Origin of the sequence: Bacillus sp. 37MA, from assembly GCF_000372765.1 — a bacterium.
In the GTDB taxonomy this organism is placed as follows: Bacteria; Bacillota; Bacilli; order Bacillales; family Domibacillaceae; genus Domibacillus; species Domibacillus aminovorans.
Genome location: NZ_KB889752.1, coordinates 2,533,650 through 2,718,355, shown reverse-complemented (window position 1 = coordinate 2,718,355; position 184,706 = coordinate 2,533,650). Strand labels below are relative to the sequence as shown.

The window sequence follows — 184,706 nt, the reverse complement described above, 5'->3', positions numbered from 1 at the left end:
AGTAGCGGCGGCGGTAGATGAGATTGCACAGGGGGCGTCGACTCAGTCGGAGGATACAGAAGATACGGGGAATCAAATGGCTGGTTTGTCGGACCGGATTGATTCGTTGTCGGTATTGTCTACTGAGATGAATGAACTGTCGAAGCAGGCAGGGGATTCGACGACGCAAGGCTTGTCGCAAGTCGCATTGCTTCGTGAGCATAACGTGGCGGTGAATGCGATGAATGTGCGTGTGAAGGATCAAATGCAAGGATTGTCATCGAATATTAGTGAAATTGAGACGGTCATTGAGTCGATTCATGGCATTACGGCGCAGACGAATTTACTGGCACTGAATGCGTCGATTGAAGCCGCGCGCGCAGGTGAGCATGGAAGAGGGTTTGCGGTTGTAGCGGCAGAAGTCCGGAAGCTGGCCGAGCAGTCGCGGAAAGAGACCGAGATCATTCAAAAGACAGTGCAGGATATTTTATACGCATCGAAGCAGACGTCTACGGTCATTGATGAGAATATGTTGCTTATGGACGGGCAAAATGAATCGGTGTCTCATACAGAGTCATCGTTTGCGAAGCAGGCTGAAATCGCGGAACGTATTGGGCATTCAGTCGATGAGCTGACATTGAAGCTACAGGAAATGGTCGGACAGAAAGAGCAGGCGATGCTGTCGATTCAAAATGTGTCGGCGATATCTGAAGAAACAGCCGCTTCCGCCGAGCAGGTGAGTGCATCAGCGGCTGCTCAGCAAGTGGAGTTGGAGCGTGTCGCAAAAGCGACGGATGAAATGAATCAAATTGCACGCGAGTTAAAAGAAACAGTTGACCGGTTTAAAGTATAGGGTGAATCATTTCATGCTATTGCTAAAGAACTCTGTCCTATAAATAAAATGAGTGTTTATCGTCAAAAAATAAATGTCGTTGTGAAACGGGGCTATTTTATTCAGGTATTCACTGATTAAAATAGCCCTGCTTTTTTATACAAATGATGGATATTTGAAAAATGTAAAGTAATGAAAAAACCATGGATACGTTAAAGTGAAATGATCAAGAAAAAAATAGGATTATATCAAAATCATTTTTCGGGAAATATTTAAAATATTCACTTAGTGACGATAGATAATGGTAGTATAAAAGTATGGGTACGAAGGGGTGGATTTAGATGAAAAAGAAAAAAAGTATTGCGCGGAAGTTATCAATCCTTATTATTGGTCTATTTTTGCTATTGTTTGTGGTGTATGCGGCTGTGACAAATGTAATGCTATATAACAAAAGCATTGACGATGCGGAATCGTATGCGATTAAAAATACACAGCTGTCGGCTGCAAAAATTGGTGACCGTTTTGAGGAAACGGCAGAAATGCTGCAAACGATGAAAATGATGATGGAGTCGATGCAGGGAGATGGGAAGTTAACAGCGGCATCTGCACTCCATACGTTGCAGACAACTTTTGCGGGAAATGAGCATTTATTCGGTCTAGGGATTGTTCTTGAAAGCGGAACAGTGCCGATTGAACCGAATGTAGATAAGACACTTATCGACCGGAAAAAGCAGTTTGTTCCTTATGTATATAATGGGAAAAGTGATATTGAGGTCGAAAGCCTGAAAGGATATGAAGAAGCAGACTGGAACCTGATTCCAAAAAATGAACAGCGGCCTGTATTGACTGAAGCGTATGAGTATGAGGTGGACGGTAAAATAATCAATATGTCATCCATTGCAATGCCACTAACCGCTTCAGATGGCACGTTTTTAGGTGTCATTGTAGCAGACTTTTCGCTTGAGTTTATGGCAGAACTTGCTGAAAGCGGTGCGCCCAAAAATGGTTATGGCCGTATTATTACAGATCAAGGTGTTATTGTGGCGGACAGTATGGATAAGAATCATGTTGGTACGAATATTGATGAAACAAGGGATTGGGGCAGCATTAAGCCAGTCATTGATGAAGGAAAAGAGTTGGCGCTTTATGCAGATTCACAGACTATAGGTGAAAGTTCGTATAATGTATTTGCACCGGTGTGGATAAACGGTATTGATGAGGAATGGACTGTGCAGACGGCGGTCCCAAAATCAAGTATTTTGGCCGCGTTTAAACAGACGATCGTTGTGACGGTTATTGCGGCGATTGTGATGATTTTGATGATGGCTGTGGCGACGCTTTGGTTTATTCATCGTCAGCTAAGACCTCTTCGCTTTTTGCAGTCATCGATTGAAACAGCGGCAACGGGTGATTTAACAGAAAAAGTAGATACCGGGCATCTTCAGAACGATGAAATTGGTGCAGTCGCCTATGCCTTTAACGATATGCTGGATAAAGTGAGTGGAGTCGTTCAAACGGTGCGTGATTCGACGTTGAATTTGAATCGGTCTTCGAACGATGTGCAGCACGTTTTTGAAGAAGTAGTCGCGTCAAATCAGGAAGTAGCGGCGGCGGTAGATGAGATTGCACAGGGGGCGTCGACTCAGTCGGAGGATACAGAAGATACGGGGAATCAAATGGCTGGTTTGTCGGACCGGATTGATTCGTTGTCGGTATTGTCTAGTGAGATGAATGAACTATCGAAGCAGGCAGGGGATTCGACGGCGCAAGGTTTGTCGCAAGTCGCATTGCTTCGTGAGCATAACGTGGCGGTGAATGCGATGAATGTGCGTGTGAAGGATCAAATGCAAGGCTTGTCATCAAATATTAGTGAAATTGAGACGGTCATTGAGTCGATACATGGCATTACGGCGCAGACGAATTTACTAGCACTGAATGCGTCGATTGAAGCGGCGCGTGCAGGTGAGCATGGACGAGGGTTTGCGGTTGTAGCGGCAGAAGTCCGGAAGTTGGCCGAGCAGTCGCGGAAAGAGACCGAGATCATTCAAAAGACGGTGCAGGATATTTTACACGCATCGAAGCAGACGTCTACGGTCATTGATGAGAATATGTTGCTTATGGACGGGCAAAATGAATCGGTGTCTCATACAGAGTCATCGTTTGCGAAGCAGGCTGAAATCGCGGAACGTATTGGGCATTCAGTCGATGAGCTGACATTGAAGCTACAGGAAATGGTCGGACAGAAAGAGCAGGCGATGCTGTCGATTCAAAATGTGTCGGCGATATCTGAAGAAACAGCCGCTTCCGCCGAGCAGGTGAGTGCATCAGCGGCTGCTCAGCAAGTGGAGTTGGAGCGTGTCGCAAAAGCGACGGATGAAATGAATCAAATTGCACGTGAGTTAAAAGAAGCAGTTGATCGATTTAAAGTGTAAAACGAAGAGGCTGTTCCAAAAGTCAATGAATAATTGACTGGGACAGCCTTATTTTTGTTTTAAAAATGGTTTACGGCGAATTCGTCTTTAATGTGTCAAATTGTGTTCGGCACGAATTTTCTCAAGTAACGCCTGGCAGCCGTCTGTGACCAGTTCATATGTTTCTTGGAAATTGCCCGTGTAATACGGATCGGGTACATCTTTTTTATGATTTGTTAAATCAAGCAGTCGAATGATTTTCGGATGATCAGGCTGGCCAGTCATATCGTAAATGTTGCGAATGTTGCTTTCATCCATACCGATGATGTAGTCGAACTGGTCGAAGTCTTCTTTCGTTAATTGTCGCCCAGCTAGTCCTGTTGCTGACACGTTGTATTCTTTTAAAATACCAAGCGTACCTTTATGAGGCGGCGAGCCAATGTGCCATGAACTTGTAGCGGCAGAATCAACCGTAATGGTATCACTCAAGTTTTCTCTTTCGATTAAGTCGCGAAATAAAGCTTCTGCCATTGGTGAACGGCAAATGTTGCCAAGGCAGACGAACAGTACGTTAATCACTTTTGTCAGCTCCTTTTTATGACTAAGTATACCATGATCGAATAAAGATGCATTCATTCGCCTACGAAGCAAACAGTTTGAAAGGTTTAAAAGAAGGGAATCGTGAATAAAAAACAGAATTTTCTTGAAATGGGGAGGGGGAAAACATTTTGTCACAACACGTACGAGTCACTATTAATGGGGAAGAAGCAAGCCTGCAAAATGATCAAACGATTTTACACGCATTAACGGATCGTTCGCTCACTATTCCGAGTGTTTGTTATCATCCGAGCCTCGGGCCTATTGAGACATGTGATACGTGTATTGTACAAGTGAATGGCGAATTTGTCCGATCCTGTTCCACGGTCATTCAAGAAGGAGATGTGATTGATTCTGTTTCGCCTGAAGTAAAAGAAGCACAGCTGATTGGTATGGATCGCATCCTTCACAATCATGAGCTTTATTGCACCGTTTGTGACTACAACAATGGCGGATGTGAAATCCACAACACGGTAAAAGAAATGAAGATTAATCATCAGAGTGTTCCTTTTGCTCCGAAGCCGTATGAAATAGACGATACGAATCCTTTTTACCGGTATGATCCGGATCAATGTATTCTATGCGGACGGTGTGTAGAAGCTTGCCAGGATGTGCAGGTGACTGAAACACTTTCAATCGATTGGAGCTTAAAAAAGCCGCGTGTTATTTGGGATAAAAACACGACGATTAATGAATCATCATGCGTCTCGTGCGGTCATTGCTCTACGGTCTGTCCATGTAATGCGATGCTTGAAAAAGGAATGGAAGGGGAAGCAGGTTTTTTAACAGGGATTGCGAAAGCAACGCTTCGCCCGATGATCGAGCTGACGAAAAATGTGGAAACAGGCTACGGATCGATTTTAGCTATTTCGGATATGGAAGCGGCGATGCGGGAAGAAAATATTAAGAAAACAAAGACGGTTTGTACATATTGCGGTGTCGGCTGCAGCTTTGATGTATGGACAAAGGACCGGAAAATTTTAAAGGTGGAACCGCAAATTGAAGCGCCGGCAAATGGCATTTCAACATGTGTAAAAGGGAAATTCGGCTGGGATTACGTCAACAGCGAGGAAAGGTTGACGAAGCCGCTCATTCGTGAAGGCGACGCGTTCCGTGAAGCGGGATGGGAAGAAGCGCTCGAGCTGATTGCCGGCAAATTCATAGAAGCGAACAAAACGTATGGGCCGGATTCAATGGCGTTTATTAGCTCTTCAAAATGTACAAATGAAGAATCGTATCTAATGCAGAAACTGGCTCGTGGGGTGGTTGGTACGAATAATGTGGACAACTGTTCACGTTACTGCCAGACGCCGGCAACGATGGGGCTTTTCAGAACGGTCGGCTATGGCGGCGATTCAGGTTCTATTACGGATATTGAGCAGTCAGAGCTCGTTTTAATTGTCGGTTCGAATACGTCAGAGTCACATCCTGTCTTGGCGACGAGAGTAAAACGGTCTCATAAGTTAAAAGGACAGAAATTAATTGTCGCCGATTTACGTAAGCATGAAATGGCGGATCGCTCGGATCTCTTTATTCAGCCTAAACCAGGGACTGATTTGGTCTGGTTGTCCGCTGTAACAAAATACATTGTCGATCAAGGATGGGAAGATGAACGCTTTTTAAAAAACCGTGTGAATGGACTAGATGAATATAAAAAAAGTTTAGAACCGTTTACGATGGAATATGCGGCTCGTGTGACGGGTGTTAAAAAAGAGACGCTTATTCAACTTGCGGAGCACATTCATCAAGCTAAAACGACATGTGTTTTGTGGGCGATGGGCGTTACACAGCATATGGGCGGAAGTGATACGAGTACAGCGATCTCTAATTTGCTCTTAATAACAGGAAACTACGGGAAACCAGGTGCAGGAAGTTATCCGCTCCGCGGTCATAATAACGTGCAGGGAGCGAGTGATTTCGGCAGCATGCCAGATCGTTTTCCAGGTTATGAAAGGGTAGCAGATGACAACGTGCGTTCAAAATATGAAAAAAGCTGGGGCGTTAAAATCCCATCTGAACCTGGATTAAACAATCATGAAATGGTTGCAGGCATTCATGATGGAAAAGTAAAAATGATGTACTTAAAAGGGGAAGACATGGGTCTTGTTGATTCGAATATAAACTACGTACATTCAGCATTTGAAAAACTAGATTTCTTCGTTGTTCAAGACATCTTTTTATCCAAAACGGCTGAATTTGCCGATGTTGTTTTGCCGGCGAGTCCGAGCCTTGAAAAAGAAGGGACATTTACGAGTACAGAACGCCGGATTCAGCGTCTCTATCAGGCACTAGAGCCGCTAGGTGAGTCAAAACCGGATTGGAAAATTATTATGGACATTGCGAACCGCCTCGGAGCGGACTGGCAATATGATCATCCGGGAGACATCATGGCGGAAGCCGCAAGTCTATCTCCGCTTTATGCAGGTGTTTCGTATGAACGATTAGAAGGATATAAAAGTTTACAGTGGCCTGTCGCGAAAGATGGTGTGGACTCACCGCTCCTTTTTATCGACGAGTTCCCATTTCCGGACGGAAAAGCACAGTTATTTCCGGTGGAATGGACGAAACCGCTCGAATTTGCCGAAGAATACGATCTTCATGTTAACAATGGCCGGCTACTTGAGCATTTTCATGAAGGCAATATGACATATAAATCGAAAGGCATTACGTCTAAAACGCCAGAAGTGTTTCTTGAAGTATCACCGGAGCTTGCGGAGGACAGGGAACTTGAAGATGGGACACTCGTACGGCTCACATCACCTTATGGCAGTGTGAAAGTGAAATGCCTCGTAACAGACCGGGTGAAAGGGAAAGAAGTGTACTTGCCGATGAATGATTCAGGTGAAGGGGCTATTAATTATTTAACGGGCAGCCATGCGGATAAAGATACAGACACACCGGCGTACAAAGAAATTAGCGCGACAATGGACATTTTAAAAGAAAAAGGTGAGAGCCCGTTGCCGCGCATTAATTACAGAAATGGAAACCCGCAGCCGCAAATAGGTGTACAAGTAGAGAAAAAATGGGCGCGTGCTGATTATATCTTCCCTGGTGAGTTAGTGAAAAAGGGGGAGAGAGAGCATGGCTAAGCCGATAACGAAAATCCATCATATCGAATTAACGGAAGAAGAAAAACGGAAACAGGACTTGTTAGAAATTGAACAGATGCTTGCCGATAATAAAGAAGTCATCAAGGAATTATTTAGTGTGATCAATAAGATGAAGGACCGCAACGTGTTAAATATGGTGAACAGTCTTTTCGGACAAGGTGACCGCGTACTCGATATAGTCGTGAAGGCGGCCGATAAGCCCGAAACCGCTAATACGATTAAAAACCTTCTCCTCATGCTCGGGATGCTTGGAACGTTAAATGTCCAGCAGCTGGAGCCGGTTATTCTAAAAGTAAATAACGGAATTGCCCGCATGGCACAAGCAGATAAAGAAGATACGGGGTATGTGTCAATGATCTATTCACTTTCAACACCGGAAGTAAAAAGAGCCATTAGCTTGTTATTCACGTTTTTAAAAGGAATGGGCGAAAACAAGCAAGAGCTTGAACGAACGACACAGTTGCCGGAAGATCAGGCAGGAACAATTCTACAAGCTGAAAAAATGGACATGCAGCCGGAGCCCATTCACGAGCAAAAACAGCTAAGAGTATCGAAAGGATGGATGGTTGCCGCCGCTGGTGTGTCAGTCATCGGAATCGCTATGTCGAGAAAACCAAAAAAATAATTACTCTATTTCACAATGGGGCTGGACCTAGTAGTTAGTTAATTACTAACTTTTAGGGCGGCCCCTCCCTGCGCCACTATGCTACAATGAAAGAAAACGAGCAAAGGAGTATGTGAATGATTCAACGTGCACGTGAATTTTTGCAGTCACATTTCGGATATGATTCGTTTCGGAGTGGGCAGGAGCAAGCAATTGGCCAAGTATTGAACGGTGAGAATACGATTTGTGTCATGCCGACGGGCGGTGGGAAGTCGATCTGTTATCAAATTCCGGCGCTTGTGCTGTCGGGAACAACGATTGTCGTATCGCCGCTCATTTCATTAATGAAAGATCAGGTCGATACGCTCCTTGAAGCGGGCATTCCAGCTGCATATATTAATAGTTCGCTTGGCAATGCAGCGTTTCGGGAAACGATGAACGCAGCACGAACTGGGGAGTATAAGCTTCTTTATATTGCGCCGGAGCGTCTTGAGTCACAGTCTTTTGTTGAGCAATTAAAGCAGTTAAAGGTTCCGCTCATTGCCGTTGATGAAGCACACTGTATTTCACAGTGGGGGCACGATTTTCGCCCGAGCTATCGGCATATTCACCGGATGGCGGAAATGCTGCCGGGTAACCCGGTTGTGCTGGCGCTGACAGCGACAGCGACACCAAACGTGCGCGAAGACATTTGCCGGCTTCTTTCTATAGAAGAAGAAAATACAGTCATTACCGGATTTGAGCGAAAAAATCTATCGTTTTCAGTTATTCAAGGCCAGGATCGAAACGGATTTTTAAAAGAGTATTTGAAGAAAAATGAAAAAGAAGCGGGCATTATTTATGCAGCGACACGTAAAACCGTTGATCAGTTATATGAGCGGTTGAAAAAAAACGGTATAGATGTGGCGCGTTATCATGCAGGCATGAGCGATGTCGCACGCAATGATGAGCAGGAACGATTTTTAACAGATGAAGCGGCTGTCATGGTTGCAACAAACGCATTCGGAATGGGGATTGATAAGTCGAATATTCGTTACGTCATCCATTATCAGCTACCGAAAAATATGGAAAGCTATTATCAGGAAGCAGGCCGTGCTGGACGTGACGGACTGGACAGTGAATGTGTTGTGCTCTATTCATCTCAGGATGTACAGACACAGCGCTTTTTAATTGACCAGACACTCGAGCGAGACCGCATTCCGCAAGAGCTTGATAAATTGCAGCTTATGGTCGACTACTGCCATACGGAAAAGTGTTTGCAGCAGTTCATCGTCGCTTATTTCGGTGAAGAATATCCTAAACCGTGCGGACGCTGCGGCAACTGCACCGATTCACGTGAAAGTGTCGATACGACGAAAGAAGCGCAAATGGTGTTGTCTTGTGTCATCCGTATGGGACAGCGCTTCGGTAAAGCGATGACGGCACAAGTACTGACTGGATCAAAAAACAAAAAAATACAGGATTTTGGTTTTGATCAGCTGTCTACATACGGTATTTTGAAACATCAAAGTGCGAAAGATGTAACAAATTTCATCGAGTTTCTCATTTCACAGGAGCTGATCGGCGTCGAGCAAAAGCAGTATCCGACCATTTTTGTGACAGAAAACGGGAAAAATGTACTACTCGGAAAAGAATTGGTGAAACGAAAAGAAGCCGTTCAAACGAAGAAAATTGCAAAAGATGATCCGCTCTTTGAAGAACTGCGCTCATTGCGAAAAGAGCTGGCTGACGAAGCTGGTGTACCGCCGTTCGTTATTTTTTCAGATAAAACATTGCAAGATATGTGCGCAAAAATGCCCGGAACAGAAGAAGAGTTTCTCGCGGTCAGCGGTGTCGGTCAAAGTAAGCTTGAGAAGTATGGGGATTCCTTTTTACGTGCGATTCAAACGTTTTCTGCCGATCATCCGGAGCGTGAAAGAGATTTGAAAGCAACGTATTTAACGAAAGCTCCGAAGAAAAAGACAGTGAACGGTTCTCATCTAGAAACGTTTGATTTGCATCAAAACGGATTGACAGCTGCTGAAATTGCTGCGGATCGGGATCTTACAGTGAGTACGGTCGAAAATCATTTAATCCAATGCATGAATGAAGGGCTTGCGGTCGATTTGAATTTAATTGTGCCTGAGCAATACCGGGAAATCCTTGAAAAAGCGATAGAAGAAGCGGGTGCAGAGCGGCTGAAGCCGATTAAAGAGCTTGTGCCGGATGACGTGACGTACGGGATGATTAAAGTATTTTTAGAGGTGAGAAAAGTGGAATCCAGTCGCTAAATCGGGGGAGGGGGATGCGATATGGCGTTTGAAGTACGCGAGTTTCCAGAGTTTTCGTGGTCATTTTCCCGTCATAAAACGATGATGACGTGTGCGCGCAAATATGGATATGAGTATTATATGAGTCATAATGGCTGGCTGTATGACGTGGATGAATCGGTGAAACACGCATACCGCCTAAAGAAATTAACAAATTTGCCGATAGCGTTCGGGCAGATTGTGCATGAGCTGGCAGAAAAAGCAGTGAGGCTGTTTTTAAAACATGGGCATGTGATGACAAATGCGGAGCTAATAGAAGAAGGGCGTGCGATGCTTAACCGGGCGTATATTGATTCGCGAGATCGTAAACAGCTTTGGATGCAAAAACCGGCCCGCTATAAAATGCTATATGACATGTATTATGAAGGGGAATTAAACCGGATGGAAGCGGAGGAGTATCGGGGCCGTCTTTCCGTTGTGTTCGCCCATTTGCTGGCGAGCCGCTCCTTTCAAGATATAACGGAACGTCCGCAGACGATGCAGTTTCAACAAGCAGAGGAATTTCGGTTCATGACGATCGACGGCGTGAAGATTTTCGTCGTGATGGATTTATTGTACCGTGATATTGAAGCGGGCAAGTGGGTTATTGTCGATTGGAAAACAGGGAAAGAAGCGGAAGACGACCGAAGCCAGCTTGCGTTGTATGCGTATTATATTATGCAAAAATACAATGCGGGAATTGATGAAATTGAGATTCGGAATGAATATGTGCTAACCGGTGTGCAGCGCGCGTATCAATTGACAGAAATAGATATTGAACGGATGCTTTCCAAAATGAAGCAAAGCGTTCACATGATGCACCGCTACCAGCTCGATATGATTTCGAATGAACCAGTTGATCTCAATGAATTTCCCAGGACAGAATACGAGCAGCGATGTGAAAAATGCAATCATAAAGAAATCTGTCTGGCACAGCCGTGAAGCTGTGTCTTTTCTTGTTTCAAATTTTTAAATGGGGGCTGCGGGGTACAGCGTTTGTGGAAATGGCGGCGATGCTAGGTATGATCACGTGGACAACGTATGAGTTTTATCAAGTAGATCAGCTCGCGGGTCATTTAATGGTGCCCTATATTGCGTGGGTAACGTTTGCGCTTGGATTGAATTATTCTATCTGGAAGCGGAATGAGTCTTACTCTTAAAAAAGAGTAAGACTTTTTGGTGCCGATGAGGTGAAGCCGATGCAGGAGTAGTTTAGAAAGAAAAGGTTCGCTTTTATACAGACGTTTTTCGAAATCCTGGTTGAAGCGCGCTTAAAGCCATTGGCAACGAAAAAGTAAGTGGTCAGAAATAAGGTTGAGCGGTCGGAACTAGCGTGGAATGGTCAGAACCGGTGCTGAGCGGTCACAAATGATGCTTTAACGGCCAAAAATAGAAGCAAGCCCCTTTTCCGAATTCGGAAAAGGGGCTGTTTTATTATTTTACAGCAGATTCAATTTCTTTAAATGCCCAGTGTTCCGTTGGGACATCTTTAAACGTTGCGTTGTTAGATGAAACGGTCTCGCGATTAAATACTTTGTGTAATACTTTCACTGCTTCAGCCCGCGTTACAGTTTGGTCGGGGCGGAATTCACCGCTGCCATAGCCGTTCATTAAACCAGCTGTGCTGACAGATTGGATGGCATCTGATGCCCAGTAAGCAACTTTTACATCGCTATATTTTACTAATTCTTTGTCTGCGCTGCAGTAAGAAGCAACGGCTGCATTTTCACACGTATTTGCCATATATCGGTCCACAATGGCTGCGAACTGAGCACGTGTTAATGATTGAATGGGACCAAAATTGCCGTTAGAATAGCCGCTCAACAATCCTTCATCAGTGATGGCTGCAATAGAATCCGCGAAACGACTTCCAGCCGGGACGTCTTTAAATGGAGATCCTGTTCCTTCCACATCAAGGTTTCCTGCAATCATTGCAGACAATTCACCGCGCGTTACTTTTTGATCAGGACGGAATGTGCCGTCGTTAAATCCTTGAACATATCCTTTTTTACCGATGGAATTTGTGCCGCGGTATTCAAGTGCTGAAACCGTTCCGCTCACTTCATTCGCTACGAGCAGCACCGGCTTTTTCGTCGGGCTGTTTTCAGCTGAGATAAAGTCAAAGCCTTCTGGTGCGACATCGCCCGCTATTTTATCGCTAAAATCACGCGTGTTTGTATAATTTAAAAATACTGGATTTTCAGGATTGGAAATATCGTATGTCATGACGCCGCCGACTCGCTCTAAGCCAATCATCGCAACGAGTTTTCCATCAATCATGCCTGTTTTAATTTCTTCTGGCTCCGGCCCTTTTTTTGCACTTCGCTTGTCCATTTCATTATCGTCATTTGACCAGTTAAAGTACTTAGGAAGACGCTCTGCTGTAATCTTTTCAAAGTCGCTGCCACTGTCAAACACTTGCTCCAACGTGTCAGCTTTCCAGATTGAGAATGAACGGCCGCCAAGTGTATAAATGGCATCAGTGCCACGGTCTGTCAACACTTCAAGCTTGTCATACGCAGTCGAGTTTTTCATGCTGCTATCCGTAAGATTTTCTTTCCAGTCTTTAAAATCAGCGACGTTCACAAATTCTTCCCACTCAGTCGCATCGCCTTCATTAGCCGTCAGTAAATAATCTTTGCCATCAATCGTTACTGCAGAAATGGCATCAGGCATGTACGCGCCAAGAACAGGGAGCGCTTCAATGTTAATCTTGCCATCGCGTGCAGCATCAAGTGCATTTGCTTCTTTTGAATGGTCTTTATACCCTAATGAACGGACAGATTCGATAGAAGCAGACGTAAAGTTGACAGTAGCTACTGCGTTATTCTCTTGAAGAGTAACATAAGCCGTTGTACCGTCGCCAGAGAGCGCGATATATTCTGGTTCTAGATCCGTTGCAGCTGTGCTGGTACGAATGTGTACGTCGTCTGCAATGATGGATTCATCGGTGAATTTGATGTGTTTCGCAGCGTCTGTCGTTGTATCAATGACCGTGATTGAGCCTTCTGGGTCCACACCATTTTCGAGTCCCATACGCGGTTCGCCTTCATTCGCGCTTAAAATATAATTACCGTCAGCTGAATACGTCAGCATGTCTGGCTGAACGCCAGTTTCGTATGTATGAAGCAGGCTGCCGCTAAGATCCATCACGATGATGACACCATTTTTCGTGTAGTCTTCATGTTGTACAGAAGCCGCGATATGATCATCGTGGATGGAGATGCTTGTCACATCGCCATATGTAAATGTATCTGAGTTGACGAGCGATGGAATATGAATCTCTTTCTTTTTTGTCAGCGTGCCTTTTTCAAGTGAGACGATATCAATCTTTTGATTTTTTCCGTTGATCACGTAAAAAGAGTTGCTTTTAGGGTGATATTTAATAATTTCTGCAACGCCACCATCTTCATGGGCAGCTGCAGATGTATAGGAAGCGATTTTTTTGACATTCATGGAGTCACTGTAAGCGGCTCCTGCCGTTATAGGTGCAAATAATGATGCGGTTAATACTGCGGGTGCGGTCCATTTAATCATTTTTTTCAATGTGGTGTGCCTCACTTTTTTCTTTTTAGCATAGTGCATTTATTTAGTACCAGTATGAACACAGTGTTAATACTGTGTAAAATTGGATTAAATCTTAATTTAATGTAAAGAAATGAAAAGATATGTCGATATAAGAAGGAGAAGAATGCGCGGTAGGGGTGAATAAGTAATGGTTGAACGAGTGGGGGAAAGTGTTTCGCAGACGGTCATGAGCGTGAGTCAGGTGAAAGAAGGGACAAAACCGGCTGTGCCAATGCAACAAGTGGCGGAGCGGTCCGTTTCTATGAAGGAAGAAGAGCTTGCGAAGTTTGCGGAGCAGGTCAACACGTTTTTACAGCCGACGCGGACGCATGTTCAATTTGAATATCATGATGATTTGAAAGAATATTATGTTGTCGTTGTAGATGATGATTCGCGGGAAGTCGTGAGGGAAATTCCACCGAAAAAGATGCTCGATATGTATGCTGCGATGACTGAGTTTATGGGATTACTTGTGGACAAAAAGGTATAAAGGGGACGATCACAATGGTTATGCGTGTTGGGGGACTGGCAAGTGGGATGGACATTGATTCCATTGTTAAAAACTTGATGACAGCGGAGCGTATGCCGCTTGATAAATTAAAGCAAAAGAAACAAGTGCTAGAATGGCAGCGTGATGACTACCGCTCGATGAATACACTTTTGCTCGATTTTCGTACAGAACTGACACAGATGAAACTCACAACAAAATACCGAGCGCGTACGACTACATCATCAGATGAAACGAAAGTGAGCGCGACAGCTACAAGTGCAGCATCGCAGGCGTCTTATTCGATTTCAGAAGTAAAAGCTCTTGCAAAAGCGGAAAACTGGGTGACAGGCTCGATTGGAAGTGTCGATGGAACGAAAGAACTTGCGGCTCAAGTGCCAGGTTTTACGAAATGGTTAGATGGTGCTGTTGGCAGTAAAACATTAACGCAAAAGGGAACGGACCCGCTAAGTTTAGGAGTAGATGCTGGGACGATTCAAGAAGCCGAGTTTGCTAAAATGTCGGTAAAAGTAAATGGTGTTTCTTATCAAATGGTGGGGCTTGGAGATACGTTTGATTCAACTAAAAATCAAGCGAAAATCGACAAAGATGGGAATATAACATTTAGTCATACAATTGAACCAAATTCTACGGTGAAGGTTGATTACATTTCAGTTGCTCAAAATGGTGAAAAATATGCTGATTTTTCAATTGCAGCTAAATCCTCAAAAGGCGATGTGAAAGAAAACTTCCTTATCAGTTCTACAGAGACATTGAATCAGGTAGTAAATAAAGTAAACAGCTCTAATGCAGGCGTATCCATGTTTTACGATACCGTGACGAACAAAATTTCGCTCATGCAAAAAGAAACAGGCGATTTTAATGAGGGGAATGGAAATCTCTCTGTTGCAGGTGATCTCGCAATAGATGTACTTCGTTTAGATAGCGCTGCGAAGACACTTGGCGGAAATGCCGTATTTACGATTAACGGACTTGAAACAAATCGTCCGTCCAACACGTTCGACATGAACGGTGTCTCGATTACATTGAAAAAAACGTTTGATGCTAATGAAGGAGCTGCAACTCTTTCCATTAACAATGACGGCAGCGCAGTGTACGACAATATTAAATCATTCGTCGACAAATACAACACGTTAATCGGCGCGATCAGTTCTAAAACATCGGAAGAAAAGTATCGTTCTTACACGCCGCTGACAGATGATCAGCGTGAACAGTTGAGTGATAAGCAGCAGGAGCAGTGGGAAGAGAAGGCGAAGAGCGGTTTGCTTCGCCGTGATTCGATTTTGACGGGTGTGCTGACGAATATGCGAAGCAATTTCTCACAGCCTATTTCAAATAGCACGACCGATCCAATGTTCAAACAGTTAGCGTCGATTGGCATTACAACGACAGCAAACTACCTTGAAGGCGGGAAATTAGAAATTAATGAAGCGAAGTTGAAAGAAGCGATTAATAACAATCCTGATGCAGTTGAAGCGTTGTTCCGTGGCGGTGGAGATTCATCAGTTGCTTCGGAGAAAGGGATTGTGCACCGGTTGTATGACACGGTAAATGCAACGATGGATAAATTGAAAGAACGGGCCGGCAACACGTTTTCGACGAATCAGCAATTTGCGCTTGGCCGTCAGCTATCGAATATTGACAGCAGTATTACACGGTTTGAGAGCCGTTTGGTTCAAGTAGAAGATCGATATTGGAGACAATTTACGGCAATGGAAAAAGCGATTCAACAAGCAAACTCACAATCAAACTATTTAATGCAACAATTTAGCATGTAATTTTTCATATAAAAGGAGTCGTTACAATTGGCGATGAACCCACAACAGGCGTATGCAAATAACTCGGTTACGACAGCTTCTCCGGGTGAACTAACATTGATGCTTTATAATGGCTGCATTAAATTTATCCGCCTTGCCGAACGGGCTATGGCAGACAAGAATATCGAACAAAAAAATGTGAACATCCAGAAAGCACAGGCCATTGTGCGGGAACTGAGTATTACGCTCAAAACGGATACAGATGTGGCCAAAAATATGCTCGCGCTTTATGAATATTTATACACACGCCTTATTGAAGCGAACGTTCAAAACGATCCGGCTATTTTGAAAGAAGTGGAAGGATTTGTGACTGAGTTTCGCGATACGTGGAAGCAAGTCATTCAAGAAAACCGCCGCATTCAGCAAGTTGGTGCGGGCGGACGTGTGTAATGACGCCGGTTCATGACTGTCATAAAATGACGAGGCGGCTGCTTGATTTATTGGAAGCGGTCGAAAGTAATCGTGACAGTCAAATTGAAGAGACAGAAGGGCTGCTTGACCAGCGTGCGGCCATTCTACCTTCTATTAAACCGCCTTTTACGGCAGAAGAGCAGGTGCTCGGGCGTGAAATTATCCAGATGAATAAAGAGATTGAAGCGCGGCTGAACCGATTGAATAATGCGGTGAAAGAAGATTTAAAAGAAGTCAGTATGAAAAAGCAGTCGATGAATAAATACTCGAATCCGTATGAGGCGCTGCAGACAGATGGTGTTTTTTACGATAAGCGCAATTAAAAATCCGGTGCTGCATAAGCCCGGATTTTTCTGATCATTTAAAAATAGCAAGAACACCTTTCGCGATGTCACTCGTGTCGCCGATTAAAATCTGATCCGCTTGCTGGCGGATGCTTGAAATAGCGAGTTGAATTACTTCTTTTGATACATCCGTATCACTCATTAAAGACAATCCCTTTTTCAAATTGTCTTCGAGTACATTGGCATTTGTTAGTTCATGTTCAATGGCTTCGTAGTAGCTGCCGACTTTTGTTAATTGGCCAGTGACCTGCGTGACGGCGTTTTGAATTTTGGGGAATAGTTTACGTGCTTCTTCAACAGGATCAAGTTTGGCATTTGTTAAGCCAAGTGTTTCAACGTTCGTTTTTTGAAGTTCAATTTGCATCGTTATACCGGAAGCGCCGCCGGCAATTTGAAATTTCTTATCGCTGCCGAACAAGTTAATCGTATTAAATTCCAGTTGATTGGCTGTATCATCAATCGTATCGAGAATTTCATCGAGTTCCATCTGAGCTGCTTTTCGGTCTTCATCGCTTAACGTGTCATTCGAACTCATGACGGCTAGTTCATATCCGCGATGAAGCTGTTTTGTAACATGATTCAACCCCTCGTCGGCAGCGCTGAGAAGCGATAGCCCGTCCTGCATATTGCGCTGTCCCCGTTCAAGGCCGCGTACTTGCGCTTTAATGGTTTCGGAGATGGCGACACCCGTTGGATTCTGGCTGGCTTTGCTGACTTGGGAACCGCTTGAGATTTTTTCCATTGATTTCTTCGCTTGAAGGTTGTTTTTTTCATAACGTGACATGGAGTACGTAAAGCTCTGCAATCTCATTTTGTATTTCACCCTCTATTTATTAAGTCATTCATTATGTTGTATATCGGTCAAAAGACAGAATTATTAACAGCTTTCTAAAAAATATAAGTGGGAAGTGAGTAAGTTGAATCGAAAACAGGCAAGAGAAATGTATGTTCAAAACGCCATTGCGACGGCTTCGCCGGGTGAAATGGCATCTCTTCTTTTACAGGAAAGCATAAAGTGTATGAAAAAAGCGAAAGTTTCAATGGAGGGTTCGAATCGTTTCGAACAAAATCTACATTTGAAGCGGGCGCAGCAATGTGTACTGGAGATTGTTCCTTTTTTAAATGAGAAGACGAAAGAAGGGCAGTCTGTATCGATTGTGTATCGACGTATCAATGCGATGCTTGTTGAAGCGAATGTAAAGAGTGACTTGGTGCTTATTGATGAGGCAGAAAGAATGGTGTCGTCTTTATATCAAGCATGGCAAGATAGCCGCAAGCCACAATAAAATAGTTTGAATATTCGACAAATTATTTCGGAGATTAAGAAGGATTATGAAGGGTATATAAAGAATATTAAGAGTATAGTAAGCTAGCAATTAGTTGAAGGAGGAGTTCTGCATGAAGAACTATAACATTCGTGGTGAAAATATTGAAGTGACTCCGGCAATCCGTGAGCACGTAGAAAAGAAAATCAGCAAGCTGGAGCGTTATTTCACCGAAACTCCTAATGCGAATGTGCATGTGAATTTGAAAGTATATAACGATAAAAATGCAAAAGTGGAAGTAACGATTCCAATGAAAGAGCTTGTTCTTCGCGCTGAGGAACGCAATCAAGACTTATACGCAGCGGTTGATTTGATTATCGATAAACTGGAGCGTCAAATCCGCAAACATAAAACAAAAGTAAACCGTAAGTTTCGTGAAAAAGGCGAGCCGCAAGATTACTTTGCTATACTGTCAGACAATGCGCCTGCTGAGGAGCAAGATGATGATCTTCAAGTTGTGCGCACAAAACAGTTTGAATTGAAACCGATGGATGAGGAGGAAGCCGTTTTGCAAATGAATTTGCTCGGTCACAGCTTCTTCATTTATACAGATGCTGCATCTGATAGTACAAACATCGTATACAAACGAAAAGACGGCAAATATGGTTTAATCGAAACAACTTAAGGGAAGTGAAAGAAGTCCGCTATGGCGGGCTTCTTTTTTATGAGGGCTATTCGTGGTATGATTAGTTTCGTGATTTTGCATGAGGGGGAAATGATGAATGTCAATTGGACGGAATGATCTATGCCTATGTGGCAGCGGAAAGAAATATAAAAAATGCTGTGGAAAAATAGAAGGGGCTGCAATCCTGACTGTATTAGTAGAAGAGTGCAGCAATGTGCAGCGTGAACTGATCGATTATGCGATGGAAAAACATTCAGCGATGCTGAAAAAACAATTCCAGCCGCTTCTTCAGACGTATGAGACACTGCGTAAAAATGAGCAGGTGTTTCTCGTGACATTTGAAATTTGGGCCATTTTGACACAAGTATTGAAAGGGAATGAAACCATTTTAACGGAGTTTGTGAAGCGCCGTGTTCCATCTATTACACGGAAACGGACAGCAGAAATTGTGGCATCATGGACCGATTACCGCTTTATGGCTGGTGTCATTGAATCATGTGAAGGGAATATGTATCACGTTCGTGATCTATTAACGGATGAAATGTACACCATTCGTGCGCTTAAAAGTGTGTCGCTTGAAGGGGCATTTGTAACGGGTGCGCTTTTGCCGCATGAATCCGACTATACGTTTTTTATGACCGATTTTCATTTTGAGCCTGCACGTGTCGGCGCGATGACGAAAGCCGTTCGAGAATTGTACGAAGCTTCTCCGTATGAAGATACACAGTCGTTCTTTACAAACATGTTCATGGCGATGATGGAGCGACTATTTAATCTATATGAAGAACAGCAAAATGTAGTGGATGTACCCGCGTTAACGTGGTTGAAAGACGCTCACTCTACGACTGCTGACCATATTGTCGAATCGTTTGAACAGGAAAAAATTGAGCAGCCGATTGTACAAATGGCTGTATTGCTCTGGAATTATTACTGCAGCAAAGAAGATCCAACTGTCCGCAAACCAGAAGTCTTTACAGCAGCACTTCTGTCATTGATGCAATCGCACGGTATTCTGGATAAGGAAGAATCGAAAGCGGCCATTGCCAGCCGATATTCGATTTCCGCTTCAACACTATCGAAACGATTGAAAGAAATGGAAGTCGTGCTTCAAGAAAAGCTAAAACCTGCGGCAGAAGTGGATCAGGCGAGGCAACAGTAGACCATATAAGTGTACGCCTCCTTTTAGAAGTGGTAATATTAAATAGGAAAATTGTAAAGGTTTTACCCTGTTGAACCTGAAAAGGAGCGTTTATAAATGGGTTTATTAGAGAAAGTATTTGATGCGAATAAAAAAGAAGTAAAAAAACTCGAAAAAATGGCAGACAAAGTAGAAGCGTTTGCTGATGATATGGCGGCGCTTTCGGATATTGAGCTAAAAGCAAAAACAGTTGAATTTAAAGAGCGCTACCAAAAAGGCGAGTCGCTCGATCATATGCTGTCGGAAGCTTTTGCCGTTGTGCGGGAAGCGGCGAAGCGTGTGCTGGGGCTTTATCCATATAAAGTGCAGTTAATGGGTGGGATCGTCCTTCATGAAGGAAACATTTCTGAGATGAAAACGGGTGAAGGGAAGACATTGACGGCGACGATGCCAGTGTATTTAAATGCGATTTCTGGTAAAGGAGTCCATGTTATTACGGTCAATGAATATTTAGCGTCCCGTGATGCAGAAGAGATGGGGCATCTGTATGAATTTCTCGGTTTGACGGTTGGTTTGAACTTAAACAGCTTGTCAAAAGAGCAGAAAAAAGAAGCGTATGCGGCGGATATTACGTACGGAACGAATAATGAGTTCGGTTTTGATTATTTGCGTGACAATATGGTGCTGTATAAGGAACATAAAGTACAGCGGCCGCTTCACTTTTCCGTTATTGATGAAGTCGACTCCATTCTTATTGATGAAGCGCGGACACCTCTTATCATTTCCGGTCAGGCCGCGAAGTCAGCACAGCTGTACCTTCATGCTTTTTCATTCGTTCGTACGTTGAAAGAAGACGATGATTTTACCGTTGATATTAAAACGAAAAGCGTCCTTTTGACGGAAGAAGGAATGACGAAAGCAGAGAAAGCATTCGGCATTGAAAATTTATTTGATTTAAATCATGTTGGGCTGAATCACCATATTGTGCAAGCGCTAAAAGCACGTGTGACGATGCATCGCGATGTTGATTATGTTGTGCAGGATGGTGAGGTCGTCATTGTAGACCAATTCACCGGCCGCTTAATGAAAGGACGCCGTTATTCTGACGGGCTTCATCAGGCGATTGAAGCAAAGGAAGGCGTCGATATTCAAAATGAAAGCATGACGATGGCAACAATTACGTTCCAGAACTACTTCCGTATGTATGAAAAACTGTCCGGTATGACCGGTACGGCGAAAACGGAAGAAGAAGAGTTCCGCAATATTTATAACATGCGTGTTGTGGCAATTCCGACAAACCGTGAGATTGCCCGTGATGACCGTGCGGATTTAATTTACGCATCCATGAATGGGAAATTTATGGCCGTTGTAGAAGATATTTATGAACGATATCAATTAAAGCAGCCCGTTCTTGTCGGGACGGTGGCGATTGAAACGTCTGAATTGATTTCAGCTCACTTGAAGAAAAAAGGCGTTCCTCATAACGTGTTGAATGCAAAAAATCATGAAAGTGAAGCGGAAATTATTTTAAATGCAGGTCAGCCTGGTGCGGTGACGATTGCAACGAATATGGCTGGACGTGGAACGGATATTAAGCTGGGTGAAGGTGTAAAAGAGCTCGGAGGCCTGGCTGTTATTGGTACAGAACGTCATGAATCTCGCCGGATCGATAATCAGTTGCGCGGGCGTTCAGGTCGTCAAGGAGACCCGGGTGTGACACAATTTTATTTGTCAATGGAAGATGAATTAATGCGCCGCTTCGGCTCGGATAACATGAAGTCGATGATGGAAAAGCTAGGCATGGATGATTCACAGCCGATTCAAAGTAAAATGGTGTCACGTGCAGTTGAATCTGCCCAAAAACGTGTGGAAGGCAACAATTTTGATGCCCGAAAACGTCTTCTTGAGTATGATGATGTGCTTCGTCAGCAACGCGAAATCATTTACAAACAACGCGATGAAGTGCTGGATTCAGAAAACTTGCGCACGATTATGGAAGAAATGGTTACAAAAGAAATCGCTTCAACCATTGCTGTGCATGCGAACGATGGAGATGAAGCAGAACTATTTGATGTGTCAGGCATTACAGATACCGTAAATGCGAACTTGCTTGAAGAAGATGCGCTTACAGAAGAAGAACTGCGTGGCAAAGATCTGGATGCGATAAGCGGTATTATCTGGGATAAAGTTGCAGCACGTTACGATGCACGTGAAGAACAGCTTGGTTTCGAGCAAATGCGCGAGTTTGAAAAAGTCGTTCTTCTTCGTGCAGTTGACTCGAAATGGATTAACCATATCGATGCGATGGATCAGCTTCGCCAAGGTATTCATTTGCGGGCATACGGACAAATCGATCCGCTTCGTGAATATCAAAATGAAGGCTTTGCCATGTTTGAAGCGATGATTGAAGCAATCAACGCAGAAGCGTCGAAATACGTCATGAAAGCGGAAATTCGCAGCAACCTCGAGCGTCAAGAAGTCGCGAAAGGCCAAGCGGTTAATCCGAAAGAAGATGAGGGCGTAAAAAAGAAAAAACCACTTCGCAAAGCACCGGAAATTGGCCGGAACGAACCGTGCCCATGCGGAAGCGGTAAGAAATATAAAAACTGCCACGGGCTACAAGAATAATCAGCTCATTCGCGCACCAAAATAGAAATTTGAATAGAATAGACTAGATTCATGCAAATCGAAATGGTTATGCATGCATGTACCGATCAAACTAAAAATTAACAGAGGTGTATCATATGGAATTATTTGAAATTCGTAATGAGCTAGACAATTCAGCCGGAAAACTGGCGGACTTCAGGGGGTCTCTTTGACTTAGAAAATAAAGAGACCAGAATGGCCGAATTGGAAGAGCGTATGACTGACCCAGAATTCTGGAATGACCAGCAAGGTGCTCAAACCGTTATTAATGAATTAAACGGCTTGAAAGACCTCGTCGTTGAATATAAAGATATGGTGGAAACACATGAAAATCTTGAAATGACCCATGAGTTATTAAAAGAAGAAAACGACGAAGACTTGCACAAGGAACTTTCCAATGAAATGAAAGAATTTATGAAGCGTCTTGCAGATTATGAACTTCAGATTCTTCTCAGCGAACCGCATGATAAAAACAGTGCGATCTTGGAGCTTCACTCGGGCGCAGGCGGCACGGAGTCGCAGGACTGGGCGTCCATGTTGCTGCGTATGTATACACGCTGGGCAGAAAAACGCGGCTTTAAAGTCGAAACACTCGATTATTTGCCAGGTGATGAAGCGGGCGTCAAAAGTGTCACACTTCTTATAAAAGGTCATAACGCGTACGGTTATTTGAAAGCGGAAAAAGGGGTTCACCGCCTCGTCCGTATTTCGCCATTTGATTCATCAGGCCGGCGCCACACGTCTTTTTCATCGTGTGAAGTCATGCCAGAATTTAACGACGAAATCGAAATCGAAATTCGTACAGAAGATTTGAAAATCGATACGTACCGTGCGAGCGGCGCCGGCGGTCAGCATATTAATACGACAGACTCCGCTGTTCGGATTACACATCTTCCAACAAACGTTGTCGTGACGTGTCAAACAGAACGTTCACAAATTAAAAACCGCGACCGTGCGATGAACATGCTGAAAGCAAAATTGTATCAGCGCAGACTGGATGAGCAGGCAGCAGAACTGTTGGAAATTCGCGGTGAACAAAAAGAAATTGGCTGGGGAAGTCAGATTCGTTCGTACGTCTTCCACCCTTATTCAATGGTAAAAGACCACCGTACAAATGAAGAAACAGGGAACATTCAAGCGGTGATGGATGGCGATCTCGATAACTTTATCAACGCATACCTTCGTTCACGTATATAAAAAATTCAAGTGCTGTTATTCATGACAGCACTTGTTTCAATCATGGTTTTTTTTCTGAAAAGAGGGAAAAGTGAAATCGTACCAGTTTTGTCATTTTAGCAAATGATTTAAATCTGGCGAAATTGGTATACTAATGAAGGCACGATAAACCATTTTCAAGAGGGGGCTTTTTAGAATGGAATTGAAAAAATCATTGCTTGCGCTCATTCTCGGTTCATCCGTAGCACTTGCGGCATGTGGCGGTGGAAATGACGCGGCGAAGGACACAGAAGAAGCTGTTGATGAAGTAGAGCAAAACACAGAAGAAGCCGTTGATGAAGCGACACCGAAAGAAGATGCCGGTGACGCGACTACAGCAGCAGCCGGTGAAGAAGTGTACAAGCAAAGCTGCATAAGCTGTCACGGCGAAAATCTTGAAGGCGGATTTGGACCGGCACTTGATAAAGTGGGTGCAAAGTACAGCAAGGATGAGATTTTAGACATTATTCATAATGGTAAAGGGCAAATGCCGGCAAACGTCGTTGAAGGCGAAAATGCGGAAGCTGTTGCCTCATGGCTAGCAGAGAAAAAATAATAAACAAAAAAAGGGTCTATCTCAAACGCATGGCGATTGGGAAGGCCTTTTTTTATGTATAAAAAACGGCACCCTTGCCATCCTACGGAAAAGGGAGTGTGATCTGTATGGCAGTTTGGCGGAGCGGTGAGGATAGTCCATTTTCTCTATCAGCGGCCGAGAACACGAAGCATCAGAGTAGTGATGGCGGTCCATCTTCTCTATCAGCGACCGAGAACACGAAGCATCAGAGTAGCGATGGCGGCTCTTTTTCTCTTTCGGCGGCTGAAAATACGAAGCAACTTATCGATCTACTCGGTAAATCAGGAGATCTAAAAGAGCGGACCTTTTCATTTGAAAAAGCGGAAGGCCGGCTTTTGTATTTTGAAACTATCGTAGATTCAGCACGAATTGAAGAAAGTATTCTCCGCCCTCTTTCGGAAACAGACAGGCAAAATGCGGAAGAAGCACTGACGGTTTTGGAACGGGAGGAAGCAGCGGATCCAGACAAAGCACTCGCCGCATTAATGCAAGGGAAAGTGCTTCTTTTCCTTGAAGGACGTCCGATATGCATCGCGTGTGGTGTGGAAACATTTTTCTTACGCAGCATTATGGAGCCAGCGAATGAAAAAGTAATCCGCGGCTCCCATGATGGCTTCGTTGAAAGTTTAAACACGAATATTGCCTTAATAAGAGAGCGAATTAAACATCCAGGACTGATGATCGAGTATGTCCAACTTGGACAGAAAACAAATACGCGTGTCGCGATTATATATGAAAAAGAAATCGCCAATCCAGAGCTTGTCGAGGAGCTAAAGCGGCGTGTGAACAGCATCGATATGGATATGATGTTTGATCCTGGGTTTTTGGAAGATATGGTCGAAGATTCAACGTTGTCTCCATTTCCGCAAGTATTGCAGACAGAGCGTCCGGACCGGGCGATCGCAAATGTAATGGACGGAAGAATTTTACTGTTCGGAGATGGGAGTCCGACGTGCATCATCATGCCGGTGACTTTTTTTGCTCTTTATCAGTCTCCAGATGATTACAACGCCCGCACCATCCCCGGCTCTTTTTACCGGCTGCTCCGGTTTATTTCCTTTTTCATCGCGATCCTGCTTCCGGGTTTGTATATAGCCATCGTTGGCTATCACTTTGAAGTGTTGCCGCCCGATCTGATTTTAAATATAAAAGGGGGCGTTCAGACGATTCCGTTTCCACCGCTCATTGAAGTACTGTCGATGGAGCTCGCCATTGAAATCATACGGGAAGCCGGTGTGAGACTTCCGACCCCAATCGGACAGACCATCGGGATCGTGGGCGGTATCATCATCAGTGATGCTGTTGTCAGCGCAGGGTTTGCCTCACGTACAACCGTTATTGTGGTGGCGGTCACAGCGATTTCGTCCTTTGTCGCGCCGTCAGCGGAAATGAGTACAGCCACGCGGCTTATTCGTTTCCCGTTAATGATCTTGGCTTCTTTATTTGGTTTTTACGGGCTTATGTTTGGAATAGTGGCCCTTGCTATTCACTTATGTAAGCTTGAATCACTAGGCAGGCCTTATTTTGCGCCAATGGCTCCTTTTCGTCTGAAAGACCTGCTAAGAGATACGTTTATAAAACAGTCTGCTTGGAAGTTGAACACACGGCCGCTCGACAGTCGTCCAATTAAAGAAGACGCTGAGTTCCGTTCAAGAGAGTGGGCGAAAAAATGAAATCACCTGCAACGATTTCGCCTGTTCAGCTGTTTTTCATTCTGTTGCAAACGCAGATAGGCGTTGGCCTTTTATCGCTTCCTTACACGGTTCACGAGGAAGCAGGAAAAGATGGATGGATTGCCGTTTTGCTTGCAGGTTTGTTCGTACAAGGAGGCATTGCACTGATGTGGCTGCTTTCGTCGCGTTTTCCAGGGCTCACCTTGTATGATTTTGCCCCGCTTCTTGTCGGGAGAATCATCGGTACGGTATTGACGATGATGTATACGCTTTTCTTTTTCGCAATGGTTTGCCATCAGCTGTCTATGTTTCTTGCCATATCATCAAACTGGGCTTTTCCACGAACACCGCATGTCGTCTTTGCCGTATTGAGTATCGCGGTGGCGGTTTACCTTGTAAAAGAAAACTTGAGAGTGATTGCACGGTTTCATGTCCTGGCTTCTTTTTTACTCGTGTCTGTTTTATTTGTGTTCCTTCCTCTCATTCCACACTTCGAGATACAATACTTGTTGCCAGTCGCCTCAAACGGAGTGGAGGCCATTATGAAAGGCAGCGGGAAAACGGTTAATGCGTTTTCAGGATTTGAACTTTTACTTTATTTGTACCCTTTTACGGAAGGATCAAAAACAGCTAAATGGAAAGCAGCAGCCGGTGCGAATGCGGTCGTTACAGTGATCTATGCGTTCCTCGCTTTTGTCGCCTCTGCTGTATTCACTTCAAAGGAAATGAAACTCACTCCGGAGCCGGTTTTATATGTGCTGAAAGAAGTCGAACTGATTGTCGTTGAACGGATTGATCTTCTCTTTCTGACGATATGGGCTGTGTTTGTTCTGACGACGATTATGAGTTATTTGTATGTGGCATCGACTGGACTGACACACCTTTTGAAGGCGAAGGAGCACCGGAAATCGCTCTATGTGTTGGCTGTTCTCGTTATTCCAATCGCCATTGCCAATGAAAATCGGGAGGAACTGATGGAGATTGGGGGTAAACTCAATAACGTGTCCACGATCTTTCTCTTTTTCATCCCGATCGTACTTCTGATTGTTGCGTTGATCCGAAAAAAACGGGAGGAATCGGTGTGAAAAAATGGGTTGGATTAGGGCTTTCCTGCCTGCTGTTGGCAGGCTGCTGGGATGAACGTCAGCTAAAAGATCAAAATATTCTCTTCGGGGTAGCAATCGATGCGCCTTCAAAAGGAGAAATAACATTGACGTATGCTATTCCACAATCGGGCAGCGAATCGCAGCCGGCCAGTACAAAAAAAGTCATATCAGCAACGGGACGAACGGTTAAAGAGAGTGCAAATAAAATCGATCATAAAGTAGGTGCCAGTACGGAAATCGGAAAAGTACGTGTTGTACTACTTAGTAAAGAATCCGTTCAGCAAGACATTTATTCGCTGCTTGATACCTTCTATCGGAATGCCTCAAGCCCGCTGAATGCCAAAATAATTATTACGGAAGGGGAGGCAGAATCATTTTTTAGAAATGAACTAGAAGGAGAGCCGCTGTACAGTAACTATTACGCTTCGATGATTAAAAGTGCTGAATCCCTTGCACAGGTGCCGAAGACGAATATACAGCTATTCGCTTCGCCGCTTTTGGATGAAGGCGAAGATGCGATGGCTCCACTCCTCAAGTTTAACAAAGAAGAGAAGGTCGCGGAAGTAATGGGAACGGCTCTTTTTCATAATAAACATATGGTCGAAGAATTGTCTGTAGCTGAAACGACCGTTTTACTTTTAATGAAAGACGAAAAGGGGAAAGAGGCTTTTCTGACATATCCAGTGGAAAAAGAGGAGAGTATTACGATTCGGGTTGAAAAAATGAAACGGAAAATGAACGTCCACGTGCCAAAGGACGGGCCGGTAACGGTTGATCTATCGTATCAATTGAGCTACCGTGTGACAGATTATCCGCCAGATCATTTAGAGGATAAAAAAGTGGTGAAAAAAGTGAACAAAAAACTGTCGGACCAAATCGAACAGTCGATGGAAAAAACGATGGACAAAATAAAAGAAGCCAATTCAGATGTATTGGGCATCGGGCGCAAGGTGAACGCAAAAGATCCGGACCGGTTTAAACAATTAAAATGGGAAACCGCCTATCCAGAAGTGAACGTCAAGATTCATGTGAAAGCGGAGCTTATCGAAAGCGGCATTACGTTCTAACGTCATACAGGTCATTAAATATGGAACAGAAACATACGATGCATTTTCTGCTTTTTTAAAAGCGTATGGAACAAAATAGCAATGAAGAACCTATTAAAAAACGTCCATGAGGGCGTTTTTTAATAAAAAAAGTTGACTAATCACAAGTTTTCCAATAGGATTTAATTAACTGATGAGTCAGTTAAGGGGGGTGAACTCAAACTATGGAAAACGAGCAACAGGATTCCTCAACGATTGATCGAAAGGAGCAACTTTTAACCATTGCGCTGCAAATGTTTGCGCAGCAAGGGTATCATAAAACGAAAATTTCTGACATTGTCGCTGCAGCAGGCGTTTCACAAGGTACGTTCTACTGGCATTTTAAAAGCAAAGAAGCGATTGCAATGGAAATGATTCAAACAGGACGAGAACAAATTTTATCTGTTATATCAAAAGGGTATCGATCAAATTCCGGTACTGTTCAGGATTCCGTTCAGGCATCAAAGGAACTATTTGAACAATTATTTTTCTTTGCGGAGAATAATCGTTATTTCATGGAGCTGCTCTTTCGGGGAATCCGGTCCGAACGGATACTTCAAAAGATGATTGATCAAACGCGTTTTGACATTGAACGATCTTTTTCTAAAAATATCCAACGTGCCATTGAACTAGGTATCCTTCCGGCGGCAAAAGATCCAGCTCTTCAAGCTGCTTTATTAATGAGTCTAGTAGAAGGCATTATTGCGCGATGGCTTTTTAATAATCAAGAAAGCAGTGCAGCGATTCAAGAAATGACAGCGAAGGAACTGGCTTCAGAAATAGTCCGTTTTGAGTTTTTTGGTTTATTGGGTATTTAAATACTAGTCAACTACCCATCACTTAAACCCTAAAGGAAACTACATCACCAATCCTTCGAAAAACTATAAACAGGTAAGTTTCAAAAATATCAGACGTTTACGACATCTGAATAATTGGGAATACCTAGTGATCAAAGAAAAAGCCGTTCATTTCCCACATACATTTGGTTGAGGAAAGGGACTTCTGGCTAAATTCATTAAAAAAAGGAGAGAAAAGAAATGAAAAAACAATCTTCATTCTTTACTGTATTTTTACTTGTAACGGTTTTTGCGCTTGTATTAAGTGCGTGTAGTTCGGGTGGAAATGAGTCATCAGATGGCGGGGAGCAAGCAGAAAAAGATTTACTTCAAACAATTAAAGATGAAGGTGTTATGAAAGTGGGGGTAATGGGTACATATCCTCCATACAACTTTTTGAGTGAAGACAAAGAAATGGACGGGTTTGATGCAGATATCGCTAAAGAACTGGCAAAGCGTCTCGGTGTAGAAGCAGAGTTTGTCGCACAGGAGTTTTCGGGCATTATCCCTGGCCTACAATCAAAGAAATTTGACGTTGTTGTCAGTCAGATGACGATTACTGAAGAGCGCAAAGAACAAATGGATTTTACAGCACCATACATTAAAAATGAAGTGAAAGTCATTGTGTCTAAAGGAAATGATTCGATTAAAGGTGTAGAAGATTTTGTTGGTAAAAATATTGGTGTTGGTCTCGGTACAAACGATGAAACGTTTTTACGTACGGAGCTTCTTCCAAAAGTAGGAGAATTCAATATTAAAACGTATGATGATGTCGTGACGTCATTAAAAGACCTTGATGCAGGTCGTATTGATGCAACGATTAACAATATTTACGCTCTTAAACCAATCGTTGAAATTAATGGATTTGACATTAAAGCAGTGGGTGAAGCAGTGAAGTCGGACGAAGCGGGTGTTGCGATCCGTAAAGGAAACGAAAGCTTTTTAGAAGCACTTGATCAAGCGTTGGCTGAAATGAAAGAAGATGGAACGTACAACGAAATCTTCAAAAAATGGTTTGGGGAAGAGCCATCTAACTAATTTTTGAAGTGGGAAGGAATTCACTATGGAACTGATTATCGAAAACCTGCCCTTTTTGTTGAAAGGTGCGTATTACACGTTATTAATTACCGTTGTGTCTATGTTTTTTGGCTTAATTATTGGCATTATTACAGCGATTGCCCGGCTTAAAGGCAATCGCTTCTTTCAAGGAATCGCACGGGTATACGTATCGATTATTCGTGGAACGCCGCCCCTCGTTCAAATTGTCATCGTTTATTATGGGCTTGTTGATTACGGCATTACACTCGGCCCATTAACGGCTGCTTATATCGCCCTTAGTATAAACATAGGCGCGTATGTATCAGAAACATTCCGTGGAGCGATTCAAGCCATTCCAAAAGGCCAGACAGAAGCAGCCATAGCAACAGGGATGACGGAGTGGCAGGCGATGAAGCGAATTATTTTGCCACAGGCGGTGCGTGTAGCGATCCCGCCTCTTGGAAACACATTTATCGGTATGCTGAAAGAAACGTCACTCGTATCCGTCATTACTGTAACGGAGCTTTTACGGTCCGCTCAGCTTTTAGTTGCTCAATATTATGTGTATATGCCATTTTATTTAGCAATTGCGGTTATGTATTGGATTATGAGTACAGCGTTTTCGATGATATTGAATAAAGTGGAGAAGCGATTATCCATTTATTAATAACGGTGGTGATGGAATGATTAAAATGTATGGAATATCTAAACACTTTCAAGATAATGAAGTGTTAAAAGAGATTAATATGGAAGTCGCTAATCGTGAAATTGTAGCGGTACTCGGTCCAAGTGGTTCGGGGAAAAGTACCCTTTTACGCTGTATTAATGGTTTGGAGGAAATCAGCTCTGGAAGAATGGATGTAAATGGTACTATGGTCGATGCAGCAGCTTCTAAAAAAACACGCCAAAAAAATGTACAAGCGATTCGGTTGCAGACAGGGATGGTTTTTCAGCAGTTTAATTTATATCCACATAAAACAGTAATCGACAATGTAATTGAAGCACTCATTACGGTCAAAAAAACCCCGAAAGAGAAGGCCGTTCAAAAAGGAGAGACACTTCTTAAGCGTGTTGGATTGATGGATAAGCGAAATGTATATCCATCCCGTCTGTCAGGAGGTCAGCAGCAACGTGTCGCGATTGCGAGAGCTCTTGCGATGGAACCGGCCATTATGTTGTTTGATGAACCTACGTCGGCTCTCGATCCAGAGTTAGTCGGCGAAGTGCTGTCCGTTATGCGTGAACTTGCCAATGAGGGAATGACGATGATGATCGTCACACATGAAATGAAATTTGCACGGGAAGTCGCAGATCGAATTTTGTTTATGGCGGACGGACGTATTGTGGAAGATGCCGCTCCAGCCCAATTCTTTTCTTCTCCGCAAAGCGAGCGGGCGAAGAAATTTTTACATCAAGTCATGGACAATTAATAAAGAGAGAGGTGATCCACATGCAAGTAAAAGCCATTTGGAATGGTGGACGATCTTTTTCAGCTTCCGGTCCTTCGGGATATGAGATGAATATGGACGCGACACCGGTTTATGGCGGTGAGGGAAAAGGAAATACACCGACTGAAATGCTGCTTGCTTCGTTGGCAGGGTGCATTGGAATTGATGTGACAATGATTCTAAAACCTCACCTTGAAGCAATTGACAGCATTGAAATCGAAGTAGATGGAACAAGAAAAGAAGAGCTACCGACTGCGTTTACCGGCGCGGCGGTGACGTTTCACGTAAAGGGAGATATAACACCGAAAAAAGTATGGCGGGCCATTAAACTTGGAAAAGAAAAATACTGTGCTGTTTCTGCTTCTCTAAAGGCAGATATCACCTTTAAATTGGTGTTAAACGACATTGAAGAAGAACCCATTTAAAAACGTCCATCCGGGCGTTTTTTTTTGTTGAAATAAAGAGAATTGTGTTACAGCGTGAAATGAATCTGTAACATATTCTTTTCATTGTGACAAATGAAAGGATGCTATAATGTTTTGGGAGTCGAAAACAGGGTAATTGTGTCGGCTAAATAAAGAAACAAGGTGATTCAATGATCGAAATGCAAGGTGTGACAAAAAAATATCCGAACGGGGTCACGGCGCTCTCGGGCGTTGATGTCACAATTAAACAAGGCGAGTTTGTTTATATCGTCGGTCCGAGCGGTGCCGGGAAATCGACGTTTATTAAATTAATTTATCGTGAAGAAAAGCCGTCAGAAGGCAATGTCATTGTTGGCGGTATTAGTATAGTTGCACTTAGACAGCGTTCCATTCCAACATTGCGCCGTCAAGTCGGCGTTGTCTTTCAAGATTTCAAACTGTTGCCGCTATTAAATGTGTATGAAAATGTGGCGTTTGCACTTGAAGTCATTGAAGTAGAGCCAGCGGTCATTTACAAACAGGTAATGGAAGTGCTTGATCTTGTCGGATTGAAACATAAAGCGCGCATGCTGCCGACTGAATTATCGGGTGGAGAACAGCAGCGCATCGCGATAGCACGGTCGATCGTGAACAATCCGAAAGTGGTTATTGCCGATGAACCGACAGGGAATCTTGATCCGGATACATCGTGGGACATTATGCGCTTGTTTGAAACAATTAATGAACGCGGCACGACGATCGTGATGGCCACGCATAATAAGGAAATTGTCAACACAATTCGCCGGCGCGTGATTGCGATAGAAAATGGACGGATTGCTCGGGATGAACAGCGGGGTGATTACGGCTATGAAGCCTAGAACATTCCGTCGTCATTTCAGAGAAAGTTTTAAAAATTTACGGCGTAACGGCTGGATGACATTCGCAGCGGTATCAGCCGTGACCGTTACATTGCTTTTGACCGGCGTTTTCCTTGTCATCATGCTGAATTTAAACAAAGTCGCAACAGACATTGAAAATGATGTGGAAGTGCGCGTTCATATTAAACTGCTCGCTGAAGAAAAGGATAAAGAGCAGCTCAGAATGCAAATAGAATCTCTACCAGAAGTAGAAAGTGTCGACTATTCTTCTAAAGAAGAAGAACTGCAAAACATGATTAAAGACATGGGTAATGATTTTTCTTTATTTGAACAGAGTAACCCGCTTTACGACGTATTCATTGTGAAAACAGTGCGGCCTCAAGATACACCGAATGCTGCGCGGAAAATAGAACAGTTTGAATACACAGAAACAGCCGTTTACGGTGAAGAAAAAGTGGAGAATTTGTTCAGCTTTATGAAAACAGCCCGTAACATAGGAGTTGTACTCGTAGCCGGGCTGCTGTTCACAGCAATGTTTTTAATTTCAAATACAATTAAAATAACGATTTTTGCCCGCCGGAAAGAGATTGAAATTATGAAACTTGTTGGCGCAACGAACGGATTTATTCGCTGGCCATTTTTACTAGAAGGGTTATGGATTGGTCTGCTCGGTTCGCTTATTCCAATTGGAGCTATTTCCGTAGGTTATTATTATGCAGAACAGGCCCTTACTGCCCGTCTATCAGCTCATTTTATTGAATTCATCGGCTACTTGCCGCTCGTACTGCCGGTAACGGGTTTGCTAATAATCATTGCCATTTTTATTGGCATATGGGGCAGCTTCATTTCAGTTAGACGATTTTTAAATGTATGAGAATAGTAGATACAGGAACGAGAGGGGAAAAGAAGTTGAAAAGACGTTCTTATATGACGCTTGTGATTGCGGCGTCGCTTGGATTCAGCCTCACAGGGGAGGCATCTGCTGCGAAACTTTCTGACCTTGAACAACGCAAGCAGGAGATTCAGTCGCAAAAATCTGGGTTAGAAAGCAATATTAATGAGAAAGAACAACAAATTTCAGAACTTCAGCAGCAGCAAGATCAAATAACAGTAGAAATTCGTAAACTGGATCAAACGATATCTGAAACAGAATCGAAAATTCGCGCGAAAGAAACAGAGATAACAAAAACGAAAGCTGAAATCGAACGCCTTCGAGCTGAAATTAAAGAGTTGAAAATCCGTATTGCCGAGCGGACAGTCGTACTGGAAGATCGTGCGCGCTCTATTCAGCAAAGCGGCGGTTCTGCCAGTTACATAGATGTCTTACTTGGTGCAGAAAGCTTCAGTGATTTCATCAACCGTGCTACTGCTGTAACGACACTGGTAAACGCGGATAAAGATATTTTAGAAGAGCAAGAGAAAGATAAAAAACAGCTTGAAGAAAACGAGCAAAAAGTAAAAGAGCAGCTCGCAAATTTAGAAACGATGCTAAAAGAACTTGAAGCGATGAATGCACAGCTTATTAAAAAACGTACAGCGAAAAACAACGTGATGAAAGGGCTTGTGGCGGATGAGCATGAAGCGCATCATACAAAGCTGAGTCTTGAAGAAGAACAGTCATTGCTTGAATCACAGGAAGCGTCGATTCAAGAAGCGATTAGAGTAGAACAAGTGCGAATTGCTGAACAAAATCGTCTTGCTACAGAAGCGAAACAACGAGCACAAAAAGAAGCAACACAAAGAGCAGCTGCACACAAAGAAGCCGCTCAAACGCCAGCAGCTTCTACAGCAGAGACCGCCCGTTCAACCGTCACACCGACTGATTCCGGCGGCATGTTTATGCGCCCGGCACAGGGAACCTTTACATCCGGATTCGGCACACGCGACCTTGGCGACCACAAAGGTGTCGACATCGCCAACAGCGCGAGTGTCCCGATTGTAGCAGCGGCAGACGGTGTAGTTAGCCGCTCGTATTACTCAGATACATACGGAAATGCGATCTTTATTTCTCATTCTATAAACGGTCAAATATACACGACTGTTTATGCTCATATGTCAGAACGTATTGTGCAGGGCGGCAGCGTTCAAAAAGGCCAGACCATTGGCTACATGGGGAACACCGGCCAGTCATTCGGTCAGCATCTTCACTTTGAAATTCATAAAGGCCCATGGACACTTGGCAAAGAAAACGCCGTCGATCCAGCTCAATATATTAGTTTGTAAATGTTTAAGGGGTTGTCTCAAAAGAAATAATTGAGACAACCCTTTTTGTATGTAACCACATCGTATAACATAAATTTCTTCTTTTGGGGGAACAATGAGAATCGTGAACTGTTTGTTTAATTTTATGAAATAGTGGAGAGGTGAATCGGTTGAACGTCTTAAATTATGTAGCTTTCGCGATGATTGCCATATTATTTATCCTTTTTATATTCATGCTTTTTGGTTGGCGTTGGATAGCCAAACGAATGGTTAAAAAAATGGGGAAAATTGTTTTAACAGACAGCTATCAAGAAAATATTATGGAATTAATGCCAGGCCTGCGGCATATGGGCATTCAAAATGTACTTGAAAACAGCTTGCGTTCAGAAACAGGAGATCTCCTCCATCGTCCAATGGGCTCTTCGAAAAAATGGCCGCATTTTGATCCGATTACCTTTATCCCCGCACAGACAACACCGTTTCCAATAGATGGTGAAGAAGATGTAGACACGAAAGTAACGATTGGTCCAAAAGCAAAAAAACCAATGGAAATAAAAGTTCCGTTTATGATCAGCGGGATGGCTTATGGGATCGCACTTAGTGAAGAAGTGAGGCTTGCTTTGGCTAAAGCAGCTACAAATGTAGGAACAGCTATTAATTCTGGTGAAGGGGGCGTGTTACCAGAAGAGTTAGACACAGCAGATAAGTTTATTTTACAGTTTTCGAAAACAAAATGGGCAAAAGAAGAGGACGTTATTAAGCGGGCGGATATGATTGAAATTAAATTAGGACAGGGTGCGTTATCTGGGATGGGCGGAAAGATCTCGCCTAAAAATTTAACAGGTCGTGCGCGTGACGTGATGGGCCTTAAGGAAAATGAGGATGCCGTTATTTTTGAAAATTTTTATGAAAATCAAACATTAGAAGATTTGAAAGGACTTGTTGAAAAACTGCGGAACCTATCAGGCGGTGTACCCATTGGTGTGAAAATGGGAGCCGGTGGTAAAATCGAAGAAGATATTGATCATGTATTAAGCATGGGTGTTGATTACATTGCGATTGATGGGGGACAAGGGGCCACAATGGGGGCACCGCCCATTTTATCTGATGACTTTGGCATACCGACATTGCATGCGGTTGTCCGGGCTGTTAATCATCTTGAAAAGAGAAAAATGAGAGATCAAGTTAGTTTAATTATCTCAGGCGGGATGTTTACTCCTGGACACTTTTTAAAAGTTCTCGCACTCGGTGCCGATGCTGTTTATTTAGGATCTGTTATGTTATTTAACGTCTCACATGGTCAAGCATTGAATGCACTGCCATTTGAACCGCCTACACAAGTTGTTTGGAATCACGGGAAATATAGGAACCAATTTAAGCTTGAAGAAGGAGCAAAATCAGCAGAAAAATTTTTAACATCATGTACGGAAGAAATAGAAACTGCATTAAGGGCAATGGGAAAACGATCTTTAAAAGAGCTGTCAAAAAAAGATTTAGTATCTTATGATCAATTGACCGCACAAATGGTTGGCATTCCATTTTCATTTGAACCTTTTGAGAAGACAGACAAGTCACTTGTGAAGACAGACAAATCTCTTGTGAAGACAGACAGTAAGAGAAATGTAGTATTTGGGAAAATAAAGTTAAAATAAGGGGTTGGCGATCGGATAGGCCGGCCGCCCTGCCGAGGATTCACCTCCTGCATATTCTGTAAGAGTAGGGAGCGGGGAGGTGGATTGGCATGAGTGGACATAAAGAAAATAATTTCGGCGGTGGCTACGCATTGATTGTTGTTCTGTTCATCTTGCTTATTATCGTCGGCGCAGCGTACATTGGCTGGGGAAGCTAATACATGAAGGCCGCTAGACAAGCGGCTTTTTTTATTTTTTATCCATAAATATATGAAATGATCATAAATAGATCATATGATAATATAGTAGAAGGAGACGATATGGAATTTATTCAAATTGCTAATGTGACAATGCCTGTTCAACAGCTAGCTGCTATCATTGCCTTGTTTGGCGCTTGGCTATACGTGCGTATTCAATACGGAAAATCGTTCGCGGACCGCTTTGGTAATACCGCTTTTTTATTCGTGATCGTCTGGAAATTCAGCATCATTCTTTTTCAATTCCCGCTCGTCTTACAAGCACCGATATCTATTCTCTATTTTAACGGAGGCACATACGGATTCTGGCTGGGACTTGCTGTCGCGCTTTTATATGCTTATATCAAAAAAATGCCGTCTTTTAAAATGGCGGGAGCGTGGGCTTCAATCATCGTCTTGTATCCGCTCGCTTCGTCCGCATTGCTAGGTACGTGGACAGTTTGGATCTTCATACAAGCAGCAGGAAGCATTCTCTTTTTCTTTGTGGCGAAAGAAGGACTAGAGCGCGCACTCACATTGCTCTTATTTTGGCAGCTGCTCTTTTTATCAGCAGAAGGCCGTCTTATTGGGATGGAATCACTCGTATACATAATCGTCACAGCCTATTTTATTATTTGGAGGAAGAAAACATGAACAAAAAATGGTTTGGTGTCCTCTTGCTGGCCTTCTTAATTGGGATTGCTGGGTTTAATTTGTACAGCGACCGGAAAGATGTCACGGAAATTGAAAACACCGGGATGGCCGTTAATGACGACGCAACAGGTATTGCGCAAGGCGAAAAAGTACCTGATTTCACCGTGAAAACGCTGGATGGCAAAGAAGTAAAGCTGTCTGACTATGAAGGAAAAAAAGTGTTTTTAAATTTCTGGGCAACATGGTGTCCACCATGTAAAGCGGAAATGCCGCATATGCAGTCTTATTATGATGAGAAGCCGGAAAACATCGAAATACTCGCGATTAATTTAGAAGAAAGCAGCAAGAAAATTAGTGAATTCGTCGATCAGTACGGATTAACGTTTCCGATTTTAATGGATGAAGACGGAAAGGTATCGGAAACATTTGAAGTGTATACGATTCCGACAACGTACGTGTTAAACGAAGACGGCACCGTCTACCAAAAAATTATCGGTCCGATGGATGAACCGATGATGAAAGAATTAATGAAAGAGTAATCCGTCTATAATAGACGGATTTGTTTTTGTGCAAATTCGGGAATATAATAAATAAGGGAAAAGGAGTGAGGAATTTGGACTCATTTAATACGAAAGCCATACATGGCAAAAAATTGCCGACATCCATTCGGAGTAAAGTAACGCCTATTTATCAAACATCGGTGTTTTCATTCGATAGTTTAGAAGAGATGGAAGGCTATTATAGTGGAGATTCACCTTATTTATACACGCGTGTCGGCAACCCGAATGCGGATGAACTGGCAAATGTTACAGCACGTCTTGAAGGAGCGCCTGCCGGGGTGGCTGCATCTTCTGGTCTCGGTGCTATTATGGCTGCCGTGCTTGCGGTGGCGAAAAGTGGTGACCATCTCGTCGCAGCGCACGATGTATACGGCGGAACCTTTTATATGTTAAAAGAAGAACTGGCCCGCATGGGGATTGAGACTTCATTCGTTGATTTTGAAGATGAACAGGCGATTGAAGCGGCGATTCGTCCGGAAACCGTTATTTTATATACAGAATCGGTCACTAATCCGTTTTTGCGTGTTGAAAATTTGGAAGCAATGACGGCTGTCGCGAAAAAACATAATCTTGTTTTGATTGTTGATAATACGTTTGCAACGCCTTATCTCGTCCAGCCGTATGCGCTTGGTGCAGATATTGTTGTTCATTCAGCGACGAAATACATTGGTGGACATAGCGATGTATCCGCCGGCGTGTTATGCGGAAAAGAAGAATACGTCGAATCTGCCCGCAGCCGCATTGTGAACATCGGTTTAAATTTAAGCCCATTCGAATCATGGCTTGCGTGCCGTGGAGCGAAAACACTCGGCCTCCGGATGGAGAGACAATCAGCGAATGCACAAAAAGCCGCAGATTGGCTGGCCTCACAGCCAAAAGTAAAAAAAGTGTTTTATCCAACGACCGTATCTGACAAAGGAAATGGCGCGATTGTTACCATTCATCTTGCGGATGATGCCGATGAATCAGGCTTTTTCCGTTCACTCGGCTGGATTCAGCTCGTTCCATCACTTGCGGGTGTCGAAACGACAGTGTCATGGCCGTTCGGTACGTCCCATCGCGCTTTGTCACCGGAAGAAAAGCAGACAGTCGGTGTATCAGAAAAGACGGTTCGTATCTCGATCGGAATTGAAGAAGCAGCTGATATTATCGGCCAGCTTGAGAACGCATTGGCTGGCGCTTGACGAAAAAGTGTCTTGACAGTTAACGCTCGCCCAAACTTTCTGTTACAATAAAGGAAAGAATTGTGTGCAACGTTTTGGAGGGACACTTATGGCTTTAGACTGGCTCTTACAATTGGCTTCTGCTGCGTTAAAATTATTTATTCATCCTATTTTTTATTTCTCATTCATTCTTGCGTTTATCGTCGGGATGTTTCGCGTAACACGTGAACGAAAAGATTTCAGCACGCGCATCTATGATATTTATCAGGAAATCCGGTTTATTTTGCCATCGAGCCTTGCGATCGGTACTGTGTTATCTGTGATCACGATAGCCGCCGGACTGGCATTGCCATCGGGACTGCTCAACTTTATAGCAGCGGTTTTAATTATCTTCAGCATCGGAGGCTTTTTTCTTCTGTCACCAGCGTGGACGATGGGGGCCGCTTACGGCATATTCGTTTTATCGGACTGGTTTGACTACCCGTTTATTCCGTATGACAATCTGAATTTAAACGCGATTTTGTCCGTGCTTTCGATTGTTACCGCACTTCTCGTCATAGCAGAAGGCGTGCTGATCCGCAAGCGAGGTCATCAAGGCACATCACCGCGTATTGAAACGAGTAAACGCGGCTTAAAAACGGCTGTGCATCTTGCACGCCGGCTTTGGCTCGTTCCGGTCTTTTTACCAGTTCCATCGAGTAGACCACTCACTTCGTTCGCGGACTGGTGGCCGGTTATTGATACAGGTGCTGTCTCTTATAGTTTCGTTTTATTTCCGTTTTTGATCGGATTTTCGATGACAGTAAGAAGTACATTGCCATCACTTGCTGTTAAATCGACTGGGAAAAGTGTCATCATAGCCGGTGTATTCACGCTATTCATCGCGATCTTATCTTACTGGATCTGGCAGTTGTCTGCGGTCGCCGTTTTGTTTGCGGCACTTGCTCGCCTAGCGATTATGCTCCGTCATTACAATTATGAAAAACACCGTTCTTACTTTTTCACGAAGCAATCGAAAGGAGTCATTATTGCTGGCGTTCTTCCCGCATCACCTGCACGGAAAATGAGACTTGATATTGGTGAAATCGTAACGAAAGTAAACGATGTACAGGTTAGCAGTGAACCTGAATTTTACAAAGCACTCCAAAAAAATGCGGCGTACTGCAAACTTGAGGTGATTGGGACGAATGACCAGCTTCGTTTCGTACAAGGATCCATTTATACAAATGACCATCATGAACTCGGCTTAATTTTTGCGCCTGAAGAAAAAGAATATATGGATGACTCTATATTTACTGATTAGACGCCCTCATTGCAGGGCGTTTTTTGTGTCAAAAAATGAAATGCGTCCGTTTTTAGTCAAACAGAGCAGATTTTCTTTTTTTTGTGTACATTTGCCGGTACAATAGGCATAATATGCGGAAAAGGAGCAAACAACATGGGTGTACATACATATTTTAAAAGTTTGTCAGATCTTGAACATTTGTACCGACTGCCAGGGAAATTTAAATTTCAGACGCATACAGTTGCTGCGCACTCCTTTAAAGTGACGAAAATCGCGCAATTTTTAGGTACGGTAGAGGAGCTGGCCGGTGAGAAAGTCAATTGGCGGTCACTTTATGAAAAGGCGCTTAATCACGATTATGCAGAGCTGTTTACAGGGGATATTAAAACACCGGTCAAATATGCGACTGTTGAATTGAAGGAATTGTTTTCACAGGTAGAAGAACAGATGTCACGTAAATTTATTGAAGAGGAATTTCCAAAAGAATTTCATGAAGCATATTTGAGACGATTGAAAGAAGGAAAAGATGGATCGCTTGAAGGGCGTATTTTATCCGTTGCCGATAAAGTAGATTTGCTTTACGAAGCATACGGTGAAATTTTAAAGCGCAACCCGGATCCGCTCTTTTTTGAAATTTATGAAGAAGCGTTAAATACGATATTAAAATTCAAAGAGCTGCATTGTGTAAAATATTTCGTTGAACATATCATGCCAGACATGCTTGCGGAGAAGTTTATGCCGCATAGTGAATTGCGTGATTTAACGGAGCGCATTATTCACCGTCATGAGTAATCTATTCTTTTCACTTACTAATAAATGAGCTATGATAAAAGAAAACAATTTTAGGAGGACGCAGATGGTCGATAAGATGATCTTGGCGTTGTTGATGCCTGCCTTGCTTGTGGTCTTGTTTTCACGCGTGACATACAACCAGTTTGTTGGTCTTGTGCTAACGGTCGCGCTTATTGCTGCATCTGCCTATAAAGGATATACCCATACGTGGGAACTCATTATTATTGATGCTGCTTCGCTGACAGCTGGTTTATGGCTGTCCAACCGGATGATGAAGCAGTTGAAATTAAAATTAAACTGACACCGAAAAATTTTTTGGTGTTTTTTTTATTAAGAAATGAGCAATAGCGCTCGATCCGAACTAGTGTGCGCTTTCCGCTGGCATTTTTTGTTTCGTTCATGTTAAAATGGGAATTATAAATAAACGAGAATGCTAAAGGAATTAAAGGGGGACCTGTACGTTGGAGCAGGAATTTAAATTAGTATCAAAATATAAACCGGAAGGCGATCAACCGGCAGCGATTGCTGAACTCGTTGCCGGAATTGAGAGCGGGAAAAAACATCAAACGCTGCTTGGCGCGACGGGTACGGGAAAAACCTTCACCATTTCTAATGTTATTAAAGAAGTAAAGAAGCCGACACTCGTTATTGCACATAATAAAACACTTGCTGGCCAGCTATACAGCGAGTTTAAAGAGTTTTTTCCAGATAACGCAGTTGAATATTTTGTTAGTTTTTATGACTATTATCAGCCAGAAGCGTATATGCCGCATACCGATACGTTTATTGAAAAAGATGCAACTGTGAACGACGAAATCAATGAAATGCGCCATTCCGCAACGTCGTCTTTATTTGAACGTAAGGATGTTATCATTATCGCGTCCGTCTCGTGCATTTACGGACTCGGTTCTCCTGAAGAATACAGTGAATTGGGTATTTCACTGCGAAAAGGTATGGAAATCGGCCGCAATGAAATGCTGAGACGGTTTGTTGATATCCAATATGAAAGAAATGATATTGATTTTAAGCGCGGGACGTTCCGTGTACGTGGCGATGTGGTCGAAATTTTACGAGCATCCCACGATAACTATTGCATCCGTATTGAATTTTTTGGTGATGAAATTGACCGAATAAGAGAAGTGGATCCGCTTACCGGTGAAATTCTCGGCGACCGTGATCATGTATTCATTTTCCCGGCGTCTCACTTCGTTACCCGTGAAGAAAAACTGAACAAGGCGATCGAGAGTATTGAGGAAGAGCTGGAAGAACGGTTAACAGAGCTGCGTGCAGAAGAAAAATTGCTCGAAGCGCAACGGCTTGAACAGCGGACGCGCTACGACCTCGAAATGATGCGCGAAATGGGTTTTTGCTCGGGCATTGAAAACTACTCGCGTCATTTAACGCTTCGTCCGCCTGGTTCAACACCGTATACGTTGCTTGACTATTTTCCCGATGACTTTTTAATGGTCATCGATGAATCGCACGTGACATTGCCTCAAGTGCGCGGCATGTTTAATGGTGATCAGGCACGGAAGCAGGTGCTTGTTGATCACGGTTTCCGCCTGCCCTCTGCGAAAGACAACCGGCCGCTGACATTTACTGAATTTGAAGATCGCAATCATCAAGTTGTATACGTATCGGCAACGCCGGGTCCGTATGAACTCGAAAAAACACCAAACATGACCGAGCAAATTATTAGACCGACTGGACTGCTTGATCCAACTATTGAAATTCGACCGATTGAAGGACAGATTGATGATTTACTCGGCGAAATTAATGACCGCGTGGCGAAAAATGAACGTGTGCTTGTCACAACATTGACGAAAAAAATGTCCGAAGATTTAACCGATTATTTAAAAGAAGTCGGTGTGAAAGTACAATATTTACATTCGGAAGTTAAAACGCTTGAGCGAATTGAAATTATTCGCGATTTGCGTCTTGGAAAATATGATGTACTTGTCGGCATTAACTTGTTAAGAGAAGGACTTGATATTCCGGAAGTGTCACTCGTGACCATTTTGGATGCAGATAAAGAAGGATTCCTTCGTTCAGAGCGGTCGCTTATTCAAACGATGGGTCGTGCTGCTCGTAACTCAGAAGGGCATGTTATTATGTATGCCGACAAAATCACGGATTCAATGACAAAAGCAATAAATGAAACGAAACGCCGCCGTGAAATTCAAGAAGCATATAATGTGAAGCATGGTGTGACACCGACGACGATTCAAAAAGGTATTCGCGATGGGATCCGTGTGACACAAGTAGCGGAAGATGGTGGAACGTATACATCGAAAACAACTGGGAAGAAAATGACAGCAAAAGAGCGTAATAAGCTGATTATCAGTCTTGAAACGGAAATGAAACAAGCAGCTAAAGCGCTTGATTTCGAACGAGCTGCTGATCTTCGCGATGCATTGTTTGAACTGAAATCAGAATAGAGGTGAGTTTTCATGGCTATTGATCATATATCGGTAAAAGGGGCACGTGCCCATAATTTGAAAAACATTGATATAACGATTCCACGAGACCAGCTTGTCGTATTGACAGGACTATCTGGATCGGGGAAATCATCACTTGCATTTGATACGATTTATGCAGAAGGACAGCGACGCTATGTTGAGTCTCTGTCTGCCTATGCTCGTCAGTTTTTAGGACAGATGGATAAGCCGGATGTTGATTCAATTGAAGGATTATCACCGGCGATTTCGATTGATCAGAAGACAACGAGCCGCAACCCGCGCTCTACCGTCGGGACGGTAACAGAAATATATGATTACTTGCGTCTATTGTATGCAAGGGTCGGCCGTCCAGTTTGTCCCATTCATGATATTGAAATTTCATCACAGACGATCGGACAGATGGTTGATCGCCTGATGGAACTTGAAGACCGGACGAAAATACAAGTGCTGGCACCGGTTATTTCCGGACGAAAAGGGACGCATGCTAAAGTATTTGAAGACGTGAAACGGCAAGGATACGTACGTGTCCGCGTTAACGGGGACATGCGTGATCTTGAGGAAGAGATTGAGCTTGAGAAAAATAAAAAGCATTCGATTGAAGTCATTATTGATCGGATTGTCATTAAAGAAGGGATAGAGGCGCGTCTAGCTGATTCACTTGAAACGGCGCTTCGTCTCGGTGAAGGCAACGTTATTATTGATGTTATGGAAAAAGAAGAATTGCTGTTCAGTGAACATCATGCCTGCCCGCACTGTGGTTTTTCAGTTGGTGAACTTGAACCGCGCATGTTCTCATTTAATAGTCCGTACGGTGCGTGTCCGTCATGTGATGGCCTTGGTATGAAGAAAAAAGTTGATGTTGATCTCGTTATACCGAATCGGGAGCTGTCGCTTAATGAAAATGCCATCGCTCCATGGGAACCAGTTAGTTCGCAGTATTATCCGCAGCTATTAAAAGCAGTGTGTCTACATTACGATATTAATATGGATACGCCGGTGACAGAGTTGCCTGACGATCAATTAGACAAGCTGTTAAACGGTTCCGGAAAAGATAAAATCCGTTTCCGTTATGAAAATGATTTCGGACAGATTCGAGACAATCAGATTGAATTTGAAGGTGTATTACACAATATTGAACGCCGGTATAAAGAAACAAGTTCTGATTATATACGCGATCAAATGGAGAAATACATGGGCGAGTCAAAATGTCCGACATGTAAAGGGCACCGTCTAAAAAGAGAAAGCCTAGCTGTGAAGATTACTGGATTAACGATTTCACAGGTGACCGATTTTTCCATTCAAGAAACAGCAGACTTTTTTAAAGACATCGAATTAACAGAGAAAGAAATGCAAATTGCACGGCTTGTTTTACGGGAAATTGGTGAAAGGCTCGGCTTTTTAATTGATGTGGGGCTTGATTATTTAACATTAAGCCGTGCTGCGGGTACGTTATCAGGCGGTGAAGCACAGCGCATCCGATTAGCGACACAAATTGGTTCGCGCTTAACAGGTGTGTTATACATTCTCGATGAGCCATCAATTGGCCTCCATCAGCGCGATAATGACCGCTTAATTCGTACGATGCAAAACATGCGTGACATCGGCAACACACTGATTGTCGTGGAGCATGATGAAGATACGATGATGGCCGCTGATTATTTAATTGACATTGGTCCTGGTGCAGGTGTTCATGGCGGTGAAGTAATTGCAGCCGGTACACCGGAAGAAGTAATGAAAAACGACAAGTCACTAACTGGACGATATTTATCCGGTGACAAATTTATTCCGCTTCCGGACGAGCGCCGCAAACCGGATGGGCGCTGGATTGAAGTGACTGGTGCGAAAGAAAATAATTTGAAAAATGTCAAAGCGAAATTTCCGCTTGGCTTGTTTACAGCAGTGACCGGAGTGTCCGGATCAGGGAAAAGTACACTCATCAATGAAATTTTGTACAAATCACTTGCGCAACAACTGAATAGAGCAAAAAGCCGGCCTGGTGTACATAAAGAAGTGAAGGGCATCGATCAGCTTGAAAAAGTAATTGACATTGATCAGTCGCCAATCGGCCGGACACCGCGATCTAATCCGGCAACGTATACCGGTGTATTTGATGATATTCGGGATGTATTTGCGCAGACAAATGAAGCAAAAGTGCGCGGCTATAAAAAAGGCCGCTTCAGTTTTAATGTAAAAGGTGGGCGCTGTGAAGCGTGCCGCGGCGATGGGATTATCAAGATTGAAATGCATTTTTTGCCTGATGTATACGTGCCATGTGAAATATGTCATGGCAAGCGGTATAACCGGGAAACACTTGAAGTAAAATACAAAGGAAAAAATATTTCAGATGTGCTTGAAATGACTGTCGACGATGCACTCCTCTATTTTGAAAACATCCCGAAAATTAGTCGAAAGCTACAGACGATTGTAGATGTTGGATTAGGCTACATAACGCTTGGTCAGCCGGCCACGACTCTTTCCGGTGGGGAAGCACAGCGTGTAAAACTAGCATCAGAACTGCACCGCCGTTCAAATGGACGCTCTTTTTATATTCTGGACGAGCCCACCACCGGCCTTCATACAGACGACATTGCAAGGCTTCTGGATGTATTGCAGCGGCTCGTTGAAAACGGTGATACGGTTCTCGTCATCGAGCACAATCTCGACGTCATTAAAGCAGCTGACTACGTAGTCGATCTTGGTCCTGAAGGCGGCGATAAAGGAGGAACCATTGTGGCGTCCGGTTCACCAGAAGAAATTGCTGATACAAAAGAATCGCATACTGGCTACTATCTGAAGAAAATTTTAGAACGTGACCGGGAACGGATGGCTGTACATTCAAAATAAAGTGAAACTTTTCAATCGGTGCTTACGTATGTGGTAGTAATAGACAAATACAATGGAGGTTTCACAATTTATGAGTGAAGAAAAGATTCGTATTTTGAAAATGTTGGAATCAGGCATTGTTTCGGCGGATGAAGCAGTAAAATTGATTGAAGCACTGGAAAAAAGCAATACAGCAACAGGTGCATCATCAAAATCAACTGAAAGCTCAAAAGGAATCGGTGGATTTTTTGATGAGTTAGAGAAAATCGGCCAAAAAATTACCGCACAGCGTCCAAATACAGATACGATTCATCAGTCAAAAGATAAATTGTTTGAGTTTATGCAAACAGCGATGCAGCGTATTAAAGACGTTGAATTACCGTTCATTGGCAAAGGTACCGAGTTTACACACGTGTTTCATGAAACAGATGTCACACCGAGCCGCCTGAAAATTGAAACGGCAAATGGGGCTGTTACGATTCGTACATGGGAAGGACCTGGTGTGAAAGCAGAGTGCCGTGTGAAAGTATACGGTGCCAGCACAGAAGAAGAAGCACACGAGTCGTTTTTGAAAAACAGCACTTTTTATGCGCGTGAAGATAAATTATCGTTTTCTGTCGGCTTAAAACTAATGAAAACAGATGTGACGTTGTACGTTCCATTGACAGCGTTAGATGACATTTCGGTGAAATTGTTTAATGGTGCATTCGATATGCGTGACATTGATACTGAAAAGCTTGAAGTGCGCGCGGCGAATGGCAAAATTGAACTGAAAAACGGGAAAATTAAGACGCTTGAAGCGGAAACAGGCAATGGCCCGATTCGTATTGTGGACTGCGATGGCGAACGTGCCGAGTTGAACTCATTTAATGGGGCAATCCATATAGTCGGTACATTCCGCTTTGCCGATTTGAAATCATTTAACGGAAACATTTTGTATGATACGAAATCGGACCTGGCAGAAGCCGTCAAAGCGGAATCAATGACAGGCAATATTGAATTGTATGTTCCACAGGAGTTGTCAGTAAAAGGCGAGATTCGCACCACAGCTGGCCGCCTGCAACTTCCGGAAACTGGAATGGCGAATGTGACGGAGAAAGATGAACGTATTCAAAAGTCACTGAAGTTCGAAAGTGACAACCTGTCTGATGGGCGCCAGCTTGTGATTGACGCGGAAACAAAAACAGGTTCCGTCACACTGCGGGCATCTTCGCTTCATCAAACGCCACCGCCGGCTAACCCGGATGATTCATTTGGCGAAGGTATTTAATTTTAAGAACTAAGGGAGTTTTCTGCATGGGCTGGCTCATTAGTGTGCTCATTAATGCTGTACTATTCGTGGCGCTTTCTGGATATTTTCCGGGCTTGTATGTAGACAGTTTTTTATCTGCGGTCATCGCAAGTCTTGTTCTATCTATTTTGAACTTGCTTGTTCGCCCGTTTCTCATTATTTTGACACTGCCGATTACGATGCTGACGCTTGGGCTTTTCTTGTTCATTATTAACGCAGTAACCTTATTAATGACAGATGGTATTATGGGCTATGCATTTGAAATTGAAAGCTTCGGTCTTGCGATCATCATTGCGATTGCCATGGCTTTCGTCAATATCGTCCTGCAGATGACCATTTTACGAAAAAAATAAAAACAGGAAGCCCCCGGGCTTCCTGTTTTTATTTGCGTGTTCTTGATCAAACTGAGTAACGCGCTGAGAAACTGAGTAACACACCAGGAAATCGGAGCAGTACTTAACAAAAAACGCGCTTAATTCCGTCTGCGATCGCCCGGGCACATGTTTGCCGATACTGACTGGTTTTTAACAATGCAGCTTCTTCCCGGTTGGTCATAAAGCCGGCTTCAATTAAAATCGCGGGCATGTTTGTTTTACGTAATACGTAAAAATTAGATGCTTTGACACCTCGATCCCGTCTGCCTGTAGCGGCTACGAGCTCGTGTTGAACAGACTGTGCAATTTTCAGTGCAGCAGCAGGACGAGATGTGTACACATATGTTTCGATGCCGTGAGCGCTCGTCCATCCTTCACCGTACGCATTCGCATGGATAGAAACATACAGATCGGCTCTTGCTTCATTTGCTTTTTGTACCCGTTTGGCAAGTGGAATATCATAGCTGTCGTGATGCACAAATAAAGTGTCCGCATTTATGTTTTCTCGCAAAAGTAGTGCTGTTTCCCGGTTAAATTCATATTCACGCATTCCGTCTGGTGTCCTCTTGCCTGGCGTATTCCATCCATGTCCTGCATCGATGGCTATTTTCATCTTCAATCCATCCCCCTTTCACCGTCTATATACAGTGAAATCGCGAAAATCGAAACGGAAAGAATCGATTTTCTTAAAAACATGATACAATAATAACAATTCGTTTTGTGTGAAGAAGGAGGGGAACCACCAAATGGTAAAAGTGCGTACAGTGGATATATTAGAAAAGTTTAATCTAGAATTAGTGAGCGGAGAAGAGGGTCTTCACCGTCCAATAAAAATGAGTGACCTGTCACGTCCGGGTTTAGAGATCGCTGGTTTTTTTGATTATTATCCAGCGGATCGTATTCAGCTGATCGGCATGACTGAACTGTCTTTTTTTCAGCGGCTTAGCTCGGAAGAAAAAAAGGAACGAATGGATAAGTTATGTGATTATGAAACCCCGGCCATTATTATCTCCCGTAATTTAAGCGTACCGATTGAATTGATTGAAGCATCTGAAATGTTTTCTGTTCCAGTGATGCGTACCAAAATGACGACGACAAAGTTTACTAGTCAATTGACGAATTATTTGGAGTCGATGCTCGCACCGACAACAGCCGTTCATGGTGTACTCGTTGATATTTATGGTATTGGAGTACTTATTACCGGCCAGAGCGGCGTCGGGAAAAGTGAGACAGCACTTGAACTTATAAAACGGGGACACCGTCTTATTGCGGATGATTGTGTGGAGATTCGTCAGGAAGACATTGATACATTGATTGGCCAATCTCCGGAACTGATTGAGCATTTGTTGGAAATTCGCGGTCTTGGTATTATTAATGTGATGACATTGTTTGGTGCGGGAGCTGTTCTTTCGCATAAGCGCATTTCGCTCAACGTGTACCTTGAACAGTGGCACCCGAAAAAGCAATACGATCGTCTAGGTATTGAAGATGATAAGTTGAAAATTATTGATTCTGAAATTACGAAATTAACATTGCCCGTTCGTCCTGGACGAAATTTAGCCGTTATCATTGAAGTAGCCGCGATGAACTTCCGTTTGAAGCGAATGGGTGTCAATGCAGCACAAGAATTTTCTGACAAACTGGCAGGCGTTATTAGCGAGGCCGGCATTGATGAAGAAAACTAAGGAGTGAAAAGATGGACGGGTATCCGTTAAATCCCATTGCGCTCGATCTCGGTCCGATTCAAGTACACTGGTATGGCATTATTATCGGTATCGGCATCGCGCTTGGTTTTTATTTAGCATCAAAGGAAGCTGATCGACTCGGCCTTCAGAAAGACACATTCGCTGACTTGTTAATATGGGCGATTCCCATTGCCCTTATATCAGCACGGCTTTATTATGTTTTATTTCAATGGGAATACTATTCAGCAAACCCGGGCGCCATCATTCAAATTTGGAACGGCGGCATTGCCATTCACGGGGCACTTATCGGGTCAGTTATTACGACGATTATTTTTGCTCGAAAACGAAATATTTCATTTTGGAAAATTGTCGATATTGCGGCGCCGTCGATTATTCTTGGTCAAGCAATTGGTCGGTGGGGCAACTTTATGAATCAGGAAGCACATGGCGGTGAAGTGACAAGAAGTTTTCTTGAAAATATGCATTTGCCGGAATTTATTGTGAATCAAATGTACATTGACGGGTCTTACTACCATCCGACCTTTTTATATGAATCTGTTTGGAACATCATTGGTTTTGTGCTTCTCTTGCTTTTGCGAAAAGTGAATTTGAAACGCGGAGAACTGTTTTTAACATATGTCATCTGGTATTCAATCGGCCGCTTGTTCATTGAAGGACTGCGGACGGACAGCTTAATGTTGACGGACTTTTTACGTATTGCTCAAGTGCTCTCGCTTTCGTTAATTGTACTCGCAATAGCGCTGCTCATTTACCGCCGCTTTACATATAATCTTCCACGTTATAATGATCCATCGAATGAAGGGAAGATTGCATCTTGAAACAAACGATTATAAAAGGATTAATGACGGGATTAAAGACAACATGGACGCTCGGGAAAGTCATTTTTTCTGTTACATTGATCGTGACAATTTTACAATTTACACCGGTTTTGCCGTGGATTATTCAATTAATCAGCCCGATTATGGGTATTTTTGGTTTGTCGGGCAATGCAGCCATTCCGCTCGTTCTGGGCAATGTGCTGAACTTATATGCAGCTATTGGTGCGATTTTATCGCTTGATTTAACTGTAAAAGAAGTCTTTATATTAGCGATGATGCTTTCATTTTCACACAATTTATTTATTGAATCGACGGTGGCATTAAAAGTCGGTGTAAAAATATGGATAGTATTGGCCGTTCGTCTTGGTCTCGCGTTCCTGGCAGGTGTGGTCATTAACTTTATCTGGCACGGCGGAAGTGAACTGGCTCAGTATGGCATGGTGCCAGCAGTAGAAAGTCAGCCTGAAACATGGAGTGCGATTTTTCTTCTTGGAGTGGAGAAAGCAAGCTTCGGCGTCTTACAGCTGGCGATCATTGTTATTCCGTTGATGATCATGATACAAATGGCAAAAGATTTAAAATGGCTTGATTCGTTTTCACGGGCAATGGCACCTGTTACACGTTTTCTTGGCATGAAAGAGAATACGTCGATGACACTCGCATCAGGCTTGTTGTTTGGACTTGCGATGGGGTCAGCAGTCATGATTCAAGCGGTGGAAGAAGATGGTGTCAGCCGGAAAGATGTAACAATTGCGTTTATTTTTCTTGTCGCTTGCCATGCTGTAATAGAAGATACTCTTATTTTTATTCCGCTCGGGATTCCCGTGCTGCCGCTCTTTTTCATCCGGATTGTGACGGCGGTTATGTTAACGCTTATCATCGCCCGGCTTTGGGAGCGATCTGAAAATGTGCGGAGAAAGGAAGCTACTTATATATGAAAAATATTACAACGCTTTTGTTTGATTTAGATGGGACATTAATTAATACAAATGAATTAATTGTGGAGTCGTTTTTACATACGCTCAATCATTATTATCCAGGGCAGTACAAACGAGAAGATGTTTATCCGTTTATGGGTCCGCCGCTTATCGACACGTTTGAACAAATCGATAAAGAACGGGCAATGGAAATGGTCGCACACTACCGAAAATTCAACTTGGCTCAGCACGATATACTCGTTACGGAATTTCAAGGTGTATATGAAACGATTCGTATTCTTCATGAAAACAACTACAAACTGGCGATTGTGTCAACGAAAATACACGATACGATTATTAAAGGCTTAAAGCTAACGCATCTTGATCCGTTTTTTGATGTGATCATTGGACTTGATGATGTAGAAAACCCAAAACCACATCCAGAGCCCGTTGAAAAAGCGCTAGCTGCACTCGGATCAAAACCGGAAGAAGCAATCATGGTCGGTGACAACTATCACGATATTGAAGGCGGTCAAAATGCGGGTACGATGACGGCAGGTGTTGCCTGGTCATTAAAAGGACGCAACTTCTTAAACGAGTACAACCCGAATTTTATGCTTGAATCAATGACAGACTTGCTTCATATTTTGAAAGTTGGAGCAGAAAATAAATGAGACGAACGAAGCGGTACAGACTGGAAGGCGACAAAAATCCGCTGTTCCATATATACGAAACCGTTTCGTTCTGGAAAACGTTTAAAAACACAGTCGTGATTGAAATCGGCCGTTTTACGCCGACAGCCCGTCTGAAAAACACATTGTACCGCCGGTTGCTAAGGATGAACATCGGTGAAGGCAGTGCACTTGCTTATAAAGTAGTGCCAGATATTATGTTTCCGGAGCACATTGTGATAGGCAATAATACGATTATCGGCTATAACACGACGATTCTCACGCATGAATATTTAACGGATGAATACCGGATTGGGCCGGTTGTCATCGGTGACAATGTGATGATTGGTGCCAATTGCACTGTATTGCCTGGTATCGAAATTGGCGACGGGGCGATCGTGTCGGCGATGACACTTGTGAATCGCGATGTACCAGCTGGTGCGTTTGCCGGTGGGAATCCAATGGTGATTAAACCCGTTTCAACGAAAAGTTGAAACGGGTTTTTTCACATGTTTATTGTGTGCTTTTGAAACTTATGATGACTGTATAGCGTAATAAAAGGAATAATAAAAGGGAGGGATCGGTATGAATGGAAAATTGATAGAAGAAAATGTGTCCATCTTGCGCAAAACGGCAGGGAAATGGATGGATAAACGTCTTGTTTTACTGACGGCTGCCCAATTCGCCGCAAGGCAAGAACAAATCGATGGACAGACGTTCACGTCTTTATCGAATAAAGTTAGAAAAACAGGTTCTGTTTTTTCTCCACTCAGAACGATTCATTTTCCAATGACAGGACTTCTCATGACAAAAGAGGGAGACCCGAATGAATCGTTGGAAAAGCTGCTTATTTCGTATGAGACACTTCGATCAGCCGGCCTGCGATCTTCGGCCTACACGTACATTGCTGCTTTTTTGGTAGAGGATTCGACGAGACCTGAACGCATAAAAGAGATTTTTGAGGAAATGAAACGATATCACCGTTTCTTGACTTCGTATGAAGATTATCCGGCGGCCGTTATAATGGCAAAGCGGCCAGAAAGCGTGGTGGAACTTGTTGATTCATCTGAAATGTATTACCGTTATTTGAATGAAAAAGGTTTTTGGAAAGGGAATGACCTTCAGTTTTTGGCGAATATGCTTGTGATGGATGGCATGTTTCGCGACCAGTCGGCGGAAGCGGTCCTTCGTGCAAAAAAAGATCTGGAAATACACGGATTGAAGGTGAAAACGATGCATTATCCGGCAATTGGCATCATCGCGCTTTCAGGGAAAATAGAGGAAGCCGTGCAAATTGCTCAGGAATTAATGAATATGAAATTATTCAAATGGTCAAAGGAAATGGCGATCACTGTGGCGGCGATATTTGCTTCACAAGCATACATCGATTCTTCAGCGGGACTTACAGCAGCTGTTCAAGCGATGATTCAGGCGCAGCAGGCAGCAATAGCAGCCGCTGCTGCAGGGACTGTCGCGGCATCATCTTCATCTGGCAGTTAAACCGGGGAAAAACCCGGTTTTTTGGCTTGACGTGAATTATCAGAACCGTTAAAATACAGATAATGAATCTTTAGTGTATTAGCGAACTAAAGTAAAAATGGAAAATAATGATAGATTGGGTGATGAAATGTCGAAACTGTTAATGTTTGAAAAGCCTGTTGGAATGCGGGATACGTTGCCGCACATTTATGAAACGAGACGAAAATTAAAAGAAGCTGCGGAACAGGAAATGAGAAGCTGGGGCTATCGTTTTATTGAAACACCTGCGCTTGAATATCATGAAACAGTTGGCGATGCGTCAGCCATTTTAGACCGCCAGCTTTTTAAATTGCTTGATCAGCAAGGCAATACGCTCGTGCTGCGTCCAGATATGACTGCACCGATTGCACGTGTTGCCGCGTCAAAACTGTTAAAAGAGCGTATTCCATTACGTCTTGCCTATTCAGCGAGTGTATACCGTGCGCAGCAGCGTGAAGGCGGGCGGGCCGCTGAATTTGAGCAAATTGGTGTGGAATTGATTGGTGACAATACGATTAGCGCGGATGCTGAAGTGATTGCGCTGCTTGTATCCGTTATGAAAAAATCAGGCTTGGAAAATTTCCAAATTTCACTTGGACATATTCGTTTTATAGATGAATTATTCCGGCAAATTCTCGGCACGGAAGAGCGCTCTGAACAGCTGCGCCGCTTCCTTTATGAGAAAAATTATGTTGGCTATCGTGAGCACATCGCAAGTTTGCCGCTTTCATCGATTGATAAACAGCGACTTTTGCAATTTTTAAACTTGTCCGGCGGCATTGACTGCTTAGATGAAGCAATAAAATTAGTCGAAGGAAGCGCAGGAAGCGAAGCGCTTAATGAATTAAAAACGGTGTATGACCGGTTGAAAGAATACAATGTTGATCAATATGTGACGTTTGATTTGCCGCTCGTCAGCCATATGAGCTACTATACAGGACTTGTGTTTGAAGTATATGCAGACGGTGTAGGTGCCCCTGTCGGAAACGGCGGCCGCTACGATAATTTATTAGGGAAGTTTGGTCAACCAGCTGGTGCGACAGGATTCGGTCTTCGTGTAGACTTTTTGCTTGAGGCGTTGGAGCAATTGGAAGAAGAGGAAGGCGTTCATTGCATTTTGTTTAGCAATGAACGACGCGTTGAAGCCATTGAAGAAGCACAAAAACGCCGTGCAAATGGAGAATATGTCCTTTTACAGGATGTTGCTGGTGTGAAAGATGTGGATACATTCACACAAACGAGCAAAAATGTAACGTTTTTTGTCGGGAAATCAAGTAATGGAGGTAAAGTTTGATGTCAATGTTAACGATTGCGATGCCAAAAGGACGTATATTTGAAGAAGCAGCGGCGCTTTTACAGGAAGCAGGCTATCAGCTTCCCCCAGAACTTGATGAATCGCGAAAACTGATTATTGAAGTACCGGAAGAAAATATGCGCTTTTTCCTTGCAAAGCCAATGGATGTGGCAACCTATGTCGAACATGGCGTCGCGGATGTGGGCATTGCCGGTAAAGATGTGTTATTAGAAGAAGAACGTGATGTATATGAGTTGCTTGATTTGAAAATCAGTCCGTGCTACTTAGCTGTTGCCGGTCTTCCGAATACATCGTTAAACGAAGTCGCGCCGAAAATTGCGACGAAATATCCGAATGTAGCATCGACGTATTTTCGCGGAAAAGGTGAACAAGTCGAAATTATTAAGTTAAACGGTTCAATTGAATTAGCGCCGTTAATTGGCCTATCAGACCGCATTGTCGATATTGTCTCAACGGGTCAAACGTTAAAAGAAAACGGTCTCGTTGAGTATGAAACGATCGTCGGCATTACGTCGCGTCTTATTGTGAATCCGGTCAGTTACCGGATGAAAAATGCCGACATTTCAAAGCTTGTCACCCGCTTAACGGATACGATTGCAGAAACGGCGGTGCAGTAATAGATGATTAAGCCAGAGCGGATCACAGCGGGATTGTCCATTAAACGTTCCGTCGATGCGGGAACAGAAGATCAGCAGCAGATCGTTCGTGCTATTATTAATGAGGTAAAAGAAAATGGCGACCGTGCGCTTTTCGCGTATACAGAAAAATTTGACGGCGCAAAATTAACCGGCTTAAAAGTGACACAGGAAGAAATCAACGAAGCATACGAGACGCTTGATGATGAGATGATCAACATCATTCGTGAGGCAGCGGACAATATTGCGTCTTTTCATGCAAAGCAAAAACGGGAAACATGGCTATATACAAATGCGGACGGCTCTATTCTCGGACAGAAAATGACGCCGCTTGATTCAGCGGGTGTTTACGTTCCAGGCGGTACAGCAGCGTATCCATCTTCCGTTTTGATGAACGTCATGCCGGCGAAAACAGCCGGCGTTGAGCGAATTGTTATGGTGTCCCCACCAGGGCCAAACGGGAAACTTCCAGCAGGTGTGCTTGTGGCGGCTGACATTGCTGGCGTGAAAGAGATGTATAAAGTTGGTGGTGCGCAGGCGGTAGCTGCTCTTGCCTATGGAACGGAATCCATTAAAGCTGTTGACAAAATTACTGGACCGGGCAACATATTCGTAGCACTTGCAAAACGGGAAGTGTTCGGCGATGTAGATATTGACATGATTGCGGGACCTAGTGAAATTGCGGTACTCGCTGATGAGACGGCTTCTGCGAAAGAAGTGGCAGCGGATATGCTGTCACAGGCGGAACATGACAAGAGAGCGTCTGCTGTACTCGTCACGACTTCACAGGAATTGGCGCAGGCTGTTGCGCGCGAGATTGATGAGCAGCTTGTGTCGTTGCCGCGTTCGGAAATAGCGCGTGCGTCAATTGAAGATTACGGAGCGATTTATGTAGCGGAAACAATGACAGAAGCGGTTCAAACGATTAATGAACTGGCACCGGAGCATCTTGAAATCATAACAGATGCTGCTCTTAATCTTGTGAAAGATATTAAACATGCCGGAGCGATCTTTATCGGCCGTTATTCATCGGAGCCGGTTGGCGATTATTTTGCGGGTCCGAATCATGTATTGCCGACGAACGGTACGGCCCGCTTTTCTGGTCCGTTGTCCGTCGATGACTTTATGAAAAAATCGAGTATTATTATGTACAGCAAGCAGGCATTTGATCAACATGGTGCGAAAATTGCTGCATTTGCCCGGCTTGAAGGATTAGAAGCACATGCCCGCGCAATTGAAGCGCGTAACGATTAAAAAGAAAGAGGGTTCATAATGGGAAATCGCTATGCAGAACTGCAACGTTATACAGGTGAAACGAAAATTGACCTCGCATTTGAGGTGGACGGTGAAGGAAAGTCAAATATTGACACTGGTGTGCCATTTATGAACCATATGCTGGACCTTTTCACGAAGCACGGTCATTTTGATCTGACAGTGAAAGCAGACGGAGACGTTGATGTGGATGATCATCATACGACAGAAGATCTTGGTATTGTTCTCGGCACGGCACTTAAGAATGCGCTTGGAGATAAAAAAGGCATTAAGCGATATGGCAGCTTTTTTGTGCCGATGGATGATACGCTTGCACAGGTCGTTGTGGATCTGAGCAACCGTCCTCATTTTGAAATGCGCGGCGAGTTTCCGGCGCAAAAAGTCGGCACATTTGATACGGAACTCGTGTATGAGTTTTTGTGGAAATTTGCTTTAGAAGCACGTATTAATTTACACGTCATTATTCATTATGGTCAAAATACGCACCATATGATTGAAGCGGTGTTTAAAGCGATGGCGCGCGCAATTGACGAAGCGACGACGATTGACCCGCGTGTGAAAGGTGTACCATCGACGAAAGGGATGTTGTAAATGATCGGCATCATTGATTATGGAATGGGCAATTTATTCAGCGTTAGCAAAGCGCTTGAGCGAATCGGTATTCCATATATAATCAGCGAATCACCAGAAGAATTGACTAACACAAAAGGGCTCCTGCTGCCAGGTGTTGGTGCTTTTAAAGATGCGATGGCCAGTCTGCGGGAAAAAAAGCTCGATCAATTTATTCATAGTTATGTGGAGAGTGGCCGTCCACTTCTTGGTATTTGTCTTGGCATGCAGCTTCTATTTGAAGAAAGCGAAGAAAATGGCCATTTTAAAGGGCTTGGATTGTTAAAAGGGCGCGTTGTGCGTATTCCGGATCGGGATGTGGATGGTGAAAGGCTGAAAGTGCCGCATATGGGCTGGAATAAGCTTCATTTTCATCAAGAAGCACCCGTGCTGCAAGACATGGAAGAAGGGTTTGTTTACTTCGTCCATTCGTATTACGTAGACAGTATCGATGAGGCGTCACTGCTTGCGAGCGCTACTTATGGTGTTCAAGTACCTGCAGTTGTCGGCCGTGACAACGTATTTGGTATGCAGTTTCACCCGGAAAAAAGCAGTGAAACAGGCATGCAACTGCTTGCCAATTTTGCAAAAGCGATGGAACGATCGGAGGAAATGATATGAGTTTTACCATTTACCCGGCCATTGATATGCGCGGCGGCAAATGTGTCCGTCTCGTACAGGGCGATTATAATCAGGAAACGATATATGGTGATTCGCCGTTTGATATGGCAAAATCATTTGTGGAGCAGGGCGCAGAATGGATTCACATGGTAGATCTTGATGGCGCAAAAGATGGACAGCGTGTCAATGATAAGTTCGTCATTGAAGCGGCACAAAAACTCTCTGCCCGTGTTCAAATTGGCGGTGGTATCCGGACAGAGGAAGATGTCCGTCATTATCTTGATAACGGTGTCGATCGAGTCATTATTGGCAGCCTTGCTGTAAAAGAACCGGAACTCGTAAAGCAATGGCTCGGTACATATGGAGATAAAATTGCGATTGGTCTTGATGCGAAAAATGGCTATGTAGCAACACATGGCTGGTTGGAAACATCGTCTATGAAAGCAGTGGATCTTGCAAAAGAATTTGCGGATGCAGGTGCAGAAACGTTTATTTTCACCGACATTGCAAATGATGGGATGCTGTCTGGTCCAAATACAGAAGCAACAGCAGAACTTGCACGTGTGACAGGGAAAAGTGTTATTGCGTCAGGCGGTGTTAGTTCTCTTGATGATTTGCGTGAACTAGCAAAATTTGAAGCAGATGGCTTATCCGGTGCCATTTGCGGAAAAGCCATTTATACGGGCCGTTTTAGTGTGAAAGAAGCGCTGGAGGTGGCGAAATGATGACAAAACGTATTATCCCATGTCTCGATGTAAAAGAAGGCCGCGTCGTAAAAGGCATTCAATTCGTTGAATTACGCGATGCAGGCGACCCGGTTGAACTGGCTCGTGTATATGATGAACAAGGAGCAGACGAACTTGTTTTCCTCGATATCTCCGCGTCAGTTGAAGGACGGAAGACGATGGTTGACGTTGTGCAGGCCGTGGCGTCGGAACTGGCGATTCCATTTACAGTGGGCGGCGGGATTAACGCACTCGATGATATGAAACGGATTTTACGTGCAGGAGCAGATAAAGTATCATTAAATACAGCCGCTGTGAACAATCCGGATTTGATCAACGAGGGAGCTGCTTTTTTCGGCTCACAATGTATCGTCATTGCGATCGATGCAAAATACGACGATGAAATGGGTACGTGGCGCGTGTATACGCATGGCGGCCGGACACCGACAGAACGAAATGTCATTGACTGGGCGAAAGAAGCGGTGGAACGGGGCGCTGGTGAAATTTTGCTGACGAGCATGGACGAAGATGGAAGCAAAAAAGGCTTTGATATTGAGCTCACAAAGGCCGTTGGCGATGCAGTTTCTGTTCCGGTCATTGCATCCGGCGGCGCCGGCAATGCGGAGCACTTCTTTGATGTATTTAAAGAAGCGAAGGCAGATGCGGCGCTGGCAGCATCGATTTTTCATTATAAAGAAACAGGTGTCGGAGAAGTTAAACAATTTTTAAGAAACATGGGGGTAAACGTCAGATGATTGAAGAAGTGAAATTTGATGAAAAAGGGCTCGTGCCTGCGATTGTGCAGGATGCGACAACGTACGAAGTATTGACGCTTGCCTATATGAATAAAGAGTCACTTGAGAAAACGATGGAAACAGGCGAAACGTGGTTTTACAGCCGTTCACGCGAGGAATTATGGAATAAAGGGGCAACAAGCGGCAATACGCAAAAAGTCGTATCAATGCAATTTGACTGCGATAAAGATGCGATCGTTGTCAAAGTAGAGCCTGCAGGGCCAGCTTGTCACCGCGGCACGACAAGCTGCTTTGATGAACCATTTTATGGCGATGAAAGCGGCTCGTTGCCCTATTCGATTTTGCAGCAGCTTGAGCAGGTAATTGCTGACCGCGAGCAAAATCGTCCAGAAGGTGCATATACGACGTATTTATTTGAAAAAGGCGTCGATAAAATATTGAAAAAAGTTGGCGAAGAAGCATCGGAAGTCATTATTGCGGCGAAAAACCGTGATAAAGAAGAATTGCAGTGGGAAGCAGCCGATCTAATATATCACTTGCTTGTTCTGCTCCGTGAGCAAGATCTGGCGCTTGATGATGTATTATCTGTACTGGCACGGCGACATGAAGGTAAAGGAAAAGAATAAGATCAAGCCGGCCCAGTTTAGGGCCGGCTTTTTCTCTCTATTCTTTCAGCGTGTACCTATGATATAATGCATAAGTTAATCATATAGAACGTACGGAGGATTTTCATGGGAAATGACTCAATGAGCTGGAAAGAAAACAGGAATATTGTTCCTTTTTTTCCGACGGGAGAGTTTTACTATTCAAAAGGAATGAAAGCGCTCGAAAAACGGGAGCTGGCAAAAGCAAAAAAATACTTTTCACGGGCGATGGATTTAGAACCGCTTGAGCCGGTCATTGCCTGCCAGCTAGCCATTGTGGAAACAGAACTTGGTCATTATGAACAGTCGAATGGTCTGCTCCATTTCGTGCTCGATGATCTGGATCCGAATATGAGTGAGTGCCACTATTTTTTAGCCAATAATTATGTGCATATCGGATCGTTTAAAGACGCGTTTCGTCATGCACAAGCATATTTAGATATGAATGAAGACGGCGAGTATAGCGACGACGCAGAAGATTTGCTTGATATAATTACGCTAGACAGTGAAGAAGCTTTTGACGATTTGTACGAGCAGGATGAGATGATGGAGCTGCAAGAAGAAGCACGCTTTTTGCTTGAAAGCGGTCATTTTGCGAAAGCGGCTGCTCACCTTGAAGAATCGGTAAAAAAGTATCCTGATTTTTGGGCAGCATACAATAATTTGGCACTCGCTTATTTTTATCTCGGGCAAACTGAAAAAGCGCATCACATGTTGAATGATGTGCTAGAGAAAAATCCGGGCAACTTGCACGCGATCTGTAATAAAATCGTGTTTTATTTTTATGAAAAAAAGCAGGAACCACTTGATTATTTGGCTGATCAGCTGGCAAAAGTACAGCCGCTTATTCCCGATCAGCAGTTTAAAATCGGTGCGACGTTCGCACTTATTGGCCGTTATCAAGATGCCTACAGATGGCTGAAAAAGCTTTATAAAAATGGATTTGAAGGCGAAGCAGGCTTTTATTATTGGCTCGCCTATGCTGCACATTTTACTGGGCGTCATGAAACAGCGCGCAAAATATGGAAAAAAGTCATCCGTGGCAACCCAGAAAAAGAAGGGCTCGAACCATGGAATGGCCCCCAAGAAGAAGGGGAAATACAGCGTAATCCCGAAGAAATTGTCCGTTATTTGAATGGAGAACGGGATGAAGAACGGTTATTTGGTATTTTCTTATTATCGCTTACTGGTGATCAAAAAGAAGTCATGACTCATCCTGGATTTTGCGATATCGATCATTTGCAGCCGCATGAGAAAATTTATATGGCGGATGTGCTCGGGATGCCGGTGGACAGTTCGCTCTTTATTGAAATGAATACGCGTCTGGCGCATGATACAGCTCTTATATTATACCGCCATTTCCGACCGCTCAAAAAGGAGGAAGCGGGTCTGTTTATGATCTGGTTTTCGATTTTTTTAGAGCTTCAGTATCATAATGCAAAACTGTCGAAGCCTGACGCATTGGCAGCAGCTGTAGAATATGTCTGGCGAAAATTGCGAAGTGAACCCGTTAGCCAGTCGGATATGGCTAATCAGTATGGTGTCTCTGTTTCAACTGTACAGAAATACGCTAAATTTATTCGCGAGCACCTTCTGTGAGCATAATAATAGACGTAAATACTGAAATTCAGTACGATGAAAACATAATCTAAAAAATATGTTTATGAGTATAAATTAAAAAGCGAAGGAGAGTTGATTATGACTGCTACTGAAGAGAAAATTTATGACGTGATCATTATCGGTGCCGGCCCTGCGGGAATGACGGCGGCTGTTTATACATCACGTGCAAATCTTTCTACACTTATGATTGAGCGCGGCGTCCCTGGCGGACAGATGGCGAATACGGAAGATGTTGAAAACTACCCAGGCTATGAGCACATTCTTGGCCCTGAACTGTCAACAAAAATGTTCGATCATGCAAAGAAATTCGGTGCGGAATATGCATATGGTGATATTAAAAAAATTATCGATGGCAAAGAATATAAAACGGTTGATGCAGGCTCAAAACAATATAAAGCACGTACAATCATCATTACGACAGGTGCGCAGTACAAAAAAATTGGTGTACCTGGTGAAAATGAACTTGGCGGCCGAGGCGTATCATATTGTGCGGTATGCGACGGTGCATTTTTTAAAGAAAAAGACCTTGTTGTGATCGGCGGCGGAGATTCTGCTGTTGAAGAAGGCGTTTATTTGACACGTTTTGCGAAAAAAGTGACAATCGTGCATCGCCGTGATGAACTGCGTGCACAAAAGATTTTGCAAGACCGTGCATTCGCAAATGAAAAAGTGGACTTCATCTGGAGTCATACGTTGAAAGAAATTCATGATAAAGACGGTAAAGTTGGCAGCGTGACACTTGTTTCGACAGAAAATGGGGAAGAGCAAGAACTTCCAGTGGATGGTGTTTTCATTTATATTGGTATGCTGCCGCTCACGAAGCCATTCCTTGACCTCGGCATTACAAATGAAGAAGGCTACATCGTGACGAATGAAAAAATGGAAACGAATGTTCCTGGCATTTATGCAGCGGGAGATGTTCGTGAAAAAATGCTTCGTCAAATTGTGACAGCAACCGGTGATGGAAGCATCGCGGCGCAAGCTGCTCAGCACTTTATTGAAGAATTGAAAGAAGAAATAGGCGTTAAAGCGTAATCCGTTTTTTACACGAGCGTAATCCTTCTGAAATATGTAATTGATATAATGAACATGTAATTAGACTGCCCCCTGCAGATTTTTTTACATTGCGCCCGGCATTGCCCGGGCGCTTTTTGCATGTGTGAAATTACTCGCATGCAAGATCCAGTTGCTTGTCGCACCGGATCAGCCGCTCTCCGCTTTTCAAATAAACACCCGGCAGCGTTGAAGTTCTTAGAGTGTGCATATATAATAAAGGAAAGAAGTATTGGACTAACTTTGTGTGGGGGGGTGTTATTGTGCAGCGTGTCACAAATTGTGTGTTAATAAAAGATGGACAAGTGCTCTTAATGCAAAAACCGCGCCGGGGCTGGTGGGTGGCACCCGGTGGGAAAATGGAGCCTGGCGAATCTGTCCGAGATGCGGTCATTCGTGAGTATCGTGAAGAAACGGGACTTTATTTACGCAATCCAAACGTAAAAGGTATATTCACTTTTATTATTAAAGACGAGGATAAAGTGCTGTCTGAGTGGATGATGTTTACCTTTTTTGCTGAGCAGGCGGATGGCTTCGTGCTGTCAGAAACGAGAGAAGGGACCCTTCACTGGAAGTCGGTTGAGGAATTGAAGGACCTTCCAATGGCAGAAGGAGATCGTCATTTGCTGGAGTATATGGTACATGGAACCGGACTGTTATATGGAGCGTTTACGTATACACCCGATTTCGAATTGATTTCATACCGTCTCGACCCAAGTTGATGAATAGAAAGGGGAATGACCATGGCAAATGATGTACAGCTTGTCATTATCACAGGAATGTCAGGTGCTGGTAAAACGGTTGCTGTCCAAAGTTTTGAAGACCTTGGTTTTTATTGCATGGATAACTTGCCGCCCACGCTTCTCCAGCCTTTTTTAACATTAATAAAAGATTCCGGACAGCAGTTGAAAAAAGTAGCCATTGTTATGGATATGCGCGGACGTGAATTTTTTGATCATTTATCGACGGCGCTTGATGAAGCAGCAGAAACACTCAATGCAGCGCCAAAAGTGCTTTTTTTAGACGCTGAAGATGAAGTTCTTGTCAGCCGTTATAAAGAAACACGCCGGACACATCCACTTTCACGTGATGATCGCCCACTTGACGGCATTCATCAGGAGCGCGAACTGTTAAATGATTTACGCGGCCGAGCACACATGATTTTGAATACATCAAAAATGAAACCAAAAGATTTACGCGAAACCATTATGCGTGAATTTTCGCCGGATAAGGAAGCATCATTTACAGTAAATGTGATGTCATTTGGATTTAAACACGGCTTGCCAATTGATGCGGATCTTGTTTTTGATGTGCGGTTTTTGCCGAATCCGCATTATATTGAGCATATGAGACCACGTACAGGGCTTGATACAGATGTAGCAGAATACGTAATGAAATGGACGGATACGCAAAAGTTTCTTGAAAAAGTGTCCGATCTCCTCACGTTTATGATGCCCCATTATAAAATAGAAGGAAAGTCACAGCTTGTCATTGCGATCGGCTGTACGGGCGGTCAGCATCGTTCAGTTGCTCTTTCTGAATACTTGGCAAACTATTTTGCGGATAATTACACGACACGGGTTACCCACCGCGATATTGATAAGCGAAAGGCTGCAAAGTCATGATGAACATGATGAACGATCCGCAGCCAAAAGTTGTTATTATTGGCGGTGGAACGGGACTGTCTGTACTACTCCGGGGACTGAAGCGCCATCCGATTGACTTGACAGCGATTGTCACAGTGGCGGATGATGGCGGCAGCTCCGGACGGCTGCGAAATGAGTTGAATATTCCGCCGCCAGGAGATATTCGTAATGTACTCGCCGCATTATCAGATGTGGAGCCGCTTGTCGAATCCCTTTTCCAGCATCGATTTTCAACGGAAAATGAACTGTACGGCCATGCACTCGGCAATTTAATGATTGCGGCTCTTTCATCTATTACTGGTGACTTTGGCCATGCGATTCAAGAAATGAGCCGCGTATTAAATGTGCGGGGCAAAGTACTGCCAGCCGCGAATGAAAGTGTTATTCTTCATGCGGAAATGGATGATCAGTCGATTGTATCAGGAGAATCGAAAATCCCTTATTCTGAAAAGAAAATCCATCGTGTATTTTTAACACCAGAGGAAATTAAACCACTCCCGGAAACGATTCGTGCGATTCAGGAAGCCGATTTAATTATCATTGGTCCAGGCAGTTTGTACACGAGTATATTGCCGAATTTATTAGTACCGGAAATCGGTGAAAAAGTATGTACCGCAAAGGCAAAAAAAGTGTATATTTGCAATTTGATGACCCAGGCGGGGGAAACGCTTGATTTTACAGCAGCCGATCATGTCAGAGCGATTTACGATCATATGAAATGTTCGTTTATTGACACGATTCTTGTCAATAAAGAACCAATCCCTGATCGTATTCAAGAGATTTATAAAGAAGAAATGGCTAAACCAGTCGTGTATGATGTGACTAAACTGGAATCAATGGGGCTTAATGCCATCATTGATGACATTGTCACGTACGAAGACAGTATTATCCGACATGATACAGCGAAAGTAGCCGAAATATTAGTGCGTCTCATCCCGAAACGGTAAGTGGACATCACGAGAGGAGTGGTGATGTTGTCTTTTGCATCAGAAACGAAAAAAGAACTGACGACCATTGAAACGAGTGGATGTTGTGCGAAGGCAGAATTGTCTGCGCTCATTCGTATGAATGGCTCGCTGTCTTTTTCCAACAAACAGCTTGTCGTCAACATACAAACGGAAAATGCGGCGATTGCCCGTCGTATTTACGTGTTAATTAAACGAAACTATGAAGCGGTAGTAGAGCTTCTCGTCCGTAAAAAAATGAGATTGAAAAAAAATAATGTCTATATTGTCCGGTTAAAAGAAGCGTCAAAAGAAATACTCGATGATCTTGCCATTGTTGAAAAAGGTTTTTCATTTGTTCATCACATTTCTCATAAAATTATTGACAAAGATTGCTGCCGCCGTGCCTATTTGCGTGGTGCCTTTTTAGCAGGTGGATCCGTAAATAATCCAGAAACATCCTCTTATCATTTAGAAGTATCTTCTCTTTATCAGGAGCATAATGAAGCACTTTGTGAGTTGATGAATACGTTTCATTTAAATGCTAAACCGCTTGAACGAAAAAAGGGATTCATCACGTATTTGAAAGAGGCAGAAAAAATATCTGACTTCTTTAGTGTTATTGGAGCGCATAACGCATTAATGCGTTTTGAAGATGTACGTATTATCCGGGATATGCGCAATTCCGTAAACCGTCTTGTAAACTGTGAAACAGCGAATTTGAATAAAACGATAGGTGCTGCTTTGCGCCAGGTCGAAAATATAAAATATATTGATAAAACGGTCGGACTTGGTATATTGCCAGACCGGCTTCGCGAAATTGCAGAGCTGCGCGTTCTTCATCAAGATGTGACGTTAAAAGAGCTCGGAGAAATGGTGTCGAGAACGGCGATTAGTAAATCAGGTATCAATCATCGCCTGCGTAAAATAGATGAAATTGCCAATAAAATTCGAGCTGGAGAGCTTACATCAGCGGAAAAATAAAAAAAGGAGTGGATAAAATGGTTGATAAAAAAGTAAGCGTCCAGTTAAAATCCGGACTGCAAGCAAGACCGGCTGCCTTATTTGTACAGGAAGCGAATCGATTCAGTGCCGAAATTTTTCTTGAAAAAGACGGAAAAAAAATTAACGCTAAAAGTATTATGGGCATTATGAGCCTTGCGCTAGGACGTGGTGCAACTGTTACGATCAGCGCTGAAGGACGAGAAGAAGAAATAGCCGTCGAAACATTAGCATCTCTTGTTGAACGGGAAGAGTGGGTATAAAAAAAAGCTTAAAACCCTTCTGCACGGATGGATGAATGGAATAAAAATAAAAGAATGGGCGCCTTGTAACACGCAAGGCGTCTTTTATCGTTCATTATTTGCAAATGTAGAAAGAGCAAGCGTATACGCATGTTTCTAAAGGTTTTTGGTTAAATTAAAAACTATTCTTAATCAACAAGGAGGGAAAATTGATGGAAAAAGAGAGCACACATGATTTTGTAGAGAAATTAAATGATACAAAGCAAAAAGACGAACGGAATAAAAAGAGACAAGGTAACGGTCATCCTGATAAAAAATTGCCGACCAAACAGCAATAACTAACTATTGACAAATAGTAAAAACAACCACCCTATACAAAAATGAAGGGTGGTTGTTTTTGTTTAATTTTATTTGTTCCGGTATTTACTTAAATTCGTTCGCCCTCGTTCTTTTTTCAGGCTATCGAGTTCAGCTATTTCACGGGCATACTCTTCATTGACTGTATTTGATTTTATTTTTAAATTTTTTGCTGTATGGGCTAAATGATTTCCATAGTTACTGCCTGTTTTATAATCGTTTCTTCTCATGGTCAAGCCTCCATTCAAATATTTCGTTCTTTTCAATTGAAGAAGAACTTTCTTTTACTTATGTGTCCGTTGTTCTTTGATTCGAAGCTCTCATGCGTTCTTGAGGATGTGTATTAATGGTGCCGTTTGCTCGTTTGGAAGCAAATTCTGGCTTAGCCCGTGCTTTTCCCGCTTCTCCTTTCATCGAGGTAATCGGGAAGTTTTTCGCTTTATTTCTCATTATTTCCCCTCCAGACACGTATTAGATGCACGCGTTTCCGCGTATGACTAGTATAGGTAAAAGAAATAGAATTATCATGGGACTCTTCATAAAAATCATGGGAAAAGTTCCGTGAACTAGCAGCACCTATTAAAAATGAACATAAAAAATCCCATTGTGTCGTAAAAACACAATGGGATTTGTAAACATTGACGCCCTCGGCAGGAATCGAACCTGCATTTCAAGCTTCGGAGGCTTGCGTGCTATCCGTTGCACCACCGATACATAACGATAAGGATTCGCCTACTGTCCGCAGGCCTCCACGTTGTTTTATCCGCAGGCGTTTCGCGGTATTCGTTCCGAACGCCTCTTTTCCGTATCATAATAACCGATGTGGTGCATGCTTGTCAATGAAGGTGTAAACGTTTGTTGTGTGAAATTGTGGAAAGTCAAGAAGGCGTTGAAAGCAGAACGTCAGCAACGCGAACAAGCGAAAGCTCGCGCTGAAAGTCGACGCAATCTAACGTCGTTCAACGTGCAACAAACGCAGTCGTGGCGCGGGTTCATGGCATGTTTACCTTTTGCGTAAACCTCTTACGACGTGATACGCTATCAGTATCAAAACGTGAGAAGGAGCATTCTACATGAGCAATAAAAAGAAGAAGCACACAGCGCCGGAAACAATACAGGACATCCTTGAAGCTAAAACGAACCGACCAACGTTGGACCAAACGCATACACGCCGCACATTTCACATTGAAAACGTGCTGTTACCTATCCTTGACGAGCTCGAAGCCGAATCGACGGCACGCGGATTTAAGAAGGAATTTATTAACTTTGCGATCCGTAAGGCATTGTGGGAGGATTTTGGGATTAATGTCTAAAAAGAAACAGAGAAGCGCTGATTTCGAGGAAGCTGTTCGTCAGAAACGGCGCGTCAAAAAAGAGGAAGTGTATAAACCGTCGTCTGTCCGTCTACATAAGGAATTAATAAAACACCTCGACGGGCTTGCGCAGAAAGAGGCGCATGGATTCAAACAAGACCTCATTAACTATGCGATTGCGAAGGTGTTACGGGAGGAATACGGTATCAAAATCGACTTGACGTAAGGAAGCCAGTTGTGTGCGTCAATTCTCCGCAAATACTTCCGTTTTGTGATTCGTTGTACTTTACTGCACATTTCATCGGCTGGAACGTCTGGATGGACAGAGGGGTCTAAAAACACGGGGGTTTATCTGTGTTCCGAACGATTCCGTTTTAATCAATTATACGAGGGTTTAATGTACGAATTGATATATTTTCGTACATGAAAAACGTTGACATAACGCCATTTATCCTTTATGATTACGTTATATGTACGAATACGTATCTGATACTAACGGAATCATACATAAAAAAGGGGCGGTTTAAATGACGAAAACTACTTATAATGTTGAGCCACTACGTAAGGTCGAGGACATTGTCGCAATGAAGACGGCGCTGCTCGAAGTAGGGAATCGGAGTAAAGGGAAGACTGGCCAGCGCGATCAGTTTCTTTTTACTATCGGAATCAACACCGGGCTGCGGATCAGCGACATTGTAACGCTAAAGGTCGGCGACCTACGAGGCAAGTCCTACGCTACCATCATCGAGCAAAAGACCGACAAGGCCCGCCGTGTGCCTCTCACGGCTATCAGCGCAGACATAAACGAATACTGTGACGGCATGAGTAACGATGACTGGCTATTCCCGTCTAACCGTGCAGGTGGCACGCATATCAGTACAACGCAGGCATACCGGATACTGACACGGGCAGGCGACTGGCTAGGACGTGAGGACATCGGCACACATACGATGCGCAAGACGTTTGGCTACCACTATTATAAGCGCACTAAGGACGCGGCTACACTGACGGAGATATTCGGACACGCAGCGCCAAGCATAACGAAACGATACATCGGTATCAATGACGATGAGATTGCGGATTCATTAAAAGACTTTCGTTTATAAGCAACGCAAAGAAGCCGTTCGGTTATATGCCGGCGGCTTTTTGTCGTTCGTGTTTTCAAACTTCCAAAATCCCCCCAAGACCGGTCGTAATATATGCCACATCTGCTGTACAAAACCTGCGGAAATCATGTTCAAATCCCGGGTGGTAAAAAAATACATAACATTGCATCGGTCGGAAAAAATCCGCGCAATATTTTTCGAATCTCCAGACTTCATTTACGCATATCCTGCACCGGTTCCTCATAGTGTAAGTATCCGTTAATTACCGGTGTAGCTGACCGTTCAATTACCGCCGATGCTACCCGTTTTCACATACGTTGTCCATTCGTCCTTCAAAGCCGGTCTGACGCGCCTCTCTCAACTTGTTTAATAAAGGAGGAATTGATCGTTGTGGGATTTAGTCTTTATATTACAGGTATTATATGCATTGTTACTCTCGTTCTGACTGAGAAGTTTTGCGAAACCTATGGCTACAAGAGCGCTCTATCTTTCATTAAGACTGTTGCCCCTATTGCCGGCATTGCAGGCGTAGCCATTGCCGTGTGGGCCCAAGTCATATGAATGTATTTCAGCGACTTGTAGCACGCAAGAAACTCGTCGATGCTTTCCGAATGATAAACGATAAAACTCCACTTATACACGACGTCACACATTCCGCAAAACATACCCGCCGTTGAGGAATATTGGGGCGTAAAGAGTCATCGACCAAAAGGAGGAAAAAATGTCCATGCTAAGTCGACATCTGATATTGGCGAGGAAGTTAAGCCGTGATTCAATTTCGGAATGCTTGAGGAGGTATGAAATGCGCTTATCAGCTCGCGACTTAGCTATCATAGCCGATCTTGAACGCTTCCGTTGTCTCAGCCGTGATGACATTTGCGACATTCATTTTTGCGACGTAAAGCACCAAGTAAAGGCGGCAAATAGTACGCTTCTCCGCCTGTATCGACAGGGTTTAATCGACCGGTCTGATGTATACAATCCATTTGTCTATCTGCCGGCAGGCTCAACGATGAAAAAGAACAGCCAAAAGATTCCGCACTTCTTAGAGATCGTTCGAGTTTACCGTGATTTATTAGCTTATGAAAAGCCATCGACCTTCTTAGTGGAGCCTAAGTACAGCGAGAAAGGAGGCGTGGAGCCTGACATCTTCGCAATATTCAAACGCTCGCCTTTATTTATCGAGGTTCAGCGCAGCATATATTCCGAAAAGGTTATGGCGGAAAAGATCGCGCGGTATGAGAAATTGTATGCGTCGGGATTGCTGAAAAGTGAAAGTTGGCAACCAGCAGGCCGTACCGTTTTCCCTTCGCTGTTGATACTTTCACCGACGACTAGATATGCCGTTAGCAGCTCTAACTTTCCTATTATGCAGGCGGCCAGCGTGGATGATTTCATGCGTATATATACACCAGTTGTGCCGGCCGATCCGCCTTCGAAAATGAAGTCTCGACCTCTTACGATAAATCTAAAATAAAGGCGGCCAATTATTAGAACCGATTGTCGGCGTATTCAATTAAGATAAGCCCGCAGGTTTTTTATACCTAGTGGGTTTCTGCTGCGTCAACGCTATTAGCCGGTGTTGCCGTATTTACTTGCGTAATTAAATTTATTAATTGGCCGCGATCAATGAGCTTCACATTCGTTCTGTCTGCCAAAATGCGGGCGTTTTTCGTGTACGTATTGTTTGTCACCACCCATGCTTCTGGCGCGCCATAATAGCCCCTTGCGCCGCTGACCTCTTGAACGGCAGCCACTCCGACGCTACTTTTATATCTTTTCGCCTGGACAGCGATGGCTCTGCCTTCTTTTCGTAATATCAGATCGGCGCCATAATCACCGGAAGTAGGCGTAAATGCTACTTTATAGCCCATTCTTTTAAATAACACGCCTAAAAACTGTTCGAAATCAGTTCCATTCATGAGGTCAATTTGATTAATGCCGGAATTTAATATCTTTTCTCTTTCTTTTTTAGCTGAATATGACCGGAACCATAAATAAAACACAGTTATGAAAACGCCGAAGATCATTATGTAGGTCAATTCGTCAGCATATTCAACCAGCGTCAGCGCCGCCACGATACCGGCGATACTTATTAAAACCTTATCGTTAAAGCCACCGAATTGTCTTCTTCTTGCCAAGATGCCAGCTCCCTTAAATTTCGTTTTAAATCTTATTCTATCCAAAATCAACGTAAAAAAACGCCTTCTCATTATTGAGGGGCGTCTTCTTTGTTTTCTTCTTCAACATCGACCAACGTAAGTAGCTCATTAATGTCGTCAATTTCTAATGCATCGGCGATACTCTCGATTGCTTTTTTAGGCAGTCTTTGCAGTTTACCACTCGCTAATTCACTTACGCCTCGTTCAGTGAGGCCAGTTTGCAAAGCTAACGTTTTTTGATTAATACCGCGCTCCTGCAAGACCTGCTTTAGTTTAATGTCTAATCGTTTTGCCATAGTTAGTACCTCCTATTTCATTATACTTCAAAAAGATTATTACGCAATTCGTAATTTTATGCTTGACGATTACGTTAAACGGAATTATAATCGAATTACGGTAAACGTAATAATTGAAAATAAAATATACGGAGGTAATTCAAAATGACACCATTCGAAAAATTCATTGAACAACTTGACGATATTCAGGAACGTATCCAGTCGGATTTTAAGTACTATAACGGCCAACAAAGCCAAATTGATCGACGCTTAAACGAACTTGGTCAGCGAGGAGATATAGAGAAAACTGCGCAGGAAATGGCTGAACTACTGGCCGAACGGCAGCGCGTTAAGACGATTACATTACGTCTGCTACCGATCCGTGATTTCTTCAAACATTATCCCGAAGTTGGTGAACGTATGGATAATTTCAGGAAGTACGATCGTTAAATACTTCGAAGAATTTACCGTGTAAACCCTGCAAAACACGCTATAAAAGCGGCAATAAGGGGAAGGGTACCATTCTTCCCTTTTTAGTATCTGGAAGTAAGAGGAGTATTACAGTTTCATTACAATTTACGATTATAGGTGTCGATATGGCCAAAACGTTGTGCTTTAAAGAGTGAGAGGACTACCATAAAAAGCGCTAAACGTTAAGCTATATTCGAAGGGGAAAAAATCATACGCTGATTATCTGTAAAAAGCGGCGTCAGTTATCTATGCTTTATGAAGGAAGTTTAAATACATGACATACTTTTTTCAAATTGTCCGCCTTATATATGTAGAGAACTTTTAACATTTAGGTTGTAAAAAGGCTAAATTGTTACGCTATGTTATGTAAGGAGTTTTACTGAAATAGGGGATAAAAAACGCCAATTGTTACGCTATGTTATGTACGAAACTTTTCTAATAGGCTGACAAACGTACGAAATTATATCAGGAAGTTTGAGAAGTAGCGATAAAAACACCCTTCTCGTATCTATGTACTATGTAAGGGAATTAATTTTACGTTTACAAGTACCAAAAAGGCTAAATTGACCGCCTTATATCTGAGGAAAACTTTTTTCATTTGATGGTTGCCAAAAACGCCAATTGATACGCTATGTTTATGAGGGGCCAAAAACTTTTAACTCCTATGCTGACTAAAGCCCGAAACGTTCGCCTTATATATGAGGAATTAAAAACCGATCAGCAAATGGTCGGCTTCTTTTATTTACGCTACTTGTTGCAATTTATAACAAACGAAACTATCTCAGGAGGGGAAACGCCATGATAAATAATCTACGTTCAGACGATATAGAAAACATACGCGATTGCTACTCGCTCACACAGGCGCAGCTCGCCTCTTTAACCGGCTACACTACCGCATACATCACAATGATTGAGAACGGCCAGCGCCGCGTTACAGACGCCGTTTCTATGCGTGTTGCATCAGCGTTGAACATTAACGCTAGTAAGCTAAGCGAGTTACGAAGAATATACGAGCAAGTTGAAGAAAGCCGCCAAAGTATACGTTATAGCGATTAGAAACGTATGTAAAGGGCTCGCGGCAAAGAGCAGCCGCCAAGTCCAGGGAAAACCGACCTGTCCTTGATTATCTATCATATCGTATAGCTCTTATATCGTAATAGAACCTTTTTGAAAAATGGTGCATGAGCAAGTGGTCTTCTTGCGAAATGCCGGGCCGGTCTTGCCCGCAATGTCTTTAAGATACTTGAACTGATTAAGATGTACAAGCATTAATGAAAAACGAAGAAAACGGGATATAAACGTTGATATATAGGCGTTTTCAGGCGTAAATAACGATTTTTAAATGTAAACGAAAAGCAGTATATCTAGCCGATTTTGTAAACGAAAAGCAGTATACTTTTTCGGCTCACTAAAAAAACGACAAGGGGATGGATAGGAATGGCGGTAAATAAACAAGCAGTAGAAAGAGCATGGAAAAATGCACATCCGAAAGTTAGACAAGATTACCTCGCAAACAAAGAAAATCTGCGCATCATCGGCGGTAAATACTTTACGGAAGATGGTCGTGACGTATCTCACCTTTATGAGCTCCATCCGAAGGTAGGAACACCGTCACGCTCACAGGTTGAAGGTTTGAACGCAGTCGCGGAGCTCGCCGAACATGAAAAGGAACATGGCGGTTTTGTGTTCGCTTTCTTCAGCGCCACGCAAACGATGGAAGGTCAGTTTCCCGAACTATCGCAGTCGGACCTTGCTCGCTTAATGTTCCTCGGAACGTACACGGCATGGGAAACCGGCCAGCTCAAGCATGACAACGGCCGTCCTATTAATAAGAAAGGGCTCGGCGAATTATTGAACGTAAGCAGGCCGGCGTTCAGTTCGTTTTATAAGAAGTTGATCGACGGCGGTATTGTCAGGGAAGAAGAAGGCGCGCTGCTCGTCAATCCGTCCATATTCTACCGTGGCAAGCTTGGCGACGTACGCAAACAGTTAGGTGACATTCAGTACACGCGGCTGTTTCGCAAGACGGTTCGTGAACTATATGGGATGTACGGAGGCCGTTCGATCAAGCAACTCGCCACAATATACGCAGTCTTGCCGTTTGTCAATTTCAAGTACAATATCGTCAGCTTCAATCCGGAAGAAAGCAACGCCGACCTTGTGCGCCCGATGACGTTGGAAAACTTAGCTGCGGCGCTCAGCTACCAAGACACGCACAAACTCGTCACGGCGTTAAGAAAAATCAAATACGATGGGAAATCGGTGTTCGGATTCTTTGAAGTTGACGGCGATAAACGAGCGAGAAAGGTCGTTGTTAATCCGTCAGTTGTTTACGCAGGTGACGGCGGAGACTTAGGAGCTATTAAAGTTTTATTCACGTAAACAGAAAGCCTACGCAATCAATCAATTGTGAGGCTTTTTATTATGCGCATTTTAGGGAGGTGATGGGATGCAGGAACATAACCGGGCACACGCGCTCGCAGCTTATTTGCAGGCGTTGGCTATTCTCGAAACCAATCAGAACACGTACGTCAATCGAGAAATTCGAGAAGTGATTAACGAGATCAAGGCAGAATTGAACTTAAAAAAATAACGGAATGGGACGGGATGAAATGAAAAAAGAATTTACATGTCAAACGTGCCACGAAACGAAGGTAGCAACTGAATTTGTAACCGAGAAAAGGAACACAGACGGTATCACCGGAGAATGCAAGGCTTGCCGCCGCGCACGCCGCCGAACCAATGGAGAGTATTTGCAAGAGCGCCTGCGGAAGTATGAAAAACGGAAGGATGACGGTGCCATTCACATCACAGCCGACCAGCTTTCAGAACTATTGAACGCTCATAACTGCGTATATTGTGGCGACCAGCTCACAAGTGAAACGACCACTTGCGATCATATATACCCTTTATCGCAATCATACGGCGGTGTTAATCTTCCTTTGAACATTGCCGGCCCTGTTTGTCGCTCTTGCAATTCGTCAAAAGGCAACGATCATATTTACGATTTTTACCGCAGAAGCGACAAGTTCACGCCGCAATTATGGACGGCCTTCGTAAGAACTTTTTCAGAACGCTTTGTCGAACGGACTGTGACAGATATTGAAGTCGAGCAGATGAAGCATAATCTCGAACTTGAGGCGGATATACTGCGATGCAATGCTCAAAAAGGGAGGGCCGCCAATGAGTGAATCAGTGACATTGTTTATACTGCGTTACCACAGATGTAAATGCATTCTATAAAAACAACACTATGCGGAAGGAGGTTGTTAAAAGTGCCATCATTATTTGCTGTTGCCAACGTTGAAGCGTTGGAATCCGATCGGCTTGTTGTCGTAAACATCTATAACGATGAACACGGGCAGCTCGTCAATCAAGTGATTCGCAGCTTCGACAACTATCCGCAGATTGTTGAACTATTACAGGAAATCGAGGCAGCGCACGTATGGACGTCAGATCAAGAGCTATTCGGATTGCTACTACAAACCGTTGGCATTGGCGTTGAATATAAACATCCGAGCGATACCACTGAAACCAAACGGGCAGTTGAGGAACAAACGGAGCTGCTACGTGAAATATTTGAAATCGAACCACTACCGCCAAAAGAGCCGCTTTCAAAATGGCGTATGTGGCTTATACAAAAATTAGGGGGAATTATCGAATGGCTAGAAAAACAATGACGAAATTAGAAGAATATAAGGAACAAAATGCAGCTAATCAAAAGGCAGCCGAGGTCTTTCACCGTAAAATCGCACAAGCTGATGAGGAATATCAGGCACTCAAGGCAAAACATGAGGCGGTTATTCGTGAATCAGTTATTTCTGGCGTTGATAAGACGGCTGAACTGGACGAGCTTGCCGCGCAGATTGAGGCAGCGAAGGTAGCCTGTGAACGGCGCAGGGAAGAACAACAAGTCTACAGCACAATGAATCCTCTCAGTACTATCACGCGGCAAGACGTTCTCGCTGCCTTTAATAATGAAGTCGTTCCAGCCTTTAAGTCGGATCGTTTTGACGCGGTGCTTGAGCGATTAGTGGAAACGAAAAAAACGTATGCCGATGCCGTCCTCGACTATCATGCGGCGCTGTCCGAGTTTGAAGATTTGCGAGAAGACCATCGGGCAGAAGTTGCGCCGACAATGTACCACCAGTTTTATTATCAGTTCACTAGCGTAGAGCCGGACCAAAAGGCGGAGCATGAGCGCCTGTTCTTTACGAAACCGTGCAGAACCGCAATAGATGCTCAAGAAATTAAGGAGGCGAGATAATGACCGGATTCACAAGTGTACGCAAACTCGATGAAATGAAGATGATGAGCCGAGGTAACCCGGACAAAATTGCGGTATACACTCTAGCGAAAAAAAAATACGATTCACTAGTCGCCTCGCATTTTACGGAAGATGAACCGCTGCCGAACGTGCCAAACGAAGCATATGTCGAACAGTTAAAAGTAGCCGCTGAAACAGGCGACGAAGCTGCAAAGATGCGTTATGAAATCGCTAAAGACCGACGTGAGGGCTTTGAGCATCGTCACAATGGAGCGCATGAAAACACGAACCAAATAATAATAAGTTTGCGGACGAAGCTGGCGGCAGGTGAGGCAATGACGAAAGCAGATGTACAAGCAGCAGAAAGGGCAGCCCGGCACGCATCATCGGCGGAAAACATTGCGTTGTATTCGCTAGTTAAAAGATCGGCTGAATAATAAAAACCCACGGGCTTGAACGGCGGCGACTTAGACAATCGTGCAGTCGGACCGCAAACAAACAAACTTTATCTCTGGCGTGGATTTTAGGAGCTTGGAGAGAATCATCTTAATCTTCATTGGGAACAAACTGTTTAACAGGTGTTTCTAAACAATGAAAAATAATTAGAGGGATATAAAAGGGGGGAAGGCTTTGAAAGTCAAAGAGTTGATTGATAAACTAAAAGATTGTAATCAAGAAAAAGAAGTAATTATTATTTACGATTTCGGATACGGCAAAGCCACTTGCGAAGTTGTAGAAGAGCATGAGGAGAAAGTCATAATAACTGAATCATATTAAAGGTATCCTTCCTCTTTTTATTGAATCTTTTAATAAAAAAGGGGGAATTTGATGAACGATGAAATCATAATGAAAAAACTCTCCGCATTTACTGATGCAATAAGACAATCCTTAGAGGCACAAAACTGGACTGCTGCTCTAGCTGTTGCTTTAACTCTTCCGGACATTTGTGGGAGATTAGAATATCCAAATGATAGCTCATCAAAAAGATATTCTAAATGGTTTGATGACTACATGAAAGAGGAGTATTCGATGGGTCATTTAGAGGATGCTACTACTTTTATCACTGGAAGAGATGCTTATGCTTTGAGGTGTTCTTTCTTACATGGAGGAGAGACTAATATTAGTCAACAAAGAATACAAGAAGTGTTGCAAGAATTTATCTTTATGGCCCCTAAAATAGATAACGGAAAATACTTTGGGTCTCATTGTATTGAAATTAACGGAAGGCTCGTTCTAAGAATAGATGAATTCTGCAATGATTTTTGTGTTGCAACAGAAAAATGGGCTGAAAAACATTGTGATAATAAATCGATTCAAGAGAAAGTTGCTTATATGATAGAAATTTATAGCGGGGCTATAAGTTTTGACGGTGTAAGGATCGAGTAGGTAAAAAGTGAAAAGCATCTTTGTCAGAATATATTCGCACTACAACGAGCGGCCTCCGGGCGGCTCTTTTTTATTTAAGGAGGTTACGGAATGACTGACTTACAAAGAATGCGGCAAGAGATTGAGGAATGGCGCAGGGAACATCCGGAACAGCCGCTGATTGAACGCATCGCGACGGCACCACACATGCTCGAAACGTATGAGCGAATTGATAAAACGGTGCGTCCGGTATTGATTCGCTATGCCATTTTAGTGTATGAAAGCGGCAGTGTGCAACCGATTGACACAGCGAAGCTCGAAGCGCTTGCCGACGAGTTAGAGCCGATTAAGTTCTGCGATTGCTCATCGTTGAGTACGAAAGCACGTGTGTTACAGGCGTCAATTAGGACCGCCACGCGCCACCACGACTATGAAGCACCCGAATTATCCCGGCGCCTTTACATGTGGCTGGAAGGATCGGAGGGACGGCCAGTATGCTAACGGAAAAGGAATGGCAACGGATAATCGATGCTGATGTCGCGGAGCTGCCGCCAGAAGCGCCCGATAAGCCGGTCGTGCCTTTGGCGCTCAGCGTATTACTTTACGAACGTAGCCTGCCGGTCAAAGCGATCCTGGTGAAGTATACGCAGCTCGTTTATCAAAGCGATCAATTGTTCGACTTCGACACGGCTAAAATCGCCAGCTATGAAGCCGATTTAAAGATCGCTGAATACGGTGAAGGCCTATTGACAGCATTGTCGGCGAGCAGTCTAACCTGGGCCATCAGTGATATAAAAGGGCACGACAAGTATGAACCGGCGTTCCTAGCGCGGAGTCTGTTTCAGTGGCTTGAGATGGCCGATTACAGAGGCGGGCTTGAGGAATGGCTCAGCGACGAGGAAAGCGCGAACCTGCGTGCACAGCGCAAGGCAGAATATGAATGGCTCAAAACGGATGAAACGTACTTAAACGAACAGATCGAATATTGGAAGGGGCAAATTGAACAATGGGAAATCACGAACCAATCACACTTAGCGAATTAAAAAGTCGACTAAACGGCACTCAATTAACAGCGGCGGAGGTATTAGTCGCAAATGAGTTCGCAGGTAAAGAGAAGCGATTATTAAAGGAGATTGCGGCAGAACTTGGCGTAACAGAACGCACGTTATATAACTGGCGCCAAGACCCGAACTTTAATCGCTACGTTGCTGTACTCAGCGACACGAAGCTCGACAGCCATCGCGCACTGGCAGACGCACAGCTTTTAAAGTTGGTCGCAGGCACATCAAATAACGGTTTGCCTTCGATAAAGGCGCTGGAATTGTACTATAAACTTTCGGGTAAGCTTGTTGACCGCCGTGAAGTCGTTCAGACGGAAGAACCGCGCAGTCGATCGCGTATAAGTGATGCGGAACTTGAGCGCGGGCTTGAAGAAATGAGTAAGTTATTGAATTAACGGAACGGACTTGCGGGCTGCCTGCCTATGGGTGGTCCGTGTTTTTGTCTTGGTTCTATTAGGAACTAATATTGATATTCCAACAAAAGAAAAAGAACCCATTTCGAGTTCTTTTTGTAGCTATTTTCACATCCAAAAGTTTAAGCGTTCAAAAGCTAATAAAAACCCCTTAAGGAGTATTTATTCAGAGAATCCATACACATCTTCATTGTAAAGTTTCTCTGCCGCATCTTCAGTAAATAAATCTGAATGGCTTACGACGTGAGTGGCTGGGCTACAGTCTAAGAACGCTTTAACGTTATCTTGAATGGCATTTTGAGGATCAAAAGCCTTTCCATTCTCACTACCAATAAACCCTAAATCAGTTCTTCTAATTACTTGATCTAATAGGTCATTTCCTATTTCATAATCGGAGGTAACCTCTAGAGATACCCTCTCTTTAGTTTGATATAATTTCACAGAAGTTACATTTTTATTTATACTACTGCTATATTTTTCTTTGAGACTATCCAGTATTTCGATTGATTCGTAAACGTCTTCTACATTATTTGTCTCTTTCTTTGAAAAAGATTGGACTAATTCGATAGCTTTATTTAATGGATAATTGAAAAACTCTCTCCTTTGATTAACTCTAAAGTCCTCTAAATGTGTATGTATCGCTGTTTCTAATTCCTTACAGTTTTCTATATAAACCTCATAAGCAACTTTAAACGGTGTAGGAACTGCAGTATTATTTGATAAATTTCTTGCTCTTTCGGTTGGACTTACAGAAGTAATTCCTATCTTTACTAAGCCTTTCATACTGTCATTAATAAGCACATATACATATCCGTTACTCATTTGTATTTATCTCCTTAGTTTTAAATACTCGTGGATTCATTGCCATTTTATAAATGTAAAAATGGTAAAAATTGATTGTTAGGTCCTTATTTTGAAAACCCGTTAACATTAAGCTAACGGGCTCGAGTTAGAGAGTTTATTTATGTCTAAATCCATTAATAAACATTCCGAATGTAAGCATAACCATTAAAGTTTCGTAAACACTCATCACACAATCGCCTCCTAAAGTATCGATCCCTTTAGGTAGTTCCGACCCTAACACAAAAAGGACCTACGATATGAGCACGATTGATCTCCAACTTATCTCAATACTACCATATTGAGGCGTATATCAAAAGGTATTCTGTGCTTGAGATTCGCATTCTCGCACATCGAATGTTGATGCAACAGGAAGTTAGTACGTTAGTACATTTAATTGCGGGGTGGCTTCGGCTGCTCCGCCTTTTTTGTGCTAATACGTAATTTACTTACGCTAAGCATTCTTCTATAAACAACTGGTCTAGCATCTTGTCGAGCGTCCCATTATAGTAGCCGGCCAGGTTCTTTATGCGCTTCGATTTCATTGCCCTTACAGATGCCCGTAATGCCTCATAGCCCGCATGTTCAACGTCTATCTGTTCGAATGCTCCATACTTAGTCAGAGGCGTAGAGTGGGCCTTATAAATGCCATACAGACGGCTAATGAGCGATTGATTGTCCCCGATGGTTGCCGTAATTAACTCTTTAAATCTGCGATAAAACGGCTTGTGATACGTATTCTTTAGAACTTTTTTAAGATTAATAGAAAGAGCGGTTTCCTTTTCCGTTTTCGTCGCTTCAACTGTTGCCTGGCATGGAATTGCGGCTTCCTTACGGTTGGACACGGACGGTTGGACAACGTATATATTTGCGCCTTGACCACCGCTGACAGGCCGAGTTGTCGCGTGCTTAATAATAGCGCCGAGGTCAGCCAGCGCTTTCAATGCACGGTAAACGGTCTTTGTGCTAACTTCTAAGCCTTCCGCAATGGTAGCCGCCTTTAAGTGAGCAGCGCCCGGATACTTGACCGCGTATTTGCTGACGAACCAAAGCACGCGAAACTCAGTAGCAGTAGTCAGACTGCGCCACTGATCAACGTGATGATTTAATTCCTGCACGCTATTGAACGATTTATATTCGGATAAATATAGCGTCATGATAAACGGCTCCCTTTTAAGGGCACAAGCCACCTGTTGAACTTTCACCGAACATCCGCTATAATCATACGTAGTTTAGGACGCTTTACCTGTTGGCGCAGGCTGATAGTTATAGCGGATGTTTGGTGTTCAGCTTGGCGGCTGTACACCTTTTTATTTGCGTATTTTTAAAAACCGTCTTCGATTACATCTTCAAGATCGGTCGCGAATATTTGCACGTACCGGCGCAACATATCAAGTGTTGAGTGGCCGGTTAAGCGCTGTAATAAGAAAAGATTCGTACCGGCTTCGACTTTCAAACGGCAGAATGTGCGACGGAAAGCGTGAGGGCTGACGCTAACATAGTTGCCAACGCCGCTTATCTTTCCGTAATACTTCAATTGATACTGAATCGAGCGCTCTGCAAATGGCGCATTATCCATGCTAACGAACAAAATATCGGTATCGAGAATCCCTCTTTCTTCTATATATAAGGCAAGCACACGGCGGAGCTGTTTCGTCAATGGAATACGACGGGCATAGCGATTCTTTGTGCGCTGAACAGTAATCGTACCTATTCCGTCGAAGCTAATGTCAGGCAGCCGCAACGACGTTAATTCTTTCAGCCGGATTCCTGTATGTGCCAGCGTTGTCATAATCGCAAGGTCACGCAGGCCGGAAAAGGTATCTGTCTTAGGAGCGTCAAGCAAACGCTGCAATTGCTGACGGCTGAACGTGGCGCCGACCTCATGACGCACCTTTAAGTTCGCGATATTCTGAACGGGATTAGTCACTGTAATGCCTTTACTTACGCAGTAGGCGAAAAACGTGCGCAATGCCCGCAGCCGAGAATTGATCGTCCGGGGCGCCCGGTGAATCCGCTGATAATATTCGATTAGCTGTTCGATGTGCTCCGCGGTCATAAGGCGTATGTTTTCAACTGGTGCGCCTAGTTCCGTGAAGGCTCGTCCGTTCTGTTTTAGTTCTTTCTCGTAATAACGGAGTGTATCGGGCGATAGCCCTTTAAGGCGGGAATGTTTATAAAACGACTCGGCAACGTCCCAATATTTCAACGGCTGCTTGGTCGTGCGGTTGGGTTTACGGAGTGCTGCGGTGGTCTTTTCATTGACCGTATTGCTTCGTCTTTTCATTGCGGATGGCCTCCTCGCTGTTTTAGCGGAGGCGTAACGGGGTAGTAGAATACCGGAGTAAAACGCAAAAAGTCCCTACGCTTAAATAACGTAGAGACTTACTATCCTTATCGTATGACGCCCTCGGCAGGAATCGAACCTGCATTTCAAGCTTCGGAGGCTTGCGTGCTATCCGTTGCACCACGAGGGCATTAACAGTACATTTCAAAATTATAGAGGATGGCGGCATTAAATGCAATGATTAATTGAAAAAACATTCACAAATAGAAAAAAAACCTTGTTTAGCAGGAATTTCACAAGGAAAAGAAGAAAACGTACAAAATAGAAAAGCATTATGTTTGACCTTCATTGACCTTAAATTGTATGATGGTTGTATAGAACAGCAATTAAAAGGAGGAACCATTTATGAATTTAATTCCTACAGTTATTGAACAAACGAACCGTGGCGAGCGTGCGTACGACATTTATTCCCGTCTGTTAAAAGACCGTATCATTATGCTGGGCAGCGGGATTGATGATAACGTGGCAAACTCGATTGTCGCGCAGCTTCTTTTCCTTGAAGCCGAAAACCCTGAAAAGGACATTTCAATTTACATAAACAGCCCAGGCGGCAGCATTACAGCTGGTATGGCGATTTATGACACGATGCAATTTATTAAACCGGACGTACAGACGATCTGTATTGGTATGGCTGCATCAATGGGGGCATTCCTGCTTGCAGCGGGTACGAAAGGAAAACGTTATGCACTTCCGAACAGTGAAGTCATGATCCATCAGCCGCTCGGCGGTGCACAAGGTCAGGCGACGGAAATCGAAATCGCGGCAAAACGCATTTTGTTCCTTCGTGAAAAATTGAATGGTATTTTGTCAGAGCGTACAGGTCAACCGCTTGAAGTCATTTCGCGCGATACAGACCGCGATAACTTTATGACGGCAGAGCGTGCGAAAGAATACGGTCTCGTCGATCATATCGTGACACGCAGCGAAGCAGCATCTAAAAAGGATTAAGGAAAGAAGGCCTGCATCCCAGCAGGTCTTTTTTTTCTTCGCGGCTAGCTGTATAATAGCCATGAAGGGGGAGATACAGATGAAGACTGGATTGTGGCAGCAGCAGTCACTCAAGCTTGCCATGACACAGGAATTGACACAGGCGATCGCGCTGCTTCAATATTCAACGCAAGAACTGACTGAGTTTTTGGAATCAAAAGTAGTGGAAAATCCATTTATTCAGCTTGAAGCGCCCGATTTGAAAGCGCTTAATAAAAAAGGCCAGCAGCGTAGTTCAAGAAGTCAAACAGAAGATAAAAATTGGATTGAACATATTCCGGATTCATCTTATACGATAACTGATCATTTGAATACTCAATTTCAACTGATCAATTTAACAAAATCTCAAAAACGAATTCTTGATTTTTTACTTTATAATATAGATGAAAACGGATACATGAAAATTGACGGTGCGGATGCTGCTAATCTTCTTGCTGTGGAAAAAAAAGAAATCACTCATATGATGAACATGATTAAGCGGATGGAACCGGCGGGTATTGGTGCGCGGGATTTACGGGAGTGTTTATTAATGCAAATTGAAAGCCGTCTTGATGCACCCTTTCTTGCTGAAGTCATTATTCGTGATCATTTTATTGAATTTGCTAATAAAACGTGGAAACCACTTTCTAAAAAACTCAATGTCGAGATGAAAGAAATCCAGCAGGCAGCCGATTTCATCAAAACACTGAATCCAAAGCCAGGTGCCTGTTTTTACTACGATTCATCATCGTATGTTCGCCCAGATATGGCTGTTCTAGTGGCAGATGAAACGATTGAAGTGTATCTTCTAGATGATGATTTGCCGAAAGTGGTTTTTCAGCGGGACTATTTTGATAAAATGGCTGTCCACTCTGACATAGATGTGAAAAAGTTTATAAGAGAAAAAGAAAAGGACTACCAGTGGCTGTTAAAAAGCCTGAAGCAGCGCCAGCAGACAATTCAGCGTGTCGGACTGAAGATTGTTGAAAAACAGCGGGCTTTTTTCTTTGAAGGACCCGGTTCATTACAGCCGCTGACAATGAAAGAAGTGGCAGATGAGCTACAGATTCATGAGTCGACGGTCAGCCGGACGGTGCGAGAAAAATATATGCAGACGCCCTTTGGGACGTACGAATTGAAATTTTTCTTTCCATCAGGTTTGGCGGCTGCACAGTCAGATGGAGAAATGACATCATCCAATCAAGTAAAGACGCGTATTGAAACGCTTGTATCAACTGAAGATAAAAGAAAACCAATGTCTGATCAAGCAATCTGTACTATACTAGAAGAAGAAGGAATGACGGTTTCAAGACGAACGGTAGCCAAATACCGAGAACAGCTTCAAATCCCGTCGTCAACGAAGCGGAAACGATATGATTGAGGTGAAAGTTCGTGGATGTTTATTTTTATACGCGACCAGATTGTCATTTATGCGAAGAGGCAAAAGTGGTTATGCACATGGTGAAAGACGAAATTGACATCACATTGTATGAGCGGAACATTGATGAGTGTGATAAGTGGACAGAGCAGTATGGGTTAATGATTCCAGTCGTGGAATGCGACGGAGAAATGATCCAATATGGACGTGTTGACTATTTCACAATCTTCACAAAATTAAAACAAAACCTTAATAAACAATTAAAAAAATAAAATGGTATCTTTCGTTGATTTTTGAATAGTACCCTGCTACAATAATTTTGTAGGCAGGGAAATTTTTTTTCGGGTAAGTGGGACACATTAAGTTTTTAATGGGACGAAACAAAACCCGAAAACCGAAGAGGAGCGTCGAATATGAAACCCATCTTAAGTATTCAACAGCAGCTCGTACCGGACCTGCTTGACATAATGCAAAAACGCTACCGACTTTTGCAAGCTGTCAGGATTGCGGGAACGGCGGGACGAAGAACATTGGCCCAGTCGCTTGGCATGACTGAGCGTGTTGTAAGGAGCGAAGCGGAGTTTTTAAAAGAACGTGGACTACTTGACTTTAGTGCAGCAGGCATGAAGATGACGGAAACAGGTATGGATATTGTGCGAGAGTTGGAAGAAATGATGCTTGAATTAAAGGGAATTGATTCAATGGCAAAAGAACTAAGGAACCGCTACAACCTGTCGAACGTCGTCATACTTCCAGGCAACTGCGATGAATCAACCTTTGTGAAGAAAGCAATTGGTGATGCATGCGCAAGCCGCATAAAGAGTCATCTTAGTGGAAAAACTATCATTGCTGTAACAGGCGGCTCGACGATGGCGGAAGTAGCACGGACAATGAAACCGGATTTCGCAGAAGGGAAGCAAGTATTATTTGTGCCGGCACGAGGCGGTATTGGCGACGATGTCCGCAATGAAGCAAATACGGTTGCTGCTTTAATGGCACAAAATACGAACGGTTCGCACCGCGTCTTGTACGCACCAGAGCGAATCAGCCCAGATGTGCGAGAGTCACTTCTTCAAGAGCCAGCAATTAAAGAAGCAGTTAGCATGATTCAATCAGCGGACATTGTACTTCACGGTGTCGGTGATGCTCTTGCTATGGCTAAAAGGCGTAAAACACCAGATGCTGAATTAGCTATTTTAGAAGAGAAGGAAGCAGTTGCAGAAGCATTTGGCTACTATTTCAACAAAGATGGAGATGTAATTCAGAAATTGTCGACAATCGGGTTGAAGCTAGATGATTTGCAACATGCAACAGTCGTCATTGCAGCAGCAGGCGGCGCTTCAAAGGGGAGTGCGATTCGTTCTTATTTAAACGGATCACCCAAACTGGATATACTCGTCACAGACGAAGCAGCAGCACGAGTGCTGCTGGAACAATGATAATTTAAACTAAATACTAACAACCGGCAATTAAAAGTTGCTAACGGTTTGATAAACAAATTTTAGGAGGAACTCACTCATGACAGTAAAAATTGGTATTAATGGCTTTGGACGTATTGGACGTGTTGTTTTTCGCGCAGCTCTTAAAAACCCGGAAGTAGAAGTAGTAGCAATCAATGACCTTACAGATGCAAACATGCTTGCACATCTTTTGAAATACGATACAGTACATGGAACTCTTGATGCAGACGTAACAGTTGACGGCGACACAATCGTTGTAAACGGAGAACGTGTAAAAGTTACAGCTGAACGTGAACCTGCGAAAATTCCTTGGGGTGCAGCTGGAGCTGACATCGTTGTAGAATCAACTGGCCGTTTTACAAAACGTGCAGACGCTGCGAAACATCTTGAAGGCGGCGCTAAAAAAGTCATTATCTCTGCTCCGGCATCAGATGAAGATATTACAATTGTTATGGGTGTGAATGAAGATAAATACGATGCAGCAAACCATGATGTTGTTTCAAATGCATCTTGTACAACAAACGGCCTTGCTCCATTTGCAAAAGTATTAAATGACAAGTTTGGTATCGTACGTGGAATGATGACAACTGTTCACTCGTACACAAATGATCAACAAGTTCTAGACTTGCCACATGCTGACTACCGTCGTGCCCGCGGAGCAGCAGTAAACGTTATCCCAACGACAACGGGTGCAGCCAAAGCCGTTGCTCTTGTAATACCTGAATTGAAAGGTAAACTAAATGGTATGTCTATGCGTGTTCCAACACCAAATGTATCTGTTGTTGACCTTGTCGCTGAACTTAAAACAGACGTTACGGCTGAACAAATAAATGAAGCCCTTAAAGCGGCATCTGAAGGCGACTTGAAAGGTATTTTAGCATACAATGAACTTCCGCTTGTGTCTTCTGATTACAACGGCACTACTGCTTCTTCTACAATCGATGCTCTTTCTACTATGGTTATAGAAGGCAACATGGTGAAAGTTCTTTCTTGGTACGATAATGAGAATGGCTACTCTAACCGCGTAGTAGACCTTGCTCAATACATCGCTTCAAAAGGTCTTTAATGAAAAGAAACGCTGTTTTTTTTAGACTAATAGTTGGAAAATAACAGTTCGCCGTCTATAATGAAGAAGGGAAACGGGGAGAGGGGTACAATCCCTACTCCCCGTTTTTATTTAAACAAACCCTTGCTTACGCTTTTAATTACAACTGGAGGTCTTTTTAATGAACAAGAAAACGATTAAAGATCTGGATCTGAAAGGAAAGCGTGTCTTTTGCCGTGTTGATTTTAATGTGCCGATGAAAGACGGCGGAGTGACGGATGATACACGTATTCGTGCTGCCCTTCCAACGATTCAGTATTTGTCAGAGAAAGGCGCAAAAGTGATTTTAGCAAGCCACCTTGGCCGTCCAAAAGGTGAAGTAAATGAAGAAATGCGTCTTACAGCTGCTGGCAAACGTCTGGAAGAACTGCTCGGACAACCGGTTACAAAAACAGACGAAGCATATGGCGACAGTGTAAAAGAAGCTATTTCAAGTTTGAACGAGGGCGATGTTCTACTTCTTGAAAACGTCCGCTTCTACAAAGGGGAAGAAAAGAACGACGATGAACTTGCGAAGCAGTTTGCTGACCTTGCTGATGTATATGTCAATGATGCATTTGGTGCGGCTCACCGTGCGCATGCATCAACAGAAGGAATCGCGAAATATTTGCCGTCTGCAACCGGTTTTTTAGTACAAAAAGAATTGGATGTCCTCGGTAAAGCGTTATCTAATCCGGAGCGCCCGTTCACAGCGATTATCGGCGGGGCGAAAGTAAAAGACAAAATCGGCGTCATCGATCATTTACTTGATAAAGTGGACAACTTGATTATCGGCGGCGGGCTTGCGTATACATTCGTAAAAGCGCAAGGACATGAAGTTGGTAAATCACTTCTTGAAGAAGATAAACTGGATCTTGCGAGACAATTCATGAAAAAAGCCGAAGAAAAAGGCGTGAAATTCTTAATGCCTGTTGATGTCACAGTCGCTGATGATTTTGGCGAACACGCGAACACGAAAATCGTTCCGATTAATGAAATTCCGGCGGACTGGGAAGCGCTTGATATCGGTCCGAAAACGATTGAACTTTACAAGGAAACAATTCAACAATCAAAACTTGTCATTTGGAATGGTCCAATGGGCGTATTTGAAATTGATAAGTTTGCAACAGGAACAAAAGGGGTTGCGCAGGCGCTTGCAGATTCGGATGCCTATTCAATCATCGGCGGCGGCGACTCAGCAGCAGCTGTTGAAAAGTTTGCTCTTGCAGACAGAATGAGTCATATTTCAACAGGTGGCGGGGCAAGTCTTGAGTTTATGGAAGGAAAAAAACTTCCAGGTGTAGAGGCAATTGACGAAAAATAATTCATAGAATTTAAGGGGGATTTTTTACATGCGTAAACCGATCATTGCAGGAAATTGGAAAATGAATAAAACATTGGAAGAAGCACTTGAATTTGCAAATAGTGTAAAAGAGAAAATACCAGCGTCCGCTTCTGTTGACAGTGTCATCGGTGCACCAGCACTTTTCTTAGGTCAACTCGTTGAAGCGGTCGAAGGAACAGATGTGAAAATCAGTGCGCAAAATGCACACTTTGAAGAAAGCGGTGCATTCACAGGTGAAACAAGCTTGAAAGCACTCGCAGATCTTGGTGTTTCTTATGTGATTATTGGGCACTCTGAGCGTCGTGAAATGTTCAATGAAACAGATGAGTCCGTAAATAAAAAAGCAATTGCTGCATTTAAACACGGTATAGTTCCAATCGTATGTTGTGGTGAAACGCTTGACCAGCGTGAAGCAGGCGAAACGAACGATCTCGTAGCTAGTCAAATTAAAGCGGCTCTTGAAGGTTTAACAGAAGAGCAAGTAAGCAATACGGTTATTGCATACGAGCCAATTTGGGCAATTGGTACAGGCAAATCTTCTTCCGCGCAAGATGCAAACGAAGTATGTGCACATATTCGTGAAACAGTCCGTGGTCTTTATTCAGAAAAGTCTGCTGATTCAATCCGAATTCAATATGGTGGCAGCGTAAAACCAGAAAACATTGCTGAATACATGGCAGAGCCGGATATTGACGGAGCACTTGTTGGCGGTGCAAGCTTGGATGCAGCTTCTTACTTGGGACTATTGGAGGCTGTTAGCAATGGCTAAAGGACCGGTCGCGCTTATTATTCTCGACGGGTTTGCCTGCCGGGAAGAAACGAGCGGAAATGCGGTCGCACAAGCGAAAAAACCAAATTTCGACCGTTACTGGAATCAATTTCCACATGCGCAATTAACAGCAAGCGGTGAAGCAGTCGGTCTTCCGGAAGGCCAGATGGGCAACTCGGAAGTCGGGCATCTGAATATCGGTGCTGGCCGTGTTGTATATCAAAGCTTAACACGCATTAACATCGCAATTCGCGATGGTGAGTTTTTTGATAATGAGCAGTTTTTACAAGCAGCGGCATATGCAAAAGAACATGGCACAGCTCTTCACTTATTCGGTTTGCTCTCAGATGGCGGCGTACATAGCCATATTGAACATTTAAAAGCATTGCTTGAATTTGCAAAGCGTCAAGACGTTGAAAAGGTATACGTTCATGCCTTTTTAGATGGCCGTGACGTTGGACCAAAAACAGCAAAAGGGTATATTAAAGATGTACAGGCGAAAATGGATGAACTCGGTGTCGGTCAGTTTGCAACGATTTCAGGCCGCTACTATGCGATGGACCGCGATAACCGCTGGGATCGTGTTGAAAAAGTATATCAGGCAATTGCCTACAATGAAGCGCCAATGTTTGAAGATCCAATTGAAGCGGTGGATGCTTCTTATGCGGCCGGTATAAACGATGAGTTTTTTGAACCTACTGTTATTAAAGGAAAGAGCGGGGAAACGGTTGCGAAAGTGAAAGACAATGATGCGATCATTTTCTTTAACTTCCGTCCAGACCGTGCGATTCAGCTTGCTAATGTATTTACAAACGAAACGTTCCATGAGTTTAACCGGGGCGATAAACAGCCGAAAGATTTATTTTTTGTTTGCATGACACCGTACAGCGAATCAGTAAAAGGTGTTATTGCGTATAATAAAACCGATTTGTCGAATACAGTTGGTGAAGTTCTTTCAAAACATAACCTCCGCCAGCTTCGTATTGCGGAGACGGAAAAATATCCACACGTCACGTTCTTTATGAGCGGTGGACGTGAAGATGAATTTCCAGGTGAAACACGCATTTTGATCAATTCGCCGAAAGTGGCAACGTACGATTTGAAACCAGAAATGAGCGCATATGAAGTGACGGACGCGTTGCTTGCGGAAATTGAAGGGGACAAACAGGACGCGATCATTTTAAACTTTGCGAACCCGGATATGGTTGGTCATTCCGGATTGCTTGAGCCGACAATTAAAGCAATTGAAACGGTTGATGAATGTTTAGGCCGGATAGTAGACTTAATCTTGTCAAAAGGCGGAACAGCGATTATTACAGCGGATCATGGAAATGCAGATGAAGTTATGACAATTGAAGGCAATCCAATGACAGCTCACACAACAAATCCAGTGCCGGTGATCGTCACGAAAGAAGGCGTCACTTTGCGAAGCGGTGGTATTTTAGGTGACTTAGCACCGACAATGCTTGATTTATTAAACATTAAACAACCGGCTGAAATGACCGGAAAAACTATTATTGAAAATTAAAGGAGAGAAAAAATAATGCCAGTAATTACAGACGTATATGCACGCGAAGTACTTGATTCACGTGGGAATCCAACAATCGAAGTAGAAGTATATACAGAGTCCGGTGCATTCGGACGTGCGCTCGTTCCATCAGGTGCATCAACAGGTGAATATGAAGCTGTTGAACTTCGTGATGGCGACAAAAGCCGTTACCTTGGAAAAGGCGTTGAGCAAGCTGTTAAAAACGTAAATGAAACGATCGCTCCTGAAATCGTAGGCAGCTTCGTCGTAACAGATCAAATCGGCATCGATAAAGCGATGATTGAACTTGATGGTACAGAAAACAAAGGGAAACTAGGCGCCAATGCCATTCTTGGTGTGTCTATGGCCGTTGCGCATGCAGCAGCAGACTATCATGGCGTATACCTTTATGAATACCTTGGCGGCGTAAACGGCAAGCAGCTTCCAGTTCCAATGATGAACATTGTTAACGGCGGAGAACATGCGGATAACAACGTGGACATTCAAGAATTCATGGTTATGCCTGTTGGTGCGCCAACATTTAAAGAAGCCCTTCGTATGGGTGCAGAAATTTTCCACAACTTGAAAGCTGTTTTACAGGAAAAAGGCTTGAACACAGCAGTAGGTGATGAAGGTGGATTCGCGCCAAACCTTGGTTCAAATGAAGAAGCTCTACAAACCATTATCGAAGCAATTGAAAGAGCGGGCTACAAACCAGGCGAAGAAGTGAAACTTGCTATGGATGCTGCCTCTTCTGAGTTCTATAACAAAGAAGATGGTAAATACCATCTTTCAGGTGAAGGCGTTGTGAAAACATCTGCTGAAATGGTTGACTGGTATGAAGAAATGGCAAACAAATATCCAATCATTTCAATTGAAGACGGTTTGGATGAAAATGACTGGGAAGGCCACAAATTGCTGACTGAACGCCTTGGCGATCGCGTACAGCTTGTTGGAGATGATCTTTTCGTTACAAATACGAAAAAATTGTCTGAAGGGATTGAAAATGGTGTAGGTAACTCAATCCTCATTAAAGTAAACCAAATCGGTACATTGACTGAAACATTCGATGCAATCGAAATGGCAAAACGTGCAGGCTATACAGCAGTTATCTCTCACCGTTCTGGTGAAACAGAAGATGCAACGATTGCGGACATCGCTGTTGCAACGAATGCTGGACAAATTAAAACAGGTGCTCCGTCACGTACGGACCGTGTGGCGAAATACAATCAGCTTCTTCGTATTGAAGACAATCTAGGTGATCTTGCGGAGTACCTTGGAAACGACACATTCTACAATTTGAAAAAATAAGAGTAAACAGGAAGTCCGGGCGGCCACCCGGGCTTTTTTGCTTAGGTGTTTTTAATATCGGATAGGCACAAGTGCCCACTAAATACATCGGTGTTTAGTGGGGGTAGTTGACGAAGAACTATGTGTGATATAATACACTTATTATTAATACGTTCGTTAATGGAGGTAAGTAAATACATGCATACGTTGATTTTAGTGCTGCTCGTAATCGTTTCAATCGCACTCATTGCTGTTGTTCTTTTACAGTCAGGAAAAAGCGGAGGATTATCCGGTGCGATTTCTGGTGGTGCGGAGCAGTTATTTGGTAAACAAAAAGTGCGCGGAATTGATCTTGTGTTTCATCGTCTAACCGTTGTACTATCCGTGCTGTTTTTTGTTTTGACTATTGCGCTCTCTTATTTTGGTTTGTAATAAAAAAGGCGATTCAGCTGAATCGCCTTTTTTTTGCGGGCCCACACGATGTGGGTTACAAAGGCGTTGCGATAGGATGTCGCGTTCTTAGCCTTTGAACCTTTTATTAAAGAAAGGAAATCATTCACATGAAACTCTCCATACCAAAACCATTTACATTTAAATCAGGAAAGCGTGCGGTTCTTTTGCTACACGGATTTACGGGAAATTCTGCTGATGTGCGCATGATCGGGCGTTTTCTTGAGAAAAATGGATATACATCACACGCGCCACATTATAAAGGACACGCTGTACCACCGGAAGAGTTAGTAAAAACAGGCCCTGAAGACTGGTGGAAGGACGTCGTTGATGGCTACAATCATCTGTTGGATATTGGTTGTGAAGAAATTGCCGTCTGTGGGCTGTCGCTCGGCGGTGTTTTTGCACTTAAACTCGGTTATACTAAACCTATAAAGGGTATTATTTCAATGTGTGCGCCAATGTCGATGGAAGATGAGGCAACCATGTATAATGGTGTTGTCGAGTACGCGCGCGGATTTAAGAAATTTGAAGGGAAATCAGAGGGAGTCATTGAAGAAGAAATAGAGGTGTTTAAACAAACACCAATGAACACGCTGAATGCTTTACGTGATTTAGTTCAAGATGTCCGGAACCACATCGACCATATTTACGCACCCACATTTATCGTGCAGGCACGTCTGGATAAAATGATTGATACGAACAGTGCAAATATCATTTTTGACAGTGTGGAAACAGATGAAAAGCAAATAAAATGGTATGAACAATCGGGTCACGTCATTACGCTTGATAAAGAAAAAGAGCAGCTGCATGAAGACATACTCAGCTTTCTTAAACGTCTTGACTGGACCGTGTAAACCGAAACGGAGGGATTTCCCAAATGGATCAGCACATACAAGAAAATGTCGACCGCTTGTTGACATACATGAAAGAAGAATCTTACAAGCCGCTCACCGTGCAGGAACTGGAAGAAGTACTCGGTATTGAAGGATCAGACGGCTTCCGCGACTTTGTGAAGTCACTTGTGTATATGGAAGAACGCGGCCTCGTCGTCAGAACACGTGCGAACCGGTATGGGCTGCCAGAAAAAATGAATCTTGTGCGCGGGAAAATTTCCGGTCATGCGAAAGGTTTTGCTTTTTTGATTCCTGATGAGCAAGGTGTTGATGACGTCTTTATTCCACCGCATGAAATAAACGGGGCGTTAAATGGCGACATCGCACTTGTGAGAGTGACGAAAGAAGATCAAAGTGGAACGCGGCGTGAAGGAACAGTCATCCGTATTTTAGAGCGAGGCCAGACAGACATCGTCGGGACGTTCATCGACAAAAAAAGCTTTGGTTTTGTGGAAGCGGATGATAAAAAATTCTCCGTTGATATTTTTATTCCGAAAGAGAAAACAGCGGGTGCGATTGATGGACATAAAGTTGTTGTCCATATTACACGTTGGCCAGAAGGCAGACAATCGGCTGAAGGGGAAGTTACGGAAATTATCGGTCATAAAAATGATCCAGGTGTCGACATTATGTCGATTATTTATAAACATGGATTGCCTCAGGAATTTCCGGAGGATGTATTAGAACAGGCAAATAGCGTGCCGGAACAAATCGATGAAAAGGATTTAAAAGGGCGGCGCGATCTTCGAGATGAAGTCATCGTGACGATTGACGGCGCTGACGCGAAAGATCTCGATGATGCGGTAACTGTAACGAAATTAAACAATGGAAATTACAAGCTCGGTGTTCACATTGCCGACGTTAGTCATTACGTAACGGAAAATTCGCCAATTGACCGTGAAGGATATGAACGAGGGACAAGTGTGTACTTAGTTGACCGCGTGATTCCGATGATCCCACATCGTCTTTCAAACGGGATCTGTTCATTAAACCCGCAAGTGGACCGATTGACGTTATCATGTGAAATGGAAATTAATGCAGCAGGCGAAGTTGTCACCCATGAAATTTTTGACAGTGTGATTCGTACCACAGAGCGGATGACGTACTCGGACGTGAACTCAATTTTAGTGGACAAAGACGAAGAGCTGCGTGCAAAATATGAGCCGCTCGTACCATTATTTGAACGAATGGAAGAGTTAGCAGAAATTTTGCGGAATAAACGGACTGAGCGCGGTGCGATTGACTTTGATTTTAAAGAAGCGAAAGTAATTGTGGAGGAAGATGGACATCCACTGGATGTTATTATACGTGAACGTTCCGTCGGTGAAAAGCTAATTGAAGAGTTTATGCTGGCAGCCAATGAAACAGTCGCCGAGCATTTTCACTGGATGGATGTGCCATTCCTTTACCGGATTCATGAAGATCCGAAAGAAGAAAAATTACAGCGCTTTTTTGAGTTTTTAACGAACTTTGGCTTAAATGTAAAAGGAACAGCTAATTCTGTTCATCCGCGTGCGCTGCAAGCAATTATTGAAGGTGTAAAAGGGACACCGGAAGAAACCGTTATTTCAACCGTTATGCTTCGTTCTATGCAACAGGCAAAATACAATCCGAACAGCCTTGGCCATTTCGGTCTGGCAACGGAATTTTACACACATTTCACATCGCCAATCCGCCGTTATCCGGATTTAATTGTTCATCGTCTCATCCGAACGTATTTAATTAACGGAGATCTCACGCAGCAAACGAAGGAGAAATGGGATGCAAGGCTCTCGGAAATTGCGGATCATACGTCAAGTATGGAACGCCGTGCGGTTGAAGCCGAGCGTGATACAGATGAGCTGAAAAAAGCGGAGTACATGCTTGATAAAATTGGCGAAGAATACGATGGCGTTATTAGTTCCGTAACGAATTTCGGGATGTTTGTGGCGCTTGAGAATACAATTGAAGGACTTGTTCATGTGTCCTACATGACGGATGATTATTATCGGTATGATGAACGTCATTTTGCGATGATCGGGGAGCGAACTGGGAATGTCTTCCGTATCGGTGATGAAATTACAGTACGTGTTCGTGACGTGAATAAAGAAGAACAGTCAGTTGATTTTGAAATTGCCGGTATGAAAAAACAGCGTCCGCGTCCGAAGGGTGAAGATATGGCCCGCTCGAAAAAACCGCGCGGCCGTGGCAAAAAAGAACAGCCTGAACGAAAAGAAATCAAACCAGAGAAAAAACCGGCGCGTCCTGATATGAAAGGCAGCGGCGGCGAATGGTCAACACAGTCATCAGTGAAAAAGAAGAAAAAACGTAAATTTTATGAAGGTGTACCGAAGAAAAAGAAACAGAAGTAAAAAGTGAGGGGAACGAACCAATGCCAAAAGGAGAAGGAAAAGTGATTGCGCAAAATAAAAAAGCGCGTCATGACTATTTTATTGAAGAAACATATGAAGCAGGCATGGTGCTGTTAGGGACTGAAATTAAAGCAATCCGTGCGGGACGAGTGAATTTAAAAGATTCATTCGCCCGCATCCGGAATGGCGAATTATTTGTTCACAACATGCACGTTAGCCCGTATGAGCAAGGAAACATTCATAACCATGACCCAATCCGTACACGGAAGCTACTTTTGCACCGGAAGCAGATTAATACGCTGATCGGTGAAACGAAAGAAGCAGGTTATTCGATCGTACCGCTTAAAATTTATTTGAAAGACGGCTATGCAAAAATGCTGATCGGCCTTGCAAAAGGGAAAAAGAAATACGACAAACGTGAAGACTTGAAGCAGAAAGAAGCGAAGCGCGATATTGAGCGTGTATTCCGTGATCGTCAAAAAGGTTGATTAGCTGATCATTCTATGTTAGAATGAGTCTTGTCACAAAAAAAGCAGAACAATCAGCTACAACTTTAATCCGGGGGACGTTACGGATTCGACAGGGGTAGTTCGAGCCTGGGCTGCGGGTCAGAGGGTCGGCTCTGTCAAAACGCACTTGCCTATAATAACTGGCAAACAACAAACACAACTACAAGCTGCCTAATTAAATTTAGGTTAGCCTGTGCTCCTCCCGCTGTTGTCCGTGCAGTCGGATCAGGGGCCCACTTTAAGCGGACTACGCTCGATTCCTCCGTCTGGGGATGACAGAAGAGAATAATCAGACTGGCTGATCCAAAGGCCTGCCGTTCGGCAAATGGATCAGCGAGACTCTAAATAGTACGGCTACACCCGTAGACGCTCAGGTGCCGTTATCTTTGGACGCGGGTTCGACTCCCGCCGTCTCCACCAAATACATACTCAATATGTCCTGGTGGATGTTTATATAAAATAAAGCATAACTTGTCTTATAAAGACAAATTATGCTTTATTTTTTTATTCTTCATTTTGCAAAATAGTATCTTCTGTCTTGTTTGCAAGCTCCACATCCGAATGATATGCTGCCCGGCAAATAAGGTGACCTGCAACAGGTGCGGTTAAATATAAGAAGACAATACCGAGAACAAGCCGAACGCTTATATAATGTTCAGTGGACCAGAAAAAAATGAATACGCCTGTTAAAGTGAGTAGAACGGCAAGTGTCGAACTTTTCGTTCCGGCGTGTGAACGAGTATACACATCAGGCAAAATCACAATGCCATAAGCGCTAATGACAGCGGCAATGCTGCCAAAGAGTACCATCAAAGCGGCAATCAATTCAACGATTTCGTTTCCTGTCAATGATGACCCCCCTCTCAATATATTTCGAGAAGGCAATCGTGCTAATAAAAGCTAGAATAGCAATGATCAAAATGACTTCTAAATACGCTTTCGTCATTAAAACAACGCTTAATACGGCAACAATAGAAATAAGATTGACGCCGATCACATCGAACGCGACAATGCGATCCGGCAGCGTCGGTCCTTTTAAAACACGGAAAAGCGAGATTGCAATAGCAATGCTAAATAGAACAATAGCGGTCACGAATATAAGGTTCGTCATGGCCGGGTCACCTCCAAAATCGCTTTTTCAAACATGCGAATCGATTTTAACAACACTGGTTTGGATTCTTTCACATCCATTGCATGGATCGTCAGCACATTTCCTTCCGGTGAAATGCGCAGTACGACAGAGCCAGGTGTTAAGATGATAAGAAGAGCAAGTGCCGTCACTTCCCAATCACTCTGCAGCTTTGTTTTATACAATAAGACCCCTGGTTCAAACGTCGTGCTTGGAATTAAAATTTGTTTCATAATCAATAGGCTGGAAGATAGGAGCTCATAGTTGAAAATGAAGAGCAATTTTATCATGGAAAAGACACGCTTCAAATAAAATGGCGTTCCGAAAAATCGATGCATAATAAATATGACGAAAATGCCAACTAAAAAACCGGATAAAAGAGTAGGGACTCTGAGTGTATCTTCATCTTTTAAGAAGACCCACAAAACGGCAATTAACAAGTTTAAAAGAAATTGCAGATACATCTTACTCCATCTCCTTTATGAACAAACCAATTAGTCATTGTTTAGCGCCCCCTCAATGTAAAGGTGCGGATTCGTTAACACGTTTGCTGCCTCTGTCACGTAAGGAGAAACGACACTCATGCCTAAACCGAGTCCTATTGTTAACATTGCTAAAATAAGACAGGACGCTAACATCCCTTTTGATAAGTAAATTTGGTTCTTTTTAAGAATAGATGTTTCGCCCCAGAACATATTCAAAAAGATGCGCAGCAGTGAATATAAGACGAACAAGCTTGATAAAAAGGCTACGGCAACCATCACATAATCACCGGCGACAAGTGCTCCTTTTCCAATTAACAGCTTACCGGCAAATCCGCTGAATGGCGGGATGCCGCCTAAAGATAGGAGAGTGACGAGGAAAATCCATCCGAACAGCGGGTAGTTGGTGATTAAACCGCTGACTTGATCAAATCTCGTTTTTCCGGTTAAATAAATCACTGTTCCGATCATGAGGAATAACAATCCTTTCATGAGAATATCATGCACAAGGTAATAGATGGAGCCTTGAATCGACTCTACGTTGTTGGAAGCCAGTCCAACTAAAATAAATCCAATGGCGATAATGACGTTGTATGCCGCGATTTTTCGCACATCTTTATATGCAATGGCTCCAAAGCTGCCCCCGATCATCGTAATCATCGCCATCACGCCGATGATCGTATGTGTAATCGATGGCTCATGGTAAAACAATAAAGTGAAAGAGCGGAACAACGCATACACGCCTACTTTTGTCAGCAACGCTGCAAACAGGGCAGAAACGGCTGTAGGCAATGCCCCGTAAGAACCAGGGAGCCAGAAATAAAGCACTAATCCTGCTTTGAGGGAAAAGACGATCAAAAACAAAATGCTGATCGTCGTAAGCAGCGGCGGCTGTCCGACTTCTGCAATCCGCTGGGACAAATGAGCCATATTTAACGTTCCGAGCGTACCGTATAAATACGCAATACCGAGTAAGAAAAACCAGGAAGACAAAATGTTTATTAAAATGTATTTAATTCCTTCGGTCAGCTGCTTTTTCTCGCCTCCAAGTGTCATTAATACATAGGAGGCAAGGAGCATCACTTCAAAACAAACAAATAAATTGAATAAGTCCCCTGTTAAAAATGCCCCATTTACGCCTGCGATCAGCAATAATAAAAATGGGTATAAAAAGAACTTTTCTCTTTTTTCATCTTTTGCAAAAGCAGCATACAATAAGCAAAGAATGGTCACGAGTGAAGACGTTGTGACGAGCAGCATCGCAAACGCATCCGCTACAAAGGTAATACCAAAAGGCGGTGCCCAACCCCCGAAATCAAGGCGTAAGATGCCCTCATCCATCACTTTTTCTAAAATCCAAAGACTGATCAGAAAGACGATGACCATTGACAGAATGCTGCCCCATCGTTGAATGTTCGGATTTGAACGAAAGAAAAGCAATAAAACACCGGTAATGATCGGGAGGACCATCGGAAATACTAAAATATTATTCATCGTTCGTCCCTCTCATTTCGTGCAAATTATCAGTTCCAACGCTTTGGTACGTGCGATACATAAGAACAAGGAAAAACGCAGTTACGGCAAAACTGATGACAATGGCCGTTAAGATGAGCGCTTGTGGAAGTGCGTCCACATAGGTTTCAACTTTACCCCCTAAAATAGGCACGCCCCCTTTTTTTAATCCGCCCATCGTTATGAGCAGCAGGTGGATGGCATGAGAAAGAATTGCGCTGCCTAATACGACCCGAATCACATTTTTTGAGAGCAGCAAGTAAGTGGCAACAGATACAAGTACACCGATTAAAAGAGTAATGATCGTCTCCATCTTACACATCCTCACTTATGCTGACCATGATCGTTATGACAACACCAACCACACCTAAAGCGACACCTGATTCAAATAATGTGACGGTTGCAAACCCTGTCTTCCCAAAAACGGGAAGATTGAAGTAGGCAGAGGATTGGCTTAGAAAAGCACTTCCGAATAGAAGAGAACCCATTCCAGTGAATATCGCGATCAAAACACCTACAGCAGCTACCATTTTATAATTGAGTGGAATCCCTGCGTTAACAGACTCCACATCAAAGGCTATATACAAAAGGACGAAAGCAGATGATAAAGTAAGTCCGCCGATAAATCCGCCGCCTGGATTGTGATGTCCTGATAAAAATAAATAAACACCAAATGTTAAAATAATGAACACAGCGACTTTTGATACGGTTTGTAAAATGATATCATTTTCTCTCAATCTTATCCCCTCCTTGTGGTGATTTTAATTTGACGAGAGTGTAGACACCGATGCCCGCTATAAATAGAACGACTACTTCTAGCATCGTATCGAAGGCACGGAAATCCCCTAAAATAGAATTGACAATATTTCGTCCACCCGCAAGTTCATATGAATCCTCAAAATAGCTAGAGATCGATTCAAATAATTTGTTCCCTTGCACAGATAACGCAATTAATACCGTTAGCGCACCCATGCCGATGGAAATGACGATTTTAGGAAAACGGACTTTCCATGAACGATCTTCTTTTGACCACTCAGGCAAATGATAGAAGCAAAGGAGAAATAAGACGGTTGTAACGGTTTCAACGACAAGCTGCGTCAGTGCGAGGTCTGGTGCTCTAAATAGTACAAAGAACACGGCAATCGAATAACCAAGAACACCGTTTAATAATGTAGCGGTCATGCGAGACTTCGCAAAAAGAATGCCGACTGCTGCGATGCTCATGATCCCGACAAAGACCCCCTCATATAAACTGACTGACGCATCGTTAGAAGGATCAAAGGCGATGCTGCCTGATAGAAAGAGTGTACCGCCTACCGTGAGCAAGAGAAAACCAAAGATATAATAGAGATAGTTCGGCAAAAAACCTGTCATATAACGGTCTGTTGCTTTTTTTGATCCGCTTTCGCTTGCTGCCAACATCCACTGGTACCCGCGATCAAGACTTCGCTTCTCAGGGAACAAGTCATAAATGACATTCCAAAATCGATAGGTGTTCATTAAAACTATCCCAAGAATCACGACACCTGCCGTCATTAATAATTCTAAATTAAATCCATGCCAGGCAGAGATGGTAGGAATGAACCCTTCCATGTTTTGATAGGTAGGAAAAATTCCGTTCATTGCAGGTGCAAGCAAGTATTTACTTAACAGATTCGGGAAGAAAAACAAGAGAATGACGAACGTACAGAGCACAATCGGAGATAGTAACATCCCAATCGGTGCTTCATGAGGATCTTTCTCCAGTCGTTCACGGCGATATGGCCCTAGAAATGTCCGAAAGACAATGAACATGGAATAAATGAAGGTAAAAATGCTTCCTATCCAGGCAATGATCGGAAATAAGAGACCCCACGTATCCATAGAAAAAATCGACATTTCACGGGCATTTAATACAGCTGTAAAAAACATTTCTTTACTTAAAAAACCATTAAATGGCGGCAGTCCGGCCATTGAAAAGCTGCCAATGACCGATAATGTGAACGTAATCGGCATAAGAGAAAGTAAACCACCCAGTTTACGAACATCCCTTGTCCCTACCCCATGATCGACAATCCCGACAATCATGAAAAGTGCTCCTTTAAACGTAGCGTGATTGACAAGGTGAAAGAGAGCGGCAAAGATCGCTTGTGTATAAATGACGGAATCGGTGGAAGCGCCTCCTTGCAGCGCTGCAGATCCGAGGCCGAATAAAGACATCATTAACCCTAATTGGCTAATCGTTGAATAAGCGAGCAACGCCTTTAAATCATTTTGTCTAACGGCTGTAAAGGAGCCCCAAAACATCGTGAAAATGCCTACACCGCTCACAAGCCAGAACCAGGTCGCTTCGCCGCCAAAAACAGGTGTAAAGCGGGCGACTAAAAATAATCCTGCTTTGACCATCGTTGCAGAGTGCAAATAGGCACTGACTGGCGTTGGTGCTTCCATTGCATCCGGCAGCCAAATGTGGAATGGAAATTGGGCCGATTTCGTAAAGGCACCGAGCAAGATTAACACTAAAGCTGGAATAAATAATTCGTGATCTTGAATCGAGTCTCGCATTGCAATGATTTCTTGCACACTGTTTGTCGCGGTCATCACCTGCAGCATGATGAACCCGACAAGCATGGCAATACCGCCCCCGACTGTAATCAGAAAGGATTTTTGAGCACCATAACGGGATTTTTTACGGCGGAACCAAAATGCAATGAGTAAGAATGAAGAAATGCTTGTTAATTCCCAGAATAGGTAGAGTACCATTAAGTTATCAGATAACACAACTCCGAGCATCGCTCCCATGAAGAGCAATAAGTAGGTATAGAAATGGGAAAGTGACTCCTTTTCTTTCGATAAATAAAAAATGGAATACAGAACGACTAAGCTTCCAATCCCTGTAATTAATAAGGTGAAAATGAGGCTGAGACCATCTAAATAAACAGCAAAATGGAGGTCTAATGCTCGAATCCAGGTGACAGAGCCTGTGATCGCTTTATTGGCGGAAATCACTGGGATTTTTGAAACGAAAAAACTAAATAATAAGATGGGGACCGTAAGTACTATCCATCCAAGATGCAGTTTTGGAAATTGTCTCCCGATGATCGGGATCAGAAAAGCTGTTAAAATAGGGATGAGAATAAAAGCATGAATCGAAATCAAACAAGTTCCTCCTTACTTTTTTTATGTAGGTGAAAAATAATGTGATTTTCAAAATAAATTTGATTATTAAAAAACAATTATTTCCTTGTAAGCAATCTCAAATAGGGGAATATAAATAAAGTACAACTTCATCAAAAAAATTAGGGGTTGAAATTTCGACAACTCCGTTATATTCTAATCATTTGGGACAAGAAAAATATCTATTTGTATTTGTTTTCATTTCAGGACTTAAACATATATAAAGTGAACAAAAATTATCAAAAATGATATATAGAGGTGTAATTGTTATGAAAAAATTGAGAGCTCGCATGGATGAAAGTATTTTAGTCTGTGTATATTATGGACCGAATGGTGAGCGTCTGATTAAGCGTGGATGCAAACTTGCGAATATGCTTGATTGCCCGCTTTACATTCTGACGGTTGATTCGCTTCCTCAAGAAGAATTAAGTGCAGACAAAGCCGCTTATATCGATCGATGGAAAGCTCTCGCGGAAGAGCATGATGCGGAAGAGTTAATCATCCGCGACAATGAAAAGAGAGCACCTGTGAAAGTGATTGCTGAAGTTGCCCGTGAATTAAATATTACCCAAATTATTTTGGGGCAGTCCCCTCAAAGTCGTTGGGAAGAAATTAAAAAGGGATCCTTTGTCAACACTTTGTTACGTGAAATCTCATTTGTCGATTTTCATATCGTGTCGATCGACCGCTCTGTTGAAGACGAGGACAATCTTTTTGATAACGGAACAAGAGCTTATTTAGTAAAATCCAATGAAGAATATCGTATTAGTTTTACCTACTCTGATGAAGTCATTCATGAAGGAATCTTTTACAAAGAAACCGGAACTGATTTTAATAACGGCGTCTTTAAATTTATTAAAGACAATAAAACGTGTCAACTCCATGTAACTGACGATCGCATTACAGAGCCTACTTCTATTCACGCTTCTATTAAAGAAGAGAAGTTTAAACATGAACAATAGAAGAACCCTTTTGTTTTAAAAGCCTGTAGAGAAAGAAGCTATTTTCTCTGCAGGCTTTTTCGTACGCGTTGTTAGAAGAAGGGCTATAAATTTACATCTATTTTTTGGTCGGTAGCATCTATGCCGATATAACGAAATGTTTCTGAAGGAGTAGCGTGATGAAACCGGGCTTGAATAAGGGAAATAGCAATTCCTTTTATATAGGCATGATAGCCAAAAGTTTTTCTCAACGTATGAGTGCCAATCTGATCGCTTATCCCCGCTTTTCTTGCAGCATCATTGATGACACGATAGGCATGTTGACGCGAAATAGGTAATTCACTCTTTGGGGATTTGAACAGATAATCATCGATCGTCGTCGTATTTTGTTTCAAATGAAAAGTTAAGGCTGATTTAACTTGATCATTCAAATAAATCGTTTGATTGTCTACATGAAGAAATGAAAGGATTGTTCCGGACTCGTCCACCAATTGATTGATTTTTAAAGACAGAAGAGTGTTAATTTTAAGTCCAGTATTAATGCCTAATACAAATAAGACAAAGTCTCGACTCGATTGTTTTTTTAAAATTTCCTTGATTAATTGTATTTCATGTAGGTTTTTTATTGGGTTAACATATTCCACTGTCTTCTCTCCTTGATGTTACTTAATATAATGATATCATCCCTTTAAGTAACATTCAAATGATAAGGGTGCATACAGCCTTATCATTTGAATATGGGAACGTTCATTATTGAAAGACCGTGGTTAAGTACTATATTTCCTGCATGAAGAATACGGATCAGTGAAATATACATTAATATCGAGTTCCTTTTTACATAAAGTAGGCAGATTAATTTCTGTTTTGGGGTATGTTACTTAATATTACGACCTGTCATAATTAGAAATTATGAAAGTGAGGAAATCGGCGTGGCAAATCCATTATTTCGTAAAAAAAGCATCAGTGGCTTACTTAATGCACAATCTAAAGGCCGTGCGCTGAAGAAGGAACTAGGTGCACTAGATTTAACATTGCTAGGCATTGGTGCTGTCGTCGGGACGGGAATATTCGTATTAACAGGGACTGCTGCGCTAACTGCGGGACCGGCACTCATACTATCTTTTGTTATTGCGGGATTAGCATGTTTATTTGCAGCTTTAGCTTATGCGGAATTTGCTTCTACTGTTCCTATTGCGGGTTCTGTTTATACGTATACGTACACGACTTTGGGTGAATTTATCGCTTTTATCATTGGATGGGATTTAGTACTTGAATACTTGTTGGCGGTAAGTGCCGTATCAGTAGGGTGGTCAGGGTATTTTCAGTCTTTGCTTAGCGGATTTGGGGTCCACATACCGATTGCTTTCACATCAGCGCCAGGTACGATTCCGGGCACGACAACGTATTTTAATCTCCCGGCTTTTCTCATCGTGATCCTGATCACTTTTTTACTTTCGGTGGGAGTAAAGCAATCGAAACGGGCCAATAACATTATGGTTATGATGAAAGTGGCGGTTGTGCTAATATTTATCGCTGTTGCCGGAAGATATGTAAAGCCGGCAAACTGGGATCCATTTATGCCTTTTGGTTTTAACGGGGTATTTGAGGCTGCGGCACTTGCGTTTTTTGCTTTTATTGGGTTTGACGCAATCGCATCTGCAGCGGAAGAAACAAAAAACCCGAAGAAAGATTTGCCTATAGGTATTCTTTCCTCGCTGTTTATTTGTACGCTTCTTTATGTAACGGTATCGGCAGTCATGACCGGTGTTGTCCCTTATCAACAATTTGAAGGGGTCACTAACCCGATCTCATTGCCTTTACAAGTTTCTGGTCAAAACTGGGTAGCCGGTATTATTGATCTTGGAGCAATCCTCGGGATGACAACGGTTATGCTAGTTATGTTGTATGGTCAAACGCGTATCACGTTTTCCATGTCCAGAGACGGATTATTGCCATCGATACTTTCTGATGTTCATAAAAAGTATCGTACGCCTTTTAAAGCAACATGGCTTGTAGGATTAATCGCAGCTCTTATGGGCGCATTCATATCACTCGATGAATTAGCCCAACTTGTGAACATTGGAACATTGTCAGCGTTTATTTTGATTTCGGTAGCGGTCATCGTTTTGAGAGTAAAGCAGCCGGACTTACGGCGTGCATTCCGCTGTCCTGCGGTTCCGCTCATTCCGGGGCTAGCTATCTTATTTTGTGGCTTTTTGATTTTTCAACTTGGCGCAGCTACTTGGATTCGTTTTGCTATATGGTTAGCAATCGGAGTTGTTATTTATTTTTCATACTCACAAAAACAATCAAAATTAAATAATGATAAATAAAAAAGCAAAAAATCCGTGCTATTTTACGAAGGGCATGGATTTTTTTGAATGTACTCAAACAATTTTGACACCTGCTGTAAGGTTCGCTATATTAATAATAACTTTCGAGTAGAATAAATCACTGTGAACGATATAAAGGGGGAAGTCCTATGGTAGGACCTGGAGGGATCATATTAATTGGTGCCGCTGCTTTATTAATATTCGGGCCTAAAAAATTGCCGGAAATTGGACGTGCAGCCGGTAAGACATTAACGGAATTTAAAAATTCTACAAAAGGCCTTATGGAAGACGATGACAAGGAAACGAAAAAACAATCTCAAGAAAAATCGGACGATGAAGTAAAATAATCAAAAGAAAGGAGCGGCCTCATAAATGGAGACCGCTCCTTTCTTTTGATTATTTATGATTTTATTAATCGAATTCGAGTAAGCAAGGGATAAAGAATAACACCTAACAAAAATAGACCAATCCCTAAAGTAAACGTCGTCCAATCGGCTGTCCCTGATTTGATGACCCAAACTGAATATATGAAGGCAAGTGCTGCAATGATGCCATTCGATATACGTGATTTTTCTCCCGGATTGTAAGTATCACCTTTTATGACAAGTTTTAAAAGGAAAGTTGCAGATACTAAATAAGGGATTAAATAAGCAAGCGTAGCAGATGTTGTCAAAAACGTATAGGCTTCACTGATGGTGCCAGAAATTGTTGAGAAAATAAAAATTTGTGACATCGTATTCGTGACGGTTAATGCTCTAACAGGGCTTCCTTTTTTATTTAACTTTGCAAAATAAGCAGGGAAGATGCCTGACTTAGCAGCATTATAAGGAACCTCTGAACTTAATAATATCCATCCAATGGTAGAGCCGAATAAGGAGATGATAGCTAAAAGGGCCATAATGGTTGCGCCAGTGTCTCCAATTAAAGTAGAAAGAGCATCTACAAACGGTTTATCAGACGACTTTAATACTTCCTGAGGCAGTACACCCATGATCAGTAACGTGATCGCCATATAAATGACGAGTGCAATTAAAAGACCTGCAACAGTGGCACGGCTGACATCGCGTTGGGATTTAGCGCGTCCAGATAGGATGACGGCGGATTCAATACCTACAAATGCCCAAAGCGTTGATATTGCAGCAAGGTTTATTTGGCTGAGCAGGCCGTGGGATGTTCCCTCATTATCTATAATAGGCGTATATAAATCTCCTAAAGTAGACAGTTCAAAAACAAAAAGAGTAGCAATAATAAATAACATAAATCCAATGACTTTTGAAACGGTTGCGATAAAGTTTAATTTACCTGCACTTTTAATACTCGTGATTAAGATAAGGTGAGTGCCCCACAATAAAAGACTGCAGACGATAAACGTGACGATTCTTCCCAGAGCAATTTCTTGAGATCCTATTGAGAAAAGAATATATTCGCTTCTCATGACAGGAAAGAAGGTGGACAAGTATCCAGCAAAGCTTGTAATGATGGCTACATTGCTAATCCAATTGGCCACCCAATATCCCCAAACCATTGAAAAACCAGCTGTTTTTCCATATGCCTGTGAGGTGAATAGGGCTCGAGCGTAACTTTGAGGGCCTCCCGTTAATTCAGGTTGACGATTAGATAATGTGCTGAATACTAAAGCGATCATTAATACACCAAAACCAGTCAACAGCCAAGCAATTGTGACGCCGAGTGGACTGGCCATTTGAGCTAACGTGCTTGGCAGCATGAAAATACCTGAACCTACCATGTTTCCGACAACGATAGCGGTCAATAACCAAAACCCCCATTTTTTATCCATTAAAAATCCTCCTAAATAAAAAAAGCAAAGGAATACACCTTCGCGTTTTTAAATGATTAATTGAAACCCGCAACCTATCTCATCGTAGCTCTCCACAGAAAATATCTGTGACAGTTTTACACCTATTTGATGTAAACCCAGTAAGGAAAGATAAAATGGATCTCTCGTACTTCGGCAACAATTCCTTTCAACATACCATCAACAACCCCATTAGGTTTCAAGTACATTACTATTAATTATTGCAACCTCTACCTCATCGAGATAGCAATGAGGATTTATCTATTCTATTTGCCTAGTCATGAGAGTAACAAATAAGAATTAGGCCTGTCAACACTATCATTATGTTAATTTATTATATTAAGTATATAACCTATCAGTAGAATGAAAACGAAAACAGACTTGCCAGTGCCGACAAGTCTGTTTTCGTTATTTCAATCCTTTTTGTATACCAAATTGTGCGTTCAGTTGTCCTTTAATCATACTTCGTTTTAATTTATCTTCATCTGGTTTCTTTTTCATTTCTTGCCTGATTTCAAATGTGCGTACACCATCCTCCATTTGATTAGCAATATCCATCAATGTTTCTACGTCGACAAATGAGTATTTGCGTGTGCCGCGGTCTGACCGCTCGGGGAAAATGAGCTTCCGTTCTTCGTAGTAGCGTATTTGCCGTTCGGACAACCCTGTTAGCTCGCTGACAATCCCGATCGTAATGACCTTTTTCGTTTTGTACGTTTTTTCTTCATCTGTCATACACTCACCTCGAAATGGGTTGTAAATATATTATATCGTATTCAATTAAGAAATATAATAATTACATGTTATATGATATAACTTCATAAAAAATGATGTTAGATTATATAACATTAATCATGACGATCCCTTTTTCCTTATCTATAATCAATCGTATCAACAGCCACTGAGGAGGATGTTTTTATGAATCAAGAAAAAATCGTCATGATTGGAAATGGAATGGCCGGTGTCCGTTCGATCGAAGAAATTTTAAACGTTCGACCGGATCACTTTCATATAACAATTTTCGGAACAGAACCGTATCCAAACTACAACCGGATTCAACTGTCAAAGGTGTTACAGGGAGATACGACCATCTCAGATATTACATTGAATGACTGGAATTGGTATGAAGATCATGATATTAAGCTTTATTCAGGTGAAACAGTCGCTCACATTAATACGAAAGAGAAATTTGTCCAAACAAACAAAGAACGCAGCGTTTCATATGATAAATTAATTATCGCGACGGGCTCGCTACCGTTTATCATTCCGGTGCCGGGATCAGATAAAGAAGGCGTGACTGCATTTCGTGATATTCAGGACTGTGAAAAAATGATTGATTGTTCAAAAGTATATAAAAAAGCAGCGGTTATAGGTGGGGGGCTGCTTGGTCTCGAAGCGGCACGTGGACTATTAAATCTTGGAATGGCTGTTGATGTTATTCATCTTACTGATTGCCTAATGGATCGGCAGTTGGATGAAACAGCCAGCAAAATGCTGAAAAAAGAGCTCGAAAAACAAGGGATGAAATTCTTAATGAATAAACAGACCGCAGAAATTATTGGCGGTGACCGTGTCGAAGCAATCCGTTTTGGTGATGGGGAAGTCATTGATGCAGATCTTGTTGTGATGGCAGCCGGCATTCGTCCAAACACAGGCCTTGCGAAAGAAAGTGGTATTGAAGTAAATCGAGGAATTCTCGTTAACGATTATATGGAAACAAGTATTCCAGGTGTATATGCAGTCGGCGAATGTGCAGAACACAGAGAAGTCGTGTACGGCCTCGTTGCACCGCTCTATGAGCAAGGAAAAGCAATGGCTGCCCACATTTGTAGTGAACAGGCGCCAGGATATGAAGGTTCTGTATTATCTACTCAATTAAAAGTATCCGGTGTCGATGTGTTTTCCGTCGGTGAAATTGTAGAAGACGAAGAGACAAAAACGATTAAAATGTTCGATGACTGGAAAGGTGTTTATAAAAAAATCATCATTCGTGACGGGAAAATGACCGGCGCTGTGTTATTTGGTGATACGAGTGAAGGGTCAAAGCTGCTGCGGCTTATTAACAAGCGGGCGAATGTAGAGGAATATATGGGCACTGAAGAAGCAGCAGAAAGCATGGTAGCGACGATGGCAGACAGTGAGCTTGTCTGCGGCTGTAATGGTGTAACGAAAGGGACGATTACAGAGGCGATCAAGAAGATCGGCTTGACGACATTTGAAGAAGTGAAAGCATGTACGAGTGCATCCCGTTCATGCGGCGGCTGTAAATCACTTGTTGTCGATATTCTGGCGCATACACTCGGTGACGAGTTTGAAAAAGCGGATCGAAAAGAACCGGTTTGTGGTTGTACAACGTTGTCCCGTGATGATGTCGTAGAAGCAATTCGCGAAAAAGGGCTGACATATACGCGCGAAGTGATGAATGTACTTGGCTGGAAAACAGAAGACGGCTGTTCGAAATGCCGGCCGGCGCTCAATTATTATCTTGGCATGATCAACCCGGTTGAATATGAAGATGAGAAAGAATCGCGTTTCGTCAATGAAAGAATGCATGCAAATATTCAAAAAGACGGTACTTATTCAGTCGTTCCACGTATGTACGGCGGTGTCACGTCAGCGGACGATCTCCGGAAGATTGCGGATGTAGCCGACAAGTATGAAGTACCGCTTATTAAAGTAACCGGCGGACAGCGGATTGATTTATTCGGTGTGAAAAAAGAAGACTTGCCGGACGTATGGGCCGATCTCGGCATGCCATCGGGTTACGCGTATGGAAAAACATTGCGTACGGTGAAAACGTGTGTCGGTGAAAGCTTCTGCCGGTTTGGGACACAGGATTCTATCGGAATGGGTATCGCCATGGAGAAAAAATTTGAACGAATCGGTACACCGCATAAAGTGAAAATGGCCGTTTCAGCCTGCCCGCGTAACTGTGCAGAATCGGGTATTAAAGACATTGGTGTTGTTGGTGTAGACGGCGCTTGGGAAATTTATGTCGGTGGCAACGGCGGTACGCATTTGCGGGCAGCAGATTTATTTTGCAAAGTCACGACAAATGAAGAAGTAATGGAAATGATTGGCGCATTCTTGCAATATTACCGTGAAGATGCCGCCTACCTTGAGCGTACATCGGTCTGGGTGGAGCGTGTCGGACTTGACCATATTAAAGAGGTGATTGCCGATAAAGCGACGCGCGATGCCTTAAATGCTCGCATTGCTGAAGCCTTGTCCGTTACAAAAGAGCCGTGGAAAGAAGTGATTGAGAGTGAGAAAATTCGCAAGGAACTATATGAGACAGTCCGTGTGACAAAATAAGGGACAGGGAGCAATCAAAATGGAAAAAACAAATGAGCGGATAAAGGTAGCTGTTTTGGATGAAATGCCGGAAAAAATTGGGCGGACTGTTCGAATTGGTTCACTTGAAATTGCTTTGTTTAAGCTAGCGGATGGCAATGTTCGTGCCATTGAAAACCGCTGTCCACATAAAGGCGGTGTGCTTGCAGAAGGAATCATCAGCGGCGAGCACGTTTTTTGCCCAATGCATGATTGGAAAATCTGTACGACAAATGGAAAAGTTCAGTCACCCGATGTCGGCTGTGTGAAAACATTTGCTGTGAAAATTGAAGATGGCAATGTGTTTATTTTAATTTAAATAAAGAAGGGGGCGGAATGGATGGGTAAAGTGTATCTCGTTGGGGCGGGACCAGGAGATCCGGACTTAATCACGGTAAAAGCACTAAAAGCGATTCAAGAAGCAGTCAATCGGCAACCCAGCGATCATTATTGTTGGTGATATGGTGAAATGCAGAGAACTTTTACAACGACAAGAAGTAATAGCAGTGAGCTATTAAATAGTGAATAATGACCTCGGCAAAGCGAATTTGTCGGGTTTTTTTGTCTGAACGCACATACAATTGACGAATCATCATTCATCCTGTAGAATTATCTTTAATTCGAGATAATAAAAACGGAGGAATTTAAATGAAACATATTTTTCAACAAGGAAAAAATGAGAACGTATTACTCATGCTGCATGGCACAGGCGGTACAGAGCAGGATTTACTGCCGCTTGCACAGGCCGTTGATCCGGAAGCATCTGTATTAAGCGTGCGTGGTAATGTACTGGAAAATGGAATGCCCCGGTTTTTCCGCCGTCTCGCTGAAGGTATTTTTGATGAAGAGGATTTAATTTTTCGTACGAAAGAATTGAATGAATTTCTTGATGATGCGTCAAAACAATATGGATTTAGCCGTGATTCAGTTATTGCGATCGGTTATTCAAATGGTGCGAACATTGCAGCAAGCCTGCTTTTCCATTATGAAAAATCATTAAAAGGGGCTATTTTGCATCATCCGATGGTGCCGCGCCGTGGAATAGAGCTGCCTGATTTAACGGGCACACCCGTCTTTATGGCGGCTGGAAAAAATGATCCTTTATGTTCGCCGCAGGAAACAGAAGAGCTGCAGCAACTGCTTGATCATGCAGGGGCAATGACGGCTGTCCATTGGGAACAAAATGGACATATGCTGACAGGAACTGAAGTACAGGCAGCTACAGATTGGTACAAAAAGAATGCGTAATATACGCATTCTTTTTATTTTGACACAAATGAAAAATAATGTAATATTAATAGTACATATGGATCATTGGAGGCGGAAGATGAAAGAAATAATGCTAAGACGAGTTGTCGATAAAGAAGGAAGAATCACCATTCCAAAATCAATGCGTACACAGTTGAGCATTCAAGGATCAGACCAGGTTGCGATGGTTTATGAACAGGAAAGCATTATCATGAGAAAATATGATTCTCATTTTGATGTGAAAGAAGAAAGAACGTGTTTTATGACAGGCATCATATCAAAAGATCATAGGCATTTCAGTGGGGATATTGTGCTTAGTAAAGAAGGAGCGATCTGGCTGCTGGACGAAATCCAGTCTTATTGGATAAAAGTTGGCATATAATTCGAAACATGCTATTTTAAAGAGTGGAAATCAATAGAAGGAGCTATCATATGGACTTTATTACTCTTTTAAAAGCAGTTATTCTTGGCCTGGTTGAAGGATTGACAGAATTTGCGCCGGTATCATCAACTGGGCATATGATTATCGTGGATGATATGTGGCTGCAGTCACAAGCGTTTTTAGGGAAATATGCAGCAAACACGTTTAAAATCGTTATTCAACTCGGTTCCATATTAGCGGTTGTCGTCGTGTTTAGAAATCGATTTATTGATTTACTCGGGTTAAACAAAGAAACACGAGGACAAGGCGGACGGCTTCGGTTAACACATGTCATCGTCGGCTTGCTTCCAGCGGGTATTCTTGGTGTTTTGTTTGAAGACTATATTGATGAATATTTATTTTCAACCGAAACGGTGTTAATCGGCCTTGTTGTCGGTGCATTTTTAATGATTGCGGCAGATTTAATTGGTGGCCGTAAACGAGAAATAGAAACAGTCGACCAAATTACGTATGGACAAGCGTTATCCGTCGGACTCATTCAATGTTTATCACTCTGGCCGGGCTTTTCCCGCTCAGGCTCGACGATTTCAGGCGGTGTTTTGCTTGGCATGAGCCATAGAGCCGCAGCTGATTTTACATTTATTATGGCTGTACCGATTATGTTCGGCGCAAGCTTTTTGTCGCTTTTGAAAAACTGGCAGTATTTCACGATGGATGCGATGCCGTTTTTCGTTGTCGGCTTTATTAGTGCATTTGTTTTCGCGCTTATATCCATTAAATTTTTCTTGAAATTAATTAACCGTATTAAGCTTATTCCGTTTGCCATTTACCGGATTGTGCTGGCGGCTGTTATTTATTTCGTTTTTCTTTAAGCGGCGCTGTTTGATTTGCGCCATTAGGGCATGATAAGATAATAGAACGAATCAAAACCGCAGGCAGCCGTCTGCGGTTTTTTTACAACGGAGGAAAATAGATGAATGAAACGAAGCTGGATCAGCTAAAAGGAATCGTTGCCGGTGTGAATCTAGACAACGGGGATGATTTTGCCTATTCGATGGAAGAATTGAAAAACCTTGCAGAAGCGTGCGGTATTGATGTACGTGGGGAACTAACGCAAAACTTGCCGCGTATTCATTCGGCGCTTTACATGGGGACTGGCAAAGTAGAAGAACTGAAATCGCTTGCTGAATATGAGGAAGCAGACGTCGTCATTTTTGATGGGGAATTGTCTCCGTCGCAAATTCGGAACTTGGAAAAAGAACTCGATTGTGAAGTAATTGACCGGACGATGCTCATTCTTGATATTTTCGGACGGCGGGCAAAAACGAAAGAAGCGCAGCTGCAAGTAGAGATGGCACGTCTTCAATACATGTTGCCGCGTCTTGTCGGTACGTACATTGCGCTCGGACGCCAAGGCGGCGGATCTGGTTTTAAAAACCGTGGGGCGGGTGAAACGAAGCTTGAGCTTGATCGCCGGAAAATTGAAACGAAAATTGCCTATCTCCGCAAAGAACTTGCGAAAATATCTGAACAGCGTACTGTACAAAGGAAGCAGCGCAAGAAAAACAATATGCCGGTTGCCGCGCTTGTCGGGTATACGAATGCGGGCAAATCGACTGTCATGAATGCGATGCTGCAAACGTATGAGGGGGGCGGGTCAGAAGTATTTGAAAAAGACATGCTGTTCGCCACACTCGATACGTCTGTCCGGAGCATTACATTGCCGGATAAAAAAGAGTTTTTACTGGCGGATACAGTCGGATTCGTTAATAAACTCCCCCATCATTTAGTAAAAGCATTTCGCTCGACGCTAGAAGAAGCAGCGGCTGCGGATTTGCTTATTCATGTTATTGATGTGTCTAGCCCGCAGTACCAAACGATGATTGATATTACGGAAAAAACACTTGTTGATATCGGTGCAAAAGATATGCCAGTTATTTATGCATACAATAAAGCGGATCTTGCGGGCATTGATTACCCGGGAGCAGCCGGTAATTCGGTGTATTTATCCGCAAAAGAACGCGCAGGTATTTTGGAATTGACGGAAGTGATGAAAAGTCATTTGTTTAAAGACTACGTCCGCTGTGAATTGTTGATTCCATATGATGAAGGAGAAGTCGTCTCTTATTTCAACGAACAGGCCACGATTTTTGAAACGGCTTATGAGGAAGAAGGAACAAAACTGACCATTGAATGTCATCGATCAGATTATGAAAAATATAAGTCGTTTGTCGTAAAATAGTTGATTGTTTTGAGGAGGAAGCACTCCTAGAAAAAACGAAGTGTTTGCACTAGTCGCAGTTATCATCCTTGTTGATGGCGAAGAACGAGCAATAGAAGTTGCGAACGACACTCCTTTTGGTCTAAGCGGTGCGGTTTATTCCGGTTCCATTGAGCGCGGAATTAATGTAGCAAAACAAATCAAAACAGGCATGATTTATGTTAATGACCAATGCATTAACGTAGAGCCGAACGTGCCATTTGGTGAAGAAAAACTTTCTGCTATTGGCCGTTATTGCGGCGAGTGAGTGATTGGTGAATTTACAACTGTAAAATGGCTGTCTGTTCAAAAAAAGCCGCGTGAGTACCTATTCTCTTAATCTTAAAATAGGGAAACAGCCCGTCCATATCAGGAAGGGCTGTTTTTGTTTCGGTGACTAAAAGGCATCCACCAATTCGCTGCTCCGAGCAACTTCATTAAACTAGGGACAAGTAAAAGGCGGACAATTGTTGCGTCGATCGCAATGGCAATAGCAATGCCAATCCCGATTTGCTTAACAGGGGCTACGCCTGTAAAAGCAAATGCGCCGGTAATGACAATCATAATAAGTGCCGCAGACGTGATGATTTTACTTGTACTTGCCAATCCTTCAACGGTTGAATAGTTATTATCCCGCGTTTCTAGGTAAAACTCTCGAATGCGGGAAATAAGAAATACTTCATAGTCCATACTCAAGCCAAAGACGAGAGTAAAGACCAAGACCGGCATAATGAGTGAAATGTCCATCGGCTCTAAGCCGAGATGTCCGCCCTGGAACAGCCAGACGAGAATCCCAAACGTGGAAGCCAGGCTGATCACATTCATTAAAATGGCCTTTAATGGAATGATAACGGAACGGAAAGCGGCCATTAAAATAAAAAACGTCGATATTAAAATGACAGCGAGCACTGGTATCACTTTATTATAAATTTCATCATACAGTTCCTGGTTAAACTTTGGATGACCGCCGAATAAAACATCTATATCCCAATCAACTGAACTCCAATCTCTTACAATGGTTTGTGCAGCATCAGATGAAGCTTTTACATCAAGAGAAACAGGAATCAATAATTGATTACCTTTTATAAATTCATCGATAGCCGGCTGAAGTTGAACCGCTGTCTGGGAGTGTTCAAGCATTGCAGCAAGCTGTGAAGGGTCATCTACACCGCTTACTGAAAAAAGCGTCTCTGCGCCAGTTACATGGTGTTCCTTTTCAAAATCTCTCTGAAGTTGTTTCATTTCCTGTAAACCCTTTTCATTCAGCCATCCGCCATCGCGTTCAGCAATTGCATAAATGGTAGAAGCGACATCCTGTCTAAATTCTTCTTCAATCGTATCGTATGCAGTGCGTGATTCAAAGGATGTGGGGAGTGCCCCGGCTTCAGGGATTGCGAGATTCATATTTTTGACCGGGATTATGCCGGCTCCGAGAAGCGCAAGTGCGGCAATGGCTATAAAAACAGGGCGCTTCATCACAAAACCGGCAAATGTTCGCCAACGGTTTGAAGCGTCCGTATTGATGCGGATAATTTTCCATTTATACACCCGGTCACCAAGCACCTTCAGCAATGCGGGCAACAATGTCATCGAACTGATAACCGCAATCGCAATAACAGTCATCCCACCGATTGCGATATTTTTGAAAATATCAATATCGATTAGTAAGACAGAACCGAGCCCAATAAACACGCATAAAGCTGAGAATAAAATTGAGTGCCCAGCTTTGGCAATGGTGACTGTCAAAGCGTCATCAATCGTTTTGCCATTCGAACGTTCTTCTTTATAGCGATTAATGAACAAAAGAGAAAAATCTATCGATAAAGCCAGACCGAGCATCGGGGTAATGTTTAAAATGAAAATGGCTAAATCAACCGAATCGGCTATCAGAGACAGGATACCAAATCCGATGACAATGGTCACTCCGCCGACGATGAGCGGCAAAATCGATGAAACAACTGTGCCTAGTGCCAGCAATAGCACAACAAGTGCAACAGGCAGACCGATTAATTCAGCACGCTTTAAGTCATCCTGGCTCGCTTTATTAATGTCTTTAGAAATAACAGGACCACCCGTTATTGAAACCCCTTCTTCATCTTTAATGATCAACTGAACTTCATCAATAACGGGGTCCATCTCTAACGATTCGTCGTCATAATGAATGGCGGCATAAGCAACGTGTTCCTTCATGAATTCTTTATTTTCAAGAGGTGAATCGATTGCTGATGGGTCACCCGTTGCTTCAATATCGGATAATACTGACAAAATTTGATTTTGATATGATTCTGAAGACTCGTTTTCTGCCTTTTCAAACAAGACAAGCAACGTGTTTTCAGGGAAGTTGAATGTATCGTGCAATTCCCGTTGAACAACTTCATAGTCTCCGTCAGTCCGGAATCCGTCACCTTCGAGTTTTGATGGCAATTTTGATGCGAAAAACCCGAAAATAACAGCTGCCATAAGCCAAAATACTAGAATCAGTCGCCAGGAACGGACAATGATGGATGGTTGTTTATTCACGAATACAGCTCCTTTTTTCATCTATTTATCTATCATAACGGAAAGGAGTATTATGTGAAAATAATTAGAATAGAAATGTGTTGAAATGAAAATCATTATCATTTATAATGAAGTTTGCGAAAATCAATCTCATTTTAAAAAAAGAGGAGGATAATAAATTGAAAAAATCATTTTAACGATTTGCAGGGAATTAAGAGCCTCGTTCATATTTCTGGTTACGGGAATAAAAGGGAAAAGGTTGCACGAATAATTGGGTCAATAAACGAAACCTTTAGTTTGAAATGACTGACAAATACTTGTGCCAACAAGTTCTTTCCTTTACAATAAATATTGAGAGAAGCTGTCAAAGGAGAATGGTGATGTATAAGCTGGATGACTCGCTTGGATATAAGCTGTTTCAAAGCTCACGGGTTATGACAAATCGCCTGAACCATTATTTTCGCTTGAAAGGGTATCCGATTACGCATGAGCAGTGGCAGGTGTTAAGCCGGCTTTATGACCGTGATGGGCAGACCCAGCAATCGCTTGCAGTGTTAAACGAGAGGGATGAACCGAGCGTTTCACGGCTTGTGGCGAATATGGAACGGAACGGACTTATTGTCAGAAAGTCTCATAAAACGGATAAGCGGATAAATCTTGTTTATTTATCGGAAGAGAGCAAGCAGAGAAAGGACGTTTATACGGAAATCGCCCGCCGGACAATTGCCGATGCCTCTGCCGGGATTGATCCTGAAGAATTTGAAAGAACACTTAGGATATTGGATCAAATTCGACGAAACTTATCTTGAAGGTACATTGCCGGTTTGCAATCGGCAACTATATTTTTTCTTTCAATTGATAATGAATCTCTCTATCACTATTTCATTGACGGCAATACGAAGGTTAGGAAATGCCATGAAAAAACGTTATTTAGTTGTAATGCTTATATTATTATCATTTGCATCGTTATTCGTCGGTGTCACAAACATTTCGCCATTTGATTTGTTCCGGTTTGATGATCACCAGACGCAAATCTTCTGGCAAAGCCGAGTACCAAGGCTGATCAGTATTTTAATTGCGGGTGTAACGCTTAGTATTAGCGGATTTATTATGCAGCAGTTAAGCCGCAATAAATTCGTGTCACCGACAACCGCAGGGACGATGGATTCAGCCCGATTCGGAATCTTAGTTTCGCTTATTCTCTTCACTTCTGCGAGTCCGATTGAAAAAATGATTATCGCCTTTGTTTTCTCGCTTGCCGGTACATTTTTATTTATGAAAATTCTTGACCGGATCAAAATGAAAGATCCGATCTTTATCCCGCTCGTCGGATTAATGTTTGGCAATATTATCAGCTCGATTACGACGTTTTTTGCGTATCAGCGTGATTTAATTCAAAATATGTCCGCATGGCTGCAGGGAGACTTTTCGATGATTACAGCAGGACGTTACGAAATGCTTTATATTAGCATCCCGCTTGTAGTTATCGCGTACATATTTGCAGATCGGTTTACGATCGCTGGCATGGGAGAAGATTTTGCGCGCAACCTAGGCTTAAATTATAAGCAGGCGGTTAACGTTGGCCTTGTTATTGTGGCCTTATCAACAACATTGGTCGTGTTAACAGTTGGGCTCATTCCGTTCCTCGGGCTTGTCGTACCGAATATTGTTTCGATTTATAGAGGAGACAATTTGAAAAACAGTCTGTCTGACACGGCATTGCTCGGTGCGGTATTCATTTTGTTTTGTGATATTCTTGGCCGCATTCTCATCTATCCGTATGAAATTCCGATCGGCCTCACAGTCGGCGTCATCGGAAGTGGATTATTCATTTACTTGTTGATGAGGAGACGGGATTATGCGTGAAAAAAGCAAACTGATATTCTTATTGATTTTGGCAGGAGCTTCGATTGCTGGGTACATGTTCGTTGAACTAGGACCTAATTGGGATTATGCGCTGCCGCGCCGCGCGGAAAAGATTGCTGCCATTGTATTGACCGGAACGGTTATTGCGATTGCAACATTGTTATTTCAAACCGTCACGAACAACCGGATTTTAACACCGAGTATTATTGGTCTTGACTCGCTTTATATGCTTGTCCAGACAACACTCGTATTCTTTCTCGGTTCAACTAGTTTGACGGTCATGAACAAACAAATAAACTTTGCGATTTCGATCGGTTTTATGGTCGTTTTCGCACTCATACTATACCGGCTGTTATTTCGCCGTGAAGGGCAAAACATTTACTTTTTGCTGCTCTTAGGGTTAATTTTCGGTACGTTTTTTGGCAGTTTCACATCATTTATGCAAGTACTCATTGATCCGAATGAATTTCAAATTATTCAAGACCGCATGTTTGCGAGTTTTAATAATATTCAGACGGAAGTACTCATTATGGCCACTGTTTTAACAGGTATGACGCTGCTTTATTTAACGAAGTTCGTGAAATATTTGGATGTGTTGTCACTAGGGAAAGAAACAGCGATCAACCTTGGCGTTGATTACGATTACACGGTGAAACGTCTGCTCGTTATCATTGCGATTCTCATTTCTGTGGCCACTGCACTTGTCGGTCCGATCACATTTCTCGGACTGCTCGTTGTTAATGTCGCTTACGAGATGTTTAAAACATACAAGCATTCCACATTAATTGTAGCATCAGTGCTCGTGTCGATTGTTGCACTCGCTGCCGGGCAGCTGCTCGTTGAACATGTGTTTACATTTTCTACACAGCTCAGCGTCATTATTAACTTTATCGGTGGCATCTATTTTATATATTTACTACTAAGGGAGAGTCGGACATAGTGGTTGAAGTACAAGCGGTCTCGAAATCATACGGATTGAAAGCAGTCGTTGATAATGTGTCAGTCAATATTGAAAAAGGCAAAATTACGTCTTTTATCGGTCCGAATGGTGCCGGGAAGAGTACGCTACTCTCCATTATTAGTCGTCTCCTTTCTGCCGATACAGGGGAAGTGCTGATCGACGGGCAAAAAGTGAAAGAAACGAAAAACCGTGATCTCGCGAAAAAAATAGCTATTTTAAAACAGTCGAATCATTTAAGTTTACGCCTGTCTGTCCGCGATCTCGTTTCATTCGGCCGTTTCCCGTATTCACAAGGTAAACTGACGAAAGAAGATCAAGTGTACATTGATGAAGCAATCCGCTACATGGAGCTTGAAGAGATGCAGGATAAATATTTAGACCAACTATCTGGCGGGCAAAAGCAGCGTGCGTTTATCGCGATGACGATTGCCCAGGATACTGAATATATTTTGCTTGATGAACCACTTAACAATTTGGATATGAAACACTCTGTTCAAATTATGAAAGTGCTCCGCCGTCTTGCAGATGAGCTTGGCAAAACGATTTTGATCGTCATTCATGATATTAATTTTGCGTCTGTGTATTCTGATTACATCGTTGCACTGAAAGATGGCAAAATCGAAGCACAAGGAACAGTTAATGAAATTATTACAAGCCTTACATTAAAGCAAATTTACGGCATGGATATGCCGATTAAAGAAATTAATAATCAAAAAATTTGTGTTTATTTTAGCTAACAAGGAGACGAATTAAAAATGAAAAAGTATTTACTCTTGATTGTTATGGCGTTGTTCGCAATGATCGCGGCAGCCTGTAACTCCTCTACATCTAATGAAGAAAATGCAGAACCAGCTGAAAGTAATGAAAAACCGACAGAAATAACGGTTACCCATGAACTTGGTGAGACGACAGTTCCTGTTAATCCTGAAAAAGTAGTCGTGTTTGACTTTGGTTCACTGGATACGATGGCTGAGCTAGGTATTGAGCCAGTTGGTCTTCCGAAAGAAAACATTCCAGAATACTTGTCAAAATTTGAAGATGAAACGTACGCAAATACAGGCAGCTTGAAAGAGCCTGACTTTGAAAAAATTAACGAATTGGCACCGGATTTAATCATCATTTCCGGCCGTCAAATGGACCTTTATGATCAATTTGCAGAAATCGCTCCGACGGTTTACCTCGCAGTGGATACAGCGAACTACATGGAGTCCTTTAAATCAAATGCTACGACAATTGGTGAAATCTTTGGCAAAGAAACAGAAGTAGAAGAGAAGTTAGCGGCAATCGATGAAAAAGTAGCAGCGTTGAACGAAAAAGCGTCAACGATGGAAGGAAACGGTCTTGTCATTCTGGCAAATGAAGGGAAAATCAGTGCATACGGTCCAGCATCACGTTTTGGCATCATTCATGATGTATTCGGCGTAAAACCGGCAGATGAAAACATTGAAGTATCGACTCATGGACAAAGTATCTCTTTTGAGTACCTTGTTGAAACAGATCCGGATTACTTGTTCGTTGTTGACCGCGGTGCTGTTGTAACAGAAGGCGAGTCTTCTGTGAAGCAAGTGGTTGAAAATGATCTTGTGAAAAATACGAAAGCAGTAGCGAACGATAATGTGATCTATCTTGATCCTAACGTATGGTACTTGTCAGGCGGCGGACTTCAATCCGTTCTCGCACAGGCTGATGAAATCGAAAAAGGAATTACAAAATAATGAAAACAGCGATGACATTGCCGTCATCGCTGTTTTTTTGCGGTTAATGTAAAGGTTGTGCCTAGTTGTGATGTTTCTTTCAGCATTAAGTCGCCATCCATCGCCCGTGCGAGAAGCTGGCTGAATGGGAGGCCAAGTCCAAGCCCACGCACTTTGAATTTTTTGTTTTCACCACGATAAAACCGTTCGAAAATGAGTGTTTGCTCAGATACAGGGATCCCGATTCCAGTATCCATCACATCAATGGAAGCAAACTCTTCGTTATCATGCACTCGTATCGTCATTCCTCCAGTACCTTCAAGCGCATGAGCTGCGTTGTTCAATAAATTCATCATAATTTGCCGAAAACGAACGGGATCGGTCAAAATGTACATGTCACGGTCAGACGGATAAAAATGAACAGGAATGCCGTCCGAATTCCGTGCCAAATTCCATTCATGTACGATGTCGCGCGTTAATGTGTTTGCTTCATGAGGAGCAGTTGAAACAGGAAGAGCATTGGCTGCAAATGTATTAAATTCGAGCAGGTCGTTAATCATTGTTTGCATCCGCTCTGTTTCATTTAATGAAATGGTAATAAACTCTTGTGCCTCATCGCCGGTGACGACGCCGTCTTTCACTGCCTGTAAAAGCCCGCTTATGGATGTGACAGGTGTTTTTAGTTCATGTGTGACACCGGCAAGCAGTTCTGCTCTTATCGATTCAAGCTGTTCAAGGCGGATAGCCATATCGTTAAAGGATGTAACAAGATCGTATACTTCCTGCTCTTTCGCTTTAGATGGCATAAGCGACACGCCGTAATTGCCGTCGCGAATTTCTTTCGCAGCAGCTGCGGCTTCACTGATTGGGCGTGCGAGGCGGCGCGATAAAATGTAAATTGCTGCCCAGCCAAGCAATCCGCTTCCTAAAATAAGCAAAGCAAGAAGCCGGTATTCGTCGTTTAAATCCGCGAATTCATCTTCGGGCTGAAGCATCACGACCCATCCGAATGTGACCTCATTAACGGTAATTGGCTTTTTAATTAAATAAACAAGTGTATGATTGTCATCGATACCGGGAAATGTCTGCACATCGTGTTTCTTTTTTAAAATAACATCTGGAAAAGCGTCTTTGCTGTATAAGTCATGATCGCTTGCCGACAAAATAGCTCCGGTTGCATCGGTAATATAGATAGAAGGGGGGGCTTTCATGTTCATCAGTTCATCACGCGCATCGATCATATTGTCATCAATGTACGTTTTGGATTTATTGCCATCCTGCTGGCTTCCAGCAATCCGGATGGCGAGTTCGGCGGCGAGAAATTCTGACACATCGAGCCTGTTTTCAATCGTCGTATGCCGGATCCAGACGACAGACAGCATGGCGAGTATGAGCAAGCCAAGTGCAAGCGTGATGGCATAGCGTGTCGTCCAGTAGCGGAGAAGCGAAATGCGCCGCTCTTTACTCTTCCACAACAAACTGGTACCCCAATCCACGCAGCGTTTTAATTTCCCCTTCAGTGGATGGCCATTTCGCCAGCACTTTCCGAATCCGCTTCACCGATAAATCAACGGCTCGGTCACTGCCGTCGTAATCGTATCCCCATACTTCATCCAGCAGCTGCTCCCGCGTAAATGTCCGGTTTGGTGCAGCTGCTAAAAATAAAAATAACGATAAATCACGCGGTGTGAATGCAACTTCATTGTCGAATAACGTGATACGATGCGCCTTAAAATCAATCGTCAAGTTTCCATATGTATGGGCCGTTTCTGCTGGCTTTCCATCATCAGACCGGCGTAAAACAGCCCGTACGCGCGCGATCATTTCATCAGCGATAAATGGCTTTGCAATGTAATCATCCGCACCGCCATCAAGACCATCCAACCGGTAATTCACGTCATTCAGCGCTGTCAGCATAATAACTGGACACGCACTCTCTGCACGAATTTCTTTTAAAACAGCCCAGCCGTCCTTTCCAGGCATCATGACGTCAAGCAGGACAAGAGACGGTGAGTTGGCATGAAATTTTTCGATCGCTTCTGTGCCGCTGTACGCCTGTATAACGTGAAAGCCCGCTTTCACGAGATATACTTTTAACACTTGGCTGATCGCCGGTTCATCTTCTGCAACTAAAATCGTTGGCATCTTTAACACCTCATTTTGATTAAATTATATAATGAAAGTCATCTGAACGTGAACAAATAAGTACAAGCGCGATGAAATCTACTTAATCGTGAGCCATTTCACTCGTACAAATAAAAAACCCGGCCATTAGCCGCCGGGTTTAATAAAATCCATTCAATTGTGCAGCCATTTCTGGATTGACGTCTGAGATGGATGCGATAATGTCTTTCAAGCGCTTTCCATCTGTCTCAACACCGAGATTGTCTGCTGCATTGTAAACATTTATTTCATGTGCTTTTTTTACTTCGAGACGGATTGTTTTTTCATCCTTTCCATCTGTTTCAATATTTAGTGCGGCCGCCTGGTTTTGTAATTTGGCAAGTCGTACTTTTTTCGCCGCTTTCTCTAGATCATCGCCTTCAATATTAATACCGAGTGCCAATGCTTGTTCCTCAATGACATCTGCAAAATTTTTCGTTCCGGTTCGTGTTACGGACGGTGCCACTTGTTCTTTTATAAGTTGTGGAGAAGCCGCTTGAGCTGGAGAAGAGGGAACACCGCTTAAAATCGTAATCGATAGGGCGCCGGTCATAACATATGACATTGTCTTCTTCTTCATGATCATTCCTCCTGATTTATATGTACGCTTTCTTTGATATTCTCATTGTATAAGAGAAATGTGTCAGGTGAATGTCAAATAGGCAAATTTTATATGTTTTTTTCAACAAAAGTGTGAATGTTTCGTTTTGGAATCAAATCATATACAATGAAGGCATCGTGACAAGTAAAGTATGTGCAGAAGCGCCCATTAGGATTGAATATAGATTGATAGGAAAAGGTTGTGAATGGCAATCGATGATCGGTAAAATGGACCACTCCGGCACATGATTAAATAGATTTGGAGACGGAAGTGCAAAAAAATGCATCCTTTGGCTCGTTTTCCCATATCGTTAAGCGGGAATAAGTCTAGTAAAAATGATGAATGACTCATATACATAACTTCCTTTACATGTATATAATAGAATTATATACATGTAAAGGAAGTTTATCTCAGAAAAGGAGAGTTCATTGAACCTATGTCCCAGGAACAGTACATATTACTTGAAATAATGCAAGAAGCATGTTCACATGGCGAGCGGAAAGATATGGACCTTACAGTATTACTTAACATGATTATCGAAAAGCTAGCGCCGGTTATGAAGCCGGAATGAAGCGGGAGACTTGTTCTCCTGCTTTTTATTTTGGTTTCTACAGGCGGTGTCTTTACGTTAAAATAAAGAATAGGATTAGATGATCAAATCGTAAATAGTGCAATTTGTGAAAGGTGTGGCGAAATGAAAACGGATTTATATATTATCGGCGGGTTTCTCGGAAGCGGAAAAACGACGCTGCTCGTGCAGTTGCTAGATAAGGAGAAAAAAGCAGGACGGAAAGTCGCAGTTTTAATGAACGAAATTGGCTCCATGTCTGTTGATTCAGCGATGCTTGGAGAAGACACCGCTGTGCGCGATATGCTGAATGGCTGCATTTGCTGCACGATCAAAGATGAAATTGAAGTAGAACTGCTGACACTTTATAAAGAGCATCATCCGGATGTGATCTATATCGAGACGACAGGTGCTGCTCATCCGATGGAAGTACTAGATGCCTGCACGTCGCCAGTCATTGCGATGCAGATTGATGTGAAGGGGATCATTACACTTGTTGACTGCGCGCGCTGGATGGAACGAAACCGTCTGCCCATTGCGCACCGGAAGCTGATGGAAGACCAGGCACGATGGAGTGATGTGGTCGCACTGACGAAAGCAGACTTAGTGTCGATTGAAGCGCTCACTAAAATAAAAGAAGAGATCCGGTCATTGAATGAAAAAGTGGTCTTGCAGGAAATGATGTTTGGAAAAATGGACGGAGAGATCGCATTTGGCGGTGGCAGCAGTGAATCAGATGGCGGCCATCATGCTCATCATCATTTGCATGTCCGGACAATGGCATATGAATTTACAAATCATGTGCCGCGCGCTGAATTTACAAAATGGGTAACAGGTTTACCGGATTCTGTTCTAAGAATAAAAGGATTTGTGAAATTTGAAGATTCAGGTGATCGTCCGGAACTGTTTCAATATGCATACGGTGTGCCTTTTTTTCAGCCGCAGCCGCTTAAACGACCGTCTGTTATCGTCGTGATCGGTGATGAACTAAATACAGAACAGTTACAGCAAGGGCTCGAACGGTTAGACGGCAAGCTTTTTTAAATCAGGATTCGCAACGAAAACAAGAAACTCGCGCATAAAATAAAACAAGCCAGCCCTCAAGTGGGACCGGCTTGTTTATTCTTTACGTTAGGCAGGCAAACTCTTTAAATAATCGCGTACTTCTTCGGGTGATTTTGCATTGGCGCTGTGGAGATGAGCCAATTTTTCGCCGTCTTGGAACAGCAAAAGACTCGGGATGCCCATCACATCGTACTTTTCAGCAATGTCTGAGAAATCGTCCCGGTTGATTTTCACCCATTTGTATTTTCCGTAGTCTGCGATAATATCGTCAATAAACATGTCCATGCGTGTGCAGTCCGGGCACCAGCCGGCATAAAATTTAACGATAACCGGTTCGCTGCTGGCAATCAGCTGCTCAAATTGATCGCTTGTTTTAATCTCATCCACTTAAAAACATCCTTTCTATTATGCGATATGGTTATTGTAGCACGCCTATGTCCATTTCATATAGATTTTTGCTTTTGAACCGTTTGACTGTTGTACAATGCCGCAATAACGGTATAATAATAGTTGGTCTATTTCCAGAAGAAAGAGGAATTTATATGAATACTGAACAACAATCAAGCCGCATTGATTACGGTTTGTTTTTAATATTGTTTATGCTGTTCGTTGTTAGCTGCGTCGCGATTTACAGTGCACAGACGACCGGACAATATGATACAAACTTTGTCGTCCGGCAAGTTGTCTGGTATGTGGTCGGCCTCGGGATTATTACGTTGTTTATCCGCTTTGACTCGGATCAATATCATGGCATGTCATGGTATTTATATGGTATCGGGATTTTTCTATTAGTCTTCTTAATTATTGCACCGTCATCGATTGCACCGACGATTAACGGAGCAAAAAGCTGGTATCGGTTTCCAGGGATTGGACAAATTCAGCCATCCGAATTTTTTAAAATATTCCTCATTTTGACGTTATCGCGTGTTATGGTGAATCATCATGTGAAAAATCCGATTAAGACCATGCAAAGTGATTTTATGCTGCTCGTAAAGCTCGGCGCGACGACAGCTGTACCGCTCCTGCTTATTATGCAGCAGCCCGATCTTGGGACGTCGCTCGTGTTGATTGCCATTTTACTCGGGATGATTTTCGTCTCTGGCATTACGTGGCGTATTTTAGTACCGCTTTTTGGCAGTGCTACGGCATTGATCACACTTATTTTTTATTTGATGCTTTGGCATCCGGCTATTTTAGAAAAATACCTCGGTGTCAAGCAATATCAGTTCGGGCGCATTTATGCGTGGCTTGACCCGTATAACTATGAAAGTTCAACCGGCTTCCATTTAACAAGGTCATTGCTTGCGATTGGATCGGGTCAGACGATGGGAAAAGGATTTGGCTTCCGTGAAGTCTATTTGCCGGAAAGCCATACGGATTTTATTTTCAGTATTATCGGGGAAGAGTACGGTTTTATCGGTGCGTCGCTCGTTGTCAGCTTATTTTTCGTGCTCATTTACCACATTACGAAACTCGCACTGGCGACGAAAGTGCCGTATTATTCGTATATGTGTGCCGGCGTGATCGCGATGATTACGTTCCATGCGTTTCAAAATATCGGCATGACGATTGGTTTACTGCCCATTACCGGTATCCCATTGCCATTTATTAGCTACGGGGGCAGTTCGCTTATGGGGAATATGCTTGCACTTGCGCTCGTTTTTTCCATTACCTTTAATGAACGTCATTACATGTTTTCATCAGATAATTCGTAACCCGCCATCTGTGCGGGTTTTTTTGCTTTCCGGGGATGCAGTAGAGGATTATAATGGAAAGAAGAAATGCGAATGGGGGAGCTAGGATGGAAGTTTTGTCGAATTCAAGCATTCGACGTCGTTATTTGCGTGTGGCGTTGTCGATGCTTTTCGTTTTCGTTCTTGTTGGAACGGGAGCCTATTTTTATATGCAAAATAGGCAAGATGAAATGATAGAAAAGCGTGAGCAACTCTATAACAAACAGATTGTTTTAGAAGATTTACGCGATACTTTGCATGATCTGTTTTTCCGGGCGCGCGGTTATTACGCTTTTCAGAATGAGCGTGAACGAACGCACGTTTATGAGGATATAGAACAAGTAAAAAAAACACTAAAACAGTTAGAAGAATGGAAACTTACATCGCAGGAAAAGCAGATGACAAAGGAATTGGCTGATTTTTTTGACACGTTCGAAAATGAGACGTTTCCGGCAGGGATTGCGTTTGTTGAAGCGAATAATTACGAAGGGCTGCGCGAGCTTTCAAACAGCGGAGTGACGGATTCGGTCAATCAGTATATGGCTGATGTAAAAGATTATAAAGTAAATATTGATAATGAACTTGAGCAGCTGTCAGCGGACATGCTGAGGCAGTCCAATCAGTTTACCGTTGCCATGATGGGCTTTGTTGTCCTATTGTTTGCCCTTATATCTTTCATTATTTGGCGTACGATCAATGACATTGTTAAGCCGCTTGAACACATGCGACGTGTGGCGGATAATTTTGCTGACGGAAAAAGTTTCTCACTGCTCCCACTAAATCGGAACGATGAGATTGGGGTTTTAGCTTCTTCCTTTGCGACGATGATTTATACGATTCAAGATAAAGAAGAAGAGCTTACCGCTCAAAACGAAGAATTAATGATGCAGCAAGATGAGCTGCAGGAGCGGCAGTTGAAAATGGAGGAATCACTTAAGGAGACAGAGCGAACAAAAGAGCGGCTCGAGCGTTACAACGAGCTTAATCATGTACTGTCTTTTTCACTTGATAAGCAAGAACTGACCGATTCCGTCCTTCGTTATTTTGATGAGGTGTATGAGATCGATCTCGGGCTGTTCTGGCTGCGAGAAAGCGGCGAGCACGCATTAAAAGGCTTTACGGCTGTTATGTTCAATGACTTTATGGAGAACCGTATCGACTATGTAGATCGACGATTGGAAGAAGCACCTTATTTTACAGTGAAAAGGGAAGCTGTACATGAAAAAGGACTTGCGGAGGAGAATGTGTATGTACACGATTATTTCTCAAGTATAAGAAATCCAGCTGGCGGAGTTATCGCTTTATTTGGATGCTCAAGAATTGGCCGTTGTTTTTCCGATAAGGAGCAGGAAGATTTATACGGGCTGTTAAACCGTGTTTATTTAGCGATTGAACGTATTCAGCTTTATGAACAGGCGGTACGAGAGCGGACATTGAATGAAAGTATCGTCAATAATATTCATGAAGGCATTCAGTTTATTTCCTACGAAGGAGACATGGTGCAGCATAACAAGGCTCTTTATGAATTAATTGACTTCGGTGTGATGACGGAAGAGACGCTCGTTTTAAGAGAGGAATGGCTGGATACTTTTACGAAGAAAACAGAAAATCCGGAAGAGCTCCGGGCATTCTTTGAAGGTTGTTTGGCAGATCAATCAGATGAATTGCGTCACTTTTCTTATGTTATTCATGGGAGTAAAGAGCGTGTGATTGATGTATACAGTACATCTACTATGTTAGATGGAGAGAAGACGGGAACTATTTTCGTACACCGGGACATTACGCAAGAACATGAAGTGGATAAGATGAAGACAGAGCTTGTCAGCACAGTAAGCCATGAACTGCGTACGCCGTTATCGAGTGTGCTAGGGTTTACGGAATTACTGATGACAAAGGAACTAAAGCCGCTAAAGCAAAAGCGTTATTTGGAGACGATATATAAAGAAGCGCAACGATTGACGAACTTAATTAATGATTTTCTAGATTTGCAGCGGATGGAAGCAGGCAGCCAAGTGTATAGCATGTCTGCGGTTAAAATGAATGAAGTGGCTGTTGAAACAACAGCACAGTTCCGATCAAAAACAGCCCACGATTTTACGATTGTAGATGAAGCTGCTGATGTAACAGTTTATGCAGATCGGGAACGGATCATCCAAGTGATGACAAATGTCATGAGCAACGCGGTGAAATTTTCACCGGAAGGCGGGCAAGTGACCATTTTGCTGAAAAATGAACAAGACCATTTAGCGGTATTTGTCCGCGATCAGGGGATTGGCATTCCCGCAGAGGAAGTCTCGAAGTTATTCACAAAATTTCAGCGTATTGACAATAGCGCTAGCCGAAAAATTGGTGGAACGGGCCTCGGGCTTGCCATTTGTCGTGAAATTGTTGAAAAGCATGGCGGGAAAATATCAATCGAATCGGATGAAGGGAAAGGAACAACAGTCAAGTTTACTATACCGCTCGCTCATCCGAATAAAAATGAAGCCATTGCACAGGAAACACCGGAAGGACGCAATATAGTGATGCTTGTAGAAGACGATACGAGTCTTGCGATGCTTCTTTCAGAAGAGTTAAAAATGAAAGGATTCGCAGTTATCTATCATTCAAGTCCCAAATCAGCATTTGAAGAAGCGAAGCAGAGACCGCTTATCGGAATTGTGATTGATATTATGCTTGGAGAAGAACTGGATGGCTGGGATCTTGTTAACATGTTGAAAAAAGATGACCGAACGAAGAATCTTCCGATTATCATCTCATCGGCGCTTGATCGGGCGGATGAAAAAATGCACACATACGGCATTGAACATTATTTGACGAAACCGTATCCGCCTAATCGACTTTCAGAAACGGTGTTAGGCTTTTTACATACACCGATTCAAGACGGGAGAATTTTGTATCCAGACGAGGAGCAAGGTGGTGCCGATCATTAAAAAATATGTTTTGATACTGATTGGGCTGCTTGTCATCGTGCTAATCCCACGCATCATTTGGGGGTTTCTTCCGAAACATGAAGGAGACATCGTCATACTTGATAAAACAGTCCCGACAGTAGACCGCCGGGAGCATCGCGGTCTATCGTGGCTTCTGAATCATTACCGGTATACGGGTGCAGGTGATGAAAATGATTATTACGGTTATGTACCTGAAAAAAAAGAAGCAAGGCCGCTACCAGATGATCTAGGCGATACAAAATACATTTATGTGGCGGATACGTATGGTGTTTATGACGAAAGTGGAGAGCGGCCGAGGTTAGTTTATGGCGGTCTGCAAGCAGAAGAATGGAATACGATTAAACAGCATATATCAAAAGAAGAGACGACTCTTATCATGGAGTTTAATACGCTTGCCTCGCCGACTTCAAAAGACGTGCAGAAAGATGCCGCAGCATTCCTTCATGTGCAGCCGACCGGGTGGACAGGCCGTTGGTTTGATCATTTAAAAAAAGACAATCCAGAAATAAATGCGTCACTTGTCGATCAATATGAAGCGAGTGGACACGATTGGACATTTGAAGGAAGCGGATTTGTTCTCGTTCATGAAGAGGATGCGAGAGTCATTGTTTTATCAGATGAAGCGGGTGATGTATTAGGAGAAGGTATTTCACTTTCCTTTACAGAGAACGGAGAAGCTATGACCGGTTTAAAAGAAAGTGCTGCGTACAGGTACTGGTTTGATATTACGGCACCTGTTTATCCGGAAGAAGTAATAGCAAATTACGAATGGGCTTTGTCAACAGCCGGACGTGAGAAGCTGAATGAGGCGGGAATACCGGCCTCATTTCCAGCAGCTGTACATCATACGAATGGGTCTTCTCATATTTTTTATTTTGCTGGTGATTATGCAGATATTCAAAGTGTCTCATTTGTTCACCGGTACGCTGGTTTTGCAAAAATGCGTGCCGCTTTGACACCGGCTTCTGTTTATCCGGATGAAGCGTTTTATTGGAAAACATATGTGCCAATGATGAAGGCCATTATGGAACTTCAAGCACCAGAGGCACCAGATAAACAGGAAATGGCCAAAGAAAATGGACTTTCATATATATCAAAAGTCAATGGAGATCGATTCGAGGTGTACCGTGATGGGAAATGGGTATCCCTCCCGATTAAAGGTGTGAATCTTGGCATGGGCAAACCGGGGACATTCCCTGGAGAAGCAGCAATTACGGAAGAAGAATATTATCGCTGGCTTACAAAAATCGGCAAAATGAACGCGAATACGATTCGTGTTTATACGATTCACCCGCCTGGTTTTTATAACGCATTAAAGCGTTATAATGAAGAGCACTCTGACAAGCCTATTTATCTTTTTCATGGCGTCTGGATTGATGAAGGGCCGCTTGAAGAAACACTTGATGCCTTTATGCCTGAGATTACCGAAACGTTCCAAAAGGAAATGAAAACCATTGCTGATGTAATCCATGGCCGGGCTAATCTCCCTAAAAAAGTTGGTCATTCATCAGGCACTTACAGATCCAATGTATCCCCATATGTCATTGGCTGGATTATTGGAATCGAGTGGTATCCATATATGGTAGACAATATGGACAAAAAGCATACCGGTATGGCTGATTATAATGGCCGATTTATGAAAACGGAAAACGCGAATCCTATGGAAATTTGGCTCGCCCGTCAAATGGATCTTTTAATGGGGTATGAAGCGGATACATATGGATGGACACGACCGATGAGCTTTACAAACTGGGTCACGACGGACTTGCTTGATCATCCAGCAGAGCCGAGTGAACAAGAAGACCTTGCCTCAGTTGATCCGAATAAAATAATAGAAAAGCAAGGACCAGGCATGTATGCGTCGTACCATGTATATCCGTATTATCCTGATTTCTTAAATTTAGATGAAAAATATACAAAATATAAAGATCATCGAGGCGAGAATAACAACTATGCAGGATATTTGCATGACTTACGAGCAGCACACGATATGCCAGTTTTAATTGCCGAGTTTGGTATTCCAGGCTCGCGCGGTATGGCACATCGAAATACATATGGCTGGAATCAAGGGTTTATAAGCGAAAAGCAGCAAGGGAATATGCTCGTTCGTCTGTACGATGATATTCTTGAAGAAGGGATGATGGGCGGGCTTGTATTCACGTGGCAAGATGAATGGTTTAAACGGACTTGGAATACGATGGAACTTGATGATCCCGACCGGCGCCCGTATTGGTCAAACACGGAGACAAATGAACAACAGTTCGGATTGATGAGTTTCGATCGATTAAAGGTTAAAACAGATGGCAAAACAGAGGACTGGAAAGACGAGACACCACTGTATGAAGAAGAAAATCAGTCATTGAACAAATTGTTTGTCACGCATGATGAACGGCATTTATATGTACGGATGGATGTAAAGGATGCGTTCAACGGGCGGACGCCGATGCTTTTCTTCGATGTAAATCCACTCATCGGCAGCAAAAATCCACGTGTTGCGAACGGTGTGTCATTTAATGAATCAAATGCAGATTATGTTATAAAGTTTGATGGCAAAGAAAGTGGTCAATTGCTCGTAGATGCCTATTATGACATTTTCTTGTATCAATATGGATTTAAACTTCATATGATAGAGCCAAAACCTGCGCAGCCGGTTAATAACGGTGGTGTGTTTAATCCGATCCGGTTTGCATTGAACAAAGAAATGATCCGGCCAGATACGAATGAAACTCTTCCATTTGAGTACTATGAAACAGGTAAACTGCGTTTTGGTAACAGTAATCCGGAAGCGAAGGAGTATGACTCACTCGCAGATTACTATTACGACGAGCAGAATGGCGTGTTTGAAATTCGGATTCCATGGCTACTATTGAACGTGAAAGATCCAAGTACGCTGCTTGCAGCCGGCGACTTATTCAAAGTCGGGATGAATGCAGAAGAAACGATAAAAGGGATTGGAGTATCGGCTGCCTTAATTGAAGACGATGGAACGATTCAAACATTGCCAAAGTCCTCTAACGGTGTCATTAAAAATGTGGAAACGTACACGTGGGCGAAATGGAACGAACCGCAGTATATAGAGCGGCTGAAACAATCCTATGACATGATAAAAAAACGATTTGGGATTGAAGATAAATAAAAAAGAGGTTATTTTAGAAGAAAAAAGAATGGCGGGATTCGCATATCTGTCGGCGAGATGTGTCATTAATTAGGAATTATCTTGCCATTAGACGTTACGTTTTAAAAAAGGAAAAGGAGCTGTCTCAACATACATACTGTTGAGACAGCTCCTTCTTTATGATTCAAGTATACTTTCAACGAGGTTTAGCAAATCCATCGGGCTGAATGGTTTTGACATAAAGTATTCAGCACCATTTTGCATCGCTCGCTCGCGATCAGTTTCCTGCGCTTTCGCTGTTAGCATTAAGACAGGGATATGAAAGGATGCAAGCTGCAGTTGTTCAAGTACTTCCATGCCGGTTAAATGAGGCATCATGTAATCAAGAATCACGAGATCGTACGAACCATTCAATATTTTATCCAGTGCTTCACGTCCGTCTTCTGCTTCATCGATTTCAAACCCCAAATCGGAATCTTCGAGCGTATCCTCAATAAGCATCCGCAGTATGTCTTCATCATCCGCAATTAAAATCTTTTTCATCTAACACCGCCCCCTTCTTTATTAGCTTGAAATTCCTTTTCGTTTCATGTCGCCCCAGTGCTGCTTTTTACGCACGGTTGCAAATAATCCTTCCACACGCCAAATAATCATTAACGGCCGGTACCAGAAAGTTTCCGACAGTGCCCATAAATAAAGTGTAATCAAATCTGAGACATTTGGATATTTGCCAAGGGTTAATTCTTCAAGTAAAACGGCAAGTGCTGAAATGAGCGACCCATAGGAAATCGTGACGAGAAACATAATACCGGCGATTTTCGGATCGACAAGTGAAAAGAACAACCCGCCGACAATGATAAAATAACCAGTCAATTCAAATACTGCACCTAAAAGTTCGACAAATAAAAAGTATGGCATAGAGAGAAGTCCGATCGACCGATATGTTGGATTGAACAACATTTTTTTATGAAGGAATAGTGTCTCTGTCAAGCCGCGCTGCCAGCGAATCCGCTGTGAGCGCAGCACGGAGAGAGAATCGGGAGCTTCTGTCCAGCATACAGGATCCGGAATATACTCAATTCGCTCATTTGACTTTTCTTCCTGCAAAATGCGATGAAGGCGGACAACGAGTTCCATATCTTCACCGACTGTTTTTTTATTGTACCCGCCGGCTTGGATGACTCTTTCTTTGTTAAAGAGGCCAAATGCACCCGAGACAATGAGTAAAATATTCATTCGGCTGAAGCCGATGCGTCCAATTAAGAACGCCCGAAAATACTCAATGATTTGCATGAGCACAACCGGACTGCGCGGCAGAATAATTTGCTCTACTTTACTGCGAGAAATAACGGAGCCATTCGCAATACGGACAGAGCCGCCAGTTACGATCACCTCGCCATTTGAGTCGATAATAGGCTTCATTGATTTTAAAAGTGCATCTTGTTCGAGGATGGAGTCGCCATCAATTGCACAAAAGTACGGATAAGTGGACAAATTAATACCCGCATTCAGTGCATCTGCTTTGCCGCCATTTGCTTTTTTAATAAGACGAATGTATGGAAATAAATCAGATTGGTAGCTCGCTAAAACTTGTTCGGTCTCCAAATATTTTCTAAGTGCGAAAGGCACTTCTTTCATTTGAAATTCTTGGATCATTTTTTCCGCTGTCGCATCTTTTGATCCGTCATCGATGACGATGATTTCGAACTGGGGATATTCAAGCGCAAGCAGCGACCGTACTGTGCTGACAACACCGACTTCCTCGTTATAAGCGGGAACGAGCACAGAAACAGGAAAAGTATGTTCATTTACAGCTAAATTCTTAACCGATTCTCGTTTATCAATTTGGCCTTCATACCATACTTTGCGCAGAGCAATTAAAAAAAGAATAACGTAACTTAAACTGGAGAAAACCATATAAGCTATAGCGAGCCATGATAGCAGAAGAAAAAAAGAAAGGCCAGAATCCATCACGCTTGTCCCCCCGACTTAAGTGTAATCCACTGTTTTGCCATGTCGCGTGCATACCGGTCCTCATGGTTTTCTGAAAAATAAGTGAGCAGCAGTTCACCATCTCCAAAATAAGAAAATGCTTCAGCAGCTGAATATCGTACCCACCAAACTTGATCACTGAGCAAGTTACGAAGCTTAGGTTTAAAGCGCTCAAGGGTCATCACGCCGGCAATCCGTGCAGCAAACATCCTTTCCGTCCAGTTATCAGAATGAAAAAACGGTTCTAGAACATCCGGATTGTTCATATAATGTAGACGGAATAATGTTTTTAACGACTGAATACGTATTTCTGTTGTCTTACTTTTCAGTTCTTGTTCTACATGAGGGATGAAGGAAAAAAGTCTGGCCGTGCCGATAAACGCAATAGCGGAAGACTTGATCGGAATAAAATCTTCCGCGAATGCCTTTTCTATTTCCTGTTCTGTCAGCTTTCGATCTAGACGGCTAAATGAATCAAGGTAAAGGCGCATAGGTGCATCTGGATATTTTTTTAAGCAGTCAAGCGCACTTGTTTCATTTAATGAAGCAAGTGTACGAATCAGTTGCTGCGCTTCTACATCCAGCCTTTTGACTTTACGCAAACGTTCCAGAAGCAGCGGAGACAATGAATGCATCTTAAAATCTTCAATAAAATGAAGAGTGTTGACACGCTTTGCCCAGTTGTTTTTTTTCAATATGGCTGTGTAAGGACCACTTAAATATTTTTCGGATAACAGGTTTACTTCCTGAGAAAAAGAACTGCCTTTGATCACGGTTACATAATAAGTTAATAATTTTTCAACAAGAATAGAACGATAGCGGATCTTCTCTACTTGATCTATAAATAGATGTTGATCAATTCCAATCATATAGGAAGTAAAAGAATCAAGAAGACTGTTGTACAAATGATTGATTTCTTTTTCATCTGTATTATTTCTCCATTTACGAATAGATAAAAAAGCAAGCAGGACCATCTGAAAAAAAATCAAACTTAAGATGATATAGACAATGATTGATAAAATCATTTAATCAGTCTCTCTGTCAGCCGTTGCACACGGGCAAGCACTTCCTGAGGATGAAATGGTTTAACGATGTAGTCGTCTGCTCCTTTTTTTAGCGCTAGAATGATATCGGATTCGCTCGTTCTCCCAGTCAACATGGAGACGATGATATTGTCATCAGGATACCGTTTGCGCAAAGTGGATAGTACTTCAATTCCATCCATTTTTGGCATAATGCCATCAAGCAGAATCATATAGTTTTCATCTGGCTTGTACCAGTCAGATTCAAGGAAAGAATAGCCATCCGGGTATTCGTGAACAACGATATCCATATCATCAGATGTCCAGTTTGAAAACTGCTTGACAAGCATTGTTCGGACGAGGAGGTCATCATCAATAATGATCACGTTGAGATGACGTTTTACATCGCCATTATTCAACTGGTAAATAACAGTTTGATTTCGTCCATTCCGCTTGGCTTGATAAAGCGCCTGATCCGCTTCATTTAAAAATGCCTCTTGATTCACACGATATTCGGAAGCACCGGCCGAAAAAGTCACGGAAAAAGGTTCGCCAGACGGCGCAGTAAAGGTTGTATTCGCCATTTTTTCATGAATTCGTTCCAGCAAAACGATCGCTTCATTCGGCGTTGTGTCTATCAACAATAGCGCAAATTCTTCTCCACCATAGCGGAAAAAGAAATCCGTTTCCCGCTTCATATTTAATACGATTTGGCTGAACGAACGCAGTACATCATCGCCTGTTGGATGTCCATAGCGGTCATTCACCTTTTTGAAATGATCAAGATCCATCATAACGAGTGTAAGTGAACGTCGTGTCCGCTCAATAAGGGCAGAAAATTGTGCGAATGTATCATTAAATTGGCGCCGGTTTCCTGCTCCCGTTAATTCGTCAATGGAGGCAGACTGCCAAATGGCTTTTTTATAATGAAGCCGGTTATGGGTATAGGGAATAAAGACATTCATGTCAATAGGTTTAATGACAAAGTCCATTGCACCCATCTCATAGGCACGAATGATATTTTCCTTTGAATTGTCTACACTGACCATCGCGATCGGCACGTAGCGTGAACGGGCAATATCGCCAATTTGTGCAAGAATATCAAAGCCATTCATATCAGGAAGCTGAATATCAACAATCAACATATTGGGCAGGAGTGTGTAAAATAACTCCAATCCTTTTTTACCATCAAGTGCGACAACAACCTGTATGCCGTTTTTTTCTAAATTTTCTTTTATGTAAGAAACAAATTCCAGATCATCATCAATAATAAGTACGAATGAATCGTTGTCTTCAGCAGGTGTCAAATTGGCTGGAGCATGGACTTGAATGGGTGTGCTGTCCCGACCGAAAAAATTACGCATGAGCGAAATGAAGTTTTTTAAGGAACGGACAGGGATTGACGCATTGCTCGTTTCCGTTAATGTTTCCATTTGTTCAGAACAAAAATTAGCTAAATCTGTCATGCCGATCGTACCGGAAGTCCCTTTCATCGTATGCAAAAAACGGTATAGTTCCTGTTCCTTGATATGTTCATTGTCAGACCAAGTGGAAAACGCTTTTTCCATACGCTGAAAGAGCATGGAGCGGTAATCGTTTCGGGCCATTTTTATCTAACTCCTTGAAAGTGAAATAGTAAAAAAGTACATATTATTCTCATAATTGTCATTATACTATATCATTCATGTGAAATTGAACTAGTTTTATAATGTCATGTCTATTTTAAAAAAAGGAGGGAATGAACAGTATGAAATCAATAAAAATAGGGTTAATTGGCTACGGCCTTTCAGGGTTCACGTTCCATGCACCATTCATGAAAACAATGGACGAGTTTTCAGTTGTGAAGATTATGTCTTCAAATGAAGAAAAGGTGAAAAAAGATTTTCCGGATAAGGAAGTGACAAATGACTTCGAATCGGTCATCCGTGATGCGGACGTGGAACTTGTCATTATTACGACTCCAAATGAATTTCATTTTGATATGGCAAAACGCAGTATTGAAGCGGGAAAACATGTCATTATTGAAAAGCCGATGGTCATTGAAGCGGCTAAAGGGGACGAACTTGTGCAGCTTGCAGAGGACCACGGTGTGATGCTGAGCGTGTATCAAAACCGCCGTTATGATGGGAATTTCTTGACAGTGAAAAAGTTAATAGACGACGGTGTACTTGGCGATATAAACACATATGAAGCGCGATATGAGCGATTCTGTCCAGTGCTTGTCGGCGGCTGGCGCGAAAAAGCCGAGCCGGGGGCTGGGATGTTGTATGATCTTGGTTCTCATTTAATTGACCAGGCTCTCTATTTATTTGGTATGCCAGATTCAGTGACAGCGGATGTGCAAGTGCAGCGCGAAGGTGGGGAAACGGATGATTATTTCCATATTATTTTGGCGTATGGGGAAAAGCGCGCCATTTTACATTGCGGGTTGCTGGCTTTTGAACAGGGGCCAAAGTATAAAGTACATGGTGAGAAGGGAACGTTTATTAAATATGGAGAAGATGGTCAGGAAAGTGAGTTGAAAGAAGGCAAGCTGCCAGAAGGTGCAGACTGGGGCAGGGACCGGATAGAATTGTATGGAACGCTTTATACAGAAAGCGGTGAAGAAAAGATCGTTACAGTACCGGGAGCATATGCAAACTATTATAAAGGTGTTTACGACTGCATACGAAACGGAGCGGACTGCCCGGTGTCAGGAGAAGATGGTGTGAACACGATCTGTGTCATTGAAGCAGCGATAAAAAGCAGTGAAGAGAAGCGGACGGTGAATTTGTAAGGAAGAATAAAACGCCGGCGGTTATGAAGCCGGCGTTTTATTCTGCTTTTGGAAAGTCGAGATTCCAGATAACGCCGAATTTGTCCTGCACTTTGGCGAATTTCGAGTTCCAGAATGTATCTTGCAGTTCCATATGAGCGATTCCGCCATCTCTAAGTGCGTCATACACCGATTGAATGTCTTTTTCGCTGTTAAACGTGACAGCAAGTGATACATTATTTCCGATGTTTACCGGCTGTCCTAAAAACGCATCTGATACCATGACGAGGAAATCGCCTTTGCCAAAGCGGGCATGCATAATGCGATCTGCTGCTTCAGGTGGTGTCGGAAAATCCGCTTCGCCAAATTTTTGGACTCCCTGAACCTCTACACCAAATGCTTTTGCATAAAAATCAATCGCTTCTTTCGCATTGCCGTCAAATGTTAAATAGGGTGTTACTTGACCTTTCAAAGAAACCAAACCTTCCTGTTTATACACTTACTATAATGGACTGTTCATTCCTGCGTCAAAAATCAAACAGAAAATTTATTGTGAAACGTGTACCGTTGTTTGTGCGTTATAGCATCATTATTCTAGTGATCAGCGTGTATTTCTTCGCGATAGAAACAAATTATTAAAGGAGTTTCTAGATAGTGCGGCAAAATAATAAGTACGAAGAAAGAATGGGTGAACGCTATAATCGATGAGTGATCTTCTTCACGATGGGGAATACAGTATATGGAGGACAACCGGTGATACGTGTGAAGCAGCCGATGCTACACAATGACGAGCGCCAGTCATAAAAAACAATAGAGAATGAGGCGATCAAATGAATGTGACCGTTTGGAACGAATACCGTCATGAAAAGACAAAGCCGCTTGCAAAAAAAATTTACCCAGAAGGCATTCATCAAGTCATTGCTGGTTTTTTAAAGACGGACAGCGTCAACGTTAAAACAGCTACACTAGATGAAATAGAACACGGATTGCCAAAAGATGTGTTGAACAGTACAGACGTATTAATCTGGTGGGGACATGCCGCACATGAGAAAGTGAGTGATGAGATCGTTAAAAAAGTACAGCAGCGCGTACTGGATGGCATGGGGCTAATCGTTCTCCATTCCGGACATTTTTCGAAAATTTTCAAAACATTAATGGGCACAACATGCGATTTGAAGTGGCGTGAAGCAGGCGAAAAAGAACGAATTTGGGTGATCGATCCAGCACATCCGATCGCAGAAGGTATCGGTGAATACTTTGAACTTGAGCAGGAAGAAATGTACGGTGAACACTTCGATATTCCAGCGCCGGACGAGCTTGTTTTCATGAGTTGGTTTGAAGGAGGCGAAGTGTTTAGAAGTGGCATGACGTACAAACGTGGTAATGGAAAAATTTTCTATTTTCGACCAGGGCATGAAACATACCCTACATATTATAATGAACACGTCCAAACGATCATTAAAAATGCAGTGGAATGGGCTGCGCCGGTGAAGCGTGAGCGTCCGGTTTACGGCAATGCAAAACCAATCGAAATGTTAAAAGGAGATTGAAGACATGGCAAAAATTAAAGTAGGCGTGATCGGATGCGGAAGTATTGCAAAACACCGACACATTCCAGAGTATGCGATGAACGAAAACGTTGAACTCGTTGCCTTTTGTGACATTGTGACAGAACGCGCGCAGGAATTTGCGAATGAATATAACGCGAAAGCATACACAAACTACAAAGAGTTACTGAAGCAGGAAGAAGTGGACGTCGTCAGTGTGTGTACACCAAATGCGCTTCATGCCCCGATTTCCATTGCTGCGCTTGAAGCCTTCAAACATGTTCTTTGTGAAAAACCGATGGCAACATCCGCTGAGGAAGCAGATGCGATGATTGCAGCTGCTGCATCGAGCGGCAAGAAATTGATGATCGCGCACAATCAGCGCTTCGTCCCGTCTCATTCAAAAGCGCGCAGCATAATTGAAAGCGGGAATCTCGGTAAAATTTATAGTTTCCGCACAGCATTTGGCCATGGTGGTCCAGAAAGTTGGAGTGCGGACGGATCAAACAGCTGGTTCTTTGATAAAGAACGTGCATTTATCGGTGCTATGGGCGATTTAGGCGTTCATAAAACAGACTTACTCCGCTATTTGCTCGGTGAAGAATTTGTGGAAGCGGCAGCGTTTGTTGAAACATCTGCAAAACAAAACTCAACCGTCGATGACAATGCGGTCTGCATTTTAAAAACAGAAAGTGGCATTATCGGTACACTTGCGGCAAGCTGGGCGTATAACGGTTCAGAAGACAACTCGACGGTATTTTATGCAGAAAACGGCATCATGCGTCTAGAAGATGATCCGGATTATTCGCTTATTATCGAATATAAAAATGGCAACAGCGAGCGTCACAGTTTAGGCGCCATTCAATCAAACGCCGAAGGCAAACAGACGAGTACACAAGTGATTGAACATTTCGTTGAAAGTATTTTAAATGACAGCGAGCCGCTAGTGAACGGAGAGGAAGGGAAAAAATCGCTAGCTGTCATTCTTGCCGCATTAGACTCACATGAGAAAAAACAAATTGTGCCCATTTAAGTAGAGGTGTAGAACATGACAAAGTTAAAAATCGGTATTTTAGGAACCGGTGAAATTGCGAAAGGACGACATATTCCAGCGTTCCATCATGTAAAAGAAGCGTCAATCATAGCTGTCATGGATATAAACGAAGAGCGGGCACGAGACGTAGCCAATACGTTCAATATTGAACATGTATGCACGGATCTTGATGACATGCTGGAGAAAATTGATGCGCTTCTCATCACAACGCCGAATAAGTTTCATGCACCAGCAGCGATTCAAGCACTGAACGCCGGTGTTCATGTCATGTGTGAAAAACCAATGGCACTGAATACAAAAGAGTGTGAAGACATGATTGCAGCGGCAGAAAAGTCGTGCAAAGTGCTTACAATCGCTTACCATTACCGTTTTATGAAAGAAGCACGTGCGGCAAAACGAATTGTAGAAAGCGGTGAAATTGGCGAACCGCTCGTCATTCGTATTAAAGCAATGCGCCGCCGGAAAGTGCCGGGATGGGGCGTATTTACAAGCCGGGACTTGCAAGGCGGCGGCGCATTAATTGACTACGGCTGTCACTTGCTTGACTTGGCCCTCTGGCTGACCGGCGGTTCAAAACCGACGGAAGTAAGCGGTACAACATACAATCATTTAAGTATGCAAAAAGATTTGGTGAACGAGTGGGGCACGATTAACCCGGCAACATTTGAAGTGGAAGACCATGCGACAGCATTTATTCGTCTCGAAAGCGGCGCAACGGTTATGCTCGAAACATCATGGGCCGCAAATATTTTGCAGGATGAGGAGACAATCAGTATTTCTGGAACGAAAGGCGGGCTGGATGTGTTTCCACTGCGTGTTAATAAAGCGGAAAATGGTGTTTTGCTGAACAAGGACGTTACATGGATGCCGGAAGACAGGCCATTTGAAATTTTGCAGGCGGAGCATTTTGTACAGTGCTGCCTTGGTGAATGTGTTCCACTTTTTGATACGTATGAGTCGATGTTCGTTTCAAGCATCATGGAATCGGTTTATGAAAGTGCAAAAATCGGCCGCAGTATTCAAATAAAGCGATAAATGAAGGAGCGATGGACGTGAGACTTGGTGTATTTACTGTATTATTTGGAAACAAATCGTTTGAAGAGATGCTCAATCATGTAAAAGCGTCAGGCCTTGATGCTGTTGAAATTGGTACAGGCTGCTATCCAGGCAATGCACATTGTCCGCTTGATGAACTGTTAGAAGATGAACAAAAACGTCACAACTATTTAGAATCAGTCACATCACGCGGACTGTCGATCAGTGCATTTAGCTGCCATGGCAATCCGCTTACACCGGATAAAGCATTTGCAGAAGAGTCTGACAAGGTGCTCCGCAAAACGATTAAACTGGCTTCACTTCTTGGCGTACCGGTCGTCAATGCATTTTCCGGAACAGCTGGCGATTCAGATGAAGCGAAACAGCCGAATTGGCCAGTCGTACCGTGGCCGGCGGAATACAATGATGTATTAACGTGGCAGTGGGAAAATAAACTAATTCCATACTGGAAAGAGATCGGGGAACTGGCTAAACAGCATAATGTGAAAATCGGTATAGAACTGCACGGCGGATTCCTCGTACATACACCGTATACGATGTTAAAATTGCGGGAAGCGACGAATGACGCAATCGGTGCGAACTTTGATCCGAGCCATATGTGGTGGCAGGGAATTGATCCGGTTGCCGCGATCAAAATTCTTGGCGCAGCGGGTGCGATCCATCATTTTCACGCAAAAGATACGTATATCGATCAAGATAATGTCAACATGTACGGGTTGACCGACATGCAGCCGTATGGAAATGTACGAACACGCGCATGGACGTTCCGCAGCGTTGGATGCGGGCATGGTTTGCAAGAATGGTCAGATATGATGAGCACTCTTCGCATGTACAACTATGACTACGTCGTCAGCATTGAACATGAAGATCCGCTCATGTCGATTGAAGAAGGATTTGCCCGTGCTGTGAAAAACTTAAACGACGTTTTAATCCATAATTCTGCAGGCGAGATGTGGTGGGCTTAAGCCCTCACTGAATGCAGTTTCACTTAATCCCGACTTTGCTCTTTTGGTAAGAAAGAAAATTGAATGATCGTTATAGCCCTTTTCATTTTAGGATACATTATAAAAAAATGAAGGGGTGTTAACGTGGAAAATAAAAGGGATTATAAAGAGTTATCGAACGTAGAAAAACAAAGAAATTTCTTAACAGCTGAGGAATTACCTGAAGGAGCATATGGTGCCCCACAGGGTAAAAACGAACCGGTTGAAAATAAGAGCACTCCATGGAAGGATGGCCAACAATATGTGAGTGCTTTTACGTATGAATACCGAAATCTTCATGAAAACCTCCCGAGGAAATACCCTGGAGCACATCCGACACACGATGAAAAAGATAAAGATGAAGAAAAGCGTAATACCAGCTCAAAAGAAAAGCCCTGGATTTAACGAATTCCAGGGCTTTTACTTCGACTTCTAGTGCTATTTACAAGTACTGCTTCGCCATTACTGTTGATCCATTTATACGTATTCACGCCAGAGCTCTGCATCCGGCGGTATTTTCTCGTTATAATTGGTTTTTCCCGTTTATCCCCTTACTCTTGTCTTTTCGAGCTGCATCTGCTTTTTTAAATTCATGATTATACAAAACCTCTTGTGTATCAGTCAGTTTATTATTGTTGCCAGTCATCCGATCTTTCGGCGCTTTTTTTTCATCCATTTTCCCATTCTCCTTTCCAAATTCAATCATAACGTACTTGTTTTTCTTTCTTTTGTTCGGTATTACTATTTGTTTTAGGAAAAGTATTAATTCAAAAAAACCGATAGTAAATGCTGTTGGTACTGGCGTAAGTTACCTTGAAAATTATTTTCTCTGTTAGAGAACAATACTTTGAAAGGGGAGTTGAAGAATCCTTTGAAAGAGGTATTTCTATGTTGAAAGAAGCGATCTACCACCGACCGAAGAATAATTTTGCCTATTTGTATGATGAGGAGGCCGTGCACATTCGAATAAGGTCCAAAAAGAACGATCTTAGGCATGTTATTTTACTATATGGGGATCCTTATAATTGGAAAGATGAAGCGTGGCAGTATAAAACAAAAGAGATGAAACACGCGGGATCAGATGAGCTTTTTGATTATTGGTTCGCAGCATTTAAGCCATCTTGCCGGCGTATTCGTTACGGTTTCAAATGTGTAGACGATGAGAGATCGGTCTTCTATACAGAAAGAGGATTTTACAATGAGGCGCCTAAAGATTGCGCCATCTATTTCAGTTTTCCATTTTTGCATGCTATCGATATATTTAGGGCGCCAGATTGGGTGAAAAAAACAGTCTGGTATCAAATTTTTCCGGAACGTTTTGAAGATGGTGAGCCAAGCATAAATCATCGAGATACACAGCCATGGGGAGCAGAGCCGAAAAAGGAAAGCTATTTCGGCGGTGACTTTCAAGGTATTATCAAACGCCTTACCTACTTAGAAAATCTCGGAATAAATGGTATTTATTTTACACCTATTTTCAGGGCGGAAACAAATCATAAATATGATACAACGAATTATTTAGAAATTGATCCTCAGTTTGGTGATAAGAGGCTGTTGAAGAAACTCGTTCAAGAATGCCATAAAAGAGGAATAAGGGTAATGCTCGATGCTGTATTTAATCACAGCGGCTATTGTTTCGCACCATTTCAAGATGTTGTAAAAAATCAAGAAAAGTCTTCTTATAAAGATTGGTTTCACATTCGTAAATTTCCACTTAAAGAAGATGGGAATTTGAATTATGATGCCTTTGGTTTTGAGGAAGCAATGCCGAAGCTAAATACAGAACATCCTGAAGTGAAAAAGTACTTGCTCAATGTAGCCAAGTATTGGATAGAAGAATTTGATATCGATGCATGGCGTCTTGACGTTGCGAATGAAGTGAGTCACCATTTTTGGCGGGAATTCAGGCAGACGGTAAAAACGTTGAAGCCCGATATCTATCTAGTAGGCGAAATTTGGCATGATTCAATGCCATGGCTTCAAGGAGATCAATTTGATGCGGTGATGAATTATCGCTTTTCCGATACGATGATTGATTTTTTTGCAAGAGAAAAACGGACAGTCGATCAATTTAAACATGAAGTCGTACATATAATGCAGTCTTATCCATTGTCCGTTAATGAAGTTGCATTCAATTTATTAGGCAGTCATGACACACCGAGGATTCTTACAACCGCAAATGAAAATAAGGAACGATTGAAATTAATGTACCTATTCCAATTTTCCGTTTTAGGAACACCGTGTATTTACTACGGAGATGAAATTGGGATGACGGGAGAACAAGATCCTGATTGCCGTAAATGCATGATTTGGAATGAGGAAGAGCAAGACCTTGATTTATTTAACTTTGTAAAAAAGCTAATCGCGTTTCGGAAAGAAATACGTGCGTTTGGCAATGAAGGGGATTTTACTTTCATCAATATTCATCCATCTGTTATTAGTTATGTAAGAAAAAACGAAAGTGAGCAGCTGTTATTTATGATTAACCCTACAGATCAACCGGTTGAAGTGCATATTCCTATAGAATTCCGGGGAGCGACTGAAATCTGGACAAATTCATTCCTAACAGAATATACATCAACGATCAATCAAAAAGGCTTCATCATTCTTTATTCCAGCTCACGCAACTAGATTCGATTCATCATTCGCTGAATATAGTATTTAGCCACTGTATTTTTTCGGCATGATCGGAAAAATAGTTAAACAATATTTATAAAAGCGGTTTCATCGTTTACATAGCGGGTAAATAGCAAATACAGACATACAAAAAAGAAATGAGTGATCATTTCTTTTTTGTATGAACTGTACAGGAAGAACGATTTGCTTGAACGAACGAAGAACATTGTCGTCGATCGGTATATTTGGCGGTGGCTGCTGAGTAAAGCAGAGTAAGACTGTTGGATATAAAGAGCAGATCTTCTCCACGAAGTCCCGCAATATGTGGGAATGAGAGAAGTCTATACCGAAGCCGGTGCAGGCTTTTTTCATGTGTTCTTTTAAGAATAAAATGGCTGTGCAATTTCAATTCATATGAGATAATAGTCACAGAATCTTATATGGGGGGTACGATGCGTGTATTCGTATAAGAAGATCGGGGCTGTTGTTCTTTTTCTCTTCTTCGCTGTACTCGGTGTTAATCTGTATGCGACACAGGATAAGAAAATTCAAATTGTACAAGTAGCAGAGGGAGAGAAGAAAGAACCGGAACAAAAACTGGAAGCTGTTCAAATGAGAAAGAAAGAACAAGCACTTTTGGACGTTCCGCTGATCGAGCAGCTACCGGAGCTTCCAAGAGGATGTGAAGTGACCGGCCTGGCAATGCTTTTGCAGCATGCGGGTGTTTCAACGGATAAAATGGAACTTGCCAAGCGGATCAAACGAGATCCAACTGCGTATGAAGAGAAAAATGGAGTAATTTATTTCGGCCATCCGAATACGGGGTTTGTTGGTGATATGTATAGTTTTGACAATCCGGGTTTGGGCGTGTATCATGCTCCGATTAAAGAGTTAGCTGAACAATATTTACCAGGTCGGATCATTGATATGACCGGTGGAGAGTTTAGTGAAATTGAAACATCCATCTCAAACGGGAAGCCAGTCTGGATCATTACGAACTCACGATACAAGACATTGCCAGCGGAAGAATTCGAAACGTGGCAAACCCCGTCAGGAGAAATTGATATTACGTACCGGGAACATTCTGTCGTCGTGACGGGCTATGATGCGGACTATGTTTTCTTTAATGATCCATTAACCGGAGCGAAAAATAAAAAAGTAGCGAAACAAGATTTCATCGACGCCTGGGTACAAATGGGCAGGCAAGCGATTACGTATGTGCAATGAATAAAACAGGTTATTTTTAATTTAGACAGGTATGTATAAGGCATTCAGGGGAATATTTTTTAAAGGAAATATCATAAAAAGCCTATTTTTGAACAATTCGTTCAAAAATAGGCTTTTTTTATCCACTTTACAAACTGTTTATTCGGACCGTCTATGGAAGGATGATATGATGGACAAAATGTGAAAATGGAGATGAAAATCCGCTCCTTGGAACGAGTATTTTTCAATCGTATCTATTATAATAAATAGAGATTGTGAGGTTATTCACTATTATTAATAACAATAAGGTGGGAGCATTTACATGGATATGCTTCGGAAATGGGCATTTGAGCAAAGGGCGATGACGGCCTTTTTATTCGTTTCATCTGTTTTAACAGGTGCGATGATGATTGGTCAAGCTTACTTTTTTGTAACGATCGTCGATGGCGTGTTTTTAAAAGAACAGTCATTTGAGGATATTAAGCCGCTTTTATGGGGCTTGCTTGCGGTCATGCTGCTGCGTGCAGTGCTCTCCTATTTAAACGGTCGGACCGGCGTGAAAATGGCCTCGAACGTAAAGCGGAAAGTGCGAAGAATGCTTCTGGAAAAGATGACGCGAAATCCGATTCAATCGGCACTTGCGGGACAGTCCGGCGGCAAAGTGAGTGTTATGATGGATGCGGTTGATGAGATCGATAGCTATTACAGCAAATACATTCCACAAGTCATTCAAACATCCATTGTGCCGCTCATGATTTTGGCTGTCGTGTTGTACGAGCATGTGTACAGCGGATTAATTATGATCATTACCGCACCGTTTATTCCACTGTTTTTTATCATTGTGGGTATGAAAACGAAGGCAAAATCAGAAGAACAGCTCGATAAATTAGCTGCGTTTTCAGGCCGCTTTTTAGATACATTGCAAGGACTGACGACGTTGAAATTGTTTGGCCGCGCCGCAAAACAGCGCGACTTAATTGAACAGAGCAGCCTTGATTTTCGTGATGCAACGATGACCATTTTAAAAATTGCATTCGTTTCGACGTTAATGCTTGAGTTTATTTCTACACTGAGCATCGGCTTAATTGCGCTTGAAGTAGGGCTCCGGCTCGTTGTTTTTGAAAGCATAGCTTTTTCAACCGCCTTTTTTGTGCTTGTGCTGGCGCCGGAGTTTTATTTGTCGTTGAAAGAACTAGGCAGTGCGTTTCATACAGGACGAGGCAGCATGGGTGCGGCGAAAAAAGTGATGGATGAGCTGGAGGAAACGGAACAGCCGGTCAAATGGGGCACAGCGGAAGTATCCATTCCTTCGATTGAACTGCGTAATGCTTCCTTTCAATATGGAGATGGTTTTTCATTGAAAAATATAAAAGCCACGATTCCACCAAATGCGCAAATGGCGATTGTCGGGCAGACTGGTTCAGGGAAAACGACACTTCTTCATTTAATTGCGGGTTTGTTTGATCCATCTGAAGGCGATGTTCTCGTGAATGGGCGACCGCGTTCAGATTACAGCGAAACATCATGGTTCGATCAGCTAAGCTACATTTCGCAGCACCCGTATTTATTTTCCGGAACGATCGCGGATAATATTGCGATCGGCGGTGCGAAGGGGGCATCACGAGCAGACATTGAAACGGCTGCGAAAAAAGCAGGCATTTCCGATTTAATTAAATCACTTGAAAACGGCTATGACACACCAATTGGCGAAGCGGGACGCGGCCTTTCTGGTGGGGAAAAGCAGAGGATAGCGCTAGCACGTGCTTTTTTAAAACAGCCGTCCATCATTTTATTTGATGAGCCGACGACTGGTTTAGATTTGAAAACGGAGCGCATCCTGCAGCAGTCAATGGCTGAACTGGCCAAACATTCGACCGTCATCACTGTGGCGCATAGGCTGCATACAATCAAGAATGCAGATCAGATTCTTTTCTTGAAAAAGGGAGAAATCGTCGCTTCAGGACGACATACTGAATTGATGAAGACGAGCATGGAGTATCGAGAAATGGTATTGCAGCAAGGGGGTGCGGTTATATGAAGGATGTAATGGTCGTTATCAAGCTGATGATGGCAGAGAAACGAGATATTCTATATTCGATCTTGTTTGGTGTTCTTGCTGGGCTAACATCTGTCGGGTTGTTCGCGATGAGCGGGTATATGATATCTAAATCAGCCCTTGCCCCGCCGCTTTATATCATCACGATCATGACGGCGACGCTGAAAATGTTCGGAGTGGCGAAATCAATTAGCCGCTATGCGGAGCGCTATTTTTCCCACCGGGCGACATTTACGATTTTAAGTAATTTGCGAGTGTCGTTTTATGAAAAATTGGTGCCCCTTGCACCGGGTATTTTTCAGAAATACCGGAGCGGCGACTTGCTGGCTCGAATCGTCGGTGACGTGGAGAGTTTGCAAAATTTCTTTTTACGTGTCTTTTATCCGCCGATTGTGCTTTTTATCGTCTTTTTAAGTACGATTTTCTTTACGACGTTTTATTCCATTTACGTAGCGTTGACGTTGTTTGCAGGACTCATTTTAACCGGTTTTATTGTGCCGGCTCTATTTGCGTTAAGACAGGGGAAAATAGATAGCCAGGTTCGTGAAGATCGAGGTGCCTTGTCAACAGACGTTACGGAGCTTTTGTACGGGTTTCGTGATTTGAAAATTTACCAGAAGCTTGATGGGAAGGAAAAGCAATTGGGGAAGTCAGCCGATTTGTATGTGGACGGGCAGGAGAGAGAAGGAATTCATGCAGTGTTTAACCAGTCGGTCAATACACTGGTGGCACTCATGATTTCTTGGTTTGTGCTCGCTCTCGGCGCCTATCTTGTCACAGAAGGGGAGCTTGCCGGACTGTTTTTGGCGATGCTTGTAATGATTTCGCTCACTGTGTTTGAAAATGCGACGCCAATGGCTTTATTTCCAGCCCATTTAGAAGAGAGCAGACATGCGGCGGCCCGATTGTTTTCGATAGTAGAAGGCAAATCTGAAGAAGAAGGATCTTCTGATCAGCTTTCTAAGGAAAAAGCGTATTCAATGGAAATGGACGGTGTGTCCTTTACGTTTCCAGGGGAAAAAAGGCTGACGCTTGAAAACATTCAGCTGAACATTGTGGCCGGATCGAAAACAGCGATTGTCGGGCCAAGTGGGTCAGGAAAATCGACGGTGCTGCAGCTTTTGTTAAACGTGTATTTGGCTGATCAAGGGGACATTCGTTTGGATGGTAGCCCAATTGATTCATTGGCGCAGGAAAGTATTTGGGAACGCACGAATGTCGTTTTGCAGGAAAACCACTTTTTCTTCGGTACAATCAGGGGAAATTTGATGATCGCAAAAGACGGACTAACCGATCAAGAAATGGAAACAGCGCTTTTAAATGTAAGGCTTGACTCGTTTTCATTAGAGGATCCAGTCTTTGAAAAAGGAGAGAATCTATCTGGCGGGGAGAAACAGCGGATGGCCATTGCTCGGGCTATGTTGAAAGGCGCTCATGTCTGGCTGCTTGATGAACCGACGTCTTCCATTGATGCAGTAACAGAGAAACAAATATATGATCAGCTTTTCGAGGCTGCCAAAGATGATACACTCATTCTCGTCAGCCATCGATTGACAGGGCTTGAGAAAATGGATCAAATCATTGTCATGGAAAAAGGATCTGTTATTGAATCGGGAACGTTTGATGAATTAATGAATAAAAAAGGCTATTTTTATGAGATGAAGCAAATTGAAAAAAGTGTGTTTTTGTAACATCTTTTATAAAAGGCAGAACCGGGTCGTATTGCAGCGATCTTGGGGTATCAACGGCATGAAATTTTTGAAAAAAGAAAGGATATGTACACCATGACGAGGTGCTTTGAATAAGGTATGAGGGAAGTGAAAAATCTTAGGGAGGCTTTTATCTTGAACGATCATCATGTACATCCTGAAGACGAGTTCGCGCTGCCAGCCCAACAGGACTATCCGGATTATGGAGATTTTGAAGAGCATGCAATTGAAACACAACAGCCGTATCATTATCCTTATCGATACCCGAGAATACCCTATTACCCGTACTTTCCATTTTTCCCTTATCCGCCGTACTATCCATATTACCCGAGATATAGAGACGGCAGACGGGACGATCGACATGATCGACATGATCGACATGATGACAGAGACAGATATTGGGGTAACGATTAATTAAAAATAGCTTTAATGGAAGGACTGCCGGCATTTTCCTGGCAGTCTTTTTTGCATGCGAGAAAATCTTCGTCACAATAAGTAAAATATTGATATAATTATTCTGACTGATCGGAATAATTCATTATCATCAACGTACAGCGAAAAAAGGGGATGTTCAAATGAGTAAACCGTTTAACGCATTAATGGTCGATAAAACGGAAAATAATTTTTCGGTTAACGTCAAAAAACTGACGGTAGATGAGTTGCCGCATGGGGAAGTACTCATTAAAGTGGCGTATTCCGGTGTTAATTACAAAGATGGACTAGCCAGCATTCCAAATGGAAAAATCGTTCAATCCTATCCAATGGTCCCGGGAATTGATTTAGCGGGTGTCGTTGTCTCATCGGAAGATCCTCGTTTTCATAAAGGCGACGAAGTGATTGCCACAAGCTACGAAATTGGTGTATCTCACTTTGGAGGATATAGTGAATACGCTCGAATCCCTGCTGACTGGGTCGTTCCTTTGCCAGAAGGATTGTCATTAAAAGAAGCAATGATTTTTGGTACAGCCGGGTTTACAGCGGCTTTATCTGTGCAGCGGTTAGAAGATAACGGATTATCACCTGATCAAGGAAAGGTGCTTGTGACGGGCGCCACTGGAGGAGTAGGTAGCTTTGCTGTATCTATGTTAGCAGGCAGGGGCTATGACGTTGTGGCGAGCACGGGGAAAGAATCTGAAAAAGAGTATTTATTTAAACTTGGCGCAAAAGAAATCATTTCCCGAGACGACGTGTACAACGGAAATGTGAAAGCGCTGGATAAAAAACAATGGGCGGGTGCAGTCGATCCGGTTGGTGGAGATACGTTAGCGGCTATTTTAAGCAAAATAAGTGAGCAAGGGTCTGTTGCTGTGAGCGGGTTAACAGGCGGAACGAGTGTCCCAACGAGCGTATTTCCGTTTATTCTTCGCGGTGTTAATTTACTGGGAATTGATTCAGTGCACTGTCCAATGGATACGCGGCAGGCAATTTGGAGCCGTCTGGCGACAGATTTAAAGTCGGATGATCTTTCAACATTTATTCAGAAAGAGGCTTCACTCGAAGAATTACCTGACATTTTGCCGACGATCTTAAAAGGAAAAATGCGGGGCCGGGTTATTGTTCATATATAAAAAAGTTTAGCTATAAAAAGGGTTGTCCGGGTCATGTATTCTTTGACTTTTGGACGGCCTTTTTTTACATAAAAACAGTTGATTGTTCTCATAATTTATATTATTATTACAAATGATAATAATGAAGTGAAGAGGTGATTTGGATGAAACATTCGAAGATGAAACTTATTTTACATCCGGTGCGGATGAAGATTATTCAGTCACTTGTAAATGGCCGGAAATTAACCGTCCAGCAATTAACAGAACGGATAAAAGATGTTCCACAGGCGACGCTTTACCGGCATATGAACACGCTGCTTGAAGCGGAATTCATTGAAGTTGTGCAGGAAAATCAAATTCGGGGAACGGTGGAAAAAGTATTTGCGTTAAAAGAGCAGAAGCCCGAGGCACAAGAAGAATTTTTGAATTGGTCGAAAGAAGAACATATCGAATTGTTTTTTGCGTTCACAACACAGCTTCTCGGATTATATGAAAATTATTTAAATAAAGGCGATGTGGATTTAGTGAAAGATGGAGTGGGGTACCGAGTCGCAAATCTGCACGTGACGGACGAAGAATATGTAGAACTCGTTCAAAAAATCGGTGCGCTTATTCAAGAAGCTTCATTGAATGAACCATCTTCTGAGCGAAAAGTGAAAAATTTGGCCACGATTATCATTCCAGAATAGGAGGTTTTCGTATGATTGAAAGAGAGATTTTGATCCATCCATCTATTTCCGGTACACTTGCCATTCCAGAAGGTGAAGGAACCTGTCCAGCTGTTCTTCTATTGGCCGGATCAGGGCCGATTGACCGCGATGGGAATGATCGAAAAGGGAAATATCAAACAAATTTATATAAAGAACTTGCCCATTTTATAACGGATTTAGGATTTGTGACGTTGCGATATGACAAGAGGGGCACCGGCAAACGGGACGATGATTGGATGGCAGCGGGATTGTCTGATTTAGCGGACGATGCGAAAACAGCGATGCTATTTTTACGTGAACACCCGAATGTCGATCCGGAAAAAGTAATTGTATGCGGTCATAGTGAAGGGACGATTTTAGCAACCATTCTGGCTGAAACGATGAATCCGGCTGGCTGTATGTTTCTCTCCGGCGGTGTGGATAACTTAATGGAAGCACTTCACCATCAGCGCCAGCTCGCCTACAAAGAATTGCTTGCGCAACCAGGTTTAAAAGGGTGGATTAACCGGATATTAAAAGTAGACGTGAAAAACGAAAAGCAGTACGCTAAATTGTTGGAGAAAATGAAGCATTCAGACCGAGACACGATTAAAGTCCAGTTGTTTTTCAAGCAGCCAGCGAAATGGTTTCGCGAGCACGATGCTTACGATACGAGGCGTGCATTAAAAAATGTCACGTGCCCCGTGTTTGCACTGCACGGCGATAAAGATCCCCTTTTAGAAAGTCATGTGCTAGAGGAGCTTGACGGCCTCGTTCAAGGGAAAAGTGAATACCACATTATTCACAGCATGGAACATGGTCTGCGCGTGCAAACCGAACCGAGAAGCATTTTAAACGTGAAAAAGAATTTCAAAGACATACTAAAGCATCCTCTTCATGAGAAGGGGCTTGAGAAAATCGAGGCATGGCTCATCGCTCATTTTAAAACAGACGATTCACAAGAGGAATAAAACGTCATGAAAAAGATGGAGAAGTTATTTTTCTCCATCTCTCATGAAACTGAAATTTACTGTGAAAAGCGCATGTTACTCATTCCCGGAATAGCCGTTTTTCCGATCAGCCGCTTCATCCTGGATTTCACTGCGGAAATTTTCAATGCTTTTTTGACGACGATCGTTTTTCGCTTTAATCGCCGCTCGTTCTTTCCCCTCAGCAAACACCATTGTTTCTTCAGCCGCTTCGATATTTCCAATCGTATTTTGTACCATGTCCCGAAGCTTTTCTACGTTATCTGACCGATCATCTGGTTTTGGGGTCTTATGCGTCATTGTCGTTCCTCCTTCATTTTTTAATGACATACAAGTCATAACTTCTCCATTTAAAATAATCTTATTCGTTCATTTTTTTGAAAGACAGACGGGGAGAGTGCGATAATAAAAGAAATCACAAAAGGTCCGTTCATTTTTGGAGGGATGATACCAATTCTTTTTTTACTGCATAATGTCTAGGAGTCATTCGAAATGACGGATTATTTACGTGGGCAATTCCAGGGGGTAGGCCCGTTTATCGCAGAGTAACGGGCAGTAAGACTATACTTCCATTTAATTGCTTATGGTTGCGCTAACAACGTGTGTGCATTAAAGTAAAAGCAATACATATTGGAGGAAAATTGATGCAATTATTGGAGTATGCGCTTGTGTTTATTGCGGCAGCGATTCCGTGGATGGAGATCGCGCTTGTTATTCCAGTCGGGATTGTGCGAGGCTTGTCGCCGTACTGGGTTATGATTCTCGGGTTCACGGGCAATATGTTAACGGTGCTTATGCTCATTTTCGGCTATAAGAAAGTGGAAGAATGGGTAAAAAATAAGCTTCAAAAAACCGGGAAAACACAGTTGAAGCAAACGGAACGGGCGCGGGCCATTATGAATAAATACGGATTCCCTGGACTAGCGCTGCTCGGACCGGTTTTTATCGGTACGCACATTGCGGCCTTTATCGGACTCTCGTTCGGAGCAGGTAAAAAATGGACAATCCTATGGCTGACGATCAGCATTGGCCTCTGGACGCTTATTTTTGGTATTGGAACAATGCTTGGATTTGATTTTTTCTTAAAACAAACGGAAGGATGACGTTATATGCTTCATTTACTCGCATCTCATGCGTCTGTACGCAAATATAAAGATGAACCGATTTCAGATGAAACACTTCACGATTTAATAGGAACAGCGCAACATGCGGCCACATCCCATTTTGTGCAGGCGTATTCGATTGTCGACGTGACCGATCAGGACAAAAGGGACAAGCTGGCAGAGCTTTCAAGAAATCCGGTCCAAATTATAGGAGCAGCACGTGCACTCGTTTTTTGTGCGGACTTAAAACGTCTTGATTACGCGGCGAAAAAACATGGAAAAACCATTGAAGCGGGCACGACGGAAAATTTCATGGTTTCGGTCATTGATACGGCGCTTCTTGCCCAAAATTTTGTCATCGCAGCGGAGTCAAAGGGCTATGGCATTTGCTACATTGGCGGCGTGAGGAACAATCCAGATCCGATCAGCGAACTTTTAGGGTTGCCCGATCATGTCATTCCATTGTTCGGTTTAACGCTCGGGGTGCCAGATGAAGCAAACGAAGTGAAACCGCGTCTTCCGGTTGAAGCCATTTTGCATACGAATGAATATAATGAAACGAAATACGACGGAATTCTATCGGAGTACGACGACGTTATTCGTGCCTATTATGCGAATCGTTCGACGAATAACAAGTCGGCCGGCTGGACAGAAGGAATGGCCGATTATTTATCTAAACCGCGCCGCGCGTACATGATGGACTTCGTGAAATCAAAAGGCTTTTTGCAAAAATGACCGGAGGAATGGATATGAATGAACAAATTCAGCAGTGGATTGATATGGTGCAAGATAAATTTGGTCTAGGGTCCTTTACCCGTTATACAACGACGACAGCGTATGAGAAAAATGATCTAAACGAGACAGATTACACGCTTACGATGGAATGGCTGCCGCCCGGTTTTGAAGATCGGATGGAAGAAGACTTAAATCCGGAAGGCACTGCGGTAATTGAGATCGATGTGAAAACAGGCCGGCTCAAAACAGCGATTTTCTCCGGCGGAAAAGCGCCGCAGCGGGGCCTTTCTTTTTTAACCGGTGACAAGGATGAAATTGTCCGCTGGATTGAGCAGGAAATGGGATGGACGTACGGCGAACAGTTTATTGATACTGAATCGACACACACCTTTTCATTTCGAACAGCGTATAAAGGGACGCCCCTTTCTCCAGAAGGCTCGATTCATGTGTCGCTTGATGACGAGAAAAAACTCACATTTTACTCTGTACAAGGCAGTGTGCCAAGACAGGTACAGGAAGAAGAATTCACATTGACACTTGGAAATGTAGAAACAATCGCCTTTACCCGTTTGATCTTCTGTGAGGTACCATCAAAAGACGAAGAAAAATGGCTGCCGGTGTACATCATCGATGAGCAGTTTATTTCAAACACGACCGGCGAACCGATGGAGGATGAGAAGGAAGCGTTCGAATGGAAAACGAAAAAGAACATGGAAGTAAAACGAAAACTTATTCAATTCGCGCCCGCACCGATTGACGAAGAGACCATTTTTCACTTTCCGCCTCATCCGGACACAAAACCGATCACGAAAAAAGGACGCAGCAAAGTGATCGAGAACAGCGTGCGCTTTCTTCAAAGCTATTCGCCAAAAGAAAGCGGACAGTGGGTAATGACGGATATGAAGAGGAAAAACGGAATGATCGAAGTGGGACTGATGAACAAAACGGATATAACCGTTATTCCGCGGACGTGGAAGCTCTTTTTCAATAAAGATTCATATGACGTTATCCACTATCAGGATAACAATTGGATGCATGATCAGTTTGGGGAGTATGAAAAAGCAGAAAAAGCATCGATTTCGAAAGAAGAAGCGTTTAAAAAAATCAAGCCTTATTTACAAATGAAACCGGTGTATGTATACGATGGTGAAACGTATCGATTATGCGGACAAATGGATTGTCGGTCGGCCATTCATGCGGCAAACGGAGAGGTTATTCACTTCGATTGATGGATGAAAGGTATGTTACGTGATCACAGAACATCCATCCTGAAATCGATCCGAACCATTGGAATGATACAAGCGGTACAGCATAGGTAAAGAAAGGACTTCCGGATATTTTAGAACGAAAAGGGTATCTTATGCATAGTTTGATTGCTTCAGCAGCATTGAAGACGATCATGTTGCAGAAGGATAGCTGCCGAAATAAGAAGGATGATCTTGCATAATAGATTAAAAAAAGCGCTTGTTTTTTCAAAATAGCCCGTCTATAGTGAATAGGTAAAAACAACTGTAAAGACAGGAGTAAACAAGATGGCAGAAAAGATTATTTCACAGAAGAAGCTGCTCGGTGTGGCGGGTCTTGGCTGGATGTTTGATGCGATGGATGTCGGGATGCTGTCGTTTGTCATCGCAGCATTGAAAGCAGACTGGGATTTAACACCGCAGCAGATGGGCTGGATCGGCAGTGTGAATTCGATCGGAATGGCAGTCGGTGCGCTTGTGTTCGGGGTATTCGCGGACCGCGTCGGCCGGAAAAATATATTCATCATTACTTTGCTCATGTTTTCACTTGCGAGCGGCCTATCTGCCCTTACGACGACGCTTGCTGCTTTTTTAATTTTACGTTTTTTCGTCGGAATGGGGCTTGGAGGCGAGCTGCCGGTGGCGTCAACGCTCGTATCGGAAAGTGTGCCAGCGAAAGATCGCGGGAGAGTCGTTGTCTTGCTTGAAAGTTTCTGGGCATTCGGATGGCTGCTAGCAGCGGTCATTTCCTATTTCGTCATTCCGTCATACGGATGGCAGGCAGCGCTTGTCATCGGGGCTGTGCCGGCCGTTTATGCGTTGTATTTGCGATTAAAGCTGCCGGATTCGCCAGCATTTTCACCGTCTAAAGCAGAAAAACGGACCATTGGACAAAATATGAGCGACGTCTGGTCGAAAAAGTATTCGCGTTCGACGCTCGTCCTATGGGTCGTCTGGTTTACGGTTGTGTTTTCCTATTATGGCATGTTTCTCTGGCTGCCAAGTGTCATGGTTATAAAAGGGTTTAGCATGATTCAAAGCTTTGAATATGTGCTCATCATGACATTGGCGCAGCTGCCAGGTTATTTTAGCGCTGCCTGGCTTATTGAACGGGCCGGACGGAAGTTTGTTTTAGTGACGTATTTGCTCGGAACAGCCGCTTCAGCACTCGTGTTTGGAAATGCGGAGTCGACGTCGATTTTGATAGTGTCAGGGATGTTATTATCATTCTTTAATCTTGGTGCATGGGGTGCGCTATATGCGTACACGCCGGAGCAATATCCGGCGGTCATTCGCGGGACAGGCACAGGAATGGCTGCAGCAGTCGGCCGAATCGGTGGAATTTTAGGTCCGCTTCTCGTTGGATCGCTCGTTGCGTCCGGCCAGTCGATCGGCTTTATTTTTGGTTTGTTTTGCGCCAGTATCGTCATCGGCGTCATCGTACTAGCAGCACTCGGCCGGGAAACAAAACAAGTGGAACTGGAGTAGTGTGTGCGGAAACGGAGTAAATCAACAAACACTTCGCTGGCGGCGAGGTGTTTATTGATTTAGATGGAACGTTGTCGGGAAAAGAAGTACAATGATGGTGAGAAAAAGTAGAAAGAAGGCGGCGATATGTTTACGATTATTGGAATTACTGTTTTACTCATCGTACTTACTGTAACAATAATGAACCGGACAAAAAGCGGGTAAGTTCAATAGGGACTTGCCTGTTTTTTTTATGGATATAATCAACGGTGTTATATTTCACGCTTTAATCGAACTGTAATGTGATTTAATCCACCTGTTATACGCATGTAATCGGGAGCAGTTATACTTGCCTCAAGAGAATGCGAAAGGGGCATATGCTGAAATGGAATTCTTTCTAATAATGTTTATTACATTCATCCTTGCGATAGCGATTGCCAGCGGCGGACTTCATCTATTATTTAAACAAATAAATAATTACTTAAATCAACAGCGATAATCAAAACCGCCAGAATGCGACAATCTGGCGGTTTTTTTTCATGCAAGAAAAGCGAAATAAAATGTCGCGAAGAAAGCGAGTACAAAAATAATGACGAAAGCGACACGCTGCTGCTTTTTTGCTTTTTTCATCAGCACATCTTCAAATGTCATAAAAATAGCGATGACAGCGATTAAAAGCGCAAACCGGCTCCAGCCGTCAGGATACGCCATGATGCCATAGACAAGCGCGAAAATAATGAGTACAATCCGGTAGATAAGCCGGAATTTCGATGAAGTCAAACGATCACGTCCTTTTTTTTATCGTAGCGGATTTTGATGGAATTGTACATGTTAAAGAGAATACAACCGATCTATACGAGAAAAGAGGTCCATGATAAAATAAGAAAAAATGGCTGTTAGAATGAGGGGTTAATGGTGGAAAACGCAAAAAAAATACTTCATCCGCAAGTTGCACTGACAAAAAATATAGAGATGAACCGAGGGGCTCATATTTTATATGCGTACTCAAATTATGAGAAATATATTCAAAATGCCGTTTCCTTTCTTTCGACAGGCCTTAACCTTAAACATGGCATGGTGTTAATTGAAAGCCGTGTCGTGTATGAAACTATACTTGTGCATCTAGCGGCAAAAGGATTTAGCCAGACGCAGCTTGATACCATTATTTTTACGGACAATGATGAATTTTACAGAACTCACCGAACATTTGATATGTCCACGATTCTGCTTGCACTGGGGGATTTACTGAAACTATATACGGATCAGGATTTACCGATAAGAATATGGTCAAAAGTAAGATGGAAAGAAAATATATGCTGTGTGCTCGAAGAATTATCAGCCTATGAAATCGAAGCTGATAAAGTACTTGAACAGATCCGGGCTTTTACGATTTGTGTATATAACGGGCAGGAACTGCCGACGAGTGCATATATGGAAATGATGAAAAGCCATTCGTATGTCATGACGGATACAGAGCTGATCCCCTCTTTGTATTACAGAAATCTTGTCCATGCAGTACCACCGTCCTTGTGGATGGAAGAACAGCTGGAGGAAAAAATTCACCATTTAAATGAAGAGTTTCAACTGGTCAATTCCTCTTATAAAAATTTAATTAAAGAAATGCCCGATGCGATGTTTATTATATCGGATTTTCAGATTGTTGATAGCAACCGAGCGGCTTCTCAGTTGTTTGAATGTGAAAAAGATCAATTTCAAGGTGAATCGATTTTCAATCTCTTTCACCCGGCGTATCATGAGCTTATTCGAAGCCGGTTAAATCGTGTGAAAAATGGTGAGAAACTGTCAGTTACAGAAATGAAAGCGAAAACATATAAAAACAATCTCATCGATTTGGAGACGATTAGCTTTCCTTTCACATATAGCGCTTCGAATACAAATATGAATATGGCGATTGTCCATTTACGCAATATTCAAGAACGGAAAGAGCTTCAAAAACTCGCTATAAAATCGGGAAAGTTAGGTATTGCCGGGCAGCTTGCTGCGAGCATCGCCCATGAAATACGTAACCCGCTTACTTCTATTAAAGGATTTATAAAACTCGCTAAAGAAGGCTCGTTGGATAGTGAACATTACAGCATTATTGAAGAGGAAATTGACCGGATTGAAACGATTGCCAGTGAACTATTAGTACTTGGAAAACCACTTTCTCTAGAAATTCAAACGTGCAACGTAGGTAAAATGCTGAGCGACGTCTGTATACTCCTTCAGTCACAAGCCGTCATGAAACGTATTGAAATAAAATGTGATGTAGAGGAAAATTGTCTAGTTCGCTGCAATGACGGACAAATGAAGCAAATCTTTATTAATTTTATTAAAAATGCGATTGAGGCGATGAATGACGGCGGCGTGATCCATACGTCGGTGAGTGCACAAAACGGACTGATTGTTATTGTGATTCAAGATGAAGGGAAAGGGATTCCAGACAGCATTATGGAGAAAATTGGCGAGCCGTTTTATTCGACGAAAGATAGCGGTACGGGTCTCGGATTGATGGTATGTTTCAATATTGTGGAGCAGTACGAAGGGAAAATCCAAGTGCGTTCGCAAATCGATAAAGGTACGACGTTTACCATCAGTTTTCCAGCAGTGAGAGAATAAATGATCAAAGTCTGGACATCATGCTAAAGAATCCAAATGAGATGGAGGATGAAGCATGAAAAAAGAATGGTTTATCTTTATTGGTTTATTGTCTATTGTCATAATGAGCGGCTGTCAATCGCTTCCGGTCGGGAGCATAACGAAGCCAGCGGTGAGCGCTCAAGTGATGAATTCAGACGGTGAAATCATTGGCCAAGCGGTTTTTTCTGAAATAAAAGAAGGGGTGGAGATTCATGTGACAGCTGAAAAGTTGGAACCGGGGACGAAAGCCATTCATATTCATGAAACCGGTAAATGTGACCCGCCTGATTTTAAAACAGCGGGCGCCCACTTTAATCCAGCAGGCAAGGAACATGGTTTTCATAACCCGAAAGGCTTTCACGCAGGCGATTTGCCGAATATAAAGGTAACGGAATCCGGGAAAGTCGACGTGAAGATTGTGGCACCGGGTGTTAAGCTTGGGACTGATTCATTGCTTGATGCAGATGGGAGCGCGCTCATTATTCACGAAAAAGCCGATGACTACAAAACAGATCCAGCAGGAAACTCAGGAAACCGAATTGCCTGCGCAGCCATTCAAGAAGCTTGAAGAGATATTCTCTCTTCAAGCTTCTTTCACTCTAATTTCACCTGCGTGTAGTATAAAATAGAGAGTGAAAGGAAGTGGATCAGGGTGAATATTTTGCTTGCGGAAGATGATGTGCAGCTAGGCGAATTGATCTGTTTCATGTTGAAAAAGAAAGGCGGATATAAAGTTGATTGGGTAAAAGAAGGGGAAGATGCGTATGATTATGCGCGTGCGGCGCATTATGATGTGCTCATTTTGGACTGGATGATGCCGAATGGCAACGGGGTCGATGTGTGCCGCGATTTGCGCCGTGATGGGTATTCAAGTGCGATTTTAATGCTGACAGCGAAAGATGCGGTGGAAGACCGGATTGCAGGACTCGATTCAGGAGCGGACGATTATCTCGTCAAGCCGTTTGAAATTGATGAATTGCTCGCTCGAATCCGTGCCTTGACGCGCCGGAATTATGCACCGATCATTGAAGAAACGGTGTCGATTCAAGGAATTGAACTGAATCGGAACAGCCAGACGATACATAAAAGTGATGATTCCATTCAGTTAAGTCCGCGTGAATTTCAGCTCCTTGATTTGCTCGTGCAAAATAAAGGGCAAGTGCTGACGCGTGACGTTATGTTGGACCGTATTTGGGGATATGACACGGATGTGACGACCAAAACGATTGATGCGACCGTGAAGCTTTTGCGTAAAAAACTGGATATGTTAGGGTCACAGGACATCATTCAAAGCATAAGAGGGGTCGGTTATAAAGTTGAAGAATTCGTTCTTTAAACGCAGCGATCAAGATTTATTTAAAGGCACACAAACGAAATTAACGATGAAGTACAGCGGCTTGTTTCTCCTGTTTCTCCTGTTATTTATCGTTGTCGTTTACACACTTCTTTACGTGGTGATTTTACGTGATCAGCATCGTGAATTAGAAGGTTTGACCCGTCAGGAAACACGGATTATTAGCGATTATTTAGCCGAAAGTGCCCGCAATGAATTACGGGGGCTTAGCAGCCAGGAGCTCGTACTCGCCGGTGTGGACCAGTTTTTTTACTACGTAGTTGATTCGAATGGGAATCTTGTCATGGGCAGTGAAACGATGCCGCACATGAGGGAAGAACTTCTCGCCCTCGTCGCAGGATGGGTGCCACAGAGGAATCAAATTCGCGAAGAAACGCTGGAAGTAACGTTTCGGGAACGTAAGCTTGGTGGTGAACAGATTGATAACCCGCCTGCTTCCGTTAATGTCCGGCTCATGATTGACGGCAGCCCGCTTTTTTATAACGATCAGTTTATTGGCATGATTTATATCGGAAAAGACATTTCATTTGCGTATCAGTTGTTTGACTGGCTTTTGATTGTGCTCATCGGTCTAGCTATTTTATTCGCCGGTGTGGCGATATTGATGAGCTACATGATGTCGAAAAAAGCAATGGAGCCGATTTCAACGGCTTTTAACCGGCAGAAAGAGTTTGTCGGTGATGCATCGCATGAATTGCGTACGCCTCTTAGCGTCATGCTGTCATCGATTGATGCGTTGGAAATGACCGACGGTGTCGAAGAAGATCCATTTGCTAGGAAGCTATTAAAAAACATGAAGTCGGAAGTGAAGCGGATGACCGGTCTGGTGAGTGATTTGCTCATGCTGGCACGGGCGGATTCCGGTGTAGTTAAACAGTCTCATGAATTGATTGATTTACATGTTGAGGCGAGAAATGTGATTGAATCATTGACGCCTCATGCCGAAGCAAATCGCATTGTGTTTCATTTACATGCACCGGATGAAATCAATGTGATCGGCGACAGAGAGAGAATCAAGCAGCTTTTGTATATATTACTTGATAATGCGGTGAAATATTCACCAGACGGAGGCAATGTGGCGCTGACATTGTCGAAAGAAGAGCGAGAGTGGAGGATATCCGTAAAAGATGAAGGCATTGGCATTCATCCTGATGAGCAGGTCCGTATCTTTGACCGCTTTTACCGCTCTGATAAATCAAGAACACGAGCACTTGGCGGCCATGGGCTCGGCTTATCGATTGCGAAGTGGATTGTTGATATTCACAAGGGAACGATCAGCGTCGAAAGTGAACTGAATAAAGGAAGCACCTTTACGGTGAACATTCCACTAGATCAAGTGGTCTCAAAAGCGAGGAAGTAATGGGCTTTTGAGACCACTTTTTGTTATGGCGGGATGATCTTAAGATTAGGCGTTTTCCTGCCGTTGCAGCAGGGAATTCCGTCGTAAACAAAATTTTTAAATCGTGTTCTCCTTTCACCGTGTTTTCATTTTTCTTTTTTACAATGAAGTCAGATCAAATGAGTCGAATAAAAGGAGCCGGTAATGATGGAAACGGAAGAACGATATACAGTACCAGAGAAAAAAGAAAAAGGATTTATGAAAATGGCAGCGGCTTCGCTGACAGGTGTTCTGGCGGGGGGGACGATGATGTTTTATTTATCGCCAGTTCTAATGGATACAACAACGAATCAAGCAGCAAGCGATTCTACAAGCAGCATTACCGTTCAGCCAACATCGACAGCGGCATCATCCACTGACCTCGTTAGTGCGATTGATGCGATTGATGAAGCGGTCGTCGGGGTTGTCAATTTGCAGGCACAGGAACAGATGAATATGTTCGGGGGGCCTGCCGTGGAAACATCGAATGGGGAAACAGAAGAAACGGAAAGCGGCACAGGTTCTGGGGTGATTTTTAAAAAGGGAGAAAAGACGAGCTATATCGTAACGAATAATCATGTGATTGAAGGAGCGGATACAGTAGAAGTGGCGCTTGCAAGCGGTGAGCGTGTTGACGCAAAAGTCATTGGAGCGGACCCCTTAACGGATTTGGCGGTTCTTGAAATTTCCAGCTCTTACGTAACGGAAGTCGCCAATTTTGGGGATTCAAGTGCGTTGAAATTGGGCGAACAAGTTGCAGCGATCGGCAATCCGCTCGGTCTTGACTTATCAAGCACGGTGACAGAAGGCATTGTGAGCGGGATCGATCGGACGGTGCCGGTGACGACATCAGCTGGTGAATGGGAACTAAACGTGATTCAAACGGATGCCGCGATCAACCCAGGGAACAGCGGTGGCGCGCTGATGAATAGCGCGGGCCAGGTGATCGGCATTAACAGCTTAAAAATTGCCGAATCGGGTGTAGAAGGACTCGGGTTTGCCATTCCATCTGAAGACGCGATTCCGGTCATTGAAGAATTGATGGATAAGGGCGAAGTACAGCGTGCGTATCTCGGTGTCGGTCTTGAAGATGTGAATGCTTTGTCCAGAAACGTTTTACAGCAACAGTTGAGCCTGCCTGCAACCGTGACGGAAGGAACAGTGATTACGCAAGTAGAAACAGGATCGGCGGCTGATACAGCTGGGTTTAAAGCGGGCGATGTGATCGTTTCGGTGAACGATGTGGCTGTGAGTGGAACGGCTGATTTCCGCAAATATTTATATAATGAAGCGTCGATTGGCGACAAAGTGACGATTAAGATTTACCGTAACGGCGTATCGCAAAAAATATCCTTAACATTACGTGCACAAATGAAGTAATTTTCACCTTAATTTCACCAAATATGGTTAAAATAGGTATTGCAACATCCCAATATACATGTAGGAGGAAAACGAATGAAGAAAAACAAATTGGTCAATTACGTCATGACAGGTGCCTTGTCACTTGGAGTATTAGGTGCCGCCGGTTTGCCGGCACTAGCCGCAAGTGATACGACAGCAGGCAGCGCGACACAGGAAAAAGTGGAAACCATCATGGACACACTTCGCACAAAACTCACTGATCTCGGTGTGGATTTGCCGGAGAAGGGCGCAAAGGGTAATCTGTTTGCCGGTTTAGATGACGAAACGAAAGCAAAAGCCGAAGCGATTATGGAACAGAAAAAAGCAGGCACGATCACAGAGGATGAAGCGAAAACACAGCTGAAGGCACTTGGCGTAACGTTTTCGGAACGTGGAGAGAAAGGTGATCCGTTCGCAAATTTAGATGATGAAACAAAAGCGAAGGCGGGAGCGATTATGGAAAAACAACGCGCCGGTACAATTACTCACGATGAAGCCGAAGAACAGCTGGCAGCGCTAGGCGTTGAACGTCCTGAACGCGGCGGCCACGGCGATCCATTCGCAAATTTAGATGATGAAACGAAAGCAAAAGCGGAAGCGATTATGGAAAAACAGCGTGCCGGTACAATTACTCACGATGAAGCCGAAGAACAGCTGGCAGCGCTAGGCGTTGAACGTCCTGAACGCGGCGGCCACGGCGATCCATTCGCAAATTTAGATGATGAAACGAAAGCAAAAGCCGAAGCGATTATGGAAAAACAGCGTGCCGGTACCATCACGCATGATGAAGCCGAAGAACAGCTGGCGGCGTTAGGCGTTGAACGTCCTGAACGCGGCGGCAAAGGAGGTCAAGAAACTATGTTAGAAGGATTAGATGACAAAACGAAAGCCGAAGCGGAAGCATTGCTGAAAGAAGCAAAAGAAGATCTTTCTGAACTCGGTGTTGACAAAGTTCCCTTTCATTAATAAAGAAAAAAAAGTCCCGGCTGACGGGGCTTTTTTTTCGTTTCGGTGAAGTGATTGTTAACAATCGCTATCTTAAAGCCAGATTGATAGAAAATACAATACTTTAATGAAATGTAAAAACTATTTCCTAAAGATGGTTAGACGAACTATACCATGAACTCAAGCATTCATACTATGAAGTATACCAATTAAATGAGTTGGTTGTTTCAAAAAAATAAAATTAAAGAAGGGAAAGATTGGATTGAGTGAAAAGCATTGGAAGTGTAGTCACTGCAAGCATGACAACGACAAGCATCGCAAAAACTGCGAACGCTGCAACAGTCATCATCACTGTAAGCATGATGACAAAAAGGGAAAGGAGGATAAAAAACGGGAGGATAAAAAACGGAAGGATCAAGATGATTTAAAAGTATTTCGTTATGACGAGCCACGTAATATGCCTCAGGACCGTCCTTTAAAAACAGTTCGTTTCGATGAGGAAGATGTACTAGCTAAAATTAAGTTTTGTCCGAAAAAAGACAAATGTGATCATCATAAAGACAAATGTGAGGATGCTGTAGTGTGGTTAGCCGCTACAGTGGGATGGAGAGGAATAGATCCACCTCCTACAAATGGTCTAATCATAGAATTCAAAATTAGAAAAGGCTCTCCAAATGGAGAAGTAATTTTTGCTACAAGACAGGGCGTAGGGGAAGATGCTCTCGAACTAGCTGCGCAAACAACAACGTTTATCCATGTAGATCATTTGTGTAAAAACAAATTTACTGATTGTCCCGACGACCACGATGACGAACTAAAATATTTCTTAACAGCAGAAGTGATTGCAGATAATGCAAATGATAGAGCTGAAATTGTTGGTCCTGTTGTATTTACAGCTACTAAAATTGGCTGATATTAATTAAAACGAATAGATGAAACAGGCTCAATTCCTTTAATCTTAAGGGATTGAGCTTTTTTGTTTCAACAAGCATTCAAATCCCGTAAAGCAACGATCATTGTCTTTTTGAAATTCACGGAACAGGAGGGTGATCTGCTCGTTGGACCGTTTTTTATAGATAAAAAGGTCGGCTTGTCCCCCTAACAGCTAACCAATTCTGGCGTTTATCAAATGTAAGGTAAACGGTCAGAAAAACGAATGAATGGTCAAAAAAGCAGCTCGCCCTTTTCAGGAAGCTGCTTTTAGTTTGGAATCAACGGAATAAGGTGTTTTGCCCGTGAGTACGAGGTGGATTGAAACGGCCAGTAACATAAGATCAAGTTCGTATCCACCGTTTAAGAATCCGGCAGATAGTTTGACGGTGAAGATGGCGCCGAGTAAAATAATAGCGAATAGGACGGCGATGATTTGAGTACCGAGACCAATCATCATCGCGATGCCGCCGATCAGTTCAATGCCGCCAACGATATACGCCATGAATCCTGGGATACCAACGCTGTCAAAAAATCCGACGGTGTTGCCGATGCCGCCTTGGAATTTAACGAGTCCATGGATAAAGAAGATAAGGCCGAGAATAACACGTAAAATGACTGTGCCAATTTGCATGATCATGCTCCTTTCTTATTTACACTACATAATATAGTGGATTAACACTACAACTTGTAGTATATATGAAATTTATTGAAATGTTTGTTAAGATTTTGTTTCAAAAATGTTAAATAATCGATTCTTGACGTGGAATCGATCTCACACTACAATGAGTAATGTGAGGTGGCCATCGAATGAAAATACAAAAGTTTAAAATGAACGAAAGCGGCTTGAATCGTTTTTTCGGTCCCCTTGAAGCGAAAATAATGGATATTCTCTGGAGCGGCGAGGAGCGGACCATTAAAGATGTGCAGCTTGAGCTGGAAAAAGAGAAAACGACGAATTTCAATACGGTCATGACCGTGATGAACCGGCTCGTGGAAAAAGGCCTTTTACAGAAGCGGGCGGAAGGCAGAACGTCGATGTTCAAGACGGTGCTAACGAGAGAAGAGTTCGTCAATACGCAGTCGAAAGAAATGACGCATGAACTGATGGACGAATTTGGAAGCGTTGTCGTCAGCCATATGATTGACGCGCTCGATGATGCGGATGATGATCTGGTCGCCCAGCTTGAGCAAAAAATAAAAGAATTGAAGAAGGAACGATAACATATGTCGAAACGTCAGACGAAAATGATGTTTATCGCGTGTCTCATCATTGCGGGAACGATTTTTACGCAAATGGGGCTGTATGTTTTATCCATGTTCGCCGGCTGGGATATGCGGTTTAATCTTGTTGTTGTCTGCCACAATGCGATGAAAGCATTTGGGCTGGCTTTTCTTAAATATGCACTTGATGCGCTCGTGTTCAGTACGTTGCTGCTATCGATCTGGAAAATGGGAACGCAGTGCTATTATTCAATCCGTATGAAAAAAACGTTTAAGCAGTATACACATCATCAACTTACGCGGGAGATGAATGAAACATATGGCGGATCCATTCAAATGATTTCGTACCCGGCGCCGATTGCGGTGACGATGGGGTTTTTTCGTCCGAAAATCGTGCTGTCAACGGGACTTCGGGAAATGCTGAGTGACGATGAATTTGAGGCAGTCGTGCATCATGAAATGTACCATAAACAACACCGCGATCCGCTGACCGTTTTCATCGTGTCGTTTTTCGCGTCGATTATGTGGTACATGCCGATTTTGAGATGGGTACAGGAGCAGTATAAGATGGCGAAAGAGCTGCTGGCGGATGAATATGCGATTCATCAGCAGGGATCATCGGTTGATCTTGGCAGCGCGCTCCTTAAAATGTTGAAAGCAGGCAGGCAGATGAAGATGCCGTTTTCGTACGTTTCATTTGCGGATACGTCAGTTAATTATCGCATTCATTATATACTGGATCCGTTAACAGAATTCCCTTTGAATGTGCCGCTGAAGTCAGCCGTTACGTCGTTGTCTATTTTTTCGATCATTTGTTTATTGTTCATTTACGCATTGTCGTAAATGATCTTTTTTCATCAATCACACTACATAATGTAGTATTTAGGAGTGAAGGTTTTGGCCAAAGGAATATTTTGGGTTGTTGGGTTGTTTGCTGTTTGTATGGCAGGCGTTATATTTTTATCAAACGCAGCGGAAAAGTCGGTAGATATTGAGTATGCGAGCCAGCCGTTCGTCGGAGAAGAATCCGCGCCGGTTAATATTGTGGAGTTTGGCGATTATAAATGCCCGGTATGTAAAGATTTCAACGATTCTTTTTTTCCGTTGATCGATCAGGAACTTGTGCAGACAGGGAAAGTGAAATTTTATTTTATGAATTATTCGTTCATTAATGTCGATTCGAATCGTTCGGCGCAGTTTGCGGAAGCCGTGTACCAGGAACTCGGCAATGAGAAGTTTTGGAAGTTCCATGAATTGATGTACAGCAAGCAACCGGCGGATTTATCCTTTGAGAAGGTTGATTTATATACGAATGAATTTTTAAAAGAAGCATTGGCTGAAATCGCGACGGCAGAAGAAGTCGCAAGCGTGATGAGTGTTGTCGAGCATGAAGGCTCAATGGATGCGTGGGAAAAAGATACAGCGACGGCGAAACAACTCGGCGTATCCGGCACGCCAACCATGTTTGTAAATGGAAAAGAATTTACGGGGAACTCGTTTGATGATTTAGTGAAAATGGTGGAAGAGGCTGCGGCAGATGGTAAATAAACCACTTCTTGCCGCTTGGCTGACGGCGATTATTGCGACGCTCGGCAGTTTGTTTTTCAGCGAGCGGATGGAGTTTGTGCCGTGTACACTTTGCTGGTATCAGCGCATTTTGATGTACCCGCTCGTCGTGCTGCTCGGCATTGCGTTTTACCGAAATGACCGCCACATTTATCGGTATGTTTTGCCGCTGTCCGTTTCTGGAATGGGCATGTCAGGGTATCATTACGCCCTTCAAAAAGTTCCAGCGGTGCAAAAATTTGAAATGTGTACGAGCGGCGTGCCGTGTTCAGGAGAATATATTAATGTATTCGGCTTTATCACAATCCCGTTTCTCGCACTGATTGCGTTTACGATTGTATCGGTGATGATGGTCGTCTTATGGAAAAAGACTGATGCGTAATGTTAAATAAAAATAAAAGGATAGATAAAAGCAGATTGATATTATCCGCTTTGTCTATCTTTTTTTGTGCTGCATATGATCTCATGAAGGTTTACACAAAGGTTTTCAGGAGGAAATGAGGTAATTTGCGCTTATTTTAAGTGCTATTTTGCACAACATACAACATTAAAACCCAGCTATCTTCACAAGAAAAGATTAGCTGGGTTTCTTAATTATTTACATCCAATTGTTTATAGAACTATTCGGATCCGACTAGTAAAAAAGCGACTGCTCATTATTCATGCGTTTAATTAAAAAATATTACCAATAGATTTTTTGTATTTAGTACCAGTTGTTCAAATTTGAAGAAATTTTCAGTTCAGCATGAGAGCTCATTATAATTGTATAAATAAACAACTGGTATAAAGCTCCAAACCAATTCTTAATTCATAAATTAATTGTGGCCCGGTGATATTCCTTTAATCTTTTGTCTTTTTATATAGATTTTCGGTGTATAAAATCTCAATATATGTATGAGTTGATCTCCCATATACGAAGATGATTGTGTAAAATCATTGTCAATCCATTCCAGTATCAATCCAATAATACCATGTATCCGATACGTGCTAAAAAGGTTTATATCAATATTAGGATCTATCTCAGTAAACGAGAATTCAAACTCTTCTCTGAATAACTGATCTAATCTTTTTCTCATTTTTTCATGAAAATTATAGTTTGTAGTTGGACTCAGCATAAGCTTATAAAATTTTTTATTTTCTAAGAAATGATCAAATAAGACAATTGAATTAGAAGGTATTTCATTGAAATCTACAACTGATAAATTGAGATAGGGTTTCCGATAAGCTTCGGTCATTTTTTCAAACATCTCTTCAATTATCTCATCCAATAAATTTTCCTTTTTTTCATAGTGGGCATAAAAAGTTCCTCGATTGTAATCTGCAGCTTTTACGATTTCCGTAATGGTAATATCATGAAAGCTTTTTTCTTCCATCAACGATAATAAGGCATTTTTAAAATTCTCTTTTGTTCTTCTTACACGTTTATCAGGATGTTGAATAGGCATATACAAACTGCTCCTTACACTTTTAACATACAAAATTCATTCATCTGTTGGTTATCAGACATTTCTCTTATTATTACATATTGAAGCTCTTTTATAAATGTCTTATGCTTGAATTGTTCCATATATCTCAATATCGAGATAAATTCCAATTCATTTTATATATTTTCAAGATAAAGGGGAAGATCAACATGACAAGGCTAGCAGGGAAAGTTGCAATCGTAACAGGTGCAGGTTCTGGTATGGGCCGTGCAACTGCAAAATTGTACGCAAAAGAAGGCGCTAACGTTGTTTTAGCTGAATTTAACGAAGCTTCAATGAATGAAACGCTTGAAGATATTAAAGCAGCTGGAGGTACAGCTGTTGCGATTAAAACAGACGTATCAAAGGAAACAGATGTAGAAGCAATGATTCAAAAAGCTTTAGATGAGTACGGTAAATTAGATATCTTAGCAAATATTGCTGGAATTTTTGATAACATGGCATCAGTAGAAAACACTTCAAACGAATTATTTGAACGTGTAATGGGTGTTAACTTAAACGGTCAATTTTATGCATGCCGTTCTGCAATCAAAGTATTTAAAGAACAAGAATCTGGCGGAACAATCGTAAATGTTGCATCAATTGCTGGTTACCTAGGTGCTCGTGGTGGAGCAGTTTACACAATGTCTAAACACGCTGTAATCGGTCTTACAAAAAATATAGCAGCATTTTATGGTCGAGAAAACGGTAAGATCCGTGCAAATGTAATTGCACCAGGTTCAATTGCAACTGGTATGACGGCTACCTTAACAAATTTAGATCCACTTGGTGCAGAAACATTTGGAGATCTTGGACCATTTAACGGAGGGGAAGCTGAAGATATCGCAGCAACTGCATTATTCCTCGGTTCAGACGAATCTAAATTCATCAATGGTGAAGTCGTTACAGTTGATGGTGCTTGGACAGCACGCTAATAATTTCAATTATTGTAAAAAGGTAAAAAATATTCATTGAAGAAGGAAAATATATAAAGGATTTTCAAAAACACGCAATCTAAGTGTAGATGAAAAACTACAATCTGAGAGGATGAGTGATTGAAATGACGTTTCCAGTATTAGAGGGTAAAGTAGCAATTGTAACAGGTGCAGCAATGGGTATGGGACTTGCTACAGCAAAACTTTTTGCAGAAGCAAAAGCTAAAGTAGTAGTTGCCGACTTTAACGAAGAAAAAGGACAAGCAGCAGTTTCTGAAATTGAAGCTAATGGAGGAACTGCATATTTTGTAAAAGTTGATATTTCTAAAGCAGATCAAGTTAAAAAAATGATTGATGCTACTGTAGAAAAATATGGTCGTCTTGATGTAGCTGTTAATAATGCAGCTTTAACTCCAGATGATAAACCAGCTGCAGAGTTTGATGAAGAATACTGGGACAAGTTAATCTCTGTTGATCTTACAGGAACGGCACTATGTTTGAAATATGAACTACAACAAATGATTAAACAAGGTCAGGGTGGATCTATTGTTAACATTTCATCTGTTAGTGGATTCCGACCTCAACCAAACAATATTGCTTATGTTGCCGCTAAACATGGTGTAGTAGGAATGACAAAGGTTGCCGCATTAGAAAATGGTGACAAAAATATTCGTGTAAATTCCGTGGCGCCAGGTGCAATTGATACACCAATGCTTCGCGGAGCTTTAGAACAGTTTGGATTAAACGAAGCAGACTATGCTCCACAGCTTAGTCTGTTGAATCGATTTGGAAAAGCCGAAGAAGTTGCCCAAGCTAGCCTTTGGTTAGCATCAGACCAGTCATCTTATGTAACTGGAACAACTATACATGCTGATGCTGGTTACACTAGTCGTTAATCAAAAACTAAATTGTCCACAATGAAGGAGGCTAACTCAAAGGTAAATTGAATGACGACCTTTTTGAGTCAGCCTTTCGCTTAGCCTAATTGTGTAATCAATACAGATTAAATAGTGACAATCAAAAGAGCTGTCGGATACGACGTTACAATTTTGACGTATCGGGCAGCTCTTTTTTGTTACGTTCTATCTTACAACCGGCTATCTTCGGAGTGGACGGCAATCAGTAAGACCGCCTCTTCTTCTCCGATATTTTTTACAAAGTGGGGCACACTCGCATTCCAACTGAATGAATCGCCCTCCTTTGCAATGATGGAATCTTCGCCTTGTTCAGCAAGGACGATGCCTTTTAGGACGAGATGACTTTCTTCTCCTTCATGGGCAATGGCTTCCCCGGTTGAAGCGCCAGACGGTACTTTAACGTACATCATACGCAGACCGCTCCTTGAAGTGAGGTGTTCTATTTTAATGTCATTAAACGTTGTGTATACTCTTTCTTCTTTCCTCACAACCTTCATATGCTGTTTTTTTTCAAGAAGCAAGTAGGGCAGCGGAACGTCTAGAAAGGTTGCAATCGCTTGCAGCGTATTAAGAGAGGGAGATGTATTGTCGTTTTCGATGTTGCTGATAAATCCTTTTGACAGCCCTATTTGTTCGCTCATTTGTGCAATCGTTATTTTCTTTCGTTTCCGAATATCCCGTATTTTCGAGCCGATCTCCACGTTCATTCCTCCAAAAAATAGTGGTATGTAGACTATATCGTAACATAAGTGTATTGACAGTATCTATAGAATGATGTTATTTTATAAAAAACAAATATTCATAACAGAATACTTTATTCGTCGAGCGAAAGGAGAAAAAGATGCCGATTATACACATAACGATGCTGGAAGGCAGAGAGGATGAAACAATTAAGCAATGTATGCGTGATGTAGCACGTACGGTCCAAAAATCATTGGATATTCCGTTGGAAAGTATTCGTATAGTCGTCGAGGAAGTGCCGAAAAATCGATTTGCTGTTGGAGGCACGTTAAAAAGCGAAGTTTGATGAAAGATAAAGAATGTTCGTTTTTTTTTACTGAAATTGTTCACTAATAAGAATATTATATCTCTAAATGGATATAAAAGGAGGATGCTGAAAAGATGGAAACCCAGCTTGTTTATGAACTTCGCCATCCGGAACACATGGAACAGGGAAAGAAATATCCAGCTATATTCTTAATGCATGGAATGGGAAGCAATGAACAGAACATGTTGCCGCTCGTCTCAGGAATGGATAAAAATCAGTTTGTTTTCAGTATAAGAGGTCCTATCGAACAGCCGCCCGGTTATGCTTTTTTCACGATTCAAGGATTCGGAAACCCGCATAGAGACGCATTTGACAGTGCAATAAATAAACTTGAGAATTTCATTGAATATGCGGTGGAAGAGTACCCGGTTAATACCGATGAGCTCTTTTTAATGGGATTTAGCCAAGGAGCGATTCTTTCGATGACACTTGGACTAAAGCTCGGAAACCGCATAAAAGGGATTATAGCGCTAAGCGGTTATATCCCGGCTTTCGTAAAAGAAGAGTATGACATTCAATCGATGGATCAAGTGGCGGCATTCATTTCACACGGTGAGTACGATCAGGTCCTTCCATATGAATGGGGTGTTAATGCAGAAGCATTTTATAAACAGCATGGAGCCGCTTTAACATTTAGCGCCTATTCGGAAGGTCATACCGTTTCAAATAAAAACCATCATGATTTTACAGAGTGGTTCAAAAATTTAGGAGGAAATAGAGATGAATAAATTAGGGGTAAGTATATTCTTATTAAGAATTGTGTTAGGAATTAGTTTCTTCGTACACGGGCTCGTGAAATTCCAAGGCGGTATCGGTAATACTGTCGGATGGTTTGAAAGTATTGGGATTCCAGGATTTTTAGCATATGTTGTTGGAACAATAGAATTGGTTGGCGGAATTGCACTCATTTTAGGACTTGGAACACGAATTGTTTCTGCACTGCTTGTTGTCGTTATGATTGGGGCTATACTAAAAGTGAAACTCGCCATCGGTTTCTTAGGATCAGCAGAAATGGCCGGTTACGAACTTGATCTTGCCTTTTTGGTCATCGCTTTATTTTTGACGATAAATGGAAGTAAGCTTTGGTCAGTTGACGGGGCTTTATTTCATAAAACCGCAAATGATTAAGTTTTAGAAGGGAGACGGCAATGGAATTAGGGTTAAAAGGAAAAGTCGCACTTATTACGGGTGCAAGTAAAGGAATTGGACTGGAAACCGCTTTGCAATTAGTAAAGGAAGGCGCGAAAGTCACTATATGCGCACGAAATAGTGAAAATTTAAAGACGGCGGCGAATCGTATAGTTGAAGAAACAGGTGTTCAGGTGTTTTATATCGAAGCGGATGTGACGAATGAAGAGGATTGCAAAAGAATGATTACGTCCACCGTAGAGAAGTATGGCCGATTGGACATTGTTGTCAATAATGCCGGCACTTCCTCTGCAAACCCATTTGAACAAGTAGAGACGGAACTTTGGCAACAAGACCTTGATTTGAAATTATTCGGTGCTATTCATTGTTCCCGATATGCCATCCCGTACATGCGGCAAGTCGGCGGCGGTGCGATTGTGAACGTGACGGCGGCGGTCGCCAAAACGCCACCAGCCTCTTCATTGCCGACTACGGTGAGCCGAGCGGCAGGTATGGCCCTCACAAAAGCAATGAGTAAAGATCTTGGTCCCGACAACATTCGAGTGAACACAGTCTGCATCGGTTTAATTCGAAGTGATCAAATCGAAAAAAAATGGAAGCAACAAGCACCTGAATCTACATGGGAACAGTATGCAACGAGCAAAGATCATCAAATTCCTCTCGGACGTATCGGGAATACAGACGAGGCAGCTAAAGTGATCACATTCCTCGTTTCAGATGCAGCCTCCTACGTAACAGGGACAGCCGTGAATATAGACGGTGGACTGGCGGGGGCTTTGTAGGGAACTGAGCGCCACCTTAATGGACAGATGCCACAGAAAAATAAGAAAGGAAGAGTATAAAAATGGAGAATTTTCATCGCAAACCAAATACATTTGTCGGACAGGTTAATATAAACGTAACCAATTTGGATTCCGCGCTTGCTTTTTACCAAGATGTGATCGGTTTTCAAGTATTGGAACGAACAGATCGCAAAGTAGTCTTAACGGCAGACGGAAAAACAGGGTTATTAACGCTTGAGCAGCCCATTGATGTAACACCCAAAGAAGGGAGAACATCTGGTTTATATCACTTTGCACTTTTACTGCCAACTCGTGCAGACTTGTCTATCTTTTTACAGCATTTACTTCAGACAGGTTACCGATTCGGCGCGTCGGATCATCATGTAAGTGAGGCACTCTACATTACGGATCCAGACGGAAATGGCATTGAAGTGTACAGAGATCGGCCATCTTCAGAATGGACTTGGTCCAATGGGGAAGTTTCGATGGTAACGGACCCTTTAAATGGAGAAAGTCTTCTCGCGGAAAGCGATTCAGAATGGAATGGGCTGCCGGCTGATACGGTAATGGGTCATATTCATCTACACGTATCCGACCTGCAAAAAGCAGAAGAATTTTATGTGAAGGGTCTTGATTTTACGGTCGTCAGTCATTATCCTCAAGCTGTTTTTATTGCTACCGGTCGTTACCATCATCATATTGCCATCAATACGTGGCAAGGTGCAGGTGCCCAGGTACCGAAGAAAAACAGTGTCGGTTTAAATTGGTATACTCTCGTCTTTCCAAATGAAGAGGCAAGAGGAAAAGCGATGGAACAATTGCAGGAAATCGGTGCTTCAGTGATAGCTGAAAATGATTTTTTTGTGACGGAAGATCCATCAGGAAATAAAATTCGATTAGTCGTTTGAAAAATGCTTGAATAAGGAAAAATTGAAGCATCGAGGCGTATTCAGTACGTTTACTTCGGACGATGATAAAGATAAAGCAACATTTAATGAAGCGACTACTCCTTCCTATCATGAGGGGTAGTCGCTTCCTTCTGTTCAAATGCAGGCATTGAGTGTTAAGCCTTTTGTGATGTAAGGTGTGCATCGAACGCATCAATAATATGAAGAAAATGATCTGCTTCACGGTATACGTGATCGGCCAGAAGTGCGGGGATGTTGCTCTTAATTTTACAGGCCTCAATTAACTCTCTTGCTGTTTTCTTAAAGTCTCGTAGCGAAACAACAGATACCCGGTTTTGATCAAGAAATTGCTCCAACATTGGTTTTGTTTCAGAATGTGGACGCATGTGATCCAAATCTTGTGCTTGAAAAAGAAGTTGATCGAAATCATTGCTGAACTCTCGGGCTTGATCAACGAGTTTCCGTTCAGAAGGATCTAACAAATGGCCGATAAACTTCGAGTGATCTGCCATGATCTTTAAGAAAAACACATTCTCTTTAATGATGGCTTCAGGTATAGGTTGAAGTATTCCTTCATTCAATTCCTTTAATCGGTTCGCAAAATAATAAGCTTCCCGGCTTGTATGGTCGACTAGTAACGGAATATTGTTCGAAATAATTTTACAACTTAATATGAGTCCTAATACTTTTCGTTTATAAGCCCAAATAGAAGCAACTGCTTGATATACTTGAATGTTAAATTTTCGAATGACCTCGGGATCCGTTTTTTCATTATACTGGCTAACTTGTTCTTCAATCCGTTCAAATATCACAATAAATTGTTTGGCTTCTTTAATCAGTTCTGTCTGATCAGCAGTAAATCCTAGGCTTAAAAAGAAAGCATGTTCTTTCATAATCCGTGACCAAAACCGAATTTCCTCCAATGATTGTGTCACAAATGTAGAGATGGCCCATTCACCCCTTCTATCATATTCCCCAGACTTAGTGTATTCGAAGAGAGATGCATTCATGTTAGGAATAAGTTTTTGTAAGAAAAACAACGAGAACGTTTAGGGTAAAGCGAAGAAGTCACGATAAATAGGCTTTTTTTATTCAAATTTGCTTATGGTATATTATGAGGACATGATCATAGGAGGCTTTATTTTGATTAACGATATACTGAAAGAGGCAGAGGACTTTATTCGTTCTTGTTACAGAGAACTACATAAAACGGATCAGGAACTAGAAAATAGGCTAAGTGATATTAAGAAAGAGTTAGGAAGCAAAGGGTATTATGAACATACAATAGAAGAATTAGAATATGGAGCAAAAATGGCTTGGCGAAATAGTAATCGTTGTATAGGAAGATTATTTTGGGATCATTTACATGTAATAGATAAGAGACATGTAAACACAGAAGAAGAAATCATTGAGGCTTTATTTGAGCATATAGAGACGGCAACGAATAAAGGCCGTATACGCCCTGCCATAACGATTTTCCCGCAGAAAACTGCTCATAAAACGGTACGTATATGGAATCACCAATTAATTCGCTACGCAGGTTATCAGATGGAAAAAGGTGTTTTAGGGGACCCGGCCTCCTTAGCTTTTACGGAGGTATGCCTAAAGCTCGGATGGGAACCGAAATTTGGTCAATTTGATGTTTTACCGTTAGTCATTCAAATGAATGAGCAACGTCCACGTTTAGTTGACATTCCAGATAAACTTCTTCTTGAAGTTCCTATTCGTCACCCTGATTATCAATGGTTTGAAGATTTACAACTTAAATGGTATGCCGTCCCCATGGTCTCGGATATGAAGCTTGAAATAGGAGGCATTACGTATACGGCGGCCCCTTTTAATGGATGGTACATGGGCACTGAGATAGGGGCACGAAATTTAGCTGATGAATGGCGGTATAATATGCTGCCTCAGATAGGATCTTTAATGGAATTAGATGTAAGAAGCAATAGATCTTTATGGAAGGACCGGGCACTTCTAGAATTGAATACAGCCGTCTTGCATTCTTTTAAGGAAGATGGAGTTAGTATCGTTGACCATCATACGGCGGCTCAGCAGTTTAAAAAATTTGAAGAAAAAGAAATGGGAAAGGGAAGGTCAGTTACTGGTAATTGGGCTTGGCTCATCCCGCCATTAGCGCCTGCTGCAACACATATTTATCATAAACCATATAAAAATGAGATTAAAAAGCCAAATTATTTTTATCAAAATACACCTTATTAATTTTTTAGTAAAGCCAACAATTCAATATTTTTATACCATGCGTGTTATTATATGATTAAATATACATGAAAAAATAATCGAATAAAAATGGAGAGGAAAGGCTTACTTTGTCTGTTTTTTTACAATTAAATACAATATTTATTAGTATCTTAATAGAAGCATTTCCGTTTGTGTTAATCGGTGTTTTTGTCGCGGGATTTATCCAGATGTTTATTAGTGAAGAAATGGTGGCAAAAGTAGTGCCGAAGAACCGCTTCCTGGCTGTTTTATATGGAACACTGATTGGCGCTTTATTTCCGGCTTGTGAATGTGGAATTGTTCCGATTGTCCGCAGGTTATTATTAAAAGGCGTACCTCTTCATACAGCTATTCCTTTTATGTTAACAGGGCCCATTATTAATCCTGTCGTATTATTTTCTACGTATATAGCTTTTGGAAATCAGTGGGATATGGTGCTGTATCGGGGTGGACTGTCTTTGGTCGTTGCCCTTTTAATCGGTATTCTCTTATCTTATCAATTTAAAGGCAATGAACTCTTGAAAAAAGCAGCTCATACACACAGTCATCAGCCTGCTTCTCAAACATTCTTAAAGAAGTTTATCCACATGCTTCGTCATGCGGTGGATGAATTTTTTTCCGTTGGTAAATATTTAATTATCGGCGCTTTTATTGCCGCATCGATGCAGACATTTTTGAAAACATCTACGTTGATTGAGCTTGGTCAAACAGAGGCAACATCTTCACTGGTCATGATGGGATTGGCCTATATTTTATCACTATGCTCAGAGGCTGATGCTTTTGTCGCCTCGTCCTTTAGAGGAACATTTTCAACAGGTGCATTGGTGGCCTTTCTTGTTTTTGGACCGATGGTTGATATTAAAAATATGTTAATGATGCTTAGTGTGTTTAATAAACGATTTGTTTTTAGTTTAATTGGTTCTATTGCGCTGTTTGTATTTCTAGGCTCACTGCTCTTGTAAGGAAGGAGGAAATAAATGTTTCGTGCATTGGTTTTAATGGTCTTTACGTATTTCTTTCAACATCTTCATACATCGGGTAACATATCGAAATATATTAATATGAAATATGAGTATATTTCGTATATCGCTATTTTTACGTTTGCTATTCTCACGATTGTGCAAATATATAACGTTGCCACAACTTCTGAAGATGAGCATTGCTGTGACCATTCACATGAGCATGAAAAAGATAAACCGCTGTTTTGGAGATGGATACATTATGGAATTTTTATATTTCCATTGGCGACAGGCCTTTTTTTACCAATTGCAACGCTTGATTCAACTCTTGTGAAATCGAAGGGGTTTTCTTTCCAAGCAATTGAAGAGGTTGAGGCATCCGATCAATATGCCCAGACTCAATATTTACGGCCTGATACAAGTGTGTATTATGGAAAAGAAGGATACGATGAATTGATGGAAGAAGAGCTGAAGGAATTCACCTCTAAAAAGAGCGTTGTTTTAAAGGAAGATAACTACTTAAAAGGAATGGAAACCATTTATAATTTCCCAGGTGAATTTATGAACAAAACGATTGAGTTTGATGGTTTTTCGTTTAAAGGAGAATCCGTGAATGATCACCAACTCTTTGTACTGCGCTTTGGTGTTATTCATTGCGTAGCAGATTCAGGAGCCTTTGGCATGTTAGTAGAATTTCCTGAAGAAATGGATCTTCAGGATGACGAATGGATTCATGTAAAAGGGAAATTATCCTCCGTTTATTATCAGCCTTTCAAAGCGACAATTCCGTTTCTCTTAGTGGAGGAGTGGAATACGATTGAAGAGCCTGAAGATCCTTATACCTATCGGATGTCTTAGATTTGTGATAGCTATAGAAATCAAAGAAATATAAAAAGTGCGATCCCAAAGTTACGGTGTCAGTCCCTGAACGGGAAATCCAAGAAAGCACTCATTGCTGGGGAATGAATGAAACCGTGAGTTCAACAATCAGCTGATCGACGAGGCGTTAACGACGTTTAACATCGATCGTTCGACTGGTATTCACATGAATACCCCCTCTTCAACGAAGCAAGGAGGGGATTTCAAAATAGCGAAACAGTAAGTATTGCGCGCAAGATATTGTCGCCTTATGTGTATGGTGCCCAAGTTCTGTTCGAAGCATTCCGATACGGTTGCCTGCCAATTGAAAAATAGTCGATCTTATATTCCGATACTTTGTCTAAAGAGTAACAATTTCGGCCATCAAATATAACCGGTCTATTCATCAACTTTTCATATTGATCGAGAGAGAATGTTTTAATCTCGTCCCAATCAGTATTGATAAATACCATATCTGTATCAGTCAGTGTTTCTTCAATAGACGATGCATACTGAATTTTTTCTCCAATCATTTTTTTTGTATTTTCCATTGCTTTTGGATCATAAGCCACAACGGATACACCATTTGTTATTAATTCGTTTATGATCATGATGGACGGTGATTCACGAATATCATCTGTATGGGGTTTAAATGCCAGGCCTAATACAGATGCTCTTTTTCCTTTTAAGCTTCCAAAGTAATTCTTTGCTTTTTCCACTAATACATAGTGTTGACGGCTATTCACTTTCATCACGGCCTTTAAAATGTCCGGTTTCTCTCCTGCTTCTTCACTCATTTTCAGCATTGCATGGGTATCTTTCGGGAAGCAAGAGCCTCCGTATCCAATTCCGGCCTTCAGGAATTCACTGCCAATCCGGGAATCGAGCCCCATTCCAACAGCAACCTCTTCAATATCAGCTCCCACTTTTTCACATAAATTAGCGAGTTCGTTTATAAAGCTGATTTTCATGGCCAAAAAAGCATTAGAACTGTATTTAATCATTTCTGCGCTATGAAGATCTGTTTTAAAAATAGGTACGTTAAATGGTTTATTTATTTCTTCAATAATGGCTGCAGCCTCCGAACAATCTGAACCGAGAACGATTCGGTCTGCGCAAAAAACATCTCGAATCGCGGAACCTTCTCTTAAAAACTCAGGGTTTGACACCATGGTGATGTTTCGTGTTTTTCGTGCATTTCTTTGTATGACTTGTTTGATATTCGTATTTGTTCCCACAGGAACAGTGCTTTTCGTTACAACGATTACGTTATTTTTGGTCGTATATTCACCGATCATGGCAGCCGCATTGTTAATATAGGTAAGGTCGATGTCGTCGTTTAGCTGTTTTGGTGTCCCTACTGCAATATAAATGATGTCCGCGTCTGATAAGGCTTCTTCGGGGCTGTCTGTAAAAAATAAACGCCGGTTGTTCACATTCTTTTTCAATAACTCATCCAGTCCAGGTTCATAAAAAGGGGAGAGGCCTGTATTTAATTGGTCCATTTTTTCTTTATCAAGATCGTAGCATATAACTTGGTGGCCTATATCTGATAAACAGACACCTGTTACCAGGCCGACCTGCCCTACGCCTATGATTGTAATGTTGTTCATAATAATTTCCTCTCAATGCATAATGGTGCAACGTAGCTGCCTTCTTATTTTATACAAAAAACAATGTACTAAAAATAAGAAATGTTACGTTAATAAATTCCATATGTCAAATAAAAAGATATGGTTAATCATAAAACTCTATTGACAATGAAAATCAATCTCTTTA

At 42.6% G+C, this 184,706-nt stretch carries 190 protein-coding genes, 1 tRNA gene, 1 other RNA gene, 4 pseudogenes and 1 riboswitch; of the genes and pseudogenes, 155 read left to right on the top strand and 41 right to left on the bottom strand.

The window, feature by feature from the left end:
* The 3 genes and pseudogenes from A3M5_RS26195 to A3M5_RS26870 all read left to right on the top strand — a co-directional run.
* A partial coding sequence (locus A3M5_RS26195; RefSeq protein ID WP_034298668.1) for a methyl-accepting chemotaxis protein occupies window positions 1–832 on the top strand: 832 nt, incomplete at its 5' end.
* Between the two features lie 320 nt (window positions 833–1,152).
* A pseudogene (locus tag A3M5_RS26875) lies at window positions 1,153–2,298 on the top strand (PDC sensor domain-containing protein); the annotation flags it as partial.
* Entirely contained in the window at window positions 2,296–3,243 is a 948-nt protein-coding gene (locus A3M5_RS26870) for a methyl-accepting chemotaxis protein (RefSeq protein ID WP_502685420.1), read from the top strand. The pseudogene A3M5_RS26875 and the gene A3M5_RS26870, both read left to right, overlap by 3 nt.
* Window positions 3,244–3,330: 87 nt before the next feature.
* On the opposite strand, the gene A3M5_RS0115100 is transcribed toward A3M5_RS26870, so the two are convergent.
* Entirely contained in the window at window positions 3,331–3,801 is a 471-nt protein-coding gene (locus A3M5_RS0115100) for a low molecular weight protein-tyrosine-phosphatase (protein ID WP_018394617.1), read from the bottom strand.
* Window positions 3,802–3,950: 149 nt separating this feature from the next.
* On the opposite strand from A3M5_RS0115100, the gene fdhF reads away from it, so the two are divergent.
* The 5 genes and pseudogenes from fdhF to A3M5_RS23080 all read left to right on the top strand — a co-directional run bounded on the left by fdhF (window position 3,951) and on the right by A3M5_RS23080 (window position 10,981).
* Window positions 3,951–6,908 carry a formate dehydrogenase subunit alpha gene (gene fdhF, locus A3M5_RS0115095; protein WP_018394616.1) on the top strand — a complete coding sequence of 986 codons (2,958 nt, stop codon included), beginning with the start codon at window positions 3,951–3,953 and terminating at the stop codon, window positions 6,906–6,908.
* Window positions 6,901–7,440 (top strand): annotated as a pseudogene (locus A3M5_RS23090) (helical membrane plugin domain-containing protein); the annotation flags it as partial. The gene fdhF and the pseudogene A3M5_RS23090, both read left to right, overlap by 8 nt.
* A gap of 230 nt (window positions 7,441–7,670) precedes the next feature.
* A complete protein-coding gene (gene recQ, locus A3M5_RS0115085) occupies window positions 7,671–9,803 on the top strand; it encodes a DNA helicase RecQ (protein WP_018394614.1) in 2,133 nt (710 codons plus the stop codon).
* Between the two features lie 21 nt (window positions 9,804–9,824).
* A complete protein-coding gene (locus A3M5_RS23085; protein ID WP_018394613.1) occupies window positions 9,825–10,763 on the top strand; it encodes a PD-(D/E)XK nuclease family protein in 939 nt (312 codons plus the stop codon).
* A 14-nt stretch (window positions 10,764–10,777) separates the two neighbouring features.
* Window positions 10,778–10,981, top strand: a complete 204-nt coding sequence (locus A3M5_RS23080) for a TspO/MBR family protein (protein ID WP_018394612.1) — start codon at window positions 10,778–10,780, stop codon at window positions 10,979–10,981.
* 274 nt (window positions 10,982–11,255) lie between these two features.
* On the opposite strand, the gene A3M5_RS23075 is transcribed toward A3M5_RS23080, so the two are convergent.
* Window positions 11,256–13,358, bottom strand: a complete 2,103-nt coding sequence (locus tag A3M5_RS23075; protein WP_231373294.1) for a choice-of-anchor I family protein — start codon at window positions 13,356–13,358, stop codon at window positions 11,256–11,258.
* Between the two features lie 178 nt (window positions 13,359–13,536).
* Between A3M5_RS23075 and flaG the strand changes: the two genes are divergently transcribed.
* Genes flaG through fliT form a run of 4 tightly spaced genes read left to right on the top strand, consistent with a single transcriptional unit; the run spans window position 13,537 to window position 16,447 of the window.
* Window positions 13,537–13,878 (top strand): flagellar protein FlaG, encoded by a 342-nt coding sequence (flaG, locus tag A3M5_RS0115065; protein WP_018394610.1) that lies wholly within the window; start codon window positions 13,537–13,539, stop codon window positions 13,876–13,878.
* Between the two features lie 14 nt (window positions 13,879–13,892).
* A complete protein-coding gene (locus A3M5_RS0115060; protein WP_018394609.1) occupies window positions 13,893–15,674 on the top strand; it encodes a flagellar hook-associated protein 2 in 1,782 nt (593 codons plus the stop codon).
* Between the two features lie 33 nt (window positions 15,675–15,707).
* A complete protein-coding gene (gene fliS, locus A3M5_RS0115055) occupies window positions 15,708–16,103 on the top strand; it encodes a flagellar export chaperone FliS (protein WP_034286910.1) in 396 nt (131 codons plus the stop codon).
* Window positions 16,103–16,447, top strand: a complete 345-nt coding sequence (fliT, locus tag A3M5_RS0115050) for a flagellar protein FliT (RefSeq protein ID WP_018394607.1) — start codon at window positions 16,103–16,105, stop codon at window positions 16,445–16,447. Before fliS (A3M5_RS0115055) ends, fliT begins: the two co-directional genes overlap by 1 nt.
* 34 nt (window positions 16,448–16,481) lie before the next feature.
* On the opposite strand, the gene A3M5_RS23070 is transcribed toward fliT, so the two are convergent.
* Window positions 16,482–17,279 carry a flagellin gene (locus A3M5_RS23070; RefSeq protein WP_018394606.1) on the bottom strand — a complete coding sequence of 266 codons (798 nt, stop codon included), beginning with the start codon at window positions 17,277–17,279 and terminating at the stop codon, window positions 16,482–16,484.
* Window positions 17,280–17,385: 106 nt separating this feature from the next.
* Between A3M5_RS23070 and fliS (A3M5_RS0115040) the strand changes: the two genes are divergently transcribed.
* The 29 genes from fliS (A3M5_RS0115040) (at window position 17,386) to A3M5_RS0114900 (ending at window position 47,911) form a co-directional block, all read left to right on the top strand.
* On the top strand, window positions 17,386–17,754 hold the full coding sequence (gene fliS / locus A3M5_RS0115040; RefSeq protein WP_018394605.1) for a flagellar export chaperone FliS: 369 nt from the start codon (window positions 17,386–17,388) through the stop codon (window positions 17,752–17,754).
* 112 nt (window positions 17,755–17,866) lie between these two features.
* Window positions 17,867–18,418 carry a ribosome hibernation-promoting factor, HPF/YfiA family gene (gene hpf / locus A3M5_RS0115035; RefSeq protein ID WP_018394604.1) on the top strand — a complete coding sequence of 184 codons (552 nt, stop codon included), beginning with the start codon at window positions 17,867–17,869 and terminating at the stop codon, window positions 18,416–18,418.
* A 97-nt stretch (window positions 18,419–18,515) separates the two neighbouring features.
* Window positions 18,516–19,577: an SEC-C metal-binding domain-containing protein gene (locus A3M5_RS0115030; RefSeq protein WP_018394603.1), complete on the top strand. Its 1,062-nt coding sequence runs from the start codon at window positions 18,516–18,518 to the stop codon at window positions 19,575–19,577.
* A gap of 96 nt (window positions 19,578–19,673) precedes the next feature.
* Window positions 19,674–22,184 (top strand): preprotein translocase subunit SecA, encoded by a 2,511-nt coding sequence (gene secA, locus A3M5_RS0115025; RefSeq protein ID WP_018394602.1) that lies wholly within the window; start codon window positions 19,674–19,676, stop codon window positions 22,182–22,184.
* A 116-nt stretch (window positions 22,185–22,300) separates the two neighbouring features.
* Window positions 22,301–23,399 (top strand): peptide chain release factor 2 gene (gene prfB, locus A3M5_RS0115020; RefSeq protein ID WP_155894724.1). Its coding sequence is split into 2 segments (ribosomal slippage): window positions 22,301–22,372 and window positions 22,374–23,399, totalling 1,098 coding nucleotides; the frame shifts between segments, so codons are not numbered across the junction.
* Between the two features lie 181 nt (window positions 23,400–23,580).
* Window positions 23,581–23,973 (top strand): cytochrome c551, encoded by a 393-nt coding sequence (cccB, locus tag A3M5_RS0115015; RefSeq protein ID WP_026221750.1) that lies wholly within the window; start codon window positions 23,581–23,583, stop codon window positions 23,971–23,973.
* A gap of 107 nt (window positions 23,974–24,080) precedes the next feature.
* A complete protein-coding gene (locus A3M5_RS0115010; RefSeq protein WP_018394599.1) occupies window positions 24,081–25,667 on the top strand; it encodes a spore germination protein in 1,587 nt (528 codons plus the stop codon).
* A complete protein-coding gene (locus A3M5_RS0115005) occupies window positions 25,664–26,752 on the top strand; it encodes a GerAB/ArcD/ProY family transporter (RefSeq protein WP_018394598.1) in 1,089 nt (362 codons plus the stop codon). The genes A3M5_RS0115010 and A3M5_RS0115005 overlap by 4 nt, the downstream gene beginning before the upstream one ends.
* A complete protein-coding gene (locus A3M5_RS0115000) occupies window positions 26,749–27,840 on the top strand; it encodes a Ger(x)C family spore germination protein (protein ID WP_018394597.1) in 1,092 nt (363 codons plus the stop codon). The genes A3M5_RS0115005 and A3M5_RS0115000 overlap by 4 nt, the downstream gene beginning before the upstream one ends.
* Window positions 27,841–28,043: 203 nt before the next feature.
* Window positions 28,044–28,676, top strand: a complete 633-nt coding sequence (locus A3M5_RS0114995; RefSeq protein ID WP_018394596.1) for a TetR/AcrR family transcriptional regulator — start codon at window positions 28,044–28,046, stop codon at window positions 28,674–28,676.
* A 219-nt stretch (window positions 28,677–28,895) separates the two neighbouring features.
* On the top strand, window positions 28,896–29,732 hold the full coding sequence (locus A3M5_RS0114990; RefSeq protein ID WP_018394595.1) for a transporter substrate-binding domain-containing protein: 837 nt from the start codon (window positions 28,896–28,898) through the stop codon (window positions 29,730–29,732).
* 25 nt (window positions 29,733–29,757) lie between these two features.
* Window positions 29,758–30,399, top strand: a complete 642-nt coding sequence (locus tag A3M5_RS0114985; protein ID WP_018394594.1) for an amino acid ABC transporter permease — start codon at window positions 29,758–29,760, stop codon at window positions 30,397–30,399.
* A gap of 16 nt (window positions 30,400–30,415) precedes the next feature.
* Window positions 30,416–31,162 (top strand): amino acid ABC transporter ATP-binding protein, encoded by a 747-nt coding sequence (locus A3M5_RS0114980; RefSeq protein WP_018394593.1) that lies wholly within the window; start codon window positions 30,416–30,418, stop codon window positions 31,160–31,162.
* A gap of 20 nt (window positions 31,163–31,182) precedes the next feature.
* The gene (locus A3M5_RS0114975) at window positions 31,183–31,605 is read left to right on the top strand and encodes an OsmC family protein (RefSeq protein WP_018394592.1); all 423 of its coding nucleotides are present in this window, start codon (window positions 31,183–31,185) and stop codon (window positions 31,603–31,605) included.
* A gap of 170 nt (window positions 31,606–31,775) precedes the next feature.
* Window positions 31,776–32,462, top strand: coding sequence for a cell division ATP-binding protein FtsE (gene ftsE, locus A3M5_RS0114970; RefSeq protein WP_018394591.1), 687 nt, complete (start codon window positions 31,776–31,778; stop codon window positions 32,460–32,462).
* On the top strand, window positions 32,452–33,336 hold the full coding sequence (ftsX, locus tag A3M5_RS0114965) for a permease-like cell division protein FtsX (protein ID WP_018394590.1): 885 nt from the start codon (window positions 32,452–32,454) through the stop codon (window positions 33,334–33,336). Before ftsE ends, ftsX begins: the two co-directional genes overlap by 11 nt.
* A 35-nt stretch (window positions 33,337–33,371) precedes the next feature.
* Window positions 33,372–34,685 carry a murein hydrolase activator EnvC family protein gene (locus A3M5_RS0114960; protein WP_018394589.1) on the top strand — a complete coding sequence of 438 codons (1,314 nt, stop codon included), beginning with the start codon at window positions 33,372–33,374 and terminating at the stop codon, window positions 34,683–34,685.
* A 179-nt stretch (window positions 34,686–34,864) separates the two neighbouring features.
* Window positions 34,865–36,316 carry an FMN-binding glutamate synthase family protein gene (locus tag A3M5_RS0114955; protein ID WP_034299398.1) on the top strand — a complete coding sequence of 484 codons (1,452 nt, stop codon included), beginning with the start codon at window positions 34,865–34,867 and terminating at the stop codon, window positions 36,314–36,316.
* A gap of 89 nt (window positions 36,317–36,405) precedes the next feature.
* Window positions 36,406–36,513, top strand: coding sequence for a YjcZ family sporulation protein (locus A3M5_RS24870; RefSeq protein ID WP_018394587.1), 108 nt, complete (start codon window positions 36,406–36,408; stop codon window positions 36,511–36,513).
* A 102-nt stretch (window positions 36,514–36,615) separates the two neighbouring features.
* The gene (locus A3M5_RS0114945) at window positions 36,616–37,185 is read left to right on the top strand and encodes a hypothetical protein (protein WP_018394586.1); all 570 of its coding nucleotides are present in this window, start codon (window positions 36,616–36,618) and stop codon (window positions 37,183–37,185) included.
* A complete protein-coding gene (locus A3M5_RS0114940; protein WP_018394585.1) occupies window positions 37,182–37,724 on the top strand; it encodes a redoxin domain-containing protein in 543 nt (180 codons plus the stop codon). The genes A3M5_RS0114945 and A3M5_RS0114940 overlap by 4 nt, the downstream gene beginning before the upstream one ends.
* Before the next feature lie 74 nt (window positions 37,725–37,798).
* Complete coding sequence (locus tag A3M5_RS0114935; RefSeq protein ID WP_018394584.1) at window positions 37,799–38,929, top strand: trans-sulfuration enzyme family protein; 1,131 nt, start codon at window positions 37,799–37,801, stop codon at window positions 38,927–38,929.
* Window positions 38,930–39,017: 88 nt separating this feature from the next.
* Window positions 39,018–40,211: a PDZ domain-containing protein gene (locus A3M5_RS0114930; protein ID WP_018394583.1), complete on the top strand. Its 1,194-nt coding sequence runs from the start codon at window positions 39,018–39,020 to the stop codon at window positions 40,209–40,211.
* 135 nt (window positions 40,212–40,346) lie between these two features.
* Window positions 40,347–40,985 (top strand): YfbR-like 5'-deoxynucleotidase, encoded by a 639-nt coding sequence (locus A3M5_RS0114925; protein ID WP_018394582.1) that lies wholly within the window; start codon window positions 40,347–40,349, stop codon window positions 40,983–40,985.
* Window positions 40,986–41,049: 64 nt separating this feature from the next.
* Window positions 41,050–41,286: a CsbA family protein gene (locus A3M5_RS0114920; RefSeq protein ID WP_018394581.1), complete on the top strand. Its 237-nt coding sequence runs from the start codon at window positions 41,050–41,052 to the stop codon at window positions 41,284–41,286.
* A 160-nt stretch (window positions 41,287–41,446) separates the two neighbouring features.
* Window positions 41,447–43,423 (top strand): excinuclease ABC subunit UvrB, encoded by a 1,977-nt coding sequence (gene uvrB / locus A3M5_RS0114915; RefSeq protein WP_018394580.1) that lies wholly within the window; start codon window positions 41,447–41,449, stop codon window positions 43,421–43,423.
* Between the two features lie 12 nt (window positions 43,424–43,435).
* Window positions 43,436–46,288, top strand: coding sequence for an excinuclease ABC subunit UvrA (uvrA, locus tag A3M5_RS0114910; RefSeq protein WP_018394579.1), 2,853 nt, complete (start codon window positions 43,436–43,438; stop codon window positions 46,286–46,288).
* A gap of 70 nt (window positions 46,289–46,358) precedes the next feature.
* A complete protein-coding gene (locus A3M5_RS0114905) occupies window positions 46,359–47,537 on the top strand; it encodes a DUF4097 family beta strand repeat-containing protein (RefSeq protein WP_018394578.1) in 1,179 nt (392 codons plus the stop codon).
* Window positions 47,538–47,563: 26 nt separating this feature from the next.
* Window positions 47,564–47,911: a phage holin family protein gene (locus A3M5_RS0114900; protein WP_018394577.1), complete on the top strand. Its 348-nt coding sequence runs from the start codon at window positions 47,564–47,566 to the stop codon at window positions 47,909–47,911.
* Window positions 47,912–48,014: 103 nt separating this feature from the next.
* Here A3M5_RS0114900 and A3M5_RS0114895 read toward each other — a convergent pair whose 3' ends face one another.
* On the bottom strand, window positions 48,015–48,545 hold the full coding sequence (locus tag A3M5_RS0114895) for an N-acetylmuramoyl-L-alanine amidase family protein (RefSeq protein WP_018394576.1): 531 nt from the start codon (window positions 48,543–48,545) through the stop codon (window positions 48,015–48,017).
* Window positions 48,546–48,678: 133 nt separating this feature from the next.
* On the opposite strand from A3M5_RS0114895, the gene hprK reads away from it, so the two are divergent.
* The 22 genes from hprK to A3M5_RS24865 all read left to right on the top strand — a co-directional run bounded on the left by hprK (window position 48,679) and on the right by A3M5_RS24865 (window position 66,983).
* A complete protein-coding gene (gene hprK / locus A3M5_RS0114890) occupies window positions 48,679–49,617 on the top strand; it encodes an HPr(Ser) kinase/phosphatase (RefSeq protein WP_018394575.1) in 939 nt (312 codons plus the stop codon).
* 11 nt (window positions 49,618–49,628) lie between these two features.
* Window positions 49,629–50,456: a prolipoprotein diacylglyceryl transferase gene (gene lgt / locus A3M5_RS0114885; protein WP_018394574.1), complete on the top strand. Its 828-nt coding sequence runs from the start codon at window positions 49,629–49,631 to the stop codon at window positions 50,454–50,456.
* Complete coding sequence (locus tag A3M5_RS0114880) at window positions 50,450–51,394, top strand: nucleoside recognition domain-containing protein (protein WP_026221748.1); 945 nt, start codon at window positions 50,450–50,452, stop codon at window positions 51,392–51,394. The genes lgt and A3M5_RS0114880 overlap by 7 nt, the downstream gene beginning before the upstream one ends.
* Window positions 51,391–52,047: a pyrophosphatase PpaX gene (ppaX, locus tag A3M5_RS0114875; RefSeq protein WP_018394572.1), complete on the top strand. Its 657-nt coding sequence runs from the start codon at window positions 51,391–51,393 to the stop codon at window positions 52,045–52,047. Before A3M5_RS0114880 ends, ppaX begins: the two co-directional genes overlap by 4 nt.
* Window positions 52,044–52,538, top strand: a complete 495-nt coding sequence (locus A3M5_RS0114870) for an acyltransferase (protein ID WP_018394571.1) — start codon at window positions 52,044–52,046, stop codon at window positions 52,536–52,538. The genes ppaX and A3M5_RS0114870 overlap by 4 nt, the downstream gene beginning before the upstream one ends.
* A 91-nt stretch (window positions 52,539–52,629) precedes the next feature.
* Window positions 52,630–53,544 (top strand): DUF4003 family protein, encoded by a 915-nt coding sequence (locus tag A3M5_RS0114865; protein ID WP_018394570.1) that lies wholly within the window; start codon window positions 52,630–52,632, stop codon window positions 53,542–53,544.
* A 127-nt stretch (window positions 53,545–53,671) separates the two neighbouring features.
* Complete coding sequence (locus tag A3M5_RS0114860; RefSeq protein WP_026221747.1) at window positions 53,672–54,856, top strand: ATP phosphoribosyltransferase regulatory subunit; 1,185 nt, start codon at window positions 53,672–53,674, stop codon at window positions 54,854–54,856.
* Window positions 54,856–55,494 (top strand): ATP phosphoribosyltransferase, encoded by a 639-nt coding sequence (hisG, locus tag A3M5_RS0114855; protein WP_018394568.1) that lies wholly within the window; start codon window positions 54,856–54,858, stop codon window positions 55,492–55,494. The genes A3M5_RS0114860 and hisG overlap by 1 nt, the downstream gene beginning before the upstream one ends.
* Before the next feature lie 3 nt (window positions 55,495–55,497).
* Window positions 55,498–56,766 carry a histidinol dehydrogenase gene (hisD, locus tag A3M5_RS0114850; RefSeq protein ID WP_018394567.1) on the top strand — a complete coding sequence of 423 codons (1,269 nt, stop codon included), beginning with the start codon at window positions 55,498–55,500 and terminating at the stop codon, window positions 56,764–56,766.
* Window positions 56,767–56,784: 18 nt separating this feature from the next.
* Window positions 56,785–57,375: an imidazoleglycerol-phosphate dehydratase HisB gene (gene hisB / locus A3M5_RS0114845; RefSeq protein WP_018394566.1), complete on the top strand. Its 591-nt coding sequence runs from the start codon at window positions 56,785–56,787 to the stop codon at window positions 57,373–57,375.
* Window positions 57,376–58,014, top strand: coding sequence for an imidazole glycerol phosphate synthase subunit HisH (gene hisH / locus A3M5_RS0114840; RefSeq protein WP_018394565.1), 639 nt, complete (start codon window positions 57,376–57,378; stop codon window positions 58,012–58,014).
* The gene (hisA, locus tag A3M5_RS0114835; RefSeq protein WP_018394564.1) at window positions 58,011–58,739 is read left to right on the top strand and encodes a 1-(5-phosphoribosyl)-5-[(5-phosphoribosylamino)methylideneamino]imidazole-4-carboxamide isomerase; all 729 of its coding nucleotides are present in this window, start codon (window positions 58,011–58,013) and stop codon (window positions 58,737–58,739) included. The genes hisH and hisA overlap by 4 nt, the downstream gene beginning before the upstream one ends.
* Complete coding sequence (gene hisF, locus A3M5_RS0114830; RefSeq protein WP_018394563.1) at window positions 58,736–59,494, top strand: imidazole glycerol phosphate synthase subunit HisF; 759 nt, start codon at window positions 58,736–58,738, stop codon at window positions 59,492–59,494. Before hisA ends, hisF begins: the two co-directional genes overlap by 4 nt.
* Window positions 59,491–60,120 carry a bifunctional phosphoribosyl-AMP cyclohydrolase/phosphoribosyl-ATP diphosphatase HisIE gene (hisIE, locus tag A3M5_RS0114825; protein WP_018394562.1) on the top strand — a complete coding sequence of 210 codons (630 nt, stop codon included), beginning with the start codon at window positions 59,491–59,493 and terminating at the stop codon, window positions 60,118–60,120. The genes hisF and hisIE overlap by 4 nt, the downstream gene beginning before the upstream one ends.
* A 105-nt stretch (window positions 60,121–60,225) precedes the next feature.
* On the top strand, window positions 60,226–61,737 hold the full coding sequence (locus tag A3M5_RS0114820; protein ID WP_018394561.1) for a tetratricopeptide repeat protein: 1,512 nt from the start codon (window positions 60,226–60,228) through the stop codon (window positions 61,735–61,737).
* 99 nt (window positions 61,738–61,836) lie between these two features.
* Window positions 61,837–62,793 (top strand): thioredoxin-disulfide reductase, encoded by a 957-nt coding sequence (trxB, locus tag A3M5_RS0114815; protein ID WP_018394560.1) that lies wholly within the window; start codon window positions 61,837–61,839, stop codon window positions 62,791–62,793.
* A 281-nt stretch (window positions 62,794–63,074) separates the two neighbouring features.
* Window positions 63,075–63,533 carry an NUDIX hydrolase gene (locus A3M5_RS0114810; protein ID WP_018394559.1) on the top strand — a complete coding sequence of 153 codons (459 nt, stop codon included), beginning with the start codon at window positions 63,075–63,077 and terminating at the stop codon, window positions 63,531–63,533.
* 21 nt (window positions 63,534–63,554) lie between these two features.
* Window positions 63,555–64,436, top strand: coding sequence for an RNase adapter RapZ (gene rapZ / locus A3M5_RS0114805; protein WP_018394558.1), 882 nt, complete (start codon window positions 63,555–63,557; stop codon window positions 64,434–64,436).
* A 5-nt stretch (window positions 64,437–64,441) separates the two neighbouring features.
* Entirely contained in the window at window positions 64,442–65,404 is a 963-nt protein-coding gene (gene mgfK / locus A3M5_RS0114800; protein WP_196803592.1) for a gluconeogenesis morphogenetic factor MgfK, read from the top strand.
* 27 nt (window positions 65,405–65,431) lie between these two features.
* A complete protein-coding gene (gene whiA, locus A3M5_RS0114795; RefSeq protein WP_018394556.1) occupies window positions 65,432–66,385 on the top strand; it encodes a DNA-binding protein WhiA in 954 nt (317 codons plus the stop codon).
* A 17-nt stretch (window positions 66,386–66,402) separates the two neighbouring features.
* Window positions 66,403–66,666: an HPr family phosphocarrier protein gene (locus A3M5_RS0114790; protein ID WP_018394555.1), complete on the top strand. Its 264-nt coding sequence runs from the start codon at window positions 66,403–66,405 to the stop codon at window positions 66,664–66,666.
* Window positions 66,667–66,857: 191 nt separating this feature from the next.
* Window positions 66,858–66,983 (top strand): DUF4023 domain-containing protein, encoded by a 126-nt coding sequence (locus A3M5_RS24865; RefSeq protein WP_018394554.1) that lies wholly within the window; start codon window positions 66,858–66,860, stop codon window positions 66,981–66,983.
* A 69-nt stretch (window positions 66,984–67,052) separates the two neighbouring features.
* Here the strand turns inward: A3M5_RS24865 and A3M5_RS0114780 are convergent, their stop codons facing one another.
* Window positions 67,053–67,232, bottom strand: a complete 180-nt coding sequence (locus A3M5_RS0114780) for a hypothetical protein (RefSeq protein WP_018394553.1) — start codon at window positions 67,230–67,232, stop codon at window positions 67,053–67,055.
* Window positions 67,233–67,290: 58 nt separating this feature from the next.
* A complete protein-coding gene (gene sspK, locus A3M5_RS0114775; RefSeq protein WP_018394552.1) occupies window positions 67,291–67,452 on the bottom strand; it encodes a small, acid-soluble spore protein K in 162 nt (53 codons plus the stop codon).
* Window positions 67,453–68,075: 623 nt separating this feature from the next.
* Here sspK and A3M5_RS0114765 point away from each other — a divergent pair.
* From A3M5_RS0114765 to A3M5_RS0114740, 4 genes are all read left to right on the top strand, one after another.
* Entirely contained in the window at window positions 68,076–68,315 is a 240-nt protein-coding gene (locus A3M5_RS0114765) for a hypothetical protein (RefSeq protein ID WP_018394551.1), read from the top strand.
* The gene (locus tag A3M5_RS0114760) at window positions 68,308–68,541 is read left to right on the top strand and encodes a hypothetical protein (protein WP_018394550.1); all 234 of its coding nucleotides are present in this window, start codon (window positions 68,308–68,310) and stop codon (window positions 68,539–68,541) included. Before A3M5_RS0114765 ends, A3M5_RS0114760 begins: the two co-directional genes overlap by 8 nt.
* Window positions 68,542–68,842: 301 nt before the next feature.
* The gene (locus tag A3M5_RS0114755) at window positions 68,843–69,421 is read left to right on the top strand and encodes a site-specific integrase (protein ID WP_018394549.1); all 579 of its coding nucleotides are present in this window, start codon (window positions 68,843–68,845) and stop codon (window positions 69,419–69,421) included.
* Window positions 69,422–70,223: 802 nt separating this feature from the next.
* On the top strand, window positions 70,224–70,898 hold the full coding sequence (locus tag A3M5_RS0114740) for a replication-relaxation family protein (protein WP_018394546.1): 675 nt from the start codon (window positions 70,224–70,226) through the stop codon (window positions 70,896–70,898).
* Window positions 70,899–70,965: 67 nt separating this feature from the next.
* Here the strand turns inward: A3M5_RS0114740 and A3M5_RS23065 are convergent, their stop codons facing one another.
* Both A3M5_RS23065 and A3M5_RS0114730 read right to left on the bottom strand, forming a co-directional pair.
* Window positions 70,966–71,562: a restriction endonuclease gene (locus A3M5_RS23065; RefSeq protein WP_068981751.1), complete on the bottom strand. Its 597-nt coding sequence runs from the start codon at window positions 71,560–71,562 to the stop codon at window positions 70,966–70,968.
* A 71-nt stretch (window positions 71,563–71,633) separates the two neighbouring features.
* A complete protein-coding gene (locus A3M5_RS0114730; RefSeq protein ID WP_018394544.1) occupies window positions 71,634–71,879 on the bottom strand; it encodes a helix-turn-helix domain-containing protein in 246 nt (81 codons plus the stop codon).
* Window positions 71,880–72,023: 144 nt separating this feature from the next.
* On the opposite strand from A3M5_RS0114730, the gene A3M5_RS0114725 reads away from it, so the two are divergent.
* The 13 genes from A3M5_RS0114725 (at window position 72,024) to A3M5_RS0114665 (ending at window position 79,417) form a co-directional block, all read left to right on the top strand.
* The gene (locus tag A3M5_RS0114725; protein ID WP_018394543.1) at window positions 72,024–72,308 is read left to right on the top strand and encodes a hypothetical protein; all 285 of its coding nucleotides are present in this window, start codon (window positions 72,024–72,026) and stop codon (window positions 72,306–72,308) included.
* An 819-nt stretch (window positions 72,309–73,127) separates the two neighbouring features.
* Entirely contained in the window at window positions 73,128–73,385 is a 258-nt protein-coding gene (locus A3M5_RS23060; protein ID WP_018394542.1) for a helix-turn-helix domain-containing protein, read from the top strand.
* Between the two features lie 381 nt (window positions 73,386–73,766).
* Window positions 73,767–74,711 carry a hypothetical protein gene (locus tag A3M5_RS0114715; RefSeq protein ID WP_018394541.1) on the top strand — a complete coding sequence of 315 codons (945 nt, stop codon included), beginning with the start codon at window positions 73,767–73,769 and terminating at the stop codon, window positions 74,709–74,711.
* Window positions 74,712–74,778: 67 nt separating this feature from the next.
* Entirely contained in the window at window positions 74,779–74,922 is a 144-nt protein-coding gene (locus A3M5_RS25500) for a hypothetical protein (RefSeq protein ID WP_018394540.1), read from the top strand.
* 19 nt (window positions 74,923–74,941) lie between these two features.
* Window positions 74,942–75,520 carry an HNH endonuclease gene (locus A3M5_RS23055; protein ID WP_018394539.1) on the top strand — a complete coding sequence of 193 codons (579 nt, stop codon included), beginning with the start codon at window positions 74,942–74,944 and terminating at the stop codon, window positions 75,518–75,520.
* A gap of 84 nt (window positions 75,521–75,604) precedes the next feature.
* The gene (locus A3M5_RS0114700; protein ID WP_018394538.1) at window positions 75,605–76,009 is read left to right on the top strand and encodes a hypothetical protein; all 405 of its coding nucleotides are present in this window, start codon (window positions 75,605–75,607) and stop codon (window positions 76,007–76,009) included.
* Window positions 75,949–76,596 carry a hypothetical protein gene (locus tag A3M5_RS0114695; RefSeq protein WP_155894722.1) on the top strand — a complete coding sequence of 216 codons (648 nt, stop codon included), beginning with the start codon at window positions 75,949–75,951 and terminating at the stop codon, window positions 76,594–76,596. The genes A3M5_RS0114700 and A3M5_RS0114695 overlap by 61 nt, the downstream gene beginning before the upstream one ends.
* Window positions 76,596–77,033, top strand: a complete 438-nt coding sequence (locus tag A3M5_RS0114690) for a hypothetical protein (protein ID WP_018394536.1) — start codon at window positions 76,596–76,598, stop codon at window positions 77,031–77,033. Before A3M5_RS0114695 ends, A3M5_RS0114690 begins: the two co-directional genes overlap by 1 nt.
* A gap of 193 nt (window positions 77,034–77,226) precedes the next feature.
* The gene (locus A3M5_RS25495; RefSeq protein ID WP_018394535.1) at window positions 77,227–77,373 is read left to right on the top strand and encodes a hypothetical protein; all 147 of its coding nucleotides are present in this window, start codon (window positions 77,227–77,229) and stop codon (window positions 77,371–77,373) included.
* Between the two features lie 51 nt (window positions 77,374–77,424).
* The gene (locus tag A3M5_RS23835) at window positions 77,425–77,982 is read left to right on the top strand and encodes a hypothetical protein (protein ID WP_018394534.1); all 558 of its coding nucleotides are present in this window, start codon (window positions 77,425–77,427) and stop codon (window positions 77,980–77,982) included.
* Window positions 77,983–78,072: 90 nt separating this feature from the next.
* Window positions 78,073–78,462, top strand: coding sequence for a hypothetical protein (locus A3M5_RS0114675; protein WP_018394533.1), 390 nt, complete (start codon window positions 78,073–78,075; stop codon window positions 78,460–78,462).
* Window positions 78,456–79,004: a hypothetical protein gene (locus A3M5_RS0114670; RefSeq protein ID WP_018394532.1), complete on the top strand. Its 549-nt coding sequence runs from the start codon at window positions 78,456–78,458 to the stop codon at window positions 79,002–79,004. The genes A3M5_RS0114675 and A3M5_RS0114670 overlap by 7 nt, the downstream gene beginning before the upstream one ends.
* Window positions 78,968–79,417, top strand: coding sequence for a phBC6A51 family helix-turn-helix protein (locus A3M5_RS0114665; protein ID WP_018394531.1), 450 nt, complete (start codon window positions 78,968–78,970; stop codon window positions 79,415–79,417). The genes A3M5_RS0114670 and A3M5_RS0114665 overlap by 37 nt, the downstream gene beginning before the upstream one ends.
* Window positions 79,418–79,597: 180 nt before the next feature.
* Here A3M5_RS0114665 and A3M5_RS0114660 read toward each other — a convergent pair whose 3' ends face one another.
* The 5 genes from A3M5_RS0114660 to A3M5_RS0114645 all read right to left on the bottom strand — a co-directional run bounded on the left by A3M5_RS0114660 (window position 79,598) and on the right by A3M5_RS0114645 (window position 82,752).
* Complete coding sequence (locus A3M5_RS0114660; protein WP_018394530.1) at window positions 79,598–80,257, bottom strand: GIY-YIG nuclease family protein; 660 nt, start codon at window positions 80,255–80,257, stop codon at window positions 79,598–79,600.
* Window positions 80,258–80,393: 136 nt separating this feature from the next.
* Window positions 80,394–80,465 carry a putative holin-like toxin gene (locus tag A3M5_RS26665; RefSeq protein ID WP_353643320.1) on the bottom strand — a complete coding sequence of 24 codons (72 nt, stop codon included), beginning with the start codon at window positions 80,463–80,465 and terminating at the stop codon, window positions 80,394–80,396.
* 259 nt (window positions 80,466–80,724) lie between these two features.
* Complete coding sequence (locus tag A3M5_RS0114655) at window positions 80,725–81,465, bottom strand: HTH domain-containing protein (protein WP_231373241.1); 741 nt, start codon at window positions 81,463–81,465, stop codon at window positions 80,725–80,727.
* 134 nt (window positions 81,466–81,599) lie between these two features.
* Window positions 81,600–82,562, bottom strand: a complete 963-nt coding sequence (locus tag A3M5_RS0114650; protein WP_018394528.1) for a tyrosine-type recombinase/integrase — start codon at window positions 82,560–82,562, stop codon at window positions 81,600–81,602.
* Window positions 82,563–82,680: 118 nt separating this feature from the next.
* Window positions 82,681–82,752, bottom strand: a tRNA-Arg gene (locus A3M5_RS0114645).
* A 215-nt stretch (window positions 82,753–82,967) separates the two neighbouring features.
* Here A3M5_RS0114645 and clpP point away from each other — a divergent pair.
* The 14 genes from clpP (at window position 82,968) to ssrA (ending at window position 97,068) form a co-directional block, all read left to right on the top strand.
* Complete coding sequence (gene clpP, locus A3M5_RS0114635; protein WP_018394526.1) at window positions 82,968–83,570, top strand: ATP-dependent Clp endopeptidase proteolytic subunit ClpP; 603 nt, start codon at window positions 82,968–82,970, stop codon at window positions 83,568–83,570.
* A 79-nt stretch (window positions 83,571–83,649) separates the two neighbouring features.
* A complete protein-coding gene (rpoN, locus tag A3M5_RS0114630) occupies window positions 83,650–84,969 on the top strand; it encodes an RNA polymerase factor sigma-54 (protein ID WP_018394525.1) in 1,320 nt (439 codons plus the stop codon).
* 11 nt (window positions 84,970–84,980) lie between these two features.
* Window positions 84,981–85,238: a glutaredoxin family protein gene (locus A3M5_RS0114625; RefSeq protein ID WP_018394524.1), complete on the top strand. Its 258-nt coding sequence runs from the start codon at window positions 84,981–84,983 to the stop codon at window positions 85,236–85,238.
* 141 nt (window positions 85,239–85,379) lie between these two features.
* Window positions 85,380–86,405, top strand: a complete 1,026-nt coding sequence (locus A3M5_RS0114620) for a sugar-binding transcriptional regulator (protein ID WP_018394523.1) — start codon at window positions 85,380–85,382, stop codon at window positions 86,403–86,405.
* Between the two features lie 79 nt (window positions 86,406–86,484).
* The gene (gene gap, locus A3M5_RS0114615) at window positions 86,485–87,492 is read left to right on the top strand and encodes a type I glyceraldehyde-3-phosphate dehydrogenase (RefSeq protein ID WP_018394522.1); all 1,008 of its coding nucleotides are present in this window, start codon (window positions 86,485–86,487) and stop codon (window positions 87,490–87,492) included.
* A 160-nt stretch (window positions 87,493–87,652) separates the two neighbouring features.
* Window positions 87,653–88,834 carry a phosphoglycerate kinase gene (locus A3M5_RS0114610; protein ID WP_018394521.1) on the top strand — a complete coding sequence of 394 codons (1,182 nt, stop codon included), beginning with the start codon at window positions 87,653–87,655 and terminating at the stop codon, window positions 88,832–88,834.
* A gap of 28 nt (window positions 88,835–88,862) precedes the next feature.
* A complete protein-coding gene (tpiA, locus tag A3M5_RS0114605) occupies window positions 88,863–89,624 on the top strand; it encodes a triose-phosphate isomerase (RefSeq protein ID WP_018394520.1) in 762 nt (253 codons plus the stop codon).
* Window positions 89,617–91,152 carry a 2,3-bisphosphoglycerate-independent phosphoglycerate mutase gene (gpmI, locus tag A3M5_RS0114600; RefSeq protein ID WP_018394519.1) on the top strand — a complete coding sequence of 512 codons (1,536 nt, stop codon included), beginning with the start codon at window positions 89,617–89,619 and terminating at the stop codon, window positions 91,150–91,152. The genes tpiA and gpmI overlap by 8 nt, the downstream gene beginning before the upstream one ends.
* Before the next feature lie 15 nt (window positions 91,153–91,167).
* Window positions 91,168–92,463, top strand: a complete 1,296-nt coding sequence (gene eno, locus A3M5_RS0114595; RefSeq protein ID WP_018394518.1) for a phosphopyruvate hydratase — start codon at window positions 91,168–91,170, stop codon at window positions 92,461–92,463.
* A 177-nt stretch (window positions 92,464–92,640) separates the two neighbouring features.
* Complete coding sequence (secG, locus tag A3M5_RS0114590) at window positions 92,641–92,874, top strand: preprotein translocase subunit SecG (protein WP_018394517.1); 234 nt, start codon at window positions 92,641–92,643, stop codon at window positions 92,872–92,874.
* 128 nt (window positions 92,875–93,002) lie between these two features.
* On the top strand, window positions 93,003–93,749 hold the full coding sequence (locus A3M5_RS0114580) for an alpha/beta hydrolase (protein ID WP_018394515.1): 747 nt from the start codon (window positions 93,003–93,005) through the stop codon (window positions 93,747–93,749).
* 23 nt (window positions 93,750–93,772) lie between these two features.
* Window positions 93,773–96,139: a ribonuclease R gene (gene rnr, locus A3M5_RS0114575; RefSeq protein WP_018394514.1), complete on the top strand. Its 2,367-nt coding sequence runs from the start codon at window positions 93,773–93,775 to the stop codon at window positions 96,137–96,139.
* A 20-nt stretch (window positions 96,140–96,159) separates the two neighbouring features.
* On the top strand, window positions 96,160–96,627 hold the full coding sequence (smpB, locus tag A3M5_RS0114570; RefSeq protein ID WP_018394513.1) for an SsrA-binding protein SmpB: 468 nt from the start codon (window positions 96,160–96,162) through the stop codon (window positions 96,625–96,627).
* Between the two features lie 73 nt (window positions 96,628–96,700).
* Window positions 96,701–97,068, top strand: a transfer-messenger RNA (tmRNA) gene (gene ssrA / locus A3M5_RS24095).
* A gap of 84 nt (window positions 97,069–97,152) precedes the next feature.
* On the opposite strand, the gene A3M5_RS0114565 is transcribed toward ssrA, so the two are convergent.
* Genes A3M5_RS0114565 through A3M5_RS0114535 form a run of 7 tightly spaced genes read right to left on the bottom strand, consistent with a single transcriptional unit; the run spans window position 97,153 to window position 102,909 of the window.
* Window positions 97,153–97,497 (bottom strand): Na+/H+ antiporter subunit G, encoded by a 345-nt coding sequence (locus A3M5_RS0114565; protein ID WP_018394512.1) that lies wholly within the window; start codon window positions 97,495–97,497, stop codon window positions 97,153–97,155.
* Window positions 97,475–97,759, bottom strand: a complete 285-nt coding sequence (locus A3M5_RS0114560) for a Na(+)/H(+) antiporter subunit F1 (protein WP_018394511.1) — start codon at window positions 97,757–97,759, stop codon at window positions 97,475–97,477. The genes A3M5_RS0114565 and A3M5_RS0114560 overlap by 23 nt, the downstream gene beginning before the upstream one ends.
* Entirely contained in the window at window positions 97,756–98,241 is a 486-nt protein-coding gene (locus A3M5_RS0114555) for a Na+/H+ antiporter subunit E (protein ID WP_018394510.1), read from the bottom strand. The genes A3M5_RS0114560 and A3M5_RS0114555 overlap by 4 nt, the downstream gene beginning before the upstream one ends.
* Before the next feature lie 30 nt (window positions 98,242–98,271).
* Window positions 98,272–99,753: a Na+/H+ antiporter subunit D gene (locus A3M5_RS0114550; RefSeq protein ID WP_018394509.1), complete on the bottom strand. Its 1,482-nt coding sequence runs from the start codon at window positions 99,751–99,753 to the stop codon at window positions 98,272–98,274.
* Window positions 99,746–100,084: a Na(+)/H(+) antiporter subunit C gene (locus A3M5_RS0114545; RefSeq protein ID WP_018394508.1), complete on the bottom strand. Its 339-nt coding sequence runs from the start codon at window positions 100,082–100,084 to the stop codon at window positions 99,746–99,748. The genes A3M5_RS0114550 and A3M5_RS0114545 overlap by 8 nt, the downstream gene beginning before the upstream one ends.
* Window position 100,085: 1 nt before the next feature.
* Entirely contained in the window at window positions 100,086–100,508 is a 423-nt protein-coding gene (locus A3M5_RS0114540) for a Na(+)/H(+) antiporter subunit B (protein WP_018394507.1), read from the bottom strand.
* Window positions 100,495–102,909, bottom strand: a complete 2,415-nt coding sequence (locus A3M5_RS0114535) for a Na+/H+ antiporter subunit A (protein ID WP_018394506.1) — start codon at window positions 102,907–102,909, stop codon at window positions 100,495–100,497. Before A3M5_RS0114535 ends, A3M5_RS0114540 begins: the two co-directional genes overlap by 14 nt.
* A 287-nt stretch (window positions 102,910–103,196) precedes the next feature.
* On the opposite strand from A3M5_RS0114535, the gene A3M5_RS0114530 reads away from it, so the two are divergent.
* Window positions 103,197–103,889 (top strand): universal stress protein, encoded by a 693-nt coding sequence (locus tag A3M5_RS0114530; protein ID WP_018394505.1) that lies wholly within the window; start codon window positions 103,197–103,199, stop codon window positions 103,887–103,889.
* Window positions 103,890–103,972: 83 nt separating this feature from the next.
* On the opposite strand, the gene A3M5_RS0114525 is transcribed toward A3M5_RS0114530, so the two are convergent.
* Window positions 103,973–104,512, bottom strand: a complete 540-nt coding sequence (locus A3M5_RS0114525; RefSeq protein WP_018394504.1) for a tyrosine-type recombinase/integrase — start codon at window positions 104,510–104,512, stop codon at window positions 103,973–103,975.
* 285 nt (window positions 104,513–104,797) lie between these two features.
* Between A3M5_RS0114525 and bcaP the strand changes: the two genes are divergently transcribed.
* Both bcaP and A3M5_RS0114515 read left to right on the top strand, forming a co-directional pair.
* Window positions 104,798–106,201 carry a branched-chain amino acid transporter BcaP gene (gene bcaP, locus A3M5_RS0114520; protein ID WP_018394503.1) on the top strand — a complete coding sequence of 468 codons (1,404 nt, stop codon included), beginning with the start codon at window positions 104,798–104,800 and terminating at the stop codon, window positions 106,199–106,201.
* 149 nt (window positions 106,202–106,350) lie between these two features.
* Window positions 106,351–106,548 (top strand): twin-arginine translocase TatA/TatE family subunit, encoded by a 198-nt coding sequence (locus A3M5_RS0114515; protein WP_018394502.1) that lies wholly within the window; start codon window positions 106,351–106,353, stop codon window positions 106,546–106,548.
* A 53-nt stretch (window positions 106,549–106,601) separates the two neighbouring features.
* Here the strand turns inward: A3M5_RS0114515 and A3M5_RS0114510 are convergent, their stop codons facing one another.
* Window positions 106,602–107,999 (bottom strand): amino acid permease, encoded by a 1,398-nt coding sequence (locus tag A3M5_RS0114510; RefSeq protein WP_018394501.1) that lies wholly within the window; start codon window positions 107,997–107,999, stop codon window positions 106,602–106,604.
* Window positions 108,000–108,076: 77 nt separating this feature from the next.
* A riboswitch (Lysine riboswitch) is annotated at window positions 108,077–108,258 on the bottom strand.
* A gap of 167 nt (window positions 108,259–108,425) precedes the next feature.
* Window positions 108,426–108,752 (bottom strand): MerR family transcriptional regulator, encoded by a 327-nt coding sequence (locus A3M5_RS0114505; protein ID WP_018394500.1) that lies wholly within the window; start codon window positions 108,750–108,752, stop codon window positions 108,426–108,428.
* Window positions 108,753–108,935: 183 nt separating this feature from the next.
* Between A3M5_RS0114505 and nirB the strand changes: the two genes are divergently transcribed.
* The 8 genes and pseudogenes from nirB to A3M5_RS0114465 all read left to right on the top strand — a co-directional run bounded on the left by nirB (window position 108,936) and on the right by A3M5_RS0114465 (window position 115,508).
* A complete protein-coding gene (nirB, locus tag A3M5_RS0114500) occupies window positions 108,936–111,332 on the top strand; it encodes a nitrite reductase large subunit NirB (protein ID WP_018394499.1) in 2,397 nt (798 codons plus the stop codon).
* 19 nt (window positions 111,333–111,351) lie between these two features.
* Window positions 111,352–111,669 carry a nitrite reductase small subunit NirD gene (gene nirD, locus A3M5_RS0114495; protein WP_018394498.1) on the top strand — a complete coding sequence of 106 codons (318 nt, stop codon included), beginning with the start codon at window positions 111,352–111,354 and terminating at the stop codon, window positions 111,667–111,669.
* Window positions 111,670–111,690: 21 nt separating this feature from the next.
* Window positions 111,691–111,774, top strand: a pseudogene (locus A3M5_RS24860) (SAM-dependent methyltransferase); the annotation flags it as partial.
* A 224-nt stretch (window positions 111,775–111,998) separates the two neighbouring features.
* Window positions 111,999–112,598: an alpha/beta hydrolase gene (locus A3M5_RS0114485; protein ID WP_018394496.1), complete on the top strand. Its 600-nt coding sequence runs from the start codon at window positions 111,999–112,001 to the stop codon at window positions 112,596–112,598.
* 79 nt (window positions 112,599–112,677) lie between these two features.
* The gene (locus tag A3M5_RS0114480) at window positions 112,678–112,980 is read left to right on the top strand and encodes an AbrB/MazE/SpoVT family DNA-binding domain-containing protein (RefSeq protein ID WP_018394495.1); all 303 of its coding nucleotides are present in this window, start codon (window positions 112,678–112,680) and stop codon (window positions 112,978–112,980) included.
* 50 nt (window positions 112,981–113,030) lie between these two features.
* Complete coding sequence (locus A3M5_RS0114475) at window positions 113,031–113,852, top strand: undecaprenyl-diphosphate phosphatase (RefSeq protein ID WP_018394494.1); 822 nt, start codon at window positions 113,031–113,033, stop codon at window positions 113,850–113,852.
* A gap of 101 nt (window positions 113,853–113,953) precedes the next feature.
* Complete coding sequence (gene hflX / locus A3M5_RS0114470; protein ID WP_018394493.1) at window positions 113,954–115,222, top strand: GTPase HflX; 1,269 nt, start codon at window positions 113,954–113,956, stop codon at window positions 115,220–115,222.
* A 40-nt stretch (window positions 115,223–115,262) separates the two neighbouring features.
* Window positions 115,263–115,508: an aldehyde dehydrogenase family protein gene (locus A3M5_RS0114465; RefSeq protein WP_018394492.1), complete on the top strand. Its 246-nt coding sequence runs from the start codon at window positions 115,263–115,265 to the stop codon at window positions 115,506–115,508.
* A gap of 101 nt (window positions 115,509–115,609) precedes the next feature.
* Here the strand turns inward: A3M5_RS0114465 and A3M5_RS0114460 are convergent, their stop codons facing one another.
* Window positions 115,610–117,781, bottom strand: a complete 2,172-nt coding sequence (locus A3M5_RS0114460; protein ID WP_026221739.1) for an MMPL family transporter — start codon at window positions 117,779–117,781, stop codon at window positions 115,610–115,612.
* Window positions 117,782–118,119: 338 nt separating this feature from the next.
* Here A3M5_RS0114460 and A3M5_RS0114455 point away from each other — a divergent pair, with 338 nt between their 5' ends.
* The 5 genes from A3M5_RS0114455 to A3M5_RS0114435 all read left to right on the top strand — a co-directional run bounded on the left by A3M5_RS0114455 (window position 118,120) and on the right by A3M5_RS0114435 (window position 122,281).
* Window positions 118,120–118,548 carry a MarR family winged helix-turn-helix transcriptional regulator gene (locus tag A3M5_RS0114455; RefSeq protein ID WP_018394490.1) on the top strand — a complete coding sequence of 143 codons (429 nt, stop codon included), beginning with the start codon at window positions 118,120–118,122 and terminating at the stop codon, window positions 118,546–118,548.
* A gap of 106 nt (window positions 118,549–118,654) precedes the next feature.
* Window positions 118,655–119,605 carry an ABC transporter permease gene (locus A3M5_RS0114450; RefSeq protein ID WP_018394489.1) on the top strand — a complete coding sequence of 317 codons (951 nt, stop codon included), beginning with the start codon at window positions 118,655–118,657 and terminating at the stop codon, window positions 119,603–119,605.
* Complete coding sequence (locus tag A3M5_RS0114445) at window positions 119,598–120,545, top strand: iron chelate uptake ABC transporter family permease subunit (protein ID WP_018394488.1); 948 nt, start codon at window positions 119,598–119,600, stop codon at window positions 120,543–120,545. The genes A3M5_RS0114450 and A3M5_RS0114445 overlap by 8 nt, the downstream gene beginning before the upstream one ends.
* Window positions 120,545–121,303, top strand: a complete 759-nt coding sequence (locus A3M5_RS0114440; RefSeq protein WP_018394487.1) for an iron ABC transporter ATP-binding protein — start codon at window positions 120,545–120,547, stop codon at window positions 121,301–121,303. The genes A3M5_RS0114445 and A3M5_RS0114440 overlap by 1 nt, the downstream gene beginning before the upstream one ends.
* Before the next feature lie 18 nt (window positions 121,304–121,321).
* The gene (locus tag A3M5_RS0114435; RefSeq protein WP_018394486.1) at window positions 121,322–122,281 is read left to right on the top strand and encodes a siderophore ABC transporter substrate-binding protein; all 960 of its coding nucleotides are present in this window, start codon (window positions 121,322–121,324) and stop codon (window positions 122,279–122,281) included.
* Between the two features lie 23 nt (window positions 122,282–122,304).
* Here A3M5_RS0114435 and A3M5_RS0114430 read toward each other — a convergent pair whose 3' ends face one another.
* From A3M5_RS0114430 to A3M5_RS0114420, 3 genes are all read right to left on the bottom strand, one after another.
* Entirely contained in the window at window positions 122,305–123,735 is a 1,431-nt protein-coding gene (locus tag A3M5_RS0114430) for a HAMP domain-containing sensor histidine kinase (RefSeq protein WP_018394485.1), read from the bottom strand.
* Window positions 123,722–124,405 (bottom strand): response regulator transcription factor, encoded by a 684-nt coding sequence (locus A3M5_RS0114425; RefSeq protein ID WP_018394484.1) that lies wholly within the window; start codon window positions 124,403–124,405, stop codon window positions 123,722–123,724. Before A3M5_RS0114425 ends, A3M5_RS0114430 begins: the two co-directional genes overlap by 14 nt.
* A gap of 139 nt (window positions 124,406–124,544) precedes the next feature.
* Window positions 124,545–125,003: a hypothetical protein gene (locus A3M5_RS0114420; RefSeq protein ID WP_018394483.1), complete on the bottom strand. Its 459-nt coding sequence runs from the start codon at window positions 125,001–125,003 to the stop codon at window positions 124,545–124,547.
* Window positions 125,004–125,460: 457 nt separating this feature from the next.
* Here A3M5_RS0114420 and A3M5_RS26465 point away from each other — a divergent pair, with 457 nt between their 5' ends.
* Both A3M5_RS26465 and A3M5_RS0114410 read left to right on the top strand, forming a co-directional pair.
* A complete protein-coding gene (locus A3M5_RS26465) occupies window positions 125,461–125,595 on the top strand; it encodes a hypothetical protein (RefSeq protein WP_018394482.1) in 135 nt (44 codons plus the stop codon).
* A 123-nt stretch (window positions 125,596–125,718) separates the two neighbouring features.
* Complete coding sequence (locus tag A3M5_RS0114410) at window positions 125,719–126,636, top strand: CobW family GTP-binding protein (protein WP_018394481.1); 918 nt, start codon at window positions 125,719–125,721, stop codon at window positions 126,634–126,636.
* Window positions 126,637–126,723: 87 nt separating this feature from the next.
* On the opposite strand, the gene A3M5_RS0114405 is transcribed toward A3M5_RS0114410, so the two are convergent.
* Entirely contained in the window at window positions 126,724–127,044 is a 321-nt protein-coding gene (locus tag A3M5_RS0114405) for a thioredoxin family protein (RefSeq protein ID WP_018394480.1), read from the bottom strand.
* Window positions 127,045–127,199: 155 nt separating this feature from the next.
* Between A3M5_RS0114405 and A3M5_RS0114400 the strand changes: the two genes are divergently transcribed.
* Genes A3M5_RS0114400 through A3M5_RS0114390 form a run of 3 tightly spaced genes read left to right on the top strand, consistent with a single transcriptional unit; the run spans window position 127,200 to window position 134,480 of the window.
* Window positions 127,200–128,372, top strand: coding sequence for an FtsW/RodA/SpoVE family cell cycle protein (locus tag A3M5_RS0114400; RefSeq protein WP_018394479.1), 1,173 nt, complete (start codon window positions 127,200–127,202; stop codon window positions 128,370–128,372).
* A gap of 53 nt (window positions 128,373–128,425) precedes the next feature.
* Window positions 128,426–131,323, top strand: a complete 2,898-nt coding sequence (locus A3M5_RS0114395) for an ATP-binding protein (RefSeq protein ID WP_155894719.1) — start codon at window positions 128,426–128,428, stop codon at window positions 131,321–131,323.
* Window positions 131,310–134,480, top strand: a complete 3,171-nt coding sequence (locus A3M5_RS0114390; RefSeq protein ID WP_018394477.1) for a hypothetical protein — start codon at window positions 131,310–131,312, stop codon at window positions 134,478–134,480. The genes A3M5_RS0114395 and A3M5_RS0114390 overlap by 14 nt, the downstream gene beginning before the upstream one ends.
* A gap of 156 nt (window positions 134,481–134,636) precedes the next feature.
* Here the strand turns inward: A3M5_RS0114390 and A3M5_RS0114385 are convergent, their stop codons facing one another.
* The 4 genes from A3M5_RS0114385 to A3M5_RS0114370 are packed head-to-tail and all read right to left on the bottom strand — an operon-like array spanning window position 134,637 to window position 139,080.
* Window positions 134,637–135,002, bottom strand: coding sequence for a response regulator transcription factor (locus tag A3M5_RS0114385; protein ID WP_018394476.1), 366 nt, complete (start codon window positions 135,000–135,002; stop codon window positions 134,637–134,639).
* Between the two features lie 21 nt (window positions 135,003–135,023).
* Window positions 135,024–136,430: a glycosyltransferase family 2 protein gene (locus tag A3M5_RS0114380; RefSeq protein ID WP_018394475.1), complete on the bottom strand. Its 1,407-nt coding sequence runs from the start codon at window positions 136,428–136,430 to the stop codon at window positions 135,024–135,026.
* Window positions 136,430–137,476 (bottom strand): HEAT repeat domain-containing protein, encoded by a 1,047-nt coding sequence (locus A3M5_RS0114375; RefSeq protein ID WP_018394474.1) that lies wholly within the window; start codon window positions 137,474–137,476, stop codon window positions 136,430–136,432. Before A3M5_RS0114375 ends, A3M5_RS0114380 begins: the two co-directional genes overlap by 1 nt.
* Entirely contained in the window at window positions 137,473–139,080 is a 1,608-nt protein-coding gene (locus A3M5_RS0114370; RefSeq protein ID WP_018394473.1) for a diguanylate cyclase, read from the bottom strand. The genes A3M5_RS0114375 and A3M5_RS0114370 overlap by 4 nt, the downstream gene beginning before the upstream one ends.
* Window positions 139,081–139,220: 140 nt before the next feature.
* On the opposite strand from A3M5_RS0114370, the gene A3M5_RS0114365 reads away from it, so the two are divergent.
* A complete protein-coding gene (locus tag A3M5_RS0114365) occupies window positions 139,221–140,249 on the top strand; it encodes an oxidoreductase (RefSeq protein ID WP_018394472.1) in 1,029 nt (342 codons plus the stop codon).
* 37 nt (window positions 140,250–140,286) lie between these two features.
* Here the strand turns inward: A3M5_RS0114365 and A3M5_RS0114360 are convergent, their stop codons facing one another.
* Window positions 140,287–140,700, bottom strand: a complete 414-nt coding sequence (locus A3M5_RS0114360) for a VOC family protein (RefSeq protein ID WP_018394471.1) — start codon at window positions 140,698–140,700, stop codon at window positions 140,287–140,289.
* Between the two features lie 358 nt (window positions 140,701–141,058).
* Here A3M5_RS0114360 and A3M5_RS0114355 point away from each other — a divergent pair, with 358 nt between their 5' ends.
* From A3M5_RS0114355 to A3M5_RS0114335, 5 genes are all read left to right on the top strand, one after another.
* A complete protein-coding gene (locus tag A3M5_RS0114355; RefSeq protein ID WP_018394470.1) occupies window positions 141,059–141,778 on the top strand; it encodes a ThuA domain-containing protein in 720 nt (239 codons plus the stop codon).
* A 4-nt stretch (window positions 141,779–141,782) separates the two neighbouring features.
* The gene (locus A3M5_RS0114350) at window positions 141,783–142,808 is read left to right on the top strand and encodes a Gfo/Idh/MocA family protein (RefSeq protein ID WP_018394469.1); all 1,026 of its coding nucleotides are present in this window, start codon (window positions 141,783–141,785) and stop codon (window positions 142,806–142,808) included.
* Window positions 142,809–142,823: 15 nt separating this feature from the next.
* Window positions 142,824–143,864 (top strand): Gfo/Idh/MocA family protein, encoded by a 1,041-nt coding sequence (locus A3M5_RS0114345; RefSeq protein ID WP_018394468.1) that lies wholly within the window; start codon window positions 142,824–142,826, stop codon window positions 143,862–143,864.
* Between the two features lie 17 nt (window positions 143,865–143,881).
* Window positions 143,882–144,850, top strand: a complete 969-nt coding sequence (locus A3M5_RS0114340) for a sugar phosphate isomerase/epimerase family protein (RefSeq protein WP_018394467.1) — start codon at window positions 143,882–143,884, stop codon at window positions 144,848–144,850.
* A 123-nt stretch (window positions 144,851–144,973) separates the two neighbouring features.
* Complete coding sequence (locus tag A3M5_RS0114335) at window positions 144,974–145,273, top strand: hypothetical protein (RefSeq protein ID WP_018394466.1); 300 nt, start codon at window positions 144,974–144,976, stop codon at window positions 145,271–145,273.
* A gap of 118 nt (window positions 145,274–145,391) precedes the next feature.
* Here the strand turns inward: A3M5_RS0114335 and A3M5_RS24855 are convergent, their stop codons facing one another.
* Window positions 145,392–145,544 carry a YfhE family protein gene (locus tag A3M5_RS24855; RefSeq protein WP_018394465.1) on the bottom strand — a complete coding sequence of 51 codons (153 nt, stop codon included), beginning with the start codon at window positions 145,542–145,544 and terminating at the stop codon, window positions 145,392–145,394.
* A gap of 212 nt (window positions 145,545–145,756) precedes the next feature.
* Here A3M5_RS24855 and A3M5_RS0114325 point away from each other — a divergent pair, with 212 nt between their 5' ends.
* From A3M5_RS0114325 to A3M5_RS0114290, 8 genes are all read left to right on the top strand, one after another.
* Window positions 145,757–147,499, top strand: a complete 1,743-nt coding sequence (locus A3M5_RS0114325; protein WP_018394464.1) for an alpha-glycosidase — start codon at window positions 145,757–145,759, stop codon at window positions 147,497–147,499.
* Between the two features lie 441 nt (window positions 147,500–147,940).
* Window positions 147,941–148,711 (top strand): C39 family peptidase, encoded by a 771-nt coding sequence (locus A3M5_RS0114320; protein WP_018394463.1) that lies wholly within the window; start codon window positions 147,941–147,943, stop codon window positions 148,709–148,711.
* Window positions 148,712–149,012: 301 nt separating this feature from the next.
* Complete coding sequence (cydD, locus tag A3M5_RS0114315) at window positions 149,013–150,728, top strand: thiol reductant ABC exporter subunit CydD (protein ID WP_018394462.1); 1,716 nt, start codon at window positions 149,013–149,015, stop codon at window positions 150,726–150,728.
* On the top strand, window positions 150,725–152,437 hold the full coding sequence (gene cydC, locus A3M5_RS0114310; protein WP_018394461.1) for a thiol reductant ABC exporter subunit CydC: 1,713 nt from the start codon (window positions 150,725–150,727) through the stop codon (window positions 152,435–152,437). Before cydD ends, cydC begins: the two co-directional genes overlap by 4 nt.
* A 238-nt stretch (window positions 152,438–152,675) precedes the next feature.
* Window positions 152,676–152,873, top strand: a complete 198-nt coding sequence (locus tag A3M5_RS25485; RefSeq protein WP_018394460.1) for a hypothetical protein — start codon at window positions 152,676–152,678, stop codon at window positions 152,871–152,873.
* Window positions 152,874–153,030: 157 nt separating this feature from the next.
* Window positions 153,031–154,023, top strand: a complete 993-nt coding sequence (locus A3M5_RS0114300; RefSeq protein ID WP_018394459.1) for an NADPH:quinone oxidoreductase family protein — start codon at window positions 153,031–153,033, stop codon at window positions 154,021–154,023.
* A 143-nt stretch (window positions 154,024–154,166) separates the two neighbouring features.
* Complete coding sequence (locus A3M5_RS0114295; protein WP_018394458.1) at window positions 154,167–154,691, top strand: helix-turn-helix domain-containing protein; 525 nt, start codon at window positions 154,167–154,169, stop codon at window positions 154,689–154,691.
* Window positions 154,692–154,702: 11 nt separating this feature from the next.
* The gene (locus tag A3M5_RS0114290; RefSeq protein ID WP_018394457.1) at window positions 154,703–155,662 is read left to right on the top strand and encodes an alpha/beta hydrolase family protein; all 960 of its coding nucleotides are present in this window, start codon (window positions 154,703–154,705) and stop codon (window positions 155,660–155,662) included.
* Between the two features lie 75 nt (window positions 155,663–155,737).
* Here A3M5_RS0114290 and tlp read toward each other — a convergent pair whose 3' ends face one another.
* Window positions 155,738–155,980, bottom strand: coding sequence for a small acid-soluble spore protein Tlp (tlp, locus tag A3M5_RS0114285; protein ID WP_018394456.1), 243 nt, complete (start codon window positions 155,978–155,980; stop codon window positions 155,738–155,740).
* A 344-nt stretch (window positions 155,981–156,324) separates the two neighbouring features.
* On the opposite strand from tlp, the gene A3M5_RS25480 reads away from it, so the two are divergent.
* The 5 genes from A3M5_RS25480 (at window position 156,325) to A3M5_RS25470 (ending at window position 160,728) form a co-directional block, all read left to right on the top strand.
* Entirely contained in the window at window positions 156,325–156,783 is a 459-nt protein-coding gene (locus tag A3M5_RS25480; RefSeq protein WP_018394455.1) for a small multi-drug export protein, read from the top strand.
* A 6-nt stretch (window positions 156,784–156,789) separates the two neighbouring features.
* A complete protein-coding gene (gene nfsA / locus A3M5_RS25475) occupies window positions 156,790–157,518 on the top strand; it encodes an oxygen-insensitive NADPH nitroreductase (protein ID WP_018394454.1) in 729 nt (242 codons plus the stop codon).
* A gap of 14 nt (window positions 157,519–157,532) precedes the next feature.
* On the top strand, window positions 157,533–158,747 hold the full coding sequence (locus tag A3M5_RS0114270; RefSeq protein WP_018394453.1) for a hypothetical protein: 1,215 nt from the start codon (window positions 157,533–157,535) through the stop codon (window positions 158,745–158,747).
* A 303-nt stretch (window positions 158,748–159,050) separates the two neighbouring features.
* Window positions 159,051–160,250 (top strand): MFS transporter, encoded by a 1,200-nt coding sequence (locus A3M5_RS0114265; RefSeq protein WP_018394452.1) that lies wholly within the window; start codon window positions 159,051–159,053, stop codon window positions 160,248–160,250.
* 328 nt (window positions 160,251–160,578) lie between these two features.
* On the top strand, window positions 160,579–160,728 hold the full coding sequence (locus tag A3M5_RS25470; protein WP_018394451.1) for a hypothetical protein: 150 nt from the start codon (window positions 160,579–160,581) through the stop codon (window positions 160,726–160,728).
* 38 nt (window positions 160,729–160,766) lie between these two features.
* Here the strand turns inward: A3M5_RS25470 and A3M5_RS0114255 are convergent, their stop codons facing one another.
* Complete coding sequence (locus A3M5_RS0114255; protein WP_018394450.1) at window positions 160,767–161,009, bottom strand: hypothetical protein; 243 nt, start codon at window positions 161,007–161,009, stop codon at window positions 160,767–160,769.
* Window positions 161,010–161,141: 132 nt separating this feature from the next.
* Between A3M5_RS0114255 and A3M5_RS23830 the strand changes: the two genes are divergently transcribed.
* From A3M5_RS23830 to A3M5_RS0114220, 7 genes are all read left to right on the top strand, one after another.
* Complete coding sequence (locus A3M5_RS23830; RefSeq protein ID WP_018394449.1) at window positions 161,142–162,848, top strand: ATP-binding protein; 1,707 nt, start codon at window positions 161,142–161,144, stop codon at window positions 162,846–162,848.
* Window positions 162,849–162,903: 55 nt separating this feature from the next.
* Entirely contained in the window at window positions 162,904–163,437 is a 534-nt protein-coding gene (locus A3M5_RS0114245) for a superoxide dismutase family protein (RefSeq protein WP_018394448.1), read from the top strand.
* Window positions 163,438–163,521: 84 nt separating this feature from the next.
* A complete protein-coding gene (locus A3M5_RS0114240; RefSeq protein ID WP_018394447.1) occupies window positions 163,522–164,205 on the top strand; it encodes a response regulator transcription factor in 684 nt (227 codons plus the stop codon).
* Window positions 164,186–165,583 carry a sensor histidine kinase gene (locus A3M5_RS0114235; RefSeq protein ID WP_018394446.1) on the top strand — a complete coding sequence of 466 codons (1,398 nt, stop codon included), beginning with the start codon at window positions 164,186–164,188 and terminating at the stop codon, window positions 165,581–165,583. The genes A3M5_RS0114240 and A3M5_RS0114235 overlap by 20 nt, the downstream gene beginning before the upstream one ends.
* A gap of 186 nt (window positions 165,584–165,769) precedes the next feature.
* On the top strand, window positions 165,770–166,981 hold the full coding sequence (locus A3M5_RS0114230; protein ID WP_018394445.1) for a trypsin-like peptidase domain-containing protein: 1,212 nt from the start codon (window positions 165,770–165,772) through the stop codon (window positions 166,979–166,981).
* Between the two features lie 75 nt (window positions 166,982–167,056).
* Entirely contained in the window at window positions 167,057–167,968 is a 912-nt protein-coding gene (locus A3M5_RS0114225) for a hypothetical protein (RefSeq protein WP_018394444.1), read from the top strand.
* A gap of 241 nt (window positions 167,969–168,209) precedes the next feature.
* The gene (locus A3M5_RS0114220) at window positions 168,210–168,860 is read left to right on the top strand and encodes a hypothetical protein (protein ID WP_018394443.1); all 651 of its coding nucleotides are present in this window, start codon (window positions 168,210–168,212) and stop codon (window positions 168,858–168,860) included.
* Window positions 168,861–169,133: 273 nt separating this feature from the next.
* Here the strand turns inward: A3M5_RS0114220 and A3M5_RS0114215 are convergent, their stop codons facing one another.
* Entirely contained in the window at window positions 169,134–169,511 is a 378-nt protein-coding gene (locus tag A3M5_RS0114215; RefSeq protein ID WP_018394442.1) for a DoxX family protein, read from the bottom strand.
* 176 nt (window positions 169,512–169,687) lie between these two features.
* Between A3M5_RS0114215 and A3M5_RS0114210 the strand changes: the two genes are divergently transcribed.
* From A3M5_RS0114210 to A3M5_RS0114195, 4 genes are read left to right on the top strand one after another with little or no spacing between them, the layout of a single operon-like run.
* Window positions 169,688–170,101 (top strand): BlaI/MecI/CopY family transcriptional regulator, encoded by a 414-nt coding sequence (locus A3M5_RS0114210; protein WP_018394441.1) that lies wholly within the window; start codon window positions 169,688–169,690, stop codon window positions 170,099–170,101.
* Window positions 170,102–170,104: 3 nt separating this feature from the next.
* The gene (locus A3M5_RS0114205; protein WP_018394440.1) at window positions 170,105–170,944 is read left to right on the top strand and encodes a M56 family metallopeptidase; all 840 of its coding nucleotides are present in this window, start codon (window positions 170,105–170,107) and stop codon (window positions 170,942–170,944) included.
* Between the two features lie 45 nt (window positions 170,945–170,989).
* Window positions 170,990–171,649, top strand: a complete 660-nt coding sequence (locus tag A3M5_RS23040) for a DsbA family protein (protein ID WP_231373239.1) — start codon at window positions 170,990–170,992, stop codon at window positions 171,647–171,649.
* On the top strand, window positions 171,639–172,049 hold the full coding sequence (locus A3M5_RS0114195; RefSeq protein ID WP_018394438.1) for a disulfide oxidoreductase: 411 nt from the start codon (window positions 171,639–171,641) through the stop codon (window positions 172,047–172,049). The genes A3M5_RS23040 and A3M5_RS0114195 overlap by 11 nt, the downstream gene beginning before the upstream one ends.
* A 433-nt stretch (window positions 172,050–172,482) precedes the next feature.
* On the opposite strand, the gene A3M5_RS0114190 is transcribed toward A3M5_RS0114195, so the two are convergent.
* Entirely contained in the window at window positions 172,483–173,112 is a 630-nt protein-coding gene (locus A3M5_RS0114190) for a TetR/AcrR family transcriptional regulator (RefSeq protein WP_018394437.1), read from the bottom strand.
* Between the two features lie 188 nt (window positions 173,113–173,300).
* Between A3M5_RS0114190 and A3M5_RS0114185 the strand changes: the two genes are divergently transcribed.
* Window positions 173,301–174,065 (top strand): SDR family oxidoreductase, encoded by a 765-nt coding sequence (locus tag A3M5_RS0114185; RefSeq protein ID WP_018394436.1) that lies wholly within the window; start codon window positions 173,301–173,303, stop codon window positions 174,063–174,065.
* 125 nt (window positions 174,066–174,190) lie between these two features.
* A complete protein-coding gene (locus A3M5_RS0114180) occupies window positions 174,191–174,961 on the top strand; it encodes an SDR family NAD(P)-dependent oxidoreductase (protein ID WP_018394435.1) in 771 nt (256 codons plus the stop codon).
* A gap of 191 nt (window positions 174,962–175,152) precedes the next feature.
* Here the strand turns inward: A3M5_RS0114180 and A3M5_RS0114175 are convergent, their stop codons facing one another.
* Entirely contained in the window at window positions 175,153–175,683 is a 531-nt protein-coding gene (locus tag A3M5_RS0114175) for a helix-turn-helix domain-containing protein (protein WP_018394434.1), read from the bottom strand.
* A 137-nt stretch (window positions 175,684–175,820) separates the two neighbouring features.
* Here A3M5_RS0114175 and thmT point away from each other — a divergent pair.
* The 5 genes and pseudogenes from thmT to A3M5_RS0114150 form a co-directional block, all read left to right on the top strand.
* Window positions 175,821–176,009 (top strand): annotated as a pseudogene (gene thmT, locus A3M5_RS0114170) (2-hydroxymuconate tautomerase); the annotation flags it as partial.
* 95 nt (window positions 176,010–176,104) lie between these two features.
* On the top strand, window positions 176,105–176,758 hold the full coding sequence (locus tag A3M5_RS0114165) for an alpha/beta hydrolase (protein WP_018394432.1): 654 nt from the start codon (window positions 176,105–176,107) through the stop codon (window positions 176,756–176,758).
* Entirely contained in the window at window positions 176,751–177,158 is a 408-nt protein-coding gene (locus A3M5_RS0114160; protein WP_018394431.1) for a DoxX family protein, read from the top strand. Before A3M5_RS0114165 ends, A3M5_RS0114160 begins: the two co-directional genes overlap by 8 nt.
* A gap of 20 nt (window positions 177,159–177,178) precedes the next feature.
* Window positions 177,179–177,961, top strand: a complete 783-nt coding sequence (locus A3M5_RS0114155) for an SDR family NAD(P)-dependent oxidoreductase (RefSeq protein ID WP_018394430.1) — start codon at window positions 177,179–177,181, stop codon at window positions 177,959–177,961.
* Window positions 177,962–178,023: 62 nt separating this feature from the next.
* On the top strand, window positions 178,024–178,869 hold the full coding sequence (locus A3M5_RS0114150) for a VOC family protein (protein ID WP_018394429.1): 846 nt from the start codon (window positions 178,024–178,026) through the stop codon (window positions 178,867–178,869).
* Window positions 178,870–179,024: 155 nt separating this feature from the next.
* On the opposite strand, the gene A3M5_RS23035 is transcribed toward A3M5_RS0114150, so the two are convergent.
* Entirely contained in the window at window positions 179,025–179,804 is a 780-nt protein-coding gene (locus tag A3M5_RS23035) for a DUF2935 domain-containing protein (RefSeq protein WP_415874121.1), read from the bottom strand.
* 187 nt (window positions 179,805–179,991) lie between these two features.
* Between A3M5_RS23035 and A3M5_RS0114140 the strand changes: the two genes are divergently transcribed.
* From A3M5_RS0114140 to A3M5_RS0114130, 3 genes are all read left to right on the top strand, one after another.
* Window positions 179,992–181,092: a nitric oxide synthase oxygenase gene (locus tag A3M5_RS0114140; protein WP_034298646.1), complete on the top strand. Its 1,101-nt coding sequence runs from the start codon at window positions 179,992–179,994 to the stop codon at window positions 181,090–181,092.
* Window positions 181,093–181,199: 107 nt separating this feature from the next.
* Window positions 181,200–182,072 (top strand): permease, encoded by an 873-nt coding sequence (locus A3M5_RS0114135; protein ID WP_018394426.1) that lies wholly within the window; start codon window positions 181,200–181,202, stop codon window positions 182,070–182,072.
* A 15-nt stretch (window positions 182,073–182,087) separates the two neighbouring features.
* Window positions 182,088–182,927: a TIGR03943 family putative permease subunit gene (locus A3M5_RS0114130; RefSeq protein ID WP_018394425.1), complete on the top strand. Its 840-nt coding sequence runs from the start codon at window positions 182,088–182,090 to the stop codon at window positions 182,925–182,927.
* Between the two features lie 269 nt (window positions 182,928–183,196).
* On the opposite strand, the gene A3M5_RS0114125 is transcribed toward A3M5_RS0114130, so the two are convergent.
* Window positions 183,197–184,540, bottom strand: a complete 1,344-nt coding sequence (locus A3M5_RS0114125) for a UDP-glucose dehydrogenase family protein (protein WP_018394424.1) — start codon at window positions 184,538–184,540, stop codon at window positions 183,197–183,199.
* Window positions 184,541–184,706: the final 166 nt, after the last annotated feature.

Bases quoted from the DNA above. Each gene is read 5' to 3' on its own strand.
- A3M5_RS26870 (WP_502685420.1), top strand. From the start codon at position 2,296: ATGCTGGATAAAGTGAGTGGAGTCGTTCAAACGGTGCGTGATTCGACG.
- recQ (WP_018394614.1), top strand. From the start codon at position 7,671: ATGATTCAACGTGCACGTGAATTTTTGCAGTCACATTTCGGATATGAT.
- A3M5_RS23085 (WP_018394613.1), top strand. From the start codon at position 9,825: ATGGCGTTTGAAGTACGCGAGTTTCCAGAGTTTTCGTGGTCATTTTCC.
- A3M5_RS23075 (WP_231373294.1), bottom strand. From the start codon at position 13,358: ATGATTAAATGGACCGCACCCGCAGTATTAACCGCATCATTATTTGCA.
- flaG (WP_018394610.1), top strand. From the start codon at position 13,537: ATGGTTGAACGAGTGGGGGAAAGTGTTTCGCAGACGGTCATGAGCGTG.
- A3M5_RS0115060 (WP_018394609.1), top strand. From the start codon at position 13,893: ATGGTTATGCGTGTTGGGGGACTGGCAAGTGGGATGGACATTGATTCC.
- fliS (WP_034286910.1), top strand. From the start codon at position 15,708: ATGAACCCACAACAGGCGTATGCAAATAACTCGGTTACGACAGCTTCT.
- fliT (WP_018394607.1), top strand. From the start codon at position 16,103: ATGACGCCGGTTCATGACTGTCATAAAATGACGAGGCGGCTGCTTGAT.
- A3M5_RS23070 (WP_018394606.1), bottom strand. From the start codon at position 17,279: ATGAGATTGCAGAGCTTTACGTACTCCATGTCACGTTATGAAAAAAAC.
- hpf (WP_018394604.1), top strand. From the start codon at position 17,867: ATGAAGAACTATAACATTCGTGGTGAAAATATTGAAGTGACTCCGGCA.
- A3M5_RS0115030 (WP_018394603.1), top strand. From the start codon at position 18,516: ATGTCAATTGGACGGAATGATCTATGCCTATGTGGCAGCGGAAAGAAA.
- secA (WP_018394602.1), top strand. From the start codon at position 19,674: ATGGGTTTATTAGAGAAAGTATTTGATGCGAATAAAAAAGAAGTAAAA.
- A3M5_RS0115010 (WP_018394599.1), top strand. From the start codon at position 24,081: ATGGCAGTTTGGCGGAGCGGTGAGGATAGTCCATTTTCTCTATCAGCG.
- A3M5_RS0115005 (WP_018394598.1), top strand. From the start codon at position 25,664: ATGAAATCACCTGCAACGATTTCGCCTGTTCAGCTGTTTTTCATTCTG.
- A3M5_RS0114995 (WP_018394596.1), top strand. From the start codon at position 28,044: ATGGAAAACGAGCAACAGGATTCCTCAACGATTGATCGAAAGGAGCAA.
- A3M5_RS0114990 (WP_018394595.1), top strand. From the start codon at position 28,896: ATGAAAAAACAATCTTCATTCTTTACTGTATTTTTACTTGTAACGGTT.
- A3M5_RS0114985 (WP_018394594.1), top strand. From the start codon at position 29,758: ATGGAACTGATTATCGAAAACCTGCCCTTTTTGTTGAAAGGTGCGTAT.
- A3M5_RS0114980 (WP_018394593.1), top strand. From the start codon at position 30,416: ATGATTAAAATGTATGGAATATCTAAACACTTTCAAGATAATGAAGTG.
- A3M5_RS0114975 (WP_018394592.1), top strand. From the start codon at position 31,183: ATGCAAGTAAAAGCCATTTGGAATGGTGGACGATCTTTTTCAGCTTCC.
- ftsE (WP_018394591.1), top strand. From the start codon at position 31,776: ATGATCGAAATGCAAGGTGTGACAAAAAAATATCCGAACGGGGTCACG.
- ftsX (WP_018394590.1), top strand. From the start codon at position 32,452: ATGAAGCCTAGAACATTCCGTCGTCATTTCAGAGAAAGTTTTAAAAAT.
- A3M5_RS0114955 (WP_034299398.1), top strand. From the start codon at position 34,865: ATGATTGCCATATTATTTATCCTTTTTATATTCATGCTTTTTGGTTGG.
- A3M5_RS24870 (WP_018394587.1), top strand. From the start codon at position 36,406: ATGAGTGGACATAAAGAAAATAATTTCGGCGGTGGCTACGCATTGATT.
- A3M5_RS0114945 (WP_018394586.1), top strand. From the start codon at position 36,616: ATGGAATTTATTCAAATTGCTAATGTGACAATGCCTGTTCAACAGCTA.
- A3M5_RS0114940 (WP_018394585.1), top strand. From the start codon at position 37,182: ATGAACAAAAAATGGTTTGGTGTCCTCTTGCTGGCCTTCTTAATTGGG.
- A3M5_RS0114930 (WP_018394583.1), top strand. From the start codon at position 39,018: ATGGCTTTAGACTGGCTCTTACAATTGGCTTCTGCTGCGTTAAAATTA.
- A3M5_RS0114925 (WP_018394582.1), top strand. From the start codon at position 40,347: ATGGGTGTACATACATATTTTAAAAGTTTGTCAGATCTTGAACATTTG.
- A3M5_RS0114920 (WP_018394581.1), top strand. From the start codon at position 41,050: ATGGTCGATAAGATGATCTTGGCGTTGTTGATGCCTGCCTTGCTTGTG.
- uvrA (WP_018394579.1), top strand. From the start codon at position 43,436: ATGGCTATTGATCATATATCGGTAAAAGGGGCACGTGCCCATAATTTG.
- A3M5_RS0114905 (WP_018394578.1), top strand. From the start codon at position 46,359: ATGAGTGAAGAAAAGATTCGTATTTTGAAAATGTTGGAATCAGGCATT.
- A3M5_RS0114900 (WP_018394577.1), top strand. From the start codon at position 47,564: ATGGGCTGGCTCATTAGTGTGCTCATTAATGCTGTACTATTCGTGGCG.
- A3M5_RS0114895 (WP_018394576.1), bottom strand. From the start codon at position 48,545: ATGAAAATAGCCATCGATGCAGGACATGGATGGAATACGCCAGGCAAG.
- hprK (WP_018394575.1), top strand. From the start codon at position 48,679: ATGGTAAAAGTGCGTACAGTGGATATATTAGAAAAGTTTAATCTAGAA.
- lgt (WP_018394574.1), top strand. From the start codon at position 49,629: ATGGACGGGTATCCGTTAAATCCCATTGCGCTCGATCTCGGTCCGATT.
- ppaX (WP_018394572.1), top strand. From the start codon at position 51,391: ATGAAAAATATTACAACGCTTTTGTTTGATTTAGATGGGACATTAATT.
- A3M5_RS0114870 (WP_018394571.1), top strand. From the start codon at position 52,044: ATGAGACGAACGAAGCGGTACAGACTGGAAGGCGACAAAAATCCGCTG.
- A3M5_RS0114865 (WP_018394570.1), top strand. From the start codon at position 52,630: ATGAATGGAAAATTGATAGAAGAAAATGTGTCCATCTTGCGCAAAACG.
- A3M5_RS0114860 (WP_026221747.1), top strand. From the start codon at position 53,672: ATGTCGAAACTGTTAATGTTTGAAAAGCCTGTTGGAATGCGGGATACG.
- hisG (WP_018394568.1), top strand. From the start codon at position 54,856: ATGTCAATGTTAACGATTGCGATGCCAAAAGGACGTATATTTGAAGAA.
- hisD (WP_018394567.1), top strand. From the start codon at position 55,498: ATGATTAAGCCAGAGCGGATCACAGCGGGATTGTCCATTAAACGTTCC.
- hisB (WP_018394566.1), top strand. From the start codon at position 56,785: ATGGGAAATCGCTATGCAGAACTGCAACGTTATACAGGTGAAACGAAA.
- hisH (WP_018394565.1), top strand. From the start codon at position 57,376: ATGATCGGCATCATTGATTATGGAATGGGCAATTTATTCAGCGTTAGC.
- hisA (WP_018394564.1), top strand. From the start codon at position 58,011: ATGAGTTTTACCATTTACCCGGCCATTGATATGCGCGGCGGCAAATGT.
- hisF (WP_018394563.1), top strand. From the start codon at position 58,736: ATGATGACAAAACGTATTATCCCATGTCTCGATGTAAAAGAAGGCCGC.
- hisIE (WP_018394562.1), top strand. From the start codon at position 59,491: ATGATTGAAGAAGTGAAATTTGATGAAAAAGGGCTCGTGCCTGCGATT.
- A3M5_RS0114820 (WP_018394561.1), top strand. From the start codon at position 60,226: ATGGGAAATGACTCAATGAGCTGGAAAGAAAACAGGAATATTGTTCCT.
- trxB (WP_018394560.1), top strand. From the start codon at position 61,837: ATGACTGCTACTGAAGAGAAAATTTATGACGTGATCATTATCGGTGCC.
- rapZ (WP_018394558.1), top strand. From the start codon at position 63,555: ATGGCAAATGATGTACAGCTTGTCATTATCACAGGAATGTCAGGTGCT.
- mgfK (WP_196803592.1), top strand. From the start codon at position 64,442: ATGATGAACGATCCGCAGCCAAAAGTTGTTATTATTGGCGGTGGAACG.
- A3M5_RS0114790 (WP_018394555.1), top strand. From the start codon at position 66,403: ATGGTTGATAAAAAAGTAAGCGTCCAGTTAAAATCCGGACTGCAAGCA.
- A3M5_RS24865 (WP_018394554.1), top strand. From the start codon at position 66,858: ATGGAAAAAGAGAGCACACATGATTTTGTAGAGAAATTAAATGATACA.
- A3M5_RS0114780 (WP_018394553.1), bottom strand. From the start codon at position 67,232: ATGAGAAGAAACGATTATAAAACAGGCAGTAACTATGGAAATCATTTA.
- sspK (WP_018394552.1), bottom strand. From the start codon at position 67,452: ATGAGAAATAAAGCGAAAAACTTCCCGATTACCTCGATGAAAGGAGAA.
- A3M5_RS0114765 (WP_018394551.1), top strand. From the start codon at position 68,076: ATGAGCAATAAAAAGAAGAAGCACACAGCGCCGGAAACAATACAGGAC.
- A3M5_RS0114760 (WP_018394550.1), top strand. From the start codon at position 68,308: ATGTCTAAAAAGAAACAGAGAAGCGCTGATTTCGAGGAAGCTGTTCGT.
- A3M5_RS0114755 (WP_018394549.1), top strand. From the start codon at position 68,843: ATGACGAAAACTACTTATAATGTTGAGCCACTACGTAAGGTCGAGGAC.
- A3M5_RS0114740 (WP_018394546.1), top strand. From the start codon at position 70,224: ATGCGCTTATCAGCTCGCGACTTAGCTATCATAGCCGATCTTGAACGC.
- A3M5_RS0114730 (WP_018394544.1), bottom strand. From the start codon at position 71,879: ATGGCAAAACGATTAGACATTAAACTAAAGCAGGTCTTGCAGGAGCGC.
- A3M5_RS0114725 (WP_018394543.1), top strand. From the start codon at position 72,024: ATGACACCATTCGAAAAATTCATTGAACAACTTGACGATATTCAGGAA.
- A3M5_RS23060 (WP_018394542.1), top strand. From the start codon at position 73,128: ATGATAAATAATCTACGTTCAGACGATATAGAAAACATACGCGATTGC.
- A3M5_RS0114715 (WP_018394541.1), top strand. From the start codon at position 73,767: ATGGCGGTAAATAAACAAGCAGTAGAAAGAGCATGGAAAAATGCACAT.
- A3M5_RS25500 (WP_018394540.1), top strand. From the start codon at position 74,779: ATGCAGGAACATAACCGGGCACACGCGCTCGCAGCTTATTTGCAGGCG.
- A3M5_RS23055 (WP_018394539.1), top strand. From the start codon at position 74,942: ATGAAAAAAGAATTTACATGTCAAACGTGCCACGAAACGAAGGTAGCA.
- A3M5_RS0114695 (WP_155894722.1), top strand. From the start codon at position 75,949: ATGGCGTATGTGGCTTATACAAAAATTAGGGGGAATTATCGAATGGCT.
- A3M5_RS0114690 (WP_018394536.1), top strand. From the start codon at position 76,596: ATGACCGGATTCACAAGTGTACGCAAACTCGATGAAATGAAGATGATG.
- A3M5_RS23835 (WP_018394534.1), top strand. From the start codon at position 77,425: ATGAACGATGAAATCATAATGAAAAAACTCTCCGCATTTACTGATGCA.
- A3M5_RS0114675 (WP_018394533.1), top strand. From the start codon at position 78,073: ATGACTGACTTACAAAGAATGCGGCAAGAGATTGAGGAATGGCGCAGG.
- A3M5_RS0114670 (WP_018394532.1), top strand. From the start codon at position 78,456: ATGCTAACGGAAAAGGAATGGCAACGGATAATCGATGCTGATGTCGCG.
- A3M5_RS0114665 (WP_018394531.1), top strand. From the start codon at position 78,968: ATGGGAAATCACGAACCAATCACACTTAGCGAATTAAAAAGTCGACTA.
- A3M5_RS0114660 (WP_018394530.1), bottom strand. From the start codon at position 80,257: ATGAGTAACGGATATGTATATGTGCTTATTAATGACAGTATGAAAGGC.
- A3M5_RS0114650 (WP_018394528.1), bottom strand. From the start codon at position 82,562: ATGAAAAGACGAAGCAATACGGTCAATGAAAAGACCACCGCAGCACTC.
- clpP (WP_018394526.1), top strand. From the start codon at position 82,968: ATGAATTTAATTCCTACAGTTATTGAACAAACGAACCGTGGCGAGCGT.
- rpoN (WP_018394525.1), top strand. From the start codon at position 83,650: ATGAAGACTGGATTGTGGCAGCAGCAGTCACTCAAGCTTGCCATGACA.
- A3M5_RS0114620 (WP_018394523.1), top strand. From the start codon at position 85,380: ATGAAACCCATCTTAAGTATTCAACAGCAGCTCGTACCGGACCTGCTT.
- gap (WP_018394522.1), top strand. From the start codon at position 86,485: ATGACAGTAAAAATTGGTATTAATGGCTTTGGACGTATTGGACGTGTT.
- A3M5_RS0114610 (WP_018394521.1), top strand. From the start codon at position 87,653: ATGAACAAGAAAACGATTAAAGATCTGGATCTGAAAGGAAAGCGTGTC.
- tpiA (WP_018394520.1), top strand. From the start codon at position 88,863: ATGCGTAAACCGATCATTGCAGGAAATTGGAAAATGAATAAAACATTG.
- gpmI (WP_018394519.1), top strand. From the start codon at position 89,617: ATGGCTAAAGGACCGGTCGCGCTTATTATTCTCGACGGGTTTGCCTGC.
- eno (WP_018394518.1), top strand. From the start codon at position 91,168: ATGCCAGTAATTACAGACGTATATGCACGCGAAGTACTTGATTCACGT.
- secG (WP_018394517.1), top strand. From the start codon at position 92,641: ATGCATACGTTGATTTTAGTGCTGCTCGTAATCGTTTCAATCGCACTC.
- A3M5_RS0114580 (WP_018394515.1), top strand. From the start codon at position 93,003: ATGAAACTCTCCATACCAAAACCATTTACATTTAAATCAGGAAAGCGT.
- rnr (WP_018394514.1), top strand. From the start codon at position 93,773: ATGGATCAGCACATACAAGAAAATGTCGACCGCTTGTTGACATACATG.
- smpB (WP_018394513.1), top strand. From the start codon at position 96,160: ATGCCAAAAGGAGAAGGAAAAGTGATTGCGCAAAATAAAAAAGCGCGT.
- A3M5_RS0114560 (WP_018394511.1), bottom strand. From the start codon at position 97,759: ATGACGAACCTTATATTCGTGACCGCTATTGTTCTATTTAGCATTGCT.
- A3M5_RS0114555 (WP_018394510.1), bottom strand. From the start codon at position 98,241: ATGTATCTGCAATTTCTTTTAAACTTGTTAATTGCCGTTTTGTGGGTC.
- A3M5_RS0114550 (WP_018394509.1), bottom strand. From the start codon at position 99,753: ATGAATAATATTTTAGTATTTCCGATGGTCCTCCCGATCATTACCGGT.
- A3M5_RS0114545 (WP_018394508.1), bottom strand. From the start codon at position 100,084: ATGGAGACGATCATTACTCTTTTAATCGGTGTACTTGTATCTGTTGCC.
- A3M5_RS0114530 (WP_018394505.1), top strand. From the start codon at position 103,197: ATGAAAAAATTGAGAGCTCGCATGGATGAAAGTATTTTAGTCTGTGTA.
- A3M5_RS0114515 (WP_018394502.1), top strand. From the start codon at position 106,351: ATGGTAGGACCTGGAGGGATCATATTAATTGGTGCCGCTGCTTTATTA.
- A3M5_RS0114510 (WP_018394501.1), bottom strand. From the start codon at position 107,999: ATGGATAAAAAATGGGGGTTTTGGTTATTGACCGCTATCGTTGTCGGA.
- A3M5_RS0114505 (WP_018394500.1), bottom strand. From the start codon at position 108,752: ATGACAGATGAAGAAAAAACGTACAAAACGAAAAAGGTCATTACGATC.
- nirB (WP_018394499.1), top strand. From the start codon at position 108,936: ATGAATCAAGAAAAAATCGTCATGATTGGAAATGGAATGGCCGGTGTC.
- nirD (WP_018394498.1), top strand. From the start codon at position 111,352: ATGGAAAAAACAAATGAGCGGATAAAGGTAGCTGTTTTGGATGAAATG.
- A3M5_RS0114485 (WP_018394496.1), top strand. From the start codon at position 111,999: ATGAAACATATTTTTCAACAAGGAAAAAATGAGAACGTATTACTCATG.
- A3M5_RS0114480 (WP_018394495.1), top strand. From the start codon at position 112,678: ATGAAAGAAATAATGCTAAGACGAGTTGTCGATAAAGAAGGAAGAATC.
- A3M5_RS0114475 (WP_018394494.1), top strand. From the start codon at position 113,031: ATGGACTTTATTACTCTTTTAAAAGCAGTTATTCTTGGCCTGGTTGAA.
- hflX (WP_018394493.1), top strand. From the start codon at position 113,954: ATGAATGAAACGAAGCTGGATCAGCTAAAAGGAATCGTTGCCGGTGTG.
- A3M5_RS0114460 (WP_026221739.1), bottom strand. From the start codon at position 117,781: ATGAAAAAAGGAGCTGTATTCGTGAATAAACAACCATCCATCATTGTC.
- A3M5_RS0114455 (WP_018394490.1), top strand. From the start codon at position 118,120: ATGTATAAGCTGGATGACTCGCTTGGATATAAGCTGTTTCAAAGCTCA.
- A3M5_RS0114450 (WP_018394489.1), top strand. From the start codon at position 118,655: ATGAAAAAACGTTATTTAGTTGTAATGCTTATATTATTATCATTTGCA.
- A3M5_RS0114445 (WP_018394488.1), top strand. From the start codon at position 119,598: ATGCGTGAAAAAAGCAAACTGATATTCTTATTGATTTTGGCAGGAGCT.
- A3M5_RS0114435 (WP_018394486.1), top strand. From the start codon at position 121,322: ATGAAAAAGTATTTACTCTTGATTGTTATGGCGTTGTTCGCAATGATC.
- A3M5_RS0114425 (WP_018394484.1), bottom strand. From the start codon at position 124,405: ATGCCAACGATTTTAGTTGCAGAAGATGAACCGGCGATCAGCCAAGTG.
- A3M5_RS0114420 (WP_018394483.1), bottom strand. From the start codon at position 125,003: ATGAAGAAGAAGACAATGTCATATGTTATGACCGGCGCCCTATCGATT.
- A3M5_RS26465 (WP_018394482.1), top strand. From the start codon at position 125,461: ATGTCCCAGGAACAGTACATATTACTTGAAATAATGCAAGAAGCATGT.
- A3M5_RS0114410 (WP_018394481.1), top strand. From the start codon at position 125,719: ATGAAAACGGATTTATATATTATCGGCGGGTTTCTCGGAAGCGGAAAA.
- A3M5_RS0114400 (WP_018394479.1), top strand. From the start codon at position 127,200: ATGAATACTGAACAACAATCAAGCCGCATTGATTACGGTTTGTTTTTA.
- A3M5_RS0114395 (WP_155894719.1), top strand. From the start codon at position 128,426: ATGGAAAGAAGAAATGCGAATGGGGGAGCTAGGATGGAAGTTTTGTCG.
- A3M5_RS0114385 (WP_018394476.1), bottom strand. From the start codon at position 135,002: ATGAAAAAGATTTTAATTGCGGATGATGAAGACATACTGCGGATGCTT.
- A3M5_RS0114380 (WP_018394475.1), bottom strand. From the start codon at position 136,430: ATGGATTCTGGCCTTTCTTTTTTTCTTCTGCTATCATGGCTCGCTATA.
- A3M5_RS0114375 (WP_018394474.1), bottom strand. From the start codon at position 137,476: ATGATTTTATCAATCATTGTCTATATCATCTTAAGTTTGATTTTTTTT.
- A3M5_RS0114370 (WP_018394473.1), bottom strand. From the start codon at position 139,080: ATGGCCCGAAACGATTACCGCTCCATGCTCTTTCAGCGTATGGAAAAA.
- A3M5_RS0114365 (WP_018394472.1), top strand. From the start codon at position 139,221: ATGAAATCAATAAAAATAGGGTTAATTGGCTACGGCCTTTCAGGGTTC.
- A3M5_RS0114355 (WP_018394470.1), top strand. From the start codon at position 141,059: ATGAATGTGACCGTTTGGAACGAATACCGTCATGAAAAGACAAAGCCG.
- A3M5_RS0114350 (WP_018394469.1), top strand. From the start codon at position 141,783: ATGGCAAAAATTAAAGTAGGCGTGATCGGATGCGGAAGTATTGCAAAA.
- A3M5_RS0114345 (WP_018394468.1), top strand. From the start codon at position 142,824: ATGACAAAGTTAAAAATCGGTATTTTAGGAACCGGTGAAATTGCGAAA.
- A3M5_RS24855 (WP_018394465.1), bottom strand. From the start codon at position 145,544: ATGGATGAAAAAAAAGCGCCGAAAGATCGGATGACTGGCAACAATAAT.
- A3M5_RS0114325 (WP_018394464.1), top strand. From the start codon at position 145,757: ATGTTGAAAGAAGCGATCTACCACCGACCGAAGAATAATTTTGCCTAT.
- cydD (WP_018394462.1), top strand. From the start codon at position 149,013: ATGGATATGCTTCGGAAATGGGCATTTGAGCAAAGGGCGATGACGGCC.
- cydC (WP_018394461.1), top strand. From the start codon at position 150,725: ATGAAGGATGTAATGGTCGTTATCAAGCTGATGATGGCAGAGAAACGA.
- A3M5_RS25485 (WP_018394460.1), top strand. From the start codon at position 152,676: ATGCAATTGAAACACAACAGCCGTATCATTATCCTTATCGATACCCGA.
- A3M5_RS0114300 (WP_018394459.1), top strand. From the start codon at position 153,031: ATGAGTAAACCGTTTAACGCATTAATGGTCGATAAAACGGAAAATAAT.
- A3M5_RS0114295 (WP_018394458.1), top strand. From the start codon at position 154,167: ATGAAACATTCGAAGATGAAACTTATTTTACATCCGGTGCGGATGAAG.
- A3M5_RS0114290 (WP_018394457.1), top strand. From the start codon at position 154,703: ATGATTGAAAGAGAGATTTTGATCCATCCATCTATTTCCGGTACACTT.
- tlp (WP_018394456.1), bottom strand. From the start codon at position 155,980: ATGACGCATAAGACCCCAAAACCAGATGATCGGTCAGATAACGTAGAA.
- A3M5_RS25480 (WP_018394455.1), top strand. From the start codon at position 156,325: ATGCAATTATTGGAGTATGCGCTTGTGTTTATTGCGGCAGCGATTCCG.
- nfsA (WP_018394454.1), top strand. From the start codon at position 156,790: ATGCTTCATTTACTCGCATCTCATGCGTCTGTACGCAAATATAAAGAT.
- A3M5_RS0114270 (WP_018394453.1), top strand. From the start codon at position 157,533: ATGAATGAACAAATTCAGCAGTGGATTGATATGGTGCAAGATAAATTT.
- A3M5_RS0114265 (WP_018394452.1), top strand. From the start codon at position 159,051: ATGGCAGAAAAGATTATTTCACAGAAGAAGCTGCTCGGTGTGGCGGGT.
- A3M5_RS23830 (WP_018394449.1), top strand. From the start codon at position 161,142: ATGGTGGAAAACGCAAAAAAAATACTTCATCCGCAAGTTGCACTGACA.
- A3M5_RS0114245 (WP_018394448.1), top strand. From the start codon at position 162,904: ATGAAAAAAGAATGGTTTATCTTTATTGGTTTATTGTCTATTGTCATA.
- A3M5_RS0114230 (WP_018394445.1), top strand. From the start codon at position 165,770: ATGGAAACGGAAGAACGATATACAGTACCAGAGAAAAAAGAAAAAGGA.
- A3M5_RS0114225 (WP_018394444.1), top strand. From the start codon at position 167,057: ATGAAGAAAAACAAATTGGTCAATTACGTCATGACAGGTGCCTTGTCA.
- A3M5_RS0114215 (WP_018394442.1), bottom strand. From the start codon at position 169,511: ATGCAAATTGGCACAGTCATTTTACGTGTTATTCTCGGCCTTATCTTC.
- A3M5_RS0114210 (WP_018394441.1), top strand. From the start codon at position 169,688: ATGAAAATACAAAAGTTTAAAATGAACGAAAGCGGCTTGAATCGTTTT.
- A3M5_RS0114205 (WP_018394440.1), top strand. From the start codon at position 170,105: ATGTCGAAACGTCAGACGAAAATGATGTTTATCGCGTGTCTCATCATT.
- A3M5_RS0114195 (WP_018394438.1), top strand. From the start codon at position 171,639: ATGGTAAATAAACCACTTCTTGCCGCTTGGCTGACGGCGATTATTGCG.
- A3M5_RS0114190 (WP_018394437.1), bottom strand. From the start codon at position 173,112: ATGCCTATTCAACATCCTGATAAACGTGTAAGAAGAACAAAAGAGAAT.
- A3M5_RS0114185 (WP_018394436.1), top strand. From the start codon at position 173,301: ATGACAAGGCTAGCAGGGAAAGTTGCAATCGTAACAGGTGCAGGTTCT.
- A3M5_RS0114180 (WP_018394435.1), top strand. From the start codon at position 174,191: ATGACGTTTCCAGTATTAGAGGGTAAAGTAGCAATTGTAACAGGTGCA.
- A3M5_RS0114165 (WP_018394432.1), top strand. From the start codon at position 176,105: ATGGAAACCCAGCTTGTTTATGAACTTCGCCATCCGGAACACATGGAA.
- A3M5_RS0114160 (WP_018394431.1), top strand. From the start codon at position 176,751: ATGAATAAATTAGGGGTAAGTATATTCTTATTAAGAATTGTGTTAGGA.
- A3M5_RS0114155 (WP_018394430.1), top strand. From the start codon at position 177,179: ATGGAATTAGGGTTAAAAGGAAAAGTCGCACTTATTACGGGTGCAAGT.
- A3M5_RS0114150 (WP_018394429.1), top strand. From the start codon at position 178,024: ATGGAGAATTTTCATCGCAAACCAAATACATTTGTCGGACAGGTTAAT.
- A3M5_RS0114140 (WP_034298646.1), top strand. From the start codon at position 179,992: ATGATCATAGGAGGCTTTATTTTGATTAACGATATACTGAAAGAGGCA.
- A3M5_RS0114130 (WP_018394425.1), top strand. From the start codon at position 182,088: ATGTTTCGTGCATTGGTTTTAATGGTCTTTACGTATTTCTTTCAACAT.
- A3M5_RS0114125 (WP_018394424.1), bottom strand. From the start codon at position 184,540: ATGAACAACATTACAATCATAGGCGTAGGGCAGGTCGGCCTGGTAACA.